Genomic DNA, 230,686 nt, shown 5'->3' on the forward strand with positions numbered 1-230,686 from the left:
CGACTGCCGAGCGTGTAAATTCCATCCAGCGAAATGCCAAGCCCCGGCCCCACGGCGCTTGATTGCGTAACGACGATCCTGTTGGGGGTCAGGCGGAACCGGGCATCGACCTCGTCAAAGGCAAGGCCCTGCCCGTCCAGCTGTTGCAGCAAACCCACGACGCTGATCGCATCCGACAGCGCGGCAATCGCCGGCGCATCGCGCACCCGCAGCAGGCGCAGGCCAAGGGTGCCGTCAAAGGTGCCCGGCTCTGCTGCGGGCAAAAGGGTCAGATCAAGCGATCCGCCATAGGCCCCATCCACGAAGTTGCCTGCGCGCAGTACGGCACCCGCATCGTCCGACCGGATGCGGACCGCACTGCGCCCGCGCGATGGCGACACGCTGCCCGCGATGCCTGCCTGGCCATTGAACAAACCGGTAAAATCGCCGCGAAAGCCGCCCGTTGTGTCAAAATTTCCATTGAAGCTAGTCAGCTGCAAACCGTCCGCAATGGTCAGGCTGTCCAGACGCACGGCAATCGGCAACCCCTGCCCCGATCCGCCGCCCGCACCGCCGTCGCCGCCGCTGCCGCCGAAACTGGCGCGACTCAGGTTCAGGGCACCGCCCAGCACCTCGACCCCGATACCGCGCCCTCTGCCGCGGCCGCGCAAGGTCACGGCACCGTCGAACCAATCACCGACCACCACCCGCGACAGGCGCGCGGCCTCCAGCTGATTACCTTCGGTCAGGCTGACAGCACCTGTCGCCTGCAGGCCGGGCGCGCGCAGCGACAACCGCTCTACCGCCGGATTGGCACCAAGAGTGCCCGCGATCTCGAGCGTGCCGGAACGACCGCGCGATTTCGAATAGCCGATCGCCGGCACCGACAGACCCAGCCCGACCAGGTCGGACGTCAGGGTAAAACGCGGGGCAGCCCCTTTGGCCAGCGTCACCGCAAGCTGCCCGGTCCCCGCGCCCGACACAGTGCGTGCCGGTAGCGCTATGCCAAAAGTATCAAGCGCTTGCGGCGTGATGTTCACGCGGCCCGTGATCTGCGTCGGGGCGCGGTTCGCGCCAAATTCCTGCGCAAAGCGCCCATTCAGCGGCACGCCGTCCAGCGTTGCCGCGCCGCTGATCTGCATACCCCCCCGGTCCACGCTGACTGCCAGATCGCTGGAGGCAAGCGTGCGCCCCTTGACTAATGTCGTGCTGCGCACGCGCGACAAGTTTGCGGTCGCGTCAAAGTCGATTTCATCCGGTGCAATCTTGGGCTTTAGCGGCAGCGTCACATGCGCCTGCACCGCGGCCCGCCCGTCGGCCAGTGTGACCGGCAGATTTGCCTTGGTCAGATATTGGAACGGCGGCTGGTCCAAAATGGCCAGCGTGCCGGTAATGCTGCCGCTGGTCGCGATATCCAGCACCAGCGGCGCGGCTTTTGTGCGGATGTTGGGGATTTGCAGCACCGATCCCGCCACATCCAGTGCCCCGCCCTGCGGCGCAATCACCTGCCCCTTGTCCAGACGTAGCACAAAGGCATCCTCTGCCAGCGTGGCATAGCCTGCACCCGCTACAATCGGCGGCTCTTGCTTCAGAAACCGGACAGAGGCACCCTCGAACGCAAAGCCCGCAGCCAGCGTCGCTTTTTCGCCGGGACGCTTGCGCCAGCCTGCCACAACATCCGTCAAATCCCCGCCAAGGATGTTGTTCGTGAACCAAAGCCGTGTGCCGGGGCGGATGCCTTCTGGCCACAACCGCAGCACATCGCCGGTGCCCAGCTTGGGGCTTTGCACATCGACAGCGGCGTTCCAGCCTGCTTCGGTGGCTGTCAGCGCGCCGCTGGCGGTCAGGGTCAGGGCCGGATCGGACAGGCTGATCTGCCCCATATCCAGCCGGAAGGGATCAAACCGCAGGCGCAGGTCGATGTCCGCCTGATCCAGCGTGATCGGCACCGGATACAGCCCCGCCGGGTTCAGCGCGATATCGGTCAGGGTAAACTGCCCCACCAGCGCATCCGGCAAGCCGCGATCAAAATCCCGCGCCAGCGCCTGCCCCCGCGCCTGCAGGCTGCCCCAGTCAGAAGCGATATCCACGCTGGTAAACTGAAGCCGCTGTGCGCTTGGATCATAGACCAGTGCCGCCGTGACGCCGTCGAAATGCAGCGGCGCGGTTTGCGGCCCCGGCTGCAGCGCGCCGGCCCCGATGGTCAGCGTGGCGTTCAGTGGACCAAGCTCTCCCTCCGCGTTTAGGGCGGTGCGCAGGCTGGCCGACAGCGGCGCGTCCAGCGCGCCAAGAAAGCGCATTGCGGCGGATTGGCTGGCCAGATCGCGCGCCTGCGCATCGGTAATGGTGATCGCAATTGCGGCGGCGTCGCTGCCGCGCGGGCTGTCCAGCCGCAACCCCAAACCCGACACACCATTATCGCCCGCAACCTGCAACTGGGCGGTCGCCGTCGTATTCTGCGCGTCGATCCCGAAGGCGAAGCTGCCGCTGGTAGCGGTCCAGGTCCGGTCGGCCCGCTCGTCCCGGTAGGTGATATCAAGACCGTCAAGCGTCAGGCTTTCCAGCGCCGCCAGCACGGGCCGGTCGCGTAGCGTGTCGATCTGGCGCACCAGCCCGACAAGGCCGTCCGCCAGCAAGGCGCCGTTGCCCGACTCTGGCAGCATGAAGGTTAGCCGCATCTGCCCTTGCGCATCGCGGATCAGGTCAATCGCCGTGCCAGACAACGCGACGCGCTGGACAAGCGCGGCGCGGTCGAACAACAGCCCGCGCGGGCTGATCGTGGCATCCACTGTGTCGATTTGCGCCAGCGGCGTGCCTGCCGCATCGGACACCTGCGTCTGATGCAGCCGCACCCGCGGGTGCAGGTCAGGACCGACACGCAGCGTAATATCGCCAAAGTCGATGGCACCGCCGCCCAGCATGGTGCTGGCCCGCTCTGCTACCAGATCCGTTACCCAGGACGGCGCGGTGATGTCCCGGTCGAACATCATCACCAGCGCAATGGCGGCAAAAACGACAGGCACAACAAGCAAAAGCAGCAGGGCGCGCAGGGCGTGAAACCCCTTGCCCCTGCGGTCGCCGCGCTTGCGCCGCCGGGGCGGCTGTGGGTCATCGGTCTGCGTCATATCCTGCCCTGGCCTGCCTTTGGCTTTATCTTTGCCCACCACAGGCTAAAACGAAACATGTAAACACATATCCCAAACCCGCAGAAAGAATACCATGCCAGCAGAGCCCAGCCCCCACCTTGCCGAAGGTGATATCGCCCCGACCTTTACCCTGCCCCGCGATGGCGACGCAGAGGTCAGCCTGTCGGATTACGCCGGGCGTAGTGTCGTGCTGTATTTCTATCCCCGCGACGACACCCCCGGCTGCACGACCGAGGCGCTGGATTTTACCGCCGCCGTCGCTGACTTTACGGCTGCAGGGGCGGTCGTGCTGGGGGTATCCAAGGATCCGGTTACCAAGCATGACAAGTTCGTCGCCAAGCGGGATCTTGGCATCGCGCTGCTGTCGGACGAGCACGGCGATGTGTGCGAACGCTATGGCGTCTGGGCGGAGAAGCAGATGTACGGCAAGACATTCCATGGCATCCAGCGCACGACCTTTTTAATCGGCCCGGACGGCAAGATCGCGCAGGTCTGGCGCAAGGTGAAGGTGCCGGGTCATGTAGATGCGGTATTGGCGGCAGCACGCAGGCTGTAATGCCGCGCCGGCGTGCAGCGCTGGCGATGATTTTGTAGCGGCGGGGCTTTCATGGCGGAGGCTTTGCCGGCAATCGCTTTGACGGAAGGCGCTTTGACTGCGGGGCGGTGTGCAGTGGTTGGCTTGGACGTGGGGGCCAGCCCCCACACCCCCGGGATATTTGAAACCAGAAGAAGGGGGACCGCGGGATGACACCTTTGGCCCAGATGGCGACTGAGGTACTGAACACAGCTGACGGTCGGGCAAAGACGGCCTTGTCTCATGCACATGCGGCCGCCTGGCGTGCCGCGCGCGCAGGCGGCGCGCAGCCATCGGTCGGCGCGGCGCAGCCTCCATTGCATCCGGCGCGGCCCGAAAATCCGCGGTTGCTGCCCCCGCGCGATGTACCGCGGCGCAAGCCCAGCACCCTGGACGGGCGGATCGCCATGCTGCATGCAGTGGCGCATATCGAATTGAATGCGGTCGACCTGCACTGGGACATTATTGCCCGCTTTTCACAAGTTCCGATGCCGATCGGGTTCTTTGACGACTGGGTCAAGGCGGCTGATGAGGAATCCAAGCATTTCAATCTGCTATGTGACTGCCTTGAGACGCATGGCAGCTATTACGGTGCGCTGCCGGCCCATGCCGGAATGTGGCAGGCCGCCGAGGAGACCAAAGACGATTTTATGGGGCGCCTTGCCGTCGTGCCGATGGTGCTGGAGGCGCGCGGTCTGGATGTCACCCCGAGCATGATCGATATCTTTCGCAAGGCGGGCGATTCGCAGGTCGTGGCGGCGCTGGAGATCATCTATGCCGAGGAGGTGCACCACGTCGCCTATGGATCGAAGTGGTTTCATTTTCTGTGTGGCCGCCATGACTTGGACCCCGTTGTTGCGTTTCAGGACCTTGTCCGGCGCTATTTCCACGGCCGCCTGAAGCCGCCGTTCAACGAAGAAAAAAGGGCCGAGGCGGGTTTGCCGCCGGACTTTTACTGGCCGCTGAGCGAGGCGCGGTAAGCCTTGGCAGGGTTTCGGCGTGATCTTGCCCAATCCCGGCGAATTGTTCCATAATTTTTCAAAAATGTTGCACCCAAGTCGCAGGCTGGCTAGACGACGGGTACCGCGGCGGTAAAGGGTGTGGAACCTTGCCGCGGGTTTTCGGGACGGGACAGGGATATTTCGCGTGAGATCACGACTGACACAGGCCATTCATACGCGCCTAGAAGCACGATTTCCTGAAAAACGACTCTTTCTTCGCTCTGACACGGAAACCCGGTTTATCCGGCTGCGGCCGTCCCACCAGCTGATCGGCTGGACTGCCGCGACAGCCATTGTGGGCTGGACGATTATCTCTACCGCAATCTTGCTGATGGACAGTATCGGATCGGGGAATTTTCGCGCGCAGGCGCAGCGCGACCAGATGATCTATGAGGCGCGCCTGAACGCATTGTCGTCCGAACGCGATGCCCGCGCGGCCGAGGCGATTGCCGCCCAGTCCCGCTTTAGCGCAGCATTGGCGCAGATTTCGACGATGCAGTCCGATCTGCTGGAAAGCGAAGACAAGCGCCGCGAGCTTGAGACCGGGCTGGAGGTGGTGCAATCCACATTGCGCGACACCATGCAAACCCGCAAGGCTCAGGCAAGCGAGCTTGCCGCGCTGACTGCCGAAGGTGCCGGCGCGCCGACCCCCGCCGCCCAGACTGCGGTGCAGGAAGGCACTGTCGATCTGCTGGCCACCGCCCTGGCCGAAACCGCGGCAGAGCGGGACAAGATTGCCGAAGACGCGCGTTTCGCGCTGGATCATGCCGCCGAGACCGAAAACGAGTTGCGCCTGATGCACGAGCGTAACGACGATATCTTCCGCCAGCTGGAGGACGCGATGACCGTGTCCGTCGAGCCGCTGGAAAAGATGTTCCGCGCGGCGGGCATGAACCCTGACAATATGCTCAGCCAGGTGCGCCGCGGTTATTCCGGCTCTGGCGGGCCGCTGACGCCGTTGTCGTTTTCGACCATGGGCGGCGGGCCGGACCCGGACGCTGAACGCGCCAACGGTATCCTGAGCCGTCTGGACGAAATCAACCTGTATCGCATTGCCGCCGAAAAGGCGCCCTTCGACGTGCCTGTGAAATCGGCCTACCGTTTCACATCAGGCTTTGGGCAGCGCTGGGGGCGGTTGCATGCGGGCACCGATTTTGCAGCCCCTGTCGGCACCCCTGTCTATGCCACCGCTGATGGTGTGGTGGTGTCCGCAGGCTGGTCGTCGGGCTATGGCCGCCTGATCAAGATCCAGCACGAGTTCGGCATCGAAACCCGCTACGCACATTTGAATGCGATGCGCGTCTCGGTCGGCCAAAGGGTCTCGCGCGGGGACCGGATTGGTGATATGGGAAATTCTGGACGCTCGACCGGACCCCACCTTCACTATGAGGTGCGTGTCGGCGGCAACCCTGTAAACCCGATGAATTACATAAGAGCTGGACAAGATGTTTTCTAAATCCAAAATCAACGAACCTGGTCCCAAGGCCGCTGAAACGCCTGCCCAGCCTGCAACATCGGCGACACCTGCCCCCAGCGCCGGCAGCAGCGAATTCAAGGCAACCGCGCCGAAAGCCAAGCCACCCGCATCGATTCTGTCCGCAGACCTGCTGGTGACGGGCAACATGAAGACAACCGGCGACATCCAGATCGAAGGTCAGGTTGACGGCGACATCCGTGCCCATTTGTTGACCATCGGCGAAGGCGCCACCGTCAAGGGTGAAGTCATGGCCGACGACGTCGTGATCCATGGCCGCATTATCGGCCGCGTGCGCGGATTGAAGGTGCGCCTGACCTCCACCGCCCGCGTCGAAGGCGACATCATCCACAAGACCATCGCAATCGAATCGGGTGCCCATTTTGAAGGATCCGTGCAGCGTCAGGACGATCCGCTGACCACTGGCGGCAAGGCCAAGATGCCGACGGGCAGCACCGGCGCAAGCGCTGAGCCTGCAAAAGGCTAGGCTTGCCAGAACTTGATACAGCCCAACGGGCCACGTCTGAAAAGGCGCGGCCCGTTTTCGTGCCGGACTTCAGCACGAAGCATCGCCGCCCGTTGATCCTCGCGGCTGCGGTGCTTGCCTCTTCCATGGGGTTTATTGACGGGACCGTGGTCAGTATTGCGATCCCAGCGATCCGCAGCACCCTGGGGGCGACGCTGGATCAGGCCACATGGATCAACAATGCCTATATGGTTGCCCTGTCCGCGCTGATTCTGACGGGCGGTGCCTTTGGTGATCGCTTTGGTCTGGCGCGGGTGTTTAGTCTGGGCGTGGGGCTGTTTCTGCTGACCTCGCTGGCTTGCGCCCTTGCCCCGACGCCTGATGCCCTGATCGCCGCGCGGCTGGCGCAGGGGGTTGGCGCATCGCTGATGATTCCCGGTGCACTGGCCATGATCAGCCGCGCCTATCCGCGCGAAGTGCGGGGCCGCGCCATTGGCATGTGGGCCGCGGCCTCCGGTCTGACGACGGCGGCGGGGCCGCTGATCGGCGGCCTGATCCTGTCCACACTCGGAGAGGACGCCTGGCGCTATATCTTTGCGATCAACCTGCCGCTGGGCTTTATCGCGCTCATCCTAGTCCGGCGCGGCGTCGTCAAGGATGCCCGCCGCAGCGGTGAACCAATTGACGCCATCGGGGCCGCGCTGGCTGTCGCGGGTCTGGGCCTTCTGGCCTGGACGCTGACGCATCTGGAAGCGTCCAACGACATCCGCATCACCATTATGACCGGCATCGCCGGTGTGATCGCGCTGACGGCCTTTACCCTGCACGAAGCGCGCACGCCGCAGCCAATGATGCCGCTGCGATTGTTCGCCAACCCCGCCTTCAGTGCGGCAAACCTTGCGACCTTTCTTTTATATTTCGGCATGAGCGCGATCCTGTTCTTCCTGCCCATGCTGACGGTCGTGGGCTGGGGCCTGTCAGAGTTCAAGACGATCTTTGCCTTTGGCCCGCTGTCCGGTTTCATCGCTCTGCTATCCACCCGCTTTGGCCGTCTGGCTGACCGGCGCGGACCGGGTCCGGTTATCGCCGTTGGGGCCTGCGTAGTTGCCTTTGGCTATGCGGTTCTGGCGCTGGTCGTGGACGGGCGTGATTTCTGGTTCGGCGTGCTGCCCGCCATGGGGATTGTCGGATTTGGCATGAGCATGGTTGTCGCGCCCCTGTCCACAGCTGTCATGGTTGCAGCCGGCGACGGGCAGTCCGGCATCGCATCCGGCATCAACAACGCCATCAGCCGCATCGGCGGCCTGACGGCTGTGGCCGCGATGAGCTCTGTTGCGACAATTGCGTATAACCTGTCGGGCGGACCCGCCAGTTTTGGCGAACGCGCGGCGGGGGATGCGCATTCGGTGGCAATGGGCAATGCCTTTGCCGCCATCGTCTGGGTTGCCGCAGGCTTCGCCGCTATCGCCGCGCTGGCGGCCGCTTACGGCATCAGGCGGCGTTAAGCGCGTGCCAGCCTGTCGCCAGCTGCAATAGGCCCAGATCGTCCCGTGACCGCCCGATCAACTGCAGCCCCATGGGCCGCCCCTGCGACAGCGGCAGCGGCACGGCGACCGACGGCAGGCCGATCAGGCTGACGGGCACGACCACCTCCATCCAGCGGTGATAGCTGTCCATCTGTTGCCCTGCGATATCCTGCGGATAGGCCCAGTCGATCGGGAATGGCCAGCATTGCGCCGTGGGCAGCACAAGGGCATCGAAGTCATCGAACAGCTTTACCGCAGCGCGAAACCAGTCGGACCGGATCAAGCTGGCGCGCTGGACCTGCGCGCCGCACAGGCCCCTGCCCCGCTCGATTTCCCAGATTGCGGTATCCTTCAGCGCGGCGCGCATTGCGGGCTGGTCATACAGCGGGCCAAGCGAGGCCGCGACAGCATAGCTGCGCAGCGTGGTCCAGCTGTCCCAAAGCGCAGCAGCGCTAAAGGGCGGCGCAATATCCGTGACATGGCACCCCAGTTCGGTAAAACGCGCGAGCTGCGCAGCGCAGTGATCCGCGACGCCGTCCTCCACCGCGTAGGCGCCGCCCCAGTCACCCAGCCAGCCGATCCGCCGTCCGCGCAGATCCGCGTCCAGCAGCGGCGCGGTGGCTGTGTGATCAAGCCCGTGCGGCTGGCGCGGATCAGGTCCGGCCATGGTGTCCAGCAACAGCGCCAGATCCCGCGGATGCCGCGCCATTGGCCCGTTGGTGGACAGCGGGTGCAGCATCAGATCGCCCAGCGGCTCTGACGGAACCCGGCCCCAAGTCGGCCGCATCCCGTAAACGCCGTTCCAGCCTGCCGGGTTTCGCAAACTGCCCATCATGTCGGACCCATCAGCGACAGCGATCATCCCCGACGCCAGCGCCACCGCCGCCCCGCCAGAGCTGCCACCCGCGCTGTGCCCCGGCATTAGCGCATTCTGCGTTGCGCCGAAAACAGGGTTAAAGGTGTGGCTGCCAAGGCCGAATTCAGGGGTATTCGTCTTGCCGATGACAATGGCACCGGCGTCCTGCATCCGCTGCACCATGATATCGCTACGGGGTGCAATCCGGCCAGCCAGCGCAGGCGATCCCATCGTCGTGGGCAAGCCCGCCGCGTTTGACAGATCCTTGACCGCCAGCGGCATCCCATGCAGCCAGCCCTTGCGCGGGCTTGCATCAGCGACTGCAGCGTCGCGCATCAGCGCATCCGCACCCCGCAGGGACACAATCGCATTCAGGTCCGGATTGCGCGCCGCAATCCGGTCCAGCGTCGCGGCCATCAAGGCAGTCGCCGTCAGATCGCCAGCTTCTAAGGCTGCGGAAATGGCAAAGGCGGGTTGGTCAAGAATGTCATCCATGACCGCATCAGACACTGCCGACTGCCGACTGACAAGCGGGCATGTTTAGTCTTCCAGGTTCGCCTCTGCCCGACTTTTGCCACTGACGTCCATCGCCAACGTTGCGGCCATCAGCGCGTCCAGATCACCGTCCAGCACGCCAGAGGTGTCCGACGTCTCGTACCGGGTGCGCAGGTCTTTTACCATCTGGTAAGGCTGCAGCACATAGGACCGGATCTGGTTGCCCCAGCCTGCGTCGCCTTTGTTGTCATGCGCCTCGTTGATGGCGGCATTCCGGCGGTCCAATTCCATCTGATACAGCCGCGACTTCAACGCCTTCATCGCGATATCCCGGTTCTGGTGCTGGGACTTTTCCGACGATGTTACGACGATCCCTGTGGGGTGGTGCGTAATTCGCACGGCCGAGTCGGTCGTGTTCACGTGCTGACCGCCTGCACCGGACGACCGGTAGGTGTCGATGCGGATGTCTTTGTCCTGCACGTCGATTTCAATGTTGTCGTCCACCACCGGATAGACCCAGACAGAACTGAAGGAGGTGTGCCGTTTGGCCGCCGAATCGTAGGGCGAAATACGGACCAGACGGTGTACGCCGGATTCCGACTTCAGCCAGCCATAGGCGTTAGGGCCGGAAATCTTGTAGGCGGCGGATTTGATGCCGACTTCCTCGCCCGGGCTTTCGGACTGCAATTCAACCTTGTAGCCCTTCTTTTCCGCCCAGCGGACATACATGCGCGCCAGCATGTTGGCCCAGTCGCAGGATTCGGTGCCGCCAGCGCCGGCGTTGATTTCAAGGAAGGTATCGTTGCCGTCCGCCTCGCCGTTCAGCAGCGCTTCAAGCTCTTTTTCAGCAGCTTTTGCCTTCAGCGCGGTTAGGGCGGCTTCAGCCTCTGCCACGATTTCGGCATCGTCTTCCATCTCACCCATCTCGATCAGCTCGACGTTGTCGGCCAGTTCCTGACGGATGCCTTCATAGCTGCCCATCGAATCGACCAGCATCTGCCGTTCGCGCATCAGCTTTTGCGCATGCGCGGGATCGTCCCACAGGGTCGGATCTTCGACGCGGGCGTCGAATTCCTCTAGCCGGTGCGGGGCGGTGTCGTAATCCAGCCGCTGCGCCAGCAGGGTCAGCGACTTTTTGATCGCATCAATCGTGTTCTGTGTTTCGGCGCGCATGGTCTTGATCCTTCGACGGGCAAATTGCACCGCCCAAAGCCGGGCGGCTGCGGGGCGGGTCTAACCCGCCGCCGCGGTTACGGCAAGGGAATGGCTAGTAAAGCCCGCCAGAGGACAGCGTGCCAAAGGTCGCTTTTGGCCCGACCGTTGCGGTGCCGCCAGTGCTGGTCTGAACCTGACGCGCCGCGCGCGGCACTTCGTCCACCAGCGGTAGATCGGCTGCCATCGCAAAGCCGCCGTCGAAGGTGACGCCAAAGACCGGCTCTTCGCCCGGACGGAAACATTCCGCAATTACGTTGTCGCCGCTGGCACCGTCACCCAGACGCGCACCGGAAAAGCGGTCGATGTTGATGAACTGGCAATCGGCCGGCACCTTGAATGCACCGCCGCCGTATTTCTTGATCGCCTGCCCCATGAAGGCGTTGAACACCGGCGCACAGATCCCGCCGCCAGAAGCGGATTTACCCATGGGGCGCGGGTTGTCGAAACCGATGTAGCAGCCAGCCACGATGTTGGACGAAAAGCCGACGAACCAGGCGTCTTTTTCGTCGTTGGTCGTGCCGGTTTTGCCGGCGATCGGCACAGGCAGGTTGATCGCGTTTTTCGCGGTGCCGCGCTTGACCACGCCTTCCATCATGGACGTCAGCTGATAGGCGGTAATTTCGTTCATCACCCGCTGGCGGTTTGATGTAATGCGCGGGGCGTCACCGCTGGGCAGACTGGTCAGCTGGCAATCTTCGCACACGCGCTGATCATGGCGGTAAACGGTGTTGCCGTAGCGGTCCTGCACCCGGTCAACCAGCGTCGGCTCGACCCGTTCGCCGCCATTGGCGAACATGGCGTAGGATGCAACCATCTTGAACAATGTCGTCTCGTCAGATCCCAAAGAGGCGGCGAGCACGCGGTTCATATTGTCGTAGACACCGAACTTTTCGGCGTAACTGGCAACGGTGTCGATCCCGACCTCTTGGGCCAGACGCACGGTCATCAGGTTGCGCGACTGTTCGATACCGGTGCGCAGCGGCGTCGGGCCGTAAAACTTGTTGGAATAGTTCTGCGGGCGCCAGACACCTTGGGGTGTGTTGATTTCGATCGGCGCGTCGACCACGACCGTGGCGGGCGAATAGCCTGAATCAAGGGCCGCGGCATAGACGAACGGCTTGAAGCTTGATCCCGGCTGCCGCTTGGCCTGCGTGGCCCGGTTGAACACCGATGCCTGATAGGAAAACCCGCCCTGCATCGCCAGAACCCGGCCCGTGTTCACGTCCATCGCCATGAACGCGCCCTGCACCTGCGGCACCTGCCGCAGCGTCCAGCGGATGAATGCGCCGTCGCTATCCTGCGTCATGCGGCGCACCAGCACCACGTCGCCGATGGCGAAGTTGTCGACAAAGCTACCCTTCATCCAAGCGATATCCTCGCGCGGGACGACAAAGGGTTCCGCTTCGGTTTCCTGCACGCTTTCGATGCCAAGGCGCATGTTCGCATCGCCCACTTCCAGCACGACAGCGGGGAACCATTCATTTTCCAGCGTAATGTCACGGGGCACTTCGGTGGCGGCCAGGGCCTTGCGCCAATCGGCTTCGGTGCCCAGCAAGGATGGGTCAATCGACTTGCCCGTGCCGCGCCAGCGCCCCTGCCCGCGATCATAAGTTTCCAAAGCGCGTTGCAGCGCATGGGCCGCCTCGACCTGCAGGTCGGCATCGACAGTTGCGCGGATCGCAAGACCGCCGGAAAAGAATTCATCCTCGCCGAAGTTCTGGCTTAGCTGGCGGCGGATTTCGTCGGTGAAATAGTCGCGCGGCGGCAGTTCGGACCGAAAGCTTTCGTAATCGCCCGACTGCACGGTGCGCAGCGGCGTGGCCTTTGCTGTCTCGTAGGCCTCGTCTTCGATGAAACCGTTTTCCCACATTTCGCGCAGGACGAAATCGCGCCGGGCGATGGACCGGTCGTATTGGCGGACCGGGTCATAGTCGGACGGCGCCTTGGGCAGCACGGCCAGATAGGCGGCTTCTTCCACGGTCAATTCGGACAGGGATTTGTTGAAATAGGTCAAGGAGGCTGCGGTCACGCCGTAGCTGTTCTTGCCCAGAAAAATCTCGTTCAGGTAAAGTTCAAGGATCTTGTCCTTGGGCATCGCCCCTTCGATCCGGGTGGCAAGGATGATTTCCTTGATCTTGCGCTCGACCGAGCGGGAGCCGTCGAGCAAAAAGTTCTTCATCACCTGCTGTGTGATCGTCGATGCGCCGCGCACGTCTTCGCCGCGCGATTTGATCGCATCGACCAGCGCGGCGGCCATACCGCCCGCATCATAACCTGCGTGGGAATAGAAATTCTTGTCCTCGGCGCTGATAAAGGCATGCTTTACCATGTCGGGAATATCTTCGGCGGGGGTGAACAGACGACGTTCGACGGCGAATTCGTCGATAATCTGCCCTTCGCCCGAATAGATGCGGCTGATCGTCTTAGGCGTGTATTGCGCCAGCGTGTCATATGATGGCAAATCCCGGCCATACATATAGAAAATGCCGCCCAGACCCAGCGCCGCCATGACAAGCCCAAGGCACAGCATCGAAAAGATGCCGCCGAAAAATGACATGATAAAACGGAGCATGGCCGAAGACCCTTCTGACGGAATTGCCCGCTTATAGGGCGGCCCCCCGCTGGCGTCAAAAGCAGATCGGCATCCTTTGCGCAAATCCCCCCCGAATTCAGGGTCACATTCGCGCCAGTCGCCCGATGATCGCGCTACTGCCGCTTCAGCGGGGCGCGGGCGGCTTCGGCTGTGGCCCAGTCCTGCAAGGCGGCGGTGATCCCGGCCACGATGGGTGCGCGCCCGTCCGGGGTGGACAGGGCCGCACGGTCGGCAGCATTCGACAAAAAGCCGGCTTCCAGCAACACAGAGGGAAAGTCGGCAGCATTCAGCACCGCAAGCCGCCCCTGTCGCAGCGGCCGGCTGTTGATGCGCGCGCCTGAACCGCGCAGACCAGCGACAAGCGCATCCGCCAGGCGGCGCGAGGCAGGCATGGTTTCGGCGCGGGCCATATCCATCAGCACGGTCGCGACGCGGTCATCCTGTCCGGTCAGGTCCAACCCGGTCAACAGATCGCCGCGTTCATGCCGTTCGGCCATCCGCTGCGCCGCCCGGTCCTGCCCTTCGGCGTTCAGGGTATAGGCAGAGGCACCGCGTGTCACGGTGTCGTCCAGCGCATCGGCGTGAAGCGAAACCATAACGCCGGCGCCAGCGGCGCGGGCAATGGTCATACGCTCTTCCAGCGGGACAAATTCATCCGCAGTGCGGGTCAGTACAGCCTGAAGCGTGCCGCTACGGTTGATCGCCTCGGCCACCTCTATGCCAAGCTGCAGCATCAGGTCAGCTTCGTGAATGTCGCCGCGGGTGGCACCGGGATCGACGCCGCCATGGCCGGGGTCGATGGCAACCACCAGCGGGCCGCGGCGCAAGGCGGGTGCGTCAAGGCTGACATCGGGCGCAGCGGGTGCATCGGGCGCACCAGCGCTTGCGGCAAAGCTATTGGCATCCGTCGGCGTCAGCCGCAGGTTCAGCCGCGCAGCGCCGGTCCGGTCATTCACCGTCAGCCCGGCCTGCGCCACGGCCAGCGGTGCGTCCAGCGTCACGACAAGCCGCGACCAGCCGGGGCGCAGCGGGCCAAAGCTGACCTCTGTCGCAGTTCCGTATTGCCACAGGTCTTCGGGGATCAACCCGCTGAAATCGACCTCTCGGAAATCGACGATGACACGCATCGGATCTGTCAGTGTGAAAACGCGGTAGGGCACAGTCTGGCTCAGCGCCAGATCCACCCGCAGCCCCTGCCCGTCGTCGGCAATGCGGCTGGCCGCCGGATCAATACGGGCCAGCGCGGAAAAGTCCTGCGCCGCTGCCGGTGCCGCCAGCAACAGACACAGCGCCAGCGTGCGGATCATCGGCGTTCCGCCATGTAGCGGCGCAAGCGCTCCAGTCCTTCGGCCATATCGGCGGTGCGTCCGGCATAGGAAAAACGCAGCCAACGGTGGCCGTGGATGGGGTCGAAATCCAGCCCCGGCGTCACAGCGACGCCCGCCTTGTCCAGAATATCGGCGGCCATGGCGCGGCTGTCATCCGCATGGGCCGAGATATCGGCATAGATATAAAACGCGCCGTCGGGCGGCGCGATGGTGTCAAAGCCCGCCTGCGCCAGACCGTCCAGCAGCAGGGTGCGGTTGGCCTGATAAACGCTCAGGTTCGCGTCCAACTCGTCCCGGCAGTCCATCGCATGCAGCGCAAGCCGCTGGCTGGCATGAGAGGGGCAAATGAACATATTCTGCGCAAGGCGTTCGACGGTGCGCACATGGTCTTCTGGCACCACCATCCAGCCGCAGCGCCAGCCGGTCATGCTGAAATACTTGGAAAAGCTGTTGATGATATAGGCGTCCTGCGTCACCTCCAGCGCGGAAACGGCGCGGGTGCCATACCCGATGCCGTGATAAATCTCGTCCGAGATGAGCGCCGCATCCCGGGCTGCACAGGCGTCGGCCAGGGCGGTCAGCTCGCCTTCGTTCAACATGGTGCCCGTGGGGTTCGCGGGGGACGCCACGATCAGCCCTGCCAGATCATGGGCAGCGATGTCTTCGGGTTGCGGCTGATAGCGGCCCCGGGCGCGGGTTTCGATTTCGACCGGTTGCAGACCCATCGCCTTTAGGATCTGGCGATAGCTGGGATAGCAGGGCAGCCCCAGCCCGACCCTTTCGCCATTGTCGAACAGCGCCGAAAACGCCAGCACGAAAGCCCCCGAAGCGCCTGCCGTGATCACGACCCGCCCTGGATTAAGGTCGACGTCATAAATATCGCCGTAATGCTGGGCAATGCGGCGGCGCAGCGCCGGCAGGCCAAGCCCGACGGTATAGCCCAGCGGTGTTTCCAGATCAGCCTTCAGCGCCTCCTTGGCCGCGGCGGGCGCACCGGTGCCGGGCTGGCCGACTTCCATGTGAATGATCGACCGGCCCGCATCCTCTGCGGCGCGGGCGGCCTCCATGACGTCCATCACGATAAAGGGATCGACATTCCCCCGGGTTGAGCTGCGCATCTTATGCCCCTACTGCTTTTGGCAACTTGTGCCCCCCAAGGCGGGGGTGCGTCAACCGCCCGCGCCGCGCCGCCTTGGCAGTCCGGCCCCGATCTGCGCATAATCCATGCGAACCGATAGAAAGTGACCCTGATGTTTCGCACCCTGACCGCCGCCACTGCCCTGACCCTGTCGCTGGCCTTGCCCGCCCTTGCGCAGTCCGACGACGACGCCGCCTTTGGCGAACGGGTCCGCGCCTATCTGATGGCCAACCCGGAGGTGATCATGGAAGCCGTCGGCGTGCTGCAACAGCGCGAAGATGCCGCTGCGGCCCAGGCAGATCAGGACATGCTAGCTGCGCAAAGCGCTGCATTGCTGAATGACGGATACAGCTGGGTGGGCGGCAACCCCGATGGCGATATCACCGTGGTGGAGTTCATGGATTACCGCTGCGGCTATTGCAAAAAAGCCTATCCAGAGGTCGAAAGCCTGCTGTCTACTGACGGCAACATCCGATTTATCGTCAAGGAATTCCCGATTTTGGGTGAACAGTCGGTGCTTGGCGCGCAGTTCGCCATGGCGGCCCAACTGGTCAGCGGCGATGACGCCTACGCAGCGGTGCACGAAACGCTGATGAACTACAACGGAGAGATCAGCGCCGAAAGCCTGAGCCGTCTGGCTGACAGCCTTGATCTGGATGGCGCGGCCATCATCGCCCGAATGGAAGACCCGGAGATTGCGCGCCGGATCAACGCGAACCGGGCGCTGGGTCAAGCGCTGAATATTTCCGGCACACCCACCTTTGTCATTCAGGATCAGATGGTGCGCGGATATGTGCCGGTTGACCAGATGCAGCAGCTTGTCGACCAGTTGCGCAGCTGACAGCAATTTGACTGGTCGCCGCAGGGACTTGTCCTAGGTTAGCGTCAACGTCAACCAACGGGAGAGTCCCATGACCACCACACGCCGCCATTTCCTTGCGACCTCTGCTGCCGCAGCGGGTGCCGTAACGCTGCTGCCCTATGCTGCTATGGCAGCCGCCCATGCCGGTGATGTCTATGCCACAAACGCCGGCGACGTCACCATTTACCCGATCGACCATGCGTCCATCGTCATGACGACCCCGATCGGGACCCTGTATGTCGATCCCATTGGCGATGCATCCATGTATGCAGACCACGGCACGCCGGACCTGATCCTGATCACGCACGAGCATGGCGATCACTACAACGCCGAAACGCTGGCGGCGATTGTCGGCGACAACACGCAGATCATCACCAACCCTGCCGTTTTTGCCATGCTGCCGGACGACCTGAAGGCCAAAGCGACCGAAATGGCCAATGGCGTCAGCGGCGAATACAACGGGATGGCAATCGATGCGATCCCCGCCTACAACCTGACCGAAGACCGGATGAAGTATCACCCGCAAGGCCGCGACAATGGTTATGTCCTGACCTTTGACGGGCTGCGGGTCTATGTCTCTGGCGATACCGAAGATACGCCAGAAATGCGCGCGCTGGAAAACATTGATGTGGCGTTCATCAGCATGAACCTGCCCTTTACCATGGACAAGGAATCCGCCGCATCTGCCGTGGCTGAATTCATGCCTACCTATGTCTATCCCTATCACTACCGTGGCCAGGACGGCGGCACCCAGAACCCCGAAGAGTTCGCGGCACTGGTTGGCGACACGGCAACGGTCGTCATCGCGCCGTGGTATGAAGGCGATGTGATGCCCGGCTAACCCGCCAAGGTAGCGAAAATGACAAGGGGGCGCTGGTGAAAACCAGCGCCCCCTTTTTGCCTGCGGCATTCGCGCGGTTTTAAGCGGTTTGCGCTTTTGTCTTGGCGTTAGCTGCTTCCAGCTCTGCCGCCTTCTTTTCAACCTGTTCGACGATGTGTTCGATCATCGCCTCGTTGCCCAGCTTGTGACTTTGCTTGCCCGCCAGATAAACCATGCCAGACCCGTTGCCGCCGCCGGTAAAGCCGACATCGGTCATCAGCGCTTCCCCGGGGCCGTTGACGACGCAGCCGATGATCGACAGGGACATCGGCGTCTTAATATGCTCCAGCCGCGCCTCCAGCACTTCGACCGTTTTAATCACATCAAACCCCTGACGTGCGCAGGACGGGCAAGAGATGATGTTCACGCCCCGGTGGCGCAGACCAAGGGATTTGAGGATCTCGAACCCCATTTTGACCTCTTGCACGGGGTCGGCTGACAGGGACACGCGGATCGTGTCACCGATGCCAGCCCACAGCAGGTTGCCCATGCCGATGGCGGATTTGACTGTGCCGGAAATCAGACCGCCTGCTTCGGTGATACCCAGATGGATCGGGGCGTCGGTCAGATCGGCCAGCTGCTGATAGGCCGCCGCGGCCATGAAAACATCAGAGGCTTTGCAGCTGATCTTAAATTCGTGAAAATCGTTGTCCTGCAGGATCTTGATATGATCTAGGCCGCTTTCGACCATCGCGTCGGGCGTCGGCTCTCCGTATTTGTCAAGCAGGTGCCGTTCCAGTGATCCGGCGTTCACGCCGATCCGGATGCTGCAGTTATGATCGCGGGCGGCCTTGATGACCTCTTTCACGCGCTTTTCGTCGCCGATGTTCCCGGGGTTAATGCGCAGGCAGGCCGCGCCCGCCTCTGCCGCTTCGATCCCGCGTTTGTAATGAAAATGGATGTCCGCGACGATGGGCACGCTGACCTCTGGTACAATCAGCTTCAGCGCCTTGGCCGAGGCTTCGTCCGGGATCGACACACGCACAATATCGCAGCCCGCATCCGCTGCCGCCTGGATTTGCGCGATGGTGCCTTTGACATCCGTGGTCAGGGTGTTGGTCATGGTCTGCACCGAAATCGGCGCGCCGCCCCCGACAGGGACATTGCCCACCATGATCTGGCGGCTTTTGCGGCGTTCGATATGACGCCAGGGGCGAATGGAATGCAGGTCCGACATGACGGTCTTTCGAAAAGGGACTTTGCCCTTAACTAGGCCGTCACACGCCTGCCAGCAACCGCCTTGCGGGGGTTATTCGGTGACGATCGCCTCTGCGACATTCACGATGGCGCGCAGGTCGCCGTCGCTGTTCAGATCAGCCACCGCAAACTTTTGCGTCAGGTTGTCAGCTGACAACGCAAGGTTCGACGTCACCGTGCCATTGGGGCCGGCGGGGCCATAGTGCTGACCGTTCACCGCGAAATACACCGCGCCGCTTTCGCCGACACGCAGGGTTGCAGGCTCTTCTGTTGCAGGCAGCGCAAAGGTGTCGCCGGCGTTCATGATACCTTCAAAGATGATCGAGTCGTCAGCCGTGCGCACCCGCACCCAAGCCGGACGAACAGCAACAAGCTGCACCTCTGGCACGGGGCCTTCGCTGACCTGAATGGTCTGCGCAGGCTCTGCCCCGGGCAGCGGCGTATCAACGGTCACCTCGGCTGCGGCCTGACGCAGGCCCTGATCCACCGCCAGATTGCCCAGCGTGCCGGATGTGCCCGGCAACAGGGTCGAAATCGGCGCATCGCGCGCAACCAGCACCGGCACATCCAGGGCTTGCGGGCGATACAGGCGGTCCAGCGCCTCTGGCGTGGGGGCTGCAAAATCGGGCGCATCGGTGCCGGCATCGGCGATTTGCGACGCCCCGGCCAGCGGATCCAGATCCGACAGCACAACAGGGGTCTGGTCCACCGGGGCCAGACGCACCTTCTGCACCTCTTGCAGGACGGAATAACCGCCATAACCAAGGCCGCCGATCAAGGCGACCAGCACAAGCAACGAGCCCACTGCGCCCGGTTCGATGCCGGAAAACATCCGGTCCCCGTGGGGAATGAACGGCGTGGCCGAGGCGGAAAAGATATCCTTGCCCATCGGTGTGCGCTGCGCTTGAAACTTAGCCGGCTTGGCCGAAGACGCCGCCGCCGACATGCCATGCGCCGTGCTAAAGCCGCTTTCGCGGCAAAATGTTTCAAACGCGGAATCGGGGTCCATTTTCAGGTAACGCGCATAGGACCGCACATAACCGGCGATAAAACCGGGTGTATCAAAGGCTGACGGATCAGCGTTTTCGATTGCAGAAATATAGGCAGCCTTGATTTTCAGCTCGCGCTGCACATCCAGCAGGCTTTTGCCCATGGTTGCACGTTCGCCGCGCATCATGTCACCAAGACGCATGTCAAAAGCGTCGAAACCTTTGGTTTCAACGTCCGCGACCGCCTTTGCGCGCCGAAAGCTCTTTACGATCATTATCGTTCCGCCGTGTGCCTGCCCCGAGTTCAACCCTAGATCACGATCCCACTTTAGTCGAATCATCTCTTAAAGATTGATTAATCACCAAGTATCACACGGTTCCGTGTTGTGCACTTGCAGAAAAGTTAGCCCGCCATATCGGCGCGATTCAGCGCACAATGTGACCAAAGGTTATCCAGCGCACCGACCAGCGCATCCATTTCCTTAGCCCCGTGTACCGGCGACGGCGTAAAGCGCAGCCGCTCTGTCCCGCGTGGAACTGTTGGAAAGTTGATCGGCTGCACATAGATCCCGAACCGGTCCAGCAGCATGTCAGACATCAGCTTGGTATGCTTGGGATCACCCACCATCAGCGGCACGATATGGCTGCCATGATCGATAATTGGCAGGCCAAGGCCCTTTAGCCGCAATTTCAGGATCTTGGCTTGCGTTTGCTGCGCATCGCGCAGGCTTTGATCCGTCTTCAGATGCTTGACGCTGGCCGCCGCACCCGCCGCGACGGCAGGTGGCAAGGATGTGGTAAAGATGAAACCCGGCGCATAGGACCGCACCGCGTCGCACATTTTGGCCGATGCCGCGATATAGCCGCCCATGACGCCATATGCCTTTGCCAGGGTGCCATTGATAATATCGATACGGCCCATCAGGCCGTCCCGCTCTGCCACCCCTGCCCCGCGCGGGCCATACATGCCGACAGCATGTACCTCGTCGATATAGGTCAGCGCATTAAATTCGTCTGCCAGATCACAGATCTTGGCAATCGGGGCAAAATCGCCATCCATCGAATAGATCGATTCGAACGCGATCAGCTTTGGCACATTTGGATCATCAGCCGCCAAAAGCTCGCGCAGGTGCGCCAAATCGTTATGACGGAAAATACGCTTGGCCCCGCCATTGCGGCGCACACCTTCGATCATGGACGCGTGGTTCAGCGCATCCGAATAGATGATCAGACCGGGAAACAGCTTTGGCAGCGTACTTAGCGTAGCGTCGTTGGCGATATAGGCGCTGGTGAAAAGCAACGCCTCTTCCTTGCCATGCAGATCGGCCAGCTCGGCTTCCAGCTGCTTGTGATAGACCGTGGTCCCGGAAATGTTACGCGTCCCGCCAGAGCCTGCACCGGTCGCGTCCAGCGCGTCGTGCATTGCCGACAAAACAACCGGATGCTGACCCATGCCAAGATAGTCGTTGCCACACCATACGGTGACCGGTGCTTTGCTGCCGTCAGGCTTGTTCCAGACCGCGTGGGGAAACTGCCCCCGCGTACGCTCGATATCGATGAAGGTACGGTAACGCCCCTCTTCATGAAGCCGATTGATCGCGGTCGAGAGCGCTGCGTCGTAATTCACCGGTTATCCTTTCGAAAGTGCGATACATCCCGCAACCAGCAGCAGGCAATATCTTGATTTCCGCATGCATATAGGCCTGATGCCCGGCGATCAACACGCGACCTGTTGTCACCTTGCCTTAAAGGCCCAGAATATCTGCGCTTTGATCTAGCGCAAATTTGTGCGGCCCTGTGCATAAAAACGAACACGCCGGAACAGCCCCCCTGCTTGACCTTGGGGGGAAAGGGGCAGAACCTTGGCGCAAATTCGTCTAAATCAAGGCCAAACTCCCATGACCGACGCGACCCTCGCCCCCGTCTTGCAAAAGATCGATGATGATCTGAACGCTGCAACGGCACGCCTGCTGGATTTGCTGCGCATCCCGTCCATCTCTACTGACCCCGTCTTCAAGGATGATTGCGATCGCGCTGCCGACTGGCTGGTGGACGATCTGCAATCCATCGGATTTGCAGCGCGCAAATACCCCACCGACGGCCACCCGATGGTCGTCGCCCACTCCGGCGGGACCGGCCCGAACGTGCTGTTTTATGGCCATTACGATGTGCAGCCCGTCGATCCGCTGAACCTGTGGGACCGCGACCCGTTCGATCCCGCAGTCGAACAAACCGCCAAAGGACCGGTCATTCGCGGCCGCGGATCGTCCGATGACAAAGGCCAGCTGATGACCTTCGTCGAAGCCTGCCGCGCGTGGAAAGCCGTCCACGGCACCCTGCCCGCCAACATCACGCTGTTCTTCGAAGGCGAGGAGGAATCCGGATCTCCATCGCTGATCCCCTTCCTGAAGTCCCACGCAGACATCCTGAAATCCGACATCGCCCTGATCTGCGACACCGGCCTGTACGGAGAGGAAACCCCCGCCATCATTACCCAGCTGCGCGGCCTTCTGGGCGAAGAGGTCACGATCCACGGCCCGTCCAAGGACCTGCATTCAGGCATGTATGGCGGCATCGCCATGAACCCGGCCCGCGTGTTGGCCAAGGTCATCGCCGCCCTGCACGACGACACAGGCCGTATCACGGTGCCGGGCTTCTATGACGGTGTGCCGGAACTGTCGAACGCACTGGCGGCCAGCTGGGACGATCTGAACTTCGACGCAGAAGCTTTCCTGGGTGAAGTCGGGCTCAAGATCCCGGCAGGCGAACAGGGCCGCCGCCCACTGGAAATGATCTGGTCCCGCCCCACCTGCGAAGTGAACGGCATGACCGCCGGCTATACCGGTGACGGCTTCAAAACCGTGCTGCCGGCCAAGGCCAGTGCCAAGATCAGCTTTCGCCTTGTCGGCACCCAAGACCCCCACGCGATTCGCGATGCGTTCCGGACCATGGTGCAGGACCTGATTCCTGCTGATTGCCGCGTGGAATTTCACAGCCACGGCGCGTCTGCTGCCGGACAGATGAGCACGGATCACCCCGCATTCACGCAGGCGCGCGGCGCCCTATCTGACGAATGGCCGCAAGCCGCTGCCTATGTCGGCTGCGGCGGGTCGATTCCGATCGCCGCTTACTTCAAACAATATCTGGATATGGATGCGATGCTGATTGGCTTCGGCAAGGACGATGACCAGATCCATTCACCAAACGAAAAATACGATTTGTCGTCGTTCCACAAAGGCACCCGCAGCTGGGCGCGAATCCTGCGCGCCATGACAGCCTGAACCGGTTGCACGGCGCATCACCCTGCGCCGTGCCCTTCTTCTGGTCACAAATATCCCGGGGGAGTCCGCGTAGCGGACGGGGGCTGGCCCCCGCATTTTTCATAGAAAAATGCAAAACCGCATAAAACGGCTGCCACACAGACGACGATGAATGATTTTTCGTCGAAAAATCATGACATCAGTGATTTGACAGGAAAGGTGAAATGGCGCGGTTGACGGGGCTCGAACCCGCGACCCCCGGCGTGACAGGCCGGTACTCTAACCAACTGAGCTACAACCGCGCATTTCAACGACATGGCAGACAAATCAGAGTCAATGGCGCGGTTGACGGGGCTCGAACCCGCGACCCCCGGCGTGACAGGCCGGTACTCTAACCAACTGAGCTACAACCGCCTTTGACCCGTTCAGCGTCTGCACTGAACGTGTCGCGCTTCTATGCAAGCCCCCCGACCCCGTCAAGCGGTGTAAGTATAAAAACTGCGGCGGGGCGCGATTAATTTTTGTCCGGGCTTAAATGCGCTACCGTAATGGGGGCGCTGCCCCCGGCTGCGCCTCCCCCGGGATATTTATAACCAGAAGAAGTCAGGACCTTGCCCATAGGCACCGCAGCTGCGCCTATACCCGTTTACCAGTCGCGGTCTCGGCAACATGATCACGAGGCAAATATGGCGCAGGTATCATGCGTGGCCAGATTAGTGCGGACATGATGGCGCAGATTAGCAAACTGGCCACGCCGCCGGTCTGCGCATCGATAATCGCAGAGTATCAAAAGGCCCTGCACTGCAGCCCTACCCCAGCGGCCTAGGCCGATATAAAAGCGCGCCCAAATATTCCAAGCAAAGGGCGTGTGGAATTTGGCACGGGCGGGACAAAGTGTCAGCATCGCCGATCATTACGCGGCGCACGCACCTTAATCGCGTGCGATCGTCACGAGCCTGATATGCAATACGGAAGCGGGATATGGTGGGTGGTGAGGGGCTCGAACCCCCGACATTTTCGGTGTAAACGAAACGCTCTACCAACTGAGCTAACCACCCGCAGCGCCCGTTTAAAACGGTTTTGAAACTAGCGCAACTCCTCTGCGCGACCTTTGTGCAAGTAAAATACGTTTCCCTGTCCACCGGGCAAGGTATCCCAGGCCGCATCATCAAGGCCGAGCGCCGCACATCGCAGAAAACGGCTGATGATTCCGTGACATACGATGACGGCCGGGCCGTCCAGATCGGCCAGAAATGCCCGCGCCCGCGCGGCAACACCGGTCAGACCTTCGCCGGGGGCGCTGGCGTAGACCGACAAATCGCCATCCGGCCCCTCTGCGGCACTTGGCGCGGCAAAACTGCGCCGCAGCTGGCCTTGCCAAGCACCCACATCGATTTCGCGCAGACGCGCATCCGTGTAGATTTCCGTTGCCACGCCCCCCAGCGCGATTCCGGCGGTTTGCACTGCGCGGGCCAGTGGCGAGCTATAGAACGAAAAACCGCGCAAATCCCGCAGCGACAGCACGGCCCCTTGCGCCGCGGCCTGGGCCTGCCCCAGATCGGTCAGCGGCGCGTTAAGGAGGCCTTGCATCCGCCCTTCCTTGTTCCACGTCGTTTCGCCGTGGCGCAGAATATAAAGGTCATGCATGGACGTCATCTCCCAAAGAAAAAGGGTGCCGCCCTGCGGCGACACCCTGGAATTCTGGTGGGTGATAAGAGATTTGAACTCCTGACATCTTCGATGTGAACGAAGCGCTCTACCACTGAGCTAATCACCCGTCGGGGGTGATTTAGCTGGCGTCGCCTGCCTTCGCAACCCCGGATTTCGCATTTTGTGCGTCGGTGGCAGAGCCCGCCCCGAGACCGGCACCGTCTTTCATCGTACGCAGTTTCAAGGTTAGCATTTGCGCGCCTTCGGTCAGCTCTTTGACCTTGACGGCCTTGATCTTGCCCATCGGGGGCAGCACCAGTTCTTCGCCAGCGGCCAGCAGATCGGCCAGTTCGGCCAGCGCGGCTTCGATGGCGGGCTTTGCGTCGCGTTTTTTCAGATCGCCGCGGGCGATCACGCGGTCGATGAAAGCCGCCTTTTTGACCGACTCGCCGGCAGGCATGTCCACATTACCCCCAACCACGCGCGGCGCAGGGGCGGTGGCGGTGGCGGCTGGCGTAATTTCGACTTTTGGCGCTGCGGCGGAAAGTTTGACGGTCCCGTTGGCAGCTTTGGTCGGTTTATCGGTCATTTTGCATCCTTTAAGGCCATGGATCAGCGTTTATCACGCTTGATCCAGTTCCGCCACGCCGGGCGATATGGCCACATCAATAGCGATAAATCATGGCATATCCATGCCCCAAACGCAAAAGGCGCGCCACCCGGGCGCGCCTTTCACCAACAAGTCCGGCCCTTAGTGGACCCCTGCCCCAACGCCCTGATTGCGGGCAGCAAGGGCGGCGGCGGCGGCAGCTTCTTCTGCCGCCTCGTCCCATTCGATCGCATCCGGCTGGCGCACAAGAGCGTGTTCCAGCACTTGCGACACATGGCCCACGGGGATGATCGTCAGACCTTCCTTTACGTTGTCCGGAATATCCGCGAGGTCTTTTTCATTTTCCTCGGGGATCAGCACAGTCTTGATCCCGCCGCGCAAGGCGGCCAGCAGTTTTTCCTTCAACCCGCCGATCGGCATGGCGTTGCCGCGCAAAGACACCTCGCCGGTCATAGCGATATCCTTGCGGACCGGGATCTGCGTCAGGACCGACACGATGGACGTCACCATCGCCAGACCTGCGCTAGGCCCGTCCTTGGGCGTGGCCCCATCGGGCACGTGGACGTGGATGTCCGTCGTGTCGAACTTCGTCGGCTTCACCCCGATGCTGGGGCTGATGGAACGCACGTAAGAGCTTGCCGCGTCGATGGATTCCTTCATCACATCGCCCAGCTTGCCCGTGGTTTTCATCCGGCCCTTGCCCGGCAAACGCAGCGCCTCGATCGACAGCAATTCGCCGCCGACAGACGTCCAGGCCAGCCCGGTCACAACGCCGATCTGATCGTCCTTTTCAGCCAAACCATAGCGATGCTTGCGCACACCCAGATAGTCATCAAGGTTGTCCGCAGTCACAGCAACGGCCTCGACCTCTTTCTTGACGATCCGCGTTACAGCCTTGCGGGCGATCTTGGCCAGCTCGCGTTCGAAGTTCCGCACCCCAGCCTCGCGGGTGTAATAGCGCGCAATGTCGGTTAGCGCGCTATCGTCGACGCTGAACTCCTTGGGCTTGAGCCCGTGGTTTTTCATGACCTTGGGCAGCAGGTGCTGTCGCGCGATTTCGCGCTTTTCGTCTTCGGTGTAGCCGGACAGGCTGATGATTTCCATCCGGTCCAGCAGCGGCCCCGGCATGTTGTAGCTGTTCGCCGTGGTCAGGAACATCACGTTCGACAAATCGTATTCCACCTCAAGGTAGTGGTCGACGAAACTGCCGTTCTGTTCCGGATCAAGCACCTCGAGCATGGCAGAGGCGGGATCGCCACGGAAATCCTGACCCATCTTGTCGATTTCATCGAGCAGGATCAGCGGATTCGTCGTCTTTGCCTTTTTCAGCGCCTGAATGATCTTGCCGGGCATGGACCCGATATAGGTCCGGCGGTGGCCGCGGATTTCGGATTCGTCACGCACGCCGCCAAGGCTGATGCGGATAAACTCGCGCCCGGTCGCTTTTGCCACCGATTTCCCAAGCGAGGTTTTACCCACACCCGGAGGACCGACGAGGCACATGATCGGCCCCTTCAGCTTGGCAGAGCGTTGCTGCACCGCTAGATATTCCACGATCCGTTCCTTGACCTTATCCAGGCCAAAGTGGTCGTCATCCAGCACCTTTTGAGCGTGGCCAAGGTTCTTTTTGGTGCGCGACTTCACGCCCCATGGCACGCCCAGAATCCAGTCAAGATAATTGCGCACGACGGTCGCCTCGGCGCTCATCGGGCTCATGTTCTTGAGCTTCTTCATCTCGGCGTCGACCTTTTCACGGGCCTCTTTCGACAGCTTGGTCGCCGCGATGCGGGCTTCCAGTTCGGCCACTTCGCCGGCACCTTCCTCGCCGTCGCCCAGCTCCTTCTGGATCGCCTTCATCTGTTCGTTCAGATAGTATTCGCGCTGCGTGCGCTCCATCTGGGTCTTGACGCGGGTCTTAATCTTTTTCTCGACCTGCAGCACCGACATTTCGCCCTGCATCAGGCCATAGACCTTCTCCAGCCGCTCTGACACGGACAGCGTTTCCAGCAGGCCCTGCTTTTCGGCGACTTCGATGCCAAGGTGACCGGCCACAAGATCAGCCAGTTTGGCAGGCTCGGTCGTTTCCGACACGGCAGCCATTGCCTCCTCGGGGATGTTTTTCTTGATCTTAGCGTAGCGCTCGAACTCGGCCGCAACCGTACGCACCAGCGCCTCGATCTCGTCCTCGTTGCCCGGCTCTTCGGTCAGATATTCGGCGGATGCTTCAAAAAAGCTGTCGTTTTCAACAAAATCAGTGATCCGCACCCGCGCGCGGCCTTCGACCAGTACCTTGACGGTGCCGTCGGGCAATTTCAGCAGCTGCAACACATTGGCCAACACGCCAGCCTTATAGATACCGTCCTGCGCCGGATCATCCTCACCGGGGTCGATCTGACTGGACAGCAAAATCTGTTTGTCATCGCGCATCACCTCTTCCAAGGCGCGCACGGATTTTTCACGGCCGACGAACAGCGGCACGATCATGTGTGGGAACACCACGATATCGCGCAGCGGCAGGACGGGGTACGATGTGGCAAGAGGGTCTTGCATGCTCTTATTCCTTCTAGTGGCAAAACACCCCGGTCCCGATCTGGCGACCCTTGGGGCGTTTCCGTATCACTCATGTGGGGGAACGCAGCCCCCGTTTCAACATCTTGCGTGCCCATTGCGACAAGAGCCGCCGCTACGCAAGATTTGCCACCAATGTTGAACCTGCAAACACCCGGCGGCAAGGCTACTTTTTCCGACTTGCTAATAACCTTTTGTCACAGCTTAGGAAGAAGATAGCCGTCTAGCTCCTTTTCCACCATTGAAGCACAACAGACATAAGCAAATGATATACGGCTTAAAAACAGCGTCCTTTCGCAGAGCAGAGGCATTTTTTAGCCCTGCACGCTAAACCTAGCAGTCCATATCGCCTGATGCGGCTTGCTCCGATCGTTTGCAAGCCAGTGTAACTAATTTTTTTGCTTGCCCATACCAATGAGGATCGGGATCGCATTCCAATTCCAAAGCCTCTACATCAAAAGGAGTGAACGACCGTGTCGACATTGGTAACGCGCGTTTACCCCATTCAACTGGATTATGACTAAATGCAGGCTGATATTACCAACCAATATGCTCACAAAGGCGGCGAAACATTTCGAATAGCACGTGCTGCGCCGGGTGGTTTATGGCCCAAAACGACGACTGGAACCGCCAAGTCTCGCTAATATAGTCTGATATCCGAATATCACAGCTCGACGCTTCCTTTTCAGCCAATTTAGCAAGCGACATCATGACGCGCTGCTTATTATTCAGGTCAATTTCGCCATTCATAAACTGCTTTATGACATCAAACGGCCTGCGGCCCTCCCAAACACGGTCAATAATCTCCTGGCCCTATAGTAGTGACCTCCCCTTGGACGCGATGACCTCCAAACCGGCGATCCCATCAACATAGACATAGGGAACAAAGACCACGTCACCCTTGGTACTTGATTTAACATCATCAACATTAAACGCTGCGCTTCGGTTTTCAATCGCTTGTGAAATCACCAAATCTGCCTCGGCGAGGCGGTCACGAATTTCACATTCGTCATAGTTGCCCCAATAAGGGGTAATTGTTCGATGCTCGCAGGGCATCTTCGGAAACATACCACGAGAGATTCCTCTCATCGCATTGATTTGGCAATTACCGAGATAAAGAATATTCTTCACTAGGTATTCCTTTTACGATTTGATCGCGATATTTTGTATTAATTAAGCCCGCACAATATTTAGATGCTACAATGGATCAATATCGCCCTGCGCGCGTCCTGCGTGAAATGCCGACTCCCATGCGGCAAAGGTACCTGCGGCAATCGCATCGCGCATTTCGCCCATGATTTGCTGGAAGTAATGCAGGTTGTGCCAGGTTAGCAGCATGCCGCTAATCATCTCTTGCGACTTGAACACGTGATGCAGATAGGCGCGTGAATAATTACGGCAGGCGGGGCATGTGCACGCCTCGTCCAAGGGGCGGGGATCGTCAGCATGGCGCGCGTTCTTCATGTTCACAACACCGTGACGTGTGAACCCCTGCCCCGTACGACCAGAGCGGCTGGGCAACACACAGTCCATCATGTCGATACCGCGCTTGACCGCGCCGACAATATCGTCGGGCTTGCCAACCCCCATCAGGTAACGCGGCTTGTCCGTCGGCAACATGTCAGTTGCGAAATCAAGGCAGCCAAACATCGCCTCCTGCCCCTCGCCCACAGCAAGTCCGCCGACCGCGTAACCGTCAAAACCCACGTCAATCAGGGCCTTGGCCGATTCCTCGCGAAAGTCGCGTTCCAACCCGCCCTGCTGGATGCCGAACAGCGCATGGCCTGGCCGGTCGCCAAAGGCATCCCGCGACCGCTGTGCCCACCGCATGGATAACCGCATCGATTCCGCAATCCGGTCCCGGTCAGCAGGCAAGGCCGGACATTCGTCGAAACACATCACGATGTCAGAGCCGAGCAGCTTTTGAATCTCCATCGACCGCTCTGGCGACAGCATATGCTTGGACCCGTCAATATGGGACTTAAACGTCACGCCATTTTCGGTCAGCTTGCGCAGATCAGCCAGCGACATGACCTGAAAGCCGCCCGAATCTGTCAGAATTGGCTTGTCCCAATTCATGAATGTGTGAAGCCCGCCAAGCTTCGCAATCCGCTCTGCTGTGGGGCGCAGCATCAGGTGATAGGTATTGCCCAGCAAGATATCCGCGCCCGTCGCCGCGACACTTTCCGGCATCATCGCCTTGACCGTGGCCGCTGTGCCGACCGGCATAAAGGCCGGCGTGCGGATATCACCCCGCGGCGTATGCATCACGCCCGTACGGGCGGCCCCATCGGTGGCGTGCAGATCAAAGGAAAAACGGGTCGTCATGGGCATATCCTATCAGATTGCACCCCTTTTGCCCGTGGCCGCCCCAAATGAAAAGACCTCGCACGCCGCGCAGCACATAGCGACAGCTGTAACAGCGCCACCCTTTACCCTTCCCCGCGCAATCCCTATATGTTCGCTCAGGAATAGACGGGATACGACCATGACAGACCAGACAGCCCCCATGGAAGGCACGCCGCTGATCGCGCCATCCAGCACGGACCATCCGCTGCACGAAAAGATCGTCGAAGCCTGCCGTTCGGTTTATGACCCAGAAATTCCGGTCAATATCTACGATCTGGGTCTGATCTATACGATTCAGGTCGCCGAAGATAACGCCGTGCGGATCATCATGACACTGACCGCCCCCGGTTGCCCCGTTGCCGGGGAAATGCCAGGCTGGGTCGCCGACGCGGTAGAGCCGCTTGAAGGCGTCAAACATGTCGACGTCGAAATGACATTCGAACCGCAATGGGGTATGGACATGATGAGCGACGAGGCACGGCTAGAACTGGGCTTCATGTAAAGCTGCGACAGCCGCACCTTGAGGCGCGGCGCAATCATGCCTACATTCACAGTGACCTGAAAGGATATGCCATGTTCGGTATCCCCGGAAAACAAGCCGTCACCATCACCCCCAAAGCCGCCGCCCAGATTTCAAAACTGATGACCCGCGACAATCATCAGGGCCTGCGCGTTGGCGTGAAAAAAGGCGGCTGCGCCGGCATGGAATACACCATGGAATACGTCACCGACGTCAACCCCATGGACGAGGTCGTCGAGGTGGACGGTGCTCGCGTCATGATCGCGCCCATGGCGCAGATGTTCCTTTTCGGCACGGAAATCGACTACGAAACATCACTGCTGGAAAGCGGTTTCAAGTTCCGCAACCCTAATGTCGTCGATGCCTGCGGCTGTGGCGAGTCGATCAAATTCGACGATAGCCTCTCGGCGAACTAGGCGACCTCCGGCCTTCATCTGGCCAGACAAACTCCCGCCGGAGGCCCCGAATTTTCGCAGAAAATTCGGATGCGTCCTGATCAGCCGGCGGCGCTTCCCTTTTGCAGGTGCACATAGGTTTCATCAAAGCGCCGTTGCAGGTGATCAATCGCCAGAACCGGCGGCGCACCTTCAGGTGCTACGTTCGCATCGTGATCGGGATTAAAGAAAAGCGGCACGGAAATCCGCTCCTCGGTACCGCCGACGACCCGGTGCGGTGTGGCCACGATCCGGCCCCCTGTCCAAATTTCCAGCATCTCTCCGAAATTGATGACGAATGTGCCCGGCTGCGCCGACAGCGCAGTCCAGCCACCACCGCGGCGGCGCACCTCTAGTCCGGGGGTGCCATCGGTCGCCAACAGCGTCAGGCAACCATAGTCGGTATGGGTTGCGATCCCGAAATCTTTAGCCCCTGCCCCGGCGGGGCGTTCGGGATAATAATTGCCCCGCAAAAGGGCCATGGGGCGCGTAAAGCGGTCTGCAAAGAACGCGCCATCCTCGCCCACTGCATGAAGCACAGCAACCAAAAGATCGCGCGCAAAGGCGATCGCATCAATGTAATACGCTTGCAAGATCGCGGCAAAACCCGTCGGCGTATCAGGCCACTGGTTCGGCGCATAGGCCGGCAGCACCGTCAGCGGATCGCCAGGCGGCAAGGTCAGGCCGCAGTCAAAGACCTGTTTGTAATCGGGATTGGCGTCCGGGTTCACCTGCTCTGACCCCGGCGCGCCCCAGCCGCGGTTCGATCCGGTCGCGGCCATATCCCACTGCGCCTTTTGCGTAGCGGGCAAGGCGAAGAAGGCACTGTAGGCCGCGATCACCTCTGCCACCCGGTCGGCACCGAGGGGTGTGTTATACACGGTCATAAAGCCGATATCCGACGCCCCGAGCCGCGCAGCAGCTATCGCTGCGTCATGATTGGCATGACCGCGGTCCAGCAAGGCTGCGGCATCGATCTGCGGAATGGGCGTGTTTGTCATGGCGGGGCCTTTCGATCCGGGTGGGCAGTTGCTACCAAAGCACGAGCGAAACGCAAAGGATGGATCATGCGCCGTAAACTTGCCGCCGGAAACTGGAAGATGAATGGCACCACCGACACGCTGCGCGAGGTGAAGGCCCTGACGGATGCCCACCCTGACCCGCAGGTGGATATACTGCTGTGCCCGCCGGCAACCCTCGTTGCACAGATGGCTTGGGCCCGCGGCACCCATGCACTGCAAATCGGCGGGCAGGATTGCCATGCCTCTGCTAGCGGTGCGCATACCGGTGATATCGCCGCCGATATGCTGAAAGATGCAGGTGCAAGCCATGTGATCGTCGGCCACTCAGAACGCCGTAGTGATCACGGCGAAACCGACGCCGATGTCGCCGCCAAAGCCGCGGCCGCCCATACCGCCGGCCTGATCGCCGTGATCTGTATCGGGGAAACGCTGGACCAGCGCGAAGCCGGCGAGGCGCTGGACGTCGTAAAGGCCCAGTTGGCAGGATCAGTGCCGGCCGGCGCAACAGCGGCCAATACGGTTATCGCCTATGAACCGGTCTGGGCCATCGGCACGGGCCGTGTTCCGACGCTGGATCAGATCGGGGAAGTGCACGGCACCCTGCGCAATGCCTTGCGCGACATCATGCGCGAAGCCGGCGGTGTGCGGATCCTTTATGGCGGGTCGGTCAAGGGATCGAATGCGGCCGAAATTTTTTCGGTTCCTGATGTGGACGGCGCATTGGTCGGCGGTGCCAGCCTAACGGCAACGGACTTTTCGCCTATTGTGACGGCACTGGAAAACGCCTGAAACTGCTTCTGGGGCTTCTCCGATTTTTCGCAGAAAAATCGGAATGCCTCCGGCGGGAGTTTATTTGGCCAGATGAAAGGGGCGGCACCGGGATGGGTGCCGCCCCTTTTCGTTTACTGAATGATCGTTTCGGGGCCCATGACGGAGTTCGGCAGATAGGTCGAGATTGCCGGAATGTAGGTGACCATGATCAGGAACACGAAGAGCACGGCAAGGAACGGCAGTGCGGCGCGCACCACGGCCATCATCGGCATGTTGGCCACGCCAGATGTCACGAAAAGGTTCAGGCCAACGGGCGGTGTGATCATGCCGATTTCCATGTTCACCACCATAATGATGCCAAGGTGGATTGGGTCGATGCCAAGCTGGATCGCGATCGGAAAGACAAGCGGAGCCACGATCACGATCAGGCCCGAAGGTTCCATGAACTGGCCGCCGATCAGCAGGATCACATTGACGACGATCAGGAAGGTGATCGGGCCGAGTCCTGCGCCAAGCATCGCATTGGCAATGTGTTGGGGGACCTGTTCGTCGGTGAGCACATGTTTCAGGATCAGCGCATTGGCGATGATGAACATCAGTGTCACGGTCAGCTTGCCGGATTCGAACAACGTGGCACGGGTATCGCGGTGGAAGAAGGCCGTAACGATGGCTACGGGCTTGCGCCACAGCGGCAACGGGCGCTGGCCCGGTCCAACGTGAAGCGGGCCCATGTCACGGTAGATGAAGGACGCAACAAAGAAGGCATAGACAGCGGCGACGGCAGCGGCCTCTGTCGGGGTGAAGGCACCGGATTTCCAGTAGACGCCGACGGGATCGAGCGAGATCCAGGGGTGGCCATAGATGCCGCCCATAATGATCAGGATCAGGCCAAGACCCCACAGCGCGTCGCGGAAGCTGTCCGTCACCTCGCCCCAGCCAAGCCATTCGCCTTTGGGCATATTCTTGACCCGCGCCATGACGTAGATCGTGATCATCAGCATGACGCCCGCCAGCAGCCCCGGGAACACGCCTGCAAGGAACATGCGCCCGACGCTGACGTCGGTGGCGGATGCATAGACCACCATGACGATGGACGGCGGGATCAGGATGCCCAGCGTACCGGCGTTACAGATTACACCGGCGGCAAATTCCTTGGTGTAGCCGACTTTGGTCATCGCCGCGATGACGATGGAGCCGATGGCGACCACGGTGGCCGGCGACGAGCCTGACAGGGCTGCAAAGATCATGCAGGCCAGAACACCCGCAATGGCAAGACCGCCCTGCAGGTGGCCGACGCAAGCAATGGCAAAGCGGATGATGCGTTTCGCCACGCCTCCCGTCGACATGAAGCTGGAGGCGAGGATGAAGAATGGAATCGCAAGCAGCGTGTAGTGGCCTGCCATCGCCTGAAAGATTGCCTGCGCCACGGCACCCAGTGACGTATCGGAAAACCACAGCTGGAACAGGATCGACGCCAGACCCAGCGATACGGCAATCGGCACGCCAATGAGCAGAAACCCAATGATGAGAACGAATAAGAGGAGAACTTCCATGGATCAGGCGTCCTTGTTCAGAAGGGCGGCCTCGGCCACGGCATCTTCGGCTTCATGGGAAACGATTAGGCTGGCGGCCTGGTCCGTCCAGACGCGCCAGACGGCCTGGACCACCCGGAACAGGATCAGCACGGCGGCGATGGGCAGCATGGTGTAGGGGATCAGGCGGGGCAGCTTGGAATACCGCTCGTCATAGTTAATCAGGGGTTCGAGGAACCGCAGCCAGTCAGGCATGGGGATCTGGTCGGTTTCAAAGAAAGAGCCAGAGCGCACGGAGGTATCAAAACCCATTGGGAACCAGCGGCCTGCGGTGGGGGGCAAATCAGCGAAGGGGGCCCAGTAGTCATAGGCCCCTTTGAGGAACAGCAGCGCATAGGCGATGCACAGCGCGCCTGCGATCAGCGCCACGATCTTGCGCGGGCGCGGCGACAGCAGGTTCGTGACCGCATCGACGCCCAGATGCGCTGTAACCTTGAACCCGTAGGCGATGCCGAAGAGGACCAGCCATGCGAACATGACAAGGACGACTTCAAGGCTCCAGATGATCATCGACGGGGCCGCATCGACAACCATCGTGCCGAAAATGGCATTGAATACCCGGCTAACGCCCCAAAAGATGCCGTCGGTCAGGTATTCGAACCATGTACCGGCGGTATAGCGCAGCACCACATTGGTGAATGTCAGCAAGGTCATTGCGCCCAGAAGCAGGGCGATCACGCCCTCTTCGAACCCGTTGACCGCGGCCCCTACGATGCCTTTGGCCTGATAGTGCTGGCTCATCGCCATCCCCCGCTTTTGGTGTTGCTGTCATAATCAAGCGGCCCGGACGCTTGAACGCGTGTCCGGGCCGCAACTGTGGCGCAAGGTTGCGCAGGCAAGGCTGAGCCTGCCTGCGCCGTTGCGGTTACATGCTGTCGTTGATGGCCTGCGCCGCGTCGATGTTGTCCTGGCCGACTTCCTCGGCGAACTGTTCCCACACGGGCTTCATCACCGCGACCCAGTCAGCACGCTGCTCTGGTGTCAGCTCGACGATCTTGCCGCCAGCGTCCAGGATCGCCTGACGGGCCTCAAGGTCAACCTGGCCCACAGCGGCGTTCCGCTCTGTTGTGACTTCGTTCACGATGGTCAGGAACTGGTCGCGCACGGCCGGATCGAGGCTGTCGAGGAAATCCATCGAGGTGACGACCATGTAGTCCAGCACGCCGTGGTTGGTTTCGGTGATGCCGTCCTGCACTTCAAAGAACTTTTGGCCATAGATGTTGGACCATGTGTTTTCCTGGCCGTCGACAACGCCGGTTTGCAGTGCACCGTAAACTTCGGCAAAAGCCATCGGCTGCGGCGAGGCCCCCAAAGCATTCATCTGCGCGACCAGCACGTCGGAGGGCTGCACGCGGAATTTCAGACCATTTGCGTCGGCCGGCTCCAGCAGCGGCTTGTTGGCCGAAATCTGCTTCATGCCGTTGTGCCAATAGCCCAGCCCCTGCAGACCGCGGCGCTGCATCATGTCCAGCATGCCTTTGCCCGTCTCGGACGCTTGGAACGCGTCAACAGCGTCGATGTTTTTGAACATGAACGGCAGGTCGAACAAACGGTAAGCCTTGGTGATGGATTCGAACAGCGACAGGGACGGCGCGGCCATCTGCACATCGCCGCGCAGCAAGGCTTCGATGACCTGCTCGTCGGTGTAAAGCGTGGAGTTCGGGAAAACCTCCATGCACATGCTGCCGTCCATTTCAGCGTTGACCCGTTCCATCAGCAGCTGTGCCGCAATCCCCTTGGGGTGTTTGTCGGTGTTAGTTACATGGCTGAACTTAACGACGGTTTCGCCGTCATCACAGCCGGCAGCATGGCTTTCAGCCAGCGAGGCAGTGGCTGCAACGGACATCGCAGCTGCAAAAGCAGCGGTTTTCAGAAAAGTCATGGTGTTTCCTCCCAGAAACGTTTTTTGTGCGGTCTTGTGCCAAAACGGTCAAACATGTCTACACGACAAGGTGAATGAGACAAGCGGTTATCGTGCGGCAAAGTCGCATAGGGGTGCTATTACAAGGTCAGGTTGCAACGGGGCGCGAGAGCCGTGTGCAGACTCGGACAATGCACCTTGCGAAGCGTCGATGTGCGATGAATATTGTGCGATATGAAAAGCTTCACCCAATCCCCGACAGATCCTGCCTTTGTGCAAGACCCCTATCCTGCCTATGACGCCATGCGCGTGCTGGGACCGTTCGTGCGCTGGACAGATTACGATCTGATCTGCACGACCAGCCATGCGGTCACCTCTGCCGTGTTGCGTGACAAACGGCTCGGGCGGCAGGTGCCGGCCGAGCTTGCCCCCGCCCCCGACGCCGCCCGCGCAGGCTTTGACGGGATCGAGGCCCATTCGATGCTGGAACTGGAAGGGCCCGATCACATGCGCCTGCGGGGGCTGGTGCTGCGGTCCTTTACATCCCGCGGGATTGCCGGGCTGGCGGATGGCATCCGGGCGCTGTGTCACGCGCTGGTCGATCAGTTTCCCACCGGTGATTTCGACCTGCTGGACGCCTATGCCCGCCCCGTGCCCGTCATCACCATCGCCCGCCTGCTGGGCGTGCCGGAATCCGCGGCGAATGACCTGCTGGGCTGGTCCAATGCCATGGTAGCGATGTATCAGGCGCGGCTGACGTCCCAGATCATTGCAGAGGCAGAAGCCGCGACGGAAGCGTTCAGCGCCTTTATCCGCACGCATCTGGACATAAAGCGGGCCGCGCCGGGGGACGATCTGATGTCAACCTTGCTGGCGGCGGGGGACAAGATCAACGAGGCGGAGATGATTTCCACCTGCATTTTATTGCTGAATGCGGGGCACGAAGCGACGGTGCATACGCTGGGCAACGGCGTCAAGGCCATGCTGGAATCCGGTATGCGCCGCGCAGATGCGGCGGCCGTGGAGGAGGTCATGCGTCTTGATCCGCCGCTGCATATGTTCACGCGCTGGGTGATGGAGGATTGCGAGATCGCGGGCCAGCCGTTCAGGCGCGGCGAAAAGATCGGCTGCCTGCTGGGGGCTGCCAATCGCGATCCCGGCATTTGGGACGCGCCGGAGGTTTTTAACCCCGAACGCACCGGACCGCCCCATGTCGCCTTTGGCGGCGGCGCGCATTTCTGCGTCGGCGCGCCGCTGGCGCGGATGGAACTACAGATCGCGCTGGAGGTCCTCTGGGAGCGGTGCCCTGCCCTTATGCTGGCCGAGGATCCGGTCTATGCCGATGTCTACCATTTCCACGGATTGGAGCGGTTGATGGTGTCGGGTGCCCCCGGCGGGCGGACCTGAGCACCACATGCGGGCGCCGCGCGCCGGGGGATGTTTGATGCCTCCGGCGGGAGTTTAACAGGCCAGATGAAAGGGAATCACAGCGGCAAGGCGGCGGTGGATTTGATTTCTTCCATTGAGAGCAAGGCTGTGACGTTATGGACTTTCACCTCTGATATCAGGGCCTGGTAAAAGGTGTCATAGGCGCGGGCGTTGGCGACGCGGACTTTCAGGATATAGTCGATGTCGCCCGCCAGGCGGTGGGCCTCTTGCACTTCGGGGCGGGATTTAAGGGCGGCGAGGAAGCGTTTTTGCCAGTCGGCGTCATGTTCGCTGGTGCGGATCAGGACAAAGAAGCAGGCTTCAAATCCCAAAGCCTCTGCATCAAGAATGACGGTCGTCTGGCCGATGATGCCAGCCTCGCGCAGTTTGCGGATGCGATTCCACACGGGCGTCTTGGATGAGCCGACTTCGGCGGCGATTTCGTCCAGCGAACGGCTGGCGTCGCGCTGCAAAGCCGCGAGGATTTTCCGGTCAATGGCATCGATGCGAACGGGCATACTGCGTTTCCGATTATTCTGGCACAGGCGTGCTGATTTGGCATGAGCGCGGGACGTATGTCCTTATCTACGCGCAGGAGTGGTCAAAAACCAGAACAATGTTCTATATCAAGACTAAGCAAAGGAGAGCTTGGCATGGATCATTTCCCAGTCTTCATGGCTGTCGCAGGACGGCGCATCGTTCTGTCCGGTGGCGGTGAAGCTGCGCTGGCCAAGCTGCGCCTGATCCTGAAAACGACCGCGCATGTGACCGTAATTGCGGCCGAGGCTGCGCCCGAGATCCATCGCTGGGCCGCTGAGGGGCGCTTGCATCTTATTTCGCGCGCGATGGAGCCGGGCGATGCCATGTGCGCTGTGCTGTTTTACGCCGCCAATGAAGATGACGTCGAGGACGCGCGGGTAGCCGCGCTGGCCCACCGCGACGGCGCGCGGGTGAATATCGTTGATAATCTGGCCGATAGCCAGTTCATCACCCCTGCCATCGTGGACCGTGATCCGGTTGTCGTCGCCATCGGCACCGAAGGCGCAGCCCCCGTTCTGGCGCGGCGCATCAAACGCGATCTGGAAGAGCGGCTGCCCGCGCAGCTGGGTGTTCTGGCGCGGATCGGCAAGACCTTTCGCGCTGCTGCCGATGTATTGCCGATGGGCATCAAACGGCGGGATTTCTGGGCTGCATTTTACGACAAGATCGGCCCGCAAGCCATTGAAAACGGCGGGGAAGCCGCTGTTGTTCCCGCGCTGGAGGCGCTGCTGGACGAAACTTTGGTTGCCCGCGAAAAACAGGGGCATGTCGATTTGGTTGGCGCAGGTCCGGGCGATCCGGAGCTGCTGACGCTGAAGGCCCGCAAGGCGCTGGATGTGGCGGATGTCGTGATTTATGACCGTCTTGTCAGCCCCGAGATCCTAGAGCTTGCGCGCCGCGAGGCGGTGATGATCGATGCAGGCAAGGAAGGCTTTGGCGCGGCGATGGCGCAGGAAGATATTGATGCGCTCATTGTGGAACATGCCCTGAAGGGTGCCCATGTGGTGCGGCTGAAATCCGGCGACCCGACGGTCTTTGGCCGTCTGGACGAGGAAATCGACGCGCTTGATTCGGCGGGTATCAACTGGCGCATCGTGCCGGGGATTACAGCGGCCAGCGCTGCTGTGGCCGGGATCGGGCAGAGCCTGACCAAGCGCGGGCGCAATGGTTCAGTGCGGTTTCTGACCGGACACGACACCAAGGGCTTTGCCGACCACGACTGGAAAACGCTGGCCCGCCCCGGTGAGGTGGCCGCGATCTATATGGGCAAGCGCGCGGCGCGGTTTATTCAGGGGCGGCTGCTGATGCATGGTGCAAACCCCATGACGCCGGTAACTGTGATCGAAAATGCATCCCGCCCTCATGCGCGGGTATTGGCGACGACACTGGCGCAACTGGAACCGACATTGACCAAAGCAAGTTTGAATGGCCCTGCCCTGACCTTTCTGGGCCTTGCCCCCCGCGATGCGGTGGCCGCCCGCAATGACATGAATATCGAGGAGTTCGCGTAATGGCGAAGCAGTTTACCCCCAAGGTCGTCACGGCCAACGCTCTTTTGTCCGGTGATGCCGTCTGGCTGACCGAAGATGACCGCTGGACCGGCAATATGGCCGAAGCCGAGCTGCTGACCGACGAGGCCCATGCTGACTTGCGCCTGATCGAGGCGAACCGGCGCCAGGCGGAAATTGCCGGCGCCTATCTGGCGGATGCCAAAGCGACTGACAACGGCCCCGCGCCAACTCACTTTCGCGAAGAATTCCGCACGCGCGGACCTTCCAACTATTTCCACGGCAAGCAGGCAGAGGCTTAACCAATGTATAGCTATAACGAATTCGACGAAGCTTTTGTCCGCACCCGCGTGGCCCAGTTCCGCGGCCAGGTTGAGCGCCGCATTGACGGCAGCCTGACCGAGGATGAATTCAAGCCGCTGCGCCTGATGAACGGTCTTTATCTGCAGCTGCATGCCTATATGCTGCGGGTGGCGATCCCCTATGGCACCCTGAACAGCGGCCAGATGCGCCAGCTGGCGATGATCGCGGAAAAGTTCGACCAGGGCTATGGCCACTTCACCACGCGCCAGAACATCCAGTACAACTGGCCCAAGTTGCCCGATGTGCCGGATATCCTGGAAGCTTTGGCCGATGTGGAAATGCACGCGATCCAGACCAGTGGCAACACGATCCGTAACGTGACCGCAGACCACTTTGCCGGCGCTGCCGCGGACGAAGTTGCGGACCCGCGCCCCTATGCCGAATTGCTGCGTCAGTGGTCCACCGATCATCCCGAATTCCAGTTCCTGCCGCGCAAGTTCAAGATTGCCGTGACAGGTGCCGAACAGGATCGCGCTGTCATCGCGGCCCATGACATCGGCTTGCAGCTGGTTGAAAAGGACGGCGAAATCGGTTTCCGCGTGCTAGTCGGCGGGGGCCTTGGCCGCACGCCGATGATCGGCAAGGAAATCAGTGCCTTCGTGTCGCAGGCCGATATCCTGCCTTATTGCGAGGCGATTGTGTCCGTGTGGAACCTGCTGGGCCGCCGCGACAACAAGTATAAGGCGCGCATCAAGATCACCGTGCACGAGCACGGGATCGACGATATCCGCGCCCGCGTCGCAGAGCGCTTTGCCCGGATCAAGCCGACGTTCTCTGGCGTGGATCAGGTGTTGCTGGCGGAGATCAAGGCCGCCTTTGCACTGCCCGCCCTGCCTGCACGCGGCAATGACGGATTCGAGGCGGCGAAGGCCGCGAACCCTGCGTTCCGCAGCTGGTGCGACACAAACCTGACAGCGCATAAAAATGATGATTACGCGATCGTCAGCGTGTCCTTGAAAAAGCAGGGCGCAACGCCGGGCGATGCCAGCGCAGAGCAGATGCGTGTGCTGGCCGATCTGGCCGAACGCTTTGGCGATGACGAGCTGCGTATCAGCCACGAGCAGAACGTGATCCTGCCGCATATCGCCAAGGCCGATCTGGTCGAGGTTTATGCAACCCTGCGCGCGGTGGAACTGGCGACAGCGAACATCGGCCTGATCTCTGATATTATTGCCTGCCCCGGCATGGATTATTGCGCGCTGGCGACGGCGCGGTCGATCCCGATTGCCCAGCAGATCGCCACCCGCTTTGACGAGCTGAAGCTGGAACATGATATTGGCCCGCTGAAAATCAAAATCTCTGGCTGCATCAATGCCTGCGGGCACCACCACGTCGGCCATATCGGCATCCTTGGCCTCGACCGTGCGGGGGTTGAAAGCTATCAGGTGACGCTGGGCGGCGATGGCACACAGGATGCGGCCATTGGCGAACGCGCCGGCCCCGGTTTCAGCGCAGAGGAAATCATTCCGGCGATCGAACGTCTGGTGCTGGGCTACATGGACCTGCGCGATGCCCCCGAAGAGACATTCTTGCAAGCCTATCGCCGGCTGGGGGCCGAGCCATTCAAGGCTGTCCTTTATCCCGACAAAGAGGGGAAGCGTGATGCCGCGTGACGATTTGCAAGCTCGCGCCGCTATGCTGAATGATGCCTACAAGCATCATTCAGCCCATGCGGTGCTGGAAAGGGCGCTGAAGGATCCCGACGTGGGGCAACTGGCGCTTGTCAGCTCTTTCGGTGCAGAATCCGTGGCGCTGCTGCATTTGGTGTCGGTCATTAATCGCCACACGCCGGTCATCTTTCTGGATACCGAAATGCTGTTTGCCGAAACGCTGACCTATCAGATGGAAGTCGCAGAACGGCTGAACCTGAAAGACATGCGTGTTCTGCACCCGGACCGGCAAGAGGTCTTTGACCAGGACAACGAAGGTTTGCTGCATCTGGCAAATCCCGATGGCTGCTGCGCCTTGCGCAAGACCCTGCCCTTGCAGCGGGCTTTGGCACCTTTTGACGGCTGGATCACTGGGCGCAAGCAATACCAAGGCGGCAAGCGTGCGGCCTTGCCGTTCTTTGAAGCCGACGGGGTGCACCTGAAGGTCAACCCGCTGGCGCATTGGAACCAACAGGACGTACAGGACTATATGACCGAAAACCGCCTGCCCCGGCATCCGCTGGTCGCGCAGGGCTATCCGTCTATCGGCTGCGCCCCTTGCACCACGCGCGTGGCACCGGGCGAGGATCCCCGGGCCGGGCGTTGGCGGAACCAGGAGAAGACCGAATGCGGTATCCATTTCGTGGATGGCAAAATGGTTCGGATCCCCGCGCCCGAGGCACAGGTCGGATGAGTTTATTTAGCCAGATGAATAAGGGCCGTTGAGCCCGGAGGACGATAAGATGAGTGTGATTGTAACCGATACAGGCTTTGCCGCCGATGACTTTGACGGCGATTTCGTGGCGCTGGGCGATGTAGCGCTGGACGTGCCCGCCGCCGTTGATGTGCCATCCGATGCCGACCCCGAGGCCGTGCGCACGATCATGCAGGCGCAGGTGATCCGCATTGCCTTTCCCAGCTTTGCGGATGGGCGCGGCTTTACGCTGGCCGCGATCTTGCGACGGGCCGGCTTTCAGGGGCGTTTGCGTGCCTATGGGCATGTGATCGCGGATCAATACGCAATGGCGCGGCGCAGCGGGTTTGACGAGGTCGAGATCAGCGACGATCTGGCCGCCCGTCAGCCTGAGCCCCAGTGGCTGGCCCGCGCCGACTGGCAGGCTCATGACTATCAGGCGCGGATGCGCGGCTGATCCCTTTTCCCTTTTCTTGACGAACCAGAGGCGCGGCGCCATCAGGGCTGCGAATGAATGATATGACAGAGCAATCCCCCGTGACCGAAGCCACCGCCAAAGCCGTTCCCGCCCTGCCCGATGCGCAGACCGTCACCGCCGTGACCCATTATACTGACCGTTTGTTTTCCTTTCGGGTGACGCGCCCCGCGTCCCTGCGGTTCCGGTCGGGCGAATTTGTCATGATCGGCTTGATGGGCGACCCGCATCCCGAAACCGGCAAGCAGCGCCCGTTGCTACGGGCCTATTCCATCGCCTCGCCCAGCTGGGACGAGGAGTTGGAATTCTATTCGATCAAGGTCGAGGACGGTCCGCTGACATCCAAATTGCAGCATATCAAAGTTGGCGACCAGATTATCCTGAAGCCCAAGCCCGTTGGCACACTGGTGCACGATGCACTGTTGCCCGGCAAGCGGATCTACTTCTTTTCCACCGGCACAGGCTTTGCGCCCTTTGCGTCCCTGCTGCGCGAACCCGAGACCTATGAGAACTACGATGAGGTTATCGTGACTCATACCTGCCGCGATGTGGCAGAGCTGACCTATGGCGCGAACCTGATCGAGGCGATCAAGCAGGACGAGATGATGATTGAACTGCTGGGTGAAGAGAACCTGGCCAAGATACGTTACTACCCCACCACCACGCGCGAGAAGAGCGACAAAATGGGCCGTATCACTACCCTGATTGAGAATGGCGAGTTGTTCAGCGATCTGGGCGTGCCGCCGCTGAATCCCGAAACCGACCGCGCCATGGTTTGCGGCAGCCTTGAGTTCAACAAAGATATTGCCGCCCTGATGGAGGCGGCCGGCCTGCACGAGGGTGCCAATTCCGAACCGGGCGAATTCGTGATCGAAAAAGCCTTTGTCGGCTGATCGGGCAAGCTGATAGCGGCCGGCGCATCCGCCTGGGTGCGCCGATTGCCATGCGGATGCGGTCTGTTATGCTGCGCTTTTAATCAGCCCGGCAGGTGATGTCGCCTTGTCGTTCCGGTGCCAGCCACCCCTGACGTGATCGCATGACCCTATGAAAAAGACCGCAGTCGTCCCCGTGTCACACCTGACCTGGATCGCGAAAGGCTGCCAGAGGCTGGTTTTCATTCATCCCGATGACGACACCAAGATCCTGAAGGTGCCCTATAGCGGCCTTATGATGGATACGGTTCTGCGCAATGCACCGATCGCCAACAAGCAGCAAAATCGCCACATCGCCCGCGAACACCGGGTTTATCGCCGCAACAGGCGGCGGCTGGCGCAGCAGCCTTTCGATGCCCCGATTCCATTCTTTTACGGGACGATCAGGACCGATATCGGGAACGCCGATGTCTATGAGGGACTATTCCGTCAAAACCGCAGCAAGCTTGCGTTGACGCTGGGCCAGGTCGTACGGCGTGATCTTTTCAGGCAGAAGGCGCTTGACGACCTGAATGCCTTTGTAACTCGCCTTGATGCCTGGAACATACCGGCAACCGATATTACCGCGCAGAACATCGTCTACGGCTTTCGGGGGGACAGGCGTGTATTCGTTCTGGTAGATGGGTTTGGTGACTATCGCAAACTTCCGGTCGCATCCTGGTCGCGGCGGATCAGGTTGCAGCGCACATCAGATGCCTATTCACGGATCGCAAAGCGACTGGGGATTGTCTGGGACGCGGAAGGGCGCAGTTTTCACCACCAATAGACATATGTGGCAACCGCGCGCGGTGCTGCTTCAATCCGAACAAAATGGGCCGCACCGGTATGGCGCGGCCCTTTGAATGTGGCTTCTGTCGAAACTGAAGACTTGGGGTTTACAGGCCCAGGGCTTCACGTACGCGGGTCAGGGTCGCGGTCAGCAGTTCGGGATTGTTCTGCGCACCCTTGATCGCGGCAGTCAGGGTGGTTTTTTGCACCACCGACAGATCGCTTTCGTTCAGACGTTCGATGACAGCATCGGCGTCAAAGCCTTCGGGGGTCAGCAATGCAGACAGGGGCGCATCTGCATCTGCCGCAGCGCCAGCCGACACTGTGCCATCCGCCGCAACGGTCGCACTGACAGAGCCACCGTCGACCGGTGCGTCGATCACAGGTGCATCCGCCGCCGGTGCCGCCATCGCATCGGCCGCATCTGTGGCATCCTGGATCAGGCCAGCGGCGGCGTCGTTGGCCTGTGTCGCCATGGTGTCTGCGGCAGCTGCAGCCTCGCCGGTGGCAGCCTCTACCGCGGCAGCAGCATCGGCAGCGGCGTCTTGGGCGACAGCCGCAGCGTTTGCTGCTTCGGCGGCGGCGGCGGTGGCCGCGTCGTCAGTCGTCGCTTCCAGCTGGTCGGCAGCAGCTTCAGCTTCGCTTTGGGCTGCTTCGGCGGCTTCGGCCGCGGTTTCAGCGGCGGCTGTTGCCGCCTCTCCGGTGGCGGCGGCGGCATCTTCTGCGGCGGCTGTTGCAGTATCGGCGGCGTCGTTTGCGGCCTCTGCGGCATCGGCTGCAGCTTCTTCTGCGGTGGTCGCGGTATCATCAGCAGCGCCGGTCAATGCGGCGGCAGCATCATCGGCTGCATCGCCAATCGCGGTTGCCGCATCGCCGGCCGCATCGCCGGCCGCATCGCCGACTGCTGCCAGATCGGGCGCATCGGTGCCGACAACAGCCTGCGGGTCGTTACCCTTTACAAAATATTCATAGCCGAAAAAGCCCAAGACGGCTGCAATGACGATGATAACGATGGCGCGCATAACTGTTTCCTTCTGATGTTGCGGCATAAGCGACCGCCTTTCCCCTTTCAGATGCGGGGCGCGGCACCTTGCGTCAAGGTGAACTAAACCAAATCAAGCTCATTCTTGCCGTTTCCCGCCGCTTTGCGCCTTGAAGCAAGGGCCGCAGAGGTTTAGGTTACGTGCACTCCCTTAAATGACCAAAGGATGAAGACCATAGGACGCAGACCACATAACGCACCCCCCGTGCGTGAGACCGGCCCCCGTATCAACGAACGCATCCGTGGCGGCGATATCCGCCTGATCGGTGCCGACGGTGAAAACGTTGGTGTCGTGAGCCCTGACCGCGCGCTGCAGATGGCAGAAGAGGCCGGGCTGGACTTGGTCGAGATTTCGCCCAATGCCTCTCCGCCCGTCTGCAAGATCATGGATTTCGGCAAGTACAAGTACGAGACCCAGAAAAAAGAAGCAGAAGCGCGCAAGAAGCAAAAGATCATCGAGATCAAGGAAATCAAGTTCCGTCCGAACACGGACAGCAATGATTACGAAGTCAAGATGCGCAACGTCTACAAATTTCTGGAAGGCGGCGACAAGGTAAAGATCACCCTGCGTTTCCGTGGCCGCGAAATGGCCCACCAGGAACTTGGTCGCCAGCTTCTGGAACGCGTCGCAGAGGATACAAAAGACCACGGCAAGGTGGAAAACTTCCCCAAGATGGAAGGCCGCCAGATGGTCATGCTGATCGGACCGCTGTCGAAATAAGCGGATTGCGGCACTGACCCACCGGTCCAGACACGCACCCTGATTTGGGCCTCGAAGGAAACTTCGGGGCCTTTTTGCAATTGCGCGGCCTACTTCCCTGCGACTTTGACCAGTAAAAAAAGGGCCCGCGCATCACTGCGCGGGCCCGTCACATCGCAGTCTGCTGCCTTAGCCGTTTGTAAGCAACTCAGAAATGTTGCGCACCGCCGCGCGGCGGTTGGCCCGCTCTCCGGCTTCGGTTTGGATTTTCAGAAACTGCTCACCATAGCCTTGGGTCACCAGGTTTTCCGGTGGCACCTGGAAATACTGCGACAAGGCCAAGGCAACCGTTTCCGCGCGCCGGTCGGACAGGGACAGATTGTAACCTGCATCGCCGACCGCGTCCGTATGCCCTTCAACCAGGAACACAGCAGACGGGTTCTGCCCGACGATCTGGCGAATTGCCCCGCCCAACGCGGCCAGCTCATCCGCCTGACTTGGCTGGATCGCGGCAGAGCCGGTCTCGAAGGTGATGGCCGCCAGTTCGACCTGCGGCGCAAGGGCGCGCACCTGGCGGATTTCACGGACCTGTTCAAGCGAATAGCTGCGGCCCGTCTGGGCCAGCAGGCTGGCGGACAAGGCAGCCTCCAGCGCGGCCTGATCGTTCAGTGCGACCTGATCCGTCGTCACCTCTTGCGGGACGGGCGGCAGGCTGGACACTTCGACCGGTACGCTGGCGCGGTCCAGATCGTCGATCAATTGCACCTGCGTGCCATCGGCGCGGGTCAGCGACCGGCGCAGAACGGTGCCGTCAGCGGCGCGGATTGTGGTGACAACGCTGCCGTCTTCGCGCGTGATCGTCGTCAGGGTAGAGCCATCGTCAAAAGTGCGCGACGCAACCTGCGATCCGGGCTGGCGCAGCAGCACGTCATCGTTTTTCAGCACACGCAGTTCGCCGTCACGCTGCACGACAACCCGGTCGCCAGAGTTTGCAACCACCTGATCGCCGTTATTCAGGATCGACCCGACAACGACCGCACCAAGGCCAAGCGCAAGAGCCTTTTCAAAGTTAGACAATCCCCCACTGTTGCCGTTGCCCGCATCAGCCCCGGCTACCTGATCCTCTACAGTCTCGCTTGGTTCGGTCGTGGCCGCTGTGACCTGCGTATCAAAGTCCTCATCGGCGCTCCGTACCGTCTCTTCCGTCACCTCTTCCGTCACAACTTCCGGATCATTCACCAGATCGGGTTGCGCGCCGCTCGCTGCGGCAGCGGCTGCGGCAGAGTTCTGGCGCGCGGCCTCACGCTCTGCAACGCGCGCGGCCTGCTCTTCTTCGCTTAAGGCAGGCTCTGCCGGCGGCGTCGATGTCTCGGCAGATGTGTCTTCAGCGATGCTTGATTCGCCGTCAGTAACGCCTTGCTCTGCGTCTTGTGTCGCTTCTGCAGGCGCTTCTTGCGCAGCGGGTGCCTCGGGTTCGGCCTCGGGTGTGGCCGGGGCTTCAGGTGCAGCCTCTACCGGGGCTGGCTCTTCGGCAGCAGGCGCTTCTACTTCCGGCTGGCCCGGCGATGCAGAGGGCTCCTCTGCCGGCTGCGCTGCAATCGCGGCGGCAGCAGCGGCCGCATCGGCGGCGGCTTGATCAGCGGCCCCTTGATCAGCGGCTTCGTCAATCGCCTCTTGATCGACAGCAGGCGCTTCTGGCGCAGCCTCGGCGATTGGTGCTTCTTCGGTTACCGGCGCAGGCTCTGCTGCGGGTGCGGCCGGGCTTTCCTCGACAGCTTCCGCTGCGGGTGCGTCACCTGCGTCCGGCGCGGTCACGGCCTCAGCTTCGACCGGTTCTTGGGCAGCGGGCGCTGGCTCGCCGGCGGCGGCCTCCTCTGCGGCCTGGGCGGCCTTATCGGCAGCCGCGGCTTCATCAATCGCTTGATCCGCAGCGGCCTGATCGGCACCGGCTGCGTCCCCCTCTACCGGCGCGGCGGCAGCGTCATCCGCAGCCGGCACCTCTTCCATGCCGGGCGCGGTCAACGCCTCCCCGCCAACCGCAACAGCCTCGGCCAATGCGTCCGGACCGCAAGCCGCCGGATCGCCGGCAGGCGCTTCCCCGTCAGCCTGCCCTGCACCTTCTACCATGGCGCGTGCCAAGGCATCGGCACCGTCAACGGTCTGCCCGTCCGGCGCAACGCAAGGGAAAGGCGCATCCGCTGTCTGCGCAAATGTCGGCGTTGCCAGCGACAGGCACAAGACAAGCGAGGTGGTGGATTTCAACGAAATGGGTCGCATGGAGGTCCTCCGCAAAATTGGCCCTGATCTTTCGGGCATTGCCGATAAAACCACACAGCATTGTGCGGCGTTCCTCCCCAAACATAGGCTACGGCGACTTTCCGCCGAAAACCCGCCCCCAACCTGCTGCTCAGACGATCACCCAGGTAACGCGCGCGCCGTCCTCCTTCTTCTGGTCAAAAATATCCCGGGGGGGCGCAGCCGGGGGCAGAGCCCCCTCAACCGCGCCTCTGGCACCACCTCCCGTGCCTGCCGCGATCAGCCTGCCGCACGCAATCTGCCCGGATCAGTCCGCCCCGCGCCGCGGCCGCGGGCGCGACGGAATTTCCTTCAGCAAACCACCCACACCCATGGCAGCGATGTCATCCGGCGTGACTGCAACACCGCACAGCAGGCGTTCCAGCACCCAGTCCGCCCCGTTCAGCGCAGGGGAACGCGCACAGCCGGGCAGACCGATGACAGGCCGTCCGCCCAGCGCGCCAATGAACAGCAGGTTTCCGGGATCCACGGGCATCCCGAAATGCAGCACCGCGCCGCCTGCCTGCCGCAGCGCTTCGGGCGCGGTGTCGTACAGGTCCGACGTGGCAGAGCCGGTCAGGATGCAAATCAGCGGCGCATCGCAGGCACCAAGGGCCGCAGCAATGGCCGCACTGTCGTGGTCCACCAGCACCCGCCTGGCAAATCCCACGCCAAGACGGTCCAGACGGATGCGCAAGGACCGCTCTCCCTTGTCCCCAAGGTCGCGGCCTGCGCGGGTCTCGATCAGTGCAACGCGGTCAATCTGCGGGCGGTGTAGCGCGATTGCGCCCTGCCCGGCGGCGCAGGCGGCAGCAAGGTCATCCTGCGACACAGCGTAGGCAATAATCTTGATCGTCGCGACCAATCCGCCGGCATCCATCCGGTGCAGATCCGGCACGGTCGCCACAGTGATCATCGGGTTAATGCGGTTCACCGCCTGCAGGGCCGCCGCATCCAGCGCCGCCAGACCCGGCACATCGGCAATGACATTGACGCGGCCCGTTGCAGCCGTGCCAAGGCGCAGACCCGGCGCAGCCCCGGCCAGCGCCGCGGCCAGCGAAGCGGCAGCAGCATCTTCGCCCACATCGCCGGGGTCCAGCCGCGCCACGGTCAGATCGGTATAGCCCGCGGATGCAAGCGCGATCAGGTCGGCGGCCGTCAGGACATGGCCCTTCGCCAGCACCAGATCACCTGCGACTTCGCGGTGCGCAAGGATCGCGCCCTGCGCCTGCGCAACGGGGACGGGTCCGAACTTCATTGCGGGTGGCGCAGAGTCGCGATGACCTGCGCCATGATGCTGACGGCGATTTCAGCCGGGGCGCGGCCACCCAGGTCAAGGCCGACGGGGGCGTGGATGCGGGCAATATCAGAGGTGGCAAAGCCCGCCTCGGTCAGGCGCTGCACCCGTTTGGCATGGGTGCGGGTCGAGCCAAGGCAACCAAGGTAAAACGCCTGCGATTTCAGCGTCTGGATAATCGCGGGATCATCGAGTTTGGGATCATGGGTCAGGGTCACGACTGCCGTGCGCGTATCAGGTGCCAAGGTTGCCATCGCCTCGTCCGGCCAGTCCTCTATGATCGTCTCGCCCGGGAACCGTTCGGCAGAGCCGAAGGCCCCGCGCGGGTCGATCAGCACGGGGTCATAGCCGCAGGCGCGGGCCATGGGCAGCAGGGCTTGCGCGATATGGACCGCGCCCACGACGATCATACGCAGGGGCGGATTGTGTACCGCGACAAAGGTTGCGCCGTCTTCTTCAAAGCCGGACCGGTCAAGGCGGAACCGATCTGGGAAATCGGCGGGATGCGCCAGCTTGCGGTCCTGCCCCCGCACGCCGGTGACATAGGCCACAGGCTGGCGGGCGGTAATGGCGGCGACGAGCTTTTCCAGCAAGGGCACCGGCATCGCCCCGCCCACCGGTTCGACGAGGACGCGGATACGCCCGCCGCAGGCAAGACCAACGGCAAAGGCTTCGTCATCGCTGACGCCGTAATCCAGCAGGCGCGCATCGCCGCCTGGAATGGCGTCCAGCGCCTCCATGATCACGGCCCCTTCGACGCAACCGCCAGAGACGGAGCCTTCCATGTGGCCGTCCGCGTCGATGACCAGCAATGACCCCACCCCGCGCGGGGCAGAGCCCCAGGTTTCCACCACGGTGGCCACCGCCACGGCGCGGCCTGCGCGGTGCCAATCCAGAGCGGTTTCAAGCAGATGTTGGGACATGGGGCGGACCTTACTGGGAATTGGCGGCGCGGGTGAAGGCAAAGGGGCCGGGGGATGGCTCTGGCGCGGGATTGCGCAGGGTCGCCATCAGGCGGGTTTTCTCGCCGGTATCATCGGGGCGTGACAAAGCTTCTGCAAGCCCTTGAAGCGACGCGATATTGTGACCCGCGCGCAGGCTGGTGACATGGGGCAGCATCGCTGCGATCCCGCGGGCCTTGGGCGCAAAGCCATCCCAGCGCAGCAAGGGGTTCAGCCAGATCAACTGGCGCGAGGTCAGGGACAGCCGCTGCATTTCGCGCCCCAAATCGGCGTCCGGGTCCCGGTCAAGGCCATCAGTAATCAGCAGCACCACCGCCCCCTGCCCCATCACGCGGCGCGACCAGTCGCGATTGAAGTCGTGCAGACACGCGGCGATGCGGGTGCCGCCTTCCCAGTCCTGCGCCTCTGCCCCCGCTGCCTGCAGGGCGGCATCCACGTCGCGGGTCGCTAGGTGGCGGGTGATATTGGTCAGCCGCGTGCCAAAGGTAAAGGCATGAACCTGCGCCCAGTCCTGCCCCTTGGCGTTGGCGACCCCGTGGACGAAGTGCAGCACGGTGCGCGAATATTGCGACATGGAACCAGAGATATCGCACAGCACCACCAGATTGGGATAGCGGGTGCGCTTTCGTTTGGTTTTCAGGTCATCGATCTCTCCTCCCTTTCGCATGGCGGCGGCCTGCGTGCCGCGCCAATCGGGAATGCGGCCCGGCAGCGCCTGCGTGCGGCGCGATGGCAGGGGTTTGACGGGCAGCTCTAGCGCGGCGAGGATCCGGCGGGCGGCGTGCATTTCCGCAAGGCTCATCTGTTCGAAATCAAGGGTGCGAAGCCGCTCTTGCGCTGAAATGGTCTGACTTGCGTCGATATCGAGCAGCATTTCGTCCTCGGGCTGCTTTTCTTGCCGGGGCGTATCGCGCTCTTGCCCGTCAAGCAGTGCCTCTGACGCGCGTTTTTCGGCGGCCAAGGCCGTGCGGTCTTCGGCCACGCCCCGCACCATGGGCGACATCATCGCCATCATCTGTTCCATGAACCGCGGATCGCGCCAATAGAGGCGAAAGAGCTGAGAGAAGATGGCTGATTCTTCGCGTTTGGACACGAAACAGGCGTGAAGGGTCCAATAAAAATCGTGCCTTTCCCCAAAACCCACCGCCTGCACCGCGCGGATCGCATCGACGACACGGCCGGGACCAATGGGCAGGCCCGCCCGGCGCAAGGCGCGGGCAAAATGGGCGATGTTGCTGGCGAGTTTGGGATTGTCCGGAAGTTCCAGATCGGCAAGTTCTACCACGTGGCCTTGACTGGGGGTTTCACACCCCCAGACCCCCGTGACATATTTTTATTCAGGTGAAAGATCATAGCGGCAGGGCGGCGCGGGCGTCGTCGAGGATTTGTTTGGCTTTCGAGCCTTCGATCTTTTGGATGTCGTCCTGATATTTGAGAATAGCACCGAGGGTGTCGGCGATGACCGCGGGGGACAGGTCGATGACGTCGAGGGCGAGCAGGCATTTCGCCCAGTCGATGGTTTCGGCGACGCCGGGTTTTTTAAACAGATCCTCGGTCCGTAGGCGTTGCACAAAGGCGACAACCTCGCGCGACAGGGCGTCTGCGGCCTCTGGTGCGCGGGCGTGCAGGATGTCGAGTTCGCGGTCGAAATCGGGATAGTCGACCCAATGATAGAGGCACCGGCGTTTAAGGGCATCGTGGACCTCTCGGGTGCGGTTCGAGGTCAGGATCACGATGGGGGGCGTGGGAGCCTTGATTGTGCCAAGCTCTGGTATGGTGACCTGAAAGTCAGAGAGGGCTTCGAGCAGGAACGCCTCGAAGGGGGCGTCAGTGCGGTCCAGCTCGTCGATCAGCAGGACAGGCGCGCCGCCGGGATGGGGGCGCATAGCCTGTAGCAGGGGGCGTTCGATCAGGTATCCTTCGGTAAAGAGTTCCGCCTTGAGTGCGGTGCGATCGGTGCCGCCTGCCGCCTCTGCCGTGCGGATGGCGATCATCTGTTCGGCAAAGTTCCATTCATAGACAGCAGATGCGGCGTCCAGACCTTCGTAGCATTGCAAGCGGATCAGGCGGCGGCCCAGCGCTGTGGACAGCGCCTTGGCCAGTTCGGTTTTGCCGGTACCTGCCTCGCCTTCCAAGAACAGGGGGCGGCCGAGTTTAAGGGCCAGAAAGACGATGGTCGCCAAAGCGCGCGGACAGATGTAGTTTTCCGCCGCCAATGCGGTTTGCACGTCGTCAATCGTATCGAACATCTTGCGTTTCCCCCTCCGCAGGCATCGCATTCCAACCTGCATTGCAAAAGGCTCGCGTCAAGCGGCGCGTTGCCCCCCTACGGCCAAGGTCGTATGTCTGCCGCCAACTGCACTGGCGGGCGCAGAACTAAAAACCGGCTTACCGCGCCCCTATTTTTGCCGCATTAACCTAGCACATAGGTCGAAATCGACAGGTGCCCGCACCGCGACAGGAGAGCCGATATGACGGACTACGCGCTACGCTTCAAAACCGAATTCAAGGGGCTCGAAGACTCTGACTGGTATGAAGCCCTAGAGGAGTTGGTGGAAGAGCACGGGTCCTTTACGCCGCTAGGCCACGACCATGTCGCGACATTTTTGGATGCGGGTCCCAAACTGCTTGTGACCTTCGAGCATGCGCACGAGGTGCAGGGGCTTGACGATGCCGCGCCGCGCGGCTTTGCCTTTACCCGGCGCGAAGGTTGGTCCCATCTGGCGATCATCAGCCGGGGCGAAAGCTGGTTTCGTGATCCCGCGATCTATCGCTATATCGACCGTCTGATCGACGACGGGTTTTTCGAGGACTTCGAGGATGTGCTGTTCTTTGGGGCGCAGGCCGGCGGTTATGCCGCTGCCGCCTATAGCGTCGCGGCCCCCGGTGCGCGGGTGCTGGCGATCCGGCCGCAAGCGACGCTTGATCCCATCACGACCAGTTGGGACAACCGTTTTGTCGCGCAGCGGCGGCTGAACTTTACCGACCGTTACGGCTATGCCCCCGATATGGTCGATGCGTCCAGCCGCACCTACATTATCTACAACCCGCAGCAGCGGTTTGACGCCATGCATGCGGCGCTTTTTACAAAGCCCAATGTCACCATGCTGCGCGTGATGGGTTTGTCCGGTCGACTTGATGTCGTCTTTGACACGCTTGGCGGGCTGGACGACATGATCCGCGCCGCCATGGCGGCAGAGCTGACGCCCCAGCGGTTCATCAAGGCCCTGTCCCGGCGCAAGACCTATACCCCCTATCTGCGCAGTCTGGTCCGCCGCGCCCGCGATTCGGGACACTCGCAGCTGGCCGCCGGTGTTTGCCGCGCCGTTCTGGCACAAGGGCACGACGCCTTTTTCGTCCGACAACTGCAAGAGATGGGGCAAACTTTGCCGGACATGGGGCAAAAAGACGCCCTGCAGGCATAAACCGGGCGGCGATCGCGGGCCAAAGATCTGGTCAGGCGCGGGCCTTAGGTGTATGCCCCACGCATGCCTGATCAAAACATCACCGACCTTACCCTGCGCCGTCCTGACGATTGGCATCTGCACCTGCGCGACGGTGCAATGTTACAAGCCGTGTTGCCGGAAACAGCGCGGCATTTTGCCCGCGCAATCATCATGCCTAATCTGGTGCCGCCTATTGTGACCGGTGATCAGGCGCGCGCTTACCGCGATCGCATTCTGGCGGCCCGCCCAGAGGGGTCCGACTTCGCCCCGCTGATGACGCTTTACCTAACAGAAGACACCGACCCGGACGATGTGGCTGCCGCCCATACGGCCGGCCTAATCGCGGCGGTCAAGCTTTATCCCGCAGGTGCAACGACGAACTCTGCCAGCGGCGTGCAGGATTTCGACAAGGTACGCCCGGTCCTGGACCGGATGGCCGAAATCGGCCTGCCCCTGTGCGTGCACGGCGAAGTCACCGATAGCAACATCGATATCTTTGACCGCGAAGCGGCCTTTATCGACCGCATCCTGAAACCGATGCGCAAGAAGAACCCCGACCTGCGCATTGTGATGGAACATGTCACGACGCAGGACGCTGTGGACTATGTGCGCGACACGGCAAAGAACCTGGCTGCGACAATTACGACCCATCACCTGATCATCAACCGCAATCACATCCTTGCGGGCGGGATCAAGCCGCATTTCTATTGCCTGCCGGTTGCCAAACGCGAAACCCACCGCATCGCGCTGGTGCAGGCGGCGGTTTCGGGGGACAAACGCTTTTTTCTTGGCACCGACTCTGCCCCGCACACCGACGCGGGCAAATTGCAGGCCTGCGGCTGCGCGGGGATTTTCACCGCGCCCAACACCATGTCCTGTCTGGCAGAAGTGTTCGAAGCGGCCGGCGCGCTGCGCCAGCTGGAGGCGTTTACCTCTTTGAACGGTCCCGCCTTTTATCGCATGGCCCCGAATGAGGGCACGATCCGCCTGGTCAAAGGCGACCCCGTCACCTACCCCGCACAAATTGACACAGCTGACGGCCCCGTCACCGTCTTTGATCCCGGCTTTCCCCTGCATTGGCGCGTGGTGTAGATTTTTCGCAGAAAAATCGTCCTCCTACAGAACAAAAGGTTTTCGACATGATCCCAACCGGCTTTCCCGCAAAAGATGAAATCGCCCGCCTGACCGCTGGCATGTTGCTGGAAATCGGAGCTGTCGATTTTAACACCACAACGCCGTTCACCCATGCCAGCGGCAAACAGGCCCCGACCTATGTCGATTGCCGCAAACTGATTTCCTACCCCCGCATCCGTGCCACGCTGATGGATTTTCTGTCCGTCACCATCATGCGAGAGGCAGGCTTTGAGGCGTTTGACAACATCGCCGGCGGAGAGACGGCAGGCATCCCTTTTGCCGCCATGGTTGCCGAACGGCTTGCCCTGCCGATGACCTATGTGCGCAAAAAGCCCAAAGGCTATGGCCGCAATGCCCGCATCGAAGGTGCGATGACCGAAGGCCAGCGCGTGCTGCTGGTCGAGGATCTGACCACCGATGGCGGATCCAAACTGTCATTCGTCGATGCGATCCGCGACACCGGGGCAACCTGTTCAGCCACCGCCGTGATCTTTTTCTATGGCATCTTTGAAGGCGTAGAAGAGCGTCTGTCCGACCATGGCGTGCAGCTTTTGCATTTGTGCACATGGTGGGATGTGCTTGAGGTCGCCCGCGCGCGCGGCAGCTTTGACAAGGAAACCTTGGACACGGTCGAAGCGTACCTGCGTAATCCGGCAGGCTGGACCCCCGGCGTAATGGTTTAACCGCCCCGGCAAAAACGCGCTTATCAAATGAAAAGTTTTCCGGCCCGCAGCTCTACTTGTAGTGGCCGCGTGCTGGCCGCACGACACATCTTGTGCTAACGTGGCAAAGCCTGACTTCTCCACAAAAATATACAATTTGGGTCCGGCGGCAGGCTGGTCTATGACCAGCGAACGCGTGCGGGGGCACCGCGGTTTTGTAAATGGGGACACCGATCAGATGAACGAGATCAGCACTTTCAACGCCACCGGCACCGACGAAACCGCAGCCGACACCATGCCCCATTCGATTGAGGCCGAGCAGCAGCTCTTGGGCGCGATCCTGACGAACAACGATATTTTCGATCGCATCGCCTCTGTCGTGGGCCCCCAGCATTTCTATGATCCGGTCCATGCCCGCATCTTTGACTGCGCCGCAGCCCGGCTGGCCAAGAACGCGCTGGCCAGCCCGGTCACGCTGAAATCCTACATGGAAGACGACGAAGGTCTGGCCGAACTCGGCGGCGGTGCCTACCTCGTGCGCCTTGCCGCCAGCGCAACCTCTGCCTTTGCGGCGCGGGATTACGCGCAGATGATCTATGATCTGGCGATCCGGCGGCAGCTGATCCAGGTCGGGCAAAGCATCGCAGCCAAGGCATCAAAGGTCGATGTCGCATCTGAACCCAAGGACCAAATCGTCGAAGCCGAACAGGCGCTTTATGCCCTGGCCGAAAGCGGCACAGCGGAAAGCGGTTTCCAGTCCTTCCTGCGCGCCGTCACCGACGCCGTGAATGTTGCCAACGCGGCCTATCAGCGCGACGGCGGTCTGGCTGGCGTCTCGACCGGATTGATCGATCTGGATAAAAAACTCGGCGGCCTGCACAAGTCCGACCTTCTGATTCTCGCGGGTCGCCCGTCGATGGGAAAAACCTCGCTCGCCACCAACATCGCCTACAACATCGCAAAGGCTTATAAAAAAGGCACCCTGCCCGACGGCTCCGAAGGTGCGGTAAACGGCGGCGTGGTTGGATTCTACAGCCTCGAGATGTCGGCAGAACAGCTTGCCGCGCGGATCCTGTCAGAGGCGGCAGAAGTGCCGTCAGAACAGATTCGCCGCGGCGACATGACAGAGGTCGAATTCCGCCGTTTTGTCGATGCCGCAAAGCAGCTGGAATCCTGCCCGCTGTTCATCGACGACACCCCCGCCCTGCCCATTTCCCAGCTGGCTGCCCGGGCGCGGCGGCTTAAGCGGACGCAGGGGCTTGATGTGCTGGTCGTGGACTATCTTCAGCTGGTGCGCGGCACGGGGCGGTCGGAAAACCGCGTGAACGAAATTTCCGAAATCACCATGGGTCTGAAAGCTATCGCCAAGGAACTGATGATCCCGGTCATCGCTCTGTCCCAGCTGTCACGTCAGGTGGAAAATCGCGAAGATAAACGCCCGCAGCTCTCGGACCTGCGCGAATCCGGCTCGATCGAGCAGGACGCCGACGTCGTCATGTTCGTGTTCCGAGAGGAATACTACAAGGAACGTGAAAAACCCGGCGATCACGAAATGGACAAAATCTCGATCTGGCAAGAAGAAATGGAACGCCTGCGCGGCAAGGCCGAAGTCGTGATCGGCAAACAGCGTCACGGCCCCATCGGCACCGTCGAATTGTCGTTCGAAGGCCGGTTCACCCGCTTCGGCAACCTTGTGAAGCCCTGGCAACAAGACGGCGGCGGCGATGTCGGATTTTAACATCCGCGGGTTACTTCCGGGGATGTTCCCGCGCTCGCCGCGATGTCCGGCGCGCTTGGCAGATTCCATGAAGAGACAACGAAGGCCGATCCTGCGGCCTTGCACCGCGATCTATTCGCCGGGCCACCCTAGGTGTCGCTAAGGCCGGGGCACAGCCCATTGGCTTTGCTCTCATGCTGCCCACGGCGCAGGTGCAACATGCTCGCCGCGGCATCGGTTTACACCACCTGTACGTCGCGCCGGATTAGCACGGCAAAGGCGTTGGTCGCGCTCTGATGACCAACGTGGAAACGCACGCCCGCACATTGCACTGCAGCTACGTCACCATTGGGACCGATCCGCAAAATATCAGCGCGCAAGTTGCCTACGAATCCCTTGGGTATATACGCCGCACCCCCGGCCCACGCTTTTCGAAAAAGCTCTGACGTCCCCTTCTTCTGGTCATAAATATCCTGCGGAGGTGTGGAGGCGCAAAGCCTCCACGCGGCCCGGCACGGGACGCCCACGACCCTGTCAGTTGCAACCCGCGTGCGCGGCCCTATCTTGGACCAAACCACCGAAAGGGCCGCCATGACCGACGAACACAACCTGACCCGTACCCAGGCCCGCAACATCCGCAACGCCCGCGACCTAGAGGATCATGTCACCTGGCTCGACAGCATCACCGGCACGGCGCTTGGCGTGCTGGCCGTGGCCTCCGGCATCTATACCTACCTTGGCGTCTCATCCCTGCTGGATGACAACGGTGCGCTCTCGGTCTTTGCCGCGCTGGCTTATTCCGTCGCTGTCTCGGTCGGTATTTTCGTTTTCTGGTCCTACATGATGCGCCTGGTGCCCGCCGTGCGCACCGCCGCCGCCCGCATCGGCCTTGGGCTGTCGATGATCCTTGGCAGCCTTGCGATCGTCGCCATGTCGTCATGGCTGAACGCCGCCGCCCTTGCCGGCGCTGCCGCCGTGGAACAGCATCTGGCCACCACCGTGCAACAATACCAGACCGCGCTTGAACGCAGCGACGAGATTACGCAATCGGCCCAATCTTTGGCCCGCGACGTGGCCCGCGTGCGCCAGTCCTTTGACGACCTCAGCGAACAAGAAGCCACCGGCCAGCTGTCTGGCTTCGCCGGCCAGGGCGCAGTCTTTCGCCTGCTGCGCCAGAAATCCGACGAACTCGCCGCGCTCGAGGCGCAGATCATTGCCCAGCAACCCCTTGTCGAACAGGCCTTCGCAGAAGGTAACGCCAGCCTGTCGCGCATGCGCGCCCTGACCGTAGAACAAGGCCCGGTTGAAGCCCGCTCCGTTCCCTTCTCCGAAGAAGCCGTGCGCCTTGCCAATGTCATCACCCAGCTGCGCCAGCTTTCCGTCGCGCCATTGGTGAACCGCGCCGCGACCGATCTGACAGACGCTGTCGTCCTGCCAAGCCTTGACGGCTCTGACAGCGACACCCGCGCAGGCCAGCAGGCGACGATTGATTCGGTGCTGTCGGTGTTGCAACAACGGGCCCAGACCTTGCAGGCCGCCGCGCAGGATGTGCTGGCTATGACCCCGCCGCAGGACATCAGCTATACCCCGATCAGCGCCGCCGATGCGGTGATCCTTTATGCCGGCAATTTCATTCCCAGCTGGGCCGGTGCCATCGCCATCGATCTGCTGCCCGCAGTGCTGGTGCTGATCCTTGCCGTTACACAGGCCGCGATCCGCACAGGCCGCGACGGCACCGCGGTCGAGGATTCGATGACCCTGTCGGAACTGCGTGCGGCCATCACCGCGATGCGCGATATGGAAACCTCACTTGCCGCCCCGCCGCAAGACACCAAGCATCTCCCCCAATCCAAAGCGCTAAATGAACCGCAAGGCCCCGCCGCCGCGCAGGACAAGCCCACCGCATGAAAAACCGCCCCCCGCCCTTGCCGGATTCAGCTGAACCTTTGACCAACGCCGCCCCGCGCTGGCCCGCCAGCCGCATGCTGCGCTGGATCTTTGGCCTGCAACTGGTCTTTGCAGCCATCCTGCTCGGCTCCGACATGCTGCGCGTGCTACCGCAACTTGCCTTTCCGTCCAGTGCGCCCGATATCACCCAGCCGCTTGGCCCCGGCGATCAGACCCGGCGCTATGACCCGGCACAAATCGATCCGCGCCCGGCCCGCCCCGGCACGCGCCCGATCCCCGCAACAACCGACATGCCCTCGCGGCTGGACTTTGTGGATACGGTCTGGGATGGCCAGCCCGTCATCACCCTGACCGGCCAGATCGCCCCCGGTGACGCCGCCCGCTTTGCCGATTTCCTGACCACCGTCGACCCCGCACCCACACAGGCTTTCCTGAACTCCCCCGGCGGCTCGGTGCAGGATGCCCTCGACATGGGCCGACAGATCCGCAGCCTTGGTATCAACACCCGCATGACGGCCACTGACATCTGCCTGTCCGCCTGCCCCTACCTTCTGGCCGCCGGAACAGCCCGCTCGGTCGCGGATGGCGCCCTTGTCGGCGTGCACCAACACTACTTTGGCGAAAACACCGCTCTGCCCGCCTTCATGGCCGTCGAAAACATCCAGCGCGGTCAGGGCGAGGTGATGGAATACCTCTCCGATATGGATATCGACCCGCTGATTATGCGTCACGCGCTTCTGACACCGCCCGATGAAATCTACCTGCTGACCCCGGCCGAGATGGAGAGCTACCAGCTCACGACACCGCAATAACGCCCCCCCATTTCGACCGCCTCCCGCCATCCCCTTTCATCTGGCCCAATAAACTCCCGCCGGAGGCCCCGCCATCGCCCCCCCCGCGGACCTGCCCCGTGATTTTTCCCTTCCGGTCTGCCCGGTTCACCCCTTTTATTTTTCCCCGACTACACCGAACTAGGCCCGCCCCCGCGACAAAGGCGAAATCCCGCCTCTTGCCGCCGCACCCCTGTCCTGTCAAAAGATGCGCCATGAGCACTGGACACCTGACAATCGATCTTGCGGCCCTTGCCGCGAACTGGCGCAGCCTGAATGCCTTGACGTCGTGCGAAACCGCCGCCGTCATCAAGGCGGACGCCTACGGCCTCGGCTCCGACCGCGTTGCCAAGGCGCTGGCCAAACAAGGCGTGCGCACCTTCTATGTCGCCATGGCCGAAGAAGGTGCCGCCGTGCGCGCCGCTGTGGGCGACAAGGCGCAAATTCGCGTGCTGACGGGACACATGCGCGGCGATACCGATATGATCGCCGACCTGAACCTGACGCCGATCCTCAACACCATCGACCAAATCAACCGCCATTTCGAGGCGCTGCCGGACCATCCTTTCGGTCTGCAGCTGGACACAGGCATGAACCGTCTGGGCCTTGAATGGGACGACTGGGCGGCCGTGGCAGAGGCGGCGCTGCGCCGCAAGCCGGTGATCGTCATGTCGCATCTGGCTTGCGCGGACGAACCTGACCACCCGATGAATCCATATCAGCTGGACGTGTTTCATCAAATGACTGATGGAATCACCACCCCGCGGTCTTTGGCGGCGACGGGCGGAATTTTGCTGGGCCCGGAATACCATTTCGACGAATGCCGCCCCGGCATCGGCCTTTATGGCGGCCTGCCGTTCGAAGACGCCCGCCCCGTCGTGCGCCTGGATCTGCCCGTGGTGCAAATCCGTGATCTGACAGCTGGCGAAGTCGTGGGATACGGCAATTCGTGGCAGGCGGAACGGCCGACCCGTCTGGCCACCATCGCTGCAGGTTACGCGGACGGGCTTCTGCGCGCCCTGTCGCGTGGCGCGATGTTGTATCACGGCGATACCCCCTGCCCGCTGGTGGGCCGGGTGTCGATGGACCTGATCACCGTGGACGTGACCGACCTGAACGAAGATCCCGCCGCGCTGGCCTTTATCTGTGATGCCCAGCCCGTCGACCGCCTTGCGCAAAGTGCGGGCACCATCGGCTATGAAATGCTGACGGGGCTTAGCGCCCGTTACTCGCGGCGATACGTCGGCTGACCAACAACCGATTCGCCCGCTTTGCGTAATCGGGGGGGGGCCGTGCCATGCGGCAACGGATCAGCGGTTGGCCCCTCGATAAATGACGGCTGCACTATTGTTTCCATGCGATGCATAATGGCGGTTAGCAGCCTGCACGTATTGGCTATGCGATGCTTTAATAGCCAGCGCGCCGTGCCGCCAACGGCCCGCGCCGGGGTTTCACACTTGCAAAAGAACAGCGGCAGTTTCTGTAGCCGAAACAATTGCCCGATGACGCCGAGAGCAAACCGATAGACCCCGTCACAAATTGGTCCCACAATAAGGTAAGCATTACTTAACGTTACAAACATAGAACGGCAGACAATGATCCAGACCCTGCGCGACATGGCGCGGCTGATGCAAAGCCTTGCCCTTTTCACGGTGTCGATCTGTGCCGTCGCGGCCATCTGTTACACGGCCCTGTGCGCCATTGGTGTTGCGGGCTGGCTGCAGCTTGACGCATCCTTTGGCGGCACGGACTTTCGCGATGCCGGGCCTTGGGTCCAGGGGGCGCTGACCGCCCTTGTGGCCGCGATGGCCTTTTTTCTGCCCAGTCATCTGCGCCTGATGAAACTGGAAACCAGCCACCGCAACTTTCACATCAGCATGGACGACGTGGCCCGCGCCTATCATGACGTCCACGCCGCTGACCGGGCAGGAGTTTTTACACTCAGCTCTGAATTTGACGCGGTACGCGAACGTCTTGCTTATCTGCGCGACCACCCCGATCTGTCGCATCTTGAAAGCGGCGTGATGGAAGTCGCGGCACAGATGAGCGTGCAAAGCCGGCATCTGGCAGAGGTCTATTCGGCCGAACGCGTCGCCCGCGCCAAAGCCTTTTTGCGCCAGCGCCAGCAAGCCGCAGAAGAGCAGCAGGAACGCATCATCGAAGCGATGCACATCTGCGAACAGATCCGCGCCTGGTCCGATCAGGTCGAACGGGAAGAGGCCCGCGTTGCCAGCCAGCTCGCCCATCTGGACGACCGCCTGCAAATCACCTTGCCCCTGCTGGGCTATGCGCTGGAACATGACGAAGCGCTGGATCATGCCCAACTGCAGGCCGCAGCAGACCGCCGCGCGGCGCAAGGCGGCGGCAGCGACAACATCGTCGCGATCAAGGCGAAGGCCGCAACACAATGACGGCACCGGCATGGCTGCGCTGGCTCAACCTTGCGCTTTTGATCCTATTTCCACTGTCATGGTTCGCGCCGCTTTTGCGCGCGGGGTTTCTGCCCTTGTTCGGCCTATCGGATATCAGCGTCATTTCGGGCCTGCAAAGCCTGTGGCCTAGCGATCCGTTGCTGGCCTTGGTCGTGACCGCGCTTGCGCTTTTCGCACCGATGCTAAAAACCATCGGCCTTGCCCTGATACATTCCGATCTTCTTAGCCCGCGCTTGCTGCCTGCCTTGGCCTGGGCTGGCAAACTGGCGATGGCGGATGTCTTTCTGATTGCCCTTTATGTCGTGATCCTAAAAGGCGCGGGCATCGGGCGCGTCGAAACGGCCTGGGGGCTATGGTTGTTCACGGCCTGTATCCTTGCCTCTATCCTTGTGTCCGGCCTGACACAGCGCCACTTGCCAAAACACTGACGCGCGCGGCCCGTCCGATTTTTCGCCGAAAAATCGGCCCCCGTTGCAACTGCCGCATTTCCGGTCCAAAAGGTGAACATGGCCAAAGATCTTGCATTCACCTGTTCTGCCTGCGGCGCGTCGACCAGCAAATGGTCCGGCAAATGCGACGCTTGCGGTGCCTGGAACACCATTCACGAAGACACGGGCCTTGCCGCCGGTCCCAAGAAAACCTCTATCGGCGGGCGGCGCGGCAAAACGCTTAAGCTGACCGATCTTGCCACGCAAGAGGCCGCACCGCCCCGCACCCTTGCGGGCGTCGAAGAGTTGGACCGCGTGTTGGGCGGCGGCTTGGTTAAGGCCTCTGCCCTATTGGTCGGCGGCGATCCGGGGATCGGGAAATCAACTTTGCTGCTGCAAGCCGCCGCGCGGTTTGCGCGCAACGGGCTCAAGGTCATCTATGTCTCGGGCGAGGAATCAAACGCGCAGGTGCAGATGCGCGCACACCGGCTGGGGCTGGAAAAAAGCCCTGTCATGCTTGCCTCTGACACCAACCTGCGCGACATCCTGACCACGCTGGAGGCGGAAAAACCCGATCTGACGATCATCGATTCGATCCAAACCATGTGGGCGGACCATGTCGATTCGGCCCCCGGTTCCGTCAGCCAAGTCCGCACCTGCGCGCACGAGCTGACGACCTTTGCCAAGACGCACGAAATGTCCGTGATCATGGTCGGCCATGTGACGAAAGAAGGGGCCATCGCCGGCCCCCGTGTGGTCGAACACATGGTCGATACTGTGCTGTATTTCGAAGGCGAGCGTGGCCACCAGTTCCGCATCCTGCGCAGTGTGAAAAACCGCTTTGGCCCCGCGGATGAAATCGGCGTGTTCGAGATGACCGGTAAAGGTCTGGCCGAGGTGCGCAACCCGTCCGCCCTGTTCCTGTCCGAGCGCGGAGAGCCGGCACCCGGATCGGTGGTTTTCGCAGGGATTGAGGGCACGCGCCCTGTCTTGTGCGAAATTCAGGCTCTGGTCGCCCCCAGCCCTCACAGCCAGCCGCGCCGGTCCGTCGTAGGCTGGGATGGCGGGCGGCTTGCAATGATCATGGCCGTTTTGGAATCGCGCTGCGGCGTGCCCTTCACCGGGCTTGACGTCTATCTGAACGTCGCTGGCGGCCTGCGGATCACCGAACCTGCCGCGGATCTGGCCGTTGCCGCGGCCCTTGTCAGTGCCCGCGAAGACGCAGCTTTACCCAAGGAAGCCGTTGTTTTTGGGGAAATCAGTCTGTCCGGTGCGCTTCGTCCCGTCATTCAGACGGAAAATAGATTGAAAGAGGCGCAAAAACTTGGTTTTACCTCGGCGATCATGCCGCGGCCGCCGAAAGGCACCGGGGCTGCCGGACTGGACCTGCGTGAAATGCAGGATCTGGCTGGTTTCGTAGAACAGGTCTTTGGCGCACGCCAAGGCTGACCCCGGGGGGACATCCATTGGAAGGTTTCACAATCATCGACGCCGTTGTCGCTGGTATCATCGTGATTTCGGCGCTGCTGGCCTACAGCCGCGGCCTGGTCCGAGAGGCGATGGCGATTGCAGGCTGGATCGGTGCCACAGTGCTGGCGTTTATATTTGCGCCGCAAGTGCAGCCGCTGGTCAAGCAGATCCCGGGGCTCGACAGCTTTATCGGTGACAGCTGCGAATTGTCGATCATCGCCGCCTTTGCCGCTGTCTTTGCCGTGGCGTTGGTGGTCGTGTCGATCTTTACGCCGCTGTTTTCCAGCGTCGTGCAGCGGTCCGCCCTGAACGGGCTGGATCAGGCGGCCGGCTTTTTGTTCGGCGTTTTCCGGGGCGTGCTGCTGGTGGCGGTTGCGTTCTTTGTCTACCAGACGGTGTTGTCCAGCCAGAACATCGCCATGGTGGACGGCAGCCGGTCTGCCGTCGTGTTCAGCAACATCACCGGCAAGATCGCAGAACGTGATCCAGAAGCCACGCTGTCCTGGGTCACGGCCCAGTACCAGCAGCTGGTCGGTGAATGCGGCGCACCCGCCGAATAAATCGGCGTAGCCTTTTCCCTATGATGCGGCGGGCCCTGTAACGGGGTTCGCCGTTTGCGTTTCAGCCTCTTCGCTGTGGTGCACTTCATCCGCCGCCCCAAGGAAATTGCTGACGATCTGCATCCCCTCGACGTTGTCGGCGACGACCTTGAACACAACAAGGAAAGGCACAGCCACCAAGGCACCCGCGATACCCCAAAGCCAGCCCCACAGGACGACCGTCAAAAACACCGCTGGCGTGTTCAGCTCCAGCCTGCGGCCCAGCAACGTGGGCGTGACGAAATTGCCTTCAATGGTGGTCAGGGCCAGATAAGCGGCGGGTGCCAGCAGCGCATAGCCAACGCTGTCAAAGGTGATGATCGACAGCGCAGCAACCATCGCAACGCCGGTAATCGCGCCCAGATAAGGCAGAAAGTTCAACAAGAACGCCGCGATGCCCCAAATATACGCATAGGGCATGCCCAGCAGGGTCAGGGCAGAACCGACGCAGATGCCTAGGCCCGCATTGATCAGGGCAATTGTCAGCAGGTAATGCGACACCCGCCGTTCGATGTCGTAAACCATGGTCAGGGCGCGCTTCTTGCCGCTCATCGTCTGGAACGACTGCACCAGCTTGATATAAAACATGTTGCCGGACGACAGCAGGAACACGGCCAGCACAAGCGCGACAGCCGTGGTGGCACCGATGGTGCTGATCACATCCATCGCGCTATCCAGCAGGGTCGGCTGCTTAACTACGACTTCTTGCACAGCTGGATCCGCGCCGGCCATGCTGGCCACATCTTCGCCTGCCTGACGCACATTTTCCAACTGGCGGAACAGGCCGCTCATCTTGGCCTGCAGTTCATGGCCCATAGTGTCAGCCGTATCCATCCAGCCGACAATGGTGCCAGATGCAAAGTAGATAACCGCGACAACTGCCGCTGCGACCGCCCCGATCAGCACCACTGCAGAGGCCCAGTGCGGCACACCGATGCGAGCCAGCCCGCGGGTCAGGGGCGACAGGGTCAGGGCAATCAAAAATCCCAAAAGGATCGGCAGCAGCAGATCCTTTGCAAAATAACAGGTAACGAAAACCGCGATCAACATGATCACGTTCAGACTGCGACGGATCGCTTCAAGGTGGGTGGCGCGTATCATCAGGGGCCTGACATTGATTGAAAATGCGGCAAAACGCGCCGGTCTGCTTACTCGTTACACAAATCACTAACGCGTCATCCGCATGCTGGTTCCGCTGCGGTAAAATATCGCGGGAACGCAGCCCGCCGCGCTGCGGCAATTAAAGCCGGGGCGCGTGTATCAGTCTCGTGACATGGGTGCCGTTACGGGTTAAGACCCCCGCAACTTCCCCGGATTCGGAGCTGCCCCGTGCCAGAAGCGACCTCCCCCCGCGCCACTGACTTGGCGAAGGCATTGCCAAGCCATCCTTTTGATTATGACGCCGACAGTGACAAGCTGCGCGAGGAATGCGGGGTCTTTGGCGTCGTCGGCGTGACAGAAGCCAGCAACTTTATCGCGCTTGGCCTGCACGCGCTGCAACATCGGGGCCAGGAAGCCGGCGGCATCGTCACATACGACGCCACCACCGGTTTTAATCAGGCCCGCCGCATGGGCCTGGTGCGGGACACCTTTACCAGCGCCGATATGATGGCGATGCTGCCGGGCGAAGTCGGGATCGGCCACGTCCGCTATTCCACTGCCGGTCACAAGGGGCAGACCGCAATCCGCGACGTCCAGCCCTTTTTTGGCGAATTTTCCATGGGCGGGGCCGCGATTGCCCATAACGGCAACATCACTAACGCCGTCGCCCTGCGCAAGGAACTGATCGAGCGCGGCTCGATCTTTCAAAGCTCGTCTGATTCCGAGTGCATCATCCACCTGATGGCCCGGTCGATGGGCCGCACCATCCCCGACCGTATGGAAGAAGCCCTGCGCAAGGTCGAAGGCGCGTTTTCCGTCGTCGCCATGACCCGCACAAAGCTGATCGGCTGCCGCGACCCCTTGGGTGTGCGCCCGCTGGTGCTGGGCAAACTGGGTGATGGCTGGGTGCTGGCGTCAGAGACATGCGCGCTCGACATCGTCGGTGCCGACCTGATCCGCGAAATCGAACCGGGCGAAATGGTCGTGATCAGCGCCGCAGCCGGCGTGCAGTCGCACTTTCCCTTCCGCCGGGCCAAGCCGCGGTTCTGCATCTTCGAACACGTGTATTTCAGCCGCCCCGACAGCATTATCGGCGGCCGGTCCGTTTATGAAACCCGCGAAGCCATTGGCCGCGAGCTGGCCAAGGAAGCGCCCGTTGCGGCTGATCTGGTCTGCCCTGTCCCGGACAGCGGCACGCCGGCGGCCATCGGCTTTTCGCTGGAATCGGGCATTCCCTATGCGATGGGGATCATCCGCAACCAGTATATGGGCCGCACCTTTATCGAGCCGTCAGAACAGATCCGCAACATGGGTGTGCGTCTGAAACTGAACGTCAACCGCGCCCTGATCCGCGGCAAGCGCGTCATTCTGGTGGATGACAGCGTCGTGCGCGGCACCACCAGCCAAAAGATTAAGGAAATGATCCTAGAAGCCGGCGCAGCCGAGGTGCATTTCCGCATCGCATCCCCGCCGACGCAGTGGCCCTGCTTTTACGGTGTCGACACGCCAGAACGGGAAAAGCTGCTGGCCGCCCGCATGACAGAGGACGAAATGCGCGATCATCTGGGCGTCGATTCGCTCAAGTTCATCTCGCTTGACGGTCTTTACCGCGCGGTGGGCGAATCTGCTGGTCGCGATTCCAAGTCACCCCAGTACTGCGACGCCTGCTTTTCAGGGGAATATCCGGTCGCGCCGACCGATATGATCGATCGCGGCTTCAAAACGAAAGTTGCGGCAGAGTAAACGCGCCAGACACGTTTGCGTCAGGCGCGGCGCATCGGCCAAGCTTTGCTGCCGGTGCGATGCGCGGCGGCGGACTATCGCACACCGCAAGGGCCGTTCGCTGGGCGGCCCTTTTCTTTTCCCGCTGCGCATTGCATCGCTGCTGCTTCACTGCAGGACACGCAATGTTATGACGACTTCAACCGATGTGGGCCAATTGGCCAAAAGCAAATCCCAGATCCAGCTTGACCGGATTACGGTGATCGGCCTGTTCACGGGACCGCAGGGCGACAGCGCCTTGCTGCGTATGCGCGACGGTGCCATCGAAAAGGTAACTACTGGCGATCAGGCGGGCGGGCTGACCGTACTGGCGATTGATGCCACAGCGATCACCCTGCGCGACCGCCGCGGCCAAAGCTTTCAGCTTGGTCTGCCGGGGGCGGCCTGACAACACTTTACAGACCGCGCCCCTTGCGGCACATACGCCGCCATGACTGATAAAATTGCCCTGATCACTGGTGCGTCGCGTGGCCTTGGGGCCGCGATCGCCAAGGCGCTTGCGCCCGAATATCACATCGTCGCCGTCGCCCGCACCGTCGGCGCGCTGGAAGAGCTTGACGACGCCATTCAGGCCAAAGGCGGTCAAGCAACGCTGGCCCCGATGGATGTGACGACGGATGCCGCCATGCAGCAGCTGTGCCGGGGCATTCATGACCGCTGGGGCAAGGTCGATCTGTGGGTGCATACCGCCATCCATGCCGCGCCCCTGTCCCCTGCAAGCCATATCGGCCCCAAGGATTTTGCGTCCTCCATGGACGTGAACGTCACCGCCATGCAGCGGCTGATGTCCTATGTCGCGCCCTTGCTGGGCACCGCCGGCCGCGCCGTGTTCTGCGACGACACCGCAGCGGGCACCAAATTCCACGGCACCTATGGCGCGACCAAAGCGGCGCAAATGGCACTGGTCCGGTCCTGGGCTGCGGAAACCGTGCAGACCGGCCCGCAGGTCGCGATCATCGCCCCTGCCCCCATGCCCACCGCCCTGCGCGCCCGGTTTTTCCCCGGCGAGGACCGCAGCGCACTTGCCTCGCCCGACAGCGAGGCTGTCCGGCTGCTGGATCAGATCAAACCCTGATTCCCCAAAGCCACAAACCACGACCAAAAGGCCCCGATCTTCCGCGCCATGCCTTGTGACCGGGGCGCGTCTCTCATACCCTAACAGCACCAGTGAACCGGGGCTTTCATGCGGATCTTGATTACCAACGACGACGGCATCAACGCACCTGGCCTTGTCGTGCTGGACGCATTGGCCCGTGATCTGGCCGGCCCGCAGGGCGAGGTATGGACCGTCGCCCCTGCGTTCGAACAATCCGGCGTCGGCCACTGCATCAGCTATACCCATCCCACGATGATTTCTGAATTCGGCCCGCGCCGTTTCGCCGCCGAAGGCACGCCTGCCGATTGCGTCATGGCGGGGATTTATGACGTGATGAAGGACTGCCGCCCGGACCTGATCCTGTCCGGCGTCAACCGCGGCAATAACGCGGCCGAAAACGTGCTTTATTCCGGTACCATCGGTGCCGCCATGGAAGGCGCGCTGCAAGGCGTGCGGTCCATCGCGCTGTCGCAATTCTATGGCCCCCGCAACGCCGGGCTGGACGATCCGTTCGAAGCCGCCGCCGCAGGCGGGGCCGTGCTGCGGCATCTGATGGACGATGCGTTCTGGGACACGGCAGATTACCCGCTGTTTTATAACATCAACTTCCCCCCCGTCCCCGCCGCAGAGGTCAAGGGCACGCGCCTGACCCGCCAAGGCCTGCGCCGCGGCGTGCACCACAAGGTCGAGGCACAGGATTCCCCGTCTGGCCGCCGGTTTTTGTGGGTCCGCGGCGGCGATCAGCAGGTGCGCACGGCGGACGGCACGGATGCGGCAGCGAACCTGGACGATTACGTTTCTGTCACACCGCTGCGGGCGGACCTGACGGCGCATGATGCGTTCGACCGCCTGACGGCGCAGCTTTCCGGCAAGCTCGGGTGACGGACGCGCAGACAAAAATGCAATTCTTATTTGCCTTGCGCAGCAAGGGCGTCACCGACTCGCGTGTCCTGCACGCCATGGAAAAAATCGACCGCGCCGCCTTTGTGCGCGGCCTGTTTGCCGAACGCGCCTATGAGGACATGCCGCTGCCGATCCCCTGCGGCCAGACGATCAGCCAGCCATCCGTGGTCGGCCTGATGACGCAGGCGCTGGACGTGCAGCCGCGCCATAAGGTTTTGGAAATCGGCACCGGGTCCGGCTATCAGGCCGCAATCCTGAGCCAGCTTGCACGCCGTGTCTATTCCATCGACCGGTTCAAACGTCTGGTGACAGAGGCGCAGGCGGTTTTTGCCTCTCTTGGTATTGCCAATATCACCGCCATGACTGCCGACGGCAGCCACGGTCTGGCCGAACAGGCCCCCTTTGACCGCATCCTGCTGACCGCCGCCGCTGAAGACCCGCCCAGCCCCCTGCTGGCGCAGCTTCGCGTGGGCGGCATCATGGTGCTGCCGGTAGGTCAATCCGATACGGTGCAAAGCCTGATCCGCGTCACACGCCTTGAAAAAGGCTTTGACTACGAGGAATTGCGCCCAGTCCGGTTTGTCCCCTTGATCGAAGGGTTGGGTCAGGACTAGAACCTTTGAAACGCCTCGTATAAGGGGCAAGCGGCCCCAACGCGCGGGCAAGATACGACAGGACACTGCAGCCATGACATATTCTTCGACACACGGATTGCGCCGCATTGCCTTTGCAACTTCTGCGTTGGCCATTCTGGCTGCCTGCGACACGGCGCTGCCGGATCTGGATTTCCGCGACCGTGCCGGCGGGTTCGATACCTCGCCCGCCGTTGCAGATCTGCCTAGCCGGCCCCAGCCCGACAACCGCGGCGTGATTTCCTATCCCGGCTATCAGGTCGTTGTGGCCCGCCGCGGCGATACCATCGCCAGCATCGCATCCCGGCTTGATCTGCAAAGCGGAACGCTTGCCAGCTTTAATGGCGTCAGCCCCGATGCAATCCTGCGCGAAGGCGAAGTCGTCGCCTTGCCAGGCCGCGTGTCTGAACCATCCCCCGCGACGGGCGCGGCAACCACCGGCCCGATCGACATCAGCGGCATCGCCACAACCGCGCTGGACCGGGCATCCCCGGTTGTGACCGGCGGCCTTGCGCCCTTGCCATCCAGCGGAACGGAACCAGTCCGCCACAAGGTCCAACCCGGCGAGACGGCATTTTCGATCAGCCGCCTGTATAACGTACCCGTTGAAACCCTGATGAGCTGGAATGGCCTGTCCGGCGATCTGGAGGTGCGCGACGGTCAGTATCTGCTGATCCCGCAGGGCAGCCAGCCCGCCGATGTCACCGGCGGACCACTGGTCGCGCCCGGTATCGGAAGCGGATCACCGGTGCCGCCATCGGCTGCCGTGCCTTTACCGCTGGAGGCACCTATTGCCGCCAGCGCCCCGGTCGAGGCACCGCCCGCGCCGGTACTGGAAGAAGCGCCAGCGCGCACTGCTGCCGTGGAAGCCCCTGCCCCCGCAGCGCCGGCTGTACCAACACCAGCCCCCGCGGCCGCTGCGGCCAGCAGTAATGCACAATTTGTTCGCCCCGTTGCCGGCAACGTCATCCGTGACTACGCGCCAGGCAAGAACGAAGGCATCGATATTGCCGCCAGTGCCGGCACGTCGGTTAAGGCCGCGGATGCCGGTACGATTGCCGCCGTCACCACCGACACCAGTGGCACCGCCATCGTCGTCGTCAAACACGCGGGCAACCTGCTGACGGTCTATACGAACCTTGAGGGTCTGAGCGTCGCCAAGGGCGATTCCGTGACACGTGGCGGCACGCTGGGCAAAGTCAAAAGCGGTGATCCGAGCTTTGTGCATTTTGAAGTACGGCGCGGTCTTGAGTCTGTCGATCCGAACGACTTCCTGTAACATCCGGCAAATGCCGGATGCCTCCGGCGGGAGTTTAGCTGGCCAGATGAAAAGCACAGGCGCGCATCGTCGCGCGTCCGCTAGAGGTGGGCCGGGCGCGGGTTAGCCCAGCGTGACGCCGCGGCGGCCTGCAAGATCGGTAAAATACTGCCATGCGACGCGGCCGGAGCGGCTGCCGCGTGTGGCCTGCCATTCAATCGCCTCTGCCCGCAGGGTCGCTTCATCGATGTCGATGTCATGTGCGTCGCAATAGCCCCGGATCATGGCAAGGTACTGATCCTGATCGCAAGGGTGGAAGCCGAGCCAGAGGCCGAAACGGTCTGACAGGCTGACCTTTTCTTCGACCGCTTCGGCTGGGCTGATTGCAGTGGAGCGTTCATTTTCGATCATGTCGCGTGGCATCAGGTGACGGCGGTTCGATGTAGCATAAAGCACCACATTGTCGGGCCGCCCTTCGATGCCGCCGTCCAGCACAGCCTTGAGCGATTTGTAATGGCTGTCGTCATGGCTGAAGCTGAGATCATCGCAAAACAGGATGAAGCGCTGGTCGGTGCCGCGGAGCAGGTGCAGCAGCCGGTTGATACTTGGCAGGTCTTCGCGTTGTATTTCGATGATTTTCAGCCGGCCGTATTCAGCATGAAGTTTGCCGTGGATCGCCTTGACCAGACTGGATTTTCCCATGCCGCGTGCGCCCCACAACAGGGCGTTGTTGGCAGGCAGTCCGCGCGCGAAGCGTTCGGTGTTGTCAAAGAGCGTGTCGCGCGATCGATCGATGCCGACCAGAAGGTCCACGTCAATGCGGCTGACCCGGGCAACGGGGGTCAGGCCGTCGGGATCTGCGTGCCAAACAAAGGCCCCCGCCGCAGAGAAGTCGGGGGCCGCCGCAGGGCCGGGCCGCAGCCGTTCAAGTGCGGCGGCGATCCGTTCCAGCGGGTCGGTCATGGCTTCGGCTCCGCGTCCTCGTCCACGGGGTTCAGCGGGTTGCCGTACATATCCTCGTCCTCGCCGACGATACCGTTGGCGCGCAGTTCGGCCAGTCGGATGCGTTCGATCCGGGCGACAAGCTGGATGGAGATTTCGTAAAGGCCGTAGATCACGGCGAACAGGATCACCTGGCTGACCACGTCCGGCGGGGTTGCCAGTGCGGCCATCAGCAAAATGCCCACCACAGCATATTTACGCGTATTTCGCAGGCCAGCTGCGCTGACGAGGCCAGCCTTGCCCATCAGGGTCAGCAGCACCGGCAGCTGGAAACACAGACCGAAGGCGACGATGAACTTGATCGTCAGGTTCAGATAGGCCTTGGCCGAGCCCTGAAATAACAGACCAGCGGCCTGCGTCGCGGATTCAGGACCGTCCGTCAGCACATTGCCCTGCTGGAAGCCGAGGAAGAAGGTAAAGGCCAGCGGCGTGATCACATAATAGGCGAAGGCCGCGCCAAGGAAGAACATGAAAGGCGAGGCGACCAAGAAGGGCAGGAATGCGCCCTTTTCCGATTTGTAAAGGCCCGGCGCGATGAAGCGCCACATCTGGTAGCTGATGAAAGGGAACGACAGGCAAAGCCCGCCCAGCAACGAGATCTGGATCGCGACAAAGAACCCTTCTTCGAGTGCGATGAAGATCAGGCCGCAGTCCTGTCCGTCTGCGTCCAGCGCGGAACACAGCGGATGGGTCAGGAAGTCGAAGATCGGGTTCCAGACCGTAAAACAGATTACCATGCCGACGATGAAGGCCAGCAGCGATTTGATCAGGCGCGAGCGGAGTTCGGTCAGATGTTCCAGCAGTGGCGCGGCGCTGTCGTCCAATTCGTCCGATGCGCTCATGCTTCACCTGCGGGGGTTGTTTTTGGTTGCGGCGACAATGGCTTATCAGCCGAAGTTGATGTGCCGCCCCCCGTTTGCGGGGCGGCTTCGACTGTCGGAGAAGGCATTGCCATATCCGGTTCTTCGGATAGTTCGGCTGCGTCTGCCGCGGCCATTTCCCGGTCGCGCCGGTCCTGAGCCGCGCGGGCGGTCGCGGCAGAAATCTTGTCTTTTGCCGCCTGACGTTCCTGCGACAGCTTGGCCGTCTCTGTGCCCGGTTTAAAGGTAGAGCTGGCCGCGGATTTCAGTTTGTCTGTCCCGAATTTGGCCGGGTTAGCGGCGGCCTGGATCGACTTGCTGATGTCCTTGACCCCGCTGTCGTCGGCGGCGGATTCCATAGCGCGTTGGAATTCGGACGCCATGGCCCGGGCCTTGCCACTCATGCGGCCAAGCTCCCGAAACATATTCGGCAGATCTTTTGGCCCGATCACGATCAGGGCCACGATCCCCAAAAGGATCATTTCGCTCCAGCCTAGGCCGAACATACGCGGTACCTCTGGACGGGTTTAGACGTTGTCTTTTTTCGACTCGGGCGTGACATCCCGCGCATCGGCAAAGCTGTCGTCCAGTTCTTTCTTGCCGTCATCAACGCCGCGCTTGAAGGCGGTGATGCCCTTGCCGACTTCGCCCATCAGGGACGAAATCTTGCCCCGTCCGAACAGGACCAGCACGACGACGGCGATCAGCAGAAGGCCGGGAAGGCCGATATTGTTGAGCATGTAATCTCTCCTTGGCGGAACCCGGTGCCTGCGACGCCGGGCGGTTGAGGCTCGTCAGACATACGCGTCCGGCGCCCTATTTGAAAGTGGCAATCTGTCAAAAAGCTGTGCGACTGCGTTGCCTTGCGGCTTTTTGCGCGCCCCTTAAGCGCCGATTGCCTTGCGCAGCATATTCAGGGCAACCAGCACCAGAAAGACGCCAAAGACACGCTTGAGCCGGACCGCGTCGGTTTTATGCGCCAGCGCAGCGCCCCAGGGGGCGGTCACGAGGGTCATTGCAACGACAAGGCCAAAGGCTGCAAGGTTGACCGAACCGATCGTATAGGGCGGCGCAATGGCAACAGGCTTGAACAGCAGCACCAGCACTGACGGCACGGCGATCAGCACGCCAAAGCCTGCGGCAGTGGCCACGGCGCGGTGAATAGGTGTGTTATAAAGGCTCATCACCGGCACGCCAAAGCTGCCGCCGCCGATGCCCATCAGAACCGACAGAAAGCCCAGCAGCGGCGACAGGACAGCGCGGGCGATCCCTGTCGGCATCGCCTGCCCCAGTCGCCAGTGATTGCGGCCAAAGGTCATGTAAAGGCCGACAATGATGGCAAGGCCGCCAAAGATCAGCTGTAGCGTCAGGGTGCGCAGGCTGGACACCAGAAGCACGCCCAGAACGGCACCGACTACAATGCCGATAGACCATGTTTTCAGGATCGCCCAATCGACCGCGCCTTTTTTGTTATGGGCATGCAGCGAACGCAGGCTGGTCACGATGATCGTCGCGAGGGATGTGGCCAGGCACATCTGCATCAACTGTTCGCTTTCAAAGCCCAAGGCACTGAAAGCATAAAAGAATGCAGGCACCAGAACGATGCCGCCGCCGACCCCCAAAAGGCCCGCGAGCACGCCGGCAAAGGCCCCGATGGCCAGCAACAGCAGGCCCATTTCAATCAGCAGAGTCGTATTTTCCAAGGTGTGCCCCTCCCTCAGGCAGCAAGCGTCGTGACGTGACCTAGCGCATCTAGCACCACGTCCACACCCGCGCCATCTTTATGCGCATGCTCTGACAGATGCCGCCGCCAAAGCCGCGCGCCGGGGCGGCCCTGAAACAGGCCCAGCATGTGGCGGGTCACCTGACCCAGCTTGCCGCCAGCGGCAACGTGATCGGCGATATAGGGCAACATGGCGTGGACGATCTGGATGGCATCACCGGGGGTGCCATCGTTGAAAATGCGCGCATCGGCATCCAGCAGGATCGCCGCCGGGTCATGATAGGCGGCGCGGCCGATCATGACACCATCAAGGCCTGCATCCAAAAGCTGCCGGGTCAGATCAAGGTCAGCGATACCGCCATTGATCGACAGGTGCAGGGCGGAAAACTGGGCTTTCATCGCGTGGACAAGGTCATAGTCCAGCGGGGGGATGTCGCGGTTTTCCTTGGGACTCAGTCCTTGCAGCCAGGCTTTGCGGGCATGAATGGTAAACCGGTCAACACCGGCCGCGCTGACGCGGGTCAGGAAATCCGGCAGCACCTCTGCCGGGTTCTGGTCATCGACGCCAATGCGGCATTTTACGGTGACCGGCAGTTCGGTCACCGCCATCATGGCAAAGACGCAATCGGCCACCAGATCTGGTTCGGTCATCAGCACCGCGCCGAACCGCCCCGATTGCACCCGGTCCGACGGGCAGCCGCAGTTCAGGTTCACCTCGTCATAGCCCATATCTGCCGCGATCTTGGTCGCCTGCGCCAACAGTGCAGGGTCAGAGCCGCCAAGTTGCAAGGCGACGGGATGTTCATCCTGCCCATAGGCCAACAACCGTGCGGTATCGCCATGCACGACAGCGGCGGCGGTGACCATTTCCGTATAAAGCAGCGCATGACGCGACATCAGCCGGTGAAAATGCCGGCAATGGCGATCCGTCCAGTCCATCATCGGGGCGACGGACAGGCGGGCGGCAGTTGTGATCTTTGCATTTGCATTCATGACGGAAGTTCCGCGGTTTTGTTCACTTTTCGCGTTCCGGCCAGCGGGCGCGGTTTCAGGGTGGTTTTGCAGGTGTCCCCGGAACGCATCTGTCCGATAGCAGCTTTCCCTGCGGCCTGCACCCCGTTCAGGGCCCCTGCCCGCCACAGACCCCGATCACAAATCCGGGTCACGACGCCGCCCCACGAAACAAGGGCGCAGCCCTGCGCGGCCCGCGCCGTCGTTACCCCTGCGGGCAAGGCATGCCGGACGCGCCCCATTGCAGGATGTCGTTTACATGCGCCTGAAGCGTAAAGGGGGCAGGTTCGCGTTCGCCGCCGGGGTTCCAGCCCCACAGCACAAAGCCGCGGTGGCCTGCGTCGTCCACCAGATGTTCGGCAAGCCCCATCCAGTCGCGCCCACCGTTGCGATCCGGGTCCGACAGCTGCGCGCAAATCTGCGCGGGTGTCTTTGCGAACCATTCGAATTCCACCGGGGCAAGCTGCCAGTCAAGCCCCGCGCGCGGCGGCGCATGCGGTTCGCTGCCCAGATCCTGCGATGTCGTATGGCATGTCGCGCAGGTCAGCGTTTCCACGCCGATGCGGCTTTGCCCTGCGTTGATATTCATGCCATGGGGCTGCGCCGGACCTGCCTTGCCGCCATACCACATCGGAATATTGTCCGGTCCCGTGTGACAATTGGCGCAGCGCGGATGGCTGACGACGTCATATATCCGATCGAAGGCTTCCAGCCCGTCGGTCCGGGAAACGGACCCCTGCACAGGCGCATCAATCACCGCCACAGCTTCGCCTTCGGCCCGCGAAAGGGACGCGGCACTCGCAAAGGTCAGGCAAAAAGTGGCGAATATCAGCGATTTCATCCCGCGTTCCTATACAAAGGCGATATGCTTGTTGAACGGCATTTCGCGGATCCGCTGGCCTGTCGCGGCAAAGATCGCATTGCCAAGGGCGGGGGCAGAGGGCGGAACGGGCGGCTCTCCGAAGCCGCGGATCACGGGGTTGTTCTGCAGCGCGCGGAATGTGATTGGCGGGCATTGCCACATGCGCATCCCGTCGTGGGCGTGATAATTGCTTTGCTCTGCCATGCCGTCCGCATAGGTGATTTCGCAATTGATTGCGTGACCCAGACCAAAGACCGTACCGCCCTGCGCGATGTTTTCAAGGTTGACCGGATCGATCACCTTGCCCACGTCGGCCGCCAGCCAGACATGGTCCAGCCTGATGCCCGCCGGGGTATTGGTCACCTCTACGACCGTGGCAACCGCAACGCCGAAAGAAAAGCCGTAAGCCACGCCGCGGCCACGGTTTTCCCCAAGGTTGGCGTCGTTCCAGCCGCACATTTCGCCCACGGCCTCTAGCACCTTGACGGACACGTCATGGCCCATCAGCCGGATGCGTTCGTGCAACGGGTCAGCGCCGGCGGCATGGATCGCTTCGTCCAGCAGGGTTTCATAGATGAAAACATTCGGGCCAGCACCGACCGCGCGCCAGGACGACACGGGTGCCAACGCTTCGGTCCGGTAAGACCGCACGCGCAGGTTAGGCAGGTTGAACATGGGGGCATCCCATGCCCCTTCGTGCAACTGCGTATCGGGTCCGGGCAGGTTGAACCCCATCCGCCCCATCTGGCTGCGCATCACCGACTGACCTGCGATCTGCACATCCAGCGCGGTCACTTTGCCATCCTTATGTTTGGCCACGCCGCGCCCCATAGTAATGTGGCGGGGAAAATCGTGGGCAAAATCCTCTTCGCGCGAATAGGTCATCTGGATTGCCGTGCCGCGCATCTGGTTTGCAATCTCGGCGGCCTGTTTGACGAAATCGAATTCCAGCCGGTGACCGAAACTGCCGCCGATGAACATGTTGTGCAGATGGACGTTGTCCACGTCATGTCCGGTGATATCCGCCACCTTCTGTTCGGCCATCATCTGAATCTGGTGACCGGTCCAGATATCCACGCGGTCATCCGTTACAAGGATCGTGGCGTTCAGCGGTTCAAGCGGCGCATGCGCAAGATAAGGAGAGCGGTATTCAGCGGTAATGGCCTCTCCCTCGGCGGTGTCCACGTCCCCTTCGACCCGCGCTTCGGCGTTCAGGTGATCGGCGTTAAAGATACCCGCCAGATGTTCCCAGTGCGCGTCCTGCTCTGCCGGATAGGGGGCGTCGCCCCAGTCGCATACGATCGCATCGGCGGCCTGGAACGCGCGCCAGGTGTTGTCAGCGACCACGGCAACGCCGCCTGTGATCGGCAGGATTTTCCGCACGCCGGGCATGATTTCGGCGGCAGAGGCATCATAGCTGTTCATGGTGCCGCCCTGCCGCGGGTTCACCTTGACGGTGGCGTGAAGCATCCCGTCGGTGCGAAAGTCGATCCCGTAATCCAGTGTGCCCGTGACCTTGCCCACCATGTCGACCCGTTGCTGCGGCTTGCCGACAATACTCCAGTTCTGTGGATCACGCAGCGGCGTATCCGTCACAGGCGCGATGTTCGCGGCAAGACTGGCCAGCGCGGTATAGGCGATCCGGGTCCCGTCAGGCAGGATGACCGCACCGCGGGCCGTTCGAAGTTGGTCAACAGGCACACCGCTTTGCTGCGACGCGGCCAATTTCAACGTCTCGCGCGCGGTGGCACCTGCCCTGCGCAATTTGTCATAGCTATCGGGGATGGCGGATGATCCGCCGGTCGTCATCATGGGAAAGGCCAGTTTGACGATGCCGCCCAGAACCCCGCGCACGCGGCCAGCCGCGGCGCTGTTGTCATAAAGAGGGTAGCCCGCCAGGGCATCCGTCAGGGCGCCGTTGTAATAGGCCTTGTCGGGCATGCCAAAGCTGATCTCGACCTGATCAAGGTCGACGTCCAACTCCTCTGCGATCAGGGCAGCCTGCGCCGAAAAGATACCCTGCCCCTTGTCCGCATGGGGGGCAACCAGCGTGATGTTTTCGTGATCGACGATGACCCAAGGGTTAAAGCTGGCCGCACCATCGGCAAGATCGTCCAGAACGGGATTATCGAAGGGTCGGCGCGCAGCATAGACGCCAAAGGCGACACCCCCGGCAATTGCGGCAGAGCCGATGACAAAGCTGCGCCGGGCAATTTTTCCGAGACTGGCCATGACTTATGCCCCCTTTAGTTTTGCGGCGGCAGCATGGACAGCGGCACGGATGCGCGGATAGGTCCCGCAGCGGCACAGATTTCCCGACATGGCGGCATCGATGTCATCGTCGGTCGGATCGGGGTTCGTATCAAGCAGCGACACCGCCTGCATGATCTGCCCCCCCTGGCAATAACCGCATTGCGCCACCTGCGTGTCGACCCAGGCCTGCTGAACCGCGTGCAGGCTGCCCGGCTGGCCCAGCCCTTCAATCGTCATGACCTGCGCCCCGTCAAGATCACCGATCATGGCTTGGCAGGACCGCACGGCCATGCCGTCGATGTGAACTGTGCACGCCCCGCACTGCGCAATCCCGCAGCCGTATTTCGGCCCGGTGATATTCAGAACGTCACGCAGTACCCAAAGCAGCGGCATCTGGGGTTCTACATCGACCGTATGTTCGGTTCCGTTCACGATCAGTCGCACTGCGCTGCCTCCTGCTGGTGTGGGCGGGGCAGCCCCCTGCCGCCATAATGCATTGGCCATAGCACTGCCGCCACGCTGCGCCATTGCAGTGCCATTGCAAGACCGCCAATATGCAACAGCACACCGATCCGGCGCAAGGCGCAGATTATCTTTGCAGATACCATTGACCAGCCGCCATTGACGGCATCGGTCTGCCAAGTGGTCATGGCGCTGGTGCATTGTCGGGCTGGCCACCGCGCCGGCACAGAACGCAGTGCGGCGGATGCCGCGCTTTCGGGTTAGGCCGCAGCCTAAGCGGTTTGCGCCCGAACCGATACAGCGCAGCCGGCGTCCAGCGGGATGCGCAGCATGACCAGCGCATTGCCGGTGATGGCGGCCCGCGACAGCGCCGCGGGCAGATCTGCCAGCGTCGTATGCACAACGTTTTGCGACGGCTTGCTGACATCGGCGGCAACAGTCACCGCACTGTCGGGATGCAGGCCGTGACCGTGCAGGGATGTGCTGATCCGCCCCGCCGCGCCAACGCCCATATAGAACACCAGCGTTGTGCCGGGAACCGCATGGGCTGCCCAGTTTTCCGGCGCGTTTTCATCGCAGTGCTGGCCTGTCGTCAGCACAAGGGTGTCGGTCTGGCCGCGCTGGGTCAGCGATTGCCCCAGCAGCGCAGCGGCGGCGCTGGCCGCTGTTACGCCGGGGACGATTTCAACGGGGATATCCTGCGCGCGGGCGGCGTCCAGTTCTTCGGCGGCGCGGCCAAAGATGCTGGGATCACCGGATTTCAGGCGCACGACACGGCGGCCCTTGGCGGCCTCTGCCACGATCAGGGCGCTGATGCGGTCTTGGGGCCAGGCATGCGCGCCGACAACCTTGCCAACGAATACGCGTTCGGCGTCGCGGCGGGCCAGTTCCAGCACATCCGGATCGACAAGGCGGTCGTAAAAGATCACGTCCGCCTCTTGCAGGCGTTCGACGGCGCGCAGGGTCAGCAGATCCCGCGCGCCGGGGCCAGCGCCGACAAGGGCGATATGGCCGATGCTGGCGGGCAGCGCGCGGGTGTGGATCGTTTGTTTCAGCAGGTCGGCGGCGGCGCGTTCCTGCCCTGTCTTGTGCATCTGCCAAGGCGTATCGCCAAAGGCCCAGCGCCAGAACGCCCGCCGGTCGCCGCGCGGAATTTGCGCGGCCACTGCGCCCCGCAGCCGCCCGGCCAGCGCGGCAAAGCTGCCAAGGCGCGGGTCCAGCATCTGTTCCACCTGCGTCTTGATCTGGCGGGCCAGCACGGGGGCAGTGCCTTCGGTGCCGATGGCGACGACGACGGGATCGCGGTCTACGAGCGACGGGGTCGTGATATCGCACAGGCTGGGCTGGTCGACGACATTGACCTGCGCCCCGCCTGCCTTGGCCAGCATATGCAGGGCGGCGTCCATGCCGGGGCAGCCCGTGCCGATAAAGACCATTGCCGCATCCGCAAAGCTGGCGGGGGTAATGGGCGATGGATCATGAAGGGCGCGGCCCGTGGCGACCAGATCGGCCAGTTCGGGGTCCAGATCCTGCGCCAGCAGCACAAGCTGTCCGTCCGTTTTCAGCATCAGCCGCGCCTTTTGCGCTGCCTGCTCGCCGCCGCCGGCGATGACGATGCGACGGTTCGTCGTACGGATGAACATCGGAAAGCTGTGCATTGTCCTATCCTTTTTAGGCGGCGGCGGTGCGGTGGCGGGATTGCCACAAGTCCTGGGCCAACGCCTCTGGCTGGGTAGCGCCAGCAGCTGACAGCGCCAGCGCGGCGGTGCTAGTGATGATGGCTGCGGCGAAATCGTCTGATTGCGCACCGTGCCAGACCTGAGCAAGCGTGCTGTCGGTTTCCGACAGGCGCTGGTGGCCGGTCAGCGGCGCGCCAGTGGTGCCTTCCCAGATCGTGCCCTGCGTCAGGCCGTGCAGGGTAATATCCTTGGCGGGGTGATGCTCAAACTCTCCTCCGCCCCCTTTAAGGACACGCAGGGTGGGTTGCCCCAGCAACAGCGCGGCATCGCGCTGCAACTCTCGGTATGACGGATGGAACACGCCCTGCAGGGCCACGGGCGCGGCGGCGGGGTTCAGCATGCGCAGTACCGTGTTGATGCAGGATCGCAGGCCAAAGACGTCGCGCAGGCGCAAAAGGTCCATCAGACGCGGCTGCATCTGTTCCAGCGGGACATAAGCGATGCCATCCCGTGCAAGCGCCGCGGAAGCATCCGTCCAGTCCACCTGCGCGATACCGATATCATCAAGAGCAGCCCGGACAGAAGCGCCCGTCGCCTGATGCGAATTCCAGCCGTGCAGCAAAACCGGATAGCCCGCCTGTGCCACCAGCCGCGCCGCGGCCAGAAACCAGGGCTGCCCCCGCGTGCGCCCTGCAGCATAGGACGGCCAGTCAATGGCGGGCGCAGCCCCCTGCCATGCGGGCAAGGATGCGCGGGCGGCAGCGGTGAAACCTGCGATTTCGCCGGCAACCTCGCCTTTCATCCGCATTAGCATCAGCATCGCGCCCAGCGCCTCTGGCGCAGCATCGCCGCGCAGGATGATCTGCATCGCGGCAAAGGCTTCGTCCTGGGTCAGGGACCGGGCACGGCCCTGACCGCGGCCAAGGATTGCGACATATGGGGCAAGGGTCATTCAGCGGCCTCCAACCGGGTTGCCTGTGCAAGAAGCACGGCAATCTCGGGTCTGCAAGAGCCGCAGTTCGTGCCCGCCCCGGTGCAGGCACCCACCTGCGCCACGGTTGTGGCCTGGCCCGTGTCGATGACGCCCCGGATCGTATTCACGCCGACATTCAGGCAGGCGCAGACCACGGCACCGGGGTCAGGCATATCGGCGCTGGGCCGGCCTGACAGGGGCGATTGCGCCACCTGCCCCAGCTGCGCGGCAAGGTGATCGCGCGACAGGGCGACAGGCGCGCGCGATACGAAAAGCGCGGCCAGCAGGCGGCCTTCGTCGGTAAAGGCCAGGCGCACCGTGCCTGTGGCCGGATCGCGAAAGGTCTGGCAGGCGGCGTCCGGCAAGGCGAACAGGCGGCGGGCCTCGCCTTCCCAATCCTCGGGCGCGGTATCGGCAGCCAGTTCGGCGCGCCAGCCGTTTGCAACGCGGCTGCGGGCCCAATAGGCGCTGGCGGGGTTAATGGCGCCGGTACTGACGGCAAAGCCGAACCACGCGGCATCATAGGGCGCAAGCGCGACCACCGCGGCCTTGCTTTCGGGCTGGCCCGACAGCGGATCGACGACGCTGGCGACAAGCGCATCGACGCGGCCCGTGGGCGCGGTTTCCCCGGTCCAGTGCATCGGGGCAAAGACCTGGCCCGGCTGCACGCGGTCGGTGATCATGGCGCGCAGGATACAGCGGCCTTGCGGGCTGGTGACAGTGATCAGGCCCGCAGGCGCAATGCTAAGGCTGGCCGCATCATCGGGGTGGATTTCCAGAAACGGCTCGCCCAGGTGCTGGTTCAGGCGCGGTGCCTTGGCCGTGCGGGTCATGGTGTGCCACTGGTCGCGGATGCGTCCGGTGTTCAGCCGGAACGGATATCGCGGCGCGGTTTTCGCCGCGGGCGGGCGGGCGGTGACGGGGATCATGCGGGCGTGGCCGCCGGGGGTATAGAACTGGCCGTCCGCAAAGAACCGCGCCGTCTGGCCGCGCATGGTCACGGGCCAGCGCGTGGGCTGCAGCGCGTCATAGCCGCCCTGCCCCAGCCCCGTCAGGCCAGAGATATCGAAATCCCGCCCCATCGCGGCGGCAAGGCCGGACAGCGCGGCGTATTCGTCAAAGATTTGCGCCGGGCTAGTGTAGGCAAAGGCGTCGGTCCAACCCATGCGGCGGCCAACCTCTGACATGATGTCCCAATCGGCGCGGGCCTGCCCTGCGGCGGGCATCAGCGCGCGCTGGCGGCTGATGGTGCGGTCAGAGTTCGTGACCGTGCCGTCCTTTTCGCCCCAGCCTGTGGCGGGCAGCAGCACATGGGCCAGCCGCGCGGTATCGGTGTTTGCGGTCACGTCGCTGACAACGGTGAAATCGCAGCCCGCAATCGCATCGCGGACCAGATCGGCGTCGGGCATCGACACGGCGGGGTTGGTGCAGACGACCCAGAGCGCCTTGATTTGCCCGGTGCGGACCTGTTCGAACAGATCGACAGCTTTAAGCCCCGCACCTTCGGGCATGGCGGGCGCATCCCAAAAGTTGCGCACAAGGTCGCGGTGAACCGCGTCTTCCAGGTCCAGATGGCAGGTCAGTGCATTAGCAAGTCCGCCGACTTCGCGCCCGCCCATGGCGTTGGGCTGGCCGGTGACGGAAAACGGGCCCATGCCCGGTTTGCCGATCCGGCCCGTGGCAAGGTGGCAATTGATGATCGCGTTGACCTTGTCCGTGCCGGACGAGGACTGATTGACCCCTTGTGAAAAGACGGTGACGACCTTTTGCGTGCCCACCCACAAATTACAAAAGGCGCTGATCTGCGCTTCGGTCAGGCCCGTCACGCGCCCGTCCTGCGCCTGCGCCGCGCGCAGGGTTTCGTCAAAGCCGTCGACATGGCGCAGATAGGCGGCATCGACCGCGCCGCCATCATGGATCGCGGCCAGCAGGCGGTTGAACAAGGCGACATCGCTGCCCGGTTCCAGCGCCAGATGCATATCTGCCAGATCGCAGGTTGCGGTGCGGCGCGGGTCGATGACGACCACGCGCATCGCGGGGTTTGCGGCCTTGGCGGCGGCAAGGCGTTGATAAATAACCGGATGACACCACGCCAGATTGCTGCCGACCAGCACGACAAGGTCGGCCAGTTCCAGATCTTCGTAGGTGCCGGGAACGGTATCGGTGCCGAAGGCGCGCTTGTGCCCCGCCACGGTCGAAGCCATGCAAAGGCGCGAGTTTGTGTCGATATTGGCCGAGCCGATGAAACCTTTCATCAACTTGTTGGCGACATAGTAATCTTCGGTCAGCAGTTGGCCAGAGACATAGAAGGCAACAGAATCAGGGCCGTGATCCGAAATGGTTTGGCTGAAACGGTCCGCGACAAGGCCCAGCGCCGTGTCCCAATTCGTGTCCATATCCAGCACGCGGGGCGTCAGCAGACGGTCATCCAGCGCAAGTGTTTCGCCCAGCGCAAAACCTTTGGAACACAGCCGCCCAAGGTTTGCCGGATGTGCGGGATCGCCGCGCACCGCAACGCCGCCCGCCCCGTCCGGCTGCGCCAGCACACCGCAGCCGACGCCGCAATAGGCGCAGGTGGTGCGGATTTCGCCGGGTTGCTGCGGGCGGGTGTCCATCATGCCACCTGCGCGCGGCGCAGTTTGGCGGTATCGAGCAGGATGCGCCCGCCTTCCACGCGGATCGGATAGGTATTTACCGCGCCCGTGTCTGCGCCCTGCGCAAGTCCGGTGTCCAGCCGCAGCACCATGTTGTGCAGCGGACAGGTGACAGACCGCCCGTGCACGATGCCTTCGGACAGCGGGCCGCCCTTGTGCGGGCAGGCGTCATCAATGGCAAACACCTCGTTGTCGATGGTGCGGAACACGGCGACGCAGCCGATGTGGGTTTTCACAACCCGCGCACCGCGTTCGGGGATATCTTCGAGCGCGCCAATATCGGTCCAGTCGCTCATTCTGCGGCCTCCAGTGTCAGATCGGCAAGGGGCTGCCAAAGGTTGCGGAATTCGGGCTTTGTCCGTTCGGCCCAAGGGTCCTGCTGCATGAATTGCTGGGCATAGTAGAAACGATCCGCCAGCGCCTTGCGGCTATCCCCGTCCGTCACAACGCGTTCGATGATGTGATCCAGACCGACGTTATCCAGCCATTTGTACATGCGTTCCAGATAGGCGGCTTCTTCGCGGTAAAGCTGCACAACGGCAGCCGTATGTTCCAGCACCTCGTCTTCGGTCTTGACGGTGCACATCACGACAGTGCCCTGAATATGCAAACCTGCCGCGCCGCCAATGTGCAGCACATAACCAGAATCGACGCAGATCACGCCCACGTCCTTACAGGTGGATTCCGAACAATTGCGCGGACAGCCAGAGACGGCCATTTTTACCTTGGCCGGCGTCCAGGATCCCCAAAGCGCCTTTTCCATCCGGATACCAAGCCCGGTGCTGTCCTGCGTGCCAAAGCGGCAATGGTCGGTGCCAACGCAGGTTTTCACCGTGCGCAGGCCCTTGGCATAGGCCTGGCCCGATACCATGCCCGCCGCGTTCAGATCGGCCCAGATATCAGGCAGATCCTGCTTTTTCACGCCCAGCAGGTCGATACGCTGGCCGCCTGTGACCTTGACGGTCTGCACGTTGTATTTGTCCGCCGCATCCGCAATCGCGCGCAATTCAGCAGCAGAGGTGATGCCCCCCCACATGCGCGGCACAACGGAATAGGTGCCGTCCTTCTGGATGTTGGAATGCATCCGTTCGTTCACAAAGCGGCTTTGGTCGTCGTCCTGATATTCGCCTGGCCAGTCGCACAGCAGATAGTAGTTCAGCGCAGGCCGGCAGGACGCGCAGCCGCAAGAGGTTTTCCATCCGCATTCCTGCATGACGGCCGCCATGGATTTCAATTCCTGCGACTTGATCAGGCGGCGCACGTCCATGTGAGTTAATGGTGTGCAGGGGCACATCGGCTTGACGGTCTGCACTTCAAAGCTGTCGCCAAGGGTCAGGGCCATGACCTGTTCGACCAGTCCGGTACAGCTACCGCAGGACGCGCTGGCCTTAGTCTGGGCGCGCACGTCGGTCAGGGATGTCGCGCCGCCTTTGATGGCGTCAACGATGGTGGATTTACATACGCCGTTGCAGCCGCAGATTTCTGCGTCAGCCGGTAAGGCTGCAACGGCTGCCAAAGGGTCCGATTGGGCACCCCCCTGAAAAGCAGGGCCAAAGATCAGCGTATCGCGCATCTGGGATATGTCGGTCTTGTCCTTGATCAGCCCGTGGAACCACGCGCCGTCAGCGGTGTCGCCATACATGACCGCACCGATCAGCCTCTCTCCTTCCAGCACAAGGCGTTTGTAGATGCCCCGTGCGGGGTCGCGGAACACGATGTCGTCGCGCCCGTCGGCCTCGGCGAAATCGCCGGCGCTGAACAGATCGCAACCGGTGACTTTCAGCTTTGTTGCGACTTCCTTGGGCGTGAATGTCGCGGGGGTATCCCCCAGCGTGTCGGCGGCCACCTTGGCCTGATCATAAATCGGCGCAACAAGGCCAAAGACGGCCCCCTGGTGTTCCACGCATTCGCCCAAGGCCAGAATGTGTTCGTCCGAGGTAATCATCGCATCGTCGACGTGGATGCCGCGCCCGACAGCCAGCCCCGCCTCTTTGGCCAGAGCCACATTGGGGCGGATGCCGACGGCCATCACCAGCAGATCGCAAGGCAGTTCGGTGCCGTCGTCAAGGCGTAAGCCGCTGACGTGCCCGTCGGTGCCGATAATCTCTTTGGAATTGGCAGAGGTCAGGACGGTGATGCCCTTTGCCTCTAGCGCCTTTTTCAGCAGATAGCCTGCCGCTTCGTCCAGCTGGCGTTCCATCAGGTGGCCCATGACGTGGATCACGGTGACATCGACGCCGCGGGCCGCCATTCCTGCCGCTGCTTCCAGCCCTAAAAGGCCGCCGCCGATGACGATGGCTTTCGCGCCGGGCTTGGCACCAAGGTCCATCATGCGTTCGGTGTCTTCCAGATCGCGGTAGGGAATGACGCCGGGCAGATCATGGCCAGGCAGCGGGATCATAAAGGGGTTGGAGCCGGTAGCGATGACAAGGCGGTCATAGGGGACCGGGCCATTTTCGCCATGGACGATGCGGGCGGCGCGGTCGATGCTGGCCACCTTTTCGCCAAAGCGGCAGGTGACGCCGTGGCCTTCGTACCATTCCGCGTCGTGGGTGACGATTTCGGCATAGGTTTTTTCGCCGGACAGCACCGGCGACAGCATCAGGCGGTTATAGTTCCCGCGTGGTTCTGCATTGAAAAGCGTGACGTTCCACGCACCGGGCTGCGTGTCGAACAGATGCTCCAGCATCCGGCCAGAGGCCATGCCAGCCCCGATGACGACAAGGTTCTTTGTCATGGCTTACTCCGCTGCGATGGTTGCAGGTTTCGGCGCAGGCTTTGCGCCGTGTTCATATTCCGTCAGGAAATCAAGCACTTCCTGGCGGTATTCATAGTAGTCAGGATGGGCCAGCAGCGCCTTGCGGGTGCGCGGGCGCGGCAGCTTCACGTCTGTGATCTTGCCGATAGTGGCCTGCGGGCCGTTGGTCATCATCACGACGCGGTCCGCCAGCAGGATCGCTTCGTCCACGTCGTGCGTGACGCAGATCGCGGTGACTTTGGTGCGGGACCAGACTTCCATCAGGACCTCTTGCAACTCCCAACGGGTCAGGCTGTCGAGCATGCCAAAGGGTTCATCCAGCAGCAGCAGTTTGGGCGACAGGGCAAAGGCGCGGGCGATGCCGACGCGCTGTTTCATGCCGTTCGACATGGAATGCGCGCCGCGGTCCATCGCATCTGCCAGACCGACACGTTCAAGATAGTATTCCACCACCTCTTGCCGTTCGACCTGTGTCGCTTTGGGATAAACTTTGTCCACGCCAATCGCGACGTTTTCCTTGGCGGTCAGCCAAGGGAACAGGTTGGGCGACTGGAACACGACAGCGCGTTCGGGGTCGGCACCTTCGACGTGGCGGCCATCAAGGCGGATCGCGCCCTTGCTGATCTCGTTCAGGCCGGCGGCCATGGTGAGCACGGTGGATTTGCCGCAACCCGAATGGCCGATCAGGCTGATGAACTCGCCCTGATTGACCTTGAGGTTGAAGTCTTCGACCACCGTCAGCGGTCCCTTGGGCGTGGGGTAGACTTTGTGCAGCTGCGAAAAGTCGAGGAAGCGTTCCTCGATCATGCCTTCGCGGGCTTCTTTGACCACGGCGGGGATGGTCTGGTGGATCGGAGTGACATTGGGCAGGTTTCGCGTCTCCGCGACCTTGGCGGCGATGCCGACGTCCATCAGGTATTGCGTGACCCGCGCGCGCAGCTTTTTAAAACCGGCGTCGTGGTTCATCGCGTCGCGGTTGCGCGGGCGGGGGATGTTCACGGCGACAGGATCGGCCAGCGTGCCATCGGGGTTCAGCACGATGATGCGGTCGGCCAGCAAGATCGCCTCGTCCACGTCGTTGGTGATCAGGATGCAGGTCTTCTTGTCGGCCTCCCAAATCTCCAGGATTTCGTCGGCCAGATTGGCGCGGGTCAGCGCATCAAGGGCGGACAAAGGTTCGTCCAACAGCAGCAGATCCGGTTCCATCGCCAGTGCGCGGGCCACGGCAACGCGTTGGCGCATCCCGCCCGACAACTCCGACGGATAGCGGTGGGCCGCGTGGGGCAGCCCGACCATAGCGATGTAGTGATCGGCCTTGGCGGTTTGCTCTGCCTTGGACAGCTTGCCGTGGACCGCCTCGATCGCCAGCATGATATTGCCGCGCACGGTCAGCCAGGGCATCAGGCTGTAGCTTTGAAACACAAGACCGCGTTCCGGACCGGGGCCCTCGATGGGCTTGCCGCGAAAGGTCAGATCGCCGGTGTCGGGGGTTTCCAGCCCGGCGATCAGGTTCATCAGGGTGGATTTTCCGGTGCCGGAAAACCCGAGGATGGCAAGGAATTCGCCTTCTTTCACATCAAGGTCGATGTGTTTCAAAATTTCGGTCCGGTGGGTGCCTTCGCCAAAACCTTTGCCGACGTCTTTAAACTGCAGAATGCTCATATCCATCACCGCTGCGCCGAGAAGGTGAAAAAGGACTGCAGGGCGAACATCACGCGGTCGAGCAGGAAGCCGATGATACCGATGGTCAGAACAGCGACGATGATCCGCGCCAGCGATTGCGACGATCCGTTCTGGAATTCGTCCCAGACGAATTTGCCAAGGCCGGGGTTCTGCGCCAGCATTTCAGCGGCGATCAGCACCATCCAGCCCACGCCCAGCGACAGGCGCAATCCGGTAAAGATCAGCGGCAGCGCAGACGGAAGCACCAGTTTGGTGATTTTGGCGTAGGGGCCCATTTTCAGCACGCGGCTGACGGAAATCAGGTCGCGGTCGATGGATGCCACGCCCAGCGCCGTGTTAATCAGCGTCGGCCAAAGAGAGCAGAGCGTCACCGTGATTGCCGACACAAGGAAGGACTTGGAAAAGAAGCCGTCGTTCGTGGCATAGACTGCCGATACGACCATCGTGACGATGGGCAACCACGCAAGCGGAGAGACCGGCTTGAAGATCTGGATCAGCGGGTTCAGCGCAGCGTTCGCCGTGGGCGACAGACCCGCCGCGATGCCAAGGGGGATCGCGATGGTAGAGGCAATTAGGAAGCCGAAGAACACCGTTTTGATCGAGGTCCAGATCTGCCCGTAATAGGTGGGCGATCCGGTATAGGCGATCTCCTTCACCTCGTCACCCCGGCCCGCGTCGATCAGGCGCTGGTTACGCTGGTCAAGACGCTCTTCAAAGGTGGCTTGCTTGTCCCATTTGCTGACCGCATCGGCATGCAGACCTTTGGCTTCGTCCCAGACGGCCACCGGGCCGGGGATTGCGCCAAGGGATGTTACGACCTTTGGCGCCAGCGCCGACCACAGCATCAGGAACACGACGATCGACAAAACCGGCACACCCAGCAGGCGCCAGATCTCCTTGCCTTGCGCGCGCGGGTTATCCCCGGCGGCCGCCTTAAGCATCGGCGTCACCCAGGCGAGGCCCAGAACCGAAAACCAGGCGTCGGCTTTGTTGATGCGGGTAAACCAGACGGCGCGGCGGGCTTCGCGGTGCTGGGCTTCAATGTGGTCGGGATCGACGACGGTCATGGCGTGGCTCCGTGGGTGGGATCAGGGGGCGGCGGCGTCCCGCCAGCGTGGCGGGACGGCCTTTGGCGTCAGCCGGCGATATCGCCTGATTTCAGGCCGATCGGCAGGCTGTCGATATAGGCGTTAGGAGTTTTACCATCGTAGGGGATGCCATCGATGATATCGGCGGCTGGCGTCGGTGCCTTGTAGCCGTCGCTGTCCCAGGGAAAGTCAGCCTCTGATGCCAGGCCTTCGTCGACCAGCATGCGGGCGGCTTCCAGATAGATGTCGGGGCGATAGACCGACTTTGCGGTTTCATCGAACCAGGCGTCGTCCTTGGGTTCGGCGATCTGGCCCCAGCGGCGCATCTGGGTCAGGTACCAGACGGCGTCGGAATAGAACGGATAGGTCGCGTTGTAGCGAAAGAACACGTTGAAATCGGGCACATCGCGCACATCGCCCGGCTCGTATTCGAAGGTGCCGGTCATGGAGGCTGCGATGACATCGGCATCGGCACCGACGTATTCGGGGCGCGCCAAAATCTCGACCGCTTCGGCGCGGTTAGCGTTGTCGTTTTCATCCAGCCAGATCGCCGCGCGGATCAGCGCCTTGGTCAGGGCCAGCGTGGTATTGGGGTTTTCTGCAGCAAAGGCATCGGTGATGCCGAACACCTTTTCGGGGTTGTTCTTCCACAGTTCGTAATCGGTGATGACCGGCACGCCGATCCCTTTGACAACGGCCTGCTGGTTCCACGGCTCGCCCACGGCGTAACCGTCGATCGTGCCGGCTTCCATCGTGGCGGGCATCTGCGGCGGCGGGGTGACCGACAGCATGACATCGGCGCCAATGGTGCCGGTCGTGTCGGCGGGCGTGTATTGACCGGGGTTCAGACCGCCAGCGGCCAGCCAGTAGCGCAGTTCATAGTTGTGAGTGGAAACCGGGAACACCATGCCCATGTTGAACGGCTTGCCTTCGGCCTTGTAGCTTTCGACCACGGGCAGCAAGGCAGAGGCGCTGATCGGATGCTGCGGCTTGCCGTCTGCATCTGTCGGGATATTCGGCTTCATCGCGTCCCAGACAGCATTCGACACGGTGATGCCGTTGCCGTTCAGATCCATCGAAAAGGGCGTGATGATATGCGCTTCTGTGCCGTAACCGATGGTCGCTGCCAGCGGCTGACCGGCCAGCATATGTGCGCCGTCCAACTGACCGCCGATGACACCGTCCAGCAGAACTTTCCAGTTGGCCTGCGCTTCAAGGGTCACGAACAGCCCTTCGTCCAGAAAATACCCGTTCTCATAGGCGATGGCGAGCGGGGCCATATCGGTCAGCTTGATGAAGCCAAACGTCAGCTCGTCCTTTTCAAGCTCCAGCATTTCGGCAAAGGCCGGGCTGGCGATCATCGTAGTTGCCATCAGGCCGCAGAGTAGTTTTCTCATGTCGATTTCCTTGCGATAGAACTGGAGCGCGGTGAGGAGAGACGTCCCAGAAAACAAAAATAGCCACTGACCGACTTCATGCATTGGCATAAAGGGTCGAGCGGCTTTGCTCGGGTAACCCGGACTTGGGAATGGGGTCAGGCGGACGCCATTGTCTGCCTATGAACCTATGTTAGGCGCGGTCTGCGCGCCCAAACAACCGCAGCGAGGGCGAAAGGTGCAACTGCAGCGTGATTTTCTGCATCGCGGCAAAAAAGTGCTACTTTTTGCGTCACTCTGACAGGTCGTCGCTGAAATCCTGCCCATCAAAAGAACGCGCAAAGCCGGCGGGGCGCGGCTGGAAGCCGGGAATCGTCCTGACAATCTGGCCGTGCAACGCGGTGCGAAAGGTGGATATGGCCGCGGCGCGGGCGCTGGTGCGGTCCAGCCCCATCCGCGCTGCGAGCTGTGTCCCGATCCAGGCGGCGTGCTGCGCCTGCGGGGTATATCCGGTAAAATCCACAAACGCAGGGGCACTGCGGCTATCCCCCCGCGCGGTGACCGTCAGATGCCCTGACAAGGCACGGTCGATCACTTCGCCGGGGACTTCGAGGTAATCGCGGGCTGACAGCATGGCGCAGGCGCTGGTGCGATTGGACGGGTTCGCCAACCATTCCCCCGCACGCCAAAGCGCACGGATCAGACCGCACAGCGGCTCTGGCGCGGCATCGGCCAGATCGGCCCGCACGCCAAGCACCTTTTCCGGCGCACCGGGCCAGATCGCGGCACCGGGCAACAGCAAGGCACCAGCGCCGTTTTCCACGGCCATAGATCCCCAAGGCTCTCCGACACAAAAAGCGTCAAGTTCTTCGGCAGCCAGGGCGGCGGCCATCAGGGGCGGCGGCACGGTGCGGATATCGACGCCCGCAGGCGCAGGCAAGCCAAGGGCGGTCAGCCAGTGATAAAGCAGCTCGGCATGCATCGAAAACGGGAACGGCACGCCGATCCGCAGCGGACCGTTTGCCGCGGCAATCAGGGCAAGACCGGCGGCGCGGGCATCGTGGAAATCGAAATTGTAACCTTTGGCGCGCAGGCGGTCTTCGATCCGGCGGCTGACCCCGATGACTTCGCCATTGGTGGACAACACAGCCACCGCAGCAAGTGGTCCCCCTGCCCCGCCAAGCCCCAGCGCGGTGGCCACAGGCATGGGGGCCAGCATCTGTGCAGCCATGACCTGCCCGAACGACACCATATCGCGCAGCGCCGACCACGAATGGGCGCGGCGCAGATCAAGCGTGACACCTTCGGCCCGGTCAAAGCCCATCTCGCGGGCGACGATCAGCGGGGCGGCGTCGATCAGGGGCAGAAAACCGACTGGCAGATGCGTGGTCACGACAGAAGCCCCGCCGTGGATACCAGCGCCTCTGCTACGTCGATGACCTTGCGGCCTTGGTCCATCGCGGCGCGGCGCAGCAGGTTGTAGGCGGCGTCTTCGTCGATGCCTTTGGCCTTCATCAGCAAGCCCTTGGCGCGGTCGATCACCTTGCGTTCTTCTAGCGCGCGTTTGGTCGTCGCCAGTTCCGTGCGCATCTGCCGGAACATGGTGAACCGCGCAACCGCAGCGTCAATGATCGGCTTGAGCCGATCTGCCCGCAGCCCGTCGACGACATAGGCGGACACGCCCGCCTCGATCGCAAGGCGGGTCAGGTCGGCGTCGCTTTGGTCGACAAACAGCGCGACGGGACGTTCCAGCGGCGCAGAGGCAAGCGTCAGCGCCTCCAGCGCATCGCGCGACGGATTATCAAGGTCGATCAGGACGATATCGGGATTATGGGCCGCAATGGAATCCGTCAGCCGGGTCATATCCGTCACGGTCGTCAACGCATATTCCCCCGCACGCAGCAAGCTTTGTTCGATCAAGGCCGCGCGGGACGGATCGCTTTCGACGATGGTGATTTTCAAACGGCGCTGCATTGACACAGCGTCACCAGAGGCATTCGGAATTGGCAACCTTTTGCGTCGATTTAAGGCCCAACAAAAATGCAGTTGCTGCTATTTAAGGCAGCGATGGGGTCTGGCAGCCTTTCTGATGCCACCACCCGCAAAAGCGCAGACCTATCAATAAAGCCCCGCCTCGCGGGCCAGCATCGCGGCCTGGGTCCGGTTGGCGGCACCGATCTTGCGATACAGGGTTTTGACGTGCAGCTTGACCGTCGGTTCCAGCACATCCAGATCGCGGGCGATTTCCTTGTTGGACTTGCCTTCGGTCAACCCTTTTAACACCTGCAATTCCCGGTTGGTCAGCTTTTCCGCCATGGGGTTGGCTGTGACATCCTCGACCGCAGTCATGAAATCAATCGGCGCATATTGCTCGCCCATGGCCATGAACTTGACCGCGTTGACCAGGGATTTCGCCGGCAGGGATTTGGGCACGAAACCGGCGGCACCGGCCTCTAGCGCATCTTCGGCAATCTGGCGCGTCGCCTCTCCGGAAATTAACGCAACCCGCTGCCCGCCCTTCAGCCCGATCGCCCTGCGCAGACCGTCCAACCCGTTCATGCCCGGCATGTTGTAATCAAGCAGGACAAGGTCATAAGGCGCGTCCGCCTCTATCCGGCTGCAGGCCTCTTCAAAGGTCCCGACAGAGGCTGTTTCAATGTCGCCCTGCGATTCCAGAAACATGACCAATGTATCGCGCAACAGGTCGTGGTCGTCCGCGATCAATACTCTCATCCGTCGTCCCTATCTTGTCGCAGACTGCCTGATACAGCCGCAGGTTTTAAAATCCTGATCTAAACCTTAGCGATTATACCGGCCGTTTCCAGCCCATCTATTAATTGCGGCGGATGTTATGCGCGGGGCCAGGACACTTAACCTATCCGAAAGGATAGCGGACTATCCCGATGAACGGATGCACGTCGCGAGGGTTTTCCGTAGTGTCGGAGGCTGAATGAAAAGGAAACTGCTATGCTTAAGATGGTTCTGACGACAGCGACATGCGTCGGCTTTGCGCTGGCCGGGGCAACGGCTGCGCTGGCACAGGATATGGCCGCACCACAGGGCGATGTCCTGCTGACCGTAACCGGCGATATCGAGGTGACAAACGTCGGCGAGACGCTGCAATTGGACCGTGAACAGCTGGCGGCCCTGGATATGTCATCCTTTGATACCACCACGATCTGGTCGGATGGTGTTCACACCTTCGCAGGCACATCGCTGGCAGCGCTGGTAGATTTTCTTGACGTGACCGACGGGACGATTCTGGCCACAGCAATCAATGACTACACCGTCGAAATCCCCGTCTCTGACGCGGTAGAGGGTGGACCGATTATCGCCACGCTGATGGACGGCGAGGAAATGTCGGTGCGTGACAAGGGCCCGCTGTGGATCGTTTACCCTTACGATTCGCGCAACGAGTATCGCTCTGAGGTTGTATATTCGCGCAGCATTTGGCAATTGGACCGGATAGAAGTGAAGCGCTAGGCATATTGCGGGGCGCATCATGTCCGATCAGGAATTGACCGATTTGGCCATATCGTCCCGAAACCGCCTGAAGGCCGGTCGCACCTTTGCGGTGCTTTCCGGTCTGCTGGCTTTGCTGGCAATCATTTTTCTGGCGTTCAGCGTCATCAAGGAAATACGCTTGCTGGGGTCCGCCAATTCGGACAACGTCCAATGGCAGCTGTCGCAGACAGAGGTCGAGTTTCTGGAATTCAGCCAGACATTATCCGAGCTTCCCGTAAACCTTGGGAATGTGCGGCAACGCTTCGACATTTTTTACAGCCGGATTACCACAGTCGAACGGGCCACGGTTTTTCAAGGACTGCGCGCAAACGACCAGTTTCAAGCGACTTTGAATTCCGTGCGCACGTTTTTGCAAAGGTCAGTGCCGGTGATCGACAGCGACGACGCTGACCTTCTGGCCGCTTTGCCGGACCTGCGCCAATCTGCGGAACAGGCGCGCCGTGACGTGCGCGATCTGTCGAATGGCGGGCTGGATTTGTTTGCCAGCGCGTCCGATGCACAACGGCAGGCTATTGCACGAACGCTTATCCAGTTGGGGGCAATTCTTGCCGCCCTGATCGGGGTTCTGGCGGTTGCCGTGCTTTATCTGAACCGGTTGCTTCGGGCCCTGACCCTGCGCGAGCGTCAGCAGCAGCAAACCTCCAACCGTATGAATGCGATCATTTCCTCGTCCTTGGATGGGGTGATCGTCAGCGATGCGCAGGGACGTATCCTGACTTTCAGCCCTGCAGCAGAGGAAATTTTCGGCTTTTTTGCCGAAGACGTCGTCGGCCGGGATCTGGGTGAAGTCGTTGTTCCGCAGCACCTGCGCGAATTGCACTACGCCGGCATGGAACGCATGCGGCAAAAAGGTGCCAAAAAGGTCGTCGGCAAGGGACGGGTCCAGCTAGAGGCGCTGCGTTCGGACGGGTCCACGTTTCCGGTAGAACTAGCGATCCATGCATCGACGACGGATGACGGCGAAATCTTTATCTCTTTTCTGCGCGATATCACCAAGCGTGTTGCGGACGAGGCTGAGCTTGTCGCGGCCCGCGATGCTGCCCTGGCCGCAGCCAAGCTCAAGACCGACTTCCTTGCCACGATGAGCCATGAAATCCGGACCCCCCTGAACGGGCTGCTCGGCAATCTGGACCTGATGAGCGATACGGACCTGTCCCTGAGCCAGTCGCGCTATGTTCGCAACATGCAAACCTCTGGCCGGCTTTTGATGCGGCATATCTCTGACGTGCTTGACATAACGCGCTATGACGCGGGCAAGATGACGACCAAATCGCATCCTATGAACTTGTCGGAACTGCTGCAGGATATCGTCGACAGCCAGACCAGCATGGCCGCCGCCAACCAAACGACGCTGACATGGGCCTGGCAGGGGCAACCGCAGGACTGGATCAACTCCGACGCGGACCGCCTGCAACATGTGCTTCTGAATCTGGTTGGAAACGCCGTAAAATTCACCCGTAATGGCACGGTTACGCTGACGGTGGCAGCCAAACCGGACGGTGATACGATCCATCTGGACTTTTCAATCAGCGATACCGGTCCTGGCATGTCTGCCGAGCTGGCCAGCCATGTGTTCGATGATTTCGTGACAGGTAACACTGCCTATGATCGCGATGTCGGGGGCACCGGGCTTGGTTTAAGTATCGCGAAACGCTTTGTGTCTGCCATGAACGGGCAAATCGGGGTGGACAGTGTCCTTGGTCACGGCAGCACGTTCTGGGTCCGTCTGCCCGTCACGGCAGCGGCGCCGGCCGATGTGCAACCCGCCCCATCCCCGCTCTTGGCCGTTCCGCAACGTCCTTTGCAGGTTCTGGTGGTCGAGGATAACGAGATCAACCGCACCGTCGTTCGCGACATGCTGGAAAAATCAGGTCACCGCGTCACAGAAGCGAACGATGGCCGCGCGGGGGTGACTGCGGCACTGTCCCGACGATTTGATCTTATCTTGATGGATATCAGCATGCCTGTCATGGACGGCCGTGCCGCCACCCGCGCCATCCGCCGCGGCACAGGCCCGTCGATCCACACGCCGATCATCGCATTGACCGCGAACGCCATGCAAGAAGAGCAGACGAACTTTCTGGCGGACGGTATGGACGGCATCCTGACCAAACCGCTCACCAAGGCAGCCCTGGCCGAAGTTTTAGGACGGCACACCACCGCCACCCCGCCAGAGGTACAGACGGCACCGGCGCAGCACATTCTGGATCACAAGCACAACGGCGAAACCCGCGAGTTGTTGGGTAAAAGCGGCTACGCCCGGCTGTCCGGGCTTTTCGTTGACGAAGTCGAACAACTGCTGCGATGGCTGGATCAGCCAGAAGCGCAGGATGAAACCGAGCTCGCGCAGCGGTGCCACAAGTTCGCGGGAAGCGCCGCAGTTTTTGGCGCAACAGCGTTGCATCAACAGCTGAAAGACATGGAAACCGCCGCAAAGCAGGGTGATGGCAAAGCTGTCAAAGCACTCAACAGCAAACTGCCCGCAATCTGGCAGGCCACCCGCACCCTCATCAGCGAAATCAGCTAGGCAACATCGGTCAGTCACCACATCAACCGCCTCGTTGCGCAAGCAGCGGCCTGCAGACTTAAACCAACCGGCCACCACGCCCAAGCGAAGCACGCTCGCTAAAAGCAGCGATCTAAAAACATTAGCATTTGTAGTAAATGGTGCCCCACACGGCTTCACATTTAGATCACAAGCACCTGATTTATATCATTATAATTAACCAAACTTTTCTTCGTACCCCCAATCATACCCCCAGAAGCCAAACCTAGGCTTTGCACTCACTAATTTGCTTGGGGCTGTCATTCCTACATGTTTCAAACACCTAAACCTCGGCGCACTATCCGCAATCTTTACTGGCTGAGCGAAGATCAAATGGCACGACTATGGCGGTCCCTCCCAAAGAACCATGGTGAGCCACGCGTGCATGACATGCGCGTTTCGAGCGTAATAACAATTTTTGATTGCAATGTCTTGCAGTGGTCCGACGCGCCGAAAAAATTCGGCTCTGGGAAGACCCTCTACAACCGCTGAAAGCTATGGGGAGATATGGCGTCTTCGCGAGGATGATGGAAGGGTTGCCCCTTGTGGCAACACTTCCGACGACGGATATGATCGAAGCAACCTACCTCAAAACACAAAGCACGGCTTCGAGCCTCGGATGGAAAAAAGGGGAGAAGGTCGACTGATTGGCCAGACCCAGGGCGGCATGAATGCGAAACTTGATGTTGTCATCAATGAAAATGGCCGCCCAACCACCTTCTTCATGACAACGGGCGATATCAGCGATTATACAGGTGCCGCGGCCTTACTGAGCAGCTGGCCAACCGCAAATCGCTTGCTGGGCGACCGTGATGTAGGGATACAGCCTCGCATCTTTAGTCGGGATTTCCCCATAGAGCCGGCGAAATACAACCAGCGGCTCTAAAAACGCTGCAATCGGATTGAGGTTATGTTCGGACACTTGAACGGGACAAAAACTTCAACCAATTTAATCCCGCTTCCGAAAAGTAGATCACGTCGCTTTTCGACCAAGAACCTTTCGCGTCGCCCAACTCAGCGCTTTTGACGGTGCAGCTGCAATTTCGCGGACGTAGCTCGTTACAGAAGCCTCTTGGTCCAATATTTGTGCAACCTTATCAATGACCAACTCTTCCTGCTCACTGATCTTGCCGTCTGCTTCTGCGATCTCGGTCAAGAGTGACAACAGTTCTCGTCGAATTGCTTCAAAATTGCAGTCCCGGTTCGACTTTGCGAATGAAGCGAAAGCTTTCGTCATTTCTGAAATACTATTTTGCGGCGCGTTTTCAGTTAGAACTTGGATGGCGCTCTGCGTATATTTGCGGTCAAACCCCCACTCTTTCACGAAATATTCTTGAACGACAGTAATCTCGCGCTCATCAACAACACCGTCGATTGCAGCGACCTTCATGGCAAACGCACCCAACATGTCCATCAATGATGCGCCTAGCAAATCGATGGGTGTGTTAATGAATTTTGGAATTTCTTCGACACGGCTTTCACCGTAGCCGCGGAACAACCGGGTTACGCCGTAATAGGCACCGCCCGACGCCACTGCCGCACCTATAACCCAACCGACAGGGGTCACAGCGGCTGCGCCAAGCCCGATGGCAGACATGAAACCGCCAGAAGCAAAAAAAGTCGACGCAACCGCAGAAGATGCCGCAAAGCCCCCTCCAGTTGCAGCTATACCGCCGACATCCCAAATCTGTTGGGCGCTTTTTGCAATACGAATCGACGCATAAGCGTCCCCGCCAATTGCCAGCTTTCGTTTGAAACGGAGGGTGTCAGCGACGACCTGTTCCACTTCATCAAAGCTTTGGACCTGCTCTTCGTCAGTATGAATGACTGTCATTCGGCGCGTCCTTTTAATGGCGCGAGCTGCGCGACAAGGTTCTCTACTTTGCGCCCCAAGTCACCCGCCCGCAGATCTGCGATTGCGCCCTGTGCTATTCCAAAGATCAACAGGATGGACTTGAGCAATCCGGCGAGGATAGCTCCGAACACTGGGATACCGCCAATCAGTGCCGTGATGATCAATGCCAAAGCAACGCCGAACAAAGTGTTCGGTATCGTCTTTGCAAGCTCCAGCGCAAAACTTACAATTTTTCGTCCAATCGCAATGACATGCCCACCCACGACTGCAGTGCAACGCGCCACTTCTAGAACTATTGATTTGGCATCCGCGGAAATATTGGTCCGTTCTAACAGCGCCTCGATTTTTCGAAGCGGTAGAGCGTCGTCAATGATCTGAAAGACCGCCATAAGCTCGACTCTGTCTGTGCTTACTGTAGGTTGCGTTTGGGTCATTTGATGGACCAACCGGATAAAAGCATAAGTAGAACCACGTAAAAAGTTGCGAAGTATTATGAGCGCATTGATAGCAGCGGAACCGTTGAGATCTATAGCTATTTTTCATCAGCGCGTTTTTTACTCTGGAGAAACATTAATTTAGAGACACGCCAGAATTGGACGTATTCGAAGCTGGTGCATCAAAGAAACACATTATTTCAGGTGACGTGTCACCTCAACTCAAGGTAGACCTTTCAAACGCAAAGATGGAAACACCCATCGTAGGTCTTTCGATCAACATTCAATTTGCGCTCTAAGCCATTTTCACGCGACGTCTATTTAAAGGTTCAGTCATGTTTTACGCGTTCGACGTCGCCGATCCCCACTCCGGGACGCACTACCGCCTAACTGATGCACGGCTTGCGGATCTGTCTCTTGCGCCAAAACCCGAACCCTACGCCCCGGGCAAATTTATCGCTGCAAAGCCGAGCACCGTCTGGGCGGAGAGCTTTGCCAATGCCCCGGTTGAGACCATCGCTGCCGTTTCGGGCGCTCTACAAGATGTCATTCTCGGAACGTACGACCTGCGGCCACCGGTTACGGAAGCACTACCGGACGGGCGGGCCAAGCGTCACCTTATGGCCCTAGTGGGACTTTGGCGCGAGATGGGCGACGCCCTGCCCGACGGACTTGCTACGGCGCGGCATGTGTTGGACCTGCCCCATGGTCAGTTCCTTGCGGCACTGCCGATCGTCGATGGCTCTCTCGACCCACTAGCACCGCCCGCGATCAAGGCGCTGCATGACAGACTAAAAGCCGAATTTGGGTCGGTGCCGATCAAGCCGGGCCCAGCGCGACAACCAGGCCGTCTAATAGACGCGATCCAGACCGGGTTAACGAGGCCCGTCATAGCCCAAATGCCGCACGACGCGACGCTGGCCGTCTGGGGCCTGCGCGATCCTGCTGCCTGCGCCGATTTCGCAGCTGCCCGTGCCCGTGCGATGATCGAAGAGGGAGTGCCTGCGCGAAAGATCGCGGTGCTGACGGCAGGCGACCCTCAGGACCTTGCCCGCGCATTTGCCGAACAGGGTGTGCCGCTGTCCGGCTTGCCAGCCGCCTTGCCCACGCGTGATATAGCGGGCGAGACTTTGCTCCACTTATTGCTGGCCAAGCGCCCCCCGACACCCGCGATGGTGCTTGCAGGGCTGTGCCTGTCACCGCTGATGCCTTGGGGCGCACAAACTGGCCGCGATCTGGCCGAAGATGTGATGAGCGGTCACTTTTCGGGCGGGATCCTAACGACCGACCCAGAGCATCACGCGCTTTGGACTGATCTGCGCCAGCCTGCCACCAGTCTGCCTCAACTCAGACTTTTGCTCGATCTCATTTGTGGCCGCATGACGAAATCGGATGTGCTACGTCAGCGTATCCAGTCGCTTCAAGCGGTCTTAGCTGGCAATGGCCCACCCGACTGGGACTTGATCCTACGCGCCGTTCAGGTTGATGGCTGCACTGTTGGCGATCCAGCGCGCACCCTCGAAGGCGTCAGCCTGTGGTCTGCACATGAAAGCCCGTGGCGCCCTTGCCACCATCTGCTGATTGTGGATTTCAACGAAGGTCTATACCCCGTACGTCCCCGCGCGAATGCGCTGTTTCTAGACAGCGAAATTGCCCAGATTGCGGTTACGATGGGCTTGCAGTTGCGCGGCCGCACTGAGGGCCTCGCTCGCAGCATCGCACTATTTGAAGCACAACTTGGCGCGGTTACAAAGAGCGTGACCTGCCTCGTCCCTTACCGCGATCTTGCAGGCGGCAGGTTGGCCCCCTCGGCCGGCCTGTCCCTGATCGGACGCGCTGTCGCTGGCCTGAAAGAGGCGTCAGATTTGATTGTAGACCTTTCGCACGTGCCACCCACTGACTGGCCTGTGGCTGTCCATCCTGTTCAGCCTTGCCCGGCCCCGTGGCCAGTGCCGACAGATCTGTGGTTCGATAAAAATCGACTGCTAGAATTGCGCCGCGACGACGACGGCGCGGCCTTGCCCCAGTCGCCCAGCCGCTTGGAAAACTTGCTCGTTAGCCCTCTTGCATGGCTACTGGAGGAGATTGGTGCCGGTGACATGGGATGGCAGGCCGAAAGCCTCGACATCATGTTGAAGGGCAACATTGCCCACCACGTCTTCGAGCATTCTTTCTTGCCCAACGTTGATATTCCAGATGAGGCGACTTTGAACGCCGCTCTCCCGGAGGCCTACGATGCGGCCTTGCGCAGAAACGCCCCGTTCATGCGCGCCGGTGTCTGGGAGATGGAACGTGCGACGCTATTGCGCGAAATCACGGCGGCAGCACATCGCTGGCGCAATGATCTGATCGCCCTGAACGCCCGCATCCTTGGCAACGAGACATGGCTTTACGGCGACGCCCACGGCATCAGGATCAGGGGGAAGGCGGACACGATACTCGGGCTGCCGGACGGCACGGTCGTCATTGTCGATCACAAGAAAAGCGGCACTGCAGGGCGGCGCAAACGGATGGAAAAGGGTTGGGATCTGCAGGTCGGCCTTTATGGCGCAATGCTTGAGCGCCCGTTTCGGCGCGACGGCGATGGGCTGGACGCCGTCATCGGCCGGTCGCTTGGCATCGCCTACCACCTAATGAACGACGGCGGAGTGCTAACAAGCGGCGTCGCCCTGACGGCGGCGGCCAAAGGGCGCGACATGGGGGACTGTGTCAACGTGAATGCCGTGACGCGCCTGACAGAACGTCTGGCGCAGGTCGCTGGCGGACAGATCGTCTTAAATACCACCTGCGACCACAGCTTTTTCACAAAGGAGGCCGGGTTTACGCCTTACGCGCTACAGAACTCCCCCTTGATTGCCGCATTCATGCGTGAGGATGACCAATGACCGCCCAGCCCCGGACACACGTGCCCCGCACTGCCGATAACGGCCTGACCATCGTCCCCGCCGGGGCCGGTGCAGGCAAGACCCACCGGATCAAGACGACGCTGGCCGACTGGGTCAAACGCAAGTTGGTGCGCCCGGACCGCATCCTTGCCGTCACCTTCACCGAAGCCGCCGCCAGTGAGCTGCGCGAGCGGATCAGGGCCGGACTTCTGGCCGAAGGCTTGGTCTCCGAGGCGCTCGCGGTTGAGCGGGCCTATGTCTCCACCATCCATGGCCTCGGTCTACGCCTTCTGACGGAGCACGCGCTTGCAGCGGGCGCGTCACCGCAGCCGCGTCACTTGGGCGATGCTGAACGTGACCTGCTGATCCGGCAGGCATTGGCGCAGGCGAAGGCACTTGACCCGGTAAAGGCCGAACCGGAGCGGTTCGGCTACGTCAACGACTTCGGGCGCGGCATCACGGCAGAGGACGGGCTGCGCGGCCGCGTGCTTGCGATGATCGATCTGCTAAGGGGGCTTGGCGATACCGGGCAAGATCCGGGCTTGATCCAGCCTGCGCTGGACCGGCTGGACGACATCTATGGTGATGTGCTGGCCGACCCCGAAGCGGCAAGACAGACCTTAGCGAAAGCGGTCGCAGCCATGCTGGCGAAGTTTCCAGATGGCGTCGCAGAGTCCGTTACCGCCGCTACGGCACGCACTGAACTAGAAAAGAACCTGTCATGGTTCCGCAGTGTGCAAAATGATCCCGACACCCTCAATCGCGACTGGTCCCTTTGGCAGCGGCTGCGCAGTCTGCGCCAATCAAAGCGTGGTAGCGCATTGCCCGACGGCTATGACGATCTGGCCAGCACAATTATGGAGTCCGCCGATGTCCTACCGACACATCCCGGACCAATTGCGGATGCCAAACTGCATCTGTCATGCCTGATCGCATGCGCACAGGAGGTCATGACCGCATATGAGGCGAAGAAACGTGCCCTCGGTCTGATCGACTATGCCGACATGATCGCTGGGGCCGAGCGCCTGCTGCGCACTCAATCCGGCGTCCGCGACGCCGTTCTGGGAGAGATCGACTGCGTGATCATCGACGAATTCCAGGACACGAACCCGGTGCAGTTCGCCCTGCTGTGGCAGCTTGGTGCTCGTGCAGATCGGACGCTGCTGGTCGGCGACGTCAAGCAGTCGATCATGGGATTTCAAGGTGCCGACCCACGGCTTTCAGCGGCCTTGGCGGATGCTCATCCAGAGTCAACGGATCCATTGGGTCAGAACTGGCGATCGACCCCTGCGGTGATGGACTTTGTAAACGCGATGGGGGCCGGTCTGTTTGGGAAGGGGTATAATCCTCTTACGCCGACCCGCGACCCGGCAGGTGCTACATCGCTGGAGGTTTTGAACGTTACGAAGGGGCGAGGCGTCCGCAATTATTCCAAGCCGCCCGAACACGTCGCGGAACGGATCGCCCGCATACTTAAAGATAAAGACGAGATTAGCGACCGACATAGTGGCTCGACCCGCCCTGCCCGGCCATCTGACGTGGCCCTGCTCGTGTGCCGGCATGCCACGGCAGCCCGCTATGCCGAGGAGTTGCGACTTCGCGGTGTTCCAGTCCGGATCAGCGAAGACGGCTGGAGCACAAGCGAAGTGGTGCAGGCCGCGCTTGCTGCGCTATCTTATGCGGCGAACCCGTCCGACATTCACGCAGCATTGCTGCTGCGCACCCTTGGTCCAGATCCACTGACCTTACAGGACGCTTTGACGCAACAGCTGGACGATTGCCTGTCGGACGATGCCGTGCTGATGCGTCTTGCCGGTCTATCAGACCGGTTGGCAAGCCTGCCTGTTGCCATTGGTCTGGATTTGATTCTCGACGCTGCAAACCTACGGCCTTGGGCCGAAAGCCAGGCAGAGGCCAGTCAGGCCCGCGCCGATTTGCTGCGATTGGACGCCGAGGCACGGGAATTCGACGGGGCCCATCGGGACCTGAAGGCTGCCGCCGGATTCCATGGGGGCACAATCAAAGTATTCCTAGGCTGGCTTGACACCCGCACTGGCGAGCGGGATGCCGACCGTCATCCGGATCCGTCCGGCGACAGCGCCGAGGCGGTCGAGATTGTAACTTGGCACGGCTCCAAGGGGCGCGAATGGCCGATAACCGTTGTGGCAGAGTTCGACCACGGGATCGAAGAATGGCCCGGCACAACGCAGGCCCGATTTTCAGCTCTTAACCGGATCGACGACATGAACGCCGTGCTCGCCTCGGCGCAACTTGTGCATATCCCCAACCTCGCAGCTCCCGAAGCGCAGCGCCGCTTCATTGAGGATAGACGTGCCGATTTCGAGGCCAACGCACGAAACCTGCTTTACGTCTCGCTTACCCGCGCCCGCGACCGACTGATCATCGAATGGCCGGGGTTTTTGAAAGACCGATCAGAAGACGCGCCAGAGGCCACTTGCCTGTTCCACGTCTTCGCCGACGCCTGCAGTCCAACGGTAACATCCAACGCGATCACCCTCAGCATAATAGCTTGTCCAGCCACCGTCCATCAAGTGCCAGAACATGCAACTCTGACTGCACTTGAGGCCACCGCCATCACGGAACCGGTGCGCTTTGGCGCGGCGACGCCGCTGGAGCCTGTAGCAACCACCCCTTGGCGGGTGCAGCCGTCGAAGACCGCGGCAAGGGCAGCCCCAAATGGGCAAACCCACCGACTTGGAGAATCCTGGCCGGAGACTTTGAACACGGCGGATCGCGGCACAGCCCTGCATCTTGCCATGGCGACCTGCCTGACCCGGCCCGACCTTATCGACCGGCTACCGGCCGCCACCGGGCTGCCCATAGATTCCATCCCGCCTATAGCCGCACGTGCAGCGGTGCTACGGCAATGGTTGTCCGAGAAGGGCTACGACGAAGTGATCTGTGAAGTCCCTGTCCAAGGACGCACCTCAGAAGGGGCCGAGGTTTCCGGCACGATCGACCTGCTCGCACGAGGATCAGCGGGATGTCTGCTAGTCGATCATAAGAGTGGCGGAGGCGGCGCGGGCATAGGTCCCCACTGGGGCCAGTTGTCAGCATACGCCGATCTCGTCGCAACCCACTTCCCGGATCACCCCCTGCGCGGCGTCGCAGTCCACTGGATGGACCACGGCACGATAGAGCTTGTCGATGAGAGCAGATTTTCAAAGTCCGATGCGCTCTAAAGCGTTTCGCACAAAGACAATGGTACCAAAATGGCCTCTCTAGGCGTTTGCCGTCTGGCTACGATATATGCTGGCGGTCATACAAACCGACACCTTTGTTCATCGGCTCCAAACATAGCTTACCAGCTAACACTGACATCCTGAAACAACAGTCATATTGATAGCGGACATTTAGGCCATTCGCGGCGGCTGCAAAATCTCTGACGATGATGACTCAGTTTCTTCAATAAGGGCGGAAACCGGTCATTCGCTGCATGTGCAAGCCAATTGTTCCATAACTACGAAAGCGGGCATCCATAAGACACGGAAACTGGGTTACACTCTTCGACGCCGAATAGTCTGAAATGGCAGCTTTCCACCCAGTGCTGCGCAGCGGTCCGAAGTCCGGCTCTGCATCTCAGCGACCGAGTTCATCAGCCAGAAACCGAACAAAAAGCAGCGTCAAGTTTTCCCGCCTTGAGGTGTCCGGCCAGATGGCATGCAGGTCGATATCGGGCGGCCGCCATTTGGGCAGGAGCCGGACGAGTGCGCCGGATGCGACACCCTGCGCGGCCAGATTTTCTGTAAGGACCGTCACGCCCACGTCTTGCAGAGCGAAGTGATAGAGCGCGTTGACGCTATCAACCTCGATCTGCGATTGCCCGCTGACCTTTTCAGTTTCGCCCTTTTCGGAGATCAGATCGACCGTGTCAGAGCGCTGCTGGTATTGGATCCAGTCCCAGTCTTCCAGATCGGCGGGCCGCGCAGGCACAGGACGGGCTCCGGCATATCCGGCACCGGCGACCAGCGCGCGAGAGATGGCGCTTAATTTGCGTGACATCATCGTTGAGTCCGCAAGCGTGCCGGCCTTGATGGCCAGATCGAACCCGTTCTCGATGATGTCGACCCTCCGGTCGCTGTAATGCAGGGACAGGGCCACATTCGGGTAGCGCTTGATAAATGTGGCCATGGCAGTTGAAAGGTCGGACACCGCCAGAAACGCAGGAACGGTCACGCGCAGAGCACCCACCGGATCTTGCGTATTGGCGTTGATTTCATTGAAGCCCGCTTCTGCGCTGCGCAGCATTTCTGTGACGCGCGCATAAAGCGCTCTGCCCTCTCCGGTCAACGCAAGCTTGCGTGTCGTGCGATAAAGCAACGTCGTGCCAAGAAAACTCTCAAGATCGGTGATCGTCTGGCTAACGCGCGAGGGGGCCACGCCAATATCCTGCGCGGCGGCGCGGAACGACCCTTTATCGACGACCCGGGCAAAGACGGCCATGTGTTTTAGGTGGTCAATCATTGTTCTGTTTTCCGGAACTATAAAATCAGTATTCATACCATATTCGAAACAGTTCTGAGGGGATAGTTTTTGTTTCAACACTAAAGGAGCACCCCGATGAACGTACAAACGACATTCAAGACAGAGCACGCGAAACGCTACCTCGGCACCCTCTGCAAACACTTCGGCCACAAGGTTCCGGTACAACTGGACGGCAATCACGGCCGGATCGAACTGCCGTTTGGCCAGTGTGAACTGGCCGCACTTGACGGCGCGCTGGACATGACGGTTTCCGCCGAAACCAAAGCCGACCTCGACAAGACAGCACAGGTCATTGCCAGCCACCTCGAGCGGTTCGCCTTTCGCGAAAACCCGCAGATTGATTGGAACTGAGCAACAACGCTTGCTCCGAAACTACTCAAAGCAAACCGATCAAAATCAATTCCTGACACTGGAGATCAACATGACAATGAAAACATTTATGGCCACCGCCGCTATTGCAGTTGCACTACCATTCAGCGCGATGGCTGACAGCGCGGCAAACAAGGCCTTCGTTCTTGAGGCGCTGGAAAACACGCTTCTTGCTGGCGATGTCGAAGCTGTCGACCAGTATTTCGCAACGGATATCATCCAGCACAACGAGATGTTCGCCAACGGGATCGAAGCACAGAAAGGCGTTGTCGCCTTCCTGTCCGGCAACGGCGACTTTAGCGCCGAATATATCCGTGTGATCGCCGATGATGACATGGTCGCTGTGCATGCCCGCTACGAAGGGTTTGGCCCCGATCCGGTCATCGGTTTCGACGTCTTTCGCGTCGAGAATGGCAAGATCGCCGAACATTGGGATAACCTGATTACCGAGCAGCCCCTTAACCCGTCAGGCCGCAGCCAGTTCGACGGCGCGGCCGAGATTACCGACCTCGACCGGACTGCCGCCAACAAAGACCTTGTCGAGGATTTCCTCACCCGCGTCTTAATCAATCACGAACAGGTCGACTTCGCCCAATACATCAACCCAGCCAACTACGCCCAGCACAACCCGATGGTCGCCGATGGCATTGATGGCTTTGGCGCCTTCATGGCCCAGATGGCCCAACAGGGCATCAACATGGACTACACCGAGGTTCACGAGGTGATCGGTGAGGGCAACTTCGTGCTCACCATGTCCGAAGGCACGCTCGGCGAAGATCCCACCGCATTTTACGATCTCTTCCGTCTCGAAGACGGGCTGATCGTCGAGCATTGGGACGTCATCGCACCAATGCCTGCAGCAGACGCGCCGCACAACGAAGCTGGCAAATTTTAATCAAACGCTGCGCCGCGGCCCGTCTGCGGCACACCGAAGAGGAGCAAGAAATGAACCGCAGAACATTACTGACAACATCGCTCGGCGCATCGCTGGCGATCATCCTTGGAACACAAGCAGGAGCACAAGACATGGACGAACAGACACAAGCATCCTTCGACACGGTCATGGCGTTTATGGGCGCGATGGGATCAGGCGACATGGAAACGATGAACGCACTGATGGCCGACGATATGGTCTGGCACAATGAAGGCGACGAAAGCCTGCCTTGGATCGGCGAAACCCGCGGCAAGGAAAACATCTTCACATTCCTCGGCGTCTTTTCCGAAAATCTGCAGACGACGAAATGGGAAAACACCGACGCCTTTGCATCGGGTGATACCGTGGCCGTCTTTGGCGTAATGAATGCAGTTACTACCCATTCTGGCAAAGAGACAGGAGACTTCACCTTCGCCCTGCGCGCCAAGGTCCGGGATGGCCAAGTGGTTTTGTGGCACTGGTTCGAAGACACTTTCGCCGTCAGCCAAGCACATCACGGCTAATGTCCGACCCAACGGAATGGCCTGAGTGTCGGGCCATTCCCCCCCCGCCAATAGGAGAGACTTATGATTTATGCCGTAACCGCCGTTTCCGGACAATTGGGTCGCGAAATCGCCCTGAAGCTTATCGAGAAGGTAGGGGCAGATAATGTCATCGGCCTGGCCCGCACGCCGGATCACGTAAAGGGGCTCGGAATCGAGGTTCGCCCCGGTGACTACGATAAACCTGACGATCTGTGCGCATCTTTGCAAGGCATCGATGGACTTGTCCTTGTGTCCGGCATGGCCCCGCCCCAAGACCGCATTCAACAACATCGCAATGTGATCGAGGCCGCCAAATCCGCAGGGGTTCGTAAGATCGTCTACACCAGCATTCAGGGCCCGGATGAGGACACAGCGTTTTCACCGGTTGTCCAAAGCAACCGCCAGACCGAGGCGGACACTCGTGCCAGTGGCCTGGACTGGGCCATCGGCCGTAACGGCATCTATATCGAACCGGATGTGGAATACATCGACAGTTACCGCGCCAAAGGCGAGATCGCCAACAGCGCAGGCGACGGCAAATGCGGCTACACCACCCGGTCAGAGTTGGCCAATGCCTATACCGCACTGGTGACGCAGGATGGCTTGAACGCTCAGACGGTCGACCTGAACGGCACGCCCATCACGCAAGAACAATTAGCCGGATATCTGAACGCTGCTTTCGCCGCCGATCTGACCTATCGCGCGGTGTCATCGGCGGATTTCGTCGCGGACCGCACAGCAGAGCTTGGCGACTTCATCGGCCCCATCATTGGCGGCATTTACGATGGCATCAGTAAAGGCAGCTACAATAGCGCCGGCGATTTCGAGGCCGTGACAGGCCGCCCCCACCAAAGCTGGAATGATTACTTTTCAACTTTCGCGAAATAGGTTCGACGAAAGCGCAGCGGCGCTTCGTAGAAGCCTCGACCATACGGAGACACCCCATGTTCATACTCAAATCCATTTGGGACCATCCCTACACGTTCTGGGCGCTGCTCAGCCTTCCTGCCATTCCGATGATCCTCGGGCTGACCTCAGGTGATCCCGACGCGGTGGAAAATGTCTTGCACCCGTCCGGCGAATTCGCGGCGCGGTTCATGATCATCACCATGATGATCACGCCGCTGATGATGCTGTTTCGCAATTCAAGCTGGCCGCGCTGGTTAATGAAGCGTCGCCGCCACCTCGGCGTCGCCGCTTTCCTTTATGCGCTGGCACATACGTTGCTTTACCTCGTTGACGAGGGGGTGGTGGCCTTCACCGGTGGCGAAATCTCCAAACTCTATGTCTGGACGGGCTGGCTGGCCTTCCTGATCTTTGTGCCGCTGGCCATCACATCAACAGACGGTTGGGTCCGCAAGTTGGGACGCAACTGGAAATCACTTCAGCAGTTTGTTTACGGTGCCGCTGTGCTGACTCTCGTCCATTGGGCCGCGCTTCATGAGTGGGGCGGGACAGGACCGGCACTTGTGCATTTTACACCGCTCGTTCTGCTGGAAATCTACCGCGTCTGGTCAACCCAATCGCGTCGCCGTCAGCGTGCAGCAGCCTAAGGTGACGCCGTAGGCCAACGCTGTCGCCAGGCCGGGCAATTGCCACCGGTCGGGCTACAACGTTGGGCCGTAGCGTTAGTAGGCTGACCCTGATGGGTCGCTCAGGTTGTGACGCTCTGTGCCTTTTAGTGGCGGGTTGAAAACACTTACCAAAACAAGGTCCGTATCTTTGCCGCCACGTAGATAGTGCCGGTCGTGATCGTCTAGCACATAGATGTCACCCTTCCGAATTGGGAACACCTTTCCATTCATGTCCTCAACCTCGCCTTCTCCTTCGATGCAGTAGCAGGCTTCGAGATGGTTACGGTAGTGAAGCTCCGACTGTGTGCCTGCGCGGACAACGGTATGGCAAACGGTGAAGCCCATCTTGTCTTTTTCGGTTAACAACCGATGGCTCGTCCCGTTACCCCAGTGAACGAAGTTTTCGGTCGTTTCGACATCACCCAGCGATCTAATGTACATATATGCTCCATGTGTAAGTTTTATTTTCATATAAACCCGGTTCAAATTTAGCTCGAAAACACAAACTTGATATTGGCTCAAAAAATAACGATAAAACAAACATGGTTCACAAATTCCACTCTATCAAATGATTAAATTTCACATATGATGTAGAAATAATTTACAATGAAAATGCCGCCTCTCACATCTCTGCGCGCCTTTGAGGCGACGGCTCGCCACATGTCCTTTTCGGATGCCGGAGACGAACTGTACGTGACGCATGCCGCCATCAGTCATCATGTGCGACGTTTGGAAGACTGGTTTGAGGCCGAGCTCTTCATTCGGAAAGGGCGCAGCATTGCACTGACCCGTTCAGGCGAAACCCTCTTTCGGCACCTATCACCGGCTCTCGCTGAGATTGCCGAAACCTGCACCCGCGTGAAAGCTCTTGGCGGAAAAGAGACATTGACCGTCGGATGTATCCCCTCAATCGCCAGCAGATGGCTTGTCCCGAATCTCCCAGTGTTCACCGCCGCACATCCAGAGGTAGATGTCCGGGTTATGTACGCATCGGCCAATCAGAAATTTTCTCAAAGCGGGATGGACGTGCTTATCACGTTGGGAACCGAAAACACGGATGGCGTCCATTCTCGGCGACTGTTTTCACGGCTAACCAGGCCGGTATGCAGCCCTAAATTTCTGGAGGAACATGGTCCCTTTGAAACCCCGGAGGATTTCGTGAAGGCACCTCTGCTGCATGACGACAGCCGAAAGGGTTGGAGAGACTGGTTCATGGCCGCCCATGTCGGATGGCAAGGTGGTGACAATTGGCCCATCTATCAGGATTTCAACTTGCTGGTCACAGCTGCCATCGCAGGTCATGGTATCGCATTGTGCCCGATCGATACATTCAGAAACGAGATTGAGGCCGGAGATCTTATCGTTCTGTCCGACGTAGCGACTAACACTGACTCCTATTACTTTGCGAGTTACGGCAAAAACGCTCAAGGCGCGGTTTTGGATTTTGTCGAGTGGTTTGCAGCAATGGCCGAGATTTAGATTCGCATTGGTAAAATGTCGGCTTCTGAGGACAATAGACGCCTAGCTACCAAAGTACGCTGAAACGTGTCGCAAGATTGCGTCGCCTTGCGATCTGAATCGCCAGACCACGACACGCTGTTCGTTGCCTGATAGTACAACATGAAACCTATGACGGCGGCTCCAATATCTGCGTTTCTTGCACTTGGTGTCGTCTGTCAACTGATTGGCCTAGGCGAAAAGCCCAGACGCGAAAACGGCATTTTCTTCTGAACAATCCGTGCGCATAGCGTCGCATATGACTGCTTCAATGATGTGGGTCGGGAGATGCCAATCGCGGTGCTGTAGGTGCGAATGAATGCTGCGTCAGCAAAAGCTGTAACTGCACAAGTCCGGTTTGTCCGCAGACCGACTTTTTAGCCGAGCAAATGCTGCGCGATGCACGAATGTCTGCAATGACGGGCTGCGCTGCAGCATCTCAAAGAGGCGGTGAATGGCCGGTTTGGGCCGTTCGCGTTGATCGACACCTATGGGCGGTTTGCCGACATTCGCTGCGCCTGCAAACTAAATGGGCACGTCCTAAGAAAGCAGACGCTCAGGGCCACGACCCAGTTTTTTTGGGGAGCATCTGCAGCGAAGGTCGGCAGTGAGCCCTCTTTGCCAAATGCCGCCCCGCAGCATTTCGCACGCGCAGAAATTTTGACAGTTGCGGACGGCCCTAACCGTCCTTTGCCACTGCCTTAAAATGCCGCGGTGCGGCCCGCCATTGCGGACCTTCATTGCAGGCTCAAGATCAGCGCACCACGAAATTACACAATGCGGCGAAGGCAATGACTGATGATTGCCCCGCAATAGCTGCTGTCTGAGCACGACGTTGACTTTATGGTGCGGTCAATTGCGGGGCCATGCCAACCTGCATACAATGAAGCTGTCGCACGGTAGAAACGTTCGACCGCACCATTCCGCGTACATTTCACCATCATGAAACGACGGGAAGACTCAGACGCATCGTATAAGCATCGATACCGTAACATATCCTATAAGAGGCATCCACATGCGACATCTGCTCATTCCGCCTGGCTTTGCCGTGCTGGCCTGCCTTTACGCCACCACAGGGCAAGCCCATGAAGACTCCTTTCACTGCGAGGCGGTGACGGAGTCGGTCGCCGAGGCGGGCTTTGACGATGTGGTCACGGTGACCTGCACCGACAATCAAGCTTTGATCGCAGGCGATACCTATCCCGACCACGAGATGATGACCGGTATCATCGGCACGAACGAACAGGTGCCAGTGCCTGCGGTGAATTATGCCTCACCCATCACATTGGCACCCGTGAGCGGGACAGAACCGCATACTCGCGATGCGGCTCTTGGCGTGGCAGTGAACGGGGTGCCAATCTATGATTACACCGCTGGCGGAGAGATGTCGCAAGAGGATCTGGGAACCTATCAGGCCAATCTGGATACCGTCGCGACGGGTCAGCTTGATGTCTGCGGCGGCCATGCGGGGCGCGGCGACGATTACCATTATCACGCGGCACCGACCTGCATGATTGACCAGATGGCGAACAAGGGCCCGGATGCGATCATCGGCTGGGCGTTTGACGGTTTTCCCATCTACGCAGATACCAATCCCGACGGCTCCGTTATCGCGGCAGGTGTTCTGGATGTGTGCAACGGGCAGGCCGACGATGTCTTTGGCTATCGCTACCACACGTCCGAAGGTGCGCCTTACATCATCCAATGTCTAATGGGCGAAGTGCCTGACATCGACGCCCTGCCGCGTGTGCGTCCTTTGGGTGCCGCAGAGGGCGGACCGGGGCCAGAGGCAGGTCAGCCACCGCGCGGCGGAGTCGATGACCTGGTGTTCGTGCAGGATGATGACGGCACGCGGACCATGACATATAGCTATGAGGGCGGCGACTATTACATCAAATACGCTCCGTCCGAGACCGAGAATTGCTACAATTTCGAGACCCGCACCGTGACAAACGGCGGGGAGTTATTCGAGCAGGAGCTGTGCCGCGAATGACCCGTTTTTCCGCATTAGCCATCGCCCTGCTGTGCTGCACGACCGCATTGCCCGCCACTGCGCAGCAAACGCCGCCGCTAAAGCCGGGTGAAGCACCCGCCGCTCATGCAGAGGGGCCGAAGTTCACCGTGACAAGTTCAGCACTGGTGGACGGCGCTGCCTTGCCCGACGATCTGCGCTGCACGCGCAGCGGCGGGGACGGCGTCTCGCCTCCACTGTCATGGGAAAATGCGCCTGCTGATACCCAAGCTTATGCCATCGTCATGCAGCATTACCCCAATGGCACCTATCCGGGTGTAAACGAGCCGAGCCACTATTGGCTGGTCTGGAATATACCTGCCGATGCGGACGGCGTGGCGCGGGGCAATCCGGAGTCCTTGGGGGTAGAGGGCAGCGATAAAGATATCCGCGCGACTGGCTATACGCCGCCCTGTTCACCAGCCGGTGCAGGTACCCATGAATATACGATCTGGGTCTATGCCCTAGATGCGCAACTGGCTGATCTGCCGGAACAAGATGACATCGGCATTGGTTGGACCGACGTTATGGCCGCGCTGAAGGGTCATGTCCTTGCCGGCGACTCCATCACTTTCCTGAACTAAATCACGACACCTTTTGACACGATTGGACACGATATGCGTTTTATCTTTGCGACAGTAGCAGCCCTGACAGCCTGCGCCGCTCAGGCCGAAACCCGCGACATCACGGCCGACGTTTGGGTTGATAACTGGTTCACCATGTCCGCCAATGGCGAGGTGGTCCTTGAGGACTCCGTGCCGATCACGACAGAGCGGTCTTTCAACAAAGAAACCGCGACCCTTTCGGTCGATCTGCCAGCGGTGATCGCGATTGAGGCGAAGGATTTCAAGGAAAACGAGAGCGGCCTGGAATATATCGGCACAGATCGGCAACAAATGGGCGACGGTGGCATGATTGCCCAGTTCAAGGACGCGGTGTCGGGCGAAACGCTTGCCGTGACTGACGCGGATATGAAATGCCTTGTCGTGCAGTTTGCGCCGGTAGAGCCGTCTTGCGCTGATGAAGCGAACCCTGTTGCCGGGGAAGGGGCGTGCGGATTTGTTGCTACTGGCATTTCGGCGGACTGGACCGCACCCGATTTCGATGACAGCGACTGGCCCGCCGCAATTGTCCATTCCGCAGCAGACGTAGGTCCGAAGGACGGCTATGATGAAGTCACATGGGACGACAGCGCAGAGCTGGTTTGGGGCGAAAGCCTGAAGCAGGACAATACCCTGCTGTGCCGTTTGACGATCACCGAATAGATTGACGTATATCTGGAAGGGCGTGGCGATTGATGCGCCGCGCCCTTCAAACTGGCTTTAAGCATAATTACGATGGAGCCGAAAAACGGGTTCTCACCAGCTGTTCGCTGCGTCTGCACATCAGAAGATCCGGACGCGACCCCGAGAGTCCGATTTTTGCAGTTGGTCAATTGGGTTTGGGGGCGCAGAGAAGGTCCGCAATCCGCCTTTTCTGTTGATGCCAATCTGGTCTTCGTTTGATTTTCGCGCTTGCAGCGAACGGCAACAAAGTCCGCATTGCCGACATCGAACGGGCCAAAATGCTGCGCAACTGCTCCAATGACCGCTTCGGGGAAGCGGCGGCGCGGCGACGTATGGTTGCATCAGCGTCCGGATTGGGCCGGAAGTGACAACCTGCACTAAGGGCGGAGAGCAGTCATTAGCTGCAGTTACGAAGTATAGGCTCACCGTATGAGAAAGCAGACGTTCGTCAGCTTGTGGCACTTTCACCCGCAGGGAATGGCGGCAATGAGCCCCATCTACCGGCTTTCTACAATGCAGCGAACGACTGCTATTATAGTAAATATCAAGCTAGGCGTTTTGCTGGCGTGCGAATGCTAACCACTTTTGGTGCTTCTATGAGGTGTACCGTTTAGCCGCTCTTAATGCGTTCAGATTGCTTATCGCATGTTCCTCGAACAGCCACTAAACACGGCGTTGCGGACGTTAGAACTTAAACAGCACGAATTGGTCCATCTAAAATGAAAGTCGCACAGCCTAGATTGGGCAAAAATGGAACGATATTTCTTCTAATTGCTTTAGGCGCATTTCCACCTTTGACCATTGACCTGTATCTACCCGCGCTGCCCCAAATGACCGAGACCTTCGCGACCACCCAAAGCAAGGTGAACCTGACGCTTGCGGCCTACATGATTGCCTTTGCCATCGGCATCCTGTTTTGGGGACCGCTAAGCGAACGGACTGGGCGCAGGCCGCTTCTGTTTGTGACACTCGCCCTTTACATCGTATCCAGTATCCTTAGCGCATTGGCCCCGCAAATTGAGCATTTGATTGGATTTCGGATCATTCAAGGGTTTGCAGGCGGCGGTGTGGCCGTCGTGGGAACAACTATCGTGAAGGATCTGTTCGATGGGCGCGAACGTGAACGCGTGATGGCCGTGATGATGTCACTGGGTATCATTGCCCCTATGGTCGCCCCCGTTTTAGGGGCGTTCCTGTTGAAAATAGCATCTTGGCACATGATGTTCGTGGCCTTGGCCGTCTTTGCATCCATCGTATTTATACTTGTCGTATTCTATCAAGAAACGCTGGCCGAAAAATCGACAGGACCGCTATATCAATCTTGGGTCAGACTTGGAGTTGTCGTCCTCAATCCAAAATTTGCTTACCTTCTGGTGATCTTCGCAGCGGCACCGATGTGCTTGTTGTCGTTCTTGGGTATCGCCGCCTACGTCTATGTGGATGGTTTTGGCCTGTCTGAACAGGCGTTCAGTTTTATCTTCGCGTTCAACGCAGCCTGCGCCACGTTAGGGCCGATTTTGTACCTGCGGCTATCTCGTAAGGTAAAGGTCGAAACTATTGTGCAGGGGTGTTTTGGTCTTATCACCTTGTCAGGATTTGTAATGCTGCTGATAGGGTCCATGTCGCCTTGGCTATTTGCATTCGTAGCAGCACTTAACACCGTTGCGGTGATTGTCTTGCGTGTTCCAGGCGCAAACCTGCTGCTCGATCAACAGACACGCGATACAGGATCGGCCGCAGCGCTCATCCAATTCAGCGCCACCATTCTGGGCGCAATAGGCATCCAGATTGTATCGGCCCGCCCGGGTAATCTTATTCAAAGTTATGGTTGTTTACTGATTGTTATCGGTGCCATCTGCGGCCTTCTTTGGTTATTGGTCCGCAATAAACGCTTTGTGGCAGAAAATGTGACAAAGCCGATTGAAGGTCGCTGAGAGATGTACGCTGGCTGTAAGCGGACGAGACTACAGTCCTCGCGAAAGAAAGTTTTGTCCCGCACAGCGGACCTCTGGGCCGTCAATATGCTGCGCAACGGTTGAATGTCCGCTTTGAGGAAGCTGTACTGCGGCGCATCTGCTTCGAACGAATGTCCGGTTAGGGCCGGGAGCGACAACCGGCTTGAAGGGCGGAAAGAAGAAACTCGCTGCATGTGCAAAGTATCAGACAGTAAATCTTAAACCTGCCATTCAGTATTTTGTTGGACACTCTTGGTGGCGCATACCCTGGGTCTCAGGCCCGCGCGAATACCCGGAAATCGATGGAGCTCTACAATCACAGCCGCACGCACAAGGCATTTGGTGGCGTTTTGGCGTAGCGGCTGATTATTAAACAGCTTAGACGGTAATCTAAAATCGTAGGCCGATATGATCGGAAATCTTTTCGAGTTCCTCTTTATTAATGCGCTTGCCATCCGTCATCGTGCAGACAGCCTGACCTGCCCCCCGCGAAATCCCTCAGTCTAATGTAGAGTCTGCCCAACCCTGAAGGAGCAGACGACATGAGGAAAAGCCGTTTCACCGAAGCGCAGATTATCGGGATGATCAGAGAGCAGGAGGCTGGTTTGCCGACGGCGGAGCTGTGTCGGAAGCACGGCCTGAGCCCTGCGACGTTCTACAAACTGAAAGCCAAGTATGGCGGGATGGACCTGTCCGATGCCAAGCGGCTGAAGCAGCTTGAGGATGAGAACGCGAAGCTGAAGCGCTTGGTGGCAGATGTCATGCTGGACAATGTTGTGCTGAAGGATCTCTTGGGAAAGCCCTGACGACGCCGATGCAACGGCGGGACGCAGTGCTGCGCGCGATGCGGGATCATCCGATCTCTCAACGCCGGGTCTGCGTCTTGATCGGTGTCGATCCGAAGACCGTGCGGCGCGAGAGGCCGCCCGACAACCCGGAGATCCGTCTCGAAATGAACAAGATTGCTGAAAAGCGGCGCCGGTTCGGCTACCGGCGTATTGGCGTTCTGCTGGAGCGCGTGGGCATGATCATGAACGAAAAGAAGCTTTACCGGATTTACCGGGAAGAGGGCCTGTCAGTGCGCCGCCGCAGAGGCCGGAAACGGGCGCGAGGCAGCCGCACACCGATGCCAGTGCCGTCTCGGCCGAACCAGCGTTGGTCGCTGGACTTTCTTTCCGACACCTTCGGGGCTTGCCGGAAGTTCCGCATTCTGGCGGTGAATGACGATTGTTGCCGCGAAAACCTATGCTTGGTTCCTGACACCAGCATCTCCGGTGCCAGGGTCGCACGTGAGTTGGATGCTTTGGTCCGGGTCTATGGAAAACCCGCCTGCATCGTTTCTGACAACGGAACGGAGTTCACCAGCAAAGCGATCTTGAAATGGGCGAACGACAACAAGGTCGAGTGGCATTACATCGACCCGGGCAAGCCGCAGCAGAACGCCTACATCGAGTCATTCAACGGCAGCTTGCGCGACGAATGCCTCAACGAGGAAATCTTCGACAGCTTGGCCGACGCCCGCCGAACGCTGGCCCTCTGGCGCTACGATTACAATAACGTCAGGCCGCATTCATCGCTCGGCAACAAGACCCCCGCAGAAGCGCGCCGAGCGCTTGAGCTACTTGATGGCATCGCGCCCGGCGCGCTTGCCACACCCGAAACCGACGACTATCAAACCCAAGGACTCTCGTTATGACTGAGGGACGTCCGGGGGGCAGGGCAACGTCTAGGAGGTTTACCGGGACTCCACTTTGTTCAGTCAAGTTCTGCAGCTGTTGCCTTACATCTGGGGTAGGTAGAACAGCCAAGGAAGAAGCTGGAGTTGTTCACACCGAGCTTGGCCATGGCGGACCTCATGACGCGCCTGACGCTCGATCGCGGCTTAGAGCCTCAGGAGGGAGCCGAGCGTTCCATTGATCTCCGCATATGTTATTTCTGTCGTCATGGGTCCTCTACGGTTCGTGTTGGTGAAAAGAGTGATGTGTTTCGGAACAGGCGAAAACTTGCCCCAAAAGAAATGATTGACCACGTCCGATATACGAAAATATATATTCTGGTCGGCTGAAGGGCATCGATTAGTGCCCCCCGCCGTTGTACGGCTCAACGGACTTTGCGCAAACCATGCTTGCCATCGATCCCGGCGCTCGTCTCAATTACCAGCGCAAGACGCGTGTCGTTTGCGGGATGCGTGCCCCAAAACGATAGCTTGCCAGGCTGGACCAGCGGCTTCTCGGGTCGTGCAAAGTAGCGTGCACCTTTGACCGCATCGAAGCCTGCTGCCCGTGCGACGTGCGTGGCAATCACATCCGCCTCCAGCTCGTAAGTCTGCGAATAGGCCTTGTTACCGACGGCGGCACCGAGCGACATCGCATTCTCGATGTCTGCTTGATCGTTGCCTGTGTACCGGTAGGGATCGGCGGAAGCCGCATAACCTTGGCCCGCCGCCATCAAGATCCCGAGGACCAAGGCACCAGCGACGGCCTGCTTCTCGGCTTTTTCGAGGTGCGTCGCGATGTGGTGACCGTATTCGTGACCCAGGACAAAGGCGATCTCGTCATCGTTGCGCGCGTCCATCAGCATCGGGATTGAAAAGGCGATGATCGGCGTGCCGTCAGGTCCATTTGACTGGTACGCATTCTTGTCGCGCATCCCAGTGTCCACAATAATCGAGATGTCGCAATTGTAGTCCGGCCGCGTGGCCGCCATCTGGCCGCGACAGAAGTTCTCTGCGACCGGCTCGATGCGCGCGATGACGCGCTGGAAGCGTGCGGCCGCTTGGCTCGGGCTCGCATTGCCGCCACCCAGACCGATGGCAGCTTCCTGCGAGAACATCGCACGGGCCGCCTCGGAAGATTGGGCCGAAATGTCAGGCACCGCATATGTGGTGCCGCAGGCAGTCATCGCGACGCCAGCCAATACGGACATGCCGAAACGCATCACGCGTATACTTATTGGGAAAATCATTACTAGAAACTCCTATCGTCGCATCAATTGCAGATGTACTGCGTGCCAATCGTCTGGCAGTTCTGGCCGGTGCTGAAGATGGTTTGGTTGCCAATCTGATGCGCCGAAGTGCCATCGTTGTAGAGCGTCGAATTGCCGATCCGCGTTGAATTCAGGCCGTCGGATCCGATGGTCTGATTGCCGATCTGAGTATCGACGACGCCATTGCTGTAGATCGTCTGATTGCCAATTACCGTAGCACTCGACCCGTCCGAGCAGAGGACCTGGTTGCCAATCTGGTTACAGCTCTGAGCCACGGCAACGGATGCACTCAAAGTGAGCAGGCTGGTGGCGATGATAATCATCTTCATGTGGTGAATTCCTTTTCCACCAATGCGTGTATATATTTCAGCCAAAACCGGCCACAAAAAGGCACGCAGGTGGCTATCCATGACAATGATCATCTTTATGATACGCATTCCGGCTCCTCCAAGCTCCGGATTCGTTGACAAATTGAAAATGCCTAGCCAGCATGACGAGTGTGGCTCCGATCATGGCGTCGTAATATATTGATTATAAGTAAGTTTTTTCCGCATGTCATACATCAGAACCGCAGACCTTGTATGGGTAGCCGCAATGGGCATATCCCGATTTGACGGGATCGCGATACAGGATCTGAAGGAAGAATTTGGCTACGATCACCGGGCTGCTCTATGCATAATGCCGTCCTTCGACACGGTCTTTCACAAGGTCGATATCCAGGAGAATGAATTTCGCCGTCGGCCCTGGCATTGCACGCAATGGCTGCAGGCGCTGGGCATACGCGACACCGATCTGGCTGCACTGGAATTGGCGGTGAAGCGCGCCGAACGCGATGGTTCCCCAGACGAGGCGCAGCGGCTCGATCCCCTGGGCACCCCCCTGTTGGCTGCCATGCCGTCAAACCTGGCCGATGACACCGAGGCCGACTCTGAGGCGCTGCTAGAGGTCAAAGGCTTTGCCGCGAGCTTCCGGCCCGCGGGTCGTATCGGATTTGCGACGGCTCGATGTCCTGACAGGGGCTCTGCGAGCGCCCTTCATAGTCGAAATTACCTATGTGACGGCGGATAGCAGCATGTCGGAGCGCTGGCTGGAACCTCACGGGCTGATGCTGGGAATACGGCGCAATCTTTAGCCCAGCCCTGCCCTGACCCCGACAGCTTTTGTCACCCCGCGGTGCGATCGTGGGACACATAAATATCAATGACCCCAAAGGCTCCGCATGCGCATCAATCCCTTCACGACCCGTTCTCCGGCAACCGGCACGCCCTTGTCCGTTAGTTTCGACGCAGCACCGGAGCGAACCGAGCGGGCGGTCGACAAGTCCATGCTAGCGCTCGCCCATGCCACGCCGTGGCTCGATCCGGCTGACATCGCGGCCGACAAGCCGTTGAACGGCGTCGCCGTCCATTGGATGAGCGATGGTACACTGAGTCTTTGTGACGCTCTAATTGAGGAGACTACTTGATGTCATTTCTTGCATGGATCGACTTCGACCAGGCCGACCGAGACCGTACCCGCAGGATCATGGATCTCTTCGGGCAAGAAGATAGCCGGGACGAACTCGGACTTGGCTCGGTGCGCGATGCACTGGCGGATCTGATGTTCCCGGGCACATCCACGATTCAGACACGGCTGCGCTACATGCTGTTCGTTCCCTGGATCTACAAGATAGCCGGCGCGCACAAAGGCACGGCGGCAGCACGTCGGGATCTGGCACGCGCTCTGGAAATTCGCCTTATCGACGCGCTTCTGCGCGGGGGGGAGGCACAGAACGTCATCGGCAGCGCCGCAAAGGAAAAACTGAAGCGTTTACCAAGCGACGTCTATTGGGCCGGTCTTCTGACCCTTGGCCTCCGCCGATTTCAGGGCAGCCGCAATGCCTGCCTTGAGGCAACACCCGGCGAAGCAACAACTCTCTGGACCGCCGGGCTGCCACCCGCGCCCGAGGATTTTCTTGCAACCCCCGGCAGCGCGGCCAATTTCAACCTAACCGTAGGAGAGGCGGGGTTCCTACGCGATCGCCTTTCCCACACCGCGCCCAACAGCTTGATCACCCTACTCTCACGCCAGACCAGTGCCGCCGATTGCGACATGATCTGGCTTCATCCCGCCCGCGCAGACTGGCCGGTCCATATCCAGGCCATTGTTGGGCATGCAGAGCGGTTTTCTTGTCTGATGCACGGGGCCTCACTGCTCTACAACCTGATGCTTTCGGAAAAGGCTGCCGGTGCTCAGGCGATGGAAGACAGCAGCTGGCACGAACGCGTTGCGACATATACCGCGCGGCTTCAAACATGGGCGAGCGAGAACAAAGAAACGCTGATGGGCGATTGGGATCTGGCCGATCTGTGGCAGCTTTCCAGTGAAACCATCCACGATGTCAAATCACCGAGCCGCAGCTTCATCGAGGCATGGCGCGACATCGTTTTGCAGACACGGGGTGATGTCCTGAGTCACGCCGGTGCCCGAAACCTCGTCCGCGCACGGGAAACACGACTGAAAGGTGGCAAATCACGGTTTATCAATGACGGGGCATTGATGCGCTGGAGCGGGGCCTCCGGCACAGCACCCCTCGGCTATCGTTGGAAACCGGTCGTCTCGAACCACGTCAAGGATCTTATCGATGCAAGTTAACGCCGCCCTCGATCCGGAAAACCGGGCCCTTTATGCCGAAATCCTACGCGGGCCTGCGGGGTATGACCTCGATGCCGCGCTTGCAACAACTTATACGCTCGACTTCGAGACGGCGCTGGTCGTTCCGGCGACGCTGGCCTTCCACGCTGCCGAAAACAGACAGGAAACCCTCGATACGCCCTTAGCCCTTCTCGAAGGTCTGGAACGGCTGTCATCACGTATTGCCATCTTCTGCGAGGCTGGACGGATCAAGGCTGCTCCTAAGGGAGCCAACCGGCTCACCGCCCTTCTTGAAGACACCGTGACCGAGGTCACTGCCCCCCGCGGCGGTGCCTTTCACCCCAAACTATGGCTCCTGCGCTTCAAGCCAATTGGTGACATCGGGCGGCCCCGCCTACGATTGGCGTTACTGTCACGCAATCTGACTACGGATGCGTCCTGGGATCTTTCTATGTCGCTCGACGGCACCGCGACAGACGAAATTCAAGACCAGAATGCCCCGCTTGTCGAGCTCGTGCGCGCCTTGCCTACCCTTGCTTCCGGCCGTCCGACGCCGAAGCATGTGGTAACCATGGTTAGATCCCTCGTGAAGGACCTCGCACGCGCCAAATGGGAACATCCCGACAATATCCGCAAGATTAGTTTTGCGGTGAACGGGCTAACGGATCAGGTCTGGCGGCCGATAATCGGCCGTAACTTAGGGGTCATCTCTCCCTTCGTGACGGATGGTGCGCTGAAGAATCTGGTGGACAAGATTGATCCCGCGGACGCTTACCTACTCAGCCGCGGAGAGGAATTGGCAGCCCTGTCGCCCGAGACGCTGGCCCGCTTTGGCAAGGTGCTGGTGCTGGACGAAATGGCCGAAACCGAAGACGGCGAGGAAAGCGAGCAAACCGCTGTCGGACCTGTCCCTGCCCGCGGTCTGCACGCCAAGGTTTTCATCACGGAACGCCATGCGAGCACAGAAATCACCATGGGGTCGGGCAATGCAACGGCACCGGCCCTAATCGGAGGTGAAAACGTCGAGGTATTCGCCACACTATCAGGCTACAGCGCCCACCTTGGCACGATGGAGGAACAGATGGCACCCGACCGGCTAGGCCGGTTCCTGCGCGAATACGTGCCCTACACGCCGACCGACACGGCCCAACAGGATGCGGCCGAGGCCCGCCTGGAAAAACTGCGCCGCCTCATCGCCGCAACAAGACTGGTGCTACGCTGCGAAGCCAGCGAGGATCATCGCATCCATCTGCATCTTTCCGCTGCCGTTCCCATTGTTGTCCCGCAAGAGATCAGCCTGCGAATCTGGCCCTTGGTGATCGGCCTCGAACACGGCATCAACGTGCCCGCCTTGAACGGAACGGAACGGCTTTTGGCACGCCTCGCACTTAAAGACGTGACGCGTTGGATCGGTGTCAGACTCAAAGACATCGGCTCCGGCCTCGAAATGGATTTCACCCTCGGGACAGACCTTGTCGACCTTCCCGATAGCCGCACTGCCGAAATCCTGCGAGGCCTGATCGAGAACCAAGGTGCCTTCCTGCGCTACATCCGCCTTCTTCTCGGGGACGTGTCAGAGGCCGCCAAGGCGCTCTTCGCCGCCGGCGCGGGAGGCAGCGTGTCCGGCTTATTTAGCAATGCCACGGATGCGCCGATCCTCGAGGACATGGTCCGGGCTCTGTCGGGCGATGGACGGCAACTGCGCGACATCGAACGGTTGGTCACTCGACTGAGTGACCCAGAAACAGGCAAAAGCGAAGTCATCCCAGACGAATTTTTGCAGCTCTGGAAAACGTTTCGCGAGGTCTTGCCGAAGGAACCGCATCGTGAATGATCGTTTTAACGCGGAGGATGCACTTCGCCCTCTCAAGGCTTTCCAGCGCAAGACCGTCGATTATGTCGCCCGGCGGCTGCTGACCGATAAAGATAAGGTGCGTCATTTCTTGGTGGCCGACGAGGTCGGGCTGGGCAAAACGATGGTGGCCCGCGGCGTGATCGCGCGCACGATCGAGGCATTGCAGGATACGGTGCCCCGGATCGACATCGTCTACATCTGTTCGAACGGCGCGATCGCAAAGCAAAATGTGGCACGTCTCAACGTCATGGGCGGCGAGCAGGCGCGCGTGCTGCCGACGCGCCTGACGATGCTTGCCGTCGAACTGGGCCGGACAGGCGGCATCAAGCGAAAGGGGGTCAACTTTTTCAGCCTCACCCCGGGGACCTCGCTGGACCTCAAGCAAGGCGGAGGCATGAAGGAGGAACGGGCCCTGATCCTGCGGCTGGTCTGGGAAAGGCTGAATGATCGCCGTGCCGTGGCCAAGATGATGCAGGGTTACGCCGGCGCGACCGGTTGGCGCATCACGCGCGAACAAATGGGCCAACGCACTCTAGACGAAGAAATCGTCGCCAATTTTCACGAGGCGATCGACGCGCGGCATCATCTGCTGGAGGAGCTCGAGGACTGCGCGCAGAGCTACAAGGGAAAGCGTGGCAACGATACGGACCTCAACCGCCGACGAGAGGCAATCGTCGGCCAATTGCGCACCCTGCTGGCCCGCGTCAGCGCAAGATCGCTGGAAGCCGACCTGATCATTCTGGACGAGTTTCAGCGCTTTACCGACCTGCTGCATGGCGACAGTGAAGCAGCGGAGCTGGCGCGCCAGCTATTCGATGCCGAGGACGATGACGGAAACCAGGCCAATGTGCTGCTGCTGTCGGCGACCCCCTATCGGATGTTGTCCCTGCGCGAGGATGATGCGGATGCAGGTGATCACTACCGTGAATTCCTCGATGTCCTTGGGTTTCTCTTTGGACACCGTGGGCCATCGGTGCGCGACGAACTAGAAGTTGAAATGCGCCGCTACCGGCTGGCGATGCAGGGCCTCCCAAACAGTTTCGATGCCACGTGCGCGATCAAGGCCGAAATTGAGGGCACGCTGCGGCAAGTCATCGCCCGGACTGAACGCGTGTCCGAAACGGCGGAACGCGACGCGATGATGTGCGACATCGACGTCCCCATCACAGTGGAAGCGGCTGATCTGATCGAGGCCCGCGCCGTGGCGCGCGTCGCTGAGGCGGCAGACGCCCCAAACACGGTGGAATACTGGAAATCGGCACCGTATCTCCTGAGCTTCCTGCGTGATTACAAACTTGGCCAGCGTCTGGACCACCTGAAGGATGCGCCGGGAAAAGCGCTTGTTGACGCGATCCGCATGGCGAAAGATGCCCAGATTGATACCGATGCCATCGAAGCCTATCAGCCGATCGCGGAAAATAACGGTCGCATGCGCGCACTGAAGGAGGTCGCTTTTCAAGACGACATGGGAAGACGTCTGTGGATGCCGCCCAGTCTGCCGTATTTCGGTCGGCGCGTCACAGCAAGCAAACTGCTGATCTTCTCACAATGGACCATGGTCCCGGATGCCATTGCGGCGCTGCTTTCTTACGAAAGCGAGCGGGCCATGGGGATGGGGGACAAAGGGCGGCTCTATTCCGATCGACGCCCCCAGCCACTGAAATTCCAACGCGCGAAGGAACGCCTGACCGGCCTTCGCGCTTTGACCCTGGTTGTTCCGTCGCCGACCTTAGCGGCGGCCATCGACCCGCTCGACTTCTTTCGTACGACAGGCCCTCTAGCTGACGTCGCTGCAATGCGGACGCGAGCCAGTGCTGGCTTGCGCAATCTGGCACAAACAATTGAACCTCGTTTGCAGCCGATCCAGCGCGGCGGAAAGATCGCGCGCGGGAGCGAGGCAGACGATGACGGCACCGGGCGCGCTGTCACGTGGGATTGGGCCTGTGCCGCAACCTTGGATGTCAGGTCAGCGTCGTTTGACCGATGGCTGGCCAAAGGTAATATCCTAACTGATGTGCTGCGCGAGGACGGCCTCGATGGGTGGCTCGATCACCTTCAGGCCCTGAGCGAGGCCGCGCAGAGCGACATCCTTCTCGGTCAGCCCGACCGGGAGAACTTACTGGACCATCTGACCGATCTGGCACTGGGCAGCCCTGCAACCTGCGCGCTCCGGGCCCTGCACCGGGTTGCCCCCGACCTTGCCATGGACGACCCCGCGATGCTGGACGCCGCCACGCGGATCGGCATGGCCTTCCGAGGTCTGTTCAATCAACCGGAAAGTCAGGCCCTGCTGCGCTCGGGAACGGATGATGTCTATTGGCAATCCGTACTACATCACTGTGTCGCGCACGACCTCCAGTCGGTTTTGGATGAATACGTGCATGTCCTGTTGGAAGCAGAAGGGCTGATGGACAAGGCACCGGCTGTCGTCGTTGCCGAGATTGCGCGGGCCGTCGACGAGGCGTTGTCTCTTAAGCCCGCCCAGATCGAGATCAAGCGCTATGAAGCAGGCCGGAATCGGTTAAAGATCTCAACGCCTTTGCGGATGCGCGGACGCTTTGCGACGCGTCTACTACAGCAGACGCAGGACGACGGGGCGCAACGGACTGACACGGTGCGTTCCGCCTTCAATTCGCCGTTCCGACCCTTCGTGCTGGCTTCGACCTCCGTCGGTCAGGAAGGACTCGACTTTCATCCCTACTGCCACAGACTAGTGCATTGGAATTTACCAACGAACCCAGTGGATCTCGAGCAACGGGAAGGCCGCATTCACCGCTACAAGAACCATGCGGTCAGACTAAACCTCGCAGAGAATTTCCAAAGCGTCCTCATGAGTGGCACCCCGGCAATCGAACCATGGCGTGCCATGTTCGAGGCGGCCCACGGGCAAGCCAGGCGACCGGGCGATATGGAACCCTTCTGGCTTCTGGATGGAACCACGCGGATCGAGCGCTACGCTCTCACACTCCCGTTCAGCCGGGAGGCGGCCCTCCTCGGCTGGCTTAAGCGATCGGTCGCGATCTATCGCCTTGCCTTTGGCCAACCGCGTCAGGATGATTTGATGTCATTTCTCGATGGACTGGCCAACGTGCATCATGACCTCGATCTCAATGCCCTCCAGATCAGCCTCAGACCCGCATGAGTTGTTTCATGGTCCGTCGTGAAGAACGACCCGGTTGCTCAAATTCCGCTATAATCCCAGGCCACGGCCGTGCCATCAAAACAACATGTTATGCCCGCATTCAGACTTTAGCTTTGACAGTTGCAAGTATATCTATTTCAACAATTTTAATGCGCGATAACGCTATAAACGGAGACAGCATTGTGGTTCGACATGATTGATGATTTCGGCCTTTTCCTGAAAGAAGCGATCATAACGCTTGCTGAGTATCTGACGTTGTCGGACAGTCGGCCAGGCCTGATCGCCGCTCTCCTTTTGATTGCAACAGCGATATTTGCGGCAGCCTATATTTTCAGGACATCGCGTCAGCTAGTCGCGCTTCTGGAATTTGATCGGCGCGTCAGGTCTCTCGAAGATATCGAGAGTTTTGCTGATGGATATGCCGAATTTCAGCATGATCTAAATCAGGACTACCGGCGCAAAGGTCATAGGGAGAGGGTATGGGAGGCTTGGGACGAATTCAGCGAAACCATCGTACTGGACGATATCGACACTGGTCCGGCAAGACTTCGTAATTCCATTCGCCCAGCGTCATTTCTAAATGTCGAGGATCTTGGTTTTGGTTCCGGAATGTTCCGTATCCTGCCGAACACTTTTGTCTCTATTGGCCTTTTCCTGACGTTCCTAGGTCTCGTCGCAGCCTTGCACCAGTTCGCGCAGTCCATGGGGGGTGCCGGTGGAGCGGGTATGGACCAAGCGATGCGGGACTTCATGCAGATCGCTTCAGCCAAATTTGTCATGTCACTTGTCGGATTGCTGTGCTCCATTGTCTTTACAATCTTGCTGCGTGCGAGGCAGAACAAAATTGACCGCGCCATCACACACTTGTGCATTGGAATCGAACGGCGGCTTGTTTTTATCAGCCTTGAAGATATTGGTTTCCGCCAGTTACGCGCAGCAACCGAGCAACGCGAGCACCTGCGCGAAATTGGATTTTCCATGGTGGCAGAGCTTCAGAAACCGCTCGAAGCCCTGCCTGAGAAGATCACCGGTGCGATAGCCGAACGCATGGATCCAATCTTTGATCGTGTGGCTGCTATGGGAACAACCAACATGGAAGGTCTCGTTGGCGACCTGTCCACCCAGCTTTCGCATTCAGTCGGAAATGCCCTGACCCGCGCTAGTGAGTCGTTGGAAGAGGCAACCGACCGCATAAGCCAGATGGTCGACCGCATGGGGCAGACCAACACCCAAGCAGGAGACGGACTGCGCGATGCTCTAGGCCAGATGGCCCGGGCGATGTCCGACATGAGGGACGAAGTCGCGACCAGTGGTCGTACAGCCTCGGATACCATGACAGAAGGTGCGGACCGGCTGCTGTCAGTCATGAATGACACGCTACAGGGCATTCGCACCAATACTGGCGAAGGAGCCGAGGCCATGCGCAACGCCGCGCTGGAGATGCGCAAGGCAGCCGAGAGCTTCCGCGATACGCTTGCCAGTGCCAGCGAGGACAGCGCCAGGGCCGCGCAGGATCGCATGGCGCAAAGCAGCGCAGAGGTAGGCGAGGCCATCCAGGGGGCCGGCAGGTCAATGCTCGACAGCTTCAAGCAGACCAGCACCGAGATCGCAGAGCTTAGCACTGCGATGGGAAGTGTCATCGGCGGTGAGCTGCTGTCGCAGCTCGAAGCTGTCGGCACCCAGCTCGAAACCATGGCAGAGGCCGTCCAGCGCGGGGCAAATGGTGCGCAGTCGGCGGCGCAAGGTCTGAACGCGGGGGCAGATGCGATCCACGGTGCTTCAGAAGGTTTTAGATCCGCAAGCCAGAGCTTGACATCCGCTGCCGAACCGATCCGTGCCTCTCAGGAACGGATCGAGGCGACCCTGCGCCGTGTTGGAGAACTGGTCGAGACCGTGTCCGAGACGCTAATGCAGAACTCTGCCTCTATCGCTGAAAATGCGGCGCACGTCCTGGACACCGCACAAACAGCGCTTGGCAACGAGCGCGAGGGCATTCGCAGGTCCCTCGAGGCCACCCGCGCCGCGATGGCGCAATTGTCTGAAGAAGCCGAAAAGCTTGATCATATCGACGAGATGCTCGGCCGTGCGCTCGCGCAATACTCGGCACAGCTCGAGGCGGCGCTCGGGACCGCTCAAGATCACGTTGGTCAGATGCGTGACACCCTCGCCCCTGGGCTTGATACCCTTAAAAGCGTCGTCGAGCAGGCCGAAATGTTCCTGCCGTCGCAACGGCGAGAGCGTACATGAGAGCCCAAGCCAAACAGGTCAGGCACGAGGAAGAGGAAGAGAGCGCCTTCGTGTCCATGACCGACATGACGGTCGGTTTTCTCTTCATCATGATGATCCTCCTAGCGTTCTTCGCAAGCCAGATGGGCGATCCTGATGCAGTTTCGAAACGCGATTACGACGCGGTTGTGGACCAACGAAACGAATGGGAAGCGGTCGCTGAGACGCGGGCTGAACGCATAGCGGAACTTGAGGCGCTTCTTGTGCAGCTTCACCTGGAACGAGCGGAATTGCAGGATGTGGTTGCCGACCTCCGAGAGCATCTCGCCTCCAAGGATGTCCGCATTGCGGAGCTTGAAAGGCAACTTGCGGAATTGCGCCAGGTTGATCCTCTGGAAGCCTATCTCGCACAGGTAGCGCAAGCGCGCCGTCAGGTACTGACCAGGCTGCGCGACGCCATTCGCGCCGACTTTCCCGACTTGCAGGTGGAGCTGAGCGAGGAAAGTGACGCCCTGCGTTTTCAAGGAGAAGGCTTGTTCGCCTCTGGACGCTCCAGCCTGACAAGGGACAAGGTCGACATTGTCTCGCGACTGGCACAGCGGCTGAATGAAGTGCTGCCCTGCTTCACCCTGGGCATGGCATCCACCTTCGATGTCGACTGCAACCCCGGCTTCGTGATGATCGAGGCTGTGCAGATTGAAGGCCATACCGACAATGTCGGGACGGAGCTGGTTAACCGAACCCTCTCGACATCACGCGCCAACAGCACCTTTTTTGCCATGACGGACGCGGCGGCAGGCGTCATGCAGCACCAGAATCTCAAAGGGCAACCGGTATTGTCCGTCGCTGCCTATGGGCCGGACCGACCGGTCACCACGAATGACACGCCAGAGGGCCGGTCCACTAACAGGCGCATTGACCTGCGTTTTATCATGGTGACACCGCAGGACACGGACGGTATCGCTGTCATTCGCGAAGCCCTGCAAGCGGTGGAGGGACGTCCGTGACCCTGCCGAGTACAAGGGCCGACTCGACGCGAACTTTGCTCAGTCGGCTCAACCCGCTTCGGACGCGTACTATGCCGCCAATGGACCAGGTCCGGCGCGCCGTGGAAGGGATACTAACTCGCTGGCCTGATGTCGTCCGCACGCCGGATGACAGGGACCGCGAAAGATTGGCGCTGGAGATGCTACGCCGTACGTCAGACTGGAATTGGGATGGTATAACCACTCAACGCATCATCTCCGCCGCCGTTGCAGTCTTTGACGAGGATCGACGCATGCGATCGGATCTCGCCCCTGTCAGGGATTTCTATCTGTCAGAGATCGAGACCCGCGAACCCGGCGCATTTTTGGACGGAATGGTTGGCGTCTATGTCGACAGCTTTTCCGAAGGCGCATTGCATACGCACGCTCTTGCGAAAGCGCTTGCGCAACGCGCCGACGATCTGGGCAGCCGTCACCGGAAACTCCATGAGGCCGTAACCGGACTATTCCGGCCAGGTGACGCGCCAGGGGAACTGGCGCATCGAATGACCGAGGCCGAAAACAGCTATGAAGAACTGAAACGTATCGGGCTGAGCCGCCCACACACATCCGGCTTGGCGCGGGCTGCCCAGCGCATCTTCCTGTCGCGCCTTGCGCCCGACCTGGCCGAACCTACGGCACGCCGCAAACTGTTCAACTGGCTGACGCCAGAGCACGGCTCTGTTCTGCAGTCCGGCGCAGGCCAGGCGGTGGAGGCCCTTCTAGCAGTCTGGCGTGATTGCACGCCACCTGACGCACTGCGCAACGAGCTTTGCGAAGCGATAATCGCGGGCTGGAACGACCCAAGGCTGCACAGCGGCGGCATCTGGTCAGGGTTTGACCCGACGCTGAAAGCCGTCTTGCTACGCTGGCTTACACATCAGGACATGAAGTTTTTCTGCAATATGGTCACAGCCACACAAAACAGTCACATGTGGGCCCCCCGGCGGGACTTCTGGCTGAAGCTTTATGATGACAAAATGATTGATGAAGCATGGGTAGCCTTTGGATCGGACGCCCGTCTGTATGCACAGCAACACCTCGTGCGGAGCGGCAAGACAGATATGAATTGTCGCTTCGGCCGCCAACTTGACAGAGGTAGCAGCACGTCTTTGCTTATCATGCGCATCGGCAACAAGATCGTCGTCGACGGGTGCCATAGCTACCGCACACATATCTTCCGTTTAGACGATAAGAAGGCTCCGAAGCTCTACGCACGCGACTATTACTGTGACGACATTATGCGCGTATCACGCAACGCGAAATCGCACAGTTCCATTCCAAGTTGGTCGCAGTGGGTCCTTCAACATGTTTGACACAGCCCCCATCCACAACGTCACAGACGACGTCATCGAAATCCGCTTTCCCGAAGCCAAGCAAGGCCTTTTCTCGCGTCTGATGTCAAAGCCTTCAGCGCGCACGTTCACGACCCTCGCGCCAGATGACCGGGATCTGCTGTTTGCCATCGGCGATCTGCGCGCCTGGGGCGACACCCATCCAGGCGAGGTCAACGTGACCGAGGACCACTTGCGCCTTTCCCATGACGCAGCGGCTAGTCTTTCGGGGCCCGCAGCGGAGGTGCTCGGACTTCCTCGCGCCGTCGATCTGATGCTCAAGACTGACGTCACCGGCGTCCTTGGACGCCCTGATTTCAGGCTCCACTACGAATGGGCCAGGCATGGACGCCGCGAAGCTCCAAAACGTGTCGGTGCTCTTCTTATGACGGCCGAAGGCCCCCGTCGCCTGCCACTCTGGATGAAGCGTGCGCTTGATCTGGCAGACACTTTCGATCCCACGCAACCCGTCGAGGATCATTGGCGTGCCCTCGCCGAATTTCGCCGCGCCATCGAGCCCGAAGATGAGATCGACCAAGAAATGCCGGCGAACCGAGAGATGGCGGGCCTGTCCATGACCGCTTTCCTGCGCGGGTTGGAGGTCCGGATTGCCGACCGGTTTTCGATTTCGCCCGATGCATCGCTGAACCAATTTGAGGTCGTGCCATATTCCAGCGAGCGCCTCGACAATAATGGCGTCACTGACGAAATCTCGGAGGCTGATGCAGAACTGACGGGTGAGCCACTCGCCGTCTTCCAGCATCGGTTGCATGCGCGGGGCGCACGGCCAGCCTATCAGCTGGGCAACAACTCCTACCTTGTAATCGATCGCGGGGCCGCGCCCATCCTGGCAGAACTGGCGAGGGTTCAGAAATCCCCGCGCGAGGAACGCCGCGCCTTCGTGGCAAATCCGCGCGCCTTCATTACCGAAGCGGTAAATCGCCATCTGGAAGGGTCGGGCGTACTTGATGGCTTGGATGCGGCCGAGCAGGAAGAAATGGTCGAAGCCATCGCCGGGCCGGCGCTGATCGAAAGCCGCGAATATTCCGAGCGCGTCACCGGTGTGATCGTCTATGAACGCCCCAAGGATGCGATCGAAGGGAGCGGCACGACCTGGTTGCCCGAAGCCTTCGCCCAGCATCTGGTCGAGGCGATCCAGTCCATGCCTGAACCAGATCTCCGCGCATTGCGCGATCACATGGCCGCCGTCCTCGATACTGGACAGGATGCCCCCGCAGAGATCGCAGGCGAAACCGTGCAGATCACGCCTGCACGCCTTGCCGCCATCAGCGGCGAAATCGAACGACGCGAAAAGCTGTCCGCCCCGCAAGCAGAATCAGAGCAGGCGGCCCCGGCAAACGGACCAATCATCCTCGACGCCCTCGACAACTACGAAGAGTTGTCATGGGAGGCGCAACTGCGCCCCCGGACCACATCAATCCCGCGTCGCTTGCCCGATGATATCCGGACGCCGCTCCACCAGCACCAGCACGACAGCTTCAATTGGGCCATGCAAGCCTGGACGGCTGGACTGCCCGGTATTCTGAACGCTGACGAACAGGGGCTCGGCAAGACGCTCCAGACGATCGCGTTCCTTACGTGGCTTAAGGCGCACATGAAACAGTCCGCAGCAGAAAGTCGAGGGCCGATCCTGATCGTGGCCCCGACATCGCTGCTCCGGAACTGGGAGCAGGAAGTGGAAACGCATGTCGAGGGGCGTGGCTTCGGGTCATTGATCCGGCTTTATGGTGGCTCACTCGGTTCTCAGAAACGCCGCAATACACATGGGACAGAAACGCAGTCCGGCCTCCCGCAGCTTGATCTCGAATGGCTCGACGAAGCCTTTGAGGATGGGCGGGCCCATCGATACTGGGTTCTGACGACTTATACGACATTGGCAAATTATCAGCACTCGCTGGGCAAAGTGCGGTTCTCGGCCATGGTGATGGACGAGATCCAGAACATTAAAAACCGCGCTACCCTCGCGTCGAAGGCTGTCGAGGCGATGAACGCCGACTTCCGTATCGGCCTGACCGGCACTCCGATCGAAAACGCGGCAATTGATCTTTGGACGATCATGGACCGGATCGCGCCCGGCTGTCTTGGCTCTGGCTCCGAATTTCGAGATCGATATGGCAACCCCGATGCCGAAAATATGACCGAACTGCACGCTCGCGTCTTCAAGCCGCGCGGTACTGTGCCCCCGCTCGGCTTGCGTCGCCTCAAGGACGAGGTCGCTCAGGATCTGCCGCGGAAGCGCCGCTTTTTGCACCCACGTCTGATGCCAAAGGCGCAGGCGGACGCCTATGATCTGGCGCAGATGAAGCTTGCCAACGGCGGCCCCGGGGCTGCGCTGAAGATGCTGCACCACATCCGCTCGGTCTCGGTCCATCCCGGGGATACCGGGGCAACGCCGCCCGACGCATTCATCGCCAAAAGTGCGCGCCTCGACGCGGTAATGGACATCCTACACCGGATCAAGGCAACAAATGAGCGGGTATTGGTCTTCATTGAACACCGCGACATGCAGTTCCGTTTCGCCGAAATCGTGCGCCATATCTTCGGTCTAGAGCGGATCGGCGTCATTAATGGCAATACGCCAATCCCGCGACGTCAGGAAATAGTCAATCGGTTTCAGCGCCACCTGAAGTCCGATGGCGGCTTCGACATGCTGATCCTCGGCCCGAAGTCCGCTGGCACCGGCCTGACACTTACGGCGGCGACCCATGTCATTCACCTGTCTCGCTGGTGGAACCCGGCGGTCGAAGAGCAATGCAATGACCGCGTTCACCGCATCGGACAGACGCGGCCCGTTTTCGTGCATATCCCGATGGCGCTGCATCCGGAACTGGGGGCCCAGAGCTTCGACTGTCTCCTTCAAAGCCTAATGCAGCGCAAGCGTAAGCTTGCAGAACAGGCGCTTTGGCCGATGGGCGACAACACTGCGGATGTCTCGGGGCTCACGAAAGCGGTGGCTCAACCAGTGCGGGGACAATACACAGTCATTGCAGAGAGCATGGCCGAACAGTTCCGCCGCGACGCGCTCGCAGCTGCCCAACCGGGGCCCGACGGCTCCTACGAACTGACCTGATCCAACACAACGAAAGATAAACAGATGACCGTGACCCGCGGCCTGATCATCGCCGATCCTTGGATTGGGCATATTCTCGACGGCCGGAAGGACTGGGAGATGCGCTCCCAAGCCACCGCGGTGCGCGGCTGGTTCGCACTTATCCGTAAGGGTAGCGGCACTGTAGTGGGGCTTGCGCGGCTTGTGGACTGCGGGAAGGCGTTGAACCAGGCCGAGATGATCGAAAGCCATGAGCACCATTGCATTCCCGAAAGCATGATACGTCGCGGCGAGGTTGCAAAGTGGGTGGTGCCTTGGAAATTGGTCGACGTTCGCCCCCTCATGCAGCCCGTCCCCTACGAGCACCTAAGCGGGGCAGTGACATGGGTAACTTTGTCATCCGAGGTCAGTCAACAGCTGGCACCCTATCACGACTACGGTGTCCACGCCCCCCGATCCTCGACAATGTCGCTCGCCCGAACGGTCGACCATATTGTGTCCCTGTCGGCCGTCGTTGATACTTCAACAGAAACTAGCGTAAGAGGACCGCTGGGAAAGGTACCGTCCCCACCCCTGCCGGAAGGTCCCCGCAGAGAGCTCGGCCAGAGCGTTTTAAGCGGCGGCAATATACGAAACTATCACATGAAGCTGGCACCGATCCTCGGCACTCTACCTCAGGATGTCATTGGCGGCAAAAACAAGTCTAGCTCCGCGCCCCGCAGCCTTATCATCGACTGGGGTGGACCCGAGCCGGTGATAACCGACGTCGACGGCTCAAAAGCAATCTTCCGGGCTAGAGGTTGGGTTCGGCGCTTTTTCGAGTCTTCGCGGGCACGAGAGGGCGATATCGTCATTTTTACAGAGACCGCCCCCTATCGGATCAGCGTGCGTGTCGAACCTAGCTAAAACTACAATTGTGGAGACGAACGTTCAATTTATGGCGCAGACCGCAGCGAAGATCGGTTTTGAAGTGATCCTGTTGAAAAATAGCGGTTCGTTCGCGAAAAAAATTTCAGTCTAAAAAATGATAACCAAAGTGCCAAACCCGCAAACTCTCGCTATAAATGAGGGAGCCTCGGGGGGCAGGTCAGTGGCCTAAACCAACGCACCTTCTGTTGCCAACGTAATGATATTTCTTAAGCGGGCGATCATGTTGTCGCCTTTGGCGACATCCACGCTTGCGGTCTCAATGATCGTCTCCTGGCCCGAAATCCGAAATTTAGCTTGAACGCCCTCTTCATCTGCAAGCTCCCCGTGATGCGGATAAAGCAGCGTCAGTCGAGGGGCTTTGTACAGATGAGCGTAGGCCATCATCTGGTAGACGTCGCCTTGGGAAACCCCTTGCTTGCAATTATCAATGCGCGAGGAGATCCGCTTCCACTTGGTATCGATCACAAGAACAACCTGTCCCGCAAACCGGATCAAGATATCAGGCTTGGTCCGGAACACCGGGCTCTCATCGTCGATCGATGTTAGGCAATGCAGCCTGCCGCCTTGAAGAGCGACCCGGTACTCTGTGCCTGCCAATGCACGTGTGATCAACCGACCAACATACTCTTCGAAAAGAGCATTCATTTCGAACAGGAGTGCCGTCCCACGGCCCGAACCGGCGCTCGTCGTTTGATAGCGATTGCGGAGAAACAACTGGGCCATCCCGAAAAGATCGTGCCACGCGCGGTTGGTCCGGTCGATGACGACTTCTTCCCACTTCAGCGCGGGAACGGAAACTTCGGTAATATCGGCATAGACGAAAGCCAGTTCTCGCAAGCGCTGTTGGTTGCTGGCGTTTCGCGACATTTTGAACAGATGCGCAACGGTCGCTTTCATGATGCGGTTCAGCGCGATGTCATCCGACAAATCATCAAATTTGCACGCAAGCCGCGATGGGTTTGCCGCATGGCGCGTAAACTGACGAGGCAGATCAAGCGCCCCACGTAAGGCCGCGAGGTCATCCTTCTGGGCGATATACCGGCGCGGCATGCCCCGTCGAACGGCATCGGTTAGCTTGTTGCAGAAGATCCGAATAAGAATTTCCAGAAGGGTTTCACGCTGCCAGTCGAGCTCGGTAACCTGCCCCGTTTCGATCTTGAGATCGAGCGCGACCGCAAGCATGTGAACAAGGCGTTTGCGAATGGCCGCATTCTGGAGCACCTCGCCGCCCTGTTGATCGACGTCGATCTTGGGAAGGATTTCAAGACTGCAGCCATTTGCCGCCAGGACGCCGACAACCCCTCGTGCCCGCAGTTCATGACGGCGCTCCTCAAGAACACTGCCACCACCCTTGCCTGCAAAAGCCGATGCCTTCGCCAGCGCCGCAAGACGTCCGGCAAAGTGCTCGGGAATACAGCCGTCCCCTTCACCATGTGGCAGCGTTTCCCATTCGCGCAGAGTGTACGCGGGCATCAGCCAACAAACTCCGAGAAGTCAAACCTGTCTTTAACAGTCCACCTCAGCTTATCCCCGGAGAAGTCGTCTTCGGTCATTCCCGCAGGGGCAGCAATTTGTTTCGCATCAAGGAAACGAGACGGGCCTTGTCCAGAGTCGCCCAGAACAACCGCAACCTTGGACCAGTCCTCGTAAAAATACTCCGCCAGCAATGGGATCACCTTGTCGCGCATGGCGCTATCGATATCCGCTCGCGTCTGGCAGCCAGTGAAATACGCATGACCAATCTGATGTTCCCGATCAAAGAGATACTCGATGCGCTCGTTGACCGTGGACAGAAGTCTTCGCAGATCAACGCCTTCAACGTCCTTCGAGAGAACAGTCGGATCAGGCATTAATTCGCGGAAAGCAAACCGGCGGCGTAGCGCTGTATCCAAGAGAGCGATGGAACGGTCGGCTGTGTTCATCGTACCGACGACGTGCAGGTTTCGTGGCACGCCGAAAGGTTTTTTCGAGTATGGGAGTGTCAAGCTAATCTCGTTGTCCATACCGAGCCGCTTGTCAGGCTCGAGAAGGGTAATCAGTTCGCCGAATACCTTCGAAATATTCGCCCGGTTAATTTCATCGATGATGAGTACATAGCTCTCAGGATCCATCGCAAGCATTCGATTGTCGCCGCCATCATCGTCCAAGCTGTCATCTTTCGGATCTGATGGAATAAGCCAAGATTGATCAGGATGGCTCGCCCATTGGGGCATATTATGATTTTCCCATCCGCCTGTCGGTTCGACTCCCGTCTCCTTACCTTCTTGAATGAGTGCGTGACGATATTGTAGCAATGAAAACCCGGCGGGATTCTCTTCAGCAAGTCGAGTGGCGATATCCTGTGCAACCTGCCGGAAAGTGCCATCGCGTACGGGCGGCATAGTACCTACCGTAAATAGTCGAGACAAGTTTTTATCACCAATTCCATTCGCTGCAGGGCTTCTTAAAGAAGTATCGCAGGCCGCTTCTGCCCGCTCCGAAATGCGACGAAATATCCCGGCAGCGGGTTCCAAGCGAAACCCCGTGTCGGTTGATCCGCTTTCGGCTGTATCGGTAGTTGGCCGCAGACCTTCGACAAATTCCTCGTACGACATCGATTGGTGAAAAGTCACAAATTCGATGCGCCCTTCGCTTACGAGCTTCCGATACACACTCATCAATGCAGATCGTTGACCATTACCTTTCAACCCGGATGCGATCTGCTCACCCAAGCAAAGGCGAACTGCTTCCCATGCCGTTCGATAGGTTTTACCTGTGCCTGGCGGCCCATAGAGGATCAAGTTCACTGCAGAAGGCACAGGTGCTTTTGTTGTATCGGTCACGGCGTCCGCCTCCGCTTGAAAAATGAGCTTATAGGTAAAAGTGGTAGAGCTGCTTGGGTTTGGTTCTGTGCTTGTTGGCGACGTCACTTGCGCCAGTTTTTGAAACTTTTTACCACCGAGAGTCTGGCAAATATTCGGAAAAGCATTCTTCAAACCCATCGCCGCCGCGAGATCTCCTGCGCGAATTGAAACTTGGCTTTCTCTTCTTTCTCGAGCTGGTTCGATAAAATAGTTCATAGCGCACAATCTAATTCGATCGGAACCATCTAATATAAAATCTTCTATTGGCACATCGACGGGCACGTCGTTTTCCCCAACAATGATGAAACCGGCGTTGTGTAGAGCCGCGGCAGAATAATTTGGTCCTGCCCATCCGCCCGAACTAGCCCTATTTCCGTTGACGTAGAAGTTTATCGGCTTAGTCGGGTAAACCCGATTTTCCCGTTCTCGTGTCGAACGCACCCAATAATCGCGAGGTACACCAAAATTGCCAAAAATATCACTGTGCGAACTGTCTTCTCTGAATTTGTCGTAGGCGTCCATTGCAGTTTCAATGGCTTGTCGAGAAATCAATGTACTAACGTCGCCAACTACACCATGATTTGGGATGCCTAAAGCCTGTGCTAGCTCCGGATCAAGTTCGTACCGGACAAGCTTCTGAGCGCCAAACTTAAGATAATTAACTTGCCCACGAGGAAGTGGCTCGCAGCGTGCGGCAAGGCCTTTAATTAGCATTGCGCGAGCAACTTCTAGCCAGTCTTCCACATGAATCGCATCGTCGGCGCGATTACTCGATCCCTTGGGTTTGATTTTAAAAACGGATCTTCCACTGCTACCATGTCGTACCGGCCGATATGGTATGTTTTCTGCGTCGTAGAATACGAGGCGGCGGTCCTGAGTAAGGTTCGTCAACTTAAACTCCTTAACGCACACAGCGTGTTTACGAGCTGCATTTGTTCCGTTGTGTTACATTTAGCTTGGTAATCCTCCCATTTTTAACGGGACGAGTTCGTAGAATTTATGCAGCCCTTTTCAGCTTTCATTGCAGAGGTAATACCGCCGAAGCCCACATTCGGACGGTCGTTGTTGTAAGTCCATAGCCACTGTGTGGCAAAGTGCTGGGCCTCTTCGATACTTATAATGATGTATTGGTCGCGCCATTCGTGCCGGACAGTGCGGCCCATAGCGCTCGATGTAGGCCTTCAGTTGCGGCTGACCCGGCTGGATGTGGGCCAAGGCGATGCCGTGCTCTTCAGCCCAATCCAACAGCGCGTGACTGATATGTTTATTCCGGGGCTTACGCTATCCCACAGAGGCCACAGTCCCCTTCATCGTCGTCCACGCGGATGATCCTGGGTCTGCCGCGCCATTCGATGATGTTATTGAGGCTGCGGATGACCCGTTTCGCGGGCAGTGAGAAGCCCACCTCGATACCCAAGCCTTCCCTGTTAAAGTCGTCTAACACGTCAGCAGTCGGAAAGCGCGGCAGTCTGCCAGTCGATGGACCATGAAGTCCATCGACCAGGTCACATTCGGCCTCTCGGGCACGGCCAGAGCGTCCGGCACGTCCCGCGGTCCGCCGCTTGCGTGGTTTGATCCGCAGGTTCAGCTCCAAGGCACAGTAGATCCGATAAATTCTTTTGTGGTTCCAGGGATGCCCCTTCACGTTGCGAAGGTGTAAAAAGCAAAAACCAAAGCTCCATGTCTTGTGGGCGGCGGTCAAGCCGACCAGCGGGTCAGCGATCAGCTCATTCTCAACGCCGAGCAATGGTTTGTAGCGATAGCACGTCTCGCTGACTCCAAAAGCCCGGCAGGGTGAGACCATTTCCGCCATTGGTCCGAGGACAATGGTCGAACGCGATGCTGCCCCCCGGTGTTACACTGCCTTGACGGCCATCTCGCGACGATGAGATGGCCCTGCCAATTTTTTCCAAGGGCATGCTCAGGTTCTCTCGGACCGATGGCGTTCACCTTCGCAGTTCAGCAGATCAGCCGGCATGCTGAGATTTGCAAACATGCGCTTCAGCCGCCGCATCTCGTCCTCCAGGCTCTTCGTCTGGCTGATCATGGGCGCATCCATGCCGCCATACTTCGCGGTCACTTATAAAAAGACGCCTTGCTCATGCCATGCTCCCGGCACAGCTCGGCAACCGGCAGGCCGGCTTCAGCCTGGCGCAGGATTGCAGGGATCTGGGATTCGCTAAATCTCGTCATCTTCATCAGAATTTCCTCAGGTATCTTGCTCAGAAAATTTTACGCCGGCATCCCCTTAGTTCTCGGGGAGGATTTTCACCTCGCGCAAACGCGGCGCGCCGAAGAACAGCGCAAGGCCCTTTGCCGCGACACGGCTATATTGATACGGTTCAGCGAGAACAGAATTCTATACCGCGTAACGTCTCTTCAGCGGCGGCTGCCGTTATAGAAACGAGGCAACTGATCCTGTCGCGTTGTTTTCCCTTCCTAGCCAGCGACTAGCAATAAAACGGTTTAGTGATCCGCCGACTCTTGTACTCCCTTAATCAATTCACCCTGCCGATCTAATGAAACGGGACAGTAGGCGCTGATGGTCGTTATCACACTGGTATGCCCAATATTCTGCGAAAACGCCTTAAATCCCTCGCGGGTCGGATAGGTCGTGTCCGCCCATTTCACCAATGTCTTCCGGAAAGCGTGCGGCGTGAATGGAGGCAGATCGGCACGGGTGAAGGCGTCTTTGATCACGGCGCGGATCGCGTTGGCGTTTTTGTAAACATCGCGCTGCAGTCCAACCACCCTAAACTCACCATCAACGGGTTTGATCTTGGCGGGCGGGAACAGAGGATCATCCGGGCCAAAAAGGACAACATCGCTTAGGTGCCGCATCCACGACTTGAAAAACGCAAGATACTCCGCGTCCACCGGTAAAAAATACGTCGTGATAGTCTTTGAGTTCTTGGTTCGCACGTCGCGGGCGTCTTGATAGACATAGCCGTCGATCAGATTGATATGCTTGATGCGCAGAGAAGCGACGGCCCCATCCCGTGCCCCGGTCAGCATCAAGAACGCAAACAATGCCTTGTTGCGACGGTCAATCTCAGTCACTTCCGGCATGTACGAAAATGCGTGCCGCGCCATTTGCATAGACGGGTAAGGCGTTTCGCGGGCGGCGCTTGCGATCCGCGCGCCTTTGGCGTCCATGTTGAAATAGTCCGCGTCAGAGTGCCGGACACGGCTCTTGTACCCAATCTGGTCCGCCAGCCAGAAAATGAAGCCCTTGTTAGCAGCCAGTATCGAACGGATCGTTGACTTTGATAAAGGCTTACCAGTCTGCTTGCTGATCTCGCGATTTAGGCGATCATGAAACTTGATGGCTTGCTCGATATGGAAGCGTTTAAAGCTGGCATAGTTAGTGCTCGCCTCAAACCGCAAGATGTCGTCTGATGCCTTATGGACGGTACTTACGTCTTTGCGTTTGGCAACCTTCAGGTATTGCAGGTAGCGGCGTTTGATGCGTTCATTTTCTTCGTTGATTTTGCGCATGGGTCAGCGATCCTTCGTAAGTGTTAATTTAAGCGGGGGTTGACGGTGTCTAATAGGTGTCGCTGCTGCCGCTTTTTTTGAAAGTGAAGATAGCGGCGAACTGTTGGAGCTTTTTCTTCGAGACATAGCGACCGGCGGCCCCGCCACAGTCCGAACAGACGCCCTTTAGGCGAATTGTTTGCGCATTGTTTGGGACGACTTCCACAATCAGGTCGTGGGGGCGCTGAGCGGACTTGCAGGACAGACAATAAAGTTCATCCTGCGCGAGTGGCGACTTAGCCGCTTGGGACCTCGCGCGGATGTAGTCGCGCAAAGCTTGGCCCAAAATCAGATACGGCTTTTGTGCAGCCATCACAGGCAGGCCGTCCCTGATCCAGTTGCGAATTGTCGCCTTCGATTTGCCCAGCGCAAGCGCAGCTTCGCTAACCTCGTAGGTTAGCGAAGCTTTGACTGCCATCGGATTGGCGCGCTTAGTCATTGTCACTGTCCTCGAACAATGCGCGGACATCTTCGGCTTTCCACACAGTCGTGCGCGGGCCAAGCTTTTGAGGGCGAGGAAAGCGGCCATCCTTTACGCCCTGCCACCACGTAGATTTCGATACTGGGATAGGGCCAATAGGCGAAAGAATTTGAGAAAGGCGGACAAATCCTGTGAGCGGGAAGCTATTTTCGTGTTTCATGGTTTCATTCCATCGTTTGTGATGGAACCACGTTCAAGGAAGTGCGGCTTGGTGTTGGTGGATGAAAAATAAAATTTTAACGTTCTGTAATTATTAATAAAATCTATTTTTCGTCTTTTTTCCTGCTTAGTTCGGCCTCTCCATCATCGTCTAAATGAGAGAAGGCGGCGCGGAGGTGCTTCGCTAGATTTTGCTCATCCAATCGAAAGCCAACAAAGTCTCCTGCCGCAACTATCTTTTTGGCGACCTTCGCTGCATCCTTTTTATGCGTCAAACCATAGCTATCATAAGCAGCTGCGAACAAAGCACGCTGAAACATCTCCCGTGTTCTCGCGTGAAGCGGCTTGTCCTGATCGGGTACACTCTTGCGATCCACTTCGGGCACAAGTCTTTTCCGACTTTTGATAATGTCCCCCAACTCATTGGACACTTCGATACCCGACTGCTCGACCCACAAACATAGGTCGCCGAGATGTATTTGGACCGGTCCAAGATCAGGGTCACCGAAGCGGCGGACTAGAAGCTCGAAGTAATCCTCAAGAAAATACAAAATATCGTCGATACGTGTATCTTGGCTATACCCATCGAAAAGAGCATCAAATCTGACGTCCCTTGGCTCAACCCCGACCATCAGAAGTGCGGCCTCTTCTAGCGATATAGTATCAGCAGCCATCCAGTACTTGGGATCAAGAAGAAAGCCCTGCACACTCCACCCCATACCGAACCAAGGTGGACGAGACGCTTTAAGGCGCTCTAATTGTCTAAATAAATCGAAGTGAATACCATGTTTCTTTGTGAGCGGATTGAATGCACTCCCGATGTCTTTCAGGTATTCAGTCCTTAACTCCTCAACAGATTTAAGGGCCAAGATTGAACCTACCCTGTCGCGATATTCTGCCAGTTTTTGGGCGAACTCAGAATGCACTTGGGGGTGATGCGGTCCCACCCCAGGCATAAGTTTAGCCGGCTTCCAATCGGATAGACGATCAAGCGTTCTACGAACAATCTCAGCGATCAGTTCGTCTTTTTCATCGCTAGTTTCAGTCATACATCTATTGCCCTAACAAAGCCAGACAACTGGTCAGCCCACCAATCCGCCAGCTTGACGCGCTCCTCCCAATGCTCACCCCGCGCATAAGCCCTTCGAACCTCATTTTTCTCAACATGAGCCAGCGCGCGCTCGATCGCATCCGGGTTCCAAAGGCCACTCTCGTTTGCCAACGTCGAGAAAGATGCGCGAAAGCCGTGCGCGGTCATCTCTTCCCCGGAATAGCCCAGCCGCCGCAGAGCAGCGTTTAGAGTATTTTCTGACATAGGGCGCGTCCATGTGCGCAGTGATGGGAAAAGATATTCGCTCTTGTTGTTCATCAACTTCAACTCGTCCAGCAGAGCAATTGCCTGGTCCGGCAACGGCACGTTGTGATCGCGGCGCATTTTCATTTTTGCAGCTGGGATCGACCAAACGCGCTCCTGAAGGTCAAATTCCGACCAGACTGCATTTCGGATCTCTCCCGGCCTCTGCGCGAGGATCGCCAGCAACTTCAAACCAATCCGCGTAGTCGCCTGCCCCTTGAAATCGTCGATTTGCGCCAACAGCTGGCCCAGCGCAGTGGGGTCAATGATTGCAGCGCGATGAACGCGTGTTGGGCGGATCAGGGCATCACGCAGCGCATATGTTGGATCTGCCTCCGCGATGCCGCTGGCGACAGCATATCTAAACACCGAACCGATACGCGCGCGCAGACGATGCGCCGTTTCATAGTTACCTTTGGCTTCGACCTTGCGAAGTGTCTTAAGGATCATCGGCGCGGTTATCTCGGTGATCGGCCTACGTCCAAAATCCTGGTTCGCCAGCTTAAGGTGATACTCGGTCTTTGATAGTGTTGCTGCCGACTTTCCCTCCTTGCGCTGCTTGGCAAGAAAGGCGTCGCTGATCTTTTCGAAGGTCTGTCCGTTGGCTTCCAGCCTAATACGCCGATCTTCTTGCTTGGCCTCATTCGGGTCAACACAATTGGCTAATAGCGCTTTGGCGGCATCACGCGCCAATCGGGCCTTTGCAAGTGTAACGGCGGGATAGTCCCCTATTACGAGAAGCTTCTCTTTCCCATCTATCCGATACTTGAACCGCCACGACTTTGCGCCGCTCACCTTGATGAGAATGAAGAGCCCTTCAAAATCGCTGACCTTGTAAGCTTTGTCGCCAGATTTCAGGTTCCGAATCTTAATGTCACTAAGTGGCATGGTGGGGGTACGCACTTTTTCAAACTTTCATCGTACCCCCAGAAATACCCCCTTTTCGGGGGTACGCTGCTGGACGTCAACAAACAGCGCTGGACAAACGATCTCGACAATCACCTTATAAACAAGAGAATATCGGATGTCATCGGATAAAGTTGGATGATGAAATGGTGCCCCCACACGGACTCGAACCGCGGACCTACTGATTACAAATCAGTTGCTCTACCAGCTGAGCTATAGGGGCACTGAGGGCGCAATAACGCCACTTTCGCGGGGGTGCAAGACCCTACTTGTTTGCGCGAGCCAGCAAAATGACGGCAAGCAGTCCGACACCGCAAATGACAAGCGCGGCAGGGGCGGCTTCTGCGATATTTTCAAGGCTCGCCTTGGCGTAAACGCGGGTCGACAAGGTGTCGTGATTGAACAACATGAGCGTGGCCGGCAGTTCTTTGACGGCGTCCACAAAGGTCAGCAGCAGGGCCGAGCCGATGCTGGCGCGAATCAGCGGCAGGTGCACGGCGCGCAGGGTTTGTCCGGCGCTGCGGCCCAGCGAACGGGCGGCCATTGGCAAGCTGGCGGGGACACGGCCCAATGCGGCGTCGGCAGCCCCTTCGGCAATCGCGAAAAACCGCACGACATAGGCAAGGATCAGCACACCGGCGCTGCCGGTCAGCAGGAGGCCCGGATCGCGCCCCGTGACCGACAGGATCAGGTCGGCCAAACCGTTGTCAAAGGCGGCCAGCGGCACAAGGATGCCCAGCGCCAGCACCGCGCCGGGGGCCGCATATCCAAGTGCGGTTACCGGCAACAGCAATTGCGGCAGGCGGCGTCCGGATAGCCGCGTGCCGTAAACCATGAACACCCCGCCGATCACGGCCAGTACCGCGGCCAGCCCGCAGACCAGCAAGGTGCGGGCGAATGCCTCTGACAGGCCGGGCGCGGTCCATTGCGCCGCCGTCATCGCATGAGAGGATAGCACCGCGACCGGCAGCACAAAGCCGGCCAGGACCGGCAGTGCGCAGGCGCATGTCGCAGCCAGGGCCCCTACCCCGCGCAGCTGCGCGGGCGTCACGGGGCGCACGTTGCGGGCCGATGTCGCAAACCGGGAACGACGACGAGAGGTCTTTTCCAGACTGACAAGAATGACGATGACAGACAGGATCACGCAGGCCAGCTGCGCCGCGCCGCCCAGATTGCCGCCCTGCCGCCACACCGAAAAGATGCCGGTCGTCAGCGTTTGCACCGCGAAATAATCGACGGTGCCAAAATCATTCACCGTTTCCATCATAACGACAGCCACGCCCGCGGCAATTGCAGGCCGTGCCAGTGGCAAACCTACGCGGTAGAAACGCGCAATCGGGCCGGCCCCCAGTGCGCGGGCCACTTCATATCCCGCTCCGCCCTGCTCTCGGAATGCGGCGCGGGCCAGAAGGTAGACATAGGGATAAAGCGCCGCACTGATGACCAGAATGGCCGCGCCGCGCGTGCGGATCTGCGGAAACCAGTAGTCGCGCGACGTGGCCCATCCGAATGTGCTGCGCAGCGCCGTCTGGACGGGGCCGGCATAGTCCAGAAAATCCACTAGCGCGTAGGCCCCCACATAGGCCGGCACCGCCAGCGGCATCAGCAGCGCCCACTGCAGCCAGCCCCGCCCCGGAAAACGGTACATGACGACCAGCCAGGCGGTGACCGTCCCGACAATTGCAGTCAAGGTGCCGGTTCCCAACATCATCAACCCCGTATTCACGACATAGCGCGGCAGGGTTGTGGACAGCAGATGCGGCCAGATGTTGTCGGTTGGGGTCAGCGCAAACCAAACCACCGCCACAAGCGGGGCCAGGACAATGCAGGCGATCAATACCGCCCCCGTGGACCAAGGATCAAACCAGGCCTGACGGCGTGCGACGGGCAGTACCTGAGTGCTTTGCTCTGACATAAGGCAGCGCCTACCGGAAAGCGTTTCCTCTGTCCAGATTTGCCGTTATGCTGCGCCGCAAGACCAACAAGAACACGAAACCGGGGCCAATATGGAAATCGCGCTGCACATCGGGGCCAATTGCACCGACGAGGACCTGCTTCTGAAGTCGATCCTTAAAAACGCCGACCTTTTGGCGGCGCAGGGCATTAGCGCCCCCGGCCCCAGCAGCTATCGCCGCCTGATCCGCGAAACGATCCAGAACCTCGATGGTGCCGCCCCGGCCCCGGACGCCCGTCAGATCCTGCTGGACACCATTATAGAAGACGACGACCCGCACCGCCTGGTCATGAGCAATACGAACTTTATCTGCATCCCGAACCGCATTTTTGACGGCGGCATCTTTTATGATCAGGTAGACTTCAAGCTGCGCGGCATGCTGCAGCTTTTCCCGCAGGACGAGCTGGATATCTATCTGTCGCTGCGCGATCCGGTCACCTTTTTGCCCGATGCCTACCGGCGATCAAAGGCGGACAGTTTTCCTGCGTTCCTGCAGGGATTTGATCCTCACAATCTGCGCTGGTCCGATCTAGTCCGCCGCATCCGCAATGTCGCGCCGCAGGCGTCGCTGACCTGCTGGTGCAACGAAGACACGCCTGTCATCTGGGCAGAATTGGTGCGCGAAATCGCAGGGCTTGCACCGGATATGCCAATTACGGGTGGCTATGACCTGCTGGCCACGATCATGTCAAAAGAGGGCATGAACCGGCTTTTGCAATACCTTCAGGCCCACCCACCCGCAGACGACGCGCAAAAGCGGCGCGTTATCGCGGCATTTCTGGACAAATACGCGATCCCTGAGGAGGTTGAGGAAACCGTCGATTTGCCCGGCATGACGGCCGATGATATCGAAGATATGTCAGCATCATACGACGAGGATATCGACCTTATCGCGCAGATGCCGGACGTCAGGTTCATCCTGCCCTGATCGCAGGCCGGCCCCTGTCGAAAGGGGCCGGGTCATTCAAATGATAGCTTGCGCCGCTGGGGCTCAGCTCATGCCCAAGGCGGCCATGTACATTTCCAGAACGGCCTCTTCCTCGTCCAGATCGTCCTTGTCACGCTTGCGCATGGCGATGATCTTGCGCAGGACCTTAACATCATAGCCGCGACCTTTGGCTTCGGCCATGACTTCTTTCTGGCCTTCGACGATGTCCTTCTTTTCCGCCTCAAGCCGTTCGTAACGTTCGATAAACTGGCGCAGTTCTTCGCCGGCGACATTCTCGGTCTGGATATTGGTGGCTGTATCGGACATCGGGTATCTCCTGCGCGGTAATGCTTGCGCCCGTTCCTAGCCGCTGGCCCGCCCCCTTGCAAGGCGCAGGCTGACACGGTAGCGGATGCGCGCACCACAAGCGGAGGCAGGGACAATGATCTATCTTATCTGGGCTGGCGCCATCGTGTCGGTTCTGGGCCTGTGCGGCGTGCTGTATTCCGTGACCGCCGTCATCCGCGCCAAGCGCGCCGGGCTGGACGACGCCGCCTTGCGCGCGCAGATCGCACGGCAGATGCCAATCAACCTTGCGGCGTTCTTTTCCGCGATGCTGGGGCTGATGATGGTCGTGGTTGGCGTCCTGCTGGCCTAAATCGCCGCCGCCATATCCAGCAGGTCCAGCGTGCCTGGCTGTGCCACGGCATAAAGCATGATACGGGCGTCATCCGCGTCGCGATAGCAGCTGACCAACCCGTCGTTGCGCATCCGCAAAAGTTGCAACGACACCGCAGGCTGGGTGGCCCCGACCAGAACCTGCAAGTCGCTGACCGACTGCGGCCCGCCCCGCAACGCAAGCAGCAGGCGCAGGCGCATCGGATTGGCCAGCCGTTTCAGTATAGCCGCGGCGCGGTCGGCGGTGTCCCAGTCGGTTTGCGTCATGTCGGGCCTTTACATCTGGGCTTGCGGCGGGACAGCAAATGCATAGATGGCAAAAGCTGCAGGGCAAGGGTATCCGGCTTTGCGCAAAAGGAAAAGGAACGACACCGTGCCAATGGACTGGATCTTGGGTTTGATCGGCGGCTTGCTGATCGGCGGGGCGGCGGCGCTATTCCTGCTTGTGAACGGGCGGATCATGGGCGCGTCCGGCCTGCTGGGCGGGCTTGTGGACGGCAGCGGCCGCAGCGATGCCGGTGAACGGCTGGCCCTGATCGCAGGCCTGGTCGTCGTGCCGGGGGTGATCGCCTTGGCGACGGGCGGCGCGCAGACGAACCTGACATCAAACATGTCCCTGATCATCGTGGCTGGCGTGCTGGTCGGAATAGGCACGCGGCTCGCCAATGGCTGTACCAGCGGTCATGGCGTCTGCGGGATCAGCCGGCTGAGCCTGCGGGGGATCGTGGCGACCTTGATCTATATCGGCGCAGGGGCCGTCACCATCGCCGCCTTGCGCGGCATTGTCGGAGCCGTGTGATGCGCAAACTTGTCAGCTTTCTTGTTGGCGGCCTGTTTGGCACCGGATTGTTGGTATCGGGCATGACCGATACGGCCAAGGTGCAGGGTTTCCTTGATTTCTTTGGTCACTGGGACGTAACGCTCGCCTTTGTCATGGGCGGCGCGATTGTGCCGATGGCATTGGCGTGGCGCTGGACCATCGGTCGCCGCCCGGTGCTGGGCGGACAGTTTCCCGCGCAGCCCGGCACCAGACTGGACAAAAGGCTGGTTGCAGGTTCGGTGCTGTTCGGCATGGGCTGGGCGCTGGTCGGGCTCTGCCCCGGGCCTGCCATGGCCTCTTTGTTTTGGGGCGGCTTCGGCGGTATCGTTTTTGTCGCCGCCATGATTGCGGGGATGCTTGTCGCGCCTGCCATCGCCAAACGTCTGGACGCCGCCGCGGCCCCGCGGTAATCCTGCAGCATGGATATCCGTCAAATCACCCCCGCCTACGCCTCCGCGCCTCAGATCGATCCTGCCGATGCAGCTGCGATCAAGGCGGCGGGTTTCGTTACCGTCATCTGCAACCGCCCCGATGCAGAAGTGCCGCCAAGCCATCAGGCTGACGCGCTGCGCGCCGCGATCGAGGCTGAGGGAATGACCTTTGTTGTCAATCCGGTCACACATCAGGGCCTGAATGACGATATGGTCGCCCTGCAGGCGCAGGCGGCAGAAGGCGGCAAAACGCTGGCTTATTGCGCCTCTGGCACACGGTCGACCATTGTTTGGGCGCTGACCCAAGCCGGCAAGATGGACCCCGACGCCATTATCGCCGCAGCGGCGCAAGGTGGCTACGACATCAGCGGCCTGCGCGACCGCCTCGCATAAGGCTTTGCCAGCAGGTCCGGCCTGACGGGCCTGTGCGCAGCCTATTGCGACACCGACAGGGACATGGGTGCGGCTGACCAATCGATCTCGTCCTCTGTCGCCTCTGCGGGGTTCATCGCGAATTGCGGTGCGGCAATGTCGCCGGCACGGGTGCGCAAGGCCCGTTCTGGTGGTTCGACTGCCCCGCCGTCCATTTCGGTCATGGGAATTGTATCGGCGCAGGCCTGAACGCGTACCGCAATCTGCCCTGCCATCTGTCCCAGACGGCCGCGCGCCACAGTGCGCCCGTTCGGATCGACCAGCCGTACCATGCCCACGGTGCACCCTTGCAACGGTAAAACCTGCCCCACATGCAGGCCCGACATGACTGACAACGGCAGTTTCATCCGGTGCAGCACCGCATCCAGCCGCGCGGGTGCGGTCATCACGGTGTCATGTAACCGGCTGTGCCAGTCGGCGGCTGGGGCCGCCGGGGTGGGCGTTTCGGTTTCGGCAACACTTGCGCCCTGCATCGGCAGGGCCAGCAGGACAAGCCCCTGCCGGTCCGGACTGCCACATTCTAGCGACATGCGCATCAGCCGGTATGTATGTTCTACCATGTCAAAGCTTGCCGCACGGCAACTGTCAAAGCGCGGCCCCAGCCCCGCCATCCGCGTCCAGCCGTCCAAGGGCGTGCGGGCGGTCGTCTCTTCCAGCTCGTCCAGCAGGGCGCGCAGCAAAGGCTGGACCAAGGTGCCTTCGGTTCTGGTCACAGGACGCGCATCTGGCAGGGCAGCACTGATTTTGCCGGTTGTCATCACCTCTATCGCTGCGGCGACCAGACCGGCATCGCAGGCCAGTATGCCGCAAATGGCACCATCCCGTTTGAGGGACAGCAGTAACAGGTCATCCGTGAATTCGGACAGCAATTCATCAAGCGACAATGTCTGTTCGGCCACGCTGCCCACGGTCAGCGGCAGACCGATGCTGGTTTGCGCGCCCCGTGCCAAGGCTAGGCGCACGGCCCGTGATGCGGTCAGTGGCACATCCGGTGCGTCGGGTTGCTGCCGCTGTGTCATGCGCCGCAGAACGCCGGATCCGGTCGCCGTAGTCATTGCTATCCTTTCAGGTCAGGCCCATCGCGCCGCGGAGTGCCCCATGTGTCGCGCAATTAGGTTTCCACACCCTTAAGATGACACCGCCGCGATACCCTCTTTCACCGGGTTTGACGCATGATCCGGCATGGTCACGCGAAAACATGTGCCCGATGTCTGCGCCACATAGGCGACATCGCCGCCAAGCCGGATCATGATTTCCTTGCTGATCGCCAGCCCCAGACCTGCACCGCCCGCCCGGGACGAATCGCCCAGCCGAGAGAATTTTTCGAAAATGACCGCGCGGTCAGCTGCGGCAATGCCGCGGCCATTATCAATAAAATCAACGATATGCCGCCCATCTATCATGTGACTGACAATTTGCAGCGCCGGACTTGGCGCAGAGCAGTATTTCGCCGCATTGGTGATCAGGTTGATGAAAACCTGACTAAGCCGGTCTAGGTCGGTTTCCAGCCACAGCCTTGGCGCTGCCTTGCTGCGGTCGATCTGCAAGGCCCCCGGCGCCAGCCCGGCGGCCCCAATCGCGCGGTCAAGCAGCTCTTGCAGCGTTCCGCATTGCATGTGCAATGTCACCTGCCCGTTTTCCAGCACAGACAGGTCCAGCAAATCATCAAGCAGGCGGGTCAGACGCAGCGCCTCTGCGTTAATGATTCCCGCCATCCGCGCGGTATCTTGCGGGTTGATATCGCCCATCTGCAGGATATCGGAAAACGACCGGATCGACGTCATTGGTGTGCGCAGTTCATGGCTGATCTGGGAGAGAAAGGCATCCTTTTGCACCGACAGCTGCATCAACTTTGCGTTGGCGTCGCGCAGGGCGCGGGCCGTGCGTTCCTGTTCGGCGGATTTCACCTGCAACTGGTTGGAATATTCCAGAATTTGCGCTGTCTCGTCCGCCAGCGCGATCAGGTCATCCACCGTGACCGATGTGCCCTGGGTCAGCTGCGCGATCATTGCGTGGGCGGTCGCCGCACCGACCGATCCGGCCAGTTCCCGTTCCAGCGCCGCGACAAAAGCCGGGGTCACATCGGGCAGCGTGTCGGACTTGCCTTGCCGCGCCGCGGCGCGCGCAAAGATCGCCTGCGCCTGCCCGGCACCAAGAATGCGTTGGGACATAATCAGCAGATCCTCGGCCGTGGCGGCAGACCGGGTCCAGGCCGGGCCGTTGGCCGAATGATCAAAGACATTGACGAATTGCGCGCCTTGCAGCCGTTCGATCGGCTTAGGAAAGGACAGGACCGATCCGGCAAAGAACAGTCCCGTATTCAGCAACATGGACCACAGCAGCCCGTGCAGAACGGGGTCCACCCCCGCAATCCCGAACAGCGCCTCTGGCCGCAGCCAGTTCAGGCCGAAAGGGCCATGCGCCAGGACGGACGCGCTTAGAATGGCGTCGGTGCCGAAACTGGGCAAAAACAGGCACCAGACCCAGACTGCAAACCCAGAGGTCAGGCCAAGGATTGCCCCGGTGCGCGTCGCACCGCGCCAGAATATGCCGCCAAGCATCGCGGGCAGCACCTGCACCACGCCTGAAAACGACACCAGACCGATTGCCGCCAGCGCGGACCCGCCCCCCGACAGGCGAAAATACAGATAGCCCAGCGCCAGAACGCCGCCGATGGATAGCCGCCGCGCCAGCACGACGACCTGCCGCACATCCCCTGACATGACCGCGCCGGGGGGCGTGCCGGCGCGCATCCACAGCGGCAGAACGATGTGGTTCGACACCATCGTAGACAGCGCAATCGTCGCCACGATCACCATCGAGGTTGCCGACGAGAACCCGCCAAGAAACGACAGCGTCGCAAGCCCCTGCTGCCCTTGACTGAGCGGCAGCGTCAGCACGAAAAGGTCCGGATTTGCCCCGACTGGCATGATCCGCAGGCCGACCACTGCGATGGGGATGACGAACAGGCTCATCAGCAGCAGATAAAGCGGAAAGGCCCAGCTGGCGGTCTGCAAATGCCGTTCGTCGGCGTTTTCGACGACCAACACCTGAAACATGCGCGGCAGGCACAAAAAGGCGGCCGCGGACAAGAAAATCAACGCAGCCCAGCGACTACCCGACTGGGTCCAGTCGGAAATCGGAGAGGCTTCGATCTCTGCCAGCATCGCCACGGCACCGTCGGATAGGCCCCAGACCACAAAGATGCCGACAGCCAGCAAGGCCACCAGTTTAACCACAGCCTCGACCGCGATGGCGATGACGACGCCGTGGTGCCTTTCGTTTGCGTCCAGGTTTCGGGTGCCGAACAGGACAGTGAAAAAGCAAAGCCCGATGGCGATCCAGATACCGGCGCGGTTCAGTTCCACCTCGCCCCAATCCTGCCCCCCGGCGCGGGCGAATACCTGAAAGGATTGGGTGACGGACTGCAATTGCAGCGCGATATAAGGCGTGGCGGCAATGATCGCCATGACGGTGACGATCACGCCAAGCGTCGTCGATTTACCGAACCGAGAGGAAATCAGGTCGGCAATCGACGTGATCCGCTGCATGCGCCCGATGCGCACCAGACGGCGCAAGATCCACCACCAGCCCACCACCACAAGGGTCGGGCCAAGGTAGATCGTCACAAATTCAAGCCCGGACCGCGCGGCATAGCCGACGGCCCCGTAAAAGGTCCATGCTGTGCAATAAATCGACAGCGACAGCGTGTAGACGATGGGCAGACGCAGCCAGCCGCCCTGCCCGCGCGCGGCCCGTCGTTCGGCAGCGAAAGCCACGACGAACAGGAACGCAACATAGCCAAGCGCAATGGCGATCAGCTGGTTGAACGACATCATGGCGCTGTGTCGGGCCGTATGCCCGCATCATCATCGGGGCGCAGTTTGCGTGCGATCAGGGCGGTCAGGATGATCAGCAGTGTCCATCCGGCAAAGACAAAGACCACAGCGGCCGCCATGCCACCCGTTTCTTGCGGGCCACGTTGCCACATCAGCGGCAAAAGCCAGATCACGGCCCCAAGCACGGGCAGCATCCGCGCCGCATCGCGCAGGCGGCGCTGGCGATAGCTGTCCCGGGCCAGAAACAGGCCGGGCTTGGCCGGCATGCGAGGCGGCGCGGCAGGCAGCAGCTCGGGCGGCAGCTCGGGCGGCAAGTCAGGCGGTTGCGTCACGGGCCACATCGCCGCACGGGGCATCATCGCCGATCATGGCGCGGACCTGGGCGCAGATTTCGGCGTTGGAAAAGGGTTTCGTCATGAACACGTCAGCCCCCAGCCGCGTTGCGAGTTCGCGATCCTTTGCCTGTCCCCGTGCCGTCAGCATCAGGACCGGCAAGGTTGCTGTCGCCGGTTCGGCGCGCAATTCGCGCAGAATATCAAATCCCGACTTACCCGGCAGCATGACATCCAAAATGATCATATCGGGGGTCTGCGCGCGCACCTTGCGCATCGCGGTTTCACCATCCTCGTGCGTATGCACGGTAAAGCCGTCGCGCGACAGAATGAAGCTGATCGCCTCGATGATATTTGGCTCGTCCTCGATCAGCAAAACGCGTTTAGCCATACGGCACCCCTCTCCCCCCTAGCGATCTTGTGCGTCCCCCTCCCCGGGTGCGCACAGACCAACTATCACGCCTGCCGCGCCCGGAGTCAAAGCGTCATGGATAATGAGACAGAGGCGGGCTCTCTGCGGGCGGGACAGGCGCTGCGCGGACACAGCCGGCATCCGGCCCCGACGGGGACTGCGGCAGCGGCGGCGGGGCCATCATCGGGACGCAGCAGCATTGTCGCCTCGATCAGCGGTGGCAGATGCGGGCCGTCCGGATGCGGAATGACCTCGGCGATGGCATGACAGATCAGGCGCAGATCGGGCGTGCCGGGCAGCACCGCCTGCGCCGCCACCGCCCGCCCCGGTTGCCCCAGCGCACTGAAGATCGGCCAGAGCGGACAAAGCCCCGCACGCGACAACCCCGCCCCCGGCACAGGCTTTAACAGGCGCACCACCCCTGCGGCATCGCAGATCAGCAGGCCCAAGGGCGGCGCATCGCTTTGCGCGGGCAGCGCGGCCAGCCGCCGCATGACCTGCGCCAGCGGCCGCCCTGTTTGCGCCGCGACGCGCAGCGGATCATACTGGGCAGCCTTGGCCGCAGGCAGGACCGTTGCAAGCGGCAGGGCGGCCGCATCGGCGCGGTAACGGGCATCGTAATCCGCCAATAGCCCGGCGGCCGCTGCACTGACCTGCAGATCGCCCGCCGCTTGTGCGCCGTCCGGCTCTTGCGCAGGGCGGTGGAAACCTGTTCGGGACAAGGCCTGCTCTGCCTCCTCCAGCGGAGAAAGCGATACGGGCGGCGCATTGGCAGGCGCATCGAAATAGGCTATCAGCGCGGCAGAGGTCTGCGCAAGCCGGGCGGCATCATCATGGATGTTGCGGTGAAACCGGGCCTGCCAGTCGGCGTCGACCTTCGACTCTCCTGTCAGAATGGCCGCCGTGGACTGGATCGACGTCACAGCCGAAATGACACCGTGCAGCGCAGTGGCAAGCGCCGGATCGTGGGTAATCCGGTCTTCTAGCATTTGGGTGCGTTGTTCCAGCGCGGCGATCCGGTCGGCCTGCGCCGCAATCAACTTGGCCCAGCCGGGATAGCGGCCCGCCAGATCAGAGGTTTGCGCCGCCTCTACAGTCTGTCCGGTCTGGCTTGCGGCGGCGCGCATCCGCCCCACCAATCCGGCATCTGCGCCTTCGGCCAGCAGCGCCGGGTCAAGGTTCAGTGCCGCAGCAAGTTGCGTCAGCAGCTTGCCCCCGATGCGGCGGCGATCATGTTCGATCAGGTTCAGATAGCTGGCCGATATTCCGACGCTTTGCGCCAGATCGCGTTGCGCCATCTTGGCGTCCAGCCGCCTTGCCCTGATCCGCGACCCTGTCCGGTCCATCCCCCCCGCGTCCCCCGCTGCTAAATGCTGCACCTGCGCGAAAACCACTTTACAGACGCTTTGGCGGATTTGTGCATTAGTTTACAAATTCGTCAAGGTTTCTGAAACCTGTGTTGGTGAACAACCGGACGTGACGTCATGATCACGTTAGCGCTGTCAAGTGCAGGCCGAGGGACGGGAGGGTCCGGCGGCCAAGAAACCATGAGGGAGGATACCCATGTCCAAATCGAATTTCTCGCGCCGCGGCGTGCTGAAAACCGGGGCCGTCACCGGCGCCGGCCTGATGCTGCCAACCTATCTGCGGGCCGAAAACCACACCGGCTTTACCAACGCGCCCACGGGCGACACTGTCATGTTCGGCTTCAACGTGCCGCAGACCGGCCCCTATGCCGAAGAAGGTCTGGACGAGCTGCGCGCGCAGGAACTGGCTGTCGAACATCTGAACGGCATGGGCGACGGCGGCATGCTGAACACCTTTAGCCAGAAGAACTTGGATGGCACCGGCATTCTGGGCAAAAAGGTCGGCTTTGTCACCGGCGACACCCAGACCAAATCCGACGTTGCCCGCGCTGCGGCCCAATCGATGATCCAGAAAGACGGCTGCATCATGATTAACGGCGGCTCGTCCTCGGGCGTGGCTGTTGCCGTGCAGGGCCTGTGCCAGGATGCTGGCGTCATCTTTATGGCGGGTCTGACCCATTCGAACGACACGACCGGTAAGGACCGCAAGGCCAACGGCTTCCGCCATTTCTTTAACGCCTATATGTCCGCAGCCGCCCTCGCGCCGGTTCTGGAAAAAGCTTACGGCACCGACCGCAAGGCCTATCACCTGACCGCCGACTATACCTGGGGCTGGACGCAGCAGGAATCGATGGCTGCCGCCACCGAAGCCATGGGCTGGGAAACCACACAGAACGTGCTGACACCCGTGGGTGCCGGTGACTTTTCGTCCTATATCGCGCCTGTGCTGAACTCTGGCGCGGATATTCTGGTCCTGAACCACTACGGCGGGGATATGGTCAACTCTTTGACCCAAGCGGTACAGTTCGGCCTGAAGGACAAGATGGTCAACGGCAAGCAGTTCGAAATCATCGTGCCGCTGTATTCCGAGCTGATGGCAAAAGGTGCGGGTTCCAACATCGAAGGCGTCTACGGCTCGATGAACTGGAACTGGCAGCTGCAGGACGAAGGCACCAAGGCGTTCGTCAAGTCGTTTGGTGAAAAGTACGGCTTCCCGCCATCCAACGCCGCGCACACCTGCTATGTCCAGACGCTGCTTTATGCGGACGCCGTCGCCCGCGCGGGTTCGTTCAACCCCTGCGCCGTGGTCGAAGCGCTGGAGGACTTCGAGTTCGACGGCATGGGCAATGGCCAGACGCTGTATCGCGGGTCTGATCACCAGTGCTTTAAGGATGTGTTGGTCATGGAAGGCGTCGCATCGACATCCGGCAATGCCAACATGGTCGGCTACGACACCCTGAAGATCGTGGAAGAGACGCCGCGCGCGCAGGTCGAATATGCCGACGATCACCCCATGTTCGCCGGCGGCGCACTGGGCGAATGTAACCCGGGCGCATAAGCGCAAGGTATCGGGGCAGGCGCACGCCGCCTGCCCCACCCCGCCCCGGTGCCACCGCTGCGCCATTTTCACTTTTTCGCACGAAACAGCCCGAGCCCCCCAAGAGGAGCGGACCGATGGACGCTATCGTACTACAAATTCTAAACGGTCTGGATAAGGGGTCGGCCTATGCGCTGATCGCGCTGGGCCTGACACTGATCTTCGGCACCCTTGGCGTCGTCAACTTTGCCCACGGCGCATTGTTCATGATCGGCGCATTCTGCGCTGTCACCATGCAACGCCTGCTGTCGCTGTCCCATACGGTCGTTGATCCGTCGCAGACCGACTTTCTTGGCAATCCGCTGCAAACCAAGGTGCCTTATCTGGCATCCGTCTTTGGCACCGAAGGCGCGGCGACCATGATCGCCTGGTCCGTGCCGCTGTCGATCATCCTTGTGATCCCAGTCATGCTGTTCGTTGGCTGGGCGATGGAACGGGGCCTGATCAAGCATTTCTACAAGCGCCCCCACGCGGACCAGATCCTTGTGACTTTCGGCCTTGCCATCGTGCTGCAGGAAATCATCCGCGCAGTTTACGGCGCGAACCCGATCCAGTCGCCTGCCCCGCCGCTGTTCAGCGGCTCTGTCGATCTGGGACAATATCTGGGCTTTCAGGCGAATGCGGTGGTCTATCCGATCTGGCGCCTTGTGTACTTCGGCTTTTCCGCCGTGATCATCGCCGCTGTCTTTGCCTTTTTGCAGTTCACCACCTTTGGCATGGTTGTCCGCGCCGGTATGGCGGACCGCGAAACCGTGGGGATGCTGGGCATCGACATCGACAAACGCTTTACGCTGATGTTCGGCCTGGCCGCCGCTGTCGCGGGGCTTGCAGGGGCGATGTATGCGCCCATCGTTTCGCCCAACTATCACATGGGCATGGATTTTCTGGTGCTGAGCTTTGTCGTGGTCGTCGTCGGCGGCATGGGCTCTTTGCCTGGTGCCGTCTTTGCCGGTTTCCTGCTGGGCATTCTGCAAGGCTTTGCATCCATGAACGAAGTCAAGGCGATCCTGCCGGGCATCGACCAAATCGTCATCTATCTGGTGGCCATCATCATTCTGCTGACACGTCCCCGGGGCCTTATGGGCCGCGCCGGCGTGATGGAGGACTAATCCATGCTGGGTCTGACACGCAAAGATTTCACCCTGTTGCTGGTCGTCGTCGCCCTGACGCTGCTGGCCCCCATCATCCTGAACCCCTTTCCGGTAACATCATCGCTGGGGCAGTCGTTCAACGCAGGCTATCCGGCGCTGATGCAACGATTTGCCATCTTCGGCATACTTGTGATCGGCTTCAACATCCTGTTCGGCCTGACCGGCTATCTCTCTTTCGGTCACGCGGCCTTTCTGGGTGTCGGATCTTACGCCGCCGTCTGGATGTTCAAGCTGCTGTCCTTCAACATCGTCCCGGCCATTTTGCTAAGCGTCATTGTCGCGGGCCTGTTTTCCATCGTCATCGGCTACGTCAGCCTGCGCCGCTCTGGCATCTACTTTTCGATCCTGACGCTGGCCTTTGCGCAGATGTCCTATGCGCTGGCCTATTCGGTGCTGACCCCGCTGACGAACGGTGAAACCGGCTTGCAGGTCTACTCCTCTGATCCGCAAATCCTGGCCGGTGCCGGCGCGCCATCCGCGCCGCATTTCTTTGGACTGGCGATGGCCGAATCGACGACATTGAATATCGGCGGCTGGGCCTTCACCTTCGAGGTTGGCTACTACCTGTGCGCGCTGATGCTGATTGCCGCCTTCTATCTGTCGATCCGCATCTTCCGCTCGCCCTTTGGCATGATGCTGCGGGCGATTAAATCGAACCAGACGCGGATGAACTACACCGGTCTGAACACGAAGCCCTACATGCTATACGCCTTCATCATCTCTGGCATGTATGCAGGTCTGGCTGGCGGTTTGCTGGCCGCGATGGACCCGCTGACCGGCGCGGAACGGATGTATTGGACCGCGAGCGGAGAGATCGTCGTCATGGCCATCCTTGGCGGTGTCGGCACCCTGATTGGCCCGATCGTCGGCTCTGGCGTGATCAAGTATCTGGAAAACATCGTCTCCAAGATCAACGAGAACGTGCTGCACCAGTGGTTTGGCGCCCTGCCCGACCCGATTGAAAACGGCCTGATCTGGCTGGTCCACCCCTTTGTTGGCGAAGGCTGGCATTTGACACTGGGCCTTTTGTTCATGGTCGTCGTCATCTTCTTGCCCGGTGGTCTGGTTCAGGGCGGACAACGTCTGGCTGCACTGTTCAGCCGCAAATCCGGCGAGGTGACAGCAGCAGACCGCGACGCCGCCCGCCAGAAAACTGCAGAATAAGGAAACGATCTTATGGGAATCCTTGAAGTCAAAGGCGTCAACAAACGCTTCGGCGGTCTGCAGGCCCTGGGCGATGTGAACCTGTCCATCGCGGAAAACACCGTCCACGCGATCATCGGCCCGAACGGCGCGGGTAAATCGACCTTGCTAAACGTGCTGGTCGGCAAACTGATCCCGGACTCGGGGTCGGTCATGTTCGACGGCCAGTCCGTACTGGGGCGTAAACCGTTCGAAATCGCGCAAATGGGCATCAGCCGGGTGTTTCAGACACCGGAAATCTTCTCTGACCTTACGGTCATGGAAAATGTGCTAATCCCCTGCTTTGCCAAACGCGACGGCGCATTCCGCATGCATGCCATCGAACCCGTCCGCAACGAGCGCGCGATCACCGCGCAGGCGGAAACGATGCTCGAAGAAGTCAACATGCTGTCCAAAGCGCATGAGGTCGCATCCAGCCTATCGCGCGGCGATAAACGGCGGCTGGAAATGGCAATGTGCCTTGTGCAGGAACCGCGCCTGATGTTGCTGGACGAACCGACCGCCGGCATGGCCCGCGCCGATACGGAAAACACGATTGCGCTGCTCAAAGACATTCGCACCAAGCGCGGGATCACAATGGCGATCATCGAACACGACATGCAGGTCGTTTTCTCGCTCGCCGATCGCATCACCGTTCTGGCGCAGGGCACTCCGCTTGTCGAAGGCAGCCCCGACCAGATCAAAACCGATCCCAAGGTGCGCGAAGCCTATTTGGGCGAAACCCAGATCTAGCCCCTTTTAATCAAAGTCAGGCATCCGCAAAGGACATGACATGACCGCACTATTCGACCCGCATAAAAACAACGCCGCCGTTGACCGCCCCTTCCTAAGCGTTTGGGAGGTGGAGGCGTATTACGGCGAAAGCTACATCGTCCAGAACGTCAGTTTTGACATCAGAGAGGGCGAAATCCTTGCCCTTCTTGGCCGCAACGGCGCCGGCAAAACGTCCACCCTGCGCACCATCGCGCGTCTGGGCAATCCAGAGCTGAAGCACGGCGAAATCTGGCTCGACCACCAGCCGCTGCACCTGATGAAAAGCCATCAGGCTGCCGGCGCAGGCATCGCGCTGGTGCCAGAGGATCGCTGCATCATCGCGGGCCTGACGGTGGAAGAGAATCTGCAACTTGCCCAGATAGCGCCACCAATCGGCTGGTCGCTAGAGCGGATCTACGAGCTGTTTCCCCGCCTGAAAGAGCGGCGCAAGCAAGAAGGCGTAACCTTGTCCGGCGGCGAGCAGCAGATGCTCGCTATTGCCCGCGCGCTGGCCCGCGACATCAAGGTTTTGCTGTTGGACGAACCCTACGAAGGCCTTGCCCCGGTAATTGTGCAGGAAATTGCGAAGACACTGAAAATCATTCGCGATCAGGGCATTACGACAATTATCGTCGAACAGAATGCTGTCGCCGCGCTGAAACTGGCTGACCGCGCCGTCATTCTGGATACCGGATCGGTTGTGTTCAACGGCTCGGCCCAAGAGGTGCTGGAGAATGAAAAACTGCGGGCAGAATACCTGGCGATTTGATCCCCGGCGTTAACCATCGCTTTGGATTCTTGCGGTAGAAGTGGCCCGGTTTACGGATCAGTAACTCGGGCCACGTCATATATAGGGGTAGAAAACCGGCGGACCGGAAAGGAGCGCCAAAATGGTAATCGTAACGTCCCCTATCGCTGCGCCGCAACAGGCCTCCGCCCCGATTGTCCGCGCAGATCTTCGGCCAACTGCCGATACTGCTGCATTGATACGCAATCCGCAGCCGTCGATCCCGTTGCCGATCCCCGCAAGTAGCGGGCAAAACGCCGTGGTCGTTCAGACAAAACTGTCATTGCCCGCCGATACCGCCCAGCCCGTCGATCGCGTGCTGAAACCCTACGGCGTGACCATGCTTCCCCACGGCCCTAAACCTGATGACGTCAAAGCCGAAAGTGAAGCCAAAACTGAAGCTGAAGACGATGTAACGGTGCAGGACGACACTGTGACCGGGTCAGATCCCACGCCAGAAGTTGCAATATCGCCGGTGATCGAAACAGACCCAAGTTCCGCGGACGACGCCGAAAACCCGGCAAAAACCGAAACAAGTTCCGCCGATCCTGAACCCGCGTAAATGCCCCGCGCCCAGCTTATCGCGCGCAAGCGCTTTTCACCTTGCGTCACTTGCCCTATAAGTCCGCCAATCGTGTGACCGCCAGCGGCACACAACTGGTAGTAACAAGAGCAATGGCCGGAACACACATGGGCAACAAGACCTCTCAGGACAGCGACGTCAGCTTTATTCAGGCATTGGCCGAACTGCTGCGCGCAAACGATTTGACCGAATTGAAAGTCAAGCGGGACTACGCCGAAAACGATAGCCTTGACGTGCGCGTCAGCCGCTATGCACAGCCGGCACCGCAACCGCAGCAAGCCGTCGTTGCCAACACGCCGGCACCGGTCGCAAACACACCGATGGCAGCCCCCGCTGCGACTGCACCGGCCGATCCGGCGTCGCACCCCGGCGCGGTGACCTCGCCGATGGTCGGCACGGTTTACCTGGCCGCCGAACCAGGTGCTGCCGCCTTTGTGGCGACTGGCACCCAAGTAAAAGAAGGCGACACCCTTCTGATCATCGAAGCCATGAAAACGATGAACCACATTCCCGCGCCCCGCGCAGGCACCGTAAAGCGTATCCTGGTCGAGGATGGCGGTCCGGTGGAATTCGGCGCTCCCTTGATGATTATTGAATAGGATTGCTGTCATGTTCGACAAGATCCTGATCGCGAACCGGGGCGAAATCGCCCTGCGTGTCGTCCGCGCCGCCCGGGAAATGGGCGTCAAATCCGTCGCCGTGCACTCCACTGCCGACGCCGACGCGATGCACGTGCGCATGGCGGACGAGGCTGTCTGCATCGGCCCGCCATCCTCGGCCCAGTCCTATCTGAACTTTCCGTCCATCATTGCCGCCTGCGAAATTACAGGCGCTCAGGCAATCCACCCCGGATACGGCTTTTTGTCGGAAAACGCGGCATTTGTGCAGGTTGTAGAGGACCACAGCCTGACCTTTATCGGCCCCACAGCCGAACACATCCGCATGATGGGCGACAAGATCACCGCCAAGGACACGATGAAAAAGCTGGGCGTCCCCTGCGTGCCCGGCTCTGACGGCGGTGTGCCAACGCTCAAAGACGCGCAGCGCGTCGGCGAAGAAATCGGCTATCCGGTTATCATCAAGGCCACCGCCGGTGGCGGCGGGCGCGGTATGAAAGTGGCGCAAACCGCTGCTGATATGGAAAAGGCGTTCCATTCCGCCCGTGCCGAAGCCAAGGCCGCCTTTGGCAATGACGAAGTCTATATTGAAAAATACCTGACCACGCCGCGCCACATCGAAATTCAGGTCTTTGGCGATGGCAAGGGCAATGCCGTCCATCTGGGCGAGCGGGATTGCTCGCTTCAGCGGCGCCACCAAAAGGTATTGGAAGAAGCCCCCGGCCCGGCCATTACCCCGGAACTGCGGGCGCGCATCGGCAAGGTCTGCGCCGATGCTGTTGCACAGATCAACTATATCGGTGCCGGTACCATCGAATTCCTGTTCGAAAACGACGAGTTCTATTTCATCGAAATGAACACCCGTCTGCAGGTCGAACACCCGGTGACAGAGAATATCTTTGGCATCGATCTTGTGCGCGAACAGATTCGCGTCGCCGCTGGCCTGCCCATGTCGTTCACGCAGGACGACCTGAAAATCAACGGCCACAGCATCGAAGTGCGGATCAACGCTGAAAAGCTGCCGAACTTCAGCCCCTGCCCCGGCACGATCACGCAATACCACGCCCCTGGCGGTTTGGGCGTGCGGATGGATTCGGCGCTTTACGACGGCTACCGGATCCCGCCCTACTACGACAGCTTGATCGGTAAATTGATCGTTCATGGTCGCGACCGTCCAGAGGCGCTGGCCCGTCTGGCCCGCGCATTGAACGAACTGATCGTCGACGGTGTCGATACCACGATCCCCCTGTTCCACGCCCTGCTGCAAGAGCCTGACGTCCTGTCCGGCGACTACAACATTCACTGGCTGGAACACTGGCTCGAAACCCACCTGGGCTAGGGCGATGACCGGGATGCTGTCGCCAGACCTGTTGTTGCAGGCCTATCGGCAAGGCATTTTCCCCATGGCAGAGACCCGGGACGCGCAAGACGTGTTCTGGGTCCAGCCCCGCTTTCGCGGCATCCTGCCGCTGGACGGCTTCCATGTCTCTCGATCTTTGCGCAAGACGTTGCGGCGCGGCCACCTGAAGGCCAGCGCCGATCGCGCCTTTGCGCAGGTGGTTCAAGGCTGCGCCAACCGCCCAGAAACTTGGATTAACCCGCCTATTTACGATGTTTACCAGGCGCTTTACGCGCAAGGCGATGCCCATTCCATAGAGGTGTGGCAAGGCGACGCCTTGGTCGGCGGTGTTTATGGGGTCACGGTCGGGACTGCGTTTTTCGGTGAAAGCATGTTTTCGACCGTGACCGATGCGTCAAAGGTTGCCCTGACCTGCGCCATAGAGCGCCTGAACCGGCAGGGTTTTACCTTATTTGATACGCAATTCATAACACCACATCTGGCATCCCTGGGCGGGATAGAGATCCCGCGGGCAGAATATGAAGATCACCTTGCAAAAGCGTTAACGCGAACCGCAGATTTCGGCTCCCCGGGCACTATTGACCTGGATCAGCTGGCGCAGTCCATCACCCAGACGTCGTAACGCGGGTGGTCCATCGCATTCAGCGCCGGCGCAGATGCGATCATCCAGCCGCTAAATACGGGCGTCGGATCGTCGCGGTTTGTCACGACAAGTTCCGCGTAGGCATCGCCACTTGGATTATCCGCAGGAACACGGCAATCGTTCATGACAATGTTCAGATAACCGACCTTCTGGCTTTGCCCGGCATTGATCGACACATCGAACAACTGGCCGGTGACCTTATCCAGCACCCGCAAATCGCCGCCGGGGCGCGACAAGGCCGACTGGGCAAACGCGCTGCCCGGTAGCAGCAGGGCGCACAAAAGGGCGGCGCGGATCATTCCGGGGACCATGCCTCGTAATCGGTACGTTCGGCGGGGGACGCACTGCGCAGCGATCCCTTCGGGGCATAGGCAAGTGCCGTGCCGGTCAGGTTTTCCTGATGCGGCTGTTCCCATGCTTTATGAACCAACGGGCGTTCGGTCGGAGTTTCATCCCACGTCCGGTGCAGCCACCCATGCCATTCGGGCGCGATCTTGGATGCCTCGATTTCGCCTTTGAAGATTACCCAGCGACGGCTATCATCGGCGTTGCGATAATACAGATTACCCTCTGCATCTTCGCCCACTTTGTCGCCCTTGCGCCACGTCCAGAACTGGGTGGCAAAAGTCTGACCGTCCCACCAAGTGAAAACGCGTGCGATTTTCTGAACAAGGCCCATCATCGTCTCCGGTTGCTTAGGTCATGTCATGCCCCAATCGGGCACAAAGGTCCAGAGGCAGCGCTTACGGCAGGCGCGCTGTTACCTCTATTTCGATCTTCATTTCGGGCGTCTGCAAGCCTGCCCGGATCATCGTCGCCGCCGGGCGCGCGCGGGCAAAGGCATCTGCGACGATGGGCCAGCACGGCTCCCAGTCGTTCCCTTCGGGCAAGATATAATTCACGCGCACCACATCATCGAGTGACGCCCCCGCCTGCCCCAGCGCATCGGCGATGGTGGCCAGCGCATTGCGGCACTGGTCCGTCACATCAATCGGCATCGTCATGCTGGCGTAGTCATAGCCTGTCGTGCCCGCGACAAAGACCCAGCCATCCGCGACGACAGCGCGAGAATAGCCGATCTTTTCCTCAAACGGGGATCCGGTGGTGATGTGGGTAACGGTCATGCATTGCCTTTAAATAAAAAGGCCGCCGCAAATTGCGACGGCCTTTGATCTGTTCACCGGTCAACATCGCTTACGCGCTGGCGGTTTCTTTCTCTTTCTTCTTGCCGTCGTCGTGGATCATCAGCGGGCTGGCGTCGGGACCGACGGCTTCCTCGTTGACGACGACTTCGGTCACGGTGTCCATGCCTGGCAGGTCGAACATCGTGTCCAGCAGGATATCTTCCATGATGGACCGCAGGCCGCGGGCACCGGTTTTGCGTTCGATCGCACGCTTTGCAATCGCTTTCAGCGCATCATCGGTAAAGGTCAGCTTGGTATTCTCGATATCGAACAGGCGCTGGTACTGCTTGACCAACGCGTTTTTCGGCGCGGTCAGGATGGTGATCAGCGCGTCTTCGTCCAGATCGGTCAGGGTTGCGATGACCGGCAGACGGCCAACGAATTCCGGGATCAGGCCAAACTTCAGCAGGTCTTCCGGCTCCAGCTCGGTAAAAATTTCGCCGACACCGCGGTCATCGGGACCTTTGACATTGGCCCCAAAGCCCATGCCCGACCCTTTGCCACGCTGGGCGATGATTTTGTCCAGACCGGCAAATGCACCGCCGCAAATAAACAGGATATTCGTTGTGTCGACCTGCAGAAATTCCTGCTGCGGATGCTTGCGCCCGCCCTGCGGCGGCACAGAGGCGACGGTGCCTTCCATGATCTTCAGCAAGGCCTGCTGCACGCCTTCGCCCGATACGTCGCGGGTGATGGACGGGTTGTCGGACTTGCGGGTGATCTTGTCGACCTCGTCGATATAGACGATGCCGCGCTGCGCGCGTTCCACGTTATATTCCGACGCCTGCAACAGCTTTAGGATGATGTTTTCAACGTCTTCGCCAACGTAACCTGCTTCGGTCAGGGTCGTCGCGTCAGCCATGGTGAACGGCACATCCAGAATACGCGCCAGCGTCTGCGCCAGCAGCGTCTTGCCGCAGCCCGTAGGACCGATCAGCATGATGTTGGATTTCGCCAGTTCGATGTCGGATTTGTCGCTGTTGTTCAATCGCTTATAGTGATTGTGCACAGCCACAGAAAGCACGCGCTTTGCGTGCATCTGGCCGATAACATAGTCGTCCAGCACATTGCAGATGTCGCGCGGTGTCGGCACGCCTTCACCGGATTTCAGACTCGCGGACTTCGTTTCTTCGCGGATGATATCCATGCAAAGTTCGACGCATTCGTCACAGATGAATACGGTGGGGCCCGCGATCAGTTTGCGCACCTCATGCTGGCTTTTGCCGCAAAAGCTGCAGTAGAGCGTATTTTTGCTGTCGCTGCCGGTGGTGCTTGCCATTACTCGTGTCCTTTGGCCAAAGGCCGTTTTGGTGTCGCGCTGTCCTTGGTCATGCAGACTAGGACAGCGCCGAAGTAGCCACAACGCCAAAAACGCATCACATCGCGTGTGATCTGGCATCGGGTTTGGTCAGGACGGGTTTATTCGTCCTCGGCTGCGTCACGACGGGTGACGATTTCGTCGATATGGCCCCATTCCATCGCTTCTTCCGGGGTCATCCACTTGTCGCGGTCCAGCGCCTTTTGCACCTTGGCCAGCGACTGGCCCGAATGCTTGACATAGAGTTTATACATCCGCTCGCGCGTGGCTTCGATGTTACGGGCGCGGATCAGGATATCCTCTGCCGTACCCTGCGCGCCGCCCGATGGCTGGTGCACCAGAAATTCGGCGTTGGGCAGGGAAAAGCGCATGCCCTTTTCGCCGCCGATGGCGATGACCGACCCCATTGATGCAGCCAGGCCGCAGACCAGCGTGGACACCTTGGGGCGGATATACTGCATGGTGTCATAAATGCTCATCCCCGCGACGACGGACCCGCCCGGAGAGTTGATATACATGCTGATTTCCTTCTTCGGGTTTTCCGATTCAAGGTGCAGCAACTGGGCGACGATCAGCTGGCTCATGCCGTCATGGACAGGGCCGTTCACGAAAATGATGCGTTCCTTCAGCAAGCGGCTGAAAATATCATAGGCGCGTTCACCGCGAGAGGTCTGTTCGACCACCATCGGCACAAGGTTCATGTAGGTTTCGACGGGATCTTGCATAACAATGCCTCTGGTTCTGGACGCCTTGTTGGCGCGTCCGTTCGTGTTCGCCTAAGTCTATGCACGCCTGCGCAGGGCTTCAAGGGCGGTTGGCCTTGTCTTGACACAGGCGGGTTAAGGCTTCGTTCACCAAAAGTGTGTTTCATGCCCCTTGATGCATGCGGTCGAAACTGTCGCAGTGGCCTGCGGCACAGGCTGCACTAGATCTTCGTCATGACCGATTTCACCCCGACCCGCGCCGCTGGACTTGACCGGCTAACCGCCTTTGCCCCGCACGCGGCAGTGGATTACGCCCGCACGCGCAATTTCGACACAGCAGATCATGAAAATGTCAGCCGCCTTTCCCCCTGGTTGCGCCACGGCCTGCTGACAGAGCAAGAGGTCATCGCCGCCGCCCTGCGCCACCATGGGCCGGATTTGTCTGAAAAGTTTGTGACTGAAGTGGCGTGGCGGCTGTATTTTAAAGGCTGGCTGGAACTGCGTCCGCAGATCTGGGCCGATTACCAATCCGAACGCCGCGCCGCCTGGAACGATGTGCAAACCCAAAGCGGGTTGCGCCGGCGGTGGGAACAGGCTTGCACCGGGCAGACCGGCATCGACTGCTTTGACCATTGGGCGACAGAGCTGGCGCGGACCGGATACCTGCACAACCACGCGCGCATGTGGTTCGCCTCGATCTGGATTTTCACGCTGGAACTGCCTTGGGTGCTGGGGGCTGATCTGTTCCTGCGCCACCTTCTGGACGGCGATGCGGCATCCAACACATTGTCGTGGCGCTGGGTGGCAGGGCTGCATACGCGGGGCAAAACCTATCTTGCCACTGCCGATAATATCGCCCGCTATACCAACGGTAGGTTCAACCCGGACGGACTGGCACAGACAGCGCCTGCGCTGGACGGCCCGCCCCTGCCCGCGCCGCGCCCCTGCCCGGTCAGCGACCCTTTTGTTCCAGCAGCCCGCAGCGGCCTGCTTTTGACCGACGAGACGTTGTTTCCCGATTCCCTTCTGGGTCCAGATTTGGGCCTGCGGCCTGTCGCCACAGCGACCGTGCAAGCCAGCCGCGCACGCACGCATTTGCTGGTGTCGGACCGGGTCACACAGTTCAGCCGCGGCGCAATCGACGACTGCACCTTGCGATTGTCCAATCTGCTGGGGCCAGTGACCGGCTGCACCGACCTGCAGGAAATTGTAACCTGGGCAAGCGCAGCAAAACTGGACCAGGTGGTCATGCAGCATGTGCCAACCGGCCCGGCGGCGGATACGCTGGCCGGATTGCGGCAGGCGCTGGATACAAACGGCATCACCCTGTCGGTGCAGATGCGCCCGATCGATCAGTTAAATTGGCCCCGGGCGACAGCCGGATTTTTCAAATTCAAACGGGCTTTGCCGGATATCATGGCCTGCGCCGCTGCTACAAAGTTGCCCTGAGTTTTAGGCAAAATTGCGGCATATACCCACAACTTGCCTTAATTGCGCCTTAATCGGGCAGCGGTGCCTTAAAATCGCCTCGCCTGCCTTGTGATGGCCATTTGACCGGCGAATTCACGCCCCGCCTGCGCAGTACTGCTTCAGATCAGAAACGAGCGAATGCCCCCGTCTTGTGGCAATTGCCCTAATATGATTGTGATGACTATGACAGATGGTGTTGTTTTTAGCCTTGGAACCGATGAGCGCCTTAACAGCGGCGACGGAGCGACAGCCTACAGCAGCTTTACCATCGCACAGACGCTTGGCGCGGGCACGGTGCAATACCAGACCTCGACCAGCACAAATCTGGTGACCGTATCGGGCACGTTTTATATCGACACAGATGGAAACGTGCAGTTTGAACCGTCTACGGCGTTTCCGTCCAACCTGCGGTCGGTCACCGTGGTCACGGCGCCAGATGTCGGCGTCTACACCGGCACCGAAGGCAATGATGCGGCGCTGAATGGCACTGCCGGCGCAGATGTCATCTACGGCAATGCGGGCAATGACACCATCTCGGCCGCGAATGGCAATGACATCGTCTATGGCGGCACCGGCAACGACACCATTTTTGGCGGATCGGGCAACGACACCGTCTTTGGCGGCGAAGGCAACGATTCGATCAGCGGCGGCAACGGCAATGATGTGCTGTACGGCGGCATGGGCAACGACAATATCGACGGCGGCGCCGGCAACGATACCGCCTATGGCGGGTCCGGCGCGGATACCATTGCCTTGGGCGAAGGCAACAATCTGGGCTATGGCGGCGCAGGCGGTGATACCATCACAGCCGGCAGCGGCACCGACACCATCTATGGCGGCGCGGGGCGGGACAGCATCAGTGCGGGTGCCGGTAACGACCGGATCTATGGCGGCGACAGCAACGACACCATCGACGGCGGCACGGGTGACGACACGATCTGGGGCGAAGCCGGCAACGACAGCATTCTGGGCGGCGACGGCAACGATGTGATCTATGGCGACGATGTCGCCCCTGCCGCTGTCACGACGGAAACGCTTAGCTGGATCGGTCAGGGCGCGGCAGGCACTGATCTAGTCAACGGCTTTACCCAAGACACCGGTAACATCAACGTCTCGGTTTCGTTCCAGAACGATGGCGGCAATACCGCCATCGAAACGTCCAGTTCTACCACCTACGCAGGCACAACCGGCCTTGCCACTAATTCTTCGCTGTATCTGACCGGCGGCGCTGGTCCGAACGTGACGACCACGGTCGACTTTTCCGCCGACCCCGCAAGCGGTGTGTCGGATTCCGTGTCTAACGTGCAGTTCGTCATTAACGACATCGACACCGGCGGTTGGCAGGATGTGGTGACCGTGCTGGCCTATGACGCCAACGGCAACGCGGTTCCCGTGACGTTCACCGTTTATGGCGACGAAACGACGTCGGGGAACACGATCACCGCAGGGTCCACAAGCAATAGCGCAAATGGCGCCGAAGGTGCTGTCGGCGTGACCATTGCAGGTCCGGTTGCCAGCATCCAGATCGTCTATTCCAACGCGGGCACATCGGGTCAGGCGCTTTGGATCAGCGATATGCGCTTCACCTCGATCGTGCCGACCGAAGGCAACGACACGATTGACGGCGGCAATGGCGACGACGTGATCTTTGGCGGCGGCGGCAATGACAGCATCACTGGCGGCTTGGGCGTCGACACGCTTTATGGCGGTGACGGCAATGATACCTTGAACGGTGCTGACGGGAATGACCTGCTGTATGGCGGTAACGGCAACGATGTCCTGAACGGCGGCGATGGCAATGACGCGCTTGATGGCGGTGCGGGCAACGACACCCTAAGCGGCGGCAACAGGTCCGACACCCTGAACGGCGGTCTTGGCAACGATATCCTGAACGGCGATGCAGGCGACGACATCCTGTTTGGCGACGACGGCACGGACAGCCTGTACGGCGGTGACGGCAACGACACCCTGAACGGCGGCGAAGGCAACGATACCCTTGACGGCGGCGCGGGCAACGACACCTTGAACGGCGATGCAGGCGATGACAGCCTGCTGGGCGGCGCGGGTGATGATATCTTGTCCGGCGGTGCCGGCAACGACACGCTCAGCGGTGACGATGGCAATGACGTGCTGTTTGGCGGCACGGGCAATGACCGGCTGCTGGGCGGTGCAGGCAACGATACGCTGTCCGGCGGCGCAGGATCCGACACATTGGACGGCGGCACCGGCAACGACGTATTCAACGTGGCCGATACCGATGAACGCAATATTGTCATTGGCGGCGAAGATGCCGGTAACGGCGACATTGATACGCTGAACCTCACCAACGCCTCTGCGACCGCCGGCGTTAGCGTCACCTACACCGGAGCAGAGGCTGGCACCGCCACCTTTGGCACCACCGGCGCGACCGCGACCTTTTCCCAGATCGAACGTGTGGTCACGACCGCTAATGCCGATACGGTGAACGCCAGCGCGGCCACCGGCGGCATCAACGTGGACACCGGCGCGGGCAACGACAGCATCATCGGCGGCAGCGGCAACGACACGATCACCGCAGGCACCGGCGCTGACCGTATCGAAGGCGGCGCTGGCAATGACACCATCAGCCTTGGCAACGACGGTGCAGCCGATGTGCTGGTGCTGCGCGATGGTTCCGGCCGCGACACCATCACCAGCATGGATACCGTCGTCGCCAATGCAAACGGCACCTATACGTCGATCGACAAGCTGGACGTGACCAACCTGCACGATGCTATCGGCGATCCGGTCAACACCCGCGACGTGGTTGTCAGCGACGATGGCAATGGCAACGCTGTGTTGACCTTCCCTAACGGCGAAGCGGTCGTGTTGCAGGGCGTATCCCCGGCCACGGCCACGAACGAGCAGTTCCTGTTCGCCATTGGTATCCCCATGTCCGATGGCACGGTCAGCGGCACCGCTGGCGATGATGTCATCACCCCGGGCTATACGGACCGCGACGGCGACCGCGTGGATAGCAACGATGCGATTCTGGCGGGCGATGCCGCAAACGACGACCTGATCGAGGCAGGCGCAGGCAACGATTCGGTTCTGGCGGGCAACGGAAATGACCGCGTCTATGGCGGCAGCGGCAATGACACCCTTGACGGCGGTGCGGGCAATGACCTGCTAGACGGCGGCGCGGGTGATGACCGCTTTGTGGTCAGCGCAGGCAATGACACCGTTCTGGGCGGCGAAACCGGAGAGGGTGCAGGCGATCTGCTGGATGGATCGGGCCTGAGCACCGACACCACCGTCACCTTTACCGGGGCAGAGGCTGGCACCCTGACCAATGCCAACGGCACGACGAAGTTTTCCGAAATCGAGCGTATTGCGACTGGCAGCGGCAATGACACCATCACCGCAGGTGGCGGCAACCAGACCATCGCCAGCGGCGCGGGTGCAGACGTCATCAACGCAGGCGCGGGTAATGACACCATCGACGTGGGTGCCGGCGATAACGCCGTCGATACGCTGATCCTGCAGAACGGCTTTGGCGATGACATCGCCTCTGGCTTCGAAGCACCGACGCCTGATGGGCTTGGCGGCTTTATCGGCCGCGACCAACTTGATGTAACGGGCCTGCTGGATGCAGGCGGCGATCCCGTCAACACGCGCGATGTCGTCATCAGCGACGACGGCGCAGGCAATGCGGTCCTGACATTTCCGAACGGTGAAAGCCTGACACTGCAAGGCATCAGCCCCGCTGACGCCGGTAACGAATTTTATTTGAACGCGATGGGGATCCCTATGCCAGATGGCACAGTCAGCGGCACCGCGGGCGACGATATCATCGGCGCAGGCTATACGGACGGCGACGGCGATACGGTTGATAACAACGATGCCATTCTGCCGGACACCGCTGGCAATGATGACCTGATCGTCGCAGGCGCAGGCAACGACACCGTCTACGCAGGCGACGGCGACGATACCGTATCGGGCGACGCAGGCACCGACACGATCTATGGCGGCGATGGCAACGACTTTATCGGCGGCGGCTCTGTCCTGGACAATGAAACCTACGTTGACGGCGACGAACTTTACGGCGGCGCGGGCGATGACATCATCGAAACATCCAACGGGTCGACCACAGGCAGCACCGTTTACGGCGGTGAAGGCTATGATACGATCTATGACCTTGGTGCCGCGGGATCGAACGACACCTTTGTCGGAGGCGCGGGCTGGGACGATATCTTTGGCGGTTCGGGCGACGATACCTTTGTCGTGGCCGATGGCTGGAGCGACGATTTCATCTATGGCGGCGAAGACGGCGAAGTCACCGGCGACGTACTGGACGCCAGCGCAGTCACGGCCGATCTGGTTCTGGACCTGACCGGCCCCGAAAGAGGCACGCTGACCGATACCGCCAGCGTTGCAGACGAAGATCCCGACAATGACAACCTTGTCACCTTTGACCAGATCGAGAATTTCTTCCTCGGGTCCGGCAACGACACGGTCTATGGCGGCGAGGGCGACGACGTTGTCGACCTGGGCGCAGGCGACGATGTGTTCCGCCTGTTCGGCGGTTTCGGCAACGACACCATCACCGGTGGAGAGGCTGGAGAAAGCCAGGGCGACACGCTTGACGCCAGCGAGCTGACGGAAAACCTGACCGTCACCCTGTCCGGACCAGAGGCCGGCACCCTGACCGACGGCGTCAACACCGCAACCTTCAGCCAGATCGAAAACGTGATAACCGGCAGCGGCGCGGACACGATTACCGGCAGCAGCGGCGATGACACGATCAGCAGCGGTGCGGGCGCGGACCGTATTGACGCAGGCGCAGGTAACGACACGCTTGATCTGGGCCTTGATGATGGCGCGGTGGACACCGTCGTGCTGCAAGACGGCAGCGGCAACGATATCGTCTCGGCGTTCGAGGCACCGATCACCAACCCTGACGGCAGCTTCACAGGCCGCGACCAGCTGGACGTCAGCGACCTGCACGATGCAGGCGGCGATCCGGTCAACGTGCACGATGTTGCCGTCACCGACGATGGCAACGGCAATGCCCTGCTCAGCTTTCCGAATGGCGAAACGGTCCTGCTGTCAGGTGTGTCCCCTGCGGACGCCGCCAACCCGTTCTATTTGAACGCCATGGGCATCCCCATGTCCGATGGCACCGTCACCGGCACCGCTGGCGACGATCTGATCGACAACACCTATCTTGGTGACACCGACGGCGACCGCGTTGACGCGAACGACGCCATCCTGTCCGGCGACACCGGCAACGACGACCTGATCATCGCAGGCGACGGCAATGACACGGTCATCGCAGGCAATGGCGACGACGAAGTCTATGGCGGCAATGGCAACGATACGCTGGACGGCGGCGCTGGCAATGACACGCTGTATGGCGAAGCTGGCAATGACATTCTGGCTGGCGGTGCGGGCGACGATACGCTTGATGGCGGCACCGGCACCGATACCTTCACCATTGGCGATGACTTCGGCAACGACACCATTGTCGGCGGCGAAGACGCCAGTGGCTTTGACCTTGACCGCATCGACGGCTCTGGTCTGACGCAGAACGTGACTGTCAACATCACGGGCACTGAGTCCGGCACGATCACCAATGGCACCGATACCGCGACCTTTAGCGAAGTCGAAGACATCGTGACCGGCAGCGGCGACGACACGGTCTATGGCAGCCTTGATAACGACCTGAGCGTTATCATCACCGGCGCTGGCAACGACCAAATCTTTGGCGGTGCAGGCAACGACTTTTTCAACGCTGGCACTGGCGACGACACTGTCTATGGCGGCGACGGCAACGACTATATCTGGGGCGGTACAGGCAACGACACGCTTTCTGGCGGCGCTGGCAACGATGTCATTGACGCAGGCGACGGTAATGACATCATCGATGGCGGCGCGGGTGCGGACACACTTTATGGCGGCGCTGGCAATGACACGGTCACCTTTGGCCGCGGTGATACGGCTTACGGTGACGAACCCGCTGCCAGCACCGGGGGCGACGATACTTTTGTCCTGACAACCGATCCCGATGGCGAACCTGCTGATATCTACATCGACGGCGGCGAGAACGGCACCGTAGGCGATACGCTGCAGCTGGGTACAGGCGCGGATCTGTCCACGCTGATCTATTCGAACGAGGCGAAAACCTCTGGCACAGTGCAGCTTGACGACGGCAGCCTGCTGACCTTCGACAATATCGAAAACATCATCTGCTTCACCCCCGGCACACTGATTGCCACCCCGATGGGTGCACGCGATATCGCGACCCTGCAGGTTGGTGATCTGGTAATGACCCGCGACCACGGGCTTCAACCGATCCGCTGGATCCAGTCGCGCACCGTGTCCGCACAGGACCGTTTTGCCCCCGTGCGCATTCGCCCCGGCGTCATCACGGGGCAAGAGCGTGACCTGATTGTGTCGCCGCAGCACCGGATGCTGTTCCAGGGCTACCGGGCAGAGCTGCTGTTCGGCGAATCCGAAGTTCTGGTCCCCGCAAAGCATTTGGTGGACAACCTGTCCGTGACCCGCGATGCGGCCGATCAGGTGACCTATATCCACATGATGTTCGACCAGCATGAAATCGTCTATGCCGAAGGGGCAGCAACCGAAAGCTTCCACCCCGGAACGCTGGGCATCGACGCAGTTCATGACGCCGCCCGCGAAGAGCTGTTTGCAATTTTCCCGCAATTGCGTTCTGACGTAGGACAGTATGGCGATACTGCCCGCCGCTGTCTGAAGCGGCACGAGGCAGAGTTGCTGCGGGTGTAACACCCGCAACCAGATGCGCGCCCCGTCAGTCTGCTCGATGACGGTGCGGCGCGTGTCCCGCCCGGTGTGCCTGCCAGCACACCGGGCGTTTGGCTTTAATGGGTATTAAATTATTGAAATCAGGCCGATTTACGCAGTGGCGCACGCTTGCCCTGCGCATAGGCGGCAGCCGCCTGGCCAAAGGCTTCGAACAGGGGACGCGATACCATATCAAGGCTAGCCTGATATTCGGGATGCCACTGCACACCCATCGCAAAACCGGGCGCATCGGCAATATGGATCGCCTCGGGTGTCGAATCAGGGGCGGTGCCGTCGATAATGACGCGCGGACCGGCGACCTTGATCCCCTGCCCGTGCAGCGAATTTGTCATCACCTCGCGCTTGCCCATCAACCGGTGGAACACACCGCCATCGGTAAAGGTGATGGTGTGCCGCATGGCAAACTTTTCCTCGATCGTGCCGTCGGGGGGCATGCGGTGATTGTCCCGCCCCGGCAGATCGCGAATTTCAGGATAAAGCGAGCCGCCAAAGGCCACGTTGATTTCCTGAAAGCCGCGGCAAATGCCAAGGATCGGCATCCCCACATCCACGCAGGCCCGGATCAGCGGCAAGGCAACGCGGTCGCGGCCACGGTCGAAATCACCGTGTGCTGGTGTTTCTTCTTCGCCATATTCTTCGGGGTGCACATTGGGCCGCCCGCCGGGAAAGATGAAACCGTCGCAGGCGCACATCAAATCGTTAATATCCACCATGTCCGGATCAGCAGGCACGATCAGCGGCAGGCCATCACAGACTTCGCGCACGGCTTGCATGTTCATGTCGCCAGCCGCCTGAACAAAATAGCTGTCGCTGATCAGATGGGAATTGCCGATGATACCAATAACGGGACGGGACAAGGTGTAGGCTCCTGCTGGAATACGCAGCTTATCTAGCTGCTTACCCCTAGATTGCATAGGTCAGTGACCGCACAGCAACCCCTGCATGAGGGCACCGGCAGCAAATGCGCTGCCGATCCCGTTTTCGCACGCTCAATGGTTGAACGATTGCCTAATTTGTGGGCAATCAGGCCTCGCCAGTCAGGCCGGCAGCCTCTAGTCCCGCCATCGCGGCCACAACATCGTTGTCCGATGTGTCGCCGGTCACGCCGACAGCGCCAATGACGACGCCGTCCGCCTTGACCAGAACGCCGCCCGGCACCGGCACAACCTGCCCGCCATACACGCCGTTCACAGCGGCCATGAAATACGGCTGCGCCTCGGCGCGGGCCATCTGCGCGCTACCGGGCATGCCCAGCATGACCGCGCCGTAAGCTTTGCCATGAGCGATGCCAAAGCGGCCGGGTGCCGCGCCGTCGGCCCGCTCGAACGCTTTGACGTGGCCGCCCGCGTCCAGAATGACGACGGACAGCGGCTTGAAGCCTTTGTCCGCGCCGGTTTTCATCGCGACCTCGATAATCGTGCGGGCCTGTGCGGCGGTGATCTGTGTCATAGTCAGTTCCTTTATGCGTGGGCTTTGGCGACAAGACGCCAGTCGTGAAGCATGGGTTCGGTATAGCCGGAAGGCTGCGTGCGCCCTTCGAACACCAGATCGCAGGCCGCCTTGAAGGCCGGGCCGCTAAAGTCGGGTGCCATCGGCGTATAGGCTGCATCGCCCTTGTTCTGTTCGTCCACGACAGCAGCCATCTTTTTCATGACCTCCATCATCCGGGCTTCGGTCATCACACCGTGCAGCAACCAGTTCGCCAGCGCCTGCGCCGAAATGCGGCAGGTGGCGCGGTCTTCCATCAGTTGCACATCATGAATGTCCGGCACCTTGGAACAGCCAACGCCCTGATCGACCCAGCGCACAACATAGCCCAGAATACCCTGCGCGTTGTTTTCCAGCTCTGCGGTGATCTGGTCTTCGGACCAGTTCTGACCGCTTGCAACGGGGATTGTCAGCAAGTCTTCAAGTGTGCCGCGCGGCCCGCCTGCTTTCAGTTCTTCCTGGCGGGCCAGCACATCGATCTGATGATAGTGGCTGGCATGCAGCGTGGCCGCTGTCGGCGATGGCACCCAGGCGCAGTTTGCGCCGGCGTTCGGGTGGTTGGTCTTTTCAACCAACATCCGTTCCATCAGGTCCGGCATGGCCCACATGCCCTTGCCGATCTGCGCTTTGCCCTGCAATCCGCAAGCCAGACCGATATCGACGTTGCGATCCTCATAGGACTTGATCCAGGGCGCGTTCTTCATCTCTCCCTTCGGGATCATGGGGCCCGCTTCGATGCTGGTGTGGATTTCGTCGCCGGTCCGGTCAAGGAAGCCGGTGTTGATGAACGCCACCCGGTGCTTGGCCGCGCGGATACATTCCTTGAGGTTCACAGACGTGCGCCGCTCTTCGTCCATGATGCCCAGCTTGACGGTATTCTGCGGCAGGTTCAGCACGCGCTCTACCGCGGTAAAGATATCGTCTGCAAAGGCGACTTCTGCGGGACCGTGCATCTTGGGCTTCACCACGTAAACGGACCCGGTGACGGAATTGCGGATGCCAGAGGTTTTGTGCAGATCGTGCATCGCGATCATCACGGTGCACATGGCATCCATCAAACCTTCGCCGACTTCCTGCCCGTCGCTATCCAGAATAGCGGGGTTCGTCATCAGGTGGCCGACGTTGCGGATCAGCATCAAGGACCGCCCCTTGACCGTCAGGTCGTGGCCTTCGGACGTGGTGAATGTGCGATCACCGTGCAGCGCGCGGGTAAAGGTTTTGCCGCCCTTGCTGACCTCTTCAGTCAGATCGCCGCGCATCAGGCCCAGCCAGTTGGAATAGGCCAGCACCTTGTCTTCGGCATCGACGGCAGCGACGGAATCTTCGCAATCCATGATGGCGGACAGTGCGGATTCAAAGCGAATATCGCTGATGCCGGCCTTGTCCTGCGCGCCGATCTGCGACTTGGGATCTACTTCAATTTCGATCAGCAAACCATTGACGCGCAACAGAACTGTCAGCGCATCGCCCTGTCCGGTATAGCCTGCAAACTGGCCCTGATCCTTTAACTGCGGCGACAGCATCCCGTCAGATACGCCCAAGCTGTCGATATCCGCCCAAGAGCCGTGGGCCAGCGGTGCAACCTTGTCCAGATGCGTTCGGCCCCAAGCAATTGCGCGGGCACCGCGTTCGGCGTTGTAGCCCTTGCCCTGCGGCAGATCGCCCAGCGCATCAGTGCCATATAATGCGTCATAAAGGCTGCCCCATCGCGCGTTCGCCGCGTTCAGGGCAAAGCGGGCGTTCATGATCGGCACAACCAGTTGCGGGCCGGGCAATTCGGCGATCTCGGGATCGACCGAGGTTGTTTCAATCGCGAAATCTGGCCCCTCGGGCACCAGATATCCAATGTCTGACAGAAAGGCACGGTAAGCTGCGGCATCGAATGTCTGGCCGCGGTGCTGCACATGCCATGCGTCGATTTTAGCCTGAAGCTCTTCACGCTGGGCCAGCAAATCGCGGCCGCGCGGGCCCATCGTGTTCACCAGATCGGCAAAACCGGTCCAGAAGGCATCAACGTCCACGCCCGTGCCGGGCAGCGCCTGCTTTTCGATGAAATCCACCAGCACCGGCGCGACCTGCAGCCCAGCTTTGTTGATCCGTCCAGTCATCACACGATCCTCCGTTCGATTTGCATATTTGCTAGAGGATTGCAGACGCCCTGTCCAGATGTGGTAAGGATTCCTGACCAATTCACCAATTTTGCGGCTCAGGCTTTTGCCGCCTTGCCCCGCGCCGCCCGGCATTTGTCAGAGCAGTAACGCACCTCGTCCCAGACCTTGGCCCAAGACTTGCGCCAAGTGAAGGGCCTGCCGCACACAGCGCAGGTCTTGACCGGCAGGTCAGCCTTCTTGCGCATCCGCGCCATGATGTCGAAACCGTCGCCTAGTTGCTATCGGCTGCCGCATCGGCCTGCGGATCAGCGGGCACAGCTTCGCCTGTACGGCCGTCGATCTGGGTGTCCGCGCCTTCGGGGGATGTGCCATTGCTGGATGTCCAGACCATAAGGCCAACCAACAGCAACAGTGCAAAGCCCACGACAAAGGCCATACCGCGCATCGGGCCGCGATGGTTCTTTTCCTGCTTGTCCAGATCCGTTTTCGGTGCCGACATCATAATCTCCTTCGTTAACGCAAGGCCAGTGGTTGCGGCTGCTTTGCCAAGTTCATAACGTCGCGCCAAAGCGGTCGGTTCCGCCCATGATAAGGTCACATTCCATGAACATCGCAGCGCCCCAAACGATTTACCTGTCCGACTACATGGCGCCCGGATGGCTGGTGGAAAGTGTGCATCTGACATTTAAGCTGGTGCCAGAGTCCACGCGCGTCATCTCTCGCATTGCGTTCACGCCGAACCCGGATGCGCCGCCCCAACCCTTTATGCTGCACGGAGAAGAGCTGAAATTGATCAGCGCCGCCATCGACGGCGTCGCCGTATCCCCCGACCTGACCGCAACAGGCCTGACCTGCGCCGTGCCGGACGGTGCGTTCATATGGGAGGCAGAGGTCGAAATCGCCCCGGCAAAAAACACAGCCCTCGAAGGGCTTTATATGTCAAACGGCATGTATTGCACCCAGTGCGAGGCTGAAGGCTTTCGCAAGATCACCTATTACCCCGACCGCCCCGACGTAATGGGCGTTTTCACCGTGCGCATCGAAAGCGACCTGCCGGTGCTCCTGTCCAACGGCAATCCCGCCGCCGCTGGTGCAGGCTGGGCGGAATGGCACGATCCCTGGCCAAAACCGGCCTATCTGTTCGCGCTGGTGGCGGGCGATCTGGTCGCCCACAACGACAGCTTTACCACAATGGAAGGCCGCGATGTTGATTTGAACATCTGGGTCCGCGCGGCTGATCTGGACAAATGCGCCTTTGGCATGGGCGCGCTAAAACGGTCGATGGTCTGGGACGAACAGGTCTATGGCCGCGCCTATGACCTGGACGTATTCAACATTGTTGCCGTGGATGACTTCAACATGGGCGCGATGGAAAACAAAGGGTTGAACATTTTCAACTCCAGCGCGGTTCTGGCCAAACAAAGCACATCGACGGACGCCGACTTTCAACGCATCGAGGCGATCATCGCCCACGAGTATTTTCACAACTGGACCGGCAACCGGATCACCTGCCGCGACTGGTTCCAGCTTTGCCTGAAAGAAGGGCTGACCGTCTTTCGCGACCAATCCTTTACCGGCGATCTGCACGGCCATGCCGTCAAGCGGATCGAGGATGCGCTGGTCATGCGCAACCGCCAGTTCCAAGAGGACGCAGGCCCATTGGCCCACCCCGTGCGCCCCGAAAGCTTTGTCGAGATCAACAACTTCTACACCGTGACGGTCTATGAAAAGGGCGCAGAACTGGTGGGGATGCTCAAGCGCTTAGTGGGCGACGACGGCTATCGCGCCGCGCTGGATCTGTATTTTACCCGCCACGACGGCCAAGCCGCCACGATAGAGGATTGGCTTACCGCGTTCACGGAAGCCACGGGCCGCGACCTGACCCAGTTCAAGCGTTGGTACGCGCAGGCCGGCACACCGCGCCTGACCGTGACAGACGACTTTAAGAATGGCACCTACCGCCTTCACATCGCACAACAAACACTCGCCACGCCCGGACAGCCGGACAAACTGCCGCTGCACATTCCCGTAGCCGTCGGATTGCTGGACATAACCGGGGCAGAGGTGGTTCCGACCACATTGCTGGAGCTGACCGAGGCGCAGCAGACTTTTACCTTTGACGGCCTTGCCAGCAAGCCTGTGCCGTCGATCCTGCGCAATTTTTCTGCCCCCGTGATTGTCGAACGTGACGTGACGCAGGCAGAGCAGGCCTTTTTGCTGACCCACGATACGGACCCGTTCAATCGCTGGGACGCGGGCCGGTCGCTGGGGCAGGCCGTTCTGCTGGACATGATCGCATCGGGTGGCGATCTGGACGCAGCCTATATCGATGGCTTGCGGGCAGCCCTGACGGACAGCACGCTTGATCCGGCCATGCGCGCCTTGTTGCTGGCGATGCCGTCAGAGGCGGATCTGGCCATTGCCCTGGCAGGTCAGGGTCAAATCCCTGACCCCGATGCGATCCACCAGACGCGGCGCAAGGCCCACCGCCAATTGGCGATGGCTTTGGCGAATGATATTCCGCCGGTCCTTGCCTCTGTCCAAATCGACGCGCCTTTTGCCCCGGACGCCGATCAGGGCGGGCGGCGCGCCCTGTCGAACAGCCTGCTGGCGCTGCTGATCTGGTCCGACAACGGCAATGCCGCGCAGGCCCAGTTCGACAGCGCCGATAACATGACGCAGCAATTGGCGGCCCTTTCGATCCTGCTGGCCCATGGTGCGGGCGATACCGCTGCGCAGGCATTTTACGACCAGTGGCACCATGACCGCCTTGTGCTGAACAAATGGTTTGCCGTGCAGATCAGCGCCGCGCAGCCACAAGACGCCGTCGCCGTTGCCACCCACCTGACGCAGCACCCTAATTTCGAATGGAAGAACCCGAACCGTTTCCGATCGGTGATCGGGGCGCTGACGGGGAATCAGGCAGGCTTTCACCACGCAGACGGCGCAGGCTATGACTTTGTCGCTGACTGGCTGATCAAGCTGGATCCGGTCAATCCGCAAACCACGGCGCGGATGGTCGCCGGCTTTGACAGTATGCGCCGCTGGGATGACGCGCGCCGTGCGAAAATGCACAGCGCATTGACACGGATCAAAGACACGCCGGGCCTGTCGCGGGATACGTCGGAAATGGTTACACGCCTTTTGTCATAGGCGACTTGGCGGCGGGATTAAAAAACCTTAAATGTCATGGAACCGTTACCGCTGCCGGGGCATTGTGCACGTATGAAGGACCGTATTGATCCACTAATCGTCGAACGTGCGCCGTGGATGTACAAGTCCTGGCCCGGAATACGCTATGTGCGCGGGCTGATGCATTTGGCCCTCGCCTACGACAAAACCGTCGATATCGCGCAGGGCCTGCGTGACGCGCCCTCGCCCCAGATCATGGGGCATATGGGCGAATTGCTAGCCAAGCATGTCGAGGTGTCGGGCCTGTCGAACCTGCCGCTGCACGGGCCAGCAATTGTCGTGGCGAACCACCCCACCGGGATCGCTGACGGCATCATCCTGCATCATCTGATCGCCCGCACGCGGCCTGATGTGTATTTCTTTGCCAACTCTGACATCCTGCGCGTCATGCCCCAGATGGAAGATATGATCTGCCCCGTCGAATGGCGTATGGACAAGCGGACCCGGGAAAAGACCCGCAACACGCTGGATTATGTGCGCACCGCGACCGAAGCAGGCCGCCTTGGCGTCATCTTTCCCTCTGGCCGTTTGGCCAAGCGGCGCGGGTTCAAGCTGCACGAGCGGCCCTGGATGGCGTCAGCTGCGATGCTGGCGCGCAAATTCGATCTGCCGGTGATCCCGATCAACGTGCAGGCGCGCAATTCGGCGCTGTTCTATCTGTTCGACATGATCCACCCGACCCTGCGCGATGTGACCCTGTTTCACGAAACGCTGAACAAGGATCGCCAGCCCTATCGCATTACGGTGGGCGAGCCGATTCAGGCCTCTGCCCTGCCGAAATCTTCGGAAGAAGGGATCGAGATGCTGAAAAAGGCAACACTTGCACTTGGCGGGATTGATGCGCCGACGGTCAACCTTATTCGGATGACCCGTCGCCCATTGTTGAAACTGTAACGTTGGCGCGTTCCGCCATCAGCGTGGCGGGGCGCAAGACCGGGCGCGGGCGTTCACGTATCACGCAATAGTCCTGCTTGCGGGTCCATGCAGACATTTCAGCCACTTTTGCACGATTGCTCATCGGGCCCCAGTCGGCAGCGACACCGCGCCAGCGGCCGTCGTGTAGCGCGACAGCGCGGTCGCGTTTGACGGTGCGGCCCATGATGCGGGCGGCACAGGACAAATTGTCGATCGGGTTTTGCAAGCCGGCCCCTGTGGTCGCCCGGCACCCGTAGCCGCGCGCCGTCGCAGGCAAAATCTGCAGCAAGCCATACCACAGCCCGCCACCGCCGACGGCCTGCGGGTTATAGGTGCTTTCATGCTTGGACAGCGCAGACATCATGCCGACCCAGAATGCCCGGCGCAGGGTCGGGCTGTTTTCGGCATAGGCGGGGCACCAGGCTTCGATGTCGCGGGGTACAACCGAATCAAGGCCCTGCGCCGCGACCGCCGACATGGTCGCCCGCGCCCATGCATTTGCCTGCGCGCCTTTACCCCAACGGGTGCGCGGCACAAAGTCGGGCCGTGCCTGCGGGCGCACCGACGGCGCACCCTGAATGACCGTGACCGGATACCGGATCATGTGGGCAGGTCTGGCAACAGGGCGAAATGATGTGCGCCGCGCTATTTCGGCCGCAGCGCGCGCGGCCTCTGCATCAAGGCGAGAATGGGGTCGGATCGGCAGTTCGGCAACCACGGATGTGGCGCTAAGAACGGCGATCACTCCCCCCAGAATGATGGCTTTCAGGCGCATGGCGGCGAAGTTGCCCTGCAAGCGGGGCTTGGGGCAAGGGTTTTTTAACCGCTGCCATTCCCCGCGGCAGAGGGGCGCCGACAGGGGGCGCCAACTTTACCCCCTGCCGGCCCTAATCACGCAGCCTTGCGTGCGTGATCGCCTTCTTTCACTTCCTCGATGATCTTTGCGACAAAGGCGTCCAGATCGTCCGGGTTGCGGCTGGTGATAATGCCGTTGGAAATCGCGACTTCTTTGTCGACGACCGTCGCACCTGCGTTTTTCAGATCGGTCCGGATGGATTTAAAAGACGTCATTTCGCGCCCTTGGACCACGCCTGCCTCGATCAGCAGCCACGGGGCGTGGCAGATGGCGGCGACGATTTTACCGTGGCTTACGAAGCCCTTGATGACGTTGATCGCATCGTCTTCGATGCGCAGCAGATCGGGGTTGATCTGGCCGCCCGGCAGGACGATGGCGTCATAGTCTTCGACATTTACATCAGCAATTTTCAGATCGCCGGGCACGTCGATGGACCAGTGGTCCTGATCCCAGCCTTTGATCTTGTCGCCGTCCAGTGTGGCGACATGGACGGTGGCACCGGCTGCACGCAGCTTTTCCAACGGGGTGGTCAGTTCGACCTCTTCAAAGCCATCTGTGGCCATGATCAGGATCTTGGATTCGTTAATGGCAGTCATTGTTGCTCTCCTTTAAGGGGTTCGCTTCGTTCTGCCGTCATAACGGGCAGCCCCCGCCTCTTGTTCCGCGCATGTGGCTGGCCTAGAAGGACGCAACAACAGATGAGGACCGCCATGCTCGATCTTGAATACGCCGCCCCTGCCCCCAAAGTCATTGCCGGGGCAAAGCACGACTGGGAACTGGTGATCGGTCTGGAAGTCCACGCGCAGGTGGCAACAAAAGCAAAGCTGTTTTCCGGCGCATCGACCCTGTTCGGGGCAGAGCCGAACAGCAACGTCGCCTTTGTGGACGCCGGCATGCCCGGCATGCTTCCTGTGATCAACGAAGCCTGCGTTGCTCAGGCCGTGCGCACGGGTCTGGGGCTGAAGGCTGAAATCAACCTTTTCTCTGCTTTTGATCGCAAGAATTATTTTTATCCCGACTTGCCGCAGGGCTATCAGATCAGCCAGTTGTATCACCCCATCGTGGGCGAAGGCGAAGTGCTGGTCGAGTTAGGCGATGGCACCGCGCGCCGCGTGCGGATCGAACGCATCCACCTGGAACAAGACGCGGGCAAATCGATCCATGACATGGACCCGACCATGTCCTTTGTCGACCTGAACCGCACCGGTGTCGCGCTGATGGAAATCGTATCGCGCCCCGATATTCGCGGCCCGGAAGAGGCCGCCGCCTATGTCGCCAAACTGCGTCAGATCATGCGGTATCTGGGCACCTGCGACGGCAACATGCAAAACGGCAACCTGCGCGCCGACGTGAACGTCAGCGTCTGCCGTCCGGGCGATTACGAAAAGTATCAGGCCACGCAGGACTTTGGCCATCTGGGCACGCGCTGCGAAATCAAGAACATGAACTCCATGCGGTTCATTCAGGCCGCGATCGAGGTCGAGGCCCGCCGCCAGATCGCCATCATCGAAGATGGCGGCGCAGTCGTGCAGGAAACCCGCCTGTATGATCCGGACAAGAACGAAACGCGGTCCATGCGGTCCAAGGAAGAGGCACATGATTACCGCTACTTCCCGGATCCCGATTTGCTGCCGCTGGAAATCGAACAGGCCTGGGTGGATGATATCGCCGCCAGCCTGCCCGAACTGCCCGACGCGAAAAAGGCCCGCTTTATCGCGGATTTCGGTCTGTCCGACTATGACGCATCGGTGCTGACGGCGGATGTCGCCAACGCGGCTTATTTCGAGGATGTCGCCAAAGGCGGCGGCGACGGCAAGCTGGCGGCGAACTGGGTGATTAACGAATTGTTCGGTCGCCTGAAAAAGGACGGCGACAAGGGCATTACCGAAAGCCCAATCCCCGCCGCGCGCCTTGCGCAAATCGTCGCCCTCATCAAAGCCGAGACGATCAGCGGCAAGATCGCCAAGGACGTCTTTGACATCGCCTATACGCAGGACCGCGACCCCGAAGAGATCGTGAAAACCGAAGGATTGGAGCAGGTGACAGACACCGGCGCGATTGAAGCGGCTGTCGACGAGATCATTGCCGCGAACCCCGCACAGGTCGAAAAAGCCAAGCAGAACCCCAAGCTGGCAGGCTGGTTCGTGGGTCAGGTCATGAAATCCACGGGCGGCAAGGCCAATCCGGCGGCCGTCAACGCGCTGGTCGCGGCAAAGCTGGGGCTTTGATCCAGATGGTGCATTACGAGTATAAGGTCGTCCCCGCCCCCAAGCGCGGTGAAAAGGCCAAGGGCTTGCGCGCAGCAGAGGACCGCTATGCGCTGGCCCTGACCAATGCTTTGAACACGCAGGCGGCGCTGGGCTGGGAATACCAGCGCACTGAAACCCTGCCTGCCGAAGAGCGTGAAGGTCTGATGGGCAAGGCGACGGTCTATCAGAACATGATGGTGTTCCGCCGCGCCAAGCCTGCGGCCAATCAGTCTGCCCCCGCCCCCATGATCGAAGACAAGCGCGAGCAGGCAACACCGGCAACGGCGCCGGCCCCAATTGTCGCAGCGCCTGCAGCCTTTGCGCCCGCGGCGATGCCCGTTGCAGGGTCCGCGTCCACAGCGGCAGAGCCGAAGTCGGACGCGACCCCCGATGCGGGTGCCGCCGATCCTGCCCACAAGGGCTGACCGGCGACGCGTTAGCGGATTGTGATCGCCAGCGCGTGCAGCCGGCCCATGATGTCCGCCCCCAAGGCCGCGTGGATGGCGCGGTGCTTGGCAATCCGCGACATGGCCTCCAGCTTTGATGCGCCGATCACCACCTGCCAATGGCTCTCGCCAGAGCCGTCATCACCGCTGTGACCGGCGTGTAGGTGGCTTTCGTTAATCACTTCCAAGTGTTCGGGCGACAATTCGCGCACCAATGCGGCCTGAATTTCATCGTCAAGTGCCATTATTTTCGTCCTGCCTCTTCTATCTGCCGACCACAGGTTTAGAGTGCATGCTCCGAGTCGGAAAGGGACGATCCCATGAATAAAAAAGACCCCTTCGGTTTCGACATGTCCGTGTCGAGCAGTAAGAAAAAGAACCCGCGTGGGCGGCGGGGGATGTCGGGTGCGTCCGAAACGTCAACCCGCATCTGCGACCATGAAGGGTGTGACGAAGCCGGGCAGTACCGTGCGCCGAAATCGCCGGACTCCGTGGATGATTACTGGTGGTTCTGCAAAGAACATGTCCGCGAATATAACCTGAAGTGGAATTTCTTTGACGGCACGTCAGAGGCAGAGCTGATGGCGCAGATGGAAAAGGACCGTGCGACGTGGGAACGCCCCACCAAGCCGATCAAGAAATCTGTCGAGGAACGCGCCTGGGCTCGTCTGGGCGTCAGTGATCCGCACGAAGTGCTGGGCCAGAATGCCACCCGCAACCCCGGTAAAAACGGCGGCGGCACACGTAAGCTGCCCCCCACCGAACGCCGCGCGGTCGAGATTTTGGAAGCCAAGGATCACATGGCCAAGACCGAGATCCGCAAATGCTACAAGGCGCTGATCAAGGTGTTGCACCCCGACATGAACGGCGGCGACCGGAGCCAAGAGGAACAGCTGGCCGAAGTCGTCTGGGCCTGGGACCAGATCAAGGCCAGCCGCAATTTCCGCGAAAAGGACTAGGCGCGGCGCTTTTCGCCATCTCGTCCGGGACTGATCCAAGCCTGCCGCGCGCCTGCCTTAGCCTTGCGCGCGGTCACCCCTGCCGGCACACGCATCAGCGGCGTAAAGATGCTGTCCCGCTCGCGCCGCCAAAGCATCATCAGCAGATGCGCCACGACCAATGCGTTCAGCCAGACCAATGCCAGCACCGGATGCGCCGCAATCGTCACACCGAACATCATCGGCCCGAACATCGTACCATAAAGCGGCAGCGCTAGCGTGCCGCCGATGATTGTGCCCATAAAGGTGACGGAAATCATGCCCGCGACAAGCTGCAGCACACCTGCCGCGCCGCCATGCCCGAACCAGTCGCGCCCGACAAAAAGTGCGGCAAAGCTGCCGACCATCCCGGCAATGATGAACCAGTAATCCGCACCGCTAAGGCTGCGCAGCATTTCCTTGTTGTCACCCAACTGGGTCACAACGCTATAGCTGATCGCACCGCCAGCCAAAGTCACGGCCAGCGCCGCAGCGTAAAGCCGCTTTTCACCCAAGGTCGGGCTGAACTTGGAATAAAGGCTACGCAACATGGGCTGGTCCGTTCGGGATCAAGTTCTGCGATCCTATCATGTGACTGCCTTATAGTTAAGCAGTTCATAACCAACACACCGTTTCCATATGAGGACCTAGGCGGCGCGGAACACCAGACTAACCCCGTTCAGGCAGTGACGCTGACCGGTCGGTTCTGGCCCGTCGCTGAAAATATGCCCCAGATGGCTGCCGCAGCGGCGGCAATGCACCTCTGTGCGGGCCTGGAACATCTTGTGATCGGCTTTGGTGGCTACGGCATCGGGCAGCGGCGAATAAAAGCTCGGCCAGCCGGTGCCACTGTCGTACTTTGACCAGGACGGATAAAGCGGCAGGTCGCAGCCGCGGCAGAAATAGGTGCCTTCGGCCTTGTTCGCATTCAGCGGGCTTGATCTGGGGGGTTCGGTGCTTTCACGGCGCATGACGTTGTATTGGGTCTGCGTCAGCATGGACCGCCATTCGGCATCGGTGCGTGTCACTTCGAAGGTCTGGGCCTGCAGCGCCATAGGGGCGGCACCTGCGGCAAGGGCGGACAAAAGAAAATGGCGGCGTTTCATGATTGGACCTCCTCTTGATCTTGAAGCATCGTTGCGAAGGACCGCCCGTCTTGCCAGCCTAAGTATCATCATCCCACGCGGATGTGATCTGCTGTGATCATTACAAAAAAGGGCCGCACCTTCCGGATGCGGCCCCCAAAATTTGCCAAGTATACGCGGCCTTACGCGTCGACGACCTGACCGACGGCAAGCACCTCGCCCGACGGCACGGCATCGGGGGATCCGCCCGGCGGCTCGTCCGAAATGGCCAGCGTCGCCCCCGCAAGCGATAGCGCCAGATCGGGTGCCACAGGCAAACGGCCATTGCGATCCGCCGGTAGCAGACCAAGCGATACCGGTGGATTGTCCTCGGCAATCAACCACAATTCCAGCGCCCGCCCCGGCAACGGCGCACCCACGGCGCGGCTGACGAACAAATCGCCGCTGCTGGCATCGTAGCTGGCATCCACCACAAGGCTTTCGTCCGCCGATGCGATCTGCGCGATGTAAGAAGCACCGCTGACCGGAACAGTGCCCGGCGGAACAAGGGTCGTTGCAACCCAAAGCACCGCCAGCGCCGCCAGCAAACCGCCGGCCACTGCAGGCAGCAGGCCAAGACGTTGCAACCAGGACTTTACCCCGGCTTTGCTGCCTTTGGTTGCACCTTCGTGAAACAGGGTTTCCTTGATCCGTTTCAGCACATGAGGCGGCGGCGCGACGGGGGCAATATCGTCGGTCAGCGCAGCAATACGATCTGCCTGAAAGGCATATTCGGCCCGCAGATCGGGATCGATGCCCAGTACATCCTCATAGGCCTGCGCCTCTGATGGCGACAGCAGACCCAGAATATATTCTGCGGTCAGCGCGGCTTCGTCTTCTTTTTCAATCTCATCCGTCATGGGACAGACACTCTCTCAACTTCAGCAGGCTGCGACGCAGCCATGTGCGGACGGTATTCAATGGCACATCATAATGATCTGCCAACTCTTGATAGGTATCCCCTTCCAGATAGGCGCGGCGCACGGCGCCAGCCTTGTCAGGGTCAAGCTGCGCCATGCAATCCACGATCCGCCCCCGGTCAGAGGCCGCAATGGCAAGCGCTTCTGGTCCCGGCGCGGCGTCGGCTACATCCGCAGCCTCGTCCATACCGGCGTTCATCTTGGCCTTGCGCGCCCGCACCCGGTCGACGGAATGGTTCCGCGTCACGGTAATCAGCCACGTCATCGGACTAAGCCCGTTGACCCGGTAGCGGTCGGCATTGCGCCATATCTTGACGAATGCCTCTTGCAGCGCATCTTCGGCTTCGGCCCGATTACCCAACACACGCAGGCACACGCCAAATAGTTTCGCCGAGGTTGCGGCATAAAGCCCGTCGAATGCAGCGCGGTCACCAATCGCCATGCGCGCAATCATATCCTCGATGTCTGTCAGACTAGTCATCTGGAACTCGCTCTTCGTTTTGTTGATCCTACTGTGGCGCATCTGGCGCAAAAGGCAACGTTCGCGCGTGCGCCGGGGCGATATCGGTGCCAAGGGTGTGGCCCCCCTTCCCCTTGGCATTCGTCGCGATATGTTGCATCCCGCAAGTGACACATATTTCACGCGATCCGCGATAACAAAGGCAGCTTCTTATGGCCGACGGCATGACCGACATCAACGCAACGCCGACAGAGGACATTTCAGTCCGCGATGTTTTCGGCATCGACAGCGACATGAAGATCAAGGGCTTTGCCGAACGCACAGACCGCGTCCCAGAGGTCGACAGCACCTACAAGTTCGATCCGGATACCACGCTCGCGATTCTGGCGGGCTTTGGCTATAACCGCCGGGTCATGGTGCAGGGCTATCACGGCACGGGCAAATCGACCCATATCGAACAGGTCGCAGCCCGCCTGAACTGGCCCGCCGTGCGCGTGAACCTTGACAGCCACATCAGCCGCATCGACCTGATCGGCAAGGATGCGATCAAGCTTAAGGATGGTGTGCAGGTTACCGAATTCCACGAAGGCATCTTGCCCTGGGCGCTGCGCAATCCCGTCGCGATCGTGTTCGATGAATACGACGCTGGCCGCGCCGATGTGATGTTCGTGATCCAGCGCGTGCTGGAAGCAGACGGCAAGCTGACGCTGATGGATCAGAACGTCATCCTGACGCCGCATAAATACTTCCGCCTGTTCGCGACCGCGAACACGGTCGGCCTTGGGGATACCACAGGTTTGTATCACGGCACGCAACAGATCAACCAGGCGCAGATGGACCGCTGGTCGCTGGTGGCCACGTTGAACTATCTGTCCCACGACGCAGAGGCGGCGATCGTGCTGTCCAAGTCGCCGCATTACAACAACGACAAGGGTCGCAAGATCGTATCTCAGATGGTGACCGTGGCCGATTTGACGAGGACCGCTTTCATGAACGGCGATCTGTCGACCGTTATGTCGCCGCGCACCGTGCTGGCATGGGCTGAAAATGCCCGCATCTTTAACGATGTCGGCTATGCCTTCCGCCTGTCGTTCCTGAACAAATGTGACGAGCTGGAACGCCAGACCGTCGCAGAGTTTTTCCAGCGTTGCTTTGATCAGGAACTACCTGAAAGCGCTGCCAGCCTGAGCTTGGGCTGAATATGAAGCGGTTTCGCGGGGCATCAGTGCAATGACGTTTTCGCGAAACCTGCGCCTTGTCATGGTGACCGCCACTTTGGGGGCGATGAACAGCTGCGCCTCGCCGCAGGTGACAGACAGTGATTTGACCTATCAGATCACTGTCGCCCAAAGCCGCAAGGTTGCCATGATCGCCCCCAGCACACCGCTGGCAACGATCCAGAACCTGGAAAGTGCCGCAAGCCGGGAAACGGGCTGCCAAGCCACAGCCATCGACCGCGTTTATGCGGCTGTCGATCAAGACCGCAGCACCGCGGTGCCCGCCAGTCTGTACCGCGGATTCGGTGGCCGTTTGCCGGTGACCCTAGACTGCAGCTGACCGGCAACGCCAAACCCGCCGCGCCGTTGCGCAGAACTGTCATCATCGGCCCGCCCGATACAAATCGGGCGAGCCATTGGGCACTAAAATCAGGCGTAAAAATCAATAATCGATTTTGATGTATCGTATCCGGCGCTTTGCAGCTTCGGTTCCAGAATGGACCAAACACTTTCAGCGTCATCGCTTTCCAGAAAACTTTGTGCAGCCTCACTGACCAGCGATACGATTCCGGCATCGACGCTGCTTCGGCCTTGCGATCCGGGCGCACCAGCACCGCCACCAGGGGGAGGGCCGCCCGCACCCGCACCGCCGCCGGGGGGCGGACCACCAGCGCCGCCCATACCCCCCATGCCGCCCATGCCGCCCGGCCCCCCGCCACCAGGCGGACCGCCGTTGGGGGGACCATCGGTTCCGCCCTGACCTGCCTGCCCGGCCTGTGCCATCAGCTTGCGCGGGTCGATACCAGAAGCATCCAGCGCCTGTGCCAGACCGGACTTGAATGAAATGCCGATTTCCTTGATCTGTGCGACGAGGGATTTGGCATCATCGTTTGTCAGGTTCTTGCTGTCGTATTGCGACAGCACATCCGTCAGTTTCTGACCCTGTTCGTCCGTCAGGCGCCCCCCTTGCAGTGACGACTGTGTCATCTGCCCGGGTGACAAAACACCATACATCATTCCAATGATCCTTTTATGACCTGCGCCCGAATTCGGCGAACCCAAAGCCACCTGCAATGCCGCTTCTTAGATCGCTGCAAGCTTTCGAAACCATTAAGGAAGCCAGGTTGCGTAAAATGCCGAATTTATTTGCCCGTTACCGGTTGCGCACCAGATCAACGGGCAAGATGCGACCGACACGTGCGGGCGGACAGGTTGCGGCGCATATCATGCATCGCACCACCTTGCCCCTCTGATCACAGAGTGATTTACCGAAGCCATGAAAAAGCCATCAGACAACCCCGCCGATCCGTTCAAAAAAGCCTTGGCTGAAGCCACCAAGGTCATGGCCGATGACGCAGAGCTGACGATCAGCTATTCCGTCGATCCCGCGGGGCAGACAGCGGACAGCATTCGCCTGCCGCAGGTCAGCCGCCGCATGTCACGGCAAGAGGTTTTGCTGGCACGCGGCACCGCAGACGCCTTTGCCTTGCGGCACAAGTTTCACGACGCGGTAACCGCCGCCCGCTATGCGCCGCCGGGGCAGATGGCCCGCGACATCTATGACGCCATGGAAACCGCACGGATCGAGGCGGTCGGTGCGCAGTATATGCCAGGGACTGCCGGCAATATCGACGCCAAGATCGGTAACGAGGCGCAGCGCAAAGGCTATGACCAGATCACCAGCAGCGCCGATGCCCCGCTGGCGACCGCGGCGGGTTATCTGATCCGCCATCTGGCCACGGGCCGCGATCTGCCGCCCGGCGCAGACAACGTGATGAACCTGTGGCGCGGTTTCATCGAGGATCAGGCCGGCGGCACCTTGGAGACGCTGAAGGATACCCTGGGGGACCAAAAGGCCTTTGCCCGCTTTGCGCGGCAGATCATTGCCGATCTGGGCTATGGCGACCAGCTTGGCGAAGACCCCGACGCGCCCGACGACGATCAGGATGACGAAGCCGAAAGCGGCGACGAGCAGGAAGAGCAGCCGGACAGCACCGGCGACGATGCCGAAGGCGAAGAAGCCGAGGCCAGCCCCGAACAGGCCCAAGAGGACCAGCAGGACGCGTCGCAAGCGCAGGTCAGCATGGACGACAGTGCCGATACCGACATGGGCGAAGAGACCGAGCTGCCTGAAGGCGAGGCCCCGATGGACCCGCCCCAGCCTGTTCCCGCCTCTGACGCCGACCCCGATTACAAGGTGTTCACGACGGAGTTTGATGAGGAGATCAGCGCAGCCGACCTGGCAGAGCCCGCAGAACTGGAACGCCTGCGCGCTTATCTGGACCAGCAGCTGGAACCGTTGAAAGGCGCGGTATCGCGCCTTGCCAACAAATTACAGCGCCGCCTGCAAGCCAAGCAAAACCGCAGTTGGGAATTCGACCGCGAGGAAGGCATTCTGGACGCGGGCCGCCTTGCGCGGGTTGTGGCAAGCCCCACGACGCCGCTGTCTTTCAAGGTCGAGAAAGATACAGAGTTTCGTGATACCGTCGTGACCCTGCTGCTGGATAATTCCGGTTCCATGCGAGGCCGCCCGATTTCCATTGCCGCGATCTGCGCCGATGTCATGGCTCGCACGCTGGAACGCTGCGACGTGAAGGTCGAGATTTTGGGCTTTACCACTAAAGCCTGGAAAGGCGGCCAATCCCGCGAAGCCTGGCTGAAAGACGGACGGGCCGCGACGCCGGGCCGCCTGAACGATCTGCGTCACATCATCTATAAGTCTGCTGATGCGCCCTGGCGCCGGACGCGGCCCAACCTGGGTCTGATGATGAAAGAGGGCCTGCTGAAGGAAAACATTGATGGCGAGGCGCTGGAATGGGCCTACCGCCGGATGATGGCCCGCGGCGAACAGCGCAAGGTGCTGATGGTCATCTCGGACGGTGCGCCGGTGGACGACAGCACCTTATCGGTGAATCCTGCGAATTATCTGGAAAAGCACCTGCGCGACGTGATTGCGATGATCGAAAAGCGCAAAGGCGTCGAGCTGGCGGCGATCGGTATCGGCCATGATGTCACCCGCTATTACAGCCGCGCCGTGACAATTACCGATGTCGAGCAACTGGCCGGCGCGATGACAGAGCAGCTTGCCAGCCTGTTCGACAGCGATCCGCGCAAGCGGGCGCGGGTCTTGGGGCTGCACAAGGTCCGCTAAGGCAGAGGGCCGCTGCGGGTGTGCCTTTGGCGGGAATATTTTGGCAAGGCACGGACGGGCGCAGCACCGTGCCGTTCGCGGATGTCGATGCCTCCGGCGGGAGTTTACGGGCCAGATGAATGAAGGAACGGCGTGATGTATCAAAGCTTTGATGCGACGAGTAATCCGGCGCAGGGGCCAGCGCGGCTTGCCCAGCTGCGCGAGGTGATGGCTGCGGCGGGGGTGGACGGATTTCTGGTACCGCGTGCGGATATGTATCAGGGCGAATATGTTGCCGCCTGTGACGAGCGGCTTGCGTGGTTGACCGGCTTTACCGGGTCGGCGGGTTTTGCTGCTGTTCTGGCGCAGGTGGCGGGGGTGTTCATTGACGGGCGCTACCGCGTGCAGGTGCGCGATCAGGTCGCGGATGTGTTCACCCCGGTGCACTGGCCGCAGACGTCCCTGGCGGATTGGCTGGTTCAGCAGATGCCGCAGGGCGGCGTGGTGGCCTATGATCCCTGGCTGCATACGGTGGCCGAAATCGAGACGCTGACGAAGGATGTGGCGACGGCGGAGATTACCCTGCGCGCCGTGTCCAACATGGTTGATCAGATCTGGTCCGACCGCCCTGCCCGGCCAAACGCGCCGTTTTTTGCACAATCGCTGGAATTAACGGGCGAGGCGCATGCGGACAAGCGAGCACGGTTGATGAAAGACCTGTCGCAGGGTGCCATTGTCATCACGCTGCCTGACAGCATCGCCTGGCTGCTGAACATCCGCGGCGCGGATATTCCGCGCAATCCCGTGCCGCAAGCCTTTGCCATATTGGCGGCGGACGGACGTGTTGATCTGTTTGCACCGGCGGCCAAGGTTGCGGATTTGGGCGAACATTTGGGGCCGGATGTCACGGTGCGTGATGATTTTGCCGCCGCAGTCGCCGCGCTGGCGGGGCCCGTGCGGATTGATCCTAAGTCGTGCCCGCAAGCCGTGCGCGATCTGATCACAGCAGAGATAATAGAGGCGCAGGATCCCTGCATTTTGCCCAAAGCGCGCAAGACTGAGATTGAGATTGCGGGCAGCCGCGCGGCGCATTTGCGCGATGGTGCGGCTATGGTGCGGTTTCTGGCCTGGCTGGACGCCGAGGCCCCCAAGGGCCAGCTGACCGAGATTGCGGTTACACAAGCCTTGGAAGAGTTTCGCCGCGAGACGAATGCGCTGCGCGACATCAGCTTTGAGACGATCTGCGGCGCAGGAGCCCATGGCGCCATTGTACATTACCGCGTCACCCGCGGCACGGATGCGCCGGTCAAAAGCGGCGAGCTGCTGCTGGTCGATAGCGGCGGGCAATATGTGGATGGCACCACGGATATCACGCGCACGGTAATTGTCGGTGCGCCATCGGACGAGCACTGCGACCGTTACACCCGCGTGCTGCAAGGCATGATTGCGATCAGTCGTGCGCAGTTTCCGCGGGGGCTGGCTGGGCAGCATTTGGATGCGCTGGCGCGCTATCCGCTCTGGTCTGCGGGGCTGGACTTCGATCATGGCACGGGCCACGGTGTTGGCAGCTATCTGTCTGTGCATGAGGGGCCGCAGGGGATTTCCCAGCGCAATACGACTCCGCTGGAGCCGGGGATGATTTTGTCGAACGAGCCGGGATATTACCGCGAAGGAGCATATGGCATCCGGATCGAGAACCTGATCGTCTGTGTGCAGGCGCCGGAGGGGCCGGATAAGCGTGATATGCTGACATTCGAGACGCTGACCCATGTGCCGCTGGACCGCCGGTTAATAGATACCACCCTGCTGTCGCGCACCGAAAGGGACTGGATCGACGCCTACCATGCCGCTACAGTCCGGCATATCGCGCCGCTGGTGGAGGGGGCCGCGCGAGACTGGCTGCTTGCGGCCTGTGCGCCGCTTGTGGCGGCGACACCTTCCCCTTGAATTTGACGAAGGACTATCTGCCCATGGCCGATCATATCACTATTCGCCCCGCCACTGGCACCTGGGTCGTGCGGGCTGGCGGCGCTGTTTTAGGCGAAAGCACACAGGCGCTTGAGCTGGTTGAAGGCACATCTGCGCCGGTAATCTATTTCCCGCGCGGCGATATCGCGATGACGTTTCTGGACGCCAGCGACCACAAGACCACTTGCCCGCACAAGGGCGAAGCAAGCTATTATTCCATTGTGACGAAAAGCAACACGCTGACCGATTCAGTCTGGTCCTATGAGGATCCCAAGTCAGAGGTGGCGCAGATCAAAGGCTATCTGGCGTTCTATACCGACCGCGTCGCGGTCGAGCAGATCTGACGCCTTAAGAATGTTCCTCTTCTGCGCGGGCGGCCAGGGCACGGTTCAGCACGCGCAGGGCATCGACCTGAAACAGGGCACCGCGCAGATCCGGCGCGGTGCCTTTTTCGTTCATCTGGACCACCGGAATGAAAGCGTGCCCCCCTTTTTCAAAAATCGGCATGGCCTGTTCCAGCGTGGCATTCACGTCGATCCATGTGCCGGCTTCGATCATGTCCCAGCAGGCTTTTTCCGCGGCAGCGCGCGGGTCTGCAGCAAAGCGCGTCACGGTGCCGACCCGGAAGGTGCCCAGCAGATAGGCCTGCGGGCCAGCTGCCAGATGCACCCCGCGCCGTTCCAGCTGCGACAAAAAGAACGAGCGGTCCACAAGGCGCGAGGCCAGCGCGGTTGACATTGACACGGCAACCATCACCGCAAGGCCAGTTTGCCAATCGCCGGTGAGTTCGAACACGATCAATGTCGTAGAAATCGGCGCACCCAGTACAGCTGCTGCGACCGCCCCCATGCCAGCCAGGGCGTAGAGGGTGCCGGAGCCCGACACGGCCGGAAACACACCTGTTGCGATGATGCCAAAGGCCAGCCCGGTCAGCGCGCCGATCATCAAGGAGGGCGAAAACACGCCGCCCCCCATGCGCCCGCCCATGGTAACGGCAACAGCCGCGACCTTGAGGATCACGAAGACAATCGCCTCTGACAGGATCAGTTGCCCTGTCAGCGCCGCGCTTGTGGTTTCGTACCCGACGCCGATGATATGGGGAAAAAAGATGGCAATCAGGCCAAGCATCGCCCCGGCCACCGCAGGGCGCAGGCTTGCGGGGATGTGCAGGCGATATTGCAAGTGGCTGCCCATGCTGTCGGCCCAAAAGATTGACCGCATCAGCACCACCGCCACAAGACCGCACACAAGGCCGAGGATCAGGAAGGCTGGCAGTTCGACGTAAAAGCCAAGAACCGTGCCTTGGGGCAGGATGAATTCTGTCAGATCGCCAAACCACAGGCGATTGACGACGGTGCCCGCCACGCTGGCAATGACGATAGGGGCAAAGGCATGGACGGCGAAATGGCGCAGCACGACTTCTAGAGCAAAAAGTGCGCCGGCGATCGGCGCGTTGAAACTGGCCGAGACCGCGGCGGCGACCGCGCAGCCCAGCAGATCGCGCCCGGTAATGCCATCGGCGCGGATCAGGCGGCAGATTGCGGTTGAAATGACGCCGGCAAGGTGGACAACCGGCCCTTCTCGCCCGCTGGATCCGCCTGTCGACAGGGTCAAAAGGCTGGCGAAAGCAGAGGCAAGTCCTTTGCGCACTTCGACCCGGCCTTCGTAAAGCGCGGCACCTTCGATGACATCCGCGACAGAACGAACACGGCCATCCCCGGTAATACGGTTCAGGATCAGACCAACAATCAGGCCGCCGATGATAGGGATGATTAAAATCTGCGACCAGTGCAGGCCTGCGACAAAGCTGTGCAAGTGGGCCGGATCGTCAGTGCCGTAGACGGTGCGCTGGATCAGGTCGATACCGACCTTGAACGCGACGGCCGCGGCACCCGAGGCAACACCGAGAAACAGCGCGATAAACCAGAACTGCACCTGACTGGGACCGCGCAGTTTCAGCACCAGCCAGGCACGGCGCAGATCGCCCTGCCCCCGGCTGACCGAAGCCGCGATCCATCCCGGCGGCGTGCTGCTCATATCGCGTCCTTGTATCAGGCCCGGCTGGCGTAAGTTTGATCTAGGTTATGTCTAGGGGATGCGCTGCGCGGGTCCAAGGCTGGTGCGGGGTTTTAATTTGGAAATGCTGCGAACCCACTTGCACACGTCCTGCCTAAGACGGCTCTATGCGGGAAAATGCGGCGATCGGCGGCGGAGGATGGCTTTGATGCCTCCGGCGGGAGTTTAGCGGGCCAGATGAAAGGGGTCAGCCTGGCATCAGGGCGCGCGCGGCAGCCCGTGCGGCGTCGGTGATTTGATCGCCGGAGAGCATGCGTGCAATTTCGTCGATCCGGGCCGCAGCGTCGAGGGGGACGACGGTTGAGGTTGTCGAATCCTCGGTCTGGCGCTTTTCCACACGCCAGTGGTGCGCACCAAGGGCGGCGACTTGCGGCGAGTGAGTGACAACCAGGACCTGACCGCCGTTGGCAAGGGCGGCAAGGCGGCGGCCAACGGCATCAGCCGTTGCCCCGCCGACGCCCCGGTCGATTTCGTCGAAGATCATGGTCACGCCGCCTTGGCCGGCCTGTGACAGGCAGACCTTGAGGGCAAGCAGGAAGCGCGAGAGTTCACCGCCCGATGCGATCTTATTGAGCGGTCCGGGCGGGGCACCGGGGTTTGTCGCGACTGTAAAGGACACATCGTCCCGGCCATCGGGGCCGGCAGGGCCGTTGCTGACGACGGTCGCAAAGACGGCGCGTTCCATCTTGAGCGGCGCAAGTTCGGCAGCCATGGCGGCGTCGAGCGCTGTGACGGCGGCGCTGCGCGCCTGTGTCAATGCAGTGGCGGCGGTGTCATAGGCCGCAAGGGCCGCCTCTTCGGCCTTTTGCAGGTCGGCGAGGCCGCGTTCGGAATTATCCAGCAGCGCCAGGCGTTCACGCAGATCATCGGCAAAACCCGCCAGATCATCCGCCAGCACGTTGTGTTTGCGGGCAAGGCCGCGGATGGCAAAGAGGCGCTCTTCGGTCATTTCGAGTTCTGCGGGATTGAAGGACAGTGCATCCAGCGCGTCCTCTACGCCGCGCTGTGCGGCGTCCAGTTCCAGCATGGCCCGTTCAATTGCCGCAAGCGGCGCGTCAAGGCGCCCGTCGGCCCGGTCGGCCGCGCTGCCGAGCCAGCGGTTCGCATCGGACAGCTGGCCTTCTGCCCCTTGTATGCCAAGCGCCTCTCCGGCGCGGGCCACGTCGGTTTTGATCTTTTCCGCGGCCTGCATCATGCGGCGCGCGGCGTCGAGGCTGGCCTCTTCGCCCGGCTCTGGCATGATGGCGTCAAGCTCACCGACGGCGTGGCGCAGGTATTCCTCTTCTTGGCGAACTTCGGCGACGCGGGCTTCGGCAGCATAAAGTGCCTTGCGGGCACGGCCAAGGGCGTTCCAGGCGGTCCGCGCGACGTCGATCTGCGGGCCAAGGTTTGCGTAGGTATCCAGCATGTCGCGATGGCCGCGCGGGTTCAGCAGGCCCCGGTCATCGTGCTGGCCGTGTAGTTCGATCAACGTGTCGGACAGTGCGCGCAGCACTTCGGCGCTGACGCGGCGGTCGTTGACCCAGGCTGTCTTGCGCCCGTCGCGGGCGTTGACGCGGCGCAGGATCAGGGTGTCGCTGACGGGCAGGCCTGCCTCGGTCAGGACAGCGCGGGCGGCGTGGCCGTCGGGCAGGTCGAATTCGGCGGTGACTTCGCCCTGATCCGCACCTTGGCGCACCAGTTCGGCGCGGCCGCGCCAGCCCAGTACAAAGCCGAGCGAATCAAGCAGGATCGACTTGCCTGCGCCGGTTTCGCCGGTCAGCACATTCAAGCCGGGCTGAAAGTTCAGGGCCAGCCGATCAATGATCAGCATGTCGTGGATATCAAGTGCGCGTAGCATCAGATCGCCCGTCCGGACAGTGTGGTCAGAGCCATTCGCCGCGCACAACCTGGCGATAGATCGACGATAGCCAGTTGTCGCCTGCGGCTTCGGCTGACAGCCCCTTGCCGGTCAGCAAGGCATAGCTGTCCTGATACCAGGCCGTTGACGGATAGTTTGCGCCCAAAATAGCTGCTGCGGTCTGCGCCTCGTCGGTCAGGCCGAGGGCAAGATAGGCTTCGACAAGGCGGTGCAGTGCCTCTGGCGTCTGCTGAGTCGTCTGAAATTCCTCGACCACGACGCGGAAACGGCTGGCGGCAGAGGCATAGTTCTTGCGCTTGAGGTAGTAGCGTCCGACTTCCATTTCCTTGGCTGCCAGATGGTCGAATGCCAGATCGAACTTTAGGATGGATGCGCGGGCATATTCGCTTTCGGGATATACCTCGATCACGGTGCGCAAGGATTGCAGTGCCTGGAATGTCAGGCCCTGATCGCGTCCGATGTCGTCGATCTGGTCATAATAGGACAGCGCCAGCAGGTATTGCGCATAGGCGGCATCGTTTTCACCGGGATAAAAGTCCAGATAACGCTGCGCGGCGGCCCGGCTGTTGGGGTAATCGCGGTCGCGGTGATAGGCATAGGCCTGCATGATCAACGCCCGCTGCGCCCATTCGGAATAGGGGTACAGACGTTCGATTTCGCCAAAGTAAAAGGCCGCATCGCCTGCATCGCCGGTTTCAACCTCAACTTCGCCCTTGGCATAGATCTGGTCGGCGGTGAATGCCTCCATAGAGGCGGGCACACGTGATGCGCCGCTGCATCCGGCCAGAAATAGGGCTGTTACAGCAACACCCAAGCGTGCTTTTGCACCCGTGCTCTTCAAGCTGCCTGACATGCTAAGTCCCCGCAAATTCTACCCATTGAGGCAGCGCGCCCCCGGTTGTTCGTGGGTCTAACAGAAAACAAACGGGGGCAAAATGCCTTTTGACCGTCCTAGAACAGTTGTGAAGCATTCAGGCCTGCGCCTGTGGTCACGCAACAGCGCACAGATCGGCGGCGGACACGCCAACGCCGGGCAAGCGGGCTGCGATCTGGTGATCGCATGTCACCAGCCGCCAGGCGGCAGGATTGGCGAAAAGCGCATGCAACAAGGCATTTGTCAGGTTATGCCCTGCCTTGTGACCGGTATAGCGGCCAAGAATTGGACGACCGGCCGTATAAAGATCACCCAGCGCATCCAGCATCTTGTGGCGCACCGCTTCATCCTTGTGGCGCAGGCCGCCGGGGGTCAAAACGTCGCTGCCGTCGACGACGACCGCGTTTTCCAGCGTGCCACCCAAGGCAAGGCCATGGGCGCGCATATATTCCACGTCCGCATTGCGGCAGAAGGTCCGACTGTCGCACAATTCACGCACAAAACTGCCGTTCGCCATGTTCAGTGTTTTCTGCTGATGACCGATTGCGGCATCGGCGAAGTCAATTTCAAAGTCGATCTGAAGGCTGGTGGCCGGACGCAGCGTTGCCCAGGCGTCGCCGTGGCTGGCGCGGACGACGTCCAGAATCTCGATCGCGAGCAAGGGCGCGGACAGGCGCGTCAGGCCGGTGGACACGATACCGCGCACAAAGGCGGCGCTGCTGCCATCCATGATCGGCACTTCGGGACCGTCGATTTCAATGATCGCGTTATGCACACCGCAGCCGGACAGGGCTGCCATCAGGTGTTCAATCGTCGATACACTCACGTCGCCTTGGGTCAGGCGGGTATTCAGCGGCGAAACTTCGACATGGTTCCAAAGCGCAGGCAAACGGCGGCCCTGCCCTGCAGCATCCGTGCGGACGAAGACAATACCGGTATTCGCCGGCGCAGGGCGCAACGTCAGTCGTGCGGGGCGACCAGAGTGCAGGCCAACGCCGGTAAAGCTGAGATCAGATTGTAATGTCGTTTGCATGGGACGGTTCGCCTTGGCGTAACTGAAGTTTATTCTTGCTTTGTTAACGCATCAGATAAGCGGCCTGTGCCCCGCGGACAATTCACACATTGCAACGTTCTGAAACATGCCCTGTAACATTAGCCAAGCCATTGCATTGCAAAAGAAAAAGCCGCCCACGATGGGGCGGCTTTTAACTTTAGTTCAGGTCCGTTCAGTTCGCTTGACGGCGCAGGAAGGCGGGAATCTCGATCCGTTCCTGATCCGGATCGGCTGCCGGCTCTGCCCGCGGCTGGTCGCGCAGGGCGCTGACCTGGGGCTGCTGGCGTGACGGCTGGGCCGCCGGTGCTTCGCCCTGACCGCCGGTCATGCGGTTGATCAAAGAGTTGATGCCAAAGCGCGGCTTTTCACCTTCTGCACCGCGGGCCGGCTCTGCACTGCGCTGTGCGGCAGGGGCGGCAGCGGTCTTGGGCTGACGATTAACGGCAGCCTGCAGACGGGCCATTGCTTCGGGTGTCGGCTGGCCAGGCTGGGCAGACCGGGGCGCAACAAAGGCTTCGGAGGCTTCGATTTCCGGCTCTGGCTGCGGGCGGTATGCGGGCGGCGGCAGATCGTCGGACGCTGCGGCAGGCGCATCTGCGTAATCGTCATCCATCGGCTCGTACTGCTGGTCGTCCATGCTTTCGAACAAGGACCGCTCTTCGGCGGCGGGGGCCTGCTGACGTGCAGCCGGGGCCGGACGCTGCGCGGGTGCTTCGGCGCGGGGTGCTGGCTGCTGGCGCGGGGCGGGCTGCTGGCGCATTTCGGTTTGCTGCGGCGCACGGGCGGCAGGTGCCTCTGCGCGGGGTGCGGGCTCCGGATTGCGGATCGGCTGGTTCATCGACATGGACCGGCGCGGCGTCGGCACATCTTCGGTGCGGGCGCGGGCGTCGATGCCGGTCGCCACAACAGACACGCGCATGCGGCCTTCCATGCTGGTATCCAGCGTGGAACCCACGATGATATTCGCCTCTTGATCGACCTTTTCGCGGATTTCGTTCGCGGCCTCGTCCAATTCGAACAGGGTCAGATCGTAGCCACCGGTGATGTTGATCAGCACGCCGCGCGCGCCGTTCAGGCTGATTTCGTCCAGCAGCGGGTTGGCGATTGCCTTTTGCGCAGCTTCTTTAGCGCGGTTTTCGCCTTCGGCTTCACCTGTGCCCATCATCGCCTTGCCCATCTCGTCCATCACGGCGCGTACGTCCGCAAAGTCGAGGTTGATCAGGCCCGGACGCACCATCAGGTCGGTCACGCCCTTGACGCCCTGATACAGAACATCGTCAGCCAGCGCGAAGGCTTCGGTAAAGGTGGTGTTTTCGGTCGCCAGGCGGAACAGGTTCTGGTTCGGAATGATGATCAGCGTATCAACGACCTTTTGCAGGGCTTCGACACCCTCCTCGGCCTGTTTCATCCGTTTGTTGCCTTCGAACTGGAACGGCTTTGTGACAACGCCGACGGTCAGAACGCCAAGTTCGCGGGCGGCCTGTGCGATGATCGGGGCCGCACCGGTGCCGGTGCCGCCGCCCATGCCAGCGGTGATAAAGCACATATGCGCGCCGGCCAGCTGATCGACGATCTGTTCGATGCTTTCCTCGGCAGCCGCAGCGCCGACAGTCGCACGCGCACCGGCACCCAGACCTTCGGTCACCTTGATGCCCATCTGGATCTTGGCTTCGGACTTGGACTGCTGCAGCGCCTGCGCGTCTGTGTTCGCAACGACGAACTCGACCCCGTCCAACTCCTTCTCGATCATGTTGTTCACAGCGTTGCCACCGGCACCGCCAACACCAAACACCGTGATGCGAGGCTTAAGGTCGTCGTGACCCGGGAGGGAAAGGTTCAATGTCATGCTCAGTCCGCCTGTTATATGAGGGGCCCGTCCCACCGGGCAAAAATCGCGTATTTGGGCAGATATTAACTGGTTGTTGTGGTTTCGTCACTCAAAAAGCACGGTTAACCCACAAAATATGGCGTGTTTTCGCGCATTTTTCGCCGCATCTGGTCGATTCGGCGAAATCTAGCGGGTTACCAATTGTCCTTGAACCACTTAACGGCGCGTTTCAGGGACCGTGCCGGATAGGTTTCGGCCGGAATGTCGAAGTCCCACCATTCGTCCTGCGGGTTCGCTGCAAACAAGGAACAGCCGACAGCGCCCGAAAACGCCGGCCCGGTTGCGGCCTGCGGCAGACCCTGCACGCGCAAAGGGCGCCCAAGGCGGACCTGCTGCCCTAAAATCTTGGCCGCCAAGCCGTCAAGACCGGGGATCTGGCTGCCGCCGCCGGTCAGCACGATCTGCTGGCTGGGCAGGTATTCGAAACCGGCAGCGTCAAGACGGGCACGGACCTCTTCCAGAATCTCTTCAATGCGCGGGCGCATGATACCGATCAGCTCTGCCCGGCTGACGGTGCGGCGGTCGCGTTCCCAATCGCCGGTATCGCCGCCGATTTCGATCATCTCCCGGTCGTCCATACCGGTGGCGACAACGCCGCCGTAAAAGGTCTTAATCCGCTCTGCCACCTGCATCGGAACTTGCAGCCCCATGCTGATATCGCTTGTCACATGTTCGCCGCCCATGCGCACCGCATCGGAATAAATCATGTGCTTTTTCATAAAGACGGAAATACCCGTCGTACCGCCGCCCAGATCGATGCAGGCCGCGCCCAGTTCCTGCTCGTCCTCGACCAGCGACGACACGCCGGCGACATAGGCAGAGGAGGCAAGGCCCGCCAGTTCCAGATCGCACCGCTTGATGCAGAAAAAGATGTTGCGGATCGCGGTCGCATCCACGGTCAGTAGGTGCAGGTCGGTGGCCAGACGCTGGCCGCCCTGCCCGCGCGGATCAGCCATGCCGCTGCGGTGATCAAGGGCAAAGTTCACCGGCTGCGCGTGCAGCACGTCACGATCATGGCCGAAATCAGGGGTTTCGCAGGACGCCAGCACGCGGCCAATATCGGCCTCTGTCACGATGCCGGTTTCAACATCGACAGCACCGTCAAGGCCGTAGGACCGGGGACGTGCGCCACTGAAGCAGGCGATGACATGATCGACGCGTACTTCGGCCATTTTCTGCGCAGCCTGCACAGCCGTGCGGATCGCGCGTTCGGTTTCCTGCATCGCGTCGATTTCGCCAAAGCGCACGCCGCGGGACCGGGTCGTCGCCGCGCCGATGACGCGAAACTGCGACTGACCCGCCAAGGCGGTGATGCCGTCCGCCTGCGCCGCGCGGCCGGGGCCGTCAAAACGCAGCACAAGGCAGGCGATCTTGGATGTGCCGATGTCCAGAATGGCAATCACACCGCGTTGGATGGCCGCCTTGCGCACATTCCGCATGGCCCGCTGTGTTTCGTATAGATCCCGCATCAGTTGCTTGCCCCTGTCGTGACTGCGTTGCGTGTCGCCGCAACTGCATCTTGTTGTAGTCTTACCGTTGGCCGGTTTTCATTACGCATATCCACTATGACGACGTCGCGCGCCAGCAGATCTTGCGTGTTTTCCAGCGCAATGACGCGGGCCAATGCAGCCTCTGCGCCTTCGCTTGGAAGTTGTATACGCTGGCCGCGGTCCAGCACCATATCCCAGCGCCGGTTCCCGATGCGCACCAAGCCGCGCACCCGCGTTGCGATGGGGGCGGCGGTGCGGAACAGCGTCAGCGCTTCGGCGATATGTTCCTTGGCACCGTCCCCCGCGATCAGCGGCAAATCACGGCGTTCGGCGCGCTGCGCCACGTCGCCGGAAAAGACGCCGCTGTCATCCAGCATCCGCAGACCTTCGGCCGTGCGCCACAGGGCAACGGGCTGGCGGGGCGTGATCCCGATTTCCAGCGCGCCGGCATCACCGACGCGCACATAGACATCGCGCACGGCGTCCAGTGCGGCCACCTTGGCCCGCATCGCCTCCAGCTCCAGCTCAAAAGACGACACAGGGAATTTGACGGACAAAAGCTCTGCCACCTGACCTGCCAGCTCTTCGTCGGCACCGGTGATGGCAAGGCCGGTCACCATGAATTCAGGGCGATGCTGTATCGCGGCCTTGATCTGGTCATAGCGGTCCGTGACAACGGCGCGATTGGCATCATTGGAAAACCAAGCTGTGCCGATCAGCCCGATCACCAGGGTCGGCACCCCAAGGCGAAGCCCCGTGCGCACGCCCGGTGTCAGCATCCAGCGCTGCCAGCGATAGCCCCACTTGGACGGGGCAGGATCACGCACCGGACGGGTGCGCGGGGCGGCGGCATAGGTCCGGGGCGCTTTCATCGTGCGCATGATGCATCCTCGATCAGCCAGCGGCACAAGGCGCCAAAGGAAATACCCACCTTCTCCGCCTGCTCTGGCGACAGCGAAGTCGGCGTCATGCCGGGCTGGGTGTTGGTTTCCAGCAAGATCAACCCATCAAGCCCGCGGGCCTCGTCCCAGCGAAAATCCGTGCGGCTTATACCGCGGCAGCCAAGCGCGCGGTGAGCACGCAGGGCGTAATCCATACAGGCATCAAAAATTTCAGCCGGAATATCCGCAGGCACCACATGGCGCGACCCGCCGGGCTTGTATTTGGCATCATAGTCATACCAGCCGTCGGTCAGGATATCGGTCACGGTCAGGGCGCGGTCGCCCATGACGGTGGTTGTCATCTCTCTGCCAGGGGCGAACGCCTCGACCATCACGGTTTCGGGCATATCATCAGATAATTGCGGCGGACCATTTGCAACATCGTGCACCAGATAGATGCCAACGCTGGACCCTTCGTTATTGGGCTTTACGACATAGGGCGGCGGCATCACATGACCGGCGCGCACGTCAGCGGCGCTGGCAATAACGCTTTTCACGACCGGCAAGCCAGCTGCGACAAAAGCGTCCTTGGTGCGCTGCTTGTCCAGCGCAAGCGCCGAAGCCAGCACGCCAGAGTGGGTATAGGGGATGCGCAGCCATTCCAGCAAACCCTGCACGCAGCCGTCTTCGCCCCAGCGGCCATGCAAAGCGTTAAAGACGACAGCAGGCATTTCCGCAGCAAGTCGCGCAGGCAGATCAGCGCCTGCGTCAAGTTCCACAACCGTGAATCCTTCATCCCGCAAGGCCCTTGTACATTCGCGACCCGTCGAGAGTGAGACTTCACGCTCTGCGGACGGTCCGCCCATCAATACAACTACCTTGGGATCCGTCCTGCTCGACATACCCAACCGCCAATCCTGCAGACCTTTTGCGGCCTGTCATTCGTTATTTGCCACCTGTCCGTGGCCCCCATGCGGGGTTAATTCGTGGTATCTTTCGGGGCTCGTTCACCGACCCTCATGATTTCCCACTCTAATGTGATTTGCGTGGAATCGTAAACCGTTTTCCGCACTAACTCGCCCAAATCTTCTAATTCTGCGGCAGTTGCACCGCCCGCATTGGTTAAAAAGTTGGCATGCATCGGGTTCATCACAGCACCGCCCAAGGTTGCACCGCGCATTCCTGCGTCCTCGATCACCTTCCAGGCCTTCAGATCATGGGTGTCATCGCTGCGGCCTGTGCTGGAATGACCGACCGGGTTGCGAAAGGTGCTGCCGGCGGTCCGGTCCTTGGTCGGCTGGGTCTGGTCGCGCTTAGCAATCTGATCCGTCATGCGCTGTGCCAACGCCTCTGGATCGCCGGCCTGTCCCTGCAGCACGGCGCTGACCAGCACCGCACCGTCCGGCAAGATGCTGGACCGATAGGCAAAGGCCAGATCATCCGCGCCAAGCGTGATCAGCGAACCATCACGCAACACCGCCTGCGCGGATTGAAATACATCCGCGATATATGCACCGTAGCAACCTGCATTCATCCGCAGCGCACCGCCGATGCTGCCGGGAATGGTGCGCAAAAAGGTCAGATCGACGCCCGCCTCGGCGCTGCGCCGCGCGACATGGGCATCCAGCGCCGCCGCCCCTGCCGTGACCGTCAGCCCGCCAACGGCGATGCCGTTAAAACCGCGCCCCAACCGGATGACGACACCGCGCACACCGCCGTCGCGCACGATCAGATTACTGCCGACACCCATGGGAAACACCGGTATGGCCGGATCCAGCGCCGCCAGAAAGCTGCGCAAATCATCCAGATCCGCAGGTTGGAACAGCACATCCGCAGGCCCGCCGACGCGCAACCAGGTCAGATCGGCCAGGGGGCGGTCAAGGGTCAGCGTGCCGCGCACGTCAGGCAGGTTCATGATGACTTCGGCCCCTTGGTTCCGCGCAGCCAGCGCGTCAGATAAATCACAGGCCAACGCAGCACGCTTGCGCCCGCCGCCAGAAACAGCAGCCCGACGATGGGACCCTGTTGCCAGGTCACCCACCCCAGCAACGGAATACCCACGGCGATCATGCCATAGGCTAAGCGCCAGTGATGATCGCGGCTTGGGAACAGCGCCGCGACATTCGCGGCAATCAGCCAGATCAACGCCATCAGGACCGGCGCGCTCATCGCGTCATCTCTGGCGGCAGCTGTGGATTTTGTCCCCGTGCCCGCGCCCAGAAATAACGCAGCGGGTTGCGGAACATGGATACAAAGGCAAACACAGCAACCGCCGCAATTAGCCAGCCAAAGTCAGCCCCCAGCCAGACGATCAGCGCAGGGGCCGCGATCAGCAGACCGATCCCCGGCACCATTTGCAGGCGCATGGGCAAAAACGCGGTGATTGTCGCCGCCAGCACCCAAAGGCATGCAACAAGAGCCGACCAGATCACGTGCCTAACCTGTCTTTCAGACCGTAAGCCCAGGCGCTGATCGTGCCAGCCCCAAGACAGACCACCATATCACCTGGTTTGGCCTGTTCGCGCACAAGACGTTCCAAATCGTCCTCTGACGCGACAGCGCGGGCGTGGCGATGGCCGTGGCGGATCAGCCCGGCAACCAGCGCGTCGCGATCAGCGCCCGGAATTGGGTCTTCGCCCGCCCCGTATACCTCAGTGATGCCGACCACATCCGCATCATTGAAGCAGGCGCAGAAGTCATCGAAATGATGATGCAAGCGGCTGTAACGGTGCGGTTGGTGCACGGCGATCACGCGGCCTTCGGTGGCCTGACGCGCAGCCTTGAGCACGGCCAGGATTTCTGTCGGGTGGTGGCCGTAATCATCGATAATCGCGATACCATTCACCTCTCCTACGCGGGTAAAGCGGCGATTGACCCCTCCGAATTTGGCAAGGGCGGTGCGGATTTCGTCTTTCTTCATGCCAAGATGGCGGGCCACAGCGACAGCTGACAGCGCGTTCGACACGTTGTGATCGCCCGGCATCGGCAAGACGCAGCCTTCGATAACGTCGTCTTCGGACTGCAAGGCCACGTCAAAATGCGCCGCGCCCTTGACATACTTCAGATTAACCGCCCGCACATCGGCCTGCGCGTTAAATCCATAGGTCACGACCCGGCGGTCGGTCACCCGGCCCACCAGCGCCTGCACCTCGGCATTGTCAGTGCAGCACACAGCCAGCCCGTAGAACGGAATGTTTGACACGAAATCAAGGAATCCGCGGCGCAGGTTTTCAATCGTGCCCCAGTGATCCATATGCTCCGGGTCGATGTTGGTGACGACCGCAATCGTGGCGGGCAAACGGTTGAATGTACCGTCGCTCTCGTCCGCCTCGACGACCATCCACTCGCCCTGCCCCATTCGCGCGTTGGACCCATAGGCGTGAATGATGCCGCCGTTAATCACCGTCGGATCAAGGCCGCCTTCGTCGAGCAAGGCCGATACCATCGTCGTCGTCGTGGTCTTGCCATGGGTGCCGGCAATGGCCACGTTGGATTTCAGACGCATCAACTCTGCCAGCATCTCGGCCCGGCGCACGACGGGCAGCTTTTGTGCCCGCGCGGCGTCCAGCTCCGGATTGCCCGCCTTGATAGCAGACGAAATGACGATGACCTCGGCCCCTTCCAGATTCTCGGCCCGTTGTCCGACAAAAATTTTCGCCCCAAGCGTTTCCAGACGGGCGGTGATCGGGCTGGCCTTTGAATCAGACCCTTGCACCCGGTAGCCGTGATTAATTAGCACCTCGGCAATGCCGGACATGCCAATGCCGCCAATGCCCACAAAGTGAATCGCGCCTACGTCAAGCGGCAGTTTCGTCGGTGCCATCATCGTCTTGTTCCGTTCATCAGTGTCTTGCGCCAGCCAGTTGTGTCACCAACTGAACCAGCCGCGCTGTAGCGTCAGGCGTCCCGCAGGACAAGGCAGCGCGGGACATTTGCAACGCGCCGGACGGATGCGTCAGCACCGTCTCCATGTGTTTGGCCAGACTTTCGGGGTTAAATTTGCTTTCGGGCATCAGGATCGCGGCCCCCGCATCCACCATCTGCCGTGCATTGGCAGTCTGGTGATCTTGCGCCGCCGCAGCAAAGGGCACCAGTACGGCGGGGCGTCCGATCACGGTCAGGTCGGCAATCGTGCTTGCGCCAGACCGCGCGATCACCAATTGCGCCTCGGCCAACCGGGTCGGCATATCGTCAAAGAAGGTGCGAATATCCGCGCTGATGCCGCGGGCTGCATAAAACGCATTCACCCGGTCGACATCTTCGGCCCGGGCTTGCTGAAACACACGGATATTGCGGCGCAGCGCCTCCGGCAGCAGCGCAATCCCGGCCGGCACGACGTCCGACAGGATCCGCGCGCCCTGACTGCCGCCAACGACAAGCACGGACATCGGATAATCGCCCGGCGGAATATACCCTGCCCCCGCCCGGTCCAGAATGGCCTGCCGGACCGGGTTGCCCACATGTTCGCCGGCCACGCCCTCAGGCAGGTTTGTCGGCCAGGTTCCACAAGCCACAAGATCGACACGCTTGGCAAAGATCTGATTGACCCGGCCCAGGACACCGTTTTGTTCGTGGATCATGCGCGGAATGCGCAACAGTGACGCGGCCGTCATCGCCGGGATGGCCGGATAACCGCCAAAACCAACCACCACATCGGGACGGTCCCGCCGCATCGCCATAGCAGCGCCCAGCGCGCCACCCGCAATGCGCAGCGGCACCGCGACCTTCGCCAATGCGCCCCCGCGGGCAAAGGTGCCGCTTTTCGCCTGCACAACCTCGACTGCGTCCGGAAAGCCGCCTACATAACGCGCGCCGCGCGGATCCGTGCTCAACTTCACCCGCCAGCCCAGATCCAGCATCGCTTCGGCCAGGGCCTGCGCGGGGAACATATGCCCCCCGGTACCGCCCGCCGCCATCATCAAAAGGGGCATAACACCCTCCATTCATCTGGCCGGGTAAACTCCGGGGGGAGTCCGCAGGACGGGGGGCTGGCCCCCCATCTGTGCGCCTGCCTGATTTTTCTGCGAAAAATCATCACCGCCCGACGCGCCGCATCAGGATATCGCCAATCTCGCCTTGCGGGCGGGACCGTGTCAGCGCCAGCAACATGCCGACGGCGATGCCGCCCGCGATCAAAGACGATCCGCCATAGCTGACGAACGGCAGGGTCATACCTTTGGCCGGCAGCAGACGCACGGCCACGCCCATGTTAATCATCGCCTGCACGCCAAAGGCGCAGGCCAGACCTGTACCCGCAAGCCGGACAAACGGATCGCGCTCTTTCATCAGCCGCATCAGGGTGCGCACCACGATCACGCCATAAAGCGTGATGATCGCCATGACGCAGATCAGGCCGTATTCCTCGGCCGCAACCGCAATGATAAAGTCAGTATGCGCGTCCGGCAGGGACCATTTCACCTGCCCCTCGCCCACGCCCACACCAAAAAAGCCGCCTTCGCGGATGGCATTGGTGGCATAGCCAAGCTGGGTACGCGGATCGACGTCAGGATTCAAAAATCCGTCGATGCGGCGGGCAAAGTGTTCGGACATATTATAGGAAAACACGCCGACCGCTCCGACGACACCGCCAAGGGCAATCAACAGGGTCATCGGCGCACCGGCGACGAAATACATTACGCCCCATGAAAACAGGACCAGACAGGCTTGGCCAAAGTCGGGCTGCAGCGCCAGAAAGGCAACAATCACAATCGTCAGGATGAACGAATACATCCGCCCCGGAGGGCCGCCAACGCTTAGCCCTGCCGCCATCAGCCAGGCCGCGACAACCACAAAACCGGGCTTCAGGAATTCGCTGGGCTGCACAGAGGCAAAGCCGAAGGAATACCAGCGCACCGCCCCCTTGCCAAAGTCGGTACCAAAGACAGGCAAAAGCGCCAGCGCAACAAAAGCGCAAGCAAAGCCGATCACCGCAAGCCGGCGCACCATGACGGGGGTCAGCATCGACACGCCAAACATGGCGATCAAAGCCATCCCGCCGAAAAAACCTTGACGGGTGACGTAATAAAAGGGGCTTAGCCCGTTCTTAGCCGCAAGCGGCGGCGAGGACGCCAGCCCCAGAAGCAGCCCGATGCCGAAAAGCGCCAGAATGCAGCACATGCTCCATTTGTCGATCGTCCGCCACCAGCGCGGCAGAACAGGATCACCTGTCACAACGCGCGGCGCGCCATACACCATTTCGGTCATCGTATTACCGCCTTGACTGCCTCATGTCCGCGTTTTCCGCAGATCTATCCGTCCAGCTTAACCTGACCGGCACGTCATTTCTACTTCAAATCGCGGCTTGGGCGAAAATCGCGCCTTTGCCCCCTTGCAACGCTGCCTGATCCGCGCCAATCCGGCCCCATGCACGTTCGCACCCTGATCCTTGGCGCCGGCGCCGCCGGTCTGATGGCCGCCGCTCATGCCGGCCCTGATACGCTTGTCGTGGACCACGCCCGCGCGCCGGGCGAAAAAATTCGCATCTCGGGCGGGGGGCGGTGCAATTTCACGAACCTGCACACCAGCCCCGACCGTTTTGTCAGCCAGAACCGGCATTTCGCGAAATCGGCACTGTCGCGCTATACCCAGTGGGATTTTATCGCTCTGGTGGATGCGCACGGGATCGCCCACCATGAAAAAACGCTGGGCCAGTTGTTTTGCGACGGTTCTGCCAGGCAGATCGTTCAAATGCTGCTAATCGAGGCAGAGCGTGCGGGCGCATCGGTCTGGCTGGAAACCTCTGTCGGCGCGATAAGCCATAATGGCACGTTCACGGTGACGCTGTCGCGGGGCGGACGCGATATCGCCGTTACCGCTGATCATCTGGTCCTTGCCACAGGCGGCAAGTCCATTCCCAAAATGGGCGCGACAGATCTGGCCTATCGCGTCGCCGCGCAATTCGGCTTGCCGCTTGTCACGCCCCGCCCCGGGCTGGTGCCCTTTACCTTTGCCGACGAGCGTTTCAAACCGCTGGCCGGAACCGCCCTGCCCGCACGGGTCACGGCCAATGGCCCCGGCTTTGACGAGGCGCTTCTTTTCACCCATCGCGGGCTGTCCGGTCCGGCGATCCTGCAAGCCTCCTCTTATTGGACAGACGGTGAGGCCATTACTGTCGATCTGTCCCCCGCCGCGCCGCTGGGCGATATCCTGATCGCCGCAAAGCAGACCGAAGGGCGCAAGGGCCTGACCAGCGTGTTGTCGCGCCATTTGCCCGCCCGGCTGGTGCAATACCTTGCACCGGACTGGCCGACGGCAAATCTGGCTGACCTGCCGGATGCGGCGCTGCGTGACCTTGGCGCAGCGCTGCACCACTGGCAGATGACCCCGACGGGCACCGAAGGTTATCGCACCGCCGAAGTGACACTGGGCGGGATCGACACCGCCGCACTGAATTCGCGCACGATGGAGGCCAAAACCGTGCCGGGCCTGTTCGCCATCGGCGAAGCGGTCGATGTCACCGGCTGGCTGGGCGGCTACAACTTTCAATGGGCCTGGTCATCAGGTTGGGCTGCAGGCACCGCTATCGCGGGGCGGTGACACCGATTTTTCGACGAAAAATCAGACAGCGCTGCATTGCCACCGGCTTGACGCAGTGCAGCAATTTTCTTTGAAAATTGGCTAGGCGATCCCTGCCAGCACTGCGGCGGTAAAATCATCCCCGCGCGCGGCAAAGCTGTCGTATTGATCGAAGGACGCACAGGCCGGCGCAAGAAGCACCACATCACCGGCCTGCGCGTCCGCCCGTGCGCGGGCAACGGCAACATCCATTGTGCCGCAAATTTCCGTTTCGATCCCTGGCAGTTGCAGGGCAAAACTCTCGGCCTCGCGCCCGATCACATAGGCCTTCCTGACCCCGCCCATGTAGGGCAACAAACCGTCCAGCCCGCCTTCCTTTTGCAATCCGCCGCAGATCCAGCGGATGGCGGGAAAGGCTTGCAAGGCCTTGGCTGCTGCATCGACATTGGTTGCCTTGCTGTCGTTTATGAACTGCACGCCGCCCGCCTCTGCAACCAGCTGGCTGCGGTGCGGCAAGCCGGGATAGCTGTGCATCGCAGCCTCGATCCCCTTGGGGCCAAGACCCAGCGTGCGCACGGCGGCATAGGCGGCACAGGCGTTCTGGTGGTTATGCGCGCCCGGCAGCCCCTTGATACTGCGCAAATCGATAGAGGCAACTTGCTTGCCCCGGCGATATTCGCTCAGGAACCCCTTGCGCGCGAAGACAGTCCAGCCGTCGGTCAGTTTGCGATTGACCGACACGCGGATCAACCTGTCGTCGCCGAAATCTTCTACCAACTGGTTCGCCAGCGACCGCCCCTCGTTTTCGTCGACACCGATCACGCAGCGATCCGGTCCGCCTTCGGCAAACAGACGGCGCTTGGCGGCGAAATAGCCCCCCGGTCCGGCATGACGGTCAAGGTGGTCCGGGCTGATATTGGTCAGGACCGCAACATCCGGCGTCAGGTGGCGGGCCAGATCAGTCTGATAGCTTGACAGTTCCAACACCACGACATCGCCATCATGGGCGGGGTCGATGTCCAGCACGCCGCGACCGATGTTACCGGCCAGTTGGGCGGTGCGACCGTTTTCCACCAGAATGTGGTGGATCAGGGCAGAGGTGGTGGATTTGCCGTTCGATCCGGTGATCGCAATCACGCGCGGCGCTGCGTCAAAGTTATCCCAATCCGGCGTGGCATAGGACCGGAAGAACAGGCCGATATCATTGTCTACGGGCACACCGGCATCCCAAGCCGCTGCAATGGCAGGGTTGGGCGACGGATAAAGATGCGGGATGCCGGGGGATACGATCAGCGCGGCGATGCCATCAAATGCACCGGGCGCGGTCAGATCGCGCAGGGTCCAACCTTCTGCCTCTGCCATATCACGACCGCGGGGGCTGTCGTCCCAAACGACAGGCGTCGCACCGCCAGCGGCCAGGGCGCGGGCCGTGGCAAGCCCGGACCGGCCAAGCCCCAGCACGGCAACCTGCTGTCCGTCAAATCCCTGAACCGGTATCATCGCGCACCCCATGACTGTTTGGGCGGACATTGCCCTGTGCAGGGTGCAGGATGCAAGGGCGTCAGCGCACCGGTAAAGCACCGAATTGCTGGCCGGGTCCGCATCCTGCCGTGATCGTCCAGACTGCCGCGATGAACTGGTGCGCAGGCCGGGCAAAGCCGTCGTCACCTTCAACCACCGGATTGCGCCACGCGCCGTCGATCTGCAGCGCAAGCGCTGGACTGTCATAGGCAGCAACGTTCGGCGCGGTGACGTTCGGTGCTGCGCCAAAAGATACCGCAGCGCTGCCGCGGAACCTGCGCGATATCGTGGCCAGCATCATGGCGGCCTGTTTCGCACGCCGTCCTGCGAAAAAGACGGGCGTGCAGTATTTTCCGTCGATCACGCCGTCGAACACAAAATCCGCCCGCGCATTGCGCCGCACACCGGGCAAAAGCGACAGGTGCAAACGGCACAGATCGTATTTGAACAGGCCCGCATCTTCGTAGCCTGGTGTGACCAAGGCCGGGTCAATTCGGTTATCCAGCATCCCCAACCCCTTTGTCCCGGACTGCTGCCTAGATTAGGCCTTAGCTCTGAACGAAGGGTAAATGGACAATGGATGCATCACAGCCCTGCCGCAGCTAAGGATCGGGGGCGCACAGCCCCCGGGTGCCAGGGGCGCGTTTACCGCACTTTCAGCGTGGCAAGGCCGATCATCGCAAGAATCAGGGAAATGATCCAGAAACGGATCACGATCTGCGGCTCTGCCCAGCCTTTCTTTTCGTAGTGGTGGTGGATCGGGGCCATCAGGAACACACGTTTGCCTGTGCGTTTGAAATAGACGACCTGGATGATGACACTCAGCGCCTCGACCACGAAAAGGCCGCCGACAATGGCCAGAACGATTTCGTGCTTCGTGGCGACCGCGATGGCCCCCAGCGCCCCGCCAAGGGCCAGCGATCCGGTATCCCCCATAAAGACGGCGGCGGGCGGCGCGTTATACCATAAAAACCCAAGGCCGCCGCCGATCAAGCCAGCGCAGAACACCAGAATTTCGCCTGAGTCAGGAACATAGTGCAGACCAAGGCTTTCGGAAAAGTCAACGCGGCCAACGAAATAGGCGATAATGCCAAAGGTGCCCGCCGCGATCATCACAGGCATGATGGCCAGACCGTCCAGACCGTCAGTCAGGTTGACCGCATTGGCCGCCCCGACAATCACGATCACGGAAAAGGGCACGAACAGGAACCCCATGTTGATCAGCACATCCTTGAACACCGGCACGGCCAGCTGGTTCGTCAGCTCTGCCGGATGGTATTGTGCGGCCCAAAAGCCTGCGATTGCAGCAATCATCAGGCCCAGAACGATACGCACCCGCCCGGACACGCCATTGGTGTTTTGTTTGCTGACCTTGGCGTAGTCATCGGCAAAACCGATGGCCGCGAAGGCCAGCGTCACGAACAGCACCATCCAGACATAGGCGTTATCCAGCCGCGCCCACAGCAGGGTCGAGGTCGTCAGCGCCCCCACGATCAGCAAGCCGCCCATCGTCGGCGTGCCCGCTTTGACAAAGTGGCCTTCGGGTCCGTCGGTGCGGATCGGCTGGCCTTTGCCTTGCTTGCGGCGCAGCACGTTGATCAGCGGCAAGCCAAAGATAAAGCCGAACACCAGCGCCGTCAGAAAGGCACCGCCGGCGCGAAATGTGATATAGCGGAACAGATTGAAAAAATCGCCGCCGTCCGACAGCTCTGTCAGCCAATACAACATCTGGTTATTTCCTTGCTTTTATCGTCAAGAGCGATGCCCCAGTTTACGGATCGCGTCAACAACGCGGGACACTTTGCTGCCCTTTGATCCCTTGACCAGCACAACATCGCCGGCATCGACAAGGCGCGTGATCTGCCCTGCCAGATCCTCCGCCTCTGGTGCCCATTGGCCGCGCAGATCGGCGGGAAGGGCGTCAAACAGCGCGCGCATGCGCGGACCGGCGCAGTGCACGATATGCGCCTTGGCAAGGTGCGGATCGCTGGCAAGGGCGCTGTGCATCTCGATCTCGTCCGGGCCCAGTTCCAGCATATCGCCCAGGATCGCAACGCGGCGTCCTTTGACGATACGGCCGACACCGTCGCGCGGGGTGCTGGCGGCCAGCACTTCCAGCGCGGCTGTCATAGAGGTGGGATTGGCGTTGAAGGCGTCATCGATCAGGTCAAGCGTGTCTTCGGAAATGCCGTGATCCAGCACGATGATTTCGCGGGTGCCGCGGCCGGTGGGGGGCTGCCATTGCCCGATGTCCTGCGCCGCCTGCACCGGATCCGCGCCAAGCGCGTCGCAGGCGGCCAGCACGGCGACGGCGTTCATGGCAAAGTGGCGACCGGGGACCGAAAGCTTGAACAGATAGTCGGTGCCGGCATGGCTGGCGTTAATGACGGTCGCACTGTCAGTGATGCGCACATGGCCAAGCGCCCAGTCCGCCCCGCCCCCAAACGTCGTGACGGCGTGCCCGCCAGCCGCCGCATGATTCAAAAGCACGGCAGAGGTATCAAGATCGGCGTTCAGCACGGCGATACCCTGCGGTTCCAGCCCGTCCATGATGGCGGCCTTTTCCGCCGCGATGCCTGCCAGATCGGCAAAGGCTTCCAGGTGTGCTGCTGCGACGGTTGTCACCATGGCGACATGAGGGCGCGCCAAGCGCGCCAGCGGTGCGATCTCTCCGGGGTGGTTCATCCCGATTTCAATGATGGCGAACTGGGTATCGGCCGGCATCCGGGCCAGCGTCAGTGGCACGCCCCAGTGGTTGTTATAAGACGCCTCTGCCGCGTGGGTGCGCCCCTGCGGGGTCAGTGCGGCGCGCAGCATTTCCTTTGTCGATGTCTTACCGACAGAGCCGGTCACGGCGACAACGCGGGCCTGCGTGCGGGCGCGGGCCGCGGTCCCCAGCGCCTCTAGCGCCTGCAAGACATCAGCCACCACCAGCAGCGGCGCATCATCCGCCACGCCGTCCGGGCGATGCGTGACCAAGGCGGCAGCGGCCCCCTTTGCCAGCGCCTGTGCCACGAAATCGTGCCCGTCCCGCGCAGCAGCAAGGGCCACGAACAGATCGCCCGGCTGCAACGTGCGCGTGTCGATCGAAACGCCGGTCGCCTGCCAGTCGCCTGTGGCCGCCCCCCCGGTGGCAAGGGCGGCATCGGCAGCGGTCCAAAGCGGTGTCATATCTTGCCTTCCAAAGCAGCGACAGCGACGCTGGCCTGTTCCGCGTCGTCAAAGGGCAGCACCGTATCGCCGATGGTTTGCCCGGTTTCATGGCCTTTGCCCGCAATCAGCAACGCATCGCCCGGTCCAAGCGCGTCAATGCCGCGCAGGATCGCTTCGGCGCGGTCGCCAATCTCGATCACCTCGGCGTGGCCTTTTGCGCCAGCCAGCACGGCTGCGCGAATGTCCTCCGGCCGTTCAGAGCGAGGGTTGTCATCCGTCACGATCACCAGATCCGCGTTTTCAGCCGCCGCCTGCCCCATCAAGGGCCGCTTGCTGGCATCGCGGTCACCGCCAGCGCCCACGATGACGATCAGCCGGCCCATGACATGCGGCTTCAGCGCCTTGAGCGCGGTTTGCACGGCGTCAGGCGTATGCGCGTAATCGACAAAGACCGTGGCACCGTTGTCGCAGCGCGCGACAAGCTGCATACGCCCGCGCACGGTCGTCAGCTGGTCCATGACATCAAAAACTTCGCCTGGAATAGCCCCCGCCGCGATGGCAAGGCCGCAGGCCAGCGCGACGTTATCTGCCTGAAAGCCGCCAATCAGGTTTAGCCGCGCCGTATGCGGGCGATCCTGCCAGGCAAAGCGCAGGTCTTGGCCCGTATCGTCAAACCGCTGGCTAAGAAGGCGCAGCCGCGCGTCCGGGTGACGGCCGACGCCGATCACCTCGATGCCGCGGGTCGTGCACAGGCTGGCCACCTCGTGCCCGCGCGGATCGTCAAGGTTGACGACAGCAACGCCATCTTCGGACAGCACGCGCGTGAACAGACCCATCTTGGCGTCGAAATACGCCTCGAAGGTGTGGTGATAGTCCAGATGATCCTGCGTGAAGTTCGTGAAACCCGCCGCGTGCAGCACCACACCGTCAAGACGGCGCTGGTCAAGGCCGTGGCTCGATGCCTCCATCGCGGCATGGGTGATGCCAGCGGCTTCGGCTTGCGCCAATACGCGGTGCAGTGTCACGGGATCGGGAGTGGTGTGATGCAGGGGCGCGGACCAAGCGCCTTCGACGCCGGTGGTGCCGATGTTGATGGCAGGATAGCCAAGCGCCTCCCAGATCTGACGGGTAAAGGTGGACACGCTGGTTTTGCCGTTGGTGCCGGTCACGGCGACCATGACGTCGGGATGCGGGCCGAACCACAGCGATGCCGTTTGCGCCAAAGCCGCGCGGGGGTCTTCGGCGACGATCACCGCGGCATCTGACGCGGCCAGCGCCTCTGCCGCCAGTTGGGCGCCCTCTGCATCGGTCAAGATCGCGCTTGCGCCCTTTTCCAGTGCCATGGCGACAAAGGCTGCGCCATGCACCTTGCTGCCGGGCATGGCTGCAAACATATGGCCCGGCCGGACCGCGCGGCTGTCGGTTGTCAGCCCTGCAATGTCGGGTCTGCGGCCGCCCTGTGCCGTCAGTCCCAGTTCCGCCAGCGTTTTCGTCTGTGCCATGATGTGGCCCTCGCCCGTTCAGTTCGAGGTAAGTGTTACACTGGCTAGGTCAGAGACTTCAATCTGTGGCCGCAGACCCAGCAAAGGTGCGACGCGGCGGATCATTTCGGCAGCGACAGGCACAGCGGTCCAGCCTGCCGTGCGGCGCGGCTCGTCACCGGAATTCTCGCTCGGCTCGTCCAGCGTGACGATCAGCACATATTTAGGATCGTCGGCGGGAAAGACGCTGGCGAAGGTCGCGATGACCTTGTCTTCGTAATAGCCGCCGCCGTTTTCCTTGGGCTTGTCAGCGGTCCCTGTTTTGCCGCCGACCTGGTAACCTTCGACATCACCCATGGATGCGGTGCCGCGGGTTACGACTTGCCGCAGCATGGACCGGGAACGGGCGCTGACCTCTGGCCGCACGATACGGGCACCCTGCTGGACCGTGTCGGATTTCAACAAGGTTGGCAGCACGCGGGTGCCGCCATTCAGCAGCGATGCATAGGCAGCGGCCAGATGGAGCGGCGAGTCCGACATGCCATGACCAAAGCTGATGGTCATCGTGCTGATTTCAGACCACTTTTTTGGCAAAAGCGGCGCACCGGAGGGAGCCTCTGACAGCTCGATCGGGGTGGGTTCTGCCAGACCTAGAGAGGTTAGAAACGCACGCTGGCGTTCGCCGCCGATCTGCATGGCAATGCGGCCCGTGCCCACGTTCGAGGATTCGACGATGATATCGGTCGCTGACATGCTGGGCGGCAGATAGTGGCTGTCGCGGATGCGGAACCGGCCCCAAGACAGCGGGCCCTTGGTGTCGATCATCGTGTCGGGGTTCAGCAGCCCCAATTCCATCGCCTGCGCGACGGCAAAAATCTTAAAGGTCGAGCCAAGCTCGTAAACACCCTGCACGGCGCGGTTGAACAGCGGGCTGTCGGATTGATCCCCCTTCAGCAGCACCTGCGGCCGGTTGTTAGGGTCAAAGTCGGGCAAGGACGCCATGGCGATGACTTCGCCGGTATGAATGTCCATCAAAACAGATGCCGCGCCTTTGGCGTTCAGCAAGCGCATACCGCCGTCCAGCACTTCTTCGGTTGCGGCCTGCACGGACAGGTCAAGCGACAGCTGCAGCGGTTTGCCTTCGTTTGCCGGATCGCGCAGCAGGCTGTCGAAGTTCCGCTCCACCCCGGCGACGCCGATGACTTCAGCGCTGGCCACATCTTCGCGGCCATAGCTGGCCCCGCCCAGGATATGGGCGGCAATGGGGCCGTTGGGATAGAGGCGCATCTCGCGCGGACCGAACAAAAGCGCGGGGCTGCCGATGTCGTGGACCTGCTGCATTTGCTCGGGGGACAACTGCCTGCGAATCCAGACAAATTTGCGCTTGCCCGTGAAATCCTTGATCAGGCGTTCTTCGTCCAGTTCGGGAAAGATCGCCTTTAGCTCGCGCGCGGCGCGCAGCGGGTCGATCATGTGCTGCGGCTGGGCGTAAAGCGAATGCGTTTCCAGATTGGTCGCGAGGATGCGGCCGTTGCGATCCACGATATCGGCGCGCTGGCCGATGATGGGATTGCCGGTCGCAGCTGTGCGCGGCTCTTCCGGGGCCGAACTGGCGATCGTGCCCATGCGCAGCCCGATGGTGCAAAATGCGATGGCGAAAAACGCGCCAAGCAGCAAAAGGCGCCCTTCAGCGCGGGCGCGGGACTTGTCGGCAATCGCCTCGTGGCGCAAGCGCAGGTTTTCCGCGGCAATCGCGCCGGGATCTTCGCCCCGTTCACGGGCTTTGAGGATACGGGCCAGCGGGCGAAGCGGTGTGCGGATCATAACGGGTCCTCGCCGCCACCGGGGGTGACGGATCTGATGTCGACAGGATCGGTGATAGGCAGAATATCGGGCAGCGGATAAACGATGGTTTCGATATTGCCGAACGCTTCTGGCGCAAGGGGCAACAAACCAAGGCGGTCGAAGTTGATTTCGGCCAGATCGATCAGGCGGTCCGGGCGGTTCAAATAGGCCCATTCCGCCCGCAACATTCCCAGCCGTTCATGCGCATCGCCGATCTGCGCGTGCAAACGGCGCACGTCCTTGATGGCTTGCTGGGTGGCATAGTTTTCCTGATAGGCCCAGAATGCCAGCCCCATGACGGACAGCGCCGCCACGACATACATCACGGCCCGCATCATTGCGCGTCACCCTTCATCATCGGCATCCCCATGTCCTTGCGATCCATCGGCTGCGCCGGCGCATCCGTGCGGACCGCGACCCGCAGCTTGGCCGAGCGCGACCGCGGGTTCATTGCAACTTCGTCTTTATCCGCCACAATCGCCTTGCGCGTCTTTTGCGTAAAGGCTGGCACAACGGTGTCCAGCACAGGCGCATAGCGGTTCGCATTAGGCGTCGTCGCGCTGCGTGTCTGGATGAACCGTTTCGCCATCCGGTCCTCGACCGAATGAAAGGTTACGATGGCCAGTTGCCCGCCGGGGGCCAGCGCACGTTCAGCCGCTTCCATGCCGGTGGCAAGTTCGCCGTATTCGTCGTTCACCGCGATACGCAGCGCCTGAAAGGTGCGCGTGGCGGGGTGGGATTGGTTCGGCTTGGGGCGCGGCAGGCAGGATTCGACGATCCGGGCCAACTGCGCTGTCGTCGTCACCGGACGGTTCGCGACGATGGCTTTTGCGATGCGGCGGCTGGCACGCTCTTCGCCATAAAGATAAATGATATCAGCAATTTCCGCCTCGTCCTTCATGTTGACAAGGTCGGCTGCGGAAAAGCCAGTTTGCGACATCCGCATATCTAGCGGCCCGTCGCGCATAAAGGAAAAGCCCCGCTCTGCCAGATCAAGCTGCATAGAACTGACGCCAAGGTCCAGCACGACACCGTCAAGGTTCTGCGCGTATTCATCCAGCCTAGAAAAGGTGTCCGCGACGGGCACGATCCGGTCGCCGTAATCACCGATCCAGTCCTGCGCCATCTCGAACGCGAGCGGGTCGCGGTCCACAGCGATGACACGTTCAGCGCCCGCATCCAGCAGACGGCGGGTATAGCCCCCTGCCCCAAATGTACCGTCCAGCCACGTGCCATGAATCGGCGCGCATGCGTCGAGGATCGCATTGATCAGGACGGGAATGTGGGGTGCATCTGACATGGTGGATCCTTACGGCACGAGGCTCATCGGGTCGAAGTCATCGCCCATTTCGTCCAACCACTCATCCAGCGGCTCGTCAACGTCGGCCTCGAAGCTTTCAAGCTTCCAGATCTGAAAATATTCGCCAAGACCCATGAAAGACAGCTCGCCTTCGACGACACCCAGCTTTTCGCGCAGGCGCAGGGCCAGCACGACGCGGCCGTCCTTGTCGATGGTCAGGTCTTCGGAATAGCCCATGAACAGCTTGCGCAGCTTGTTCTTATTGGGGTCGCTGTCGGGCATTGCCATGATACGCGCAATTTTGGCGTCATAGGCTTCGACCGTCAGCACCTGCAGGCTTTCGCCTAGGTGTTTACCATAAAGGATTTTTGCGGTCATGGGTTGGTCGGGGGTCCAGGCCGGGTCGCCCGCTTCGATCACGCGTCGAAATTTCGCCGGGATCGACATGCGACCCTTGGCGTCCACTTTCGACTGATACGTGCTCGTAAACGAGAGGTTCAACCTGTAGCCTTTTTACTGCCCGTCCCCCGAAAATTCGCCTTGGATGTGAAAACGGCGGATTGAGAAGCTGCCACTACTCAACCCGCCGTCTTCTGCCCTGAAAGGGCTGGACCGACTGCGCGCGCCACCTGGGGGGATGTCTGCTCGCTCGCGCGCCGGATCGCTTTGTTGGGTAAAAACGAGGCCTGTATGAAACCTGACATTTTGCCGGTGGGGTTCTTGTTGTGCCCCTTGTTTGTCTGCCCGTCGTTACCGTGAGACTGTTTTGGCAGACGCGCCCGGTCCGGGCAATGGAAAATTTGGGAATGCTGTGAACTTCACGGGAAAACAGGGGTCCTCACGGGTCTGTGATTCGCAAGTTATCCACAAAGAGACTCCGGCATGTGGGGGTCCTGTGGATAATTTTCCCTACATCTTGTGGAAATATTAACCGTTCCTGAGGATTCACAGAAGCCCCAAAAAAGTTTCGGGTCTGCTCCGAGTCGGACGAAACCAGTGGCTATCGGGTCGCAGTCAATCCCAAAACGGCCATGCGATTGCAGAAAAATGAGGCGCGAAAAGAAGAATCGGACCGCCTTTTGGGGCGATCCGATTCTGGATTCACAAAGATTCCATGCCAGCCCGCAGGCCGCGCGATTCGAATGGTCAGGCCATCCCGCCGTCGATGAACCGCCGGGCCAACTCGGCATAGGCCTGTGCGACGGGTCCGTCACCCAGCGCGACCGGCGTGCCCGCATCCCCCGACAAACGCGTGTCCAGATCAATCGGCAAGGCACCCAGCATCGGCACACCCAGACGATCCGCTTCGTGACTGACACCGCCATGACCAAAGATTTGCGTCTCTTCCCCGCAATGGGGGCAATGGAAGGTCGACATATTCTCGATCAGGCCCAGCAAGGGGGTGTTGAGCGTCTTGAACATGTCGATGGCCTTGCGCGCGTCCAGCAGCGCGACGTCCTGCGGTGTACTGACGATAACGGCACCGGTGACATTGGTCTTTTGGCACAGGGTCAGCTGCACGTCCCCCGTCCCCGGCGGCAGGTCTATTATAAGGACGTCGAGTTCGCCCCAGGCGACCTGCGTCAGCATCTGCTGCAACGCGCCCATCAACATAGGACCACGCCAGACGACGGCTTTGTCCGGATCAACCATCAAGCCGATCGACATGACTGTGACGCCGTGGGCCTGCAGCGGGATGATTGTCTTGCCGTCCGGACTGGCGGGCCGCTTGTTCACGCCCATCATCCGCGGCTGGCTGGGTCCATATATATCGGCATCAAGCAAACCGACGCGCCGCCCTTGCTTTGCCAGCGCCACAGCAAGGTTGGAAGACACAGTCGATTTCCCGACGCCGCCCTTGCCGGACCCGATAGCCAGAATGCGATCAACACCTGCCACCGGCGCGGGACCGGCCTGCGGTGTCGGGTGACGGCCCACCTTCAGGCTTGGCGGCTCTGGCTTGGGTGCTGGTGCGCTATGCGCTGTCATCACGGCAGACACAGTCAGACTGGCATCAAGAGCCTGTACCGCCGCCACGGCAGCTTGGCGCACAGGTTCCAATGTCGCAGCGGCGGCGGAATCAGGAGCCTCGATCACGAAACGCACGGTATCTGCCTCAATCTGGATGGCGCGGACCATATCACTGGCCCCCAAAGTGCCGCCGCCTGGCAACGAAATCCCTGCAACAGCGGCCAAAATATCGTCTTTGGAGATCGGCATCTTCATATTTCCTTCATAGAGCATCGCTTTTGCGGCACCCTGTGCTGCCAGACCAAAACCCGCAACCCCCTATTTCCAAAGGCCGGACCGCCCCTTTGCACAAGGATTACGCGGGTTAAAAACTGTCCTAGAGTAACGTTGCATTTGCTGCATAGCGGCATTGCCAACACGTCCATTGTGCAGTTGCAGCATCTTCATACATAACGGTCACAAGCAGAACGACAGACACTGCACCGAAATTAAAGACGCTGAAGGTAGATGAACATGGCATACGCAAACGCAACACAGACAGCAGCACCCGGCCTGATGGCACGCATGATCGCAGCAATGGCCGCACGCAAGGTGTACCGCACCACGATGACTGAACTGCAGTCGCTCGACAACCGCGATCTGGCCGATCTGGGCATCTCCCGCTCCATGATCCGCGCCATCGCTTATGAAGCCGCTTACGGCAAGTAATTCAGTTCGGAACCGGTCAACCTCCTCCCTGATCGGTTCTGACCCGCGCCGCCGCAACCTCCTCCCTGCGGTGGGCGCGCAAACAGGACGGCGACCCGACCTCCTCCCCGGGTCGCCGTTTTGAAACCAGTTTAAGAAATATGGGAACCTGCACCTCCTCCCGCAGTTGCCTATATGATCCGAAGGGCGCCAACCTCCTCCCTGGCAAACTTTGGAAACCCTCGGACGGCCCGCAACCTCCTCCCTGCGGCGCGGTCCACCCAGATCGGTGGTGGTCACCTCCTCCCGGCCACCACCGACAGGATATTTAGATCGGAACGCTGCACCTCCTCCCGCGGTAGTTCTGATAGCCCTCTGGCCACCAACCTCCTCCCTGGTTGGCCTTGGGGTTCACGACCCGGACGGCCCGCAACCTCCTCCCTGCGGCGTAGTCCAATACAGATCGGTGGCGGTCACCTCCTCCCGGCCGCCACCGATTTGCCCCATACGGGCGCTGCACCTCCTCCCGCAGCCACCCCGGATAGCCCGAAGCTGCAACCTCCTCCCTGCAGTTTGGGCGACAGATGCAGCTCTGACCTCCTCCCCAGAGCTTTCATCCCAGATAAAGGCGATGCGCACCTCCTCCCGCGCATCGCCTTTTTGGTTTCACGGGTGTGTCTTGTTCTGATTGCAAGCGGCACGATGGATCGGGCTTTGCCCTGCGGATTTTCGGCCAGCATGCATGAATTGAACCGCCCGGCGCAGTGGACGCAATGCACCTTCGTCAATTTTACGATGGTACAGGCTGAACGCGGCGCGAGGCTGCACCAGCTTTCTGCTGCAACAAGTCACCTTTGGCCACTCAACAACATCGCCGCAGCGCTGCTGCGGCTCTACTCTATATTAAGCTTGTCCAAAAGGATGGGACGGCGGGCGGGGTGCCTTCGGGCACCAGCCCGAACAGCGCCGCACCGCCGTGATCAGAACGGCACGTCGTCGGCGGCGTCAGCGGCGACGATAAATTTGGCAACGACTTTCTTCGATCCGGCCTTTTCAAAGGCAATATCCAGCTTGTCGCCTTCGATTCCTTCGATCAGCCCATAACCGAACTTCTGGTGAAACACCCGGTCCCCGATGGTAAAGGCGCTGACGGCTGTCATATCAATGACCATATTACGTGCCTCGACCGGCTGGGCCATGCCGCGCTGCTGACCGCGCGCCTGTAACCTGCGCCACCCTGGCGAGTTGTAAACGTTCGCATCATGGGCCTTTTGGTGCAGGTCCGACATGCTTTCCTCACGCAGCTTCGGACTTGCGCTGGCCGCCATGCCCGCCGCGCCGTAGCCGCCACCATAAAGCCCCGGCGGTGTCAGCACCTCAACGTGATCTTCTGGCAGCTCGTCAATAAAGCGGGACGGCAATGCACTTTGCCATTGGCCGTAAACCCGCCGGTTTGCAGCAAAGGAAATCGTGCAAATCGCCTCTGCCCGCGTGATG

At 60.6% G+C, this 230,686-nt stretch carries 203 protein-coding genes, 5 tRNA genes and 2 pseudogenes (2 of these 210 cut by a window edge); 92 read left to right on the top strand and 118 right to left on the bottom strand.

Annotated features, from left to right (window positions below; genetic code table 11):
• Positions 1–3,104, bottom strand: the 5' portion of a protein-coding gene (locus SJY10_RS10980; RefSeq protein ID WP_386682499.1) for a DUF3971 domain-containing protein. It extends 214 nt beyond the left edge of the window; 3,104 of the gene's 3,318 nt are visible here — the first part of the coding sequence; its start codon is at positions 3,102–3,104; the stop codon falls past the left edge of the window.
• A gap of 94 nt (positions 3,105–3,198) precedes the next feature.
• Between SJY10_RS10980 and bcp the strand changes: the two genes are divergently transcribed.
• The 5 genes from bcp to SJY10_RS11005 all read left to right on the top strand — a co-directional run bounded on the left by bcp (position 3,199) and on the right by SJY10_RS11005 (position 8,145).
• Positions 3,199–3,681, top strand: a complete 483-nt coding sequence (gene bcp / locus SJY10_RS10985; RefSeq protein ID WP_386682501.1) for a thioredoxin-dependent thiol peroxidase — start codon at positions 3,199–3,201, stop codon at positions 3,679–3,681.
• A gap of 188 nt (positions 3,682–3,869) precedes the next feature.
• A complete protein-coding gene (locus tag SJY10_RS10990) occupies positions 3,870–4,679 on the top strand; it encodes a ferritin-like domain-containing protein (protein ID WP_386682503.1) in 810 nt (269 codons plus the stop codon).
• Between the two features lie 166 nt (positions 4,680–4,845).
• Complete coding sequence (locus SJY10_RS10995; RefSeq protein ID WP_386682505.1) at positions 4,846–6,156, top strand: DUF5930 domain-containing protein; 1,311 nt, start codon at positions 4,846–4,848, stop codon at positions 6,154–6,156.
• Positions 6,146–6,661, top strand: a complete 516-nt coding sequence (locus tag SJY10_RS11000; protein ID WP_386682507.1) for a polymer-forming cytoskeletal protein — start codon at positions 6,146–6,148, stop codon at positions 6,659–6,661. The genes SJY10_RS10995 and SJY10_RS11000 overlap by 11 nt, the downstream gene beginning before the upstream one ends.
• Positions 6,662–6,663: 2 nt before the next feature.
• Positions 6,664–8,145 carry an MFS transporter gene (locus tag SJY10_RS11005; protein WP_386682509.1) on the top strand — a complete coding sequence of 494 codons (1,482 nt, stop codon included), beginning with the start codon at positions 6,664–6,666 and terminating at the stop codon, positions 8,143–8,145.
• Here the strand turns inward: SJY10_RS11005 and SJY10_RS11010 are convergent.
• The 5 genes from SJY10_RS11010 to SJY10_RS11030 form a co-directional block, all read right to left on the bottom strand.
• Positions 8,132–9,517 (bottom strand): amidase, encoded by a 1,386-nt coding sequence (locus SJY10_RS11010; RefSeq protein WP_386682510.1) that lies wholly within the window; start codon positions 9,515–9,517, stop codon positions 8,132–8,134. The two genes, SJY10_RS11005 and SJY10_RS11010, sit on opposite strands and share 14 nt — an antisense overlap.
• 45 nt (positions 9,518–9,562) lie before the next feature.
• A complete protein-coding gene (gene prfB, locus SJY10_RS11015; RefSeq protein ID WP_386682512.1) occupies positions 9,563–10,690 on the bottom strand; it encodes a peptide chain release factor 2 in 1,128 nt (375 codons plus the stop codon).
• A 94-nt stretch (positions 10,691–10,784) separates the two neighbouring features.
• Positions 10,785–13,304, bottom strand: a complete 2,520-nt coding sequence (locus SJY10_RS11020; RefSeq protein WP_386682514.1) for a penicillin-binding protein 1A — start codon at positions 13,302–13,304, stop codon at positions 10,785–10,787.
• 134 nt (positions 13,305–13,438) lie between these two features.
• Positions 13,439–14,632 (bottom strand): N-acetylmuramoyl-L-alanine amidase, encoded by a 1,194-nt coding sequence (locus SJY10_RS11025; RefSeq protein WP_386682516.1) that lies wholly within the window; start codon positions 14,630–14,632, stop codon positions 13,439–13,441.
• The gene (locus SJY10_RS11030) at positions 14,629–15,771 is read right to left on the bottom strand and encodes a pyridoxal phosphate-dependent aminotransferase (protein WP_386682518.1); all 1,143 of its coding nucleotides are present in this window, start codon (positions 15,769–15,771) and stop codon (positions 14,629–14,631) included. Before SJY10_RS11030 ends, SJY10_RS11025 begins: the two co-directional genes overlap by 4 nt.
• Before the next feature lie 132 nt (positions 15,772–15,903).
• Here SJY10_RS11030 and SJY10_RS11035 point away from each other — a divergent pair, with 132 nt between their 5' ends.
• Complete coding sequence (locus SJY10_RS11035; protein WP_386682523.1) at positions 15,904–16,632, top strand: DsbA family protein; 729 nt, start codon at positions 15,904–15,906, stop codon at positions 16,630–16,632.
• Between the two features lie 70 nt (positions 16,633–16,702).
• On the top strand, positions 16,703–17,494 hold the full coding sequence (locus SJY10_RS11040; protein ID WP_386682525.1) for an MBL fold metallo-hydrolase: 792 nt from the start codon (positions 16,703–16,705) through the stop codon (positions 17,492–17,494).
• Between the two features lie 79 nt (positions 17,495–17,573).
• Here SJY10_RS11040 and ispG read toward each other — a convergent pair whose 3' ends face one another.
• The 3 genes from ispG to hemA form a co-directional block, all read right to left on the bottom strand.
• The gene (gene ispG, locus SJY10_RS11045; RefSeq protein WP_386682527.1) at positions 17,574–18,710 is read right to left on the bottom strand and encodes a flavodoxin-dependent (E)-4-hydroxy-3-methylbut-2-enyl-diphosphate synthase; all 1,137 of its coding nucleotides are present in this window, start codon (positions 18,708–18,710) and stop codon (positions 17,574–17,576) included.
• 72 nt (positions 18,711–18,782) lie between these two features.
• The gene (locus SJY10_RS11050) at positions 18,783–19,994 is read right to left on the bottom strand and encodes a helix-turn-helix domain-containing protein (RefSeq protein WP_386682529.1); all 1,212 of its coding nucleotides are present in this window, start codon (positions 19,992–19,994) and stop codon (positions 18,783–18,785) included.
• Positions 19,995–20,122: 128 nt separating this feature from the next.
• On the bottom strand, positions 20,123–21,346 hold the full coding sequence (hemA, locus tag SJY10_RS11055) for a 5-aminolevulinate synthase (RefSeq protein ID WP_386682531.1): 1,224 nt from the start codon (positions 21,344–21,346) through the stop codon (positions 20,123–20,125).
• 271 nt (positions 21,347–21,617) lie between these two features.
• Between hemA and SJY10_RS11060 the strand changes: the two genes are divergently transcribed.
• Positions 21,618–23,000, top strand: a complete 1,383-nt coding sequence (locus SJY10_RS11060; protein ID WP_386682533.1) for a M20/M25/M40 family metallo-hydrolase — start codon at positions 21,618–21,620, stop codon at positions 22,998–23,000.
• A gap of 204 nt (positions 23,001–23,204) precedes the next feature.
• Here the strand turns inward: SJY10_RS11060 and SJY10_RS11065 are convergent.
• From SJY10_RS11065 to tgt, 10 genes are all read right to left on the bottom strand, one after another.
• A tRNA-Asp gene (locus SJY10_RS11065) sits at positions 23,205–23,281 on the bottom strand.
• A 35-nt stretch (positions 23,282–23,316) separates the two neighbouring features.
• Positions 23,317–23,393 (bottom strand) — tRNA-Asp (locus SJY10_RS11070).
• Positions 23,394–23,961: 568 nt separating this feature from the next.
• Positions 23,962–24,037, bottom strand: a tRNA-Val gene (locus SJY10_RS11075).
• Between the two features lie 28 nt (positions 24,038–24,065).
• Positions 24,066–24,626 (bottom strand): histidine phosphatase family protein, encoded by a 561-nt coding sequence (locus SJY10_RS11080; protein WP_386682535.1) that lies wholly within the window; start codon positions 24,624–24,626, stop codon positions 24,066–24,068.
• Positions 24,627–24,681: 55 nt separating this feature from the next.
• Positions 24,682–24,756, bottom strand: a tRNA-Val gene (locus SJY10_RS11085).
• A gap of 12 nt (positions 24,757–24,768) precedes the next feature.
• Complete coding sequence (locus SJY10_RS11090) at positions 24,769–25,218, bottom strand: HU family DNA-binding protein (RefSeq protein WP_386682537.1); 450 nt, start codon at positions 25,216–25,218, stop codon at positions 24,769–24,771.
• Positions 25,219–25,380: 162 nt separating this feature from the next.
• Positions 25,381–27,789: an endopeptidase La gene (gene lon, locus SJY10_RS11095; RefSeq protein ID WP_386682539.1), complete on the bottom strand. Its 2,409-nt coding sequence runs from the start codon at positions 27,787–27,789 to the stop codon at positions 25,381–25,383.
• A gap of 555 nt (positions 27,790–28,344) precedes the next feature.
• Positions 28,345–28,557 carry a WcbI family polysaccharide biosynthesis putative acetyltransferase gene (locus SJY10_RS11100; RefSeq protein WP_386682541.1) on the bottom strand — a complete coding sequence of 71 codons (213 nt, stop codon included), beginning with the start codon at positions 28,555–28,557 and terminating at the stop codon, positions 28,345–28,347.
• Between the two features lie 63 nt (positions 28,558–28,620).
• Entirely contained in the window at positions 28,621–28,938 is a 318-nt protein-coding gene (locus SJY10_RS11105; RefSeq protein ID WP_386682543.1) for a hypothetical protein, read from the bottom strand.
• A 66-nt stretch (positions 28,939–29,004) separates the two neighbouring features.
• Complete coding sequence (gene tgt, locus SJY10_RS11110) at positions 29,005–30,135, bottom strand: tRNA guanosine(34) transglycosylase Tgt (protein ID WP_386682545.1); 1,131 nt, start codon at positions 30,133–30,135, stop codon at positions 29,005–29,007.
• A gap of 160 nt (positions 30,136–30,295) precedes the next feature.
• Here tgt and SJY10_RS11115 point away from each other — a divergent pair, with 160 nt between their 5' ends.
• Together SJY10_RS11115 and SJY10_RS11120 are read left to right on the top strand one after the other, a co-directional pair.
• Positions 30,296–30,658 carry an SUF system Fe-S cluster assembly protein gene (locus SJY10_RS11115; RefSeq protein ID WP_090184079.1) on the top strand — a complete coding sequence of 121 codons (363 nt, stop codon included), beginning with the start codon at positions 30,296–30,298 and terminating at the stop codon, positions 30,656–30,658.
• 71 nt (positions 30,659–30,729) lie between these two features.
• On the top strand, positions 30,730–31,092 hold the full coding sequence (locus SJY10_RS11120) for a HesB/IscA family protein (RefSeq protein WP_386682547.1): 363 nt from the start codon (positions 30,730–30,732) through the stop codon (positions 31,090–31,092).
• 80 nt (positions 31,093–31,172) lie between these two features.
• Here SJY10_RS11120 and SJY10_RS11125 read toward each other — a convergent pair whose 3' ends face one another.
• Entirely contained in the window at positions 31,173–32,111 is a 939-nt protein-coding gene (locus SJY10_RS11125) for an isopenicillin N synthase family dioxygenase (RefSeq protein ID WP_386682549.1), read from the bottom strand.
• Between the two features lie 66 nt (positions 32,112–32,177).
• On the opposite strand from SJY10_RS11125, the gene tpiA reads away from it, so the two are divergent.
• On the top strand, positions 32,178–32,921 hold the full coding sequence (gene tpiA, locus SJY10_RS11130) for a triose-phosphate isomerase (protein WP_386682551.1): 744 nt from the start codon (positions 32,178–32,180) through the stop codon (positions 32,919–32,921).
• 113 nt (positions 32,922–33,034) lie between these two features.
• Here the strand turns inward: tpiA and SJY10_RS11135 are convergent, their stop codons facing one another.
• The 3 genes from SJY10_RS11135 to SJY10_RS11145 all read right to left on the bottom strand — a co-directional run bounded on the left by SJY10_RS11135 (position 33,035) and on the right by SJY10_RS11145 (position 36,377).
• Positions 33,035–34,456 (bottom strand): TRAP transporter large permease, encoded by a 1,422-nt coding sequence (locus SJY10_RS11135; protein WP_386682553.1) that lies wholly within the window; start codon positions 34,454–34,456, stop codon positions 33,035–33,037.
• A gap of 3 nt (positions 34,457–34,459) precedes the next feature.
• A complete protein-coding gene (locus tag SJY10_RS11140; protein WP_386682555.1) occupies positions 34,460–35,236 on the bottom strand; it encodes a TRAP transporter small permease in 777 nt (258 codons plus the stop codon).
• A gap of 124 nt (positions 35,237–35,360) precedes the next feature.
• Positions 35,361–36,377, bottom strand: a complete 1,017-nt coding sequence (locus SJY10_RS11145) for a DctP family TRAP transporter solute-binding subunit (RefSeq protein ID WP_386682557.1) — start codon at positions 36,375–36,377, stop codon at positions 35,361–35,363.
• Between the two features lie 213 nt (positions 36,378–36,590).
• On the opposite strand from SJY10_RS11145, the gene SJY10_RS11150 reads away from it, so the two are divergent.
• Positions 36,591–37,763, top strand: a complete 1,173-nt coding sequence (locus SJY10_RS11150) for a cytochrome P450 (RefSeq protein ID WP_386682559.1) — start codon at positions 36,591–36,593, stop codon at positions 37,761–37,763.
• A gap of 77 nt (positions 37,764–37,840) precedes the next feature.
• On the opposite strand, the gene SJY10_RS11155 is transcribed toward SJY10_RS11150, so the two are convergent.
• Positions 37,841–38,302 carry an Lrp/AsnC family transcriptional regulator gene (locus tag SJY10_RS11155; protein WP_386682561.1) on the bottom strand — a complete coding sequence of 154 codons (462 nt, stop codon included), beginning with the start codon at positions 38,300–38,302 and terminating at the stop codon, positions 37,841–37,843.
• A 135-nt stretch (positions 38,303–38,437) separates the two neighbouring features.
• Here SJY10_RS11155 and cysG (SJY10_RS11160) point away from each other — a divergent pair, with 135 nt between their 5' ends.
• The 7 genes from cysG (SJY10_RS11160) (at position 38,438) to SJY10_RS11190 (ending at position 44,711) form a co-directional block, all read left to right on the top strand.
• The gene (gene cysG, locus SJY10_RS11160) at positions 38,438–39,835 is read left to right on the top strand and encodes a siroheme synthase CysG (protein ID WP_386682564.1); all 1,398 of its coding nucleotides are present in this window, start codon (positions 38,438–38,440) and stop codon (positions 39,833–39,835) included.
• Positions 39,835–40,134 (top strand): DUF2849 domain-containing protein, encoded by a 300-nt coding sequence (locus SJY10_RS11165; protein ID WP_386682566.1) that lies wholly within the window; start codon positions 39,835–39,837, stop codon positions 40,132–40,134. Before cysG (SJY10_RS11160) ends, SJY10_RS11165 begins: the two co-directional genes overlap by 1 nt.
• Before the next feature lie 3 nt (positions 40,135–40,137).
• Positions 40,138–41,808 (top strand): nitrite/sulfite reductase, encoded by a 1,671-nt coding sequence (locus SJY10_RS11170; protein WP_386682569.1) that lies wholly within the window; start codon positions 40,138–40,140, stop codon positions 41,806–41,808.
• Positions 41,798–42,538 (top strand): phosphoadenylyl-sulfate reductase, encoded by a 741-nt coding sequence (locus SJY10_RS11175; protein ID WP_386682571.1) that lies wholly within the window; start codon positions 41,798–41,800, stop codon positions 42,536–42,538. The genes SJY10_RS11170 and SJY10_RS11175 overlap by 11 nt, the downstream gene beginning before the upstream one ends.
• Before the next feature lie 49 nt (positions 42,539–42,587).
• Positions 42,588–42,995 carry a DUF934 domain-containing protein gene (locus SJY10_RS11180; RefSeq protein ID WP_386682574.1) on the top strand — a complete coding sequence of 136 codons (408 nt, stop codon included), beginning with the start codon at positions 42,588–42,590 and terminating at the stop codon, positions 42,993–42,995.
• Positions 42,996–43,057: 62 nt separating this feature from the next.
• The gene (locus SJY10_RS11185; RefSeq protein ID WP_386684632.1) at positions 43,058–43,906 is read left to right on the top strand and encodes a ferredoxin--NADP reductase; all 849 of its coding nucleotides are present in this window, start codon (positions 43,058–43,060) and stop codon (positions 43,904–43,906) included.
• Positions 43,907–44,057: 151 nt separating this feature from the next.
• Positions 44,058–44,711 carry a YrbL family protein gene (locus SJY10_RS11190; RefSeq protein ID WP_386682577.1) on the top strand — a complete coding sequence of 218 codons (654 nt, stop codon included), beginning with the start codon at positions 44,058–44,060 and terminating at the stop codon, positions 44,709–44,711.
• Positions 44,712–44,820: 109 nt separating this feature from the next.
• On the opposite strand, the gene SJY10_RS11195 is transcribed toward SJY10_RS11190, so the two are convergent.
• Positions 44,821–45,735 (bottom strand): hypothetical protein, encoded by a 915-nt coding sequence (locus SJY10_RS11195; protein ID WP_386682579.1) that lies wholly within the window; start codon positions 45,733–45,735, stop codon positions 44,821–44,823.
• Between the two features lie 186 nt (positions 45,736–45,921).
• Between SJY10_RS11195 and infC the strand changes: the two genes are divergently transcribed.
• Positions 45,922–46,476 carry a translation initiation factor IF-3 gene (gene infC / locus SJY10_RS11200; RefSeq protein WP_386682581.1) on the top strand — a complete coding sequence of 185 codons (555 nt, stop codon included), beginning with the start codon at positions 45,922–45,924 and terminating at the stop codon, positions 46,474–46,476.
• Positions 46,477–46,644: 168 nt separating this feature from the next.
• Here the strand turns inward: infC and SJY10_RS11205 are convergent, their stop codons facing one another.
• The 5 genes from SJY10_RS11205 to SJY10_RS11225 all read right to left on the bottom strand — a co-directional run bounded on the left by SJY10_RS11205 (position 46,645) and on the right by SJY10_RS11225 (position 53,258).
• The gene (locus SJY10_RS11205) at positions 46,645–48,732 is read right to left on the bottom strand and encodes an OmpA family protein (protein ID WP_386682583.1); all 2,088 of its coding nucleotides are present in this window, start codon (positions 48,730–48,732) and stop codon (positions 46,645–46,647) included.
• Positions 48,733–49,018: 286 nt separating this feature from the next.
• Positions 49,019–50,008, bottom strand: a complete 990-nt coding sequence (locus tag SJY10_RS11210) for a molybdopterin biosynthesis protein (protein ID WP_386682585.1) — start codon at positions 50,006–50,008, stop codon at positions 49,019–49,021.
• Entirely contained in the window at positions 50,005–50,970 is a 966-nt protein-coding gene (locus SJY10_RS11215) for an XdhC family protein (RefSeq protein WP_386682587.1), read from the bottom strand. Before SJY10_RS11215 ends, SJY10_RS11210 begins: the two co-directional genes overlap by 4 nt.
• 10 nt (positions 50,971–50,980) lie before the next feature.
• Complete coding sequence (locus tag SJY10_RS11220; protein ID WP_386682589.1) at positions 50,981–52,294, bottom strand: VWA domain-containing protein; 1,314 nt, start codon at positions 52,292–52,294, stop codon at positions 50,981–50,983.
• 64 nt (positions 52,295–52,358) lie between these two features.
• The gene (locus SJY10_RS11225) at positions 52,359–53,258 is read right to left on the bottom strand and encodes an AAA family ATPase (RefSeq protein WP_386682591.1); all 900 of its coding nucleotides are present in this window, start codon (positions 53,256–53,258) and stop codon (positions 52,359–52,361) included.
• A 222-nt stretch (positions 53,259–53,480) separates the two neighbouring features.
• Here SJY10_RS11225 and SJY10_RS11230 point away from each other — a divergent pair, with 222 nt between their 5' ends.
• The 12 genes and pseudogenes from SJY10_RS11230 (at position 53,481) to SJY10_RS11285 (ending at position 65,596) form a co-directional block, all read left to right on the top strand.
• Positions 53,481–54,434, top strand: coding sequence for a hypothetical protein (locus tag SJY10_RS11230; RefSeq protein ID WP_386682593.1), 954 nt, complete (start codon positions 53,481–53,483; stop codon positions 54,432–54,434).
• Positions 54,435–54,497: 63 nt separating this feature from the next.
• Entirely contained in the window at positions 54,498–55,547 is a 1,050-nt protein-coding gene (pyrC, locus tag SJY10_RS11235) for a dihydroorotase (protein WP_386682595.1), read from the top strand.
• Between the two features lie 47 nt (positions 55,548–55,594).
• The gene (locus tag SJY10_RS11240; RefSeq protein WP_386682597.1) at positions 55,595–56,272 is read left to right on the top strand and encodes an orotate phosphoribosyltransferase; all 678 of its coding nucleotides are present in this window, start codon (positions 55,595–55,597) and stop codon (positions 56,270–56,272) included.
• A gap of 217 nt (positions 56,273–56,489) precedes the next feature.
• A complete protein-coding gene (locus SJY10_RS11245; protein ID WP_386684635.1) occupies positions 56,490–57,989 on the top strand; it encodes a replicative DNA helicase in 1,500 nt (499 codons plus the stop codon).
• Positions 57,990–58,249: 260 nt separating this feature from the next.
• Positions 58,250–58,414: pseudogene (locus tag SJY10_RS11250) on the top strand (GNAT family N-acetyltransferase); the annotation flags it as partial.
• A gap of 145 nt (positions 58,415–58,559) precedes the next feature.
• Positions 58,560–59,876: a hypothetical protein gene (locus tag SJY10_RS11255; RefSeq protein ID WP_386682599.1), complete on the top strand. Its 1,317-nt coding sequence runs from the start codon at positions 58,560–58,562 to the stop codon at positions 59,874–59,876.
• Positions 59,873–60,688 (top strand): hypothetical protein, encoded by an 816-nt coding sequence (locus SJY10_RS11260; protein WP_386682601.1) that lies wholly within the window; start codon positions 59,873–59,875, stop codon positions 60,686–60,688. The genes SJY10_RS11255 and SJY10_RS11260 overlap by 4 nt, the downstream gene beginning before the upstream one ends.
• Positions 60,689–60,921: 233 nt before the next feature.
• Positions 60,922–61,956, top strand: a complete 1,035-nt coding sequence (gene alr / locus SJY10_RS11265; protein WP_386682603.1) for an alanine racemase — start codon at positions 60,922–60,924, stop codon at positions 61,954–61,956.
• A 345-nt stretch (positions 61,957–62,301) separates the two neighbouring features.
• Positions 62,302–63,117, top strand: a complete 816-nt coding sequence (locus SJY10_RS11270) for a DNA repair protein (protein ID WP_386682605.1) — start codon at positions 62,302–62,304, stop codon at positions 63,115–63,117.
• Positions 63,114–63,566, top strand: a complete 453-nt coding sequence (locus tag SJY10_RS11275; RefSeq protein WP_386682607.1) for a paraquat-inducible protein A — start codon at positions 63,114–63,116, stop codon at positions 63,564–63,566. Before SJY10_RS11270 ends, SJY10_RS11275 begins: the two co-directional genes overlap by 4 nt.
• A 78-nt stretch (positions 63,567–63,644) precedes the next feature.
• Entirely contained in the window at positions 63,645–65,015 is a 1,371-nt protein-coding gene (radA, locus tag SJY10_RS11280; RefSeq protein ID WP_386682609.1) for a DNA repair protein RadA, read from the top strand.
• A 17-nt stretch (positions 65,016–65,032) separates the two neighbouring features.
• A complete protein-coding gene (locus tag SJY10_RS11285) occupies positions 65,033–65,596 on the top strand; it encodes a CvpA family protein (protein ID WP_386682611.1) in 564 nt (187 codons plus the stop codon).
• Between the two features lie 18 nt (positions 65,597–65,614).
• Here the strand turns inward: SJY10_RS11285 and SJY10_RS11290 are convergent, their stop codons facing one another.
• Positions 65,615–66,736 carry an AI-2E family transporter gene (locus SJY10_RS11290; protein WP_386682613.1) on the bottom strand — a complete coding sequence of 374 codons (1,122 nt, stop codon included), beginning with the start codon at positions 66,734–66,736 and terminating at the stop codon, positions 65,615–65,617.
• A 261-nt stretch (positions 66,737–66,997) separates the two neighbouring features.
• Here SJY10_RS11290 and purF point away from each other — a divergent pair, with 261 nt between their 5' ends.
• From purF to SJY10_RS11320, 6 genes are all read left to right on the top strand, one after another.
• Positions 66,998–68,479 (top strand): amidophosphoribosyltransferase, encoded by a 1,482-nt coding sequence (purF, locus tag SJY10_RS11295; RefSeq protein WP_386684637.1) that lies wholly within the window; start codon positions 66,998–67,000, stop codon positions 68,477–68,479.
• Positions 68,480–68,648: 169 nt separating this feature from the next.
• Complete coding sequence (locus SJY10_RS11300; protein WP_386682614.1) at positions 68,649–68,906, top strand: hypothetical protein; 258 nt, start codon at positions 68,649–68,651, stop codon at positions 68,904–68,906.
• A gap of 42 nt (positions 68,907–68,948) precedes the next feature.
• Positions 68,949–69,593: an SDR family NAD(P)-dependent oxidoreductase gene (locus tag SJY10_RS11305; protein WP_386682616.1), complete on the top strand. Its 645-nt coding sequence runs from the start codon at positions 68,949–68,951 to the stop codon at positions 69,591–69,593.
• A gap of 108 nt (positions 69,594–69,701) precedes the next feature.
• Positions 69,702–70,496 (top strand): 5'/3'-nucleotidase SurE, encoded by a 795-nt coding sequence (gene surE / locus SJY10_RS11310; RefSeq protein ID WP_386682618.1) that lies wholly within the window; start codon positions 69,702–69,704, stop codon positions 70,494–70,496.
• Positions 70,493–71,131, top strand: coding sequence for a protein-L-isoaspartate(D-aspartate) O-methyltransferase (locus tag SJY10_RS11315; RefSeq protein WP_386682620.1), 639 nt, complete (start codon positions 70,493–70,495; stop codon positions 71,129–71,131). Before surE ends, SJY10_RS11315 begins: the two co-directional genes overlap by 4 nt.
• Before the next feature lie 73 nt (positions 71,132–71,204).
• Positions 71,205–72,428 carry a peptidoglycan DD-metalloendopeptidase family protein gene (locus SJY10_RS11320; protein ID WP_386682622.1) on the top strand — a complete coding sequence of 408 codons (1,224 nt, stop codon included), beginning with the start codon at positions 71,205–71,207 and terminating at the stop codon, positions 72,426–72,428.
• A gap of 102 nt (positions 72,429–72,530) precedes the next feature.
• On the opposite strand, the gene SJY10_RS11325 is transcribed toward SJY10_RS11320, so the two are convergent.
• The 21 genes from SJY10_RS11325 to SJY10_RS11425 form a co-directional block, all read right to left on the bottom strand.
• Complete coding sequence (locus SJY10_RS11325; RefSeq protein WP_386682624.1) at positions 72,531–73,370, bottom strand: ATP-binding protein; 840 nt, start codon at positions 73,368–73,370, stop codon at positions 72,531–72,533.
• Positions 73,367–74,251 carry a twin-arginine translocase subunit TatC gene (gene tatC, locus SJY10_RS11330; RefSeq protein WP_386682626.1) on the bottom strand — a complete coding sequence of 295 codons (885 nt, stop codon included), beginning with the start codon at positions 74,249–74,251 and terminating at the stop codon, positions 73,367–73,369. Before tatC ends, SJY10_RS11325 begins: the two co-directional genes overlap by 4 nt.
• The gene (tatB, locus tag SJY10_RS11335; RefSeq protein WP_386682627.1) at positions 74,248–74,775 is read right to left on the bottom strand and encodes a Sec-independent protein translocase protein TatB; all 528 of its coding nucleotides are present in this window, start codon (positions 74,773–74,775) and stop codon (positions 74,248–74,250) included. The genes tatC and tatB overlap by 4 nt, the downstream gene beginning before the upstream one ends.
• Positions 74,776–74,796: 21 nt before the next feature.
• Positions 74,797–75,009, bottom strand: coding sequence for a twin-arginine translocase TatA/TatE family subunit (locus tag SJY10_RS11340; protein ID WP_386682629.1), 213 nt, complete (start codon positions 75,007–75,009; stop codon positions 74,797–74,799).
• Between the two features lie 144 nt (positions 75,010–75,153).
• Positions 75,154–75,972, bottom strand: coding sequence for a sulfite exporter TauE/SafE family protein (locus SJY10_RS11345; protein ID WP_386682631.1), 819 nt, complete (start codon positions 75,970–75,972; stop codon positions 75,154–75,156).
• A gap of 14 nt (positions 75,973–75,986) precedes the next feature.
• Positions 75,987–76,985 (bottom strand): tRNA dihydrouridine(20/20a) synthase DusA, encoded by a 999-nt coding sequence (dusA, locus tag SJY10_RS11350; RefSeq protein ID WP_386682633.1) that lies wholly within the window; start codon positions 76,983–76,985, stop codon positions 75,987–75,989.
• 223 nt (positions 76,986–77,208) lie between these two features.
• Complete coding sequence (locus tag SJY10_RS11355; RefSeq protein WP_386682635.1) at positions 77,209–77,844, bottom strand: hypothetical protein; 636 nt, start codon at positions 77,842–77,844, stop codon at positions 77,209–77,211.
• A 9-nt stretch (positions 77,845–77,853) separates the two neighbouring features.
• Positions 77,854–80,097 carry a molybdopterin cofactor-binding domain-containing protein gene (locus tag SJY10_RS11360; RefSeq protein WP_386682637.1) on the bottom strand — a complete coding sequence of 748 codons (2,244 nt, stop codon included), beginning with the start codon at positions 80,095–80,097 and terminating at the stop codon, positions 77,854–77,856.
• A gap of 3 nt (positions 80,098–80,100) precedes the next feature.
• Positions 80,101–80,562 carry a (2Fe-2S)-binding protein gene (locus SJY10_RS11365; protein WP_386682639.1) on the bottom strand — a complete coding sequence of 154 codons (462 nt, stop codon included), beginning with the start codon at positions 80,560–80,562 and terminating at the stop codon, positions 80,101–80,103.
• Positions 80,553–80,768 (bottom strand): hypothetical protein, encoded by a 216-nt coding sequence (locus SJY10_RS11370; RefSeq protein ID WP_386682641.1) that lies wholly within the window; start codon positions 80,766–80,768, stop codon positions 80,553–80,555. The genes SJY10_RS11365 and SJY10_RS11370 overlap by 10 nt, the downstream gene beginning before the upstream one ends.
• A gap of 84 nt (positions 80,769–80,852) precedes the next feature.
• Positions 80,853–82,238, bottom strand: a complete 1,386-nt coding sequence (gene cysG, locus SJY10_RS11375) for a siroheme synthase CysG (protein WP_386682643.1) — start codon at positions 82,236–82,238, stop codon at positions 80,853–80,855.
• Positions 82,239–82,251: 13 nt separating this feature from the next.
• Complete coding sequence (locus tag SJY10_RS11380) at positions 82,252–83,211, bottom strand: glycosyl transferase family protein (RefSeq protein WP_386682645.1); 960 nt, start codon at positions 83,209–83,211, stop codon at positions 82,252–82,254.
• Positions 83,208–85,850, bottom strand: a complete 2,643-nt coding sequence (locus SJY10_RS11385) for a molybdopterin-dependent oxidoreductase (protein ID WP_386682647.1) — start codon at positions 85,848–85,850, stop codon at positions 83,208–83,210. The genes SJY10_RS11380 and SJY10_RS11385 overlap by 4 nt, the downstream gene beginning before the upstream one ends.
• The gene (nirD, locus tag SJY10_RS11390; protein WP_386682649.1) at positions 85,847–86,182 is read right to left on the bottom strand and encodes a nitrite reductase small subunit NirD; all 336 of its coding nucleotides are present in this window, start codon (positions 86,180–86,182) and stop codon (positions 85,847–85,849) included. The genes SJY10_RS11385 and nirD overlap by 4 nt, the downstream gene beginning before the upstream one ends.
• Entirely contained in the window at positions 86,179–88,623 is a 2,445-nt protein-coding gene (gene nirB / locus SJY10_RS11395; RefSeq protein WP_386682651.1) for a nitrite reductase large subunit NirB, read from the bottom strand. The genes nirD and nirB overlap by 4 nt, the downstream gene beginning before the upstream one ends.
• A 3-nt stretch (positions 88,624–88,626) precedes the next feature.
• Complete coding sequence (locus SJY10_RS11400) at positions 88,627–90,306, bottom strand: ABC transporter ATP-binding protein (RefSeq protein ID WP_386682653.1); 1,680 nt, start codon at positions 90,304–90,306, stop codon at positions 88,627–88,629.
• 5 nt (positions 90,307–90,311) lie between these two features.
• The gene (locus SJY10_RS11405; protein ID WP_386682655.1) at positions 90,312–91,394 is read right to left on the bottom strand and encodes an ABC transporter permease; all 1,083 of its coding nucleotides are present in this window, start codon (positions 91,392–91,394) and stop codon (positions 90,312–90,314) included.
• A gap of 68 nt (positions 91,395–91,462) precedes the next feature.
• Positions 91,463–92,812 (bottom strand): CmpA/NrtA family ABC transporter substrate-binding protein, encoded by a 1,350-nt coding sequence (locus tag SJY10_RS11410; protein WP_386682658.1) that lies wholly within the window; start codon positions 92,810–92,812, stop codon positions 91,463–91,465.
• 271 nt (positions 92,813–93,083) lie between these two features.
• Positions 93,084–94,184, bottom strand: coding sequence for a CmpA/NrtA family ABC transporter substrate-binding protein (locus SJY10_RS11415; protein ID WP_386682660.1), 1,101 nt, complete (start codon positions 94,182–94,184; stop codon positions 93,084–93,086).
• A complete protein-coding gene (locus SJY10_RS11420) occupies positions 94,181–94,765 on the bottom strand; it encodes an ANTAR domain-containing response regulator (protein WP_386682662.1) in 585 nt (194 codons plus the stop codon). The genes SJY10_RS11415 and SJY10_RS11420 overlap by 4 nt, the downstream gene beginning before the upstream one ends.
• A 144-nt stretch (positions 94,766–94,909) precedes the next feature.
• Positions 94,910–95,524 carry a LuxR C-terminal-related transcriptional regulator gene (locus SJY10_RS11425; protein ID WP_386682664.1) on the bottom strand — a complete coding sequence of 205 codons (615 nt, stop codon included), beginning with the start codon at positions 95,522–95,524 and terminating at the stop codon, positions 94,910–94,912.
• 234 nt (positions 95,525–95,758) lie between these two features.
• Between SJY10_RS11425 and SJY10_RS11430 the strand changes: the two genes are divergently transcribed.
• From SJY10_RS11430 to SJY10_RS11440, 3 genes are all read left to right on the top strand, one after another.
• Positions 95,759–96,274: an oxidoreductase gene (locus SJY10_RS11430; protein WP_386682666.1), complete on the top strand. Its 516-nt coding sequence runs from the start codon at positions 95,759–95,761 to the stop codon at positions 96,272–96,274.
• A gap of 19 nt (positions 96,275–96,293) precedes the next feature.
• Positions 96,294–98,843, top strand: a complete 2,550-nt coding sequence (locus tag SJY10_RS11435) for an ATP-binding protein (protein ID WP_386682669.1) — start codon at positions 96,294–96,296, stop codon at positions 98,841–98,843.
• A gap of 685 nt (positions 98,844–99,528) precedes the next feature.
• Positions 99,529–99,747, top strand: a complete 219-nt coding sequence (locus tag SJY10_RS11440) for a hypothetical protein (RefSeq protein WP_386682672.1) — start codon at positions 99,529–99,531, stop codon at positions 99,745–99,747.
• Between the two features lie 87 nt (positions 99,748–99,834).
• Here the strand turns inward: SJY10_RS11440 and SJY10_RS11445 are convergent, their stop codons facing one another.
• On the bottom strand, positions 99,835–100,695 hold the full coding sequence (locus tag SJY10_RS11445) for a TerB family tellurite resistance protein (protein ID WP_386682674.1): 861 nt from the start codon (positions 100,693–100,695) through the stop codon (positions 99,835–99,837).
• Positions 100,692–101,105: a hypothetical protein gene (locus tag SJY10_RS11450; RefSeq protein ID WP_386682676.1), complete on the bottom strand. Its 414-nt coding sequence runs from the start codon at positions 101,103–101,105 to the stop codon at positions 100,692–100,694. The genes SJY10_RS11445 and SJY10_RS11450 overlap by 4 nt, the downstream gene beginning before the upstream one ends.
• Positions 101,106–101,485: 380 nt before the next feature.
• Between SJY10_RS11450 and SJY10_RS11455 the strand changes: the two genes are divergently transcribed.
• Together SJY10_RS11455 and SJY10_RS11460 are read left to right on the top strand one after the other, a co-directional pair.
• Positions 101,486–104,035, top strand: coding sequence for a RecB family exonuclease (locus tag SJY10_RS11455; RefSeq protein ID WP_386682679.1), 2,550 nt, complete (start codon positions 101,486–101,488; stop codon positions 104,033–104,035).
• Positions 104,032–107,238 carry a UvrD-helicase domain-containing protein gene (locus tag SJY10_RS11460; RefSeq protein WP_386682682.1) on the top strand — a complete coding sequence of 1,069 codons (3,207 nt, stop codon included), beginning with the start codon at positions 104,032–104,034 and terminating at the stop codon, positions 107,236–107,238. The genes SJY10_RS11455 and SJY10_RS11460 overlap by 4 nt, the downstream gene beginning before the upstream one ends.
• A 397-nt stretch (positions 107,239–107,635) precedes the next feature.
• Here the strand turns inward: SJY10_RS11460 and SJY10_RS11465 are convergent, their stop codons facing one another.
• A complete protein-coding gene (locus SJY10_RS11465; RefSeq protein WP_386682685.1) occupies positions 107,636–108,520 on the bottom strand; it encodes a LysR family transcriptional regulator in 885 nt (294 codons plus the stop codon).
• Between the two features lie 96 nt (positions 108,521–108,616).
• Between SJY10_RS11465 and SJY10_RS11470 the strand changes: the two genes are divergently transcribed.
• The 5 genes from SJY10_RS11470 (at position 108,617) to SJY10_RS11490 (ending at position 111,921) form a co-directional block, all read left to right on the top strand.
• Positions 108,617–108,892: a DUF2218 domain-containing protein gene (locus tag SJY10_RS11470; RefSeq protein WP_386682687.1), complete on the top strand. Its 276-nt coding sequence runs from the start codon at positions 108,617–108,619 to the stop codon at positions 108,890–108,892.
• Between the two features lie 70 nt (positions 108,893–108,962).
• A complete protein-coding gene (locus tag SJY10_RS11475; RefSeq protein WP_386682689.1) occupies positions 108,963–109,805 on the top strand; it encodes a nuclear transport factor 2 family protein in 843 nt (280 codons plus the stop codon).
• A 50-nt stretch (positions 109,806–109,855) separates the two neighbouring features.
• Positions 109,856–110,347, top strand: a complete 492-nt coding sequence (locus SJY10_RS11480) for a nuclear transport factor 2 family protein (protein WP_386682691.1) — start codon at positions 109,856–109,858, stop codon at positions 110,345–110,347.
• A 63-nt stretch (positions 110,348–110,410) separates the two neighbouring features.
• A complete protein-coding gene (locus tag SJY10_RS11485; RefSeq protein ID WP_386682693.1) occupies positions 110,411–111,256 on the top strand; it encodes an NAD(P)H-binding protein in 846 nt (281 codons plus the stop codon).
• Positions 111,257–111,312: 56 nt separating this feature from the next.
• Positions 111,313–111,921, top strand: coding sequence for a sulfite oxidase heme-binding subunit YedZ (locus SJY10_RS11490; RefSeq protein ID WP_386682695.1), 609 nt, complete (start codon positions 111,313–111,315; stop codon positions 111,919–111,921).
• A gap of 75 nt (positions 111,922–111,996) precedes the next feature.
• Here SJY10_RS11490 and SJY10_RS11495 read toward each other — a convergent pair whose 3' ends face one another.
• Complete coding sequence (locus SJY10_RS11495; protein WP_386682697.1) at positions 111,997–112,383, bottom strand: ectoine synthase; 387 nt, start codon at positions 112,381–112,383, stop codon at positions 111,997–111,999.
• 171 nt (positions 112,384–112,554) lie between these two features.
• Here SJY10_RS11495 and SJY10_RS11500 point away from each other — a divergent pair, with 171 nt between their 5' ends.
• The 6 genes from SJY10_RS11500 to SJY10_RS11525 all read left to right on the top strand — a co-directional run bounded on the left by SJY10_RS11500 (position 112,555) and on the right by SJY10_RS11525 (position 120,387).
• On the top strand, positions 112,555–113,421 hold the full coding sequence (locus tag SJY10_RS11500) for a LysR substrate-binding domain-containing protein (protein WP_386684640.1): 867 nt from the start codon (positions 112,555–112,557) through the stop codon (positions 113,419–113,421).
• Between the two features lie 1,033 nt (positions 113,422–114,454).
• Complete coding sequence (locus SJY10_RS11505; protein ID WP_386682699.1) at positions 114,455–115,432, top strand: YHYH protein; 978 nt, start codon at positions 114,455–114,457, stop codon at positions 115,430–115,432.
• Positions 115,429–116,034 (top strand): YbhB/YbcL family Raf kinase inhibitor-like protein, encoded by a 606-nt coding sequence (locus tag SJY10_RS11510; protein WP_386682701.1) that lies wholly within the window; start codon positions 115,429–115,431, stop codon positions 116,032–116,034. Before SJY10_RS11505 ends, SJY10_RS11510 begins: the two co-directional genes overlap by 4 nt.
• Positions 116,035–116,067: 33 nt before the next feature.
• Positions 116,068–116,715 (top strand): PEBP family protein, encoded by a 648-nt coding sequence (locus SJY10_RS11515; protein ID WP_386682702.1) that lies wholly within the window; start codon positions 116,068–116,070, stop codon positions 116,713–116,715.
• A gap of 740 nt (positions 116,716–117,455) precedes the next feature.
• The gene (locus SJY10_RS11520) at positions 117,456–118,670 is read left to right on the top strand and encodes a multidrug effflux MFS transporter (protein WP_386682704.1); all 1,215 of its coding nucleotides are present in this window, start codon (positions 117,456–117,458) and stop codon (positions 118,668–118,670) included.
• A gap of 563 nt (positions 118,671–119,233) precedes the next feature.
• Positions 119,234–120,387, top strand: a protein-coding gene (locus SJY10_RS11525) for an IS3 family transposase (RefSeq protein ID WP_386682706.1) whose coding sequence is annotated in 2 segments (ribosomal slippage) — positions 119,234–119,480 and positions 119,480–120,387 — 1,155 coding nt in all. Because the reading frame shifts where the segments join, the coding sequence is not laid out codon by codon here.
• A gap of 404 nt (positions 120,388–120,791) precedes the next feature.
• Here SJY10_RS11525 and SJY10_RS11530 read toward each other — a convergent pair.
• Together SJY10_RS11530 and SJY10_RS11535 are read right to left on the bottom strand one after the other, a co-directional pair.
• Positions 120,792–121,628 carry a M48 family metalloprotease gene (locus SJY10_RS11530; protein ID WP_386684642.1) on the bottom strand — a complete coding sequence of 279 codons (837 nt, stop codon included), beginning with the start codon at positions 121,626–121,628 and terminating at the stop codon, positions 120,792–120,794.
• A gap of 50 nt (positions 121,629–121,678) precedes the next feature.
• On the bottom strand, positions 121,679–122,113 hold the full coding sequence (locus SJY10_RS11535; RefSeq protein WP_386682708.1) for a hypothetical protein: 435 nt from the start codon (positions 122,111–122,113) through the stop codon (positions 121,679–121,681).
• 157 nt (positions 122,114–122,270) lie between these two features.
• Here SJY10_RS11535 and SJY10_RS11540 point away from each other — a divergent pair, with 157 nt between their 5' ends.
• From SJY10_RS11540 to SJY10_RS11585, 10 genes are all read left to right on the top strand, one after another.
• The gene (locus SJY10_RS11540) at positions 122,271–122,744 is read left to right on the top strand and encodes a hypothetical protein (RefSeq protein ID WP_386682710.1); all 474 of its coding nucleotides are present in this window, start codon (positions 122,271–122,273) and stop codon (positions 122,742–122,744) included.
• 151 nt (positions 122,745–122,895) lie between these two features.
• Positions 122,896–123,141: a hypothetical protein gene (locus tag SJY10_RS11545; protein ID WP_386682712.1), complete on the top strand. Its 246-nt coding sequence runs from the start codon at positions 122,896–122,898 to the stop codon at positions 123,139–123,141.
• Positions 123,141–124,310 carry a DUF6361 family protein gene (locus tag SJY10_RS11550; protein WP_386682714.1) on the top strand — a complete coding sequence of 390 codons (1,170 nt, stop codon included), beginning with the start codon at positions 123,141–123,143 and terminating at the stop codon, positions 124,308–124,310. Before SJY10_RS11545 ends, SJY10_RS11550 begins: the two co-directional genes overlap by 1 nt.
• Positions 124,300–126,144 (top strand): phospholipase D family protein, encoded by a 1,845-nt coding sequence (locus tag SJY10_RS11555; protein ID WP_386682716.1) that lies wholly within the window; start codon positions 124,300–124,302, stop codon positions 126,142–126,144. Before SJY10_RS11550 ends, SJY10_RS11555 begins: the two co-directional genes overlap by 11 nt.
• Positions 126,137–129,307 (top strand): helicase-related protein, encoded by a 3,171-nt coding sequence (locus SJY10_RS11560; RefSeq protein ID WP_386682718.1) that lies wholly within the window; start codon positions 126,137–126,139, stop codon positions 129,305–129,307. Before SJY10_RS11555 ends, SJY10_RS11560 begins: the two co-directional genes overlap by 8 nt.
• A gap of 180 nt (positions 129,308–129,487) precedes the next feature.
• Positions 129,488–131,554: a hypothetical protein gene (locus SJY10_RS11565; protein WP_386682720.1), complete on the top strand. Its 2,067-nt coding sequence runs from the start codon at positions 129,488–129,490 to the stop codon at positions 131,552–131,554.
• The gene (locus tag SJY10_RS11570; RefSeq protein WP_386682722.1) at positions 131,551–132,540 is read left to right on the top strand and encodes an OmpA family protein; all 990 of its coding nucleotides are present in this window, start codon (positions 131,551–131,553) and stop codon (positions 132,538–132,540) included. The genes SJY10_RS11565 and SJY10_RS11570 overlap by 4 nt, the downstream gene beginning before the upstream one ends.
• A gap of 80 nt (positions 132,541–132,620) precedes the next feature.
• On the top strand, positions 132,621–133,874 hold the full coding sequence (locus SJY10_RS11575) for an EH signature domain-containing protein (RefSeq protein ID WP_386684644.1): 1,254 nt from the start codon (positions 132,621–132,623) through the stop codon (positions 133,872–133,874).
• Complete coding sequence (locus SJY10_RS11580; protein WP_386682724.1) at positions 133,867–136,983, top strand: DEAD/DEAH box helicase; 3,117 nt, start codon at positions 133,867–133,869, stop codon at positions 136,981–136,983. The genes SJY10_RS11575 and SJY10_RS11580 overlap by 8 nt, the downstream gene beginning before the upstream one ends.
• Positions 136,984–137,007: 24 nt before the next feature.
• Positions 137,008–137,868, top strand: coding sequence for a hypothetical protein (locus SJY10_RS11585; RefSeq protein ID WP_386682726.1), 861 nt, complete (start codon positions 137,008–137,010; stop codon positions 137,866–137,868).
• A 189-nt stretch (positions 137,869–138,057) separates the two neighbouring features.
• Here the strand turns inward: SJY10_RS11585 and SJY10_RS11590 are convergent, their stop codons facing one another.
• From SJY10_RS11590 to SJY10_RS11635, 10 genes and pseudogenes are all read right to left on the bottom strand, one after another.
• The gene (locus SJY10_RS11590) at positions 138,058–139,365 is read right to left on the bottom strand and encodes an McrC family protein (protein ID WP_386682728.1); all 1,308 of its coding nucleotides are present in this window, start codon (positions 139,363–139,365) and stop codon (positions 138,058–138,060) included.
• Positions 139,365–141,626 (bottom strand): McrB family protein, encoded by a 2,262-nt coding sequence (locus tag SJY10_RS11595; protein ID WP_386682730.1) that lies wholly within the window; start codon positions 141,624–141,626, stop codon positions 139,365–139,367. Before SJY10_RS11595 ends, SJY10_RS11590 begins: the two co-directional genes overlap by 1 nt.
• An 83-nt stretch (positions 141,627–141,709) precedes the next feature.
• Positions 141,710–142,934 (bottom strand): annotated as a pseudogene (locus SJY10_RS11600) (IS3 family transposase).
• Positions 142,935–143,201: 267 nt separating this feature from the next.
• Entirely contained in the window at positions 143,202–144,233 is a 1,032-nt protein-coding gene (gene xerC / locus SJY10_RS11605; protein WP_386682733.1) for a tyrosine recombinase XerC, read from the bottom strand.
• A gap of 49 nt (positions 144,234–144,282) precedes the next feature.
• Complete coding sequence (locus SJY10_RS11610) at positions 144,283–144,711, bottom strand: helix-turn-helix domain-containing protein (protein WP_386682736.1); 429 nt, start codon at positions 144,709–144,711, stop codon at positions 144,283–144,285.
• Positions 144,704–144,913, bottom strand: coding sequence for a helix-turn-helix transcriptional regulator (locus SJY10_RS11615; RefSeq protein ID WP_386682739.1), 210 nt, complete (start codon positions 144,911–144,913; stop codon positions 144,704–144,706). Before SJY10_RS11615 ends, SJY10_RS11610 begins: the two co-directional genes overlap by 8 nt.
• A gap of 103 nt (positions 144,914–145,016) precedes the next feature.
• Complete coding sequence (locus SJY10_RS11620) at positions 145,017–145,961, bottom strand: hypothetical protein (protein ID WP_386682741.1); 945 nt, start codon at positions 145,959–145,961, stop codon at positions 145,017–145,019.
• A complete protein-coding gene (locus SJY10_RS11625; protein WP_386682743.1) occupies positions 145,958–147,169 on the bottom strand; it encodes a tyrosine-type recombinase/integrase in 1,212 nt (403 codons plus the stop codon). The genes SJY10_RS11620 and SJY10_RS11625 overlap by 4 nt, the downstream gene beginning before the upstream one ends.
• Positions 147,170–147,319: 150 nt before the next feature.
• Positions 147,320–147,395 (bottom strand) — tRNA-Thr (locus SJY10_RS11630).
• A 42-nt stretch (positions 147,396–147,437) separates the two neighbouring features.
• On the bottom strand, positions 147,438–149,087 hold the full coding sequence (locus tag SJY10_RS11635) for an ABC transporter permease (protein WP_386682745.1): 1,650 nt from the start codon (positions 149,085–149,087) through the stop codon (positions 147,438–147,440).
• 91 nt (positions 149,088–149,178) lie between these two features.
• Between SJY10_RS11635 and SJY10_RS11640 the strand changes: the two genes are divergently transcribed.
• Entirely contained in the window at positions 149,179–150,054 is an 876-nt protein-coding gene (locus tag SJY10_RS11640; protein WP_386682747.1) for a hypothetical protein, read from the top strand.
• A gap of 63 nt (positions 150,055–150,117) precedes the next feature.
• Here SJY10_RS11640 and SJY10_RS11645 read toward each other — a convergent pair whose 3' ends face one another.
• Positions 150,118–150,381, bottom strand: a complete 264-nt coding sequence (locus tag SJY10_RS11645; RefSeq protein ID WP_386682749.1) for a DUF2312 domain-containing protein — start codon at positions 150,379–150,381, stop codon at positions 150,118–150,120.
• A gap of 115 nt (positions 150,382–150,496) precedes the next feature.
• On the opposite strand from SJY10_RS11645, the gene SJY10_RS11650 reads away from it, so the two are divergent.
• On the top strand, positions 150,497–150,712 hold the full coding sequence (locus SJY10_RS11650; protein WP_386682751.1) for a hypothetical protein: 216 nt from the start codon (positions 150,497–150,499) through the stop codon (positions 150,710–150,712).
• Here the strand turns inward: SJY10_RS11650 and SJY10_RS11655 are convergent.
• On the bottom strand, positions 150,709–150,999 hold the full coding sequence (locus SJY10_RS11655; protein WP_386682753.1) for an ArsR/SmtB family transcription factor: 291 nt from the start codon (positions 150,997–150,999) through the stop codon (positions 150,709–150,711). The genes SJY10_RS11650 and SJY10_RS11655 overlap by 4 nt on opposite strands.
• 106 nt (positions 151,000–151,105) lie before the next feature.
• On the opposite strand from SJY10_RS11655, the gene SJY10_RS11660 reads away from it, so the two are divergent.
• From SJY10_RS11660 to SJY10_RS11670, 3 genes are read left to right on the top strand one after another with little or no spacing between them, the layout of a single operon-like run.
• On the top strand, positions 151,106–151,531 hold the full coding sequence (locus tag SJY10_RS11660) for a YeeE/YedE family protein (protein WP_386682755.1): 426 nt from the start codon (positions 151,106–151,108) through the stop codon (positions 151,529–151,531).
• Positions 151,531–151,962: a DUF6691 family protein gene (locus tag SJY10_RS11665; protein WP_386682757.1), complete on the top strand. Its 432-nt coding sequence runs from the start codon at positions 151,531–151,533 to the stop codon at positions 151,960–151,962. The genes SJY10_RS11660 and SJY10_RS11665 overlap by 1 nt, the downstream gene beginning before the upstream one ends.
• Before the next feature lie 9 nt (positions 151,963–151,971).
• Entirely contained in the window at positions 151,972–152,376 is a 405-nt protein-coding gene (locus SJY10_RS11670; protein WP_386682759.1) for a TIGR01244 family sulfur transferase, read from the top strand.
• A 41-nt stretch (positions 152,377–152,417) separates the two neighbouring features.
• Here SJY10_RS11670 and SJY10_RS11675 read toward each other — a convergent pair whose 3' ends face one another.
• From SJY10_RS11675 to SJY10_RS11695, 5 genes are all read right to left on the bottom strand, one after another.
• Positions 152,418–153,470: a FliM/FliN family flagellar motor switch protein gene (locus SJY10_RS11675; RefSeq protein ID WP_386682761.1), complete on the bottom strand. Its 1,053-nt coding sequence runs from the start codon at positions 153,468–153,470 to the stop codon at positions 152,418–152,420.
• Between the two features lie 72 nt (positions 153,471–153,542).
• Positions 153,543–156,254 carry an ATP-binding protein gene (locus SJY10_RS11680; protein WP_386682763.1) on the bottom strand — a complete coding sequence of 904 codons (2,712 nt, stop codon included), beginning with the start codon at positions 156,252–156,254 and terminating at the stop codon, positions 153,543–153,545.
• Positions 156,251–156,586 carry a hypothetical protein gene (locus tag SJY10_RS11685; RefSeq protein ID WP_386682765.1) on the bottom strand — a complete coding sequence of 112 codons (336 nt, stop codon included), beginning with the start codon at positions 156,584–156,586 and terminating at the stop codon, positions 156,251–156,253. The genes SJY10_RS11680 and SJY10_RS11685 overlap by 4 nt, the downstream gene beginning before the upstream one ends.
• Entirely contained in the window at positions 156,570–156,977 is a 408-nt protein-coding gene (locus SJY10_RS11690) for a response regulator transcription factor (protein WP_386682767.1), read from the bottom strand. Before SJY10_RS11690 ends, SJY10_RS11685 begins: the two co-directional genes overlap by 17 nt.
• Positions 156,978–157,063: 86 nt before the next feature.
• Positions 157,064–158,344: a helix-turn-helix domain-containing protein gene (locus SJY10_RS11695; protein WP_386682769.1), complete on the bottom strand. Its 1,281-nt coding sequence runs from the start codon at positions 158,342–158,344 to the stop codon at positions 157,064–157,066.
• A 217-nt stretch (positions 158,345–158,561) separates the two neighbouring features.
• Here SJY10_RS11695 and SJY10_RS11700 point away from each other — a divergent pair, with 217 nt between their 5' ends.
• The 9 genes from SJY10_RS11700 (at position 158,562) to aat (ending at position 167,038) form a co-directional block, all read left to right on the top strand.
• Positions 158,562–159,923, top strand: a complete 1,362-nt coding sequence (locus SJY10_RS11700) for a substrate-binding protein (protein WP_386682771.1) — start codon at positions 158,562–158,564, stop codon at positions 159,921–159,923.
• Positions 159,924–160,039: 116 nt separating this feature from the next.
• A complete protein-coding gene (locus tag SJY10_RS11705) occupies positions 160,040–161,071 on the top strand; it encodes a branched-chain amino acid ABC transporter permease (protein ID WP_386682773.1) in 1,032 nt (343 codons plus the stop codon).
• Positions 161,072–161,074: 3 nt separating this feature from the next.
• Positions 161,075–162,277, top strand: coding sequence for a branched-chain amino acid ABC transporter permease (locus SJY10_RS11710; protein ID WP_386682775.1), 1,203 nt, complete (start codon positions 161,075–161,077; stop codon positions 162,275–162,277).
• A 12-nt stretch (positions 162,278–162,289) separates the two neighbouring features.
• Positions 162,290–163,048 carry an ABC transporter ATP-binding protein gene (locus SJY10_RS11715; RefSeq protein ID WP_386682777.1) on the top strand — a complete coding sequence of 253 codons (759 nt, stop codon included), beginning with the start codon at positions 162,290–162,292 and terminating at the stop codon, positions 163,046–163,048.
• Positions 163,049–163,088: 40 nt separating this feature from the next.
• Positions 163,089–163,838, top strand: a complete 750-nt coding sequence (locus SJY10_RS11720; RefSeq protein ID WP_386682779.1) for an ABC transporter ATP-binding protein — start codon at positions 163,089–163,091, stop codon at positions 163,836–163,838.
• Positions 163,839–163,959: 121 nt separating this feature from the next.
• The gene (locus SJY10_RS11725; protein ID WP_386682781.1) at positions 163,960–164,418 is read left to right on the top strand and encodes a hypothetical protein; all 459 of its coding nucleotides are present in this window, start codon (positions 163,960–163,962) and stop codon (positions 164,416–164,418) included.
• A gap of 128 nt (positions 164,419–164,546) precedes the next feature.
• On the top strand, positions 164,547–165,038 hold the full coding sequence (gene accB, locus SJY10_RS11730; RefSeq protein ID WP_386682783.1) for an acetyl-CoA carboxylase biotin carboxyl carrier protein: 492 nt from the start codon (positions 164,547–164,549) through the stop codon (positions 165,036–165,038).
• Positions 165,039–165,048: 10 nt separating this feature from the next.
• Positions 165,049–166,395 carry an acetyl-CoA carboxylase biotin carboxylase subunit gene (accC, locus tag SJY10_RS11735; RefSeq protein ID WP_386682785.1) on the top strand — a complete coding sequence of 449 codons (1,347 nt, stop codon included), beginning with the start codon at positions 165,049–165,051 and terminating at the stop codon, positions 166,393–166,395.
• 4 nt (positions 166,396–166,399) lie between these two features.
• The gene (gene aat, locus SJY10_RS11740) at positions 166,400–167,038 is read left to right on the top strand and encodes a leucyl/phenylalanyl-tRNA--protein transferase (protein WP_386682787.1); all 639 of its coding nucleotides are present in this window, start codon (positions 166,400–166,402) and stop codon (positions 167,036–167,038) included.
• Here the strand turns inward: aat and SJY10_RS11745 are convergent.
• From SJY10_RS11745 to SJY10_RS11765, 5 genes are all read right to left on the bottom strand, one after another.
• The gene (locus SJY10_RS11745; RefSeq protein WP_386682789.1) at positions 167,005–167,358 is read right to left on the bottom strand and encodes a DUF2155 domain-containing protein; all 354 of its coding nucleotides are present in this window, start codon (positions 167,356–167,358) and stop codon (positions 167,005–167,007) included. The two genes, aat and SJY10_RS11745, sit on opposite strands and share 34 nt — an antisense overlap.
• Entirely contained in the window at positions 167,355–167,738 is a 384-nt protein-coding gene (locus tag SJY10_RS11750) for an NADH:ubiquinone oxidoreductase subunit NDUFA12 (protein WP_386684646.1), read from the bottom strand. Before SJY10_RS11750 ends, SJY10_RS11745 begins: the two co-directional genes overlap by 4 nt.
• 64 nt (positions 167,739–167,802) lie before the next feature.
• The gene (locus SJY10_RS11755; protein WP_386682791.1) at positions 167,803–168,183 is read right to left on the bottom strand and encodes a RidA family protein; all 381 of its coding nucleotides are present in this window, start codon (positions 168,181–168,183) and stop codon (positions 167,803–167,805) included.
• A gap of 70 nt (positions 168,184–168,253) precedes the next feature.
• A complete protein-coding gene (gene clpX, locus SJY10_RS11760; protein ID WP_386682793.1) occupies positions 168,254–169,522 on the bottom strand; it encodes an ATP-dependent Clp protease ATP-binding subunit ClpX in 1,269 nt (422 codons plus the stop codon).
• Positions 169,523–169,662: 140 nt separating this feature from the next.
• Positions 169,663–170,286 (bottom strand): ATP-dependent Clp protease proteolytic subunit, encoded by a 624-nt coding sequence (locus SJY10_RS11765; protein ID WP_386682795.1) that lies wholly within the window; start codon positions 170,284–170,286, stop codon positions 169,663–169,665.
• Between the two features lie 213 nt (positions 170,287–170,499).
• Between SJY10_RS11765 and SJY10_RS11770 the strand changes: the two genes are divergently transcribed.
• Together SJY10_RS11770 and SJY10_RS11775 are read left to right on the top strand one after the other, a co-directional pair.
• Complete coding sequence (locus SJY10_RS11770) at positions 170,500–171,714, top strand: FAD-binding domain-containing protein (protein ID WP_386682797.1); 1,215 nt, start codon at positions 170,500–170,502, stop codon at positions 171,712–171,714.
• 198 nt (positions 171,715–171,912) lie between these two features.
• Positions 171,913–178,500, top strand: coding sequence for a Hint domain-containing protein (locus SJY10_RS11775; RefSeq protein WP_386682799.1), 6,588 nt, complete (start codon positions 171,913–171,915; stop codon positions 178,498–178,500).
• Positions 178,501–178,619: 119 nt separating this feature from the next.
• On the opposite strand, the gene SJY10_RS11780 is transcribed toward SJY10_RS11775, so the two are convergent.
• The 5 genes from SJY10_RS11780 to SJY10_RS11800 all read right to left on the bottom strand — a co-directional run bounded on the left by SJY10_RS11780 (position 178,620) and on the right by SJY10_RS11800 (position 182,637).
• Positions 178,620–179,396, bottom strand: a complete 777-nt coding sequence (locus SJY10_RS11780) for a gamma-glutamyl-gamma-aminobutyrate hydrolase family protein (RefSeq protein WP_386682801.1) — start codon at positions 179,394–179,396, stop codon at positions 178,620–178,622.
• Between the two features lie 166 nt (positions 179,397–179,562).
• Complete coding sequence (locus SJY10_RS11785) at positions 179,563–179,988, bottom strand: heme-binding protein (RefSeq protein ID WP_386682802.1); 426 nt, start codon at positions 179,986–179,988, stop codon at positions 179,563–179,565.
• An 11-nt stretch (positions 179,989–179,999) separates the two neighbouring features.
• Positions 180,000–182,135: a malate synthase G gene (locus tag SJY10_RS11790; protein WP_386682803.1), complete on the bottom strand. Its 2,136-nt coding sequence runs from the start codon at positions 182,133–182,135 to the stop codon at positions 180,000–180,002.
• Between the two features lie 98 nt (positions 182,136–182,233).
• Positions 182,234–182,392, bottom strand: coding sequence for a DUF2256 domain-containing protein (locus SJY10_RS11795; RefSeq protein WP_386682805.1), 159 nt, complete (start codon positions 182,390–182,392; stop codon positions 182,234–182,236).
• A gap of 17 nt (positions 182,393–182,409) precedes the next feature.
• A complete protein-coding gene (locus SJY10_RS11800; protein ID WP_386682807.1) occupies positions 182,410–182,637 on the bottom strand; it encodes a hypothetical protein in 228 nt (75 codons plus the stop codon).
• Positions 182,638–182,741: 104 nt separating this feature from the next.
• Between SJY10_RS11800 and pepN the strand changes: the two genes are divergently transcribed.
• Both pepN and SJY10_RS11810 read left to right on the top strand, forming a co-directional pair.
• Positions 182,742–185,291, top strand: coding sequence for an aminopeptidase N (gene pepN / locus SJY10_RS11805; RefSeq protein ID WP_386682809.1), 2,550 nt, complete (start codon positions 182,742–182,744; stop codon positions 185,289–185,291).
• Between the two features lie 36 nt (positions 185,292–185,327).
• Positions 185,328–186,224, top strand: coding sequence for a lysophospholipid acyltransferase family protein (locus tag SJY10_RS11810; protein ID WP_386682811.1), 897 nt, complete (start codon positions 185,328–185,330; stop codon positions 186,222–186,224).
• Here SJY10_RS11810 and SJY10_RS11815 read toward each other — a convergent pair.
• Both SJY10_RS11815 and SJY10_RS11820 read right to left on the bottom strand, forming a co-directional pair.
• Entirely contained in the window at positions 186,187–187,020 is an 834-nt protein-coding gene (locus SJY10_RS11815; protein WP_386682813.1) for a transglycosylase SLT domain-containing protein, read from the bottom strand. The genes SJY10_RS11810 and SJY10_RS11815 overlap by 38 nt on opposite strands.
• 116 nt (positions 187,021–187,136) lie before the next feature.
• Positions 187,137–187,697 (bottom strand): type 1 glutamine amidotransferase domain-containing protein, encoded by a 561-nt coding sequence (locus SJY10_RS11820; RefSeq protein WP_386682814.1) that lies wholly within the window; start codon positions 187,695–187,697, stop codon positions 187,137–187,139.
• Between the two features lie 114 nt (positions 187,698–187,811).
• Between SJY10_RS11820 and gatB the strand changes: the two genes are divergently transcribed.
• Both gatB and SJY10_RS11830 read left to right on the top strand, forming a co-directional pair.
• On the top strand, positions 187,812–189,329 hold the full coding sequence (gene gatB / locus SJY10_RS11825) for an Asp-tRNA(Asn)/Glu-tRNA(Gln) amidotransferase subunit GatB (RefSeq protein ID WP_386682816.1): 1,518 nt from the start codon (positions 187,812–187,814) through the stop codon (positions 189,327–189,329).
• A 5-nt stretch (positions 189,330–189,334) separates the two neighbouring features.
• Positions 189,335–189,775 (top strand): DUF4177 domain-containing protein, encoded by a 441-nt coding sequence (locus tag SJY10_RS11830; RefSeq protein ID WP_386684649.1) that lies wholly within the window; start codon positions 189,335–189,337, stop codon positions 189,773–189,775.
• Between the two features lie 11 nt (positions 189,776–189,786).
• Here SJY10_RS11830 and SJY10_RS11835 read toward each other — a convergent pair whose 3' ends face one another.
• On the bottom strand, positions 189,787–190,041 hold the full coding sequence (locus SJY10_RS11835) for a BolA family protein (protein WP_386682818.1): 255 nt from the start codon (positions 190,039–190,041) through the stop codon (positions 189,787–189,789).
• Between the two features lie 75 nt (positions 190,042–190,116).
• Here SJY10_RS11835 and SJY10_RS11840 point away from each other — a divergent pair, with 75 nt between their 5' ends.
• A complete protein-coding gene (locus tag SJY10_RS11840) occupies positions 190,117–190,755 on the top strand; it encodes a J domain-containing protein (RefSeq protein WP_386682820.1) in 639 nt (212 codons plus the stop codon).
• Here the strand turns inward: SJY10_RS11840 and SJY10_RS11845 are convergent.
• The 4 genes from SJY10_RS11845 to SJY10_RS11860 all read right to left on the bottom strand — a co-directional run bounded on the left by SJY10_RS11845 (position 190,752) and on the right by SJY10_RS11860 (position 193,298).
• A complete protein-coding gene (locus tag SJY10_RS11845) occupies positions 190,752–191,324 on the bottom strand; it encodes a hypothetical protein (protein ID WP_386682822.1) in 573 nt (190 codons plus the stop codon). The genes SJY10_RS11840 and SJY10_RS11845 overlap by 4 nt on opposite strands.
• A 96-nt stretch (positions 191,325–191,420) precedes the next feature.
• Complete coding sequence (msrB, locus tag SJY10_RS11850; RefSeq protein ID WP_386682824.1) at positions 191,421–191,879, bottom strand: peptide-methionine (R)-S-oxide reductase MsrB; 459 nt, start codon at positions 191,877–191,879, stop codon at positions 191,421–191,423.
• Between the two features lie 161 nt (positions 191,880–192,040).
• Complete coding sequence (locus SJY10_RS11855) at positions 192,041–192,757, bottom strand: anti-sigma factor domain-containing protein (protein ID WP_386682826.1); 717 nt, start codon at positions 192,755–192,757, stop codon at positions 192,041–192,043.
• Positions 192,747–193,298 (bottom strand): sigma-70 family RNA polymerase sigma factor, encoded by a 552-nt coding sequence (locus SJY10_RS11860; protein ID WP_386682828.1) that lies wholly within the window; start codon positions 193,296–193,298, stop codon positions 192,747–192,749. The genes SJY10_RS11855 and SJY10_RS11860 overlap by 11 nt, the downstream gene beginning before the upstream one ends.
• A gap of 191 nt (positions 193,299–193,489) precedes the next feature.
• On the opposite strand from SJY10_RS11860, the gene cobS reads away from it, so the two are divergent.
• Together cobS and SJY10_RS11870 are read left to right on the top strand one after the other, a co-directional pair.
• A complete protein-coding gene (gene cobS, locus SJY10_RS11865; protein WP_386682830.1) occupies positions 193,490–194,476 on the top strand; it encodes a cobaltochelatase subunit CobS in 987 nt (328 codons plus the stop codon).
• A 31-nt stretch (positions 194,477–194,507) separates the two neighbouring features.
• Positions 194,508–194,834: a hypothetical protein gene (locus SJY10_RS11870; protein ID WP_386682832.1), complete on the top strand. Its 327-nt coding sequence runs from the start codon at positions 194,508–194,510 to the stop codon at positions 194,832–194,834.
• An 89-nt stretch (positions 194,835–194,923) separates the two neighbouring features.
• On the opposite strand, the gene SJY10_RS11875 is transcribed toward SJY10_RS11870, so the two are convergent.
• The gene (locus SJY10_RS11875) at positions 194,924–195,511 is read right to left on the bottom strand and encodes a hypothetical protein (RefSeq protein ID WP_386682834.1); all 588 of its coding nucleotides are present in this window, start codon (positions 195,509–195,511) and stop codon (positions 194,924–194,926) included.
• A 259-nt stretch (positions 195,512–195,770) separates the two neighbouring features.
• Here SJY10_RS11875 and cobT point away from each other — a divergent pair, with 259 nt between their 5' ends.
• The 3 genes from cobT to SJY10_RS11890 all read left to right on the top strand — a co-directional run bounded on the left by cobT (position 195,771) and on the right by SJY10_RS11890 (position 199,936).
• Positions 195,771–197,645 carry a cobaltochelatase subunit CobT gene (cobT, locus tag SJY10_RS11880; protein WP_386682836.1) on the top strand — a complete coding sequence of 625 codons (1,875 nt, stop codon included), beginning with the start codon at positions 195,771–195,773 and terminating at the stop codon, positions 197,643–197,645.
• A gap of 135 nt (positions 197,646–197,780) precedes the next feature.
• Entirely contained in the window at positions 197,781–199,571 is a 1,791-nt protein-coding gene (locus tag SJY10_RS11885) for an aminopeptidase P family protein (RefSeq protein ID WP_386682838.1), read from the top strand.
• A 23-nt stretch (positions 199,572–199,594) separates the two neighbouring features.
• On the top strand, positions 199,595–199,936 hold the full coding sequence (locus SJY10_RS11890) for a DUF427 domain-containing protein (RefSeq protein WP_386682840.1): 342 nt from the start codon (positions 199,595–199,597) through the stop codon (positions 199,934–199,936).
• A gap of 4 nt (positions 199,937–199,940) precedes the next feature.
• On the opposite strand, the gene SJY10_RS11895 is transcribed toward SJY10_RS11890, so the two are convergent.
• The 14 genes from SJY10_RS11895 to ftsW form a co-directional block, all read right to left on the bottom strand.
• Complete coding sequence (locus SJY10_RS11895) at positions 199,941–201,629, bottom strand: chloride channel protein (protein WP_386682842.1); 1,689 nt, start codon at positions 201,627–201,629, stop codon at positions 199,941–199,943.
• A 226-nt stretch (positions 201,630–201,855) separates the two neighbouring features.
• A complete protein-coding gene (gene recN, locus SJY10_RS11900; RefSeq protein WP_386682844.1) occupies positions 201,856–203,508 on the bottom strand; it encodes a DNA repair protein RecN in 1,653 nt (550 codons plus the stop codon).
• 25 nt (positions 203,509–203,533) lie between these two features.
• Positions 203,534–204,382 carry an outer membrane protein assembly factor BamD gene (locus tag SJY10_RS11905; protein ID WP_386682846.1) on the bottom strand — a complete coding sequence of 283 codons (849 nt, stop codon included), beginning with the start codon at positions 204,380–204,382 and terminating at the stop codon, positions 203,534–203,536.
• A 136-nt stretch (positions 204,383–204,518) separates the two neighbouring features.
• On the bottom strand, positions 204,519–205,436 hold the full coding sequence (gene lpxC / locus SJY10_RS11910) for a UDP-3-O-acyl-N-acetylglucosamine deacetylase (RefSeq protein ID WP_386682848.1): 918 nt from the start codon (positions 205,434–205,436) through the stop codon (positions 204,519–204,521).
• Positions 205,437–205,629: 193 nt separating this feature from the next.
• Positions 205,630–207,303, bottom strand: coding sequence for a cell division protein FtsZ (ftsZ, locus tag SJY10_RS11915; protein ID WP_386682850.1), 1,674 nt, complete (start codon positions 207,301–207,303; stop codon positions 205,630–205,632).
• A 176-nt stretch (positions 207,304–207,479) separates the two neighbouring features.
• Complete coding sequence (gene ftsA, locus SJY10_RS11920) at positions 207,480–208,814, bottom strand: cell division protein FtsA (protein WP_386682852.1); 1,335 nt, start codon at positions 208,812–208,814, stop codon at positions 207,480–207,482.
• Positions 208,814–209,716 carry a cell division protein FtsQ/DivIB gene (locus SJY10_RS11925; protein WP_386682854.1) on the bottom strand — a complete coding sequence of 301 codons (903 nt, stop codon included), beginning with the start codon at positions 209,714–209,716 and terminating at the stop codon, positions 208,814–208,816. Before SJY10_RS11925 ends, ftsA begins: the two co-directional genes overlap by 1 nt.
• Complete coding sequence (locus tag SJY10_RS11930; protein WP_386682856.1) at positions 209,704–210,624, bottom strand: D-alanine--D-alanine ligase; 921 nt, start codon at positions 210,622–210,624, stop codon at positions 209,704–209,706. Before SJY10_RS11930 ends, SJY10_RS11925 begins: the two co-directional genes overlap by 13 nt.
• Positions 210,625–210,695: 71 nt before the next feature.
• Positions 210,696–211,631, bottom strand: coding sequence for a UDP-N-acetylmuramate dehydrogenase (gene murB / locus SJY10_RS11935; RefSeq protein WP_386682858.1), 936 nt, complete (start codon positions 211,629–211,631; stop codon positions 210,696–210,698).
• The gene (locus tag SJY10_RS11940) at positions 211,628–211,885 is read right to left on the bottom strand and encodes a DUF2484 family protein (RefSeq protein WP_386682860.1); all 258 of its coding nucleotides are present in this window, start codon (positions 211,883–211,885) and stop codon (positions 211,628–211,630) included. The genes murB and SJY10_RS11940 overlap by 4 nt, the downstream gene beginning before the upstream one ends.
• Positions 211,882–212,148, bottom strand: coding sequence for a DUF2484 family protein (locus SJY10_RS11945; RefSeq protein ID WP_386682862.1), 267 nt, complete (start codon positions 212,146–212,148; stop codon positions 211,882–211,884). The genes SJY10_RS11940 and SJY10_RS11945 overlap by 4 nt, the downstream gene beginning before the upstream one ends.
• On the bottom strand, positions 212,145–213,542 hold the full coding sequence (gene murC / locus SJY10_RS11950) for a UDP-N-acetylmuramate--L-alanine ligase (RefSeq protein WP_386682864.1): 1,398 nt from the start codon (positions 213,540–213,542) through the stop codon (positions 212,145–212,147). The genes SJY10_RS11945 and murC overlap by 4 nt, the downstream gene beginning before the upstream one ends.
• Before the next feature lie 16 nt (positions 213,543–213,558).
• Entirely contained in the window at positions 213,559–214,647 is a 1,089-nt protein-coding gene (gene murG / locus SJY10_RS11955; protein ID WP_386682867.1) for an undecaprenyldiphospho-muramoylpentapeptide beta-N-acetylglucosaminyltransferase, read from the bottom strand.
• 103 nt (positions 214,648–214,750) lie between these two features.
• A complete protein-coding gene (gene ftsW, locus SJY10_RS11960) occupies positions 214,751–215,920 on the bottom strand; it encodes a putative lipid II flippase FtsW (RefSeq protein WP_386682870.1) in 1,170 nt (389 codons plus the stop codon).
• Between the two features lie 159 nt (positions 215,921–216,079).
• On the opposite strand from ftsW, the gene SJY10_RS11965 reads away from it, so the two are divergent.
• The gene (locus SJY10_RS11965) at positions 216,080–217,252 is read left to right on the top strand and encodes an NAD(P)/FAD-dependent oxidoreductase (RefSeq protein ID WP_386682873.1); all 1,173 of its coding nucleotides are present in this window, start codon (positions 216,080–216,082) and stop codon (positions 217,250–217,252) included.
• 81 nt (positions 217,253–217,333) lie between these two features.
• Here SJY10_RS11965 and murD read toward each other — a convergent pair whose 3' ends face one another.
• From murD to SJY10_RS12015, 10 genes are all read right to left on the bottom strand, one after another.
• Entirely contained in the window at positions 217,334–218,731 is a 1,398-nt protein-coding gene (gene murD, locus SJY10_RS11970) for a UDP-N-acetylmuramoyl-L-alanine--D-glutamate ligase (protein WP_386682875.1), read from the bottom strand.
• 61 nt (positions 218,732–218,792) lie between these two features.
• On the bottom strand, positions 218,793–219,260 hold the full coding sequence (locus SJY10_RS11975; protein ID WP_386682877.1) for a hypothetical protein: 468 nt from the start codon (positions 219,258–219,260) through the stop codon (positions 218,793–218,795).
• Between the two features lie 137 nt (positions 219,261–219,397).
• A complete protein-coding gene (mraY, locus tag SJY10_RS11980; protein WP_386682879.1) occupies positions 219,398–220,480 on the bottom strand; it encodes a phospho-N-acetylmuramoyl-pentapeptide-transferase in 1,083 nt (360 codons plus the stop codon).
• Between the two features lie 24 nt (positions 220,481–220,504).
• Positions 220,505–221,923, bottom strand: a complete 1,419-nt coding sequence (gene murF / locus SJY10_RS11985) for a UDP-N-acetylmuramoyl-tripeptide--D-alanyl-D-alanine ligase (RefSeq protein WP_386682881.1) — start codon at positions 221,921–221,923, stop codon at positions 220,505–220,507.
• The gene (locus tag SJY10_RS11990; RefSeq protein WP_386682883.1) at positions 221,920–223,407 is read right to left on the bottom strand and encodes a UDP-N-acetylmuramoyl-L-alanyl-D-glutamate--2,6-diaminopimelate ligase; all 1,488 of its coding nucleotides are present in this window, start codon (positions 223,405–223,407) and stop codon (positions 221,920–221,922) included. Before SJY10_RS11990 ends, murF begins: the two co-directional genes overlap by 4 nt.
• An 18-nt stretch (positions 223,408–223,425) precedes the next feature.
• The gene (locus SJY10_RS11995) at positions 223,426–225,210 is read right to left on the bottom strand and encodes a peptidoglycan D,D-transpeptidase FtsI family protein (RefSeq protein ID WP_386682885.1); all 1,785 of its coding nucleotides are present in this window, start codon (positions 225,208–225,210) and stop codon (positions 223,426–223,428) included.
• Positions 225,207–225,566 (bottom strand): cell division protein FtsL, encoded by a 360-nt coding sequence (locus tag SJY10_RS12000; protein ID WP_386684651.1) that lies wholly within the window; start codon positions 225,564–225,566, stop codon positions 225,207–225,209. Before SJY10_RS12000 ends, SJY10_RS11995 begins: the two co-directional genes overlap by 4 nt.
• Positions 225,566–226,531 carry a 16S rRNA (cytosine(1402)-N(4))-methyltransferase RsmH gene (rsmH, locus tag SJY10_RS12005; RefSeq protein ID WP_386682887.1) on the bottom strand — a complete coding sequence of 322 codons (966 nt, stop codon included), beginning with the start codon at positions 226,529–226,531 and terminating at the stop codon, positions 225,566–225,568. The genes SJY10_RS12000 and rsmH overlap by 1 nt, the downstream gene beginning before the upstream one ends.
• Before the next feature lie 9 nt (positions 226,532–226,540).
• Positions 226,541–226,978 (bottom strand): division/cell wall cluster transcriptional repressor MraZ, encoded by a 438-nt coding sequence (locus SJY10_RS12010; RefSeq protein WP_386682889.1) that lies wholly within the window; start codon positions 226,976–226,978, stop codon positions 226,541–226,543.
• Positions 226,979–227,677: 699 nt separating this feature from the next.
• A complete protein-coding gene (locus SJY10_RS12015) occupies positions 227,678–228,751 on the bottom strand; it encodes a P-loop NTPase (RefSeq protein WP_386684654.1) in 1,074 nt (357 codons plus the stop codon).
• Positions 228,752–229,057: 306 nt separating this feature from the next.
• Here SJY10_RS12015 and SJY10_RS12020 point away from each other — a divergent pair, with 306 nt between their 5' ends.
• Complete coding sequence (locus SJY10_RS12020) at positions 229,058–229,210, top strand: DUF1127 domain-containing protein (RefSeq protein WP_372803805.1); 153 nt, start codon at positions 229,058–229,060, stop codon at positions 229,208–229,210.
• Positions 229,211–230,169: 959 nt separating this feature from the next.
• On the opposite strand, the gene SJY10_RS12025 is transcribed toward SJY10_RS12020, so the two are convergent.
• Positions 230,170–230,686: the final stretch of an ATP-dependent helicase gene (locus SJY10_RS12025; protein ID WP_386682891.1), read on the bottom strand. Its footprint extends 1,880 nt past the window's final position; the window shows 517 of its 2,397 coding nt (coding positions 1,881–2,397); its start codon lies off the right edge, out of view; it ends in the stop codon at positions 230,170–230,172.

The sequence above is a fragment of the Loktanella sp. R86503 genome (assembly GCF_042466455.1).
GTDB lineage: Bacteria > Pseudomonadota > Alphaproteobacteria > Rhodobacterales > Rhodobacteraceae > Loktanella.

What these genes read in the sequence shown, in the direction of transcription:
- bcp (WP_386682501.1), top strand. Translation starts at nt 3,199, where the DNA reads ATGCCAGCAGAGCCCAGCCCCCACCTTGCCGAAGGTGATATCGCCCCG.
- SJY10_RS10990 (WP_386682503.1), top strand. Translation starts at nt 3,870, where the DNA reads ATGACACCTTTGGCCCAGATGGCGACTGAGGTACTGAACACAGCTGAC.
- SJY10_RS11000 (WP_386682507.1), top strand. Translation starts at nt 6,146, where the DNA reads ATGTTTTCTAAATCCAAAATCAACGAACCTGGTCCCAAGGCCGCTGAA.
- SJY10_RS11010 (WP_386682510.1), bottom strand. Translation starts at nt 9,517, where the DNA reads ATGGATGACATTCTTGACCAACCCGCCTTTGCCATTTCCGCAGCCTTA.
- prfB (WP_386682512.1), bottom strand. Translation starts at nt 10,690, where the DNA reads ATGCGCGCCGAAACACAGAACACGATTGATGCGATCAAAAAGTCGCTG.
- SJY10_RS11020 (WP_386682514.1), bottom strand. Translation starts at nt 13,304, where the DNA reads ATGCTCCGTTTTATCATGTCATTTTTCGGCGGCATCTTTTCGATGCTG.
- SJY10_RS11025 (WP_386682516.1), bottom strand. Translation starts at nt 14,632, where the DNA reads ATGATCCGCACGCTGGCGCTGTGTCTGTTGCTGGCGGCACCGGCAGCG.
- SJY10_RS11030 (WP_386682518.1), bottom strand. Translation starts at nt 15,771, where the DNA reads ATGCGCAGCTCAACCCGGGGGAATGTCGATCCCTTTATCGTGATGGAC.
- SJY10_RS11035 (WP_386682523.1), top strand. Translation starts at nt 15,904, where the DNA reads ATGTTTCGCACCCTGACCGCCGCCACTGCCCTGACCCTGTCGCTGGCC.
- SJY10_RS11040 (WP_386682525.1), top strand. Translation starts at nt 16,703, where the DNA reads ATGACCACCACACGCCGCCATTTCCTTGCGACCTCTGCTGCCGCAGCG.
- ispG (WP_386682527.1), bottom strand. Translation starts at nt 18,710, where the DNA reads ATGTCGGACCTGCATTCCATTCGCCCCTGGCGTCATATCGAACGCCGC.
- SJY10_RS11050 (WP_386682529.1), bottom strand. Translation starts at nt 19,994, where the DNA reads ATGATCGTAAAGAGCTTTCGGCGCGCAAAGGCGGTCGCGGACGTTGAA.
- SJY10_RS11060 (WP_386682533.1), top strand. Translation starts at nt 21,618, where the DNA reads ATGACCGACGCGACCCTCGCCCCCGTCTTGCAAAAGATCGATGATGAT.
- SJY10_RS11080 (WP_386682535.1), bottom strand. Translation starts at nt 24,626, where the DNA reads ATGCATGACCTTTATATTCTGCGCCACGGCGAAACGACGTGGAACAAG.
- SJY10_RS11090 (WP_386682537.1), bottom strand. Translation starts at nt 25,218, where the DNA reads ATGACCGATAAACCGACCAAAGCTGCCAACGGGACCGTCAAACTTTCC.
- lon (WP_386682539.1), bottom strand. Translation starts at nt 27,789, where the DNA reads ATGCAAGACCCTCTTGCCACATCGTACCCCGTCCTGCCGCTGCGCGAT.
- SJY10_RS11100 (WP_386682541.1), bottom strand. Translation starts at nt 28,557, where the DNA reads ATGAATGGCGAAATTGACCTGAATAATAAGCAGCGCGTCATGATGTCG.
- tgt (WP_386682545.1), bottom strand. Translation starts at nt 30,135, where the DNA reads ATGACGACCCGTTTTTCCTTTGATCTGCACGCCACCGATGGGGCCGCC.
- SJY10_RS11115 (WP_090184079.1), top strand. Translation starts at nt 30,296, where the DNA reads ATGACAGACCAGACAGCCCCCATGGAAGGCACGCCGCTGATCGCGCCA.
- SJY10_RS11120 (WP_386682547.1), top strand. Translation starts at nt 30,730, where the DNA reads ATGTTCGGTATCCCCGGAAAACAAGCCGTCACCATCACCCCCAAAGCC.
- SJY10_RS11125 (WP_386682549.1), bottom strand. Translation starts at nt 32,111, where the DNA reads ATGACAAACACGCCCATTCCGCAGATCGATGCCGCAGCCTTGCTGGAC.
- tpiA (WP_386682551.1), top strand. Translation starts at nt 32,178, where the DNA reads ATGCGCCGTAAACTTGCCGCCGGAAACTGGAAGATGAATGGCACCACC.
- SJY10_RS11135 (WP_386682553.1), bottom strand. Translation starts at nt 34,456, where the DNA reads ATGGAAGTTCTCCTCTTATTCGTTCTCATCATTGGGTTTCTGCTCATT.
- SJY10_RS11140 (WP_386682555.1), bottom strand. Translation starts at nt 35,236, where the DNA reads ATGAGCCAGCACTATCAGGCCAAAGGCATCGTAGGGGCCGCGGTCAAC.
- SJY10_RS11145 (WP_386682557.1), bottom strand. Translation starts at nt 36,377, where the DNA reads ATGACTTTTCTGAAAACCGCTGCTTTTGCAGCTGCGATGTCCGTTGCA.
- SJY10_RS11150 (WP_386682559.1), top strand. Translation starts at nt 36,591, where the DNA reads ATGAAAAGCTTCACCCAATCCCCGACAGATCCTGCCTTTGTGCAAGAC.
- SJY10_RS11155 (WP_386682561.1), bottom strand. Translation starts at nt 38,302, where the DNA reads ATGCCCGTTCGCATCGATGCCATTGACCGGAAAATCCTCGCGGCTTTG.
- cysG (WP_386682564.1), top strand. Translation starts at nt 38,438, where the DNA reads ATGGATCATTTCCCAGTCTTCATGGCTGTCGCAGGACGGCGCATCGTT.
- SJY10_RS11165 (WP_386682566.1), top strand. Translation starts at nt 39,835, where the DNA reads ATGGCGAAGCAGTTTACCCCCAAGGTCGTCACGGCCAACGCTCTTTTG.
- SJY10_RS11170 (WP_386682569.1), top strand. Translation starts at nt 40,138, where the DNA reads ATGTATAGCTATAACGAATTCGACGAAGCTTTTGTCCGCACCCGCGTG.
- SJY10_RS11175 (WP_386682571.1), top strand. Translation starts at nt 41,798, where the DNA reads ATGCCGCGTGACGATTTGCAAGCTCGCGCCGCTATGCTGAATGATGCC.
- SJY10_RS11180 (WP_386682574.1), top strand. Translation starts at nt 42,588, where the DNA reads ATGAGTGTGATTGTAACCGATACAGGCTTTGCCGCCGATGACTTTGAC.
- SJY10_RS11185 (WP_386684632.1), top strand. Translation starts at nt 43,058, where the DNA reads ATGACAGAGCAATCCCCCGTGACCGAAGCCACCGCCAAAGCCGTTCCC.
- SJY10_RS11190 (WP_386682577.1), top strand. Translation starts at nt 44,058, where the DNA reads ATGAAAAAGACCGCAGTCGTCCCCGTGTCACACCTGACCTGGATCGCG.
- SJY10_RS11195 (WP_386682579.1), bottom strand. Translation starts at nt 45,735, where the DNA reads ATGCGCGCCATCGTTATCATCGTCATTGCAGCCGTCTTGGGCTTTTTC.
- infC (WP_386682581.1), top strand. Translation starts at nt 45,922, where the DNA reads ATGAAGACCATAGGACGCAGACCACATAACGCACCCCCCGTGCGTGAG.
- SJY10_RS11205 (WP_386682583.1), bottom strand. Translation starts at nt 48,732, where the DNA reads ATGCGACCCATTTCGTTGAAATCCACCACCTCGCTTGTCTTGTGCCTG.
- SJY10_RS11210 (WP_386682585.1), bottom strand. Translation starts at nt 50,008, where the DNA reads ATGAAGTTCGGACCCGTCCCCGTTGCGCAGGCGCAGGGCGCGATCCTT.
- SJY10_RS11215 (WP_386682587.1), bottom strand. Translation starts at nt 50,970, where the DNA reads ATGTCCCAACATCTGCTTGAAACCGCTCTGGATTGGCACCGCGCAGGC.
- SJY10_RS11225 (WP_386682591.1), bottom strand. Translation starts at nt 53,258, where the DNA reads ATGTTCGATACGATTGACGACGTGCAAACCGCATTGGCGGCGGAAAAC.
- SJY10_RS11230 (WP_386682593.1), top strand. Translation starts at nt 53,481, where the DNA reads ATGACGGACTACGCGCTACGCTTCAAAACCGAATTCAAGGGGCTCGAA.
- pyrC (WP_386682595.1), top strand. Translation starts at nt 54,498, where the DNA reads ATGCCTGATCAAAACATCACCGACCTTACCCTGCGCCGTCCTGACGAT.
- SJY10_RS11240 (WP_386682597.1), top strand. Translation starts at nt 55,595, where the DNA reads ATGATCCCAACCGGCTTTCCCGCAAAAGATGAAATCGCCCGCCTGACC.
- SJY10_RS11245 (WP_386684635.1), top strand. Translation starts at nt 56,490, where the DNA reads ATGAACGAGATCAGCACTTTCAACGCCACCGGCACCGACGAAACCGCA.
- SJY10_RS11255 (WP_386682599.1), top strand. Translation starts at nt 58,560, where the DNA reads ATGACCGACGAACACAACCTGACCCGTACCCAGGCCCGCAACATCCGC.
- SJY10_RS11260 (WP_386682601.1), top strand. Translation starts at nt 59,873, where the DNA reads ATGAAAAACCGCCCCCCGCCCTTGCCGGATTCAGCTGAACCTTTGACC.
- alr (WP_386682603.1), top strand. Translation starts at nt 60,922, where the DNA reads ATGAGCACTGGACACCTGACAATCGATCTTGCGGCCCTTGCCGCGAAC.
- SJY10_RS11270 (WP_386682605.1), top strand. Translation starts at nt 62,302, where the DNA reads ATGATCCAGACCCTGCGCGACATGGCGCGGCTGATGCAAAGCCTTGCC.
- SJY10_RS11275 (WP_386682607.1), top strand. Translation starts at nt 63,114, where the DNA reads ATGACGGCACCGGCATGGCTGCGCTGGCTCAACCTTGCGCTTTTGATC.
- radA (WP_386682609.1), top strand. Translation starts at nt 63,645, where the DNA reads ATGGCCAAAGATCTTGCATTCACCTGTTCTGCCTGCGGCGCGTCGACC.
- SJY10_RS11290 (WP_386682613.1), bottom strand. Translation starts at nt 66,736, where the DNA reads ATGATACGCGCCACCCACCTTGAAGCGATCCGTCGCAGTCTGAACGTG.
- SJY10_RS11300 (WP_386682614.1), top strand. Translation starts at nt 68,649, where the DNA reads ATGACGACTTCAACCGATGTGGGCCAATTGGCCAAAAGCAAATCCCAG.
- SJY10_RS11305 (WP_386682616.1), top strand. Translation starts at nt 68,949, where the DNA reads ATGACTGATAAAATTGCCCTGATCACTGGTGCGTCGCGTGGCCTTGGG.
- surE (WP_386682618.1), top strand. Translation starts at nt 69,702, where the DNA reads ATGCGGATCTTGATTACCAACGACGACGGCATCAACGCACCTGGCCTT.
- SJY10_RS11320 (WP_386682622.1), top strand. Translation starts at nt 71,205, where the DNA reads ATGACATATTCTTCGACACACGGATTGCGCCGCATTGCCTTTGCAACT.
- SJY10_RS11325 (WP_386682624.1), bottom strand. Translation starts at nt 73,370, where the DNA reads ATGACCGACCCGCTGGAACGGATCGCCGCCGCACTTGAACGGCTGCGG.
- tatC (WP_386682626.1), bottom strand. Translation starts at nt 74,251, where the DNA reads ATGAGCGCATCGGACGAATTGGACGACAGCGCCGCGCCACTGCTGGAA.
- tatB (WP_386682627.1), bottom strand. Translation starts at nt 74,775, where the DNA reads ATGTTCGGCCTAGGCTGGAGCGAAATGATCCTTTTGGGGATCGTGGCC.
- SJY10_RS11340 (WP_386682629.1), bottom strand. Translation starts at nt 75,009, where the DNA reads ATGCTCAACAATATCGGCCTTCCCGGCCTTCTGCTGATCGCCGTCGTC.
- dusA (WP_386682633.1), bottom strand. Translation starts at nt 76,985, where the DNA reads ATGAATGCAAATGCAAAGATCACAACTGCCGCCCGCCTGTCCGTCGCC.
- SJY10_RS11355 (WP_386682635.1), bottom strand. Translation starts at nt 77,844, where the DNA reads ATGAAATCGCTGATATTCGCCACTTTTTGCCTGACCTTTGCGAGTGCC.
- SJY10_RS11360 (WP_386682637.1), bottom strand. Translation starts at nt 80,097, where the DNA reads ATGGCCAGTCTCGGAAAAATTGCCCGGCGCAGCTTTGTCATCGGCTCT.
- SJY10_RS11370 (WP_386682641.1), bottom strand. Translation starts at nt 80,768, where the DNA reads ATGACCACTTGGCAGACCGATGCCGTCAATGGCGGCTGGTCAATGGTA.
- cysG (WP_386682643.1), bottom strand. Translation starts at nt 82,238, where the DNA reads ATGCACAGCTTTCCGATGTTCATCCGTACGACGAACCGTCGCATCGTC.
- SJY10_RS11380 (WP_386682645.1), bottom strand. Translation starts at nt 83,211, where the DNA reads ATGACCCTTGCCCCATATGTCGCAATCCTTGGCCGCGGTCAGGGCCGT.
- SJY10_RS11385 (WP_386682647.1), bottom strand. Translation starts at nt 85,850, where the DNA reads ATGATGGACACCCGCCCGCAGCAACCCGGCGAAATCCGCACCACCTGC.
- nirD (WP_386682649.1), bottom strand. Translation starts at nt 86,182, where the DNA reads ATGAGCGACTGGACCGATATTGGCGCGCTCGAAGATATCCCCGAACGC.
- nirB (WP_386682651.1), bottom strand. Translation starts at nt 88,623, where the DNA reads ATGACAAAGAACCTTGTCGTCATCGGGGCTGGCATGGCCTCTGGCCGG.
- SJY10_RS11400 (WP_386682653.1), bottom strand. Translation starts at nt 90,306, where the DNA reads ATGAGCATTCTGCAGTTTAAAGACGTCGGCAAAGGTTTTGGCGAAGGC.
- SJY10_RS11405 (WP_386682655.1), bottom strand. Translation starts at nt 91,394, where the DNA reads ATGACCGTCGTCGATCCCGACCACATTGAAGCCCAGCACCGCGAAGCC.
- SJY10_RS11410 (WP_386682658.1), bottom strand. Translation starts at nt 92,812, where the DNA reads ATGAGAAAACTACTCTGCGGCCTGATGGCAACTACGATGATCGCCAGC.
- SJY10_RS11420 (WP_386682662.1), bottom strand. Translation starts at nt 94,765, where the DNA reads ATGCAGCGCCGTTTGAAAATCACCATCGTCGAAAGCGATCCGTCCCGC.
- SJY10_RS11425 (WP_386682664.1), bottom strand. Translation starts at nt 95,524, where the DNA reads ATGAGAGTATTGATCGCGGACGACCACGACCTGTTGCGCGATACATTG.
- SJY10_RS11430 (WP_386682666.1), top strand. Translation starts at nt 95,759, where the DNA reads ATGCTTAAGATGGTTCTGACGACAGCGACATGCGTCGGCTTTGCGCTG.
- SJY10_RS11435 (WP_386682669.1), top strand. Translation starts at nt 96,294, where the DNA reads ATGTCCGATCAGGAATTGACCGATTTGGCCATATCGTCCCGAAACCGC.
- SJY10_RS11440 (WP_386682672.1), top strand. Translation starts at nt 99,529, where the DNA reads ATGAATGCGAAACTTGATGTTGTCATCAATGAAAATGGCCGCCCAACC.
- SJY10_RS11445 (WP_386682674.1), bottom strand. Translation starts at nt 100,695, where the DNA reads ATGACAGTCATTCATACTGACGAAGAGCAGGTCCAAAGCTTTGATGAA.
- SJY10_RS11450 (WP_386682676.1), bottom strand. Translation starts at nt 101,105, where the DNA reads ATGGCGGTCTTTCAGATCATTGACGACGCTCTACCGCTTCGAAAAATC.
- SJY10_RS11455 (WP_386682679.1), top strand. Translation starts at nt 101,486, where the DNA reads ATGTTTTACGCGTTCGACGTCGCCGATCCCCACTCCGGGACGCACTAC.
- SJY10_RS11460 (WP_386682682.1), top strand. Translation starts at nt 104,032, where the DNA reads ATGACCGCCCAGCCCCGGACACACGTGCCCCGCACTGCCGATAACGGC.
- SJY10_RS11465 (WP_386682685.1), bottom strand. Translation starts at nt 108,520, where the DNA reads ATGATTGACCACCTAAAACACATGGCCGTCTTTGCCCGGGTCGTCGAT.
- SJY10_RS11470 (WP_386682687.1), top strand. Translation starts at nt 108,617, where the DNA reads ATGAACGTACAAACGACATTCAAGACAGAGCACGCGAAACGCTACCTC.
- SJY10_RS11475 (WP_386682689.1), top strand. Translation starts at nt 108,963, where the DNA reads ATGACAATGAAAACATTTATGGCCACCGCCGCTATTGCAGTTGCACTA.
- SJY10_RS11480 (WP_386682691.1), top strand. Translation starts at nt 109,856, where the DNA reads ATGAACCGCAGAACATTACTGACAACATCGCTCGGCGCATCGCTGGCG.
- SJY10_RS11485 (WP_386682693.1), top strand. Translation starts at nt 110,411, where the DNA reads ATGATTTATGCCGTAACCGCCGTTTCCGGACAATTGGGTCGCGAAATC.
- SJY10_RS11490 (WP_386682695.1), top strand. Translation starts at nt 111,313, where the DNA reads ATGTTCATACTCAAATCCATTTGGGACCATCCCTACACGTTCTGGGCG.
- SJY10_RS11495 (WP_386682697.1), bottom strand. Translation starts at nt 112,383, where the DNA reads ATGTACATTAGATCGCTGGGTGATGTCGAAACGACCGAAAACTTCGTT.
- SJY10_RS11500 (WP_386684640.1), top strand. Translation starts at nt 112,555, where the DNA reads ATGCCGCCTCTCACATCTCTGCGCGCCTTTGAGGCGACGGCTCGCCAC.
- SJY10_RS11505 (WP_386682699.1), top strand. Translation starts at nt 114,455, where the DNA reads ATGCGACATCTGCTCATTCCGCCTGGCTTTGCCGTGCTGGCCTGCCTT.
- SJY10_RS11510 (WP_386682701.1), top strand. Translation starts at nt 115,429, where the DNA reads ATGACCCGTTTTTCCGCATTAGCCATCGCCCTGCTGTGCTGCACGACC.
- SJY10_RS11515 (WP_386682702.1), top strand. Translation starts at nt 116,068, where the DNA reads ATGCGTTTTATCTTTGCGACAGTAGCAGCCCTGACAGCCTGCGCCGCT.
- SJY10_RS11520 (WP_386682704.1), top strand. Translation starts at nt 117,456, where the DNA reads ATGAAAGTCGCACAGCCTAGATTGGGCAAAAATGGAACGATATTTCTT.
- SJY10_RS11530 (WP_386684642.1), bottom strand. Translation starts at nt 121,628, where the DNA reads ATGCGTTTCGGCATGTCCGTATTGGCTGGCGTCGCGATGACTGCCTGC.
- SJY10_RS11535 (WP_386682708.1), bottom strand. Translation starts at nt 122,113, where the DNA reads ATGCGTATCATAAAGATGATCATTGTCATGGATAGCCACCTGCGTGCC.
- SJY10_RS11540 (WP_386682710.1), top strand. Translation starts at nt 122,271, where the DNA reads ATGGGCATATCCCGATTTGACGGGATCGCGATACAGGATCTGAAGGAA.
- SJY10_RS11545 (WP_386682712.1), top strand. Translation starts at nt 122,896, where the DNA reads ATGCGCATCAATCCCTTCACGACCCGTTCTCCGGCAACCGGCACGCCC.
- SJY10_RS11550 (WP_386682714.1), top strand. Translation starts at nt 123,141, where the DNA reads ATGTCATTTCTTGCATGGATCGACTTCGACCAGGCCGACCGAGACCGT.
- SJY10_RS11555 (WP_386682716.1), top strand. Translation starts at nt 124,300, where the DNA reads ATGCAAGTTAACGCCGCCCTCGATCCGGAAAACCGGGCCCTTTATGCC.
- SJY10_RS11570 (WP_386682722.1), top strand. Translation starts at nt 131,551, where the DNA reads ATGAGAGCCCAAGCCAAACAGGTCAGGCACGAGGAAGAGGAAGAGAGC.
- SJY10_RS11575 (WP_386684644.1), top strand. Translation starts at nt 132,621, where the DNA reads ATGGACCAGGTCCGGCGCGCCGTGGAAGGGATACTAACTCGCTGGCCT.
- SJY10_RS11580 (WP_386682724.1), top strand. Translation starts at nt 133,867, where the DNA reads ATGTTTGACACAGCCCCCATCCACAACGTCACAGACGACGTCATCGAA.
- SJY10_RS11585 (WP_386682726.1), top strand. Translation starts at nt 137,008, where the DNA reads ATGACCGTGACCCGCGGCCTGATCATCGCCGATCCTTGGATTGGGCAT.
- SJY10_RS11590 (WP_386682728.1), bottom strand. Translation starts at nt 139,365, where the DNA reads ATGCCCGCGTACACTCTGCGCGAATGGGAAACGCTGCCACATGGTGAA.
- xerC (WP_386682733.1), bottom strand. Translation starts at nt 144,233, where the DNA reads ATGCGCAAAATCAACGAAGAAAATGAACGCATCAAACGCCGCTACCTG.
- SJY10_RS11610 (WP_386682736.1), bottom strand. Translation starts at nt 144,711, where the DNA reads ATGACTAAGCGCGCCAATCCGATGGCAGTCAAAGCTTCGCTAACCTAC.
- SJY10_RS11615 (WP_386682739.1), bottom strand. Translation starts at nt 144,913, where the DNA reads ATGAAACACGAAAATAGCTTCCCGCTCACAGGATTTGTCCGCCTTTCT.
- SJY10_RS11620 (WP_386682741.1), bottom strand. Translation starts at nt 145,961, where the DNA reads ATGACTGAAACTAGCGATGAAAAAGACGAACTGATCGCTGAGATTGTT.
- SJY10_RS11635 (WP_386682745.1), bottom strand. Translation starts at nt 149,087, where the DNA reads ATGTCAGAGCAAAGCACTCAGGTACTGCCCGTCGCACGCCGTCAGGCC.
- SJY10_RS11640 (WP_386682747.1), top strand. Translation starts at nt 149,179, where the DNA reads ATGGAAATCGCGCTGCACATCGGGGCCAATTGCACCGACGAGGACCTG.
- SJY10_RS11645 (WP_386682749.1), bottom strand. Translation starts at nt 150,381, where the DNA reads ATGTCCGATACAGCCACCAATATCCAGACCGAGAATGTCGCCGGCGAA.
- SJY10_RS11650 (WP_386682751.1), top strand. Translation starts at nt 150,497, where the DNA reads ATGATCTATCTTATCTGGGCTGGCGCCATCGTGTCGGTTCTGGGCCTG.
- SJY10_RS11655 (WP_386682753.1), bottom strand. Translation starts at nt 150,999, where the DNA reads ATGACGCAAACCGACTGGGACACCGCCGACCGCGCCGCGGCTATACTG.
- SJY10_RS11665 (WP_386682757.1), top strand. Translation starts at nt 151,531, where the DNA reads ATGCGCAAACTTGTCAGCTTTCTTGTTGGCGGCCTGTTTGGCACCGGA.
- SJY10_RS11670 (WP_386682759.1), top strand. Translation starts at nt 151,972, where the DNA reads ATGGATATCCGTCAAATCACCCCCGCCTACGCCTCCGCGCCTCAGATC.
- SJY10_RS11675 (WP_386682761.1), bottom strand. Translation starts at nt 153,470, where the DNA reads ATGACTACGGCGACCGGATCCGGCGTTCTGCGGCGCATGACACAGCGG.
- SJY10_RS11680 (WP_386682763.1), bottom strand. Translation starts at nt 156,254, where the DNA reads ATGATGTCGTTCAACCAGCTGATCGCCATTGCGCTTGGCTATGTTGCG.
- SJY10_RS11690 (WP_386682767.1), bottom strand. Translation starts at nt 156,977, where the DNA reads ATGGCTAAACGCGTTTTGCTGATCGAGGACGAGCCAAATATCATCGAG.
- SJY10_RS11695 (WP_386682769.1), bottom strand. Translation starts at nt 158,344, where the DNA reads ATGGACCGGACAGGGTCGCGGATCAGGGCAAGGCGGCTGGACGCCAAG.
- SJY10_RS11700 (WP_386682771.1), top strand. Translation starts at nt 158,562, where the DNA reads ATGTCCAAATCGAATTTCTCGCGCCGCGGCGTGCTGAAAACCGGGGCC.
- SJY10_RS11705 (WP_386682773.1), top strand. Translation starts at nt 160,040, where the DNA reads ATGGACGCTATCGTACTACAAATTCTAAACGGTCTGGATAAGGGGTCG.
- SJY10_RS11710 (WP_386682775.1), top strand. Translation starts at nt 161,075, where the DNA reads ATGCTGGGTCTGACACGCAAAGATTTCACCCTGTTGCTGGTCGTCGTC.
- SJY10_RS11715 (WP_386682777.1), top strand. Translation starts at nt 162,290, where the DNA reads ATGGGAATCCTTGAAGTCAAAGGCGTCAACAAACGCTTCGGCGGTCTG.
- SJY10_RS11720 (WP_386682779.1), top strand. Translation starts at nt 163,089, where the DNA reads ATGACCGCACTATTCGACCCGCATAAAAACAACGCCGCCGTTGACCGC.
- SJY10_RS11725 (WP_386682781.1), top strand. Translation starts at nt 163,960, where the DNA reads ATGGTAATCGTAACGTCCCCTATCGCTGCGCCGCAACAGGCCTCCGCC.
- accB (WP_386682783.1), top strand. Translation starts at nt 164,547, where the DNA reads ATGGGCAACAAGACCTCTCAGGACAGCGACGTCAGCTTTATTCAGGCA.
- accC (WP_386682785.1), top strand. Translation starts at nt 165,049, where the DNA reads ATGTTCGACAAGATCCTGATCGCGAACCGGGGCGAAATCGCCCTGCGT.
- aat (WP_386682787.1), top strand. Translation starts at nt 166,400, where the DNA reads ATGACCGGGATGCTGTCGCCAGACCTGTTGTTGCAGGCCTATCGGCAA.
- SJY10_RS11745 (WP_386682789.1), bottom strand. Translation starts at nt 167,358, where the DNA reads ATGATCCGCGCCGCCCTTTTGTGCGCCCTGCTGCTACCGGGCAGCGCG.
- SJY10_RS11750 (WP_386684646.1), bottom strand. Translation starts at nt 167,738, where the DNA reads ATGGGCCTTGTTCAGAAAATCGCACGCGTTTTCACTTGGTGGGACGGT.
- SJY10_RS11755 (WP_386682791.1), bottom strand. Translation starts at nt 168,183, where the DNA reads ATGACCGTTACCCACATCACCACCGGATCCCCGTTTGAGGAAAAGATC.
- clpX (WP_386682793.1), bottom strand. Translation starts at nt 169,522, where the DNA reads ATGGCAAGCACCACCGGCAGCGACAGCAAAAATACGCTCTACTGCAGC.
- SJY10_RS11765 (WP_386682795.1), bottom strand. Translation starts at nt 170,286, where the DNA reads ATGCAAGATCCCGTCGAAACCTACATGAACCTTGTGCCGATGGTGGTC.
- SJY10_RS11770 (WP_386682797.1), top strand. Translation starts at nt 170,500, where the DNA reads ATGACCGATTTCACCCCGACCCGCGCCGCTGGACTTGACCGGCTAACC.
- SJY10_RS11775 (WP_386682799.1), top strand. Translation starts at nt 171,913, where the DNA reads ATGACTATGACAGATGGTGTTGTTTTTAGCCTTGGAACCGATGAGCGC.
- SJY10_RS11785 (WP_386682802.1), bottom strand. Translation starts at nt 179,988, where the DNA reads ATGACACAGATCACCGCCGCACAGGCCCGCACGATTATCGAGGTCGCG.
- SJY10_RS11790 (WP_386682803.1), bottom strand. Translation starts at nt 182,135, where the DNA reads ATGACTGGACGGATCAACAAAGCTGGGCTGCAGGTCGCGCCGGTGCTG.
- SJY10_RS11795 (WP_386682805.1), bottom strand. Translation starts at nt 182,392, where the DNA reads ATGGCGCGGATGCGCAAGAAGGCTGACCTGCCGGTCAAGACCTGCGCT.
- SJY10_RS11800 (WP_386682807.1), bottom strand. Translation starts at nt 182,637, where the DNA reads ATGTCGGCACCGAAAACGGATCTGGACAAGCAGGAAAAGAACCATCGC.
- pepN (WP_386682809.1), top strand. Translation starts at nt 182,742, where the DNA reads ATGAACATCGCAGCGCCCCAAACGATTTACCTGTCCGACTACATGGCG.
- SJY10_RS11810 (WP_386682811.1), top strand. Translation starts at nt 185,328, where the DNA reads ATGGAACCGTTACCGCTGCCGGGGCATTGTGCACGTATGAAGGACCGT.
- SJY10_RS11815 (WP_386682813.1), bottom strand. Translation starts at nt 187,020, where the DNA reads ATGCGCCTGAAAGCCATCATTCTGGGGGGAGTGATCGCCGTTCTTAGC.
- SJY10_RS11820 (WP_386682814.1), bottom strand. Translation starts at nt 187,697, where the DNA reads ATGACTGCCATTAACGAATCCAAGATCCTGATCATGGCCACAGATGGC.
- gatB (WP_386682816.1), top strand. Translation starts at nt 187,812, where the DNA reads ATGCTCGATCTTGAATACGCCGCCCCTGCCCCCAAAGTCATTGCCGGG.
- SJY10_RS11830 (WP_386684649.1), top strand. Translation starts at nt 189,335, where the DNA reads ATGGTGCATTACGAGTATAAGGTCGTCCCCGCCCCCAAGCGCGGTGAA.
- SJY10_RS11835 (WP_386682818.1), bottom strand. Translation starts at nt 190,041, where the DNA reads ATGGCACTTGACGATGAAATTCAGGCCGCATTGGTGCGCGAATTGTCG.
- SJY10_RS11840 (WP_386682820.1), top strand. Translation starts at nt 190,117, where the DNA reads ATGAATAAAAAAGACCCCTTCGGTTTCGACATGTCCGTGTCGAGCAGT.
- SJY10_RS11845 (WP_386682822.1), bottom strand. Translation starts at nt 191,324, where the DNA reads ATGTTGCGTAGCCTTTATTCCAAGTTCAGCCCGACCTTGGGTGAAAAG.
- msrB (WP_386682824.1), bottom strand. Translation starts at nt 191,879, where the DNA reads ATGAAACGCCGCCATTTTCTTTTGTCCGCCCTTGCCGCAGGTGCCGCC.
- SJY10_RS11855 (WP_386682826.1), bottom strand. Translation starts at nt 192,757, where the DNA reads ATGACGGATGAGATTGAAAAAGAAGACGAAGCCGCGCTGACCGCAGAA.
- SJY10_RS11860 (WP_386682828.1), bottom strand. Translation starts at nt 193,298, where the DNA reads ATGACTAGTCTGACAGACATCGAGGATATGATTGCGCGCATGGCGATT.
- cobS (WP_386682830.1), top strand. Translation starts at nt 193,490, where the DNA reads ATGGCCGACGGCATGACCGACATCAACGCAACGCCGACAGAGGACATT.
- SJY10_RS11870 (WP_386682832.1), top strand. Translation starts at nt 194,508, where the DNA reads ATGACGTTTTCGCGAAACCTGCGCCTTGTCATGGTGACCGCCACTTTG.
- SJY10_RS11875 (WP_386682834.1), bottom strand. Translation starts at nt 195,511, where the DNA reads ATGATGTATGGTGTTTTGTCACCCGGGCAGATGACACAGTCGTCACTG.
- cobT (WP_386682836.1), top strand. Translation starts at nt 195,771, where the DNA reads ATGAAAAAGCCATCAGACAACCCCGCCGATCCGTTCAAAAAAGCCTTG.
- SJY10_RS11885 (WP_386682838.1), top strand. Translation starts at nt 197,781, where the DNA reads ATGTATCAAAGCTTTGATGCGACGAGTAATCCGGCGCAGGGGCCAGCG.
- SJY10_RS11890 (WP_386682840.1), top strand. Translation starts at nt 199,595, where the DNA reads ATGGCCGATCATATCACTATTCGCCCCGCCACTGGCACCTGGGTCGTG.
- SJY10_RS11895 (WP_386682842.1), bottom strand. Translation starts at nt 201,629, where the DNA reads ATGAGCAGCACGCCGCCGGGATGGATCGCGGCTTCGGTCAGCCGGGGG.
- recN (WP_386682844.1), bottom strand. Translation starts at nt 203,508, where the DNA reads ATGCTACGCGCACTTGATATCCACGACATGCTGATCATTGATCGGCTG.
- SJY10_RS11905 (WP_386682846.1), bottom strand. Translation starts at nt 204,382, where the DNA reads ATGTCAGGCAGCTTGAAGAGCACGGGTGCAAAAGCACGCTTGGGTGTT.
- lpxC (WP_386682848.1), bottom strand. Translation starts at nt 205,436, where the DNA reads ATGCAAACGACATTACAATCTGATCTCAGCTTTACCGGCGTTGGCCTG.
- ftsZ (WP_386682850.1), bottom strand. Translation starts at nt 207,303, where the DNA reads ATGACATTGAACCTTTCCCTCCCGGGTCACGACGACCTTAAGCCTCGC.
- ftsA (WP_386682852.1), bottom strand. Translation starts at nt 208,814, where the DNA reads ATGCGGGATCTATACGAAACACAGCGGGCCATGCGGAATGTGCGCAAG.
- SJY10_RS11925 (WP_386682854.1), bottom strand. Translation starts at nt 209,716, where the DNA reads ATGCGCACGATGAAAGCGCCCCGGACCTATGCCGCCGCCCCGCGCACC.
- murB (WP_386682858.1), bottom strand. Translation starts at nt 211,631, where the DNA reads ATGAACCTGCCTGACGTGCGCGGCACGCTGACCCTTGACCGCCCCCTG.
- SJY10_RS11940 (WP_386682860.1), bottom strand. Translation starts at nt 211,885, where the DNA reads ATGAGCGCGCCGGTCCTGATGGCGTTGATCTGGCTGATTGCCGCGAAT.
- murC (WP_386682864.1), bottom strand. Translation starts at nt 213,542, where the DNA reads ATGATGGCACCGACGAAACTGCCGCTTGACGTAGGCGCGATTCACTTT.
- murG (WP_386682867.1), bottom strand. Translation starts at nt 214,647, where the DNA reads ATGCCCCTTTTGATGATGGCGGCGGGCGGTACCGGGGGGCATATGTTC.
- ftsW (WP_386682870.1), bottom strand. Translation starts at nt 215,920, where the DNA reads ATGACCGAAATGGTGTATGGCGCGCCGCGCGTTGTGACAGGTGATCCT.
- SJY10_RS11965 (WP_386682873.1), top strand. Translation starts at nt 216,080, where the DNA reads ATGCACGTTCGCACCCTGATCCTTGGCGCCGGCGCCGCCGGTCTGATG.
- murD (WP_386682875.1), bottom strand. Translation starts at nt 218,731, where the DNA reads ATGATACCGGTTCAGGGATTTGACGGACAGCAGGTTGCCGTGCTGGGG.
- SJY10_RS11975 (WP_386682877.1), bottom strand. Translation starts at nt 219,260, where the DNA reads ATGCTGGATAACCGAATTGACCCGGCCTTGGTCACACCAGGCTACGAA.
- mraY (WP_386682879.1), bottom strand. Translation starts at nt 220,480, where the DNA reads ATGTTGTATTGGCTGACAGAGCTGTCGGACGGCGGCGATTTTTTCAAT.
- murF (WP_386682881.1), bottom strand. Translation starts at nt 221,923, where the DNA reads ATGACACCGCTTTGGACCGCTGCCGATGCCGCCCTTGCCACCGGGGGG.
- SJY10_RS11990 (WP_386682883.1), bottom strand. Translation starts at nt 223,407, where the DNA reads ATGGCACAGACGAAAACGCTGGCGGAACTGGGACTGACGGCACAGGGC.
- SJY10_RS11995 (WP_386682885.1), bottom strand. Translation starts at nt 225,210, where the DNA reads ATGATCCGCACACCGCTTCGCCCGCTGGCCCGTATCCTCAAAGCCCGT.
- SJY10_RS12000 (WP_386684651.1), bottom strand. Translation starts at nt 225,566, where the DNA reads ATGCGGGCCGTGATGTATGTCGTGGCGGCGCTGTCCGTCATGGGGCTG.
- rsmH (WP_386682887.1), bottom strand. Translation starts at nt 226,531, where the DNA reads ATGTCAGATGCACCCCACATTCCCGTCCTGATCAATGCGATCCTCGAC.
- SJY10_RS12010 (WP_386682889.1), bottom strand. Translation starts at nt 226,978, where the DNA reads ATGTCGATCCCGGCGAAATTTCGACGCGTGATCGAAGCGGGCGACCCG.
- SJY10_RS12015 (WP_386684654.1), bottom strand. Translation starts at nt 228,751, where the DNA reads ATGCCGATCTCCAAAGACGATATTTTGGCCGCTGTTGCAGGGATTTCG.
- SJY10_RS12020 (WP_372803805.1), top strand. Translation starts at nt 229,058, where the DNA reads ATGGCACGCATGATCGCAGCAATGGCCGCACGCAAGGTGTACCGCACC.